The organism is Steroidobacter flavus, assembly GCF_042651805.1.
In the GTDB taxonomy this organism is placed as follows: domain Bacteria; phylum Pseudomonadota; class Gammaproteobacteria; order Steroidobacterales; family Steroidobacteraceae; genus Steroidobacter; species Steroidobacter flavus.
Genome location: NZ_JBHSDU010000015.1, coordinates 287,471 through 518,156, shown reverse-complemented (window position 1 = coordinate 518,156; position 230,686 = coordinate 287,471). Strand labels below are relative to the sequence as shown.

Below are 230,686 nucleotides of genomic sequence, written 5' to 3'. Positions count from 1 at the left end.
CGAGATCGTGGTGGTCCGTGACGGCGTGGAAGCCATCGAATACCTGTTCGCCACCGGCCAGTACGCGAGCCGCGACGTGATGAATGCGCCCACGGTGATCCTGCTCGACCTGAAGCTGCCCAAGCTCGACGGGCTGGGGGTGCTGAAACGGCTGCGTGCCGATGAGCGGACCCGCAGTTTGCCGGTGGTCGTGCTCACTTCCTCCAGCCAGGACGCCGACGTGATCGCCAGCTACAACCTGGGCGCCAACAGCTATGTCCGCAAGCCGGTGGAATTCGGCGCGTTCGTCGAGGCGGTCAGCAGCCTGGGCCTGTATTGGGTGATGCTGAACCGGCCGCCCCCGGTCCATGTGACATGAGGCACGTGACTTGATTTGACCAGGCCGGTCGTCATCCCTAAACTACGCGCCCCTTCAAACCTCAGACGGTTCGTCGGGCCGGCATCGGGCGGTTAGCTCAGCGGTAGAGCACTGCTTTCACACGGCAGGGGTCACAGGTTCAATCCCTGTACCGCCCACCACTCCTAACGATTCGGATGGAATACCGGTCTGTCAGCCGATAAGGCGACATGGCCATCCGAACTCGTTTCGCTCCCAGCCCCACGGGCATGCTGCATATCGGCGGCGTGCGCACCGCGTTGTTCTCCTGGCTGTACGCGCGCCGTCACAACGGCACGTTCATCCTTCGCATCGAGGACACCGACCGCGAGCGTTCCACCGACGAGGCGACGCAGGTCATCCTGGACGGCATGGAATGGCTGGAATTGAAGGCCGATGAGGGCCCGTTCTATCAGACCCGCCGGATGGATCGATATCGCGAGGTCATCGGCGAGTTCCTGAAAGCGGGGCACGCGTATCACTGCTACTGCTCGAAGGAAGAGCTGGAAGAGATGCGCAACCGTCAGCTCGCGGCCAAACAGAAGCCGCGCTACGACGGCACCTGCCGGAATCGCACCGAGCCGCGTCCCGGCGTGTCGCCGGTGGTGCGCTTCAAGAATCCCATCGAAGGCAGCGTGGTCGTCGAAGACGTGATTCACGGCAACGTGGTGTTCGACAACATGGAGCTCGACGATCTGATCATCGCGCGCTCGGATGGCACGCCGACCTATAACTTCTGTGTCGTGGTCGACGACAGCGACATGAAGTGCACGCACGTGATTCGCGGCGACGATCATCTCAACAACACGCCGCGCCAGATCAACATGCTCAAGGCGCTGGGTGCGCCGGTTCCTGTGTACGGGCACGTGCCGATGATTCTCGGCCAGGACGGTGCCAAGCTCTCGAAGCGTCACGGTGCCGTCAGCGTCCTTCAGTATCGCGAGGAGGGCTTCCTGCCAGAGGCGCTGCTCAACTATCTGGTGCGCCTCGGCTGGTCGCATGGCGATCAGGAAGTCTTCTCGATGGAGGAGATGGTCCAGCTGTTCGACATCAAGGATGTGAACAAGTCGGCCTCGGCGTTCAATCCCGACAAGCTGCTGTGGTTGAACCAGCAACACATCATGCGCTCGACGCCCGAGCACGTGGCGAAGTATCTGAAGCCGCAGCTCGCGGCGCTCGGCGTGAACGTCACCGACGATCGCAAGCTCGCCGCTGTCGCGAAATCCCAGCAGGAGCGGGCCAAGACGCTGAAGGAGATGGCGCAGAACAGCCTGTTCTTCTTCCAGGACGTGACTGGCTACGATGAGAAGGCGGCGAAAAAGAATCTCACCGCTGAGGCCGTCGGTCCGCTCAGCACGGTGTTGAGCAAGCTGTCGGCGCTGACCGAGTGGGTAGCACCGGCGCTGCACGACGTGGTCAGCCAGACCGCGACCGAGCTGAGCCTCGGCATGGGCAAGATCGCGCAGCCGATTCGCGTCGCTGTCTCGGGCGGCACGGTGTCGCCGCCGATCGATGTGACATTGGAAGTCCTCGGGCGTGAAGTGACGCTGGCGCGGCTGGAACGCGCGCTACAGTACGCTCGCGGGCAAGGCTGAAATAACAAGCGATAACGACCGCGAGTCGCGGAAGAGGATCGATGTCCTGCGAGATTCATTTGATCGCCGCGGCGCGGCCCAACTTCATGAAAGTGGCGCCGCTGTATCACGCACTGGCCGCGCAGTCCTGGTGTACGCCCAGGATCGTGCACACCGGGCAGCACTACGACGCCAACATGTCGGATGCGTTTTTTCGGGACCTGCGCCTGCCCCAGCCGCACTTTCATCTGGAAGTCGGCAGCGGCTCGCATGCCGAGCAGACCGCGGGCGTGATGGTGGCCTACGAAAAGATCTGCAACCAGCATCGGCCCGACTGGACCGTCGTCGTCGGTGACGTGAACTCCACCGCGGCCTGCGCGATGGTCGCGGCCAAGATGTGGATTCCGGTCGTGCATCTCGAAGCGGGGCTGCGCAGCCGCGATCGTCGCATGCCCGAGGAGATCAATCGTCTGGTGACCGATGCCATCAGCGACGTGTTCTGGACGCCGTCCGTCGATGCCGATGAGAACCTGGTCAGCGAAGGCGTGGCCAGCGAGCGCATCGATCGGGTCGGCAACATCATGATCGATTCCTACGAGATGATGCGTCCCCAGATCGAAGCCGAGGCCGGCCCGGCGAAGTTCGATCTGCCTGCCGGCGGTTACGCGGTCGTGACCTTGCATCGTCCTTCCAATGTGGATCAGCCCGAGGTGCTCGGCGATCTGGTCCGGCAGCTGCTGGAGATCTCGCGCCGCTTGCCGCTGATCTTCGCGGTTCACCCGCGCACCCGTAAAAAGCTGGACGAGTTCAAGCTGTGGTCGGAGCTGAGCGCCGCGCGCGGCATTCACCTGACCGAGCCGTTGGGCTACATCGAATTCATGGCGCTGGTGCGCTCCGCGAACGCCGTCATCACCGATTCTGGCGGCGTGCAGGAGGAGTCGACCTACCTTGGCATTCCATGCCTGACCTTGCGCGAAAACACCGAGCGTCCGGTCACCGTGCTCCAGGGCAGCAATCGTCTGGTAAAGCCCCGGGAGCTCGCGGACAGCATCGGCCTGGTCTTGAATGGACAATGGCCTCGCGGATCGCGCCCCGCCGGCTGGGACGGCAGGACCGCCGAGCGCTGTGTCGCCGCGCTGAAGCGCCGTCAGGAGCAGCGTTTGACGATAAAGAGGGCAGAATGACTCAACTGTCCTTGACAGTCCGGCGTCGCTTCCCTACATTGCGCGCCTCTCGCGTGGGGCTATAGCTCAGCTGGGAGAGCGCTTGCATGGCATGCAAGAGGTCGCCGGTTCGATCCCGGCTAGCTCCACCAAGTCCCGACGTTCGATGTGTGTCCCCATCGTCTAGAGGCCTAGGACATTACCCTTTCACGGTAGTAACCGGGGTTCGAATCCCCGTGGGGACGCCACTTCGCTCGGACAGGTAAGAAATTCCTGTACGAGTGCAGCTGGCCAGGCCAGTCACTCAGTTCGTCGGTTCATCCCAGCAGGGGGCTCGCATTCGCGGGCCCGCGATCGCCACCATCAAGCCGCGCTTCGGCGGTAGTGCGATCCTCCAAACGTTTCCACCACGACATCGCTCTCGATGCTCGTCACGATGCTGTTCGGCCGCTGAGCGGTCTTGAGAATGCCGTACTCGGTCCAGGTCGCGCGGTTCGCTTTGGTTTCGGCGCGGATCTGCTTGTTGAGCTCGCGGCTACGCTCGGTCTTGTACGGCCGGTCGTGATTGATGTGCACGCAGATCGCCGAGTAGCGGATCTGCAGGCCGGTGATGCCTGCGTTGACGAGGCGTTCGCCGAACTCACGATCCTGCGCCCAGTAAGCCATGCGCTCATCGTGGCCGTTGACCTTCAATAGATCGCTACGCCAGCACGATGCGTTGTGACCGTTCCAGCTGGGACGCGTCGGCGTCATCGCATTCATTAGCTTCGCATGCCAGCCACGCGCGCGGAGTTTGCCGAGCTTGGCGGAACGCGGCGTGCCGTTCGCGAGCAGCCACTCAGGATTGGTTGCGTGGCCGTTGAAGACGACTTCCGGCGTGAGCTTCTTGCTGGTTTCATCAGTCAGTTTGAAATAGCCGCCGGAGAGGAAGCGACCGGGACGCGCATGTGCCGCGTGAGTTGCGACGAAATCGGCGCGCGGCACGCAGTCGCCGTCTGAGAAAATCACATAGTCGGCATCGGTCGCGAGCGCGGCCTGATTCAGGATTCGGCATTTGCGAAATCCAACGTCGGGCTGCCACACACGACGGATCACGATGCCGTAAGCGTGTGCCGCTTGCTCGATGACGGCGCGAGTGGCATCGGTCGAGCCGTCATCGGCGACGATGATTTCGAACTCGGCGTCACGCTGCGCGGCGTAGCCGGTCAGCGTCGGGGCCAATCTATCCGGCGCGTTGTAGGTACTCAGAATGACTGCAATTCGCACGGTCGAACTCCCACGCATTATGGAGTTCAGCCTGCCGACGCGAAGTGACGGCCGATGTAAGTTTGTGAGAAGGCTCGATGGATGTTGGATGACAATTCCGTGCTACGGCTCGAGACCGTGCTTCCTGAGCAATTCAGAAGCGAGCGCGGAGGAGTTCGGATCGACAGTCAGCTCGTAATAACGAAGTCGTTTGTAAACGGCATATGACGCCGCAGTCTGCGCGACGATGTAGCCGCGCCAGCCGTCCAGGAACGCCAGTCGTAACAAGTAATCTTTTAGAAATGTGGTGATGAACACCACCGGGCACAGCCACATCTGCACCTTGCGGCCCCGATCGCGCCAGTCCTGCGCCCGCAGTTCCGTGTAGCGGAGCATCTTGATGTGACGATGGACTAACGTTGGATTGTGATCGTGAAGCAGTCGCTCGCGAAACGATGTGACAGCACCTTTGAATTGCAACGACTCGTGAACTCTCTTGTCGGTCCAGCGGGCACGGTCGCGATGATAGAGCCGGGCGATGCGTTCGCCGCTCATCGGCCGGTACCAGCGCATGGCCCGCCCCATGAAACGGGTCGCGCGGCGGAAATAGGCGCCGGCAAGTGAAGACTCCATGATCGAGGGCAGACGTCGCTCGAGCTCGGCGGCGAGCGCGGGCGAAAGCTGCTCGTCGGCATCGAGCACCAGAATCCAGTCGTGGGTCGCGAGGCCGCTCGCGAAATTCCGTTGCGGGCCGAAGCCCAGCCATTCCTGATGCACGACACGCGCGCCATGCGCGGCGGCGATGTCCTGCGTGCCATCCATACTGCCGGAATCGACGACTACCTTGTCGGCGGCGAACGGTACGCTGTCCAGGCAGCGTCCGATCACGGGCGCTTCGTTCTTGGCGATGACAATGAGAGTGACGGGCAGCACAGGCGTGCAAGCTAAGTGCCTCACATGACAGCTCCATGAAAGCCGCCGTCATGCTCTTGTCACAACTTTCCAGCAAAAGGAGCTGAACGACAGTCGAGTCAGGCCGCGATCACCAACAAGAAAGGAGGCGGGAACATGAAATTTCCGGAGCACATCGAGCGTGCCGCGCGTGCGCGTGTCGCGATCGCCAACAAGCAAATCGAAAATTCATTGACTCAAGCACGCAAAGGCGTGCCGCTCGCGGCAGAGCCCGACCACGAGCGATTGATTTCCCGACTGCAAGCCAAAGCCGGTCTCTCTTATGAAGAGGCCGAGATGATCGCGCAAGGCGCGGCGTCGTCGCGCGGTCGCGCGGCGCTGGAGGGAGGCGCCGAGAAGATCTACGGCAAGACGATCGATTTCGTCGGCGTGTCGTTCCTCGAGCGGGGCTTTGTCAGCGCTCGTGCTGTGGCACGCGTCGCCTATCGCACGGGACAACCGCTCGGCACCGGGTTCATGGTGTCCGATCGTTTGTTTCTAACCAACAATCATGTGATCGCCACGGCCGAGGCGGCCTCGCAGCTGGTCATCGAGTTCGACTACGAGCTCGATCCGCAGGATCGACTCATGGGCGTCACGCGGTTCGCGCTTGCGCCCACGGTGTTCTTTCAAACCGACGAGCAGGACGATCTGGATTTCACCCTGGTTGCGGTCGGCCCGCGCATCGATGGCAACAAAGAGCTGTCCTCGTTCGGCTGGTGTCAGATGTCCGATGCGTCGGATAAGCATGCGCTCGGTGAGTGGGCCAACATCGTCCAGCATCCGGACGGACGTTATAAAGAAGTGGTCCTGCGTGAGAACCGCCTGGTCTCCCGCCTCGACACGGTGTTGCACTATGTGGCCGACACCGAACCCGGTTCGTCGGGCTCGCCTGTCTTCAACAATGAATGGCTGGTGATCGCCATTCATCACTGGGGCGGCCCCTGGCGCCAAAAGAAGGATGAGCAGGGCCGGTCGCTCTCGCTCGAAGTGAATGAAGGCATTCGCGCAAGCTCCATCGTCAAGGATTTGAAGAGCCGTCAGCGGGGACTCGGGCCGGCTCAGCAACTGTTGCTGGAACAGATGTTCAAGATGGGAGAGTCACGGCGTCCGCCGCGTGCCGCTATCGTCGATGCAACTCGTACCGCCGGCGTGGATCAAAATCTCGGGCCGCAGATGGCGAGCGACGGCTCGGCGGTCTGGCGCTTTCCAGTGGAGGTTTCGGTGCGTCTGCCTTGGGGTCAGCCGGCTTCACCCAACGCTCCGACCGCCCCGGCATCCGTGCCGGACACGATTGCGCCCGCGGCGTCGGAAGCGAAGGTCAAGCCGAGCTCGGATTATGGCAGTCGCTCGGGCTACAAGCCGAAGTTCATCGAAGGTCACGTCGTCGAGCTGCCGGCATTGACGGCGCAGCAACGACAGAGCGCGGCTCGCAATCGCGAGGCCGAAAGCGGCGACGATCCGTTTGAACTGAAGTATCACCACTTCAGTATCGTCATGAACAAGAAGCGCCGGCTCGCGTTCTTCACCGCCTGTAACATCGATGGCAAGCGCTCCAAGCACGTCGATCGCGATAGCGGTGTCGTGACGCCGCTCGACGTGAACGATCCGGCCATCGAGCGCCTGGACCCGGAGCTCGCCGAAGGCGCGGAGGCCAGCGAGAGCTGGTACGACGACAAGCGACTCGATCCGAGCGAGTACGCGGGCTCGGATGTGTATAGCAAGCAGGTGGTGCCTGGCTTTCCCGACACGAGCAGCATGGCGCGGACCTTGCGAATGTTTCAGCGCGGCCACCTGGTACGCCGAATGGACCCGGCGTGGGGCACGGACAAACAAGCATTGCTGGCGGATGCGGACACGTTTCACTGGACCAACTGCTCGCCGCAAGTGGGCTTCTTCAACATGGGGCGCGGCGGATCGTTCCATCTCGCCGGCACCGAACGTGGCAAGTTGTGGCGAGCGATTGAGAACTACGTGCTCCGGAACGCACGTGCGGAGAATCAGAAGGTGTCTGTGTTCTCCGGCCCGGTGTTTCTGAATAATGATCGCAAGTTCCGCACGATTCAGGTGCCTGGTCGGTTCTGGAAGATCGTGGTGTGGGCCGAGGGCGCCGAGCTGCGCTCGCTGGCCATGATTGCCGATCAGCGCCCCGTCATCAGTGTCTGGCCGGAGACCCTGGGCGAAAGCGTCGATCTCGGCCAGGAGGCGTTCGGCGATCCCGATGAAATCGAAAAAGTCGACGACTTCCTGACGACGGTCGCCGAGATTGAAAATCTCACCAAGCTGAACTTCGGCGACAACGTGCGCGAAGGCGACATTCGCACCGGCGAGGAGGCACTGGCCGTCGAAAAACTCGAGGACGTTGCGCTGTCGAAGTCGCGCCCGCGCCGCTCGCCGGCGCGAAAGAAGCGGCGTTGATCATTGTCGTCATTTCAATAACAGATTCGCGATGGCCCGGGCCGTTTGATATGGCTCCGGGTCATTGCGATTGCTCAATAACACGATGGTGAAGCGCTGCTCCGGATAACGAACGATCACGTTGCGAAAGCCGATGGTCTCGCCGGAGTGCCACAAGGTTCTACCACCGATCGCTTCCTGGGTGATGCGCCAGCCCATGCCGTAACGAACCGTGGGATCGTCCGTATCGGTGACCGGAGTGAAGGCGAGGGCGCGTGACTTGGCACTGAGCAGCCGGTCGTCGTAGAGCGCCGCGTCCCACTTCGCGAGATCGTCGATGGACGAATAGATACCGCCGTCGCCCAGCACTGCGCTGGTCTGGCTTTGATCGGTTTGCGACCACGCGCCTCGTTCCTCGCTGTAACCGAAAGCGCGATGCTTCACCGTCGAAATGCCTTGCTCGTAGGCGACGGTGTTTGTCATGCCGAGCGGCGTGAAGATGCGCTCCTCGAGAAACCTTGCGAAGTCCTTGCCCGACGCTTTGCCGACGATGAGTGCCAGCAGCGCATAGCCGCTGTTGCTGTAACGATAGCCCTTGCCAGGTGGGAAGTAGGTGCGGTTCTGGGTCTCGAGAATCTCGAGCACATCTGCATCGTGCAGTTGTGCGGTCATCTGCGCCGGGATCACGTCTTCATAGTCGATCAGTCCCGACATGTGCGACAGAACCTGTCGAATCGTCATGTCTTGCGCCACGTCGGGCAGACCTGGAAACCATTTGCGTAACGAATCGTCGAGGCTGAGCTTGCCGTCTTCGGCGAGCAGCAGGATGGCGGCCGCGGTGAATTGCTTGCTCACCGAGGCGAGGCGGAAATTGGTCTCGGGCGTGACAGGACTGCGGTCGTCGAGGGTGGCGAATCCGTAGGACTTGCGCACGAAGGGCTGGCCGTCGCGAAGAATCAGGAGCGACGCGCCAGGACCCGGTCCGTCATAGCGGCGCATCAGTTCATCGATCTGGATTTTCACATTGATCTCCGGACAGCGGCCGACGCGGGTGAACTCGAGATCTTCGAAGTCATAGCTGAAATCCGCGTTCGGATCCACCTTGCTCATGAGCAGCTTCGGCACGGGCTCGCCCTTGTGAAGCTGACTGGCGGTGAAGTCCAGCCAGGCTTCGGTATCGATGTCGTCCTGATCCCAATCGACGAGCAGACGCGCACCGTCGACCCGCATGAGCTTGCCGGTGAGCTGCGGCGACTTGGCCGACGCAAAGACGATGGTCTCGCCACGCTCGCAAATCGAAACATCGCCGAACCACGGATCGCGATAAATACCCAGCCAGGGCGCCATGGCTTCTACAGTCTCGGGAGCTCGCGATGACGTGTCAGGTGGCGCGCTCGTCGTAGTTGCGTCGTCGCGCTCGAGCTCGCTTGCATACCACGCGATGGGCCGGAGCTTGTCCGGCGCGGCAATGAGCTTGGCCAGCGCGGTATTGAGCACGCTGCGCGCTCTGGATCCCTCGCCGTTGATCATGAATACAAAGCCGGCGCGTTTGTCTGGAAACAGGTTCACGGCCGAGTACATGCCAGCCAGCGTTCCGGTGTGCGCGACTCGCCAGACGCCGTCGACATCTGACAAACGCCAACCATAGCCATAAGCGTTGATGTGACTGCCGTCCCACAGGCGTTGTCGTTGGGACAGCGGCATCGGCGTGTGAGCGCTCCACAGTTCTTTGCGCTGACTGGGCGATAGCCACATCGCGCCATCGGTGGCCTTCAGTTCATCGCCAAGCCAGACGCGCATCCAGGTGAGCATGTCGTTGAGACTGCAGCGGATGCCGCCCGCTGCCGCGGCGGTATCGAGCGGAATGCGCTTGCCGTCGCTTCTAATGGGGACGTTGCCATCGCCTTGGCGCATGTGAGGCTGCGCGACGTTGCCCACTGCCTCCCGATCCCAGGCTCCCACCTGACATCGCGTCATGCCGAGCGGGGCGAAGATCTCACGACGCATCAGTTCCTCGTAGCTCGCGCCGCCCGCAGCGGCGGCCACTTCGCCTGCGACGACGTACATCAGATTGTCGTAAGCGTATTTCGAGCGAAAGCTCTCATGCGGCTTGAGATGAGCGAGGCCGGTGAGAATGTCGGCGCGCGTGAAGTTGTTTGGCTCGGGCCAGAGCATCAAATCGCCCGCGCCCTCGCGCAGGCCCGTGTTGTGAATCAGCAGATCGCGCACCTGGATCTGTTGCGTAACCCAGGGATCGTGCATCTTGAAGTTGGGGAGGTAGCGAGTGACCGGATCTTCCCAGCGCAGCTTGCCGGCCTGAACCAGGCGGGCGAGCAGGGCAGTGGTCATCGCCTTGCTGTTGGAGGCGATCTTGAAGATCGTGTCGGGGTCGATCTTTTGATTCGTCCCCGCGACGAGTTCGCCGGCCACTCGGGTGTGGACCACTTTGCCGTCGACGATCATGCCCATTGCCATACCCGGTAAGCGATATCGCGTCATTACCTCATCGAAGATGCGATCGACTGAGACGGACAAGCTCTGCTCGACGACCGGCATTTCCGCGCTGGGCTGGGACGAGCAGGCGCCCAATGATGCGAGCGTGGCGATCGACAGCAATACAGCGGCGAGCAGGCGGTGCATGGCTAGGGGCTGAGGCTCTATGAAACAGAAAAGGCGGCCCGCGGGAGTGCGGGCCGCCAACCAAGGCAGAGCATGCCGAAGGGTGCGATCAGAAGTCGAGCTTGACGGTGAGCAGCCCGTAGCGCGGGGACTGATATCCCGTGCCCAGGCCGTAGGACTTGTCGCGAGTCTCGCCGGTAGAGCCGAGTGCCTCGTAAACCTCGACCGTACGCTGCTGGTTCAGCAGGTTGTACACCGCGAGCGTGACTTTAAGATCCGCCGCCGAGAACGAATGTCGGTAAGTCACATTCGCGCCCAGATCGAAGATCCACGGCGTTCGACCGCCCGAGCCGCGCGGGCGCAACTCATATTGGCCGGTGCTGTCGTTGAAGATGTAGAAGCTGAAGAAGCACCAGCCGTCGTAGGGATTGCAGTCTCCCGTGGTGTTGATGGGACGGCCCGATTGCGCAGTGAGCGTGCCGCCGACTTCCCAATGCTCGCCCAGCGCATAGGCGCCGCGCATCTTGAGCTGGTGGCGATGATCGTTGGGCAGATAGCCGTAGGAACCAGCGTTGACCCACGGATCGTCGAACGCCTCGGTGCGGCCCGTGTCGCCGAAGTCGGTATCCGAGTTGATCGGACCTTCGGCATTGCCCTTGGCAAACGACAACGTATAGACGGCGTTGAACGACCATAGATCGTCCCAGGCACGATCGATCATGAGCTCGAGCGCCTTGTAGGTGCGCTTCGGCTTGGTGTAGCCGACATCCGAGCCGAGATAGTTTTCGCGCGCATCGCGCAGTGCCCAGCCGTGCTGGCTGGTGTCGATGGTGACCCAGCCGTCGCTGACGCCGTCGCAATCGGTATCGGAATAGATCGTTACGGGACGGCCCGGATTGGCCATGACATAGCCGGCCGAGACGGGCTCGCCGTCGCAGATGATGCCGGTCGAGGTGATCTGCATATCGTCGATGGCGTTGTTGAGCTTGCGATAGATGCCGCGCACGCCCCACGACCACTTATCGTCGAGCATGGACTGGAAGCCGAGGATCAACTCGTCCTGATACACCGGATCCATGTCTCTATCGACTTCGCCCCGCAGGTCGCCAACCGTACCGTCGCCTTGAGAGTCATCGACGGCGAACTGCGCGCCCAGGATGGGGCGCTCATTGGGCTCGCCGTTGTAATCGAAGATCGCGGTACCGCCCGAGTAGTAGTAAGTGCGGCGATCGAGGAAGCCACCCGCCTGTTTGATATTGATGACGTTCGCCACCGGCAGGAAGTATCGACCGGCGTTGCCGAAGATCTTGCTGCGCTTGTCGCCTCTCACATCCCACGAGAAGCCGAAGCGCGGCGCGACCATGTCATCCATCTTGATGTAGCTGTCGCCGTCCGAATTCTTGTTGTCGAAGGCCTCCACGCGCACGCCGGCGTTCAGCAGCAGGCTGGGAGTGATCTGCCAGTTGTCTTCCAGGTAGTACGCCGAGTTGACGGTCTCGAACTCGCCGTCGACTTCATTTTGCCGCGTACGGATGTATTCGGTGCCGCCGGGGAGCGTGGTCCCGAACAGGTTGGTGGGGCCGTCGGTCACATAGAGTTCGTAGAGCAGTCGATCCGGCCCGGGGTAGTGCTGCTCGAACTCCGAGGTGTTGACCTCGCGATCCAGGCCGAAGCGCAGCTGATGATCGCCGAGCACCCATTCGAAATCCAGGCGCGCGGCTTCGCGTTCGTCATCGCGCGCTGTGACGGCGGATGTGCTCGAACATCCCAGGTCGACCGGCGTCGCGCCGCGCTGATCCCGGAAGCGTGAGCATTCCAGATCGTTCTGACCAAAGCGCGAGAATTCGCGATTGTTCTTGCCGTACAGCGCTTTTGCGGAGAAGGTTTCGGTCAGGTACGCCGTGTAGGTCGCCGACCAGTTCAAGCCGCCGTTGTCCGTGAAGCGGGTCTCCTGATACGCGCCTCGCGTGCCGTCGGTGAAATCGAAGCCGTAACCGTCGCGGACTTCTTCGTTCTTGTCCGAGAACGCGAGCAGCTCGAGCAGATTTTTGTCGTTGATCTGCCAGTCGATCTTGGCGCCCCAGAAACCGCTGTCTTCCTTCGCTTTGTAGAAGGTTTCGCCGTCGTCGGAGGTGTTGTTCGGCTGATAGTCGCGGGCTTCGTACAGCGCAAAGAAGAACAGCTTGTCTTTGATGAGCGGGCCCGATGCGTAGAAGGTCGCGCTAGTGCGGTCGTAGTCGTCGTACGAGCCGATGATGCGCGGAGTGCCGTCTGGATCGAAGCGATCTTTCTTGCTGCTCTGGAGCGAATGCGGCTCCCAGGCCACTTCGGTGCCATACTCGAACTCGTTGGTGCCCGAGCGCGTCACGGCGTTGATCACGCCGCCGGTGGTGCGGCCGAACTCGACCGAGTAGCCGCCGGTCTTGACCTCGAATTCCTTGTAGAACGCATACGGCACCGAGGATGCGCCGACGCGGTTGTAGAAGTCCGTGACATTGAGGCCGTTGATATAAATCGAGTTCTCGGCAATCGAGGAGCCGCCGAAAGAAACGCCGCAGTTGCCGCCTTGGCATAGGCCGTCGTCGCCTTTGGCAAGGCCGGGCGCGAGTAGCGCGACCGATTGAATGTCGCGCGCCACGGGCAGGCGTTCGAGATCTTCGCGCGTCAAATTCGTGGAGGATTCCGTCGATTTCACATCGACCGCGCGCACCACGCGCGTGCCGACGACGAAGATTTCTTCGACGTTGCTCAGGTTCACCGTTACGTCAGCGGTCGTCGCGACGCCCAGGCCGACGGTCACTTCGGTGAGCTTGCCAAGCGTCGAGCCATTACGCGTGCCTTCGACGATGTACTTGCCGACCGGTAGGAACGGGAAACGGTAGGAGCCATCGGGCTCGGCCTTGACCGTGCGCGTGAAGCCCGTTTCTGGATTGCGCACGGTGATCTCGATGCCTTCCAGCGATTTTTGATCGCTCGCGGTGATCTTGCCTGCCAGCGAGCCGTCGTTGCTCGCGGCATGCGATATCTGCAGCGGCATCGTCGCTACAGCCGCGGCGCTCACTCCCATCTGCAGCGCCCTCTTGAGCGCTGATCTGAGCGATAGGTTTTTTTTCATACACCCTCCCGGCCAGTGTTATGGTTTGAATCAATCCGATCGTGGGGTTGTCAGCAGCGTTGCCTTGAAGTCGTAGTCCCAGCGATCGAAATAGAGATTGCCGCCGCGCCACTCCACCTCGCCGCGTTGCAGGTCGACGGTTTCGGAGCGGAAGTGTTGTTTGGCGGGCGTAAACGGCTGGCTGTAGTCGTCGTTGAAGGCGACGCGGTAGGCGTCGAACGAGCCGAGATAGAAGGCATCGAGCGCGGCGTCGCCGGAGTGGAAGCGACCGAATGTCACATCCATCGGCACCCAGCCATACGGCGCCAGATACAACCATCCCCAGTCGTGCATGTTGTTGTAGGCGCCGTCGGAAAAGATCCAACCCGATTGCCAGCGGGCGGGAATGCCGTTCAGACGAAGCAAAGTCATGAGCAGCAGCGTCTGCTGGCCGCAATCCGCGTGACCTGTGTGCAGCGCATAGTCGCCGATGTTGGAAATGGTCGAGTATTCGAGCGCGCCGGCCCAGGGAATGCGGTCGACCGCTGCGTAGAGCTTTTGCGCAATTCGATAGGGATTCTTCTCATCGCCGACCGCGTCGCGCGAGAACTTGCGCATGGCGTCGGTGAATACGATGTGAGGGGCGCGTTCGCCCATGTAGGGCGCGAGTGCCGACGATGGCGTCGCAGGGGTTACTTTCTCGGCATCGATCTGCTTGTGTTGACCGAAGATGGTCAGCTCATACGTCACCGAGAAGGTCGTCGGCTTCGAGGCCGCAGCGGCTTGCTCGAAATAGACGGTGCGCTGAAGTGTCGACTCTGGCGCGATTTGATGCTGAGCCGGCGAGCTGCTGACGAACTGAATATGTTCCTGCTGACCGGGAATTTGACGGGGATAGGGAATCCAGGCGCGCACCGTTTCGCCGGCGGGCACAGCGTCGGCGTCGACGTTGATGGACTGCGTGATCCGCACGCGACGAGGCGCGACGGAGCTATTCCCAGTGGCTTTCGCTTGCGCGAGCACTTCTTTGTGATGAGGGTGAGGTGTCTCGAGCGGACTGTCGTTGAACGGCGCTGGGTTCGCACGGCGGGCGCGAGCCTCGGCGCTCAATCGAAACAAATTGGAGGGCGCGCGGTTGAAGTATTTCTTTTGCCCATCGATCACGCGGGACTCGAGCCAGCCCGCCTGGTCCCACTTTGCGAACTCGGCATCGGTGAGATCCGGAATTTGTTTGCGAACGCGCGCCTGGGCGTCGGCCGGTGTCAGGCTGAAATCGAGCAGGATGCGTCGCATGCGCTCGCGTTCGAACTCATACGCGCGACTCTGCTCGGGAGCAGGAGAAGAAAGGAGTGCCTTGTCGATCGCTTTGTGAGCGGCGCTGAAGTCGCCGGCATCCACGAGTTGAACGACGGTGCGAACATCCGAGGATGCGGCGGCGGGGCCAGCGATCGCGACGACCGAAACCACCAGCGTGACGAGCAGCGGAGAGAGGCTGGCTTCGCGTTGGCATGGCAGAGGCGGTCGAGCAGTCACTTGCAGGTGTCCACATCAGCGACAGTTGATTCGGGCGCGGTAGTCATGATGTAACACGGCCGAGAAGTGTCGGTCAATAATTTATTCTTGCTTCAAACCAAAGAAGAAGCGAATATTCTGAACCCATGCGAACCCTCCGCCTCAGCGCCGGCAGCGAGTTGCGATGATCGAGACGGTCTGGCCCTATCTCGCGCTCATGCCGCTGGCCGCCGGTGTGTTTCCGTCGCTGGAGAAGCGCTTCCAGTGGCGGGTATTCACTGTGCTGCCGCCCATCGTCTGGACTTATTTATTTGTCACGGCGCTGGCGGTGGGTGGGCTGTGGACTGCGACGCCTGAGATTCAAGGCGCGCAACGAACGCTCACTTCGCAGTTGCTGCCCTCACTGCTGTTTCTTTTGATGGTGACGTGCGACCTGCGCGCGATCCTCGCCGTCGGTCCACGTGTCCTGGCGGTATTCGCGTGCGCCATGCTGAGCATCCTGCTCGCGATCATGCTGGTGTATCTATTGTTTCGGAGTGTGTTGCCGGCGGAGGGGTGGAAGATGCTGGCAGCACTGAGTGCCACCTGGACGGGCGGCTCGGCGAACCTCGTGGCGGTCAAGCAGGTCATCGGGTTGTCCGAAAGTGCTTTGCCATCGGTGCTGCTGGCCGATGCGCTCTGCTATTCGCTGTGGGTGCTGGTGTTGTTCTCGACCGGTTCGTTCGCGTCGAACTTCAATCGTTGGACGGGGGCGGACCGAAGCGGTCGCGAATATCCGCAGCTGTCGGCGGTGGTCACGACCGGCCCCGCGGACGTTGGAAATATTCTGCTGTGGCTGGGATTGTCGATGCTCGTCGGGCTGGGCTCGGCGCGCCTTGCGGCGTTGATGCCGACGTCGACGATGCTCACGCAAACGTCATGGACGGTGCTGTTTGCCACGGTCGTCGGCCTGGTCATTGCTCGTACGCCGCTGGCCCGCATCCCGGGGCCGGCATCGACAGGCTCCGCACTATTGGCATTGCTCGTGGCCGTGCTCGCTTCGCAGAGCAATTTCCACGGCCTCGCATCGGCGCCACTTTTTATCTTATGTGGCTTCATTACGATGCTTCTGCATATCGGGATCCTTGCGGTGTTGGCGCGAGTGTTTCGTTTCGATCTGTACCTGTGCGGCATTTCATCGCTGGCGCAGATCGGCGGGGTCGCCTCGGCACCGGTGCTGGCGGCCACTTACTCGCCGGTGCTGGTACCGATCGCGGTGTTGCTCGCGATGTTGGGACTCATTGTGGGAACGGGCATGGGATTGTTCATGGCGAGCGTATTGTCTTCGCTCGCTCCGATGGGAGCGGGCTGATGCTCCAGCGCGCACTAGGCTGGTGGCTGGTCGTTCTGATCGCCGGGTGTGCTAGCGTACCTCGCGAGCAGGCTGGAGTCGGTGGACCGCTCGGAGTCATCGGTGTGGAGCCCACGCATCTCACGGCGGATTATTGGGCCCGGCGTGCGCCGCGCGCCAACGCCGTCGTGCTCGACCCTATCGCCATTGCTCATCAAAACGAGCGGTTGAAGCAGACCGATCGGTCGGTGCGAGATCTGGAGCAACTGCCGACGTCGCTTGCGGCGGCGGAGGTGCGCGCCTGGATCGAAGCGCTGTCCTCGCGGCCCACTCGCACGCTCTACGACGAGCAAGGCCGGGAAGTGACGGCCCGGCAGGTCGATGAATGGATGGCGACGTTGAATCTCGACGGCGTTGCCGCCACGCAAGCGACCCGCTATGGCATGGTAGTTCGGCGCGCCGATGTGCGGACCTTCCCGACGCGGGCGCGCGTCTTCTCCAATACCGACGACACGGACATCGATCGCTTTCAGGAAAGCGCGTTGTTTCCTGGAACGCCGGTGGCGATCGCGCATACGAGTCGAGATGGCGAATGGCTGTTCGTTGTCAGCGCGCTCTATAGCGCATGGATCGAGAAGGGGGCGGTCGCGGAGGGCGGTCGCGACCGCATCTTTGCTTACGCTCACAAGTCACCGTATGTCGTGGTGACCGGGGCAAAGGCGCACACGGTTTACACGCCGGAGCGACCTGAGCTCTCCAGCCTCCAGCTCGAGATGGGGGCGCGTGTGCCGCTGCTGCCGGACTGGCCCATCGAAATGCCCGTCAACGGTCAGCATCCATACACCGCTCATGTGGTCGAGCTTCCGTATCGGGCCGCGGACGGATCGCTGCAATTTGCTCCCGCACTGTTGCCGAAGACTCAGGAAGTCGATAGCGACTATCTGCCGCTCACACGCGCGAACGTTCTTCGCCAGGGTTTCAAGTTCCTGGGCGAGCGCTACGGCTGGGGGCATTCATACGATGCGCGCGACTGCAGTGGCTTCGTCTCCGAAGTCTATCGAAGCTTCGGCGTGCAGCTGCCTCGCAACACGCACGATCAGGGGGTGAGCCCCGCGCTCAATCGCATCGAGCTCACCGACGCCGACGATCACGCGGCGCGAGTGAAGCTGCTGGGCGAGGCCCAAGTGGGCGATCTCATCTATATTCCAGGCCACGTCATGATGGTGATCGGTCATGAGAAGGGTGAGCCTTACGTCATTCACGATACGACCGGCATCAGCTTTCGCCGCGACGGCGGCGATATCGAGCGTGCCAGGTTGAACGGTGTTTCGGTCACACCGTTGCTGCCGCTGCTGTTGAGCGACGGTCGTCCCATGATCGATCGCGTGTACAGCATCCAGAGAATCCGCTGATAGCGGACCCCAACTATGAAGATCACCGAGATTCGATATGGCATGTTGCGCGTGCCGCTGAAGACGCCCTTCAAGACGGCGTTGCGCACCGTGGACGTGATCGAAGACATCATCGTCGAGATTCACACCGACACCGGCAATATCGGTTACGGAGAAGCGCCCGCGACCGCGGTCATCACCGGCGACACGCATGGCTCCATCATCGAGGCTATCGCGAAGTTCATCGCGCCGCGCCTGATCGGGCAGGATGTCGCGAATCTGAACCGCATCACCCAACTGATTCAGACGTCGCTGGAGAAGAATTCCAGCGCCAAGGCGGCGGTCGAGATCGCGGTCTACGATCTGTTCGGGCAGCTCTACAACGCGCCGCTGTACAAGATGTTGGGCGGCGGCGATCCGGTGGTCACCACGGATCTCACCATCAGCGTCGACTACATCGACAAGATGGTCGCCGATTCCATTCAGGCGGTGGAGCGCGGCTTCGAGGCGCTGAAGATCAAAGTCGGCAAGGACATCGGCGTCGATATCGAGCGCATCAAAGCGATCTATGCCGCGGTCGAAGATCGGGCGCTGCTCAGGCTCGATGCCAATCAGGGCTGGACGGCGAAGCAGGCGGTCTATGCGCTGCAGACGTTGGAGGACGCGGGCGTCAAGCTCGAACTGGTGGAGCAACCTGTTAAGGCGCAAGACCTGGATGGCATGAGATATGTCACGGAGCGTGTGCACACTCCGATCATGGCGGATGAGAGCGTGTTCGGCCCGACCCAGGTGATCGAGCTGATCCGCATGCGGGCGGCGGACATCATCAATATCAAACTCATGAAGACCGGCGGAATTTCGAGCGCGATCCACATCGCCGACATCGCGGCCCTGCACGGCATTGAATGCATGATCGGCTGCATGCTCGAGACCAGTATCAGCGTGGCGGCGGCCGTTCATCTTGCCGTTGCCAAAGCCAACGTGATTACCAAAGTGGATCTCGACGGCCCGTCCCTGTGTGCGTTCAACCCGGTGGATGGCGGCGTGAACTTCAACGAATCGGAGATTTCGATCACCGATGCACCGGGATTGGGCATTCGTGAGATCCGAGGCTTGCAGAGGCTGTGAGCTCCATGTCGTCGCTGCTCAAAATCCGGGCGGAGCGGGATCAGATGTCGGCCATCGAACGCCGGATCGCCGATTTCATGCTCGAGAACGCGCATCTGTTGCGCGACTACTCCTCCCAGCAACTCGCCGACGCGCTACAGATCAGTCAGTCGAGCGTGGTGAAGTTCAGTCAGAAGCTGGGCTTCAAAGGCTATCCCGACCTGAAGTACTCCATTGGTGAGGCGGTGGCGCGGGGTAGCGATGCGCCGGTGAAGGCGACGGCCAAGTCGGCTCGTACCGCAGCTCGGGAGTCGCTGGCTGAAACATTGTGGCAGAGCAAGTCCCGCGCGGAGGAGGAAACGCGTCTGATCAACGACGCCGGGACGCTCGGCGATATCGCTTCGTTGTTGAGCCGGGCCGGCAAAGTGTTCTGCATCGGTTTCGGCGACGACGGCATGGCTGCCCGAGCTTTCGGTCAGCGGCTGGCATTGCTTGGTACTTTGACCGTTCATCACACAGACGCGGTGCCGATGACTGCGAGCATTTCGGCCGCCGGTCGCGGCGATGTGCTGATGGTGTTCTCCGAGCACGGGCAACACGCCGCGCTCAATCAGCTGTGCCGTCAGTTTCGCGATCGGCAAGGCAAGATCGTCTCTGTTACCCGGCATACCTCCAATCCGCTGCGCGCTCATGCCGATGCCACGTTGCTGATCTCGGCGCACGACGAGCGCTCTCACATCCAGCCGCTGCTCTATCAGTCGGCCCTTCAGCATCTGCTCGATCAGGTGTTCGTGCTCATGTGCGACGGCGATCGGCTGGAACAGCTCAATACCAATCTCGAGCACGTGCAGCACCTGTTAGATCCAAAGCTCTGAGCCCGTGTCAAACGTCGCGCATCGCGCACGCTTGGTGATGTAGAGCGGGTTACTGGCAACGTCGATTGCGCATGCGTCGTGTCGCTGGCCGACATCGATGTTCGCAAACGTTCGATTGTTTGCTAGCACGTCCACCGGCAGTTCACGCTGTCGCGACGGGAGATCGCAGCGTTGGTCAAAGCTCAGCATCGAGCGATCACGCGGCGTTCGGATGAAAAGCAAATAACCTTGCTGTGAGACTTCGCCACAACGCGCGCGGCCTGCGGCTTTCGGCCGATGTCATATCAATGGCAACAGCGGCGATGGAAGCTCCGCCTCCGATTCGCATAACAAAGTACTCGCAGTGCCTGGCGCGAGTGACCGACGAGCTGCGCGGGGTTATCTTTGCTTCTGAACGGAGAGTAAACAATGTCATATCGCCGACGGATCCACATTCCTGGCGGCACTTATCATGTCGTCCAGCGCGGCACCAAACAGCGGCCGATCTTTTCTCAGCCGGAGGACTATGAGCTGTTCGAGTCGGTGTTGCAGGCGGCGTTACGCAGCACGGGCGCGCGGCTGCACGCTTACTGCTGGACAACTGAAGCCATATATCTGGCTGTGCAGATCGACGAGATCTCGCTGGGACATTTCATGCAATGGGTGAAGAGTCGCTATGCGCGCGGCATTCAACGCAAGCTCGGTGAGCGGGGTCATTTGTTTCAAGTTCGTTATGACTCCGTGATCATCGACCCGAAAAATTATCTCACATCATTAACGCACTACATACATTACGTGCCGGTGCTCAAGGGGCTCGCGGATCGGCCTGAGGATTTCGCGTACTCCAGTCATCATGCATACACGAATGCGCGTGAAGTGCCTTGGCTCCACTGCGGTACGACTCGACGACTGCTGGGCAAGCGTGACGAGCAGGTCGAGGCCTACCAGCAGTTAATGGCGGAGGCGCCAACGCCGGAGGCGGTGAAGCTGGTGGAGCGGGGCATGCCCAAGACGCCGGGCATTCTCGGCGGCCCGGAGCTGGCCGAGGCGGCGGGTCATCGGCCCAAGCGATCGACGCGCATGACACCGGATCAAATCATCCACGATGTCTGCCGGATGCTGGACGTGACGCGCGAAGATGTGTTGTCGAAGTCTCGTTTGCGCAGACTGGCACTCGCTCGCGCTGTGATCGCCTGGCATACGACGGTGCGAGGGATCGCGACGCTGGCGGAAATCTCTCGTTATCTCGGACGCGTGTCTTCGACGCTCTCCAAGACGATCACCTCGTATCGGAAACGACAGCCGGACCTGTTCAAGCTGGACGCGTTGTCGCACATGATGCCGATCGGGCTGGGCGGCCACCCGGTGTCGAGCGAAGACTTCCTGGAGATGGGGCAGTCCGCGGCCCACGCCAGCGGCACCGACCAGGATGCGATGTATTGATCCTCAGCGTTCCCAGGTCATGGTCCGGATCACGGCCTTGGCCTGGGTGAGGTACTTCTCGACCGTGTGAATGCTGAGCCCGAGCTCGGCGGCGACCTCTTCATACGACAGGCCGCAGTGCTTGTGCGCGATCAGCACCATCGCATGCGTGCGGGGCAGGCGTGCGAAAGCGCGTTCGAGTTGCTGTTGCAGGTTCAACCGGTCGGCCAGATCGTCAGGCGCGCTGGCGCGGTCATCGGGCTCATCGTCGTTGTCTTGCAGGCGTTCGTGACTCAGTCGCGAGCCGCTCTTGAAGTCCGCGACCACGTGGGACGCGATTCCAAAAATATACGCGACCGGTTTCTGGACGCGCTTGGCGGCATCGACTCGCAATAAGCGCAAATAAACTTCCTGCGCGAGATCTTCCGCGTCCTGGCGCTGCGTCAAACGACGCGCCAGGTAGCGGTGCAATTGCTTGTCATAGTTCCGGAATGACGTGGCATCGAAGGCGAAGGGAGCGCTGGTGTCTGGGGCTACGGTGGTCATTCTGCATCACTGATGGACACGTCAGGCTCAACGAAACTTTCGTTGAGCAGACAACAACAAAGCACTGCAGCAGCCGCGCATCGATGCCGCGTGTGGCACTGACTTGGCGAAAATGTGACAGAACTGCTACCGACTTTTTGCCGCCAAACCTGACAAGTAGAAATAGACGGACCCCGTATCTATTGGGATCACCCGTCCAGGTAAATGCAGCCCTGCCAATAACTAAGTGAATGTCCTAGGGGGAAAAGGTCATGCTCACATCATTGCGCGCGTTGATAGACCGGCGAACCAGTGACGATGCCAGCAGCGGGGTACGACTCACGTGAGCGCCGTTCCCGAACGTTGCCCGATGGACCAGAGCACGACAGAGGGTGAAGTCAGGGAAGTCGTCGTCGATACACAAAGCCGCAACGAGCGCCTGACCCAGTGGTTCGAGAGCTGGCGGGGCGCGATGAAACGCTGGTTGTCCAGCCGCTCCTCGATGCAGTCGGCGGATCTGGACGATGTGGCGCAGGAGGTCTTCCTCCGTTTGCTCCGTTACAGCGACGACGCCGTCGTCGAATATCCCCAGAGTTATTTGTTCCGGATCGCGACCAACGTCGTCAACGAATGGCGCGAGCGGGCCCGCAACAGCCTGCCGCACGACGATGTCTGGCTGTCGGACCTGCAGATCGAGCCGGACGCTGAGCCGGAGAGTAGCGTCGAGCACGACCTGGTCAACCTGCATGTCCGGAAAGCGGTCAACCGGCTGCCGCCGCGGCAACGGCAGGTGCTGCTACTCCACATCAGAGAAGATCTGACGTATAAGCAGATTGCCGCCAAACTGAAGTTGACTCCGCGTGTCGTGCGAAGAGACATCGCTCGCGCTTATGCTGAATTGCGCTCGGATCTGGGCTCGCCGGATCTGGACGCGCAGCTGCCTGTGCGCAGGAAGGCCGGATAAGGCAGATCCGCATCCGCTCCACGCCAAGGGCCATGCACAATCATGGTCCGGTCTAGCTTGCGGGGGAGGAGGAGACCCGGCCTCAGCGGGTTTCCTAGCGGTCGCGGTCGGGACAGACGAAACACCGTCGCGCCTGAGCCCTTGCGCATTGGCGAGGAAGACGGATGCCTGACCGTCCCCAGAAACGAAAGTCCAAGTCGAGCGGTCGGTCCAAGTCGATCAGCGAGCAGGCGGCTGACTGGCTGGTCGCGCTTCGGGCTGAGGACGTGACCGAAGAACAGAAGCTCGGTTATGTGCGCTGGCTGAAGCAGTCGCCGAAGCACATCCGTGAAGTGCTCGAGCTGGTGACGCTCGAGCAGTTGTTGAAAGATACCAGGGTGGGCGGCATCGAATTACCGCCCGAGCCGGATATCCCCGCCGATGCCACCAATGTGGTCGCGTTGCCACCGGTCCCGCCGCGCGAAGAAGACGAGGACGATGAAGAGGACGACGCAGCAGCGGACCACTGCAAGACTCCAATGATCGATACGAAAGGCTAAAGCACTGCCGGCCAACAGAGCCTGCGAGCGCGGCGGCTGCGCTCGCAACGATCGGGGCAGAATCCAGAGATAGCCATACGGACGGCTCAACTGGATACCTGCTCATGAAACAAAAGACTGCGTTGATCACAGGGATTACCGGCCAGGATGGCGCTTACCTCGCCGAGTTTCTTTTGAAGAAGGGTTATATCGTCCACGGCATTCGCCGCCGGACGTCCTTGTTCAACACCCATCGCATCGATCATTTGTATATGGACGCGCACGAGCCGAATGCGCGGCTGTATCTGCACTATGGAGACATGACGGACAGCAGCAGCCTGATGCGAGTCATCCAGAAGACCCGGCCCGATGAGATTTATAACCTGGCCGCGCAAAGTCACGTCGCGGTGTCGTTCGAAGAGCCCGAGTACACGGCGAACTCCGACGCGCTTGGAACGCTGCGCATTCTCGAAGCCGTGCGCATTCTGGGCATGGAGAAGCGAGTTCGTTTCTATCAGGCCTCGACGTCCGAGCTGTTCGGTCTGGTGCAGGAAATTCCACAGAAGGAGACGACGCCGTTTTATCCGCGTTCTCCGTATGCTGCGGCCAAGTTGTATGCGTACTGGATCACCATCAACTACCGCGAGGCTTACGGCATGTATGCCTGCAACGGTGTGTTGTTCAATCACGAATCGCCGAACCGGGGCGAGACCTTTGTGACGCGAAAGATCACGCGCGGGCTTGCTCGTATCAAATGCGGTCTGCAGGAATGTCTGTATCTCGGCAATCTCAACGCGTTGAGAGATTGGGGGCATGCTCGCGACTACATGGAGGCCGCGTGGTTGATGTTGCAGCAGACGGCGCCGGAGGACTTTGTGGTGGCGACCGGCGAGCAACGCAGCGTTCGTGAGTTTGTCGATGCGGCGGCCGACAACCTGGGGATGAAGATTCGCTGGACCGGCGAGGGCGTCGAGGAGAAGGGCTACGATCGCGCCGGCAACTGCGTGGTCGCAGTCGACCCGCGTTACTTCCGCCCGACCGAAGTGGAAACATTGCTCGGCGATTCCGCGAGGGCGCGGGCGAAGCTGGGATGGATTCCGAAGACGAGCTTCGCCGAACTGGTGGCGGAGATGGTCAAGGAAGATTTGAAGGAAGCGCAATGTGAGGAGTTGTTGAAGCCTCACGGATTCCCGGCCGTGTTTGGATCGCGCATCGCGTCCTGATGCGCTCCGCATGCGGAGGGCACTGATCACCGGGGTCAACGGGCAGGATGGCTCTTATCTTGCGGAGCTCCTGCTCGATCGCGGCTATCGGGTCATCGGGCTGGTGCGCGAGGACGCCGGCGAGCGTCTGGATCGCATTCAGCATATTCGCAGTCAGCTCGAGATCGTTCCGGGCAGCCTGCTGGATGACGCGTTGTTACGGCGGCTGCTCGAGCACCACCAGCCCGATGAGGTCTATAACTTCGCGGCGCGGGCATCGAGCAGTCAGCTGTTGACCGATCCCACGTTGACCGCGGAATACAACGGGCTGGCTGTCGTGCGGATGCTGGAGGCGATCCGGACGGTCAATCCCAAGATTCGTTTTTGCCAGGCCTCCAGCAGCGAGATGTTCGGCACAGTCGCCGAGTCGCCACAGAATGAGCTGACGCCGTTCCGGCCCCGCAATCCTTATGGCGTCGCCAAGTTGTTCGCGCACGGCATGGTCGGGACCTATCGCGAGAACTTCGGCGTGTTCGGCTGCTCGGCCATCCTGTTCAATCACGAGAGCCCGCGGCGCGGACCGGAGTTTGTGACTCGCAAGATTTCGATGAGTGTGGCGCGCATTCGGGCCGGTCTGACTCGCTCGCTGTCGCTCGGGGCGCTCGACGTGACGCGCGACTGGGGCTTCGCGGGCGACTACGTGCGCGCCATGTGGCAGATGTTGCAGGCGGAGGTTGCTGACGACTACGTGGTTGCGACAGGCGTGAGCCATTCGGTGCGCGAGTTTTGCGACCTGGCATTCGATCGCGTGGGCCTCGACTATCGGGCCTATGTTCAAACCGACCCGCTCGTGCGACGGGCGCCGGAGTCGATCCCGTTCCTGGGAGACGCGACCAAGGCGAGGCGGGTGCTGGGATGGCAACCGTCCATGTCGTTCGAGCAGCTCGTGACCATGATGGTCGATGCCGACATCGTCGCTCAGCAAGTGGCATAGCCAAGCACGACCCAGCGCAGCTGATCGACAAACAGTTGGCCATAGCGCGTGGCCGGCCAGGCCGGGCGGTTGCCGAGCTCCGGCGCGAATCCCGCCTGACGCAGCAACGAGCGGGCGTAGGGCAGCCAGCGACCTTTCTCGACCAGATGACGATACGCGATCGGCGGGTCGGCTTTGATCGCGCAGTGGCTCGCTTCATCGTGGGACTGATGCTCGAACTCCCAGATGCTCAGCGGCTGCTCCAGCATCGATAACAAGTGGCGCTTGCGCCAGATCGCGATCTGCAGCGCTGAATAGAAGGGATGGCGCTCGCGAATTCGCTCGATGCCGGGAGCGATTTCCTTGGGCTGCCTGCCTACGGCGCGTGCGAGCAAGGAGCGTCCCATGGGAATGAGCCGTAGATAGTCGAGATTCAGCCGCACGGCATCCTCGACGAGCGCCGCGAGGCGATCCTGATCCACCGGCGCCTGGATCAGGAAGTCGTCCAGCAGCACGATCACGTGATCGTGCTCGAGCTGGGTCAGTTGCTGTTCGAACTCGCGACGCCAATCGGACGGCGGCGCGATGACCGGCCTGCCGACCGGCAGCGGACGATTGCAGGTGTTGAGCCCGACATGGATCGGATAGCGACACGCCGGCCAGAACTTCTGGACCGCTGGCAGCGTGCGCTCGAGGATATCGATGCGGCTGTCGCTACCGCAGACGAAAACGGCAACCACGAACGAGCTATACCCGCGCTTCTTCGCTTGCGGCCCGCGCTGGCTGCGATGTGTCGGAGGGCGCGGTGGTGCGGACCAGTTCCAGTTGCGGTAGCGGGAAGATCAGGTTGTGTCCGAAGTAGCGCGGGTGCTCCACAAAGAAGCCCCTGAAGTGCCACGGCAGGATCAGCAGATAGTCCGGTTGCATGGCCAGCACATCTTGTTCGGAGACGATCGGTAGCAGGCTGCCGGGCGTGAACGCTTCATATTTGTCCGGATTCACTTCGCCGACCCGGGCGATGTCCGCTTCGGTGATCTTGCAGTACTGCAGAAGGACGTTGCCCTTGGTCGATGCGCCGAGCGCGCACACGGTTTTGCCGAAGCGCTTCGCTTCGTCCAGGAACGCGCGCAGGGTGGTTCTGCTGGCGGCGACGCTCTTGGCGAAGTCGTGGAAGGGCTGCAGCGTATTCAGCCCGGTGCGCACTTCCTCATCGAGGATCGCGGCCACCTGCGGGGACTCGGCGTGACGGGAGCCCTGCTTGGCCACCATCAGCGAGAAGCTGCCGCCGTTGATGTCGTTGAACTCGACGTCGATGATTTTGAGATCGAGCCGGTCGGTCATCCATTTGATCTGTTTCAGCGCGTAGTACTCGAGATGCTCGTGGCAGACGGTGTCGTACGAGTTCCGCGCCAGCATCGTCGGCATGTAGCTCTGCTCGAGCACCCAGACGCCGTCGTCGTCGAGCACCTCGGCGATCTCCTTCATGAAGGTCATCGGTTCTTCCAGGTCGTAGAACATGGAGAACGAGGTGACGACGGCCGCTTTGCGCTCGCCGAAGTGCTGGCGGATCGTGGCCGCGGAGAAAAAGTCCGGGATCAGTTGAATGTGCGACGGATAAAACTTCCGGAATTTCGCACCGGTGGGGTCGACGCCGACGAGCGTGCAGCCCCGCGTCGGATACGCCTGCAGAGTCGTGCTGTCGTTGGCGCCGATATCGATGACCAGAGCGTCGTCGGATAGCGTCACGCGCTCCAGAATCCTGCGGACCTTCCCATGCAGGTGCGCCACCATGCTCGAGTTCAGTCCCGAACGGTACCCATAGTTGTCGCCGTACAGCTCGCCGAGATCGTAGGTGTGCTGGAGTTGTAACAATCCGCAGACAGCATCGTCTCCAGTGCATTTCACGAGCTTCAACGGGCCCGCCGTAACCTCCTGCGCCCGCGTTCTTGGGAACACACCCGTGAGCGTTTGAACGCCCAGGTCGAGAACTTCGACCAGCTGCGTGTTCTTGCAAATGCGGCACTCGGAGATCTGTCGGTACATGAATCCGCTCCTTGGTTCTAATGCCCTGCCTAATTGGACTGGATGCGCCGTGCGCTCAACCGCGCTCGCGCGCCAGCGGCGGGGGAGGGAAGAAGCGCTTGAATGGCGGCGCTTTTGTGGGGCGGGCGGGGGAGTGTCGGTCGAGAGACTTGTGGCGTGAATCGGCCCGGGCTCAGGCAGCGAATAACCCGTCAGGCCCGGTCCTAAGGGCCGGTCTCAGCGCGCACGACGTCACACTGTCTGCGTTCGCCTACAAAGGCCTGATTCCTTGGGAATCAGCGATTTATAAAAAGGGCTTGAAGTCCTCTGGCCGGAAACTGTCCCTCTTTAGCGACGAATGGCCCGGGTTCCATCCCTGCCGAAAAATTATAGTTACAAGGTAAGTAGCTGATTCAGCAGTGCCCCGCAGCAGCTGGCACAGGACTTGTTATTACTCCCGCATGCCCTCGCCGTGCTTCGGCACGTGCGAGTCTCAGCTCCAGATATCGAAATAGATATCAAAGACTTACAGCGGAAACGCGCGGCCAGCCGTGCGGTGACCGCCACAGTGGAGAATCATGCGACGTACTTACTTTCCGGGATTTTTAGCCGGCTGCCTCCTCCTCACCTCTGTAGTGCTGACCGGTTGCGGCGGCGGCGGTGGTGGTGACTCTTCCAGCAACGTGAACCCGCCGACCAGCTCCACCAACGCTGCGCCGACGATCACAGGTACGCCGGGCTCGACCGCCGTGGTCGGCCAGGCTTATAGCTTCCAGCCCTCGGCGGCTGATTCGAACGGCGATGCCTTGACGTTCTCGCAGAGCAATCTGCCGAGCTGGATGACCTTCAATGCCCAGACCGGCCGGATCACCTTCACGCCGACGGCGGCCCAGGTGGGCTCTTACGCCAACATCACCGTGACGGTTTCGGACGGTACCGCGAGCGCGGTGCTCGGACCCTTCACGATCGCCGTGAACGATGTGGCCAGTGCCAGCGGCAGCGCGACGCTGTCGTGGACGCCGCCGACTCAGAACTCGGATGGTACGAACCTGGGCAATCTCGCCAGCTATCGAGTGATGTACGGGCGCACGTCCGCCAACCTCGATCAGACGGCGAACGTGGATAACCCCTCGATCAACCGCTATGTGGTGGAGAACCTGAGCTCCGGCACCTGGTACTTCGCGGTGGTGGCGGTGAATTCGGCGGGTGTGGCCAGCCAGTTGTCGAATACGGCCAGCAAGACGATCAGTTAATCGGACCTGTTGAGCGAACCGAACGGGCGGTCGCGACCCCAGGATGTGCTGGGTGTCGGGGCCGCCCGTTTCTTTTGATCAATCCTCGTCCGTCTCCATCTGCGACTGGCAGTAGTTCTGAATGCCGACGCGCTTGATCAGGTCGAGCTGAGTCTCCAGCCAGTCGATGTGCTCTTCCTCGGATTCGAGGATGTCCTCGAACAGCTCGCGCGACACGTAATCGGACACCTTCTCGCAATCGGCGATGGCGGCGCGCAGATCGGGATGCGCCTGCATCTCCAGCTTCAGATCGCAGTTCAGCGCTTCCTCGACGTTCTCGCCGATCAGCAGCTTGCCGAGGTCCTGCAGATTGGGCAGACCGTCCAGGAACAGGATGCGCTTGATGAGCTTGTCGGCATGCTTCATCTCATCGATGGATTCTTTATAGGTGTACTCGCCGAGCTTTTTCAGGCCCCAATGCTCGAACATGCGGGCGTGCAAGAAATACTGGTTGATGGCCGTCAGCTCGTTCTTCAGAACGACGTTGAGATGACGCAAAACCGTTGCGTGACCCTGCATGTGTGCTCCTTCCGACTCGAATGAATGACAAATCAGCCGCGAATGGTGGAGGAGCGACGCGGAACGAGGCAACTGCGCGTCAGCGCAGCACCACGAGAGGGGAGACGGATTGACGAATTACCGCGAGAATACGCGGGTCGGCTCAGGCGGCAACGGGACGATTCGCAGATTCGATATGAGACTCAATCACTTCTCGCGCAGAATCTTCGCATCGACCGCAGCAGCTCGCGACCGGGAGGCGCATTTGGACATCCAGCAACGACGCGGCGCCTTTATCGACGGCTTCGCGGATCTGACGATCGCTGATGGCGTGGCATACACAGATGTACATGTTCGGGCTCTCGATCCTGGCGACTGGCGTGAGTCGCACCGATTGGCCATCATGTAAATATAAATGCGAATGATTGTCAATTGACGACTCCTCTTACAGCACGCCGGCCGTCGCCCACGGTCTATCTCCGGGGCTTTTGGCCAGGGTGGGACGGGGTCGTGGATTTGACAGTAGCGCCTGTGACTGCCTTCACGCGGTTGGTGAGGGTGAGATGACTAGACTTACGGCCGCTGGTGCACCGCAGGCAACTCGCGCTCAATAGCCGGCCGGACCTTAGGACCGATCAGCAGCGAACAAGGCTCGAATAACGCGTGGCGATTCGAATTTTTCAACACTATTGGCACCTGCACCTGGCCGTTCTCGCGGTTATTGAAGGTGTGATCTTCTTTTTCGCGCCCTATGCGGCGGCCTATCTGCGCTTCAACTCGCAGCCGTTGGCCGAAGAGATGCTGGGGCCCATGCTGCCTCGCGGGGTGGTTTTCGCCGCGGTGCTGTTCATCAGCATGGCCGCGATGGGCCTGTACAACTCGCGCCAGCGCTCGCGCCTGGCCGGGCTGATCGCGCGGGTTGCCGCCAGCGTGTTCGGCGGCGCCATGTTCATCACCATCCTGTTCTATCTGTTCCCCGACCTGCATATCGGTCGCGGCGCGCTGCTGATCAGCCTGGTCATCGCTTTCGGCGGCTCGGTGATCGCGCGCATCGTGTTCGACACGCTGGTCGATGAGGACCTGTTCAAGCGTCGCGTGCTGGTCTATGGCTCGGGCCGACGGGGCGCCAGCATCGCTCGGTTGCGCCGCCGCTCGGATCGTCGCGGTTTCGTGGTCGTCGGCTATGTGCCGGCGGAAGGGGACGAGGGCTCCGAGGTGCCGGAGAACGAGAAGTTGCCGACCACGGTCGACCTGCTCACCTTGTGCGAGAAGCATCGGGTCGATGAGATCGTGGTGGCGATGGACGATCGCCGCCGCCGCTTCCCCATGGATCAGTTGCTCGAGTGCCGGCTGGAAGGCGTCGACATCCTGGAGCTGGTGTCGTTCCTGGAGCGCGAGACCGGCAAGGTGCGCCTGGACCTGCTCAATCCGAGCTGGATGATTTTCTCCGAAGGCTTCGGGCGCGGTCGGATCCACGACACGCTGGAGCGGGCCTTCGACATTCTGGCGAGCTTTGCACTGCTGGTGGTCGCCGCGCCGATCATGGTCGTGACCGCGCTGGCCATCAAAATCATGGAAGGCCCGAAGGCCTCCATCTTCTATCGCCAGGTGCGTGTCGGGCAGTACGGCCGGCCGTTCCGGCTGTTGAAGTTCCGAAGCATGCGCGAGGACGCTGAGAAGGACGGCGCGCAGTGGGCGCAGAAGAACGATTCGCGCGTCACGCCGATCGGCGCGTTCACCCGGCTCACGCGCATCGATGAGCTGCCGCAGATCTTGAACGTGCTGCGCGGGGAGATGAGCTTCGTCGGTCCGCGCCCCGAGCGTCCCGAGTTCGTCGGCCAACTCGAGGAGCGTATCCCGTATTATCGCGAGCGTCACACCATCAAGCCGGGCATCACCGGGTGGGCGCAACTTTGCTATCCGTATGGATCCTCCGAGCAGGACGCGATCGAAAAACTGCAATACGATCTGTTCTACGTCAAGAACCACAGCCTGCTGTTCTATCTGGCCATCCTGGTACAGACGGTGGAAGTGATCGTGTGGAGAAAAGGCGCGCGTTGAGAGTCCCTGAATGAATGCGTTCGGTATTGCCAGCTATGGCATAGCGGCGCTGAGCTTTCTGGTGCTGACCCTCCTGCTGATCACGGCCTGGCGCGGTCGGCAGCAGGGTGGGCACCTCATCGTTGCCAGCGCGGTCACGGCCCTGTGGGCCGGGATTCTGGCTGTGCAGAGCTATACCGGCCACGTGCCGGTGCTCGTCATCTATCTCGCCGAAGCGATTCGCGGCGGCGCCTGGTTGCTCGCCCTGGTCGCAGTGGCAGGCATCGCGGCTCCCACCTGGCTCGCGATAGCGGCGCGCGGACTCTGCGTGCTGTTGCTGGCGGCGGCCGTCGTGCTTCCGGTGCTGGAGCACTATGGCGTCGCGATGGTCAACCCGACGCTGCTGCTGTCTCGTGCGGGGCTGGCGGTCGCATTGCTGGCGTTGATCCTGCTCGAGCAGATCTATCGCAATTCCTCGCAGGTCGCGCGCCGGTCGCTCAAGTACTTCATCATCGGCGTGGGCACCTTGTTCGCCTACGATCTGTTCCTGTATTCGCAGACCGAACTGCTGCACGCCGTGTCCATCGATGCCTGGACCTCGCGCGGCATCTTGAACGCCTTTGCGATGCCCTTGATCGCCGTCGCCGCGCGTCGCAATCCCGAGTGGTCGCTGGACGTGTTCGTGTCGCGCCAGATTGTTTTCTATACGACGACGGTGCTGGTCATCGGCTCGTATCTCACGGTGATGGCGCTGGGCGGGCTGTATGTCCGCGAGATTGGCGGCGCCTGGGGCAATGTCGGTCAGATCGTGTTCTTCGCCGGCGCCGTCGTGGTCCTTGCCAGCCTGGTCACGTCGGCGGCGCTGCGGCGGCACGCGCGCGTCTTCATCAGCAAGCACTTCTACCGCAACAAGTACGACTATCGCATCGAGTGGCTGCGCTTCATCCGCACGCTGTCCTCGACCGATGAGGAGGATGTGGGCCGGACCGCGTTGCGCTCCATTGCGCAGATCTTCACCAGTCCCGGTGGGTTTCTGTTCCTGCGCGATGAGACCGGCAAGAAGTTCCTGCCGTATGCGGCCTGGCCGATGAGCATCGACTCGTTGGGTCTGCCGGCGAGCCTTTCGGCGGACGACGACCTGCCGCAGTTTCTGGCCGGCAAGCAATGGATCATCGACACGGAGGAATTCCGCCGCGCGCCGGATTTCTACGGCAACATCGCCATGCCGCCCTGGCTGCTCGACAAGGAGCAGCTGCGCATCGTCTCGCCGATGCTGCAATTGGATCGGCTGGTGGGCTTCGTGGTGTTGTACGATCCGCCACCGCCGTTCGAACTGACCTACGAAGATCGCGACTTGCTGAAGACCCTGGGCCGCCACGTGGCCACCCATATCGCGCAACAGGATGCGGACCGTCGCCTGGCCGAAAGCCGGCAATTCGAGGCCTACAACCGGCTGACCGCGTTCATGATGCACGACCTGAAGAACTCGGTGGCGCAGCTGAAGCTCATCGTGGCCAATGCGCCGCGCCACAAGCACAAGCCGGAATTCATCGACGACGCGATGGAGACCATCGCCAATGCGGCCGATCGCATGACCAAGTTGATCGAGCAGCTGCGGGGCTCGACCTCGGCCGACCGTCACGTCGCCGCCGATTTGCGCGAGCTGGCTCAGCAGGCCGTCGCGCGCTGCAGCTATCGCGCGCCCAAGCCGCAATTGCAGGCGGGGCCGCCCACGATGGTCATGGCGAACGCCGAGCGGCTGTCGGTGATCATCGAGCACATCATCCGCAATGCGCAGGACGCCACCAGCGAGACAGGCTCGGTGTCGGTGAGCATCGGACAGAATGGCCGCGAGGCCGAGCTTCTGGTGGAAGATACCGGCGCGGGCATGGATGCGGACTTCATCCGCAATCGCCTGTTCCGTCCGTTCGACAGCACCAAGGGGGCCAAGGGCATGGGTATCGGGGCCTACCAGGTGCGTGAATACATCCGTTTGCTGGGAGGGGACGTGGAAGTGCAGAGCAGTCCCGGACAGGGCACCCGCTTTGCGGTTAGCCTTCCGCTTTCTCAGGGCCAGGACGCGACCGCGGCCGCGCCGAACAGCAACGCCGTGGTTTAAATTTGCAGGGCACAGGACGTGCCCCGCCGCCGAAGGTGGCGAGCGAGCAGCAAAAGTCGCGCCTTTTGTTGCTCGCGCGAGGGTCGTGGCAGGATGCCCGATCCCTCGCAATAAATGAGGAGAGGAAGAATCGTGAGCGAAGACAAGCCTAAACTGCTGATCGTCGAAGACGACCTCGGTTTGCAAAAGCAGCTGAAGTGGTGCTTCGATGAGCATGAGGTGCTGATTGCGGGCACCCGTGCCGAAGCGCTCGCACAGCTGCGCCGGTTCGAGCCGCCGGTGGTGCTGCAGGATCTCGGCCTGCCGCCCGATCCGGAAGGCGTCAATGAAGGCATGCAGACGCTGCGTGAGACGCTGAGCCTCGCGCCAGGCACGAAAGTCATCGTCGTCACCGGCAACAACGATCGCGACAACGCCGTGCGCGCCGTCTCGCTCGGTGCCTATGATTTTTATCAGAAGCCCGTCGACACCGACGTGCTGCGACTGATCGTCAGCCGCGCGTTCCATATTCACGCGCTGGAAAATCAGAACCGTCAGCTGCAGGAAGCGCAGTTCACCGCGCCGTTCGAAGGCATGATCGCCACCGACGATGCGATGCTCAAAGTCCGGCGCATGATTGAGAAGGTCGCGCCCGCCGCGGTGTCGGTCCTGATTCTCGGCGAGAGCGGCACGGGCAAGGAACTGATCGCCCGCGCCATTCACAAGCAGAGCGGCCGTCGCGACGGCAAGTTCGTCGCCATCAATTGCGCCGCCATTCCGGAGCAACTGCTCGAAAGCGAATTGTTCGGTTACGAGAAGGGCGCGTTCACCGGCGCCGTGAAACAGACCATCGGCAAGGTGGAGCTGTCGAGCGGTGGCACGCTGTTCCTCGATGAGATCGGCGACATGCCGCTGGCGCTGCAGGCGAAGCTGCTGCGCTTCCTGCAGAACCACGTCATCGAGCGCGTCGGCGGCCGGCAGGAGATTCCGGTCGACGTGCGGGTCGTGTGCGCGACCAACAAGAATGTGAAGCAGCTGATCACGGAACAACGCTTCCGTGAAGATTTGTATTTCCGGATCGGCGAAGTGACCATCGATGTGCCGCCGCTGCGCGAGCGCCGGGGCGCGCCGACCGTGCTCGCTCATGCGATGTTGCGTAAGTTCGGCGGCATGCATGGCCGTCCGAAGCGCGGCTTCACTGAGGAAGCGACCGCGGCCCTCGAGGCCTATTCGTGGCCGGGCAACGTGCGTGAGCTGGAGAATCGGGTCAAGACTGCAATGATCATGGGCGAGGGCTCGTTGCTCACCGCCGAAGATCTGCATCTGAAAGAAAGCGTCGACGGCGAGCTGCTGTTCAATCTGAAAGAAGTGCGCACGCGCGCCGAGCGGCAAGCGATTCGTCAGGCGCTGTCCATCACGGAAGGCAATATCTCGCGCACCTCTGAGCTGCTCGGTGTCAGCCGGCCGACGCTCTATGACTTGATGGATAAGTACGGCATCGCCCACTGAGATGGTGACGCCCGGCCTGTCGTCGACGGATGCGACGACGCTCGCCCTCGATCCTCGCGCCGTCGCCCGCAACCGCAACCTGCGTGCGGTCGGCGCGATGGCGCTGCTCGTGCTCGGGTTCCTGCTGTTCTGGCCGACCACCGCTTCGTTGATCGAGCAGTGGGAAGACACGATCCGCCGCTCGTACACGCACGGTTATCTGATCGTCGCGATGAGCTTGTGGTTGCTATGGAAGAATCGTGGCGACTGGGCGCAGGTCGAGATTCAGCCCAGTGTCCTGGCGTGCGTTGCTGTCATCGCGGCCAGCGTCGTGTGGCTGATCGCTTATCGCGCCGGCATTCGTATCGCGCATCAGGCGCTGTTGCCCGCGATGATCTTCGGCGCGTTCATCGCAGCCTATGGATTCCAAGCAGCCCGCCGTAACTGGCTGCCGTTCGCATTTCTGTATTTCGCGGTCCCGCTGTGGGACGCGATCAATCCGCTGCTGCAATCGCTGTCGAGCTGGGCAGTTCGGATGTTATTGCGGACCGTGGGGATTCCGGTGTTCTTCGCGGGGAACACCTTCACATTGCCTGAAGGATCGCTCGAGATCGCCGGCGGCTGCAGCGGACTGCACTTCTTGATCGTTGGAATCGCCATCGCCGTGCTGTACGGCGAGATCAATCGCGACTCGGTGTGGACGCGCGTCAAGCTGGTGGCATTGGCGGCGCTGCTCGCGCTGCTGACCAACTGGATTCGCATTTTCATCATCGCCGTCGCTGGACATGTAACGAACATGCAGCACTATTTCGTGACCAAGGAGCATTACAGCTTCGGCTGGGTGATGTTCGTGGGCACGATGGTGATCTACTTCTGGATCGTGCGTCGCTGGCCGGCGGCGCCCGAGCAAGTGCCCGAAGCCGAGTCTGTTCCCAAGAGCGGTCCGGTGTCGTGGCGGGGCGCGTCGCTTGCGGCGGTCAGCCTGTTGGTGGCGCCGGTGTGGCTGCTCGCGGATCACAACACGATTCCGACGGATCGGTTGCCTCGCTTGCTGCCAACGGCGCTCGCCGGTTGGTCGGCGCAGCCGAGTGTTCGCGATGATTGGCAGCCGGTATTTGCCGGCGCCGATGTGACACAGCGAGCGCGCTACTCGAAGGACAGCGACACGATCGAAGGGTTCGCCGCGCTCTATGCCGATCAGCATCAAGGCAAGGAGCTGGTGTCTTTCACCAACTCAGTGACGGGCGAGAGCTTGACGACGCGTCGTCGAGGGACGGGGCAGGGCGAATGGACGGAGCTGGAAGCGACCGACTCGCGCGGCGATCTCTGGATGCTCTGGTATGCCTATCGTCTCGACGATCGCTGGTATCGTCAGACCGTGCCCATGCAGGTTCAGTACGGCGTCAAATCGTTGCTATCGGCGCCGTTGTCGGCGGTCGTCGCCTTCAGAACACCATGTCAGCGTGAGGACTGCGCCGCCGCGCGCGTTGTTTTACGCGATGTGACGACGAGCCTCGCGTCCAGCGACGCGCGCTAATCGGGAGCAGGAGATGTTGAAGATCCGCACGTTGATGGTGAGCTGCGTGCTCGGCGCGATGCTGCTGACGACGGCCGGTTGTGACTTTCTCGTCAGCCCCGAGCAGCGCTACGAGCGTGCGCAATCCGCGGTCGCCGAGGGCGACTATCGACGCGCGCTGGTCGAACTGAAGAACGCTCTGCAGAAGGACCCCGACCTGCTCGAGGCCCGCGCGTTGCTGGCCGAGGTTGCGTTGTGGCTGGGCGACCCCACCAACGCTGAAGCCGAGCTCAACAAGCTGCCCAAGCCGGCCGGCGCCGATCCGCACCTCGAGCTGCGGGTCCGTATCGACCTCGCGCTGGGGCGCTTTGCTCCAGCGCTGGAGAAGCTTTCGGCGGCATCGTCAGATCAGATCAAACCGGCCCGTGCCGACTTGTATCGCGGCTTTGCTTTGCAGGGGCTGGGTAGAACCGCTGAGGCTCAGCAGGCGTTTCGTGCGTCGGCCGCGGCCGATTCGACATTGATCGATGCTCAGGTCGGCATCGTCGACACGCTGGCGGCGCAGGGCGATGCACCGGGCGCTCTGGCGCTCGCGACTCAACTCACCGAGCAACATCCGCAGTCCGCGCTCGCGTGGTACTCGCAAGGCGCGATTCTCGCTCGCGCCAGCAAGACGGAAGAGGCCGAGAAGGCGCTGCTCAGGGCGAAGGGACTGGCGGAGAAGCAGCTCGAAGCGACGCGTCAGGTATCGCTGCTGTCGACACTGATCGAGATGCAGTTGGTTGCCCGTCACATCGATGCCGCCCGCACCAATCTCGACGCGATGAATCGGGTTGCCGCCGGCTCGCCGTTGGCGGCACTGATGTCGGCTCGCGTTTCCATGGCGACCAACGATTATCTGGCCGCCGCCAGCAGTCTGCGTCGGCTGGTGAACGCCGCTCCGCAATTTACTCAAGCGCGCTATCTGCTCGGCGTCACGCTGGTCGCGCAAGGCAATCTGGAGCAGGCGAGCCAGGAGCTGAGTCAGGTCGTGCAACAGGCGCCGCAGAATCTCGAAGCGCGGCAGCTGCTCGCGCAGGTGCGCATGCGCCTGCAGGATCCTGATGGCGCGCTACGAGTGCTGGTGCCAGCGATCGAGACGAACGCCGATGACTCGCGGCTGACCAATTTGTTTGAAGGTGCACGCGTCGCCGCCGGCGCCGACAAACAAACCATCGAGACGTTGGAAAAGGCGCTGAACGACGCGCCGAATAGTCGCGGGCTGCAGATTCAGCTGGCGGGTGCCTATCTGCAAGCGGGCGCTGCGGACAAGGCTGTCGCGTTGCTGCGTCGTGGAGAGAGCGATCCGAAGATCGATCCGCGTCGCGAAGCGCTGTTGATCCAGGCGATTTCTGTCGCGCAGGGCCCCGCCGCCGCGCGTACTCAAGTTCAAACTCTGCTGAACAAATACGGCACCGAGCCCGCCGCGGTGGGAATCGCGGCAGGGTTCTATGCGCGTGCCGGCGAGCTCGATAAGGGGCGCGCGTTGCTCAACGACGCGCTCGCGAAGAATCCCAAACAGCCCGAGCTGCTGTTTGCACTGGCCCGCGTCGAATGGACCGCGCGCCGTGCCGATGCGGCACGAGCAGCCTTGCAGCGCTTGATCGATCTCGATCCGAACAACACTGGCGCGCAGCTCGCGATGGTCGAAGTGGAGCTCGCGCAAGGCAATCAGGCCGGGGCGACGAGCCGCCTCGAAGCGCTTCACAAAGCCAATCCGAAAGCCGTCGAGCCGCCGATGATGCTGGCGCGAATGGCGCTCGCGAAGGACGATGCCAAGCGCGCCGACGAATTCATCAATGCGGCCGTTCAGGCTTCATCGAAGCGCGGCGACGTGCTGAACGCCGCGGGCTTGCTCTATCTCGAGAGCGGCCGCTTCGATCAGGCGCAGGCGATGTTCAAGGACGGCACGGCAAGCGATGCGGGCAATCCGTTGCTGTGGTTGAACCTGGGACGCGCGCAACTGGGATTGAATCAACGCGGGCCGGCGCGCGAGTCGCTGGAAAAAGCGCTGATCTTGCAGCCGGAGTGGCTGCCGGCCATCGGCGCGCTGGCGTTCCTCGAGGTGCAGGAAGGTAATGGCAGCGCGGCCTTGAGTCGCATCGAAGCATTGAAACAAACGCGCCCGAACAATCCGCAATTGCTGGCGTTGGAAGGCGAGGTCTACACCGTTCTGCAGAAGTATCCGGAAGCCTCGCAGGCCTACGAAGCAGCCGCGGCGATCCGGCCAGCGCCGGAGTTGGCGACCAAGATTTTCCAGGTGCGCAGTGCCGGCAAGTTGCCGAACGCGCTCGAGCCGCTGGAGCGCTGGTCGCGCGAGCATCCGGATGATCTGTCGTTCCGCGCCTTGCTGGCCGATGCATATATCAAGAGCGGCGAGGCCAAGCAGGCGATCGCGCAGTACGAGCAAATCGTGCAACGTCAGCCGAAGCATGTGCCTTCGTTGAACAACCTGGCGTGGCTGTATCACGAGCAACGGGACCCACGGGCACTCGCGACTGCCCGTCAGGCTCATCAACTTGCGCCCAAAGTCCCCGCTATCATGGACACGCTCGGTTGGATCCTGGTCGACTCGGGCCAGGCCGCCGAGGGCTTGCCGTTGCTCGAACAGGCGGCGGCTGCGACGAGCGCATCGGCCGATATCAAGTATCACTACGCCGCAGCTCTGGCTCGCACGGGAGCGAAGGCTCAGGCCAGGGAACAGCTGACGCAGCTGCTCGCCGGTCAGTCGACCTTCGACAACCGCGCCGCGGCCCAGCGTCTGTTAACGGAACTGGGCGGGCAGGAGTAGCGCGGCAGTATCGCAAGCGCGTGCTACGTCACGGTTTTAAGGGCTATTCCGGTGGGTTTGGGGGCTTTTCTGTTAGGCTACCGCCGCTGTGATGCATGCATGACGTGAGCCGTACTGCAGTCGCTGGGCGTGGCGACCCTCTGCCACCTTTCACTTGTGACGAATCGAATGCAGAAGCAATTTTCGGCGCTCAACTTCGTGGCCATGTTGATGTTTTTCTGGGCCACGAGTGTTTGGAGCCAAGCGAACAAGCCTCCCACAGCCAGCCCCGCGCCGGCCACCCAGCCGAGCCAAGCCGCCCAAAGTGTCAAACCTGCCGACACTCAACCGCCGGCCACACAACAGATGCCCCAGATGGCGACCAGCTCGGTCGCGCCGGATTACCGCATCGGCCCCGGCGATACATTGCAGATATTCGTGTGGCGCAATCCCGAGCTCACACAGACCGTGCCGGTGCGTCCGGACGGCAAGATTTCCACGCCGCTGGTCGAAGACATGATCGCCGTCGGCAAAACGCCTTCTCAACTGGCGCGCGATATCGAAGTCGTGCTGGCTGAATATATTCGCTCGCCGCAGGTGAACGTGATCGTCACCAACCCGGTCAGCGCGTTCAGCCAGGTGAAAGTCATCGGGCAGGTGACCACGCCGCAATCGCTGCCGTATCGCGAAGGCATGCGTGTGCTCGATGCGATTCTCGCGGCGGGCGGGCTCACGGAATTTGCGGCTGGCAATCGCGGCAAGATTGTCCGAAAAGTCGATGGCAAGGACACCGAGCTGCGTGTCAAGGTCGACGACCTCGTGAACAAAGGTGCGATGAATCAGAACCTGGAGCTCAAGCCAGGGGACGTGATCGTCGTGCCGCAATCCTTCTTCTGAGCACACCATGCAGGCACTGATCGATCAGGTTTCGAACGAGCTGCGCGGCGCCTGGCGCTTCCGGCGCTATGCGCTGGCGGTGGCGTGGGGCGTCTGTCTGTTCGGCTGGTTCGTGGTGTTCACGATCCCGGACAGCTATCAGTCCAATGCCCGCGTCAACGTCGATACGCGCACGGCGTTGAGCAAGGCCGTCGACGGCCTGGTTGTGAACATGGACGTGGAGTCGCAGTTGAACCTGGTGCGTCAGGCGTTGCTGGGCCGGGCGAACCTCGAGAAGGTCGCGCAGCAGGCGGGCCTCGATGTCACGGCGCGCACGGGGCCGGAGCGCGAAGCTCTGCTCAACAGCATCATGGCTCGCGTCGAAGTCGCGCTCGAGCCGCCGATGACTCGCGATCCGCGCATCCCGAATACATTGTTCCGTATTTCCTTCACCGACCACGATCGCCAGACCGCGTTGAAAGTGGTCGACATGCTGCTCAACTCGTTCGTCGAAGACACGATCGGCTCGGACCGTAACGGTACCGCGTCCGCGCAGCGCTTCTTGAAGGAGCAGTTGACCGACTACGGCCGTCGTCTCGCCGAGGCCGAAAATCAGCTGGCCGAGTTCAAGAAAAAGAACCTGGGTCTGGTGCCGGGCGATGAGGGCGGTTATTTCGCGCGTCTGACCACCGAGACGCAGGAAGTGAAACGGCTGCAGAGTCAGCTGTCCGTGGCCAACAGCCGTCGCGCCGAATTGCAGCGTCAGCTGCGCGGCGAGACGCCGTTCGTGCCGCCGACCGAGACCGGTGCCACCGGCAGTCGCTCGTCGAACGGCGTGACCTCCGGCCCGCAAGACACCGCCACTCGTATTCAGGAAACGCAATCGCGTCTGGACGATCTGCTGCTTCGTTACACCGAGAAGCATCCTGAAGTCATCGCGACCAAAGAAACATTGGATGCGCTGAAGGCACGTCAGCAGGAAGAGCTGGCGGCGCTGCGCCGGGGCGATCCGGGCGCCGCTGCGGTGGCGAATGCCTCGAGCAATCCGGTGTATCAGAGCATTCAAACGACACTGAACGCCGCCGACGTGGAAATCGCCGCGCTGCGCAGTCAGCTGTCCGATCATCAGCGCAACGAGAGCGAGCTGCGGCGTCTGGTCGATACCGCGCCGGAAGTTGAAGCCGAGTACGCTCGCCTGACGCGTGACTACACGGTCACACGCACGCAGTACAACAGCTTGTTGGAGCGTTTAGAGAAGGCGCGTCTGTCCGGCGATGCGGAGCAGACCGGCGTGGTGAAATTCAACATCGTCGATCCGCCGAGCGCGAGCTTCAAGCCGACGTTCCCGAATCGCCCCTTGTTCCTGCTCGCGGTGTTCGTGGTAGGTATCGGTGCCGGCTGCGCGGTCGCCTATGTGATGCATATGATGCGACCGGTGTTCTCGACCAGCCGCGCGCTGGCCGACATGACCGGTTTGCCGGTGCTCGGCTCGGTCACTCGCAGCTGGGTTGAGAAGTATCAGGCTCAGTTGCGCCGAGGGATGGTGCGTTATGCCGCCGCCGCGGCGGCCCTGTTCGTCGTATTCATCGTGGTTGTGGTCGTGCAGCAGCCTGCGTCGCGCCTGCTGCGTCAGATGTTGGGCTAACGCCCGGAGTGGACGATGAGTCTGGTCGAACGAGCATTAAAGAAGATTCAGGAGTCGCGCTCGCAGGTGCCGCCGGCACATGCGTCGTCGCAGGCATCGATGAACACGGTGCCGATGCAAGCAGCGCGTCCCGCACCGGCTTCGCAGCCTACGGTGACACACGCGGCGCCGATCGTCACTGCCGTGCCAACGCCCGAGCCGGCTCGTCCGACGCGCGTCATTCATATCGACCGCGACGCGCTCCGCCAGGCGGAGCTGTTGCCGCCGCTGAGTCAGGAACGTCAGCTCGCCGGTGAGTATCGCCAGATCAAGCGTCCGCTGATCGCGAATGCACTCGGTCGTGGCGTGCCGAAGATTCCCAGCGGCCATCGCATCATGATTGCGAGCGCCATGCCCGGCGACGGCAAGACGTTCACGAGCATCAATCTGGCGTTGTCGTTTGCGCTCGAGAAGGATTTGTCGGTGGTGCTGGTCGATGCCGACGTCGCCAAGGCGCATCTGAGCCGCACCTTCGGCGTGCACAACGAGCTGGGCCTGATGGATCTGTTGCGCGATGAGCATCTGGATGTGGAATCGTTGATCCTGCCGACCGACGTGCCGGGCTTGAGCATCCTGCCGGCCGGCAAGGCGATCGAGACGGCCAACGAGCTGCTCGCGAGCTCGCGCATGGAACAGATCGCCAATCAGATCACTGTGAGATATCCGAACCGGGTCGTGCTGTTCGATTCGCCGCCGCTGCTGATCACGACTGAAGCGATGACGTTGTCCGCAGTCGTCGGCCAGATCGTGATGGTGGTGCGCGCCGGCGTGACGCCGCAAACCGCGGTGCTCGATGCCATTGAACTTCTGGGCGAAGGCAAGTCGGTCGGATTGGTGTTGAATCAAACCGATGAACAGGTCCGTCCCGGCTACTACTATCAGTACTACGGCCACAAGGATGGCGATCGTTCCGGCGACACCGTCGAAGGCGACGATGGCGCCTTGCGACGTAGCGTCGCAGACGGCTGAGTCGATCTCAAAAGAAACGTCGTGGCCGCAACCCGGCCATGGCCGATCGAGAAGGGCAAGGTACATGGGGCACATGCGGCGTAATTGGGTTGCAGCGCCGGCTGCGGCTGGTGTCATGGCGTTGGTGGTCGGCGCGCCGGCACGAGCCGATATCAGCGCCTCCGCCGAAGCGGGCGTCGGCTACTCCGACAACATCACCCGTGTTTCCCAGGACGAAACCAGCGAGACCATCGGCACGATGGGGCTCGATCTGGCGTGGCAGGAGCGCACGCGGCGTCTGCGCGGCGATGCCGTCGTCGATCTTTCCTATTACGAATACATGGACAACACCTTCGACAGCGAGGTGCTCGGCACGGCCAATGGCACGCTGGCGTTGGGCATCGTGCCCGAGACTCTGAACTGGGTGGTGCAGGATTCCTTCGGTCAGGCGCAGTCCGATCCGTTCGCCGCGAGCACGCCGGCGACGCGCGAAGACCTGAATTATTTCTCGACCGGTCCGGATCTGACGATGCGCTTCGGCTCGATCGGCTTCGGACGGTTGTTCGGTCGCTGGTCGTCGACCAACTATCAGGACAGCCCGCTGGATGCGGAGCGCACCACCGCCGGTGTGGCGATCGGTCGTCGCCCGAATCCGCGCACTGAGCTGTCGTTGAATGCGGTGACCGAGAGCGTCGATTTCGACGATGCGCAGAACACGGATTTCGATCGCGACAGTGTGTTCGTCGGCTGGGGCCTGGAGGGATCGCGTACCACGATCGATGCCAACGTGGGTTACACCTGGCTCGAGCGTGATGGCAGCGATAAGGAAGGCAGCGCGCTCATCAATGTCTATGTCACGCGCGAACTGACGGCGTCGTCGACGCTGCGTCTGTCACTGGGTCAACAGCTGGGCGACGCGGGCGATTCGCTGCGTCAGCAACTCTCGGGAAGCGTGGTGGGCGGCGGCGCCGGTCAGATCACCGCGTCGTCCGATCCATTCGAAAGCCAGCTCGTCTCGCTGGAATGGATGTATACGCGCGGCCGCACCAGCTTCCTGCTCGGTGGTTCGCACACCAAGAACGACTACGAGTCCCAGAGTCAATTCGATAGCAAGCGCAACGCCTTCACGGCGGGCGTCTCGCGGCGCATGGCTGCCACGGTGACATTGGATCTGCGCGCGTCTCTGGACAGCGAGAAGTTTGTGAACGCGGATCAGGAGAACGACGAACTGCGTATCGCTGCGACGCTGAACTGGCGCGTGTGGAGTCGCATGGGTCTGCGTTTCCTGCTCGAGCGTTACGACCGCGACACTCGGGACGGCACCAACGAGTTCGTTGAAAACCGGGCCTTCCTGACGCTGGCCTATTACTGGGGCAACCAGGACACGGCCCCGACCGGTGGCAGCTTCCGATGAGTCAGATGCACCTCAACTCGATGACCGCGAACGCCATGACGGTGGACGTGGAAGATTATTTCCATGTCTCGGCGCTGGCGGAAGTCATCCGCCGCGACCAATGGGATGCGATGGAATATCGCGCCGAGCAGAGCACCAATCGTTTGCTGGAACTATTCGGCAAGAACGGCGTGCGCGCGACGTTCTTCGTGCTCGGCTGGGTAGCCAAGCGCTCGCCGGAGCTGATCAAACGTATTCACGCGGCGGGTCATGAGGTCGCCTGCCACGGTCTGACGCACGAACTCGTTTATCGGCAAACGCCGGAAGTGTTTCGTCAGGAAACGCGCGAGTCCAAAGCGTTGCTGGAGGATCTGATTAGCGCGCCGGTGCTGGGCTATCGCGCGGCGAGCTATTCGATCACGGCACGATCGTTGTGGGCCATCGATATCCTTTGTGAGTTGGGCTTCCGTTACGACTCCAGTATTTTTCCGATCGCGCACGATCGTTACGGAATTCCTGGAGCGTCGACCCGACCCGGGCTGATGCATGCAAAGAATGGTGCGAGCATCGTCGAGTTTCCGCTGTCGACGGCCGAGTTGTTCGGCCGGCGCGTGCCGGTCGCGGGCGGCGGATATTTCCGTTTGCTGCCGTACTGGTTCACGCGCTGGGGCCTGCGTTCCATTAACGAACGACAGCAGCAGCCGTTCATCTTCTACCTGCATCCGTGGGAGATCGACTCGGAGCAGCCGCGCTTCAACGCGAGCTGGCTATCCAGATTCCGCCATTACACGAACTTGCATGTATGCGAGGCGCGGCTGGCGCGACTGATCGGTGAATTCAGGTTCACAACCGTCAAAGAGGTGCTGGGTTCGCAGCTCGAGGCCGCCCAGGTCAGTCGACTCGCTGCAGCGTCCGTGTGACGTGGTGAACAGCCACGCCGGCAGGCGTGGCGTATCGTTTCGGAGTGTGGCGGAAAAATCTTCCAGCAACGCCACCTCGGGTGCGTGTCGATGCGTTCTGTTCCTGCAGGGACGGCAATGGCTTCATTGTCGATAAGGGCGGCGGCTTTGACGGGCGGCGCTGATGCGCCGGCTGTCGTGCGGCCGTCGGCAACGGATGCCTCCAGCAGCGCCCCCATCGCTATCGAGCTCATCCAGCGCCGCGAGCAGATCCCGCTGACTGCCCACGAATGGAACGATCTGGTCGCGCATAACGAGACCAATTCGATCTTCCAGACCTACGAGTGGTTCGACGCCTGGTGGCAGACCTTCGGTCAAGAGCACGAGTTGTTCTTCCTGTTGTTGCGCCGGGAAGGGCGGGTCATCGGCTTCGGCGCCCTGATGATCCACCGTCTGGCCTGGCACGGTCGGCGGCTGGAGTTCGTCGGCACCGGCAATGCCGATTACCAGGACTTCGTCGTTCCTTACGACAAGCCGGCAGCCATCGCCAGCATATGTAAATTTCTGCGCGCCAATTCCTCGCGCTGGCGTAGTTGCTGGCTGAGCAATGTGCCGAGCCAGTCGAGCACGCTCGATGAGCTGCACAAGGCGGGCGAGGGCCGCGGCCTGTACTTCGTCCAGGAAGCGCAATTGCGCTGTCCGGCGTTGCAGCTGGAGAGCGATCGGCCCGGTGCTGAGAAGCTGCTCAAGAAATACAGTCTGAAGCGGCCGCTCAATTGGTTTTCCTCGCGCGGCGAAGTGCGTTTTCGCAATGTGTCGGCGTTGAGCGAGATTCAGTCGTTGCTGCCGGCCTTCTTCGATCAGCATGCGCGTCGCTGGCACGCCGCCGGGCGGCCGAGCCTGTTCGATGCGGGCAGTCAGCGCACGTTCTATCTGGCCTTGGCGGCGGCGCTGCATTCGGCAGGCTGGCTGTTGTTCTCGGTGGTCGAGTTCAACGGACAGCCGATCGCGTTTCATTTCGGCTTCGATTATTTCGGCAGCATCATCTGGTACAAGCCCTCGTTCGAAGTGCAGTACGCCGAGCATTCGCCGGGGCTGCTGTTGACCCGCAAGATCATCGAGGACGGCTTGCAACGCTCACGACGCGAGCTCGACTTCACCATTGGCGAGGAAGCTTTCAAGGATCGCTTCGCCAATGTCTCTCGTAGCAACGTGACGCTCAGCGTGTATCACAGTCTGCCGAACGCGCTGCGTGCCACCGGCTGGCGCTGGTTGCGGCGGAATCTGGGGCGCCTGCGTCGCAAGCTCAATCGCCCGCGGCCATCGCCGTATGCGAACAAAGAAGCCGCGGCGGCTGAAGCCTCGAAGACGACGGATGCGTCCTCATGAGCGGGCCGCTGGTCAGTGTCGTCATTCCGACTTACAACCGTGCCGCTTTGGTTTGCGAAGCGATCGACACGGTGTTGGCGCAGACGTATCAAAACACCGAGATCATCGTCATCGACGATGGCTCCACCGATGACACCACCGCCGCTGTGCAGAAGTACGGCGATCGCATCCGCTACACGCGCCGTCCCAACGCGGGCGTGAATGCCGCGCGCAATCTCGGCATCAAACAAGCGCGGGGTGAATATCTCGCGCTGCTCGACAGCGACGATCTGTGGGCGCCTTACAAGCTCGAGCTGCAGGTCGCGCTGCTGCGTTATTTCAACGACGTGGGCTTCACGTTCTCGAATTTCCTGATCTTCAAAGGGCCGACGCCGGAGTCGGACATCCTGCCGATCACGGACGGTCTGAGCACCTGGCTGGATCACGTGCCGGGTCGCATCGAGCCCTACCGCTGGGAGCGCTCGTTCGCCTCGATCAAGGGCATGCCGGAGCTGCAGTTGCCGACGCAGGACTTCATGGTCTCTGGCGGCGATATCTACGCACCGTCGCTGGTCTGTCCGTATGTCTTGCCGAGCGCTTCGTTGATTCGTAAGTCGGCGCTCGGTCAATTGCGCCTGCCGGAAATCATCGCGACCTGCGGCGACTGGGAATTCTTCGCGCGCTTCTCGAAGCAGAGCGGCTGCGTGTATACGAATATTTCGACCACCTACAACCGCAGTCATGAGGACGCGGTGCGTTTGACTCGTGGCGATCCGGGCGTGCGACTCGGGCGGCGGATCGCGATGATCGATCGCGTGTGGCGCGCCGATAAAGAGTTCTACGCGAAGCTCGGCGACAAGGTCGATGAAGTTCAGCGCGGGCTGTTGTTACAAGCGGCGCGGCGCGATTTGTTATCGGCGCGTCGCGGCCAGGCACGCGCATATCTGAAACGCGCGGCTTCGATCGATACGGAACGTAAATCCATCCAGGAGTCGGTGCTGCGATTGTTGGCCAGCATTCCTGGCAGCGGCTGGGGGCTGCGAGGCATGCGCGCGACCTTGAATGGCGCGCGTGAGCTGGCGGCTCGCGTTTCTCAGCAATGAGCTCGACGGGGGCGGCGAGCTACACCGTCGAGACGCTGCGCCGGATCGACTCTCCCGAGGAGCTTGCGACGCGCTGGCGCCAGCTGCCGCAGATCGCGCAGGAATTTACTCAGTCCGTCGATTGGATGCTCGTTGCCGCCGAACGTTTGTACGGCGCCGAGGCGCTGCGCCTGATCGAGGCGCGCAAAGGCGACGAGGTCATCGCGCTGGCGCCGCTCGGGGTCACGAACGGTGGCGGGGTCGAGCGCCTCGAGATTCTGGGCGCGACCACGCTGTTCGAGCCGTGTGGCTTCGGGTATCGCGACGATGAGGCGCTGGCGGCGCTGTGTCGATCTGTCATCGGTCTGGGGCGGCCGCTGGTCTTGCAGCGAATCGAAGCGGATGGTGCGCTTCTAAAAACATTCAAAAGCGCGGCCCGCGGTCGCGGCCAGTTACTCGAATTCAAAGCCTCCGGCTCGCCCTTCGTGCCCATCGCCGGCAGCTGGGATGAATATTTACAAGGTTTGTCCTCGCGCCGACGCCAGGACTATCGCCGGGCGCGTCGCAATCTGGAGAAGGCCGGCAAGGTCGAGGTCGAGATCCGCAAGCCCGGTCCGGAGGACGTCGAGGCCGCGATGGCCGAGGCCATGAAGGTGGAGGCGGCGAGCTGGAAGGGGCGGGGCGGCAGCGCCATGCTGACCAATCCGCGGCTGAGCGGTTTTTTCCTGCAGCTGGCCCAGCGGCTGGCGCGACAGGGGCAGCTGCGAGTGTGCTTCCTGCGACTGGAAGGCGCGGCCATCGCCATGCAGATTGGCGTTGTGCATGCCGGGCGCTGGTGGGTGCTCAAGATCGGCTATGACGAGCGCTGGGCCGAGTATTCGCCCGGCATCCAGTTGATGTGGGACGCGCTGCATGCGGCCTTCGAGGAGGGGCTCAGCTCGTTCGAGATGCTGGGGAGCGCCGAGCCGTGGCTGTCCATCTGGACCAAACAGGAGCGGGCGTATCGAACTGTGGCTTTCTATCCGTACAACGGCCGAGGGATGGTTGCCTTGGGCGCTGACATAATGAGAGCCTTCGCGCAGCGTTTGCGGGCACGAGTGAAGCCCAAATCGGGGCCGGCGGGACGCGAATAGCGCGAGTGTCGCCGGGCCTGACAGTTCACGGACTGTGCTCGTGACCCCGGTCACGCCGCAAAAAGCGAAATCCCGGACAATTGCCGCTCGCGCCGGACGAGCTTTTCAGTCGACTTCAACAGCATGTGTGGCATAGCAGGCACCCTATATTTCGACGCGCAGCGGGCGCCTGAGCAGAGCCGTCTGGAGCGCATGGTCAAGGCCATTGCGCACCGGGGCCCGGATGGCGACGGCTATCACGTCGAGCCCGGCGTCGGCCTCGGCCACGCGCGCCTGAGCATCATCGATCTCGGCGGCGGCGCGCAGCCCATCCACAACGGCAAGCGCACCGTGTGGATCACCTACAACGGCGAGATCTTCAATTACATCGAGCTGCGCCAGGACCTCGAGGCGCGCGGCCACCAGTTCTATACCCACTCCGACACCGAAGTGATCGTGCACATGTACGAGGAGTTCGGCGATCGGTTCGTGGATCAGTTGAACGGTCAGTTCGCGTTCGCGATCTGGGACCGTCCCAAGCGCCGTCTGGTTCTGGCGCGCGATCGCGCCGGAATATTGCCGCTGTATTACGCGCAGACCCGCGACGAGCTGGTGTTCGCGTCCGAAGTGAAGGCCATTCTCGCCAGCGGCGCCGTCAAGGCCGAGCTGGATCCGAACGGCCTCGATGAGCTGATGACGTTCTGGGCGCCGCTCGCGCCGCGCACGATGTTCAAGGGCGTGAATCAGCTCGCGCCGGGTGAAATGCTCATCGTCGAGAACGGCGCGGTGAAGCGCAAACAGTATTGGGAATGGAATTTCCCGGAGCCGGGCGCGCATCGCCATGGCGCTCAGGCCGATCTCGAGCAGGAACTCCGTGAAGTGCTGTCCGACGCGACGCGTCTGCGTTTGCGTGCGGACGTGCCGGTCGGTGCCTACCTGTCCGGCGGTCTGGATTCCTCCTCGCTCGTGGCTTTGTTACAGGAACGAGTGCCACAGACCCTGCGCACGTTCTCCATCGGCTTCGACGACGCCGGCCTCGATGAGTCCGTGCACCAACGTACAGTCGTGGATTACCTGCGAACCTCTCACAATCACATCCAGTGCTCGACCGCGGATATCGCCAACGCGTTCCCGCGGACCATCCTTCACAGCGAAATGCCCGTTCTGCGCACCGCGCCGGCGCCGATGCAGATGCTGTCGGGGCTGGTGCGCCGGTCGAATGTGAAAGTGGTGTTGACGGGCGAAGGCGCGGACGAAGTGCTGGGCGGCTACGATATTTTCAAAGAGGCTAAGGTGCGCCATTTCTGGGCGCAGCAGCCCGAGTCCACCTGGCGTCCGGCGCTGCTCAAGCGGCTGTATCCATACTTGAACCTGACCTCGGCGCAGAGTGCGGCGTATCTCAAGGAATTCTTCGGGGTCGGGCTGCAGAATCCGGCCGATCCCTGCTTTTCGCACCTGCCGCGCTGGGCGACCACCGCGCAGTGCAAGTTGTTCTGGTCGGATGATTTCCGCGGCCGGGTCGAAGGCTCGGCGGTGGAGCGGCTGCGCGACTCGTTGCCGGCGCAAGTGCACGGCTGGCACCGGTTCAACCGGGGCGAGTATCTGGAAGCGAAGACGCTGTTGCCGAGCTATCTGTTGTCGGCACAGGGCGATCGCATGCTGATGGCGAGCTCGGTGGAGGGGCGCTTCCCGTTCCTCGATCATCGCCTGATCGAATTCGCGAACGGTCTGCACCCGCGCTACAAGATGCGCGTGCTGAAAGAGAAGCACCTGCTCAAACAGGCGATGCGCGAGCGCTTGCCGGCCGCGATCCTGCAGCGGCACAAGCAGCCGTATCGCGCGCCGGATGCGGCCGCGTTTGTCAGCGCTCAGCCGCCTGAATATGTGACAGAATTAATGAGTCCGCAGGGCCTGGCGCGCACTGGCTATTTCGACCCCGACAAGGTCACGCGCCTGGTCACGAAGCTGCAACGGGCCAAGGTCCCGGCGGCTCGCGACAACATGGCCTTCGTCGGCGTCCTGTCTACTCAGTTGTGGCACGCGCAATTCGTCGCGGGCCAAAAATTTTAAGTTCGTAAATCGAGGAATGACTCATGACCGATGCGCTGCGCGAACAGATCCGCGGTTTCATCCTGGAAAATTATTTGTTCACCGATGACAAGTCGGCGCTCGGCCTCGACGACTCGCTGCTCGAGCGCGGCATCGTCGACTCCACCGGCATGCTGGAAATCATTTTCTTCATCGAAGAGCAGCTGGGCGTGAAGGTGAAGGACGAGGAGATGATTCCGGACAACCTGGACGGCGTGAACAAGATCGCCGCCTTCGTTTCCAAGCGCCAGGCGGCCTGAGCGATACGTCGCGAGCTGCAAGCATGAGCGCATCCCTGGTACACGACTTCGACTGGATCGCCCGGCAATTGCCGGACGCGCCGGCTTTGTCGTGGCATGGCGGAGTGTGGACTTATGCGCAGCTGCGTCGTGCAGTCGGCTGCATGCAAGGCAGGCTGCGCGAGCTCCCGCCGGGCGCACGCGTGGCATTGCTGGTGCGTAATTCGCCGCACTACGTCGCGAGTTACTTCGGTGTCATCGCCGCAGGTTGCGTTGCTGTGCCGTTGAATGTGCAGGAACGCGCCAGCGTGTTGTCCCGACAGATCGAGCACGCAGGCTGTGATGCGGTCATTGCCGATCCACTACATCAGGAGTGGGGTGCGTTGACTGCTGCCATCGGCGCGACGGTGCCGCTGGTCGTGACACTCGATCTGCAGCCAGGCCCGGCGGGATGCGATGCGTTCTGCGCGGCGCTCACCGGCGAAGCGGCTACCGAGCCGGAGTTGACTCTGCTCGAGCGGCAGGTCGAAGCGCCGGCGATGATGATTTACACCTCGGGCACCACGTCGCGTCCGAAAGGTGTGTTGTTGAGCAATGGCAATCTGGTGGCCAATGCTCGCGCGATCGCTGCGTATTTGCAGATCACGCCGACTGACAAAGTGCTGTGCGGTCTGCCGTTTCATTTCTCCTACGGCAGCTCGGTGCTGAACAGCAACCTGATCTCCGGCGCGCAGTTGCTGTTGGAAGATAACTTCGCCTTCCCGCAACAGACGCTGAAGAAAATGCAGGACGAGGGCGTGACCGGCTTCCCCGGCGTGCCGTCGACGTTTGCATTGTTGCTGGGGCGTTGTCAGTTGAGCGACTTCGATCTGAGCAAGCTGCGTTATCTCACGCAGGCGGGTGGCTCGATGCCGCGTGCGCAGATCGAGAAGCTGCGGCAACAGTTGCCGCACACTCAAGTGTTCATCATGTACGGCCAGACCGAAGCGACGGCGCGATTGAGCTATCTCGCCCCGGAACATCTCGAAGCGAAGCTCGGTTCGGTCGGCATGCCGCTGCCCGGGGTCGAGATCGAAGTGCGCAGCGAAGGCAAGGTTGTGGCCACCGGCGAGATCGGCGAGATCTGCGCGCGGGGTCCGAACGTCATGTTGGGTTACTGGCGCGAGCCGGAGCTCACCTCGCAGGTGTTGCGTGACGGTTGGTTGCACACCGGCGATCTCGGTCACGTCGATAGCGAAGGTTTTTTGTATATCGACGGCCGTGCCGTCGAGATGATCAAGGTCGGCGCATTCCGGGTCAGCCCGCAGGAAGTCGAGGAAGTGCTCGCGACGTTCCCCGGCGTCCAGGAAGTGGCGGTCACCGGAGTCGCCGACGAAGTGCTCGGCCAGTCCATCAAAGCCGTGATCGTGCTGCGCGAAGGCGCGCCGGCGGATTTGCGTGGCATCAAGGCGCATTGCCGCCAGCATCTGGCCAGCTACAAAGTGCCGAAAATCGTCGAGTTCGCCGCGGCCCTGCCGCGGACGTCTTCGGGCAAAGTTCAACGTTTCAAATTAGCTTAAAAACACGGTTCAAGAGGATTGTTCATGGCCGCACGCAAACTCGACGCAAAAGTCTTGGAGATGGACAACGACCGCGTCATCGAGCACATCGTTACGCGCTTGCGCTCCATTTTGTCCAAGGATGTGGGCCGTCGCGGTTTCATCTGCGCCATGTCCGGCGGCATCGACAGCTCCGTGAGCTCGGCGCTGTGCGTGAAGGCGCTCGGCAAGGACAAGGTCTATGGCTTGATGTTGCCTGAGAAAGATTCCTCGGGCTTCAGCACCGCGCGCGGCCGTCAGCTCGCCGAGCACCTGGGCATCAAGTACGAAGTGTTCGATATCGCGCCGGCGCTCGAAGGCATCGGTTGTTACAAGTGGCGCGACGATGCGATCCGCAAAGTGTTTCCTGAGTACGGCGAAGGCTGGAAGAACAAGATCGTCATCAGCGGCGGTCTGGAAGGTCAGATCAATCATTTCCAGCTGGTGGTGCAGACCCCGAGCGGCGAGATGAAGCAGGAACGTCTGGGCCTGAAGGAATATCTGCAGATCGTCGCTGCGACCAACCACAAGCAGCGCATTCGCAAGACGGTCGAGTATTTCCATGCCGACCGCCTGAACTACGCCGTCATCGGCACGCCGAACCGCCTGGAATACGACCAGGGCTTCTTCGTGAAGAACGGCGACGGCAGCGCCGACGTGAAGCCGATCGCGCATCTCTACAAGTCGCAGGTCTATGCGCTGGCGCGTCACATGAAGCTGCCGCCCGAGATCTGCAATGCCACGCCGACCACGGATACCTACAGCCTGGCGCAGGGCCAGGATGAGTTTTATTTCGCGCTGCCGTACGCGCAGATGGACCTTGCGTTGTACGCGCTCAACAATGGCTACAGCGCCGAGGAACTTGCGCCGGCCATCGGCATTACGCCCCAGCAGGCGGCGAATGTGTTCCGCGATATCGAGGCGAAGCGTCGTGCGACGCGTTACATGCACCTGAAGCCGGTGCTGGTGGAGCCCGTCACGGAGCTGAATCTCTAAATTACTGGCGCACGGCCGCGCCGCTTGTTTGCTGAGACGAGACGATCTGCGTGGAAGCCTTGTTCTGGATCTGTGCGTTGCTGGTGGCGTATCCGTACGCCATCTATCCCCTCGTGCTGGTTGCCTGCAACCGGCTCGGCGGGCGACGTGCGCATGTCGCCGACGTGCGCTACGAGCCGACCGTCACCATCATCATGCCGGTGCACAACGAAGCCCGGCGCATCGGCGCGAAAGTCGAGAATCTGCTGTCGCTGGATTATCCGCGCGACAAGATGCAGATCCTGGTGATTGGCGATGGCTGCACCGACGACAGCCTGGAACGAGCGATGGCGGCGGGGCAGGGCCTGGTTACGGTCGTGCCGTTGGAAGGTCGCGGCGGTAAAGCGTCGGGCTTGAACGCGGGCCTGGAGCGCGCCACCGGCGAGATCGTCGTGTTCACCGACGCGGGCATCCTGCTCGATCGTCCCTCGCTGCGAAATCTGGTCGGGCATTTCACCGATCCTGAGATCGGGTGTGTCTCGGGCGAGGATTACATCGAAGGCTCGGAGACCGAAGGTCTCTATGGCAAGCTCGAACTGCTGTTGCGTCGTGAAGAAGCGCGACTGCATTCCATCGCCGGTGCGAGCGGATGTTTCTACGGTCAGCGGCGTGAGTTGTGCGAGCCGTTCCGTTCGGGCATGGCGCCAGACTTTTTGTCGGTACTGAACACCGTCCGTCAGGGCAAGCGCGCCCTGGCCGAGCCACTGGCTCGCGGCTCGATGACAGCCACGTCCAGTCAGCGTGCCGAGTTCACGCGCAAGGTGCGAACGTTCCTTCGAGGCATCACGGCGTTGTTCGGCAACGTGGGCTTGTTGAATCCGTTCCGTCATCCAGCGTTCTCGTTCATCCTCTGGTCGCACAAGCTGATGCGTTGGCTCGCGCCGCTGCCGATGGTGGGATGTCTGGTTGCGGCGTATGTATTGCGCGAGCAGCCGTTGTATCTGGGGCTGTTCGTTCTGCAGATCGTGCTGTATGTGGCCGCGGTCGCCGGCATGGTGTGGCCCGCGCTCGCCGCGCGGCTTACTCTGGTCCGACTCAGCGCCTTTTTCGTTCTCGTGAACGCGGCTGCGCTCAAGGCCTTGGCTTTGTGGCTCGTCGGCAGTCGCGTCGAAGTGTGGCAGCCGACGCAGCGGCCGAAATAGCATGAGCACGCAGCCGAAGTTTCAGACCGGTCGTGAACTCGAGGTGGCGCGCAACGTCGGCAAGCCACCGATCCGCGTTCTGCATCTACGCGATTCGCCGTGGGTCGACGGGCCGGGGCGCACGATTCTCGAGACTGGCTCGCACCTCGATCCGGCGCGTGTTGAATTTCACATTGGTGTGCTGGTTGCGAAACGCGAAGGCGAGCATCCGCTGGTGGACGCGGCGAGACAGCGCGGTATCAGCGTCACGGCGCTCGCCGATCACGGCCGACTCGGCAACGAGCTCATCGATCCCATTCTGCAAATCATCGACGATCGACAGATCGATTTGTTACATACCAGCGAGTTCCGCTCCAGCCTGATCGCCCAGATCATCAAGCGGCGTCGGCCCAAGCTGCGCCTGGTCGCGACCGCGCATGGCTGGATCGCGAACACCTGGCGCCGGCGCATCGTGCGTCTGCTCGACAAGATGATGTTCCGGCGTTTCGATCACGTGATCATCGTATCGGACGCGACTCGTTCGCTGGTGCCGCGCTGGTGGTTGCCGGAGTCGCAGGCGACGGTGCTGCGTAACGCGCTGGTGCTGAAGTCATACGGCAGCGAGATGCTCAACAAGCCGCGTCGGCCCATCGATCCAAACGGCGAAGTCACGATGGTCAATGTCGGTCGTCTGTCGCCTGAGAAGGGACAGGAGATGTTGCTCAATGCGATGCACGCGTTGACGCCGCGCTGGCCGAAGCTGCGACTGAAGTTCGCGGGCATCGGGCCGCTCGAGGAGCAGCTTCGCTCGGTGGCGAGGAACCTTGGGCTCGAGCAGCGCGTCGAATTCGTCGGCTACGTGAAGGACATGCCCCGTCTCTATGCTGACATCGACCTGGTCGTGCAAAGCTCGTTCACGGAAGGGTTGCCCAACGTGATCCTGGAGGCGGCCTATCTGCGCGTGCCGATCGTCGCGACGGCGGTGGGCGGGACCGCTGAAGTCATTGCTCACCAGGAATCTGGCTGGCTGATCCAGCCCACGCTCCAGCAGCTCACTGACGGCATCGCTCGATTCCTCGAGCGGCCGCAGGACTTCGTGCGGATGGCGGAACGGGCGCATCAGGGTATCCTGCAGAACTATTCTTTCGACGTTCGCACCGAGAAACTGACTCGTATCTACGAGACGCTCGTCGGCAGACCTTAGTGAAGACCAAAGCCAAGGAGTTCAGCCCCGAAGAGGCCGAGAAAAGCACTCGGTATCTCTACTGGTGGCTGCTGCTCGCTTTGTTCTTCGAGTACGGCCGCCCCGCGGCCTACTTCAAGCCGCTCGGCCTGCTGCCGCTGAACAGCGCCATCCCGCTGGTGCTGTTCCTGGTGACCTGTTTCGCCAAAGGACTGCGACCGTGGAACCGCATCTTTGCCGACGGGCTCGCCAAGTGGCCGTTTATCTTTCTCGGCGCGGTGCTGGCGTCGATGCTATGGGCGACGGTGGGAGGCTACTCTTTCATCGTCTTCCAGAAGATGCTCGGCTATCTGTTCATCTACATCATGATCGTGCGCATCTGCACGAGTCGCGAGCGGGTGAACGGCGTGGCGTTGACGCTGATCGTCTCGCACCTGTTCCTGCTGGTCATGAACCCCGAGGTCGTGCTCTCGCCGACCACGCGGCACTACGTCATTGGCGCGACGTTCCTGGGCGACGGCAACGACTACTCGATGTCGATGTGCATCCTGCTCGGCTTCCAGCTCAACATCGCGCTCAACCAGACGACCAAATTCAAAAAGATGTTCAGCTGGTTCCTGCTGGGCCTGCTGATGCTGACCATCATCGGCACCCAGTCGCGAGGCGCGACGCTCGGCATGGTGGGCGTGTTCGGCTACATGTGGTGGCGTAGCCCGCGCAAGGCGGCGGGTGTCGTAGCAATCGTGGTCGCCGTGATCGGCGTGCTGCTGTACGCACCGGCCGTTTACTTCGAGCGCATGGGCACGCTCTCTGCGCCCCAGGAGGACAGCTCCGCCGAAGGTCGTATCCATGCCTGGCGCGCCGGCACGAAGATGGCGTTACACAACCCGCTCGGTGTCGGCGCCGGCAACTTCCCCAATAACTTTCCGAAGTACCGCGGTCCCGATGCGCCGGTGCGCTGGATGACGGCGCATTCCATGTACTTTTTGATCCTGGGCGAGCTGGGCATCCTGGGCTTGCTGATGTTGTTCAAGCTGGTCTTCGGCAACTTCCGCAGCAACGTGCGCTTGAGGAAGCGGCTCGAAGAGGAACAGGAGCGACTCAAGGAACCGACCCGGTTTGCGGCCGATATCCGCGCGCTCAACGCGTACAACGGCAGCATCATCGGTCTGGCGATCGCGGGTGGATTCTTGTCGGTGACGTACTACCCGCACATCTTCGTGATGGTCGGCGTCTGCGTGGCCTTGCGTCGCGTGATGGCGGAGGAGGCGGGATTGGTTGACGCCCCCGCCGCGGCCAGGAAGCGAGCGGGGACGCGACGTTTGCGCCCGGGCGCCGAACAGATTCCCGCGACCTGATCAGTCCCGATTGGTCAACCAGCGTCGCGCAGCGAGCAGCGCGGGACGCGGATCGCCGGCACGCTCGAGCTCGTAACGAGTCCGCGGTTGCCACAGCTTCAGAAAGCTCAGCAGCGTTCGCCAACGGCCCGGATGGACTTCGGGCAAGTTGAGTTGCGAGCGGCTGCGTAACAACAGTGCGACCATCGCGTCCACATCGCCCCAGAACCAGCGCGAGCGCACGCCGACGCGATAGTTGTCGATGGGCGCAGCCTGCTCCAGCGCGATATCCACCGCCAGGCGCGGGAAGTTCACACCGGCATCGATCGCGAGCTGCAGCGAGCCCCAGAAGCGGCCGTTGATCTCCATCAGCTTCAAGGCGCCGGTGCGCGAGTCCTGCTTGAATTCCACCATGGCGACGCCGAGCCAGCCGATGCTCCGAAGCAGATGGATGGCATGTTCCTTCGCGACCGGATCGACCGGCGCACTCTCACACAGCACGCTCACGCCGCCGGACGGTGGCTTCTCCCGCAAACGCCGGTGCGCGAAGGTCGCGAGCACCTGCGAATCCTGACCGCAGCATACGAATACACCGACGCCGGGTCCTTGAATGCGCTCCTGGATCAGCACCGGAAAAATGGCCGGATCCAGTTTGGTGAGCCGGGCGCGCAAGTCTTCGGCGGTGGGCGAATAGCCCGTGCCGCCTGAGATCCAGCGCTCGCCGTTCCAGGCACGGGACCGGGCCGGTTTGAACACGGCCGGATATTCCACGCGCTGTAACACCAGATCGATCTCGTCGGGCGTGTCGACCACGAGGGTCTTCGGAATCGGCACGCCGATCTCGGACGCAAGCTGCAGCACCTTGGACTTGTCCGCGGCGGTCGCGACGATGTCGGCCTCCGGAAAGGGAATACGAACCTTCGGCGGCAGCAGCTCCCGGGCGCGGGTGAGCAGGATCGTCGTGATCTCTGTCATCGGCAACAGCACGTCGATCTGCCGACGCTCGGCGATCGCCGCAATGTTTCTTACGAACTGATCGGGCGCGCGATACGGGCTGCTATAGGCGTCGAAGCCGGCCGAATGTTTCGAGACCGAGGCGAGCGAAGGATGCGCCTCCGATGCCGTGAACACGGTGTGCCCGAGCTCGCCCAATGCGCGAGTAGCTGCGAGCGCGGAGCGATTGTCTCCGTCCGTAACGAGTATTCGAGCCACTAGAAAATTCCGGCGAGACGCGCCAGGAACGCGCCCGGCGTGGCCGTGCCACGCTCGTGGATGTTGATTCTTTTCAAGGTGAACGCATTGGCCGCAGGCGCCACGTGGCCACGGATCGTGGTGTAAGCGGTGCGATAACCGCTGTCGCGCACCGCGGCGGCGATGTTTGCATCGTGGTCGCCGTTTGGATAGGCCATGTGCTGGGTATCGACGCCGATGCGCTCCTGGATGACCCGGCGCGAGCGCTGCAATTCCTCGCGCACCGCGCCAGCCTCCAGCTTGGTCAGGGGCGTGTGCGAGCAGCAATGCGAGGCGATCGTGACCACACCGCTTTCGCTCAGTTGTTTCACTTGCGCCCAGGAGAGAAATCGATCCGGATGATTCTGCGGCAGCTCGACCTGCCATTGTTGTAACAGACTGTGCACGCGCGCGAGCAGCGCATCGAGCTGCGCCTGCGGTTGGGATTTCAACGAGTCGATCATGGCCCGGGTGGCCGCACGGGCTTCCGCCGGCGGCAGCTTGAGAACATGAGGAATGCCCAGCTCGGTGAACAGCGGTGCGCTCCGGTCCGGCACGGTGGCCGCGGCGGCGAGATAGCGCGCCAGGGTCTCCTGCCAGAAACAACGCTCGGTGCCGACATAATCTGTGGCGATAAATAACACAGCGGGCACGCCGCATTCCTTAAGAATGGGCAGGGCGTGCTCCAGGTTGTCCAGCCAGCCGTCGTCGAAGGTGACGATACAGGCCCGCGCCGGCCAGTGGCCGCTGGCGAGCGCGGCCGAGAACTGCTCGGCGGTGAGCGGATTGAACGACTTCCGCAATGTCTGCATGTGGCGACGGAAGGTCGCGGGGGTGACCACGATGGCGTCGGTCGAGAAGGAGCGGGCCAGCTCCTGCTTCGGCAGCACGCGATGATACGTGAGCGCGACGGCACGGCCCCGCAGCTTGCGCCCGAGGTACAGGCTCAGCAGGCCGGTGTGGTACGCGCCGGCGACCAGCGCGCTCTTCAGAAGTCGCTTGGCAATCACAGATCGACCATCTCGGATCGTTTACAGAATCCACGGGGTTGTAGGCCGGCGGCATTGTACCTGCGACGGGTCACAAACCCGCGAACCTGTCCGCGTATTTAGTTGCACTGCCATACGCGTTTGGCGCATTCTCGCGGCCATGGAAACAAAGTCGGGCGGCTGGCCAAGCGGGGCCGGATACGCCCAAAGGATGCGGTCTTGAAGCTGCTTGCGATCGCTGAACATTTCCCCAGTCCCTACAAAGCCTACCACTACGTCCAGTTCGAGCGCTTCCTCCAGGATGGCCACGAGCTGACTGTGTATGCCTTCGGTCTGCACGACGGCGGCATGGGCAATGGCGGGCAAGAGGGCGCCTTCGTGCGTCAGACGCGGTATTTGCCGCCCACGGTGCGTGAAGTCCCGAAGTTCTTCGGCGCGTTCCTGCGCGATTTCGCCCGCCGGCCCGGCCGGGCGATCCAGCGTTCCTTCCGTGCGTTCGCTCATCCCGCCTCGATCAAACATCGCTGTCTGAACATGGCACGCGCGCTGCTGCTGCCGGCGGACAGCCCTGATGTGGTGCTGGTTCACAATCTGCGTGCCGCCGCCAATCTGCAATTTTTGCGGGCGATCTATCCTGACGCGGTCATCGCGATGTATTACCACGGCGGTGAGGTGCCAGGCGTGCCGACGCCCTCGGTCGCGACGGTGAAGGCGACCTTCGACAGTTTCGACGTGGTGTTCACGAACACCGAAAGCTCCCGCAAGCACGCCATCGGTCGCGGCCAGGCGCCGGATCGGATTGTGATTTCGCCAGTCGGTTTCGATCTGCGTGGCTTTCCCGACCCGCAGCCGCGCGCGTATCGCCGCGACGGCAAGCTCAATATCTTCATGGTCGGCCGGCTGAGCGAAGAGAAAGGTTTCATGCTCGGCTTGCAGGCGTTGAAGGTGCTGATCCAGGAAGGGCACGACATCAAGGTACGCCTCGCCGGCGACGGGCCGTTGCGTAAGCAGCTCGCGGGTTTCATCGCCGAGCACGGCCTCGGGCAGCACATCGAAATGCTCGGCCGGGTCGAGCAGGCCGATTTGTATCGCTGCTATACCGAAGCGGACGTGTTCCTGTTGCCGAGCATCCCGGCGGGGACCTGGGAAGAGAACCAGGCTTGCGTCGTGCAGGAAGCGATGTTGTTTCGAGCCGTGGCCGCGGTGAGCCGCACCGGCGGCGTGGGCGAATCGACCGCGCCCGCCATGTTGCCGTTTAGCTTCGAGCCGGGCAGCGTGGAAGGCATGGTCGAGGGGTTGCGCAAGTTGGTGACCTTGTCCGCAGATCAGCTGAGTGCGTTGGGTGCGGAGGGGCGTGCGTTCGCGCAGTCACGCTATGACATTCGCGTGCTCAATACCGAGTTGCTGAACACGGCGCTGGCCCATGCCCGCGACACGATCGACGACGACGAATCGGAAGAAGCGATCGAAGCGGCTTAAGCGACCGAGCCGCGCATCGCCGCGGCCACGCGCGCCGGCAGATCCGCTGGCGAATAGGCGTGCGTCGGCAGAGTGACAATGGCGTTTGCGACCTGACGGGCGCCCGGCATCTCCAGATCGACCGCCGGCAAGTGCCTGGCCACTTCCGGAACATCATTCAGCGCACTCGGATAGGACGCGGTGGCACCGATGCCTGCCGCCTCCAGTTTTTCCAGCACCGCCGCACGTCGACTCGGATCCGTCATCAGGAACGGATATCGCGCATAGGCAGGCTGAGAGTTCGCTGGCACGTCGATCAATCGCACGCCCGGGACTTTGCTCAACGCCGCCTGTAACGCCAGGGCGTTGTCCTGTCGGCCCCGCGTCAACGTCGGCAGCCGCTTCAACAAGGTCCCGGCAAAGCCGGCCAATGTTCCGCTGTAACGCTCGACCGGATAAGTCTCGTCATACACCGTGCGGCCCAGGCCGAGCCCCGGCAACTTCCGTACGACACCGTACAGGGTGGGGTGGAGCAACGTTGCATACGCGGCGAGTTTGACGATCGTTGTTGCGGTCCGAGTGGCCGAGGCCGGCGTCAGTGCCGCGTGCCTACGATCCAACGCAGCCGACAGCTCGGGATGACTTGCGACCAGTGCGCCGCCTTCGAGGCTGGTGATGTTCTTGCCCTTATCAAAGCTGTACAGGCCGACATCGCCGAAGCCGCCGACCGGACGTCCCTCATGCGTGGCACCGAGCGCTTGCGCGCTGTCGTCCAGCATCCAGACGCCGCGCTCGCGAGCGATCGCTTCGATGCTTTGCAGATGATTGGGAATTCCGTAGAGATTGGCGGTGACGACCGCCAGCACGCGCGAAAAGTCGAACTTCCGTAACGCCTCGGGATCCAGGCTGAGCGAGGTCGGATCCACGTCGCACAGCCGAGGTTTCAATCCGGCCTTGATGACCGAGGCCGGCACGGAATAGCACGTGTAAGCGGGGACGATGACTTCGACTCGCTGCGGGTCTTTGCTCAGATCGCGCATCGCTTGCAACGCGAGCACCATCGCGGCGCGACCCGTCGATACGAGCCAATACCGACGATGTTTGGCGTGCGCCGCGAGGCCTTCGCCGAGCGGAATCTCCGCGGACGAGCCCAAGCCACGAGCCAGACTCACGGCGAATGTGATTGGAGAGATCGGCGTGCCCGCCGGTGCCACGAATGCCATGGGCGCCGCGCCTTACGGAATGGATCGAGCCAGCGGCGGCCCGATCAGACGCGTTGCCCACAGCGGCAGCTTTTGCCACATCTGGATCGCGAGCTTGTACTTGGGATTGTCGACGTTGAGCTGCGGCATCTCGCCGCCGCGCGGGCGATGGAAATACCAGTACAGCTGGCTGGACGTGGCATTCCACTTCTTCTTGAAATCTTCCGCGCCGGAATCGGCCGTGGATCGGCCCAGGTGATAACGAGTGCAGCCGCGCACGCAGGCATCGCGCATCATTTCCCAATACAGCACGTAGTTCGCTTGCAGCGGCCGCGACAGCTCAGTGCCGCCGGCCCACAGGCCTTCGACCATGCCGTTGAAGTAACCGTTGAAGGCTACCGCCACCGGCGTCGTGCCCTGCGAACAAACAAAGATGCTGGTGTACTCGGGCAGCGCTTTCAAAATCGTTTCGAAATAGGAGCGGGCGTAGAAGGGCGTGCCCAGCGAGCGCCACGATTGCTCCATCACCGAATAGAAAACGTCCAGCAGCTCCATGCCGCCGGAGCGCACTTCGAGATTGTTCTTCTGCGCGCGGCGAATGTTGGTGCGATGCTTGGACGCGAACTTGTTCCACAAGGTGTCCGGATCGGGCGCCAGCTCGATGTGCATGCTGATCTTGCGCGTCGACACCGCCATGTCGGTCTCGATGGCGGAGGCACAGCGCAACTCCAGATAGTCCGCTTTCAGCTCGTTCGCTTTGTCGCGTGCCGCCCGAACCAGCGCCTCGGTCGCAGCGGCATCGATCGACACCGGTCCGCCGTAATTGACGAAAGGCATGGAGCAGAGCACGCGACCGAACAGCGGGCTGGCGACGAAGGTCAACGGCAGCACGCCACGGATCTCGCCGCCGGCACGTGCGATCAGATTGAAGCCGGGATTGCGCAGCGCCTGCTGGTTGATCCCGCTCCATTCGAACAGGTGATAGAAGGAGCCTGGCGGTTGCTGCCGCAGAAACGCATTCCACTCGGTGGCGTGCGTGGCGGTAGCGGTCTCGACGGTGAGCGGCGCGCTGCCACTTGCGAGTGCGGCTTGGGGAACCACGGCGACAGTCATCAGCGCTTTCTCGAGTCCTGCAGTGTTTGTAAAAATTCTAGAAACGCGGCGGCGGCAATGGTACGGCCCCGCTCGTTGAGATGGCCACCGTCATAAGTCCACTCCCGCGCCAAGGATGGCACGCGGGTACCGCCGTCGTTGACCTCGCACGAGCGACCGTCGGCGCGGCGCGATTGTACCGCCGCCAGATCGAACAGTTTGTGACCGCCGCCGAAGCTCGACCGCAATTGTCGGTTGAACCAGTCCCGGGCGCGATTGCCGACGAGGGCAGGGTGCCGATCTCCCAACGCGCGCCGCAGCCACGCATACGGACCTTCCGGCAACGATCGCAGCGGCACCGTGCAATGTACCAACTGCACGCCGGGCTGATCTGTCGACAGTTGCTCAATCGCCGCCTCGTAGTGTTTCCACAAACTTTCGGCGTCGGCCTGCGTGGCGATATCGACATAGCAGAATTTGAGTAATGCCACGTCGATCTCCGGCCGGTCGCTGGCATTCAACAGCTCACGGAAGGCCGCGATCTTGCCAAGTGGTTCTCGGTTTACGCCGATCGGTTGGTGGATGATGAGGAGCGCCTGCGCAGGGTGGCATTCGTGTGCCCGAGTTAAGTCCAATACCTGCACGTCTGCGCGGCCCTGATCGGTTAGATCCTGGATGCCTGTAAGGATGTTTGCGCCTACGGATTGATGCGCAAAAAATGTTTTCATGTGTACGTCATCGCAAACGTCGGAAATCTGACGCTCAAAACGCGCTGTCGCCGCGTGGCAACGTGGGCAACAGACTCGGGATGTATTCAGGGAGCCGCTGCGTGACCTCGCAAAGTGTCCTACATAAAGTGCTGCCTCGTGACCGCAGGTCGCTGGTTCGATGCGGAATGGCGACAGGTTTGCGGTTTGCCGAGGTGCATATATCTTCCGGGCGCCTCGTGTAGGGCGGCAATGATTTGACGGTTGCGCAGGGCACCTTCATAAATTGTGTAGGTTGATTCAGTATAAGTAAGTATTCCTGGTTGTAGGAGCATCGAGGGCCGGGCCCTCTTGTCGAAAACGACGAGATTGCACGACAACCTGGCTTCGTCCGGGCAGTGATTTAGGAGTAGCAGCTAATGGCTCAGTTGAATGAAGTCACGCACCGCGCGTACGCGGGCGCTAGACGATGGGGGCGGGCACTCGCGCTCGCGTGCATGTTTGCTGGCGGCATGAGTATAGCGACTACGGCTTCGGCGGCTCGCACAGTCCGCTCGCTGCCGTTCACCGAGACCTTCGACGCGAACAACTATAGCGACCTCACCTGGATCACGCAGGGCGCGACCCAGACCTGGATGCCGACCTCCGGTTGGAACGGTCGCGGCGCCGCCAAGTTCACCGGCCCGAACGCCGAAGGCTACGCTGCTGTCGGCCAGTTCGACTTTCGCGGCCTGTCGACGATTCCCGAGCAGATCAACATCCGCGTGCTGGTCTACCAGGGCCGCATGTGGCACGAGCTGGGCGCCGGCGGCAAGCTGATCATTTTGAATCGCGACGGCAACCGCGGTCGTCCGATGGTCATCGCGACCGACTATCAAGCCGGCAACTGGGAAAGCTGGGCGCCGTGCGACGGCACCGTGTGCCGCTTCGAGGGCGGTGAAGGTTGGCCGAACGGCACTGAGCGTCTGCGCCTCGGTAACAACACCCAGGGCAATGGCAAGCGCTCCAACGAGTGGATCAGCGTCGAGCTGGAAGCCAACACCCGCACCGGCATGATCAAGCTGTACATCGACACGCAGGACGGCCAGTTCCAGGGCCTGTACGTGCAGCGTTATATGGATGACACGGGCCCGGGCGGTACCTGGAGCTACGTCGACCTGATCGGCGGCTACATGAACTGGGGCAATGTCCGCGCCGATCCCGAAAACTATTTCATGCTCGATGACATCGTGATCGACGACTCGTACATCGGTCCGCCGGCAGGTTTCCGTACTGGTACGACGACCCGTCCGAATCCCCCGTCTTCGCTTTCGGTGCAGTAATAATGGTACGGATCACGAAAACATCTTCCCTGGCGGCCGCGCTGTGCCTGATCGGCGCGAGCCTCACCGCTCAGCCGGCGCTCAGCGCCGCGGCCCGCCTGCCTTTCAACAGCAGCTTTGAAGCCGGCACGTTTGCCGAATGGAACGGCGGTCTCGATTCTTCGATGACCGTCACCTCGTCGATGGCTACGGACGGCCGGTACTCGACGCAGTCCGTGATGACCGCGGGCCGCCCGACCGACAACTACAAGGAATACGTGTTCGGCGACAACCGGCGCGTCGCCGGTGAAGTCGCGGACGACGGCGTGTGGCTGACGTTCGACAGCCGTTTCGACACGGGCTTTCATTTCGCCGATGGTGCGGGCGTGCACAAGATCGCCATCATCAATCTGGAAGACGTGAACGACGGTCGGCGTCGCTATCAGATCATCATCAACGTCATACCGCGCAGTGGCGAGTATTTCGTCGATCATCTGAAGTGGAATGCGGATGGCAGCTTCGGTCGGACCATGCCGAACGTCTCGCAGAACATCGGCACGCCGGCGACGGTGCGGTTCGGCCAGTGGGACAAGCTGAAGCTGTACATCAAGCAGAATACGCTGGGTCAGGCCAACGGCATCGTGCGCTTCTGGGTCAATGGCGTGTTGAAGGGCGAGCACACCGACGTGCAGCTGCGCGAGAACGTCAACGTGTTTCCCAACAAGCTGATCATGTCGAACTACGTCACGGAGTCGACGGCCTACGGCACGCAGCGCTGGGACAACTGGCACCTGTCGGAGACCGATCCGGACGGCAGTGCCGTGCGGCCCAATCCGCCGGTCCTGAACAGCGTCCAGTAACGAAGTTGTAATCCACGACGGCGGGCGCAAGGCCCGCCGTCGAGTCATAAGTACCGCCGGTCCGCAAGTGTGCGGTGGCTCGTGACGCTGGCCCTCCCGGCCATGTACCCTCGCGCGGATGTTGACCAAACTCTCCTCCCGCGCCGGTGAGCTGTTCGGCTTTCTCAACCGGACCGATGGCTCGTTGAGAAGCAAAATCCTCCGCTCCGGCTTCTGGCAGGCCCTGGCGACCTTCGGGGTCAATGGTCTGACCTTCGCCAAGTCCGCGGTCCTCGCGCGCCTGCTGGCCCCCGAGGCGTTCGGCCTGATGTCCCTGTCCCTCATGGCCATTCGTGGTGCGCAGCTGATCACCGAGACCGGCTTCGGCAGCGCCATGGTGCAGCGGCAGGGCGATTGGGACTCCGCCAAGGACACCGCGTTTACGTTGCTCGCGTTGCGAGGCTTGCTGCTGGCCGTGCTGATGGTGCCGGTCGCGTACGGCATGGCGACGTTCTATGGTAAGCCCGAGCTGGTGGCGTTGATTAGCGTGCTCGGCGCGAGTTTCCTGTTTTCCGGCACGGCCAACATCAACCTGTCACGCACCATCCGGGAGCTGGACTTCAAGAAGGTCGCGATCATCGAGAACGTGGTCGGCTTCGCGTCCTTCATCGTCGCCGTCGCGATCGCCTGGTGGACGCGCTCGGTGTGGGCGCTGGTGGCGAGCTTCGTGGCCGCCGCCGTCATCAAGACCGCGCTGTCTTACATCCTGATTCCCGGCAAGCCGGTATTCCATATCGATCGCAAGATCGCGATGGAGTTGCTCCACTACGGCAAGTTCATCACGGCCTCGACCATCCTGATGTTCATCGCCTCCGAAGCCGGCGGCGCGGTGATCGGCAAGATGCTCGACGTGGCACAGCTCGGTCACTATTCGGTGGCGTTCCTGCTGGCGAACTTCCCGCCGACGCACGTCGCCTTCGTGCTGTCGAACATCATGTTCCCGGCCTACGCCAAGATTCAGAAAGACCTGCCGGTGTTGCGCAAGACGTTCGCTCAGGTCACCGACATCATCGCGTCGCTGGTGATGCCGGTCATGGCGGGCATGGCGGCGGCCTCCGGCACGATGATCGCCGCCTTCTACGGCGCGGGCTGGGAAGATGCGGTCGGGCCGTTCCGCATTCTGTGTATCTACGGCGCGATCCACGCGATCGTCACCGTCAACGGTTACATGTTCAACGGCATCGGTCGGCCGGACATCGGCTTCCGTATCGCCGTGATCCGCGTGGTGAGCATCCTGGTGCTGATCGTGCCTGCGATCAAACTGTGGGGCACGGTGGGCGCGGCGGCGGCGATGAGCTTCGTGATGGTCACCAACCTGCTGTACGGCCTGTACCAGGTCACCAAGGTGATGGAGGCGAGCTGGGGCGAAGTGTTGCGTCCGCTGTGGCCGGCGACCCTCAAATCCATCGCCGCGGGCGGTGCGATCTGGATCGCCGATCAACTCCTGCCGAGTAGCAAGATCGAGATCGTGTGGCTGATCCTGGTCGGCGCGGTGGTCTACATCCCGATGAACATCGGCATGATCAAGACCGTGCTCAAGCTGAAGAAATAACGCTCAGCCGAACACTTTCAACAGCAGGTTCTTCACGAAGTTGGACGCGCGGAAGCGGGAATTGCGAGTGCCCTGAATGTTCGAGGGGAACACGTTGTTCACGCCCACGAGCTCCGGCCACACGCCGTGCGCCTGCAAGCCCCATTGATCGACCCGGCCCAGCAGGGAGTCGGCGGGATAGCGAATGGGCAGCGTGTTTTCCGCGAGCACACGAGCAGCCCGCTGACTGATGAGATAAGCCGTCGCGGCGACGGGCAGCGAGTCGCCGAATTTGAATTTCACCAGGCCGTTCACGGCGGGCTCGAAGTGGCGGGTGTCGAAACGCAGTTGAATGACGCCCCAGTCCGCCGGCGCAGCTTTGATCGCAGCGTCGATGCGATCGCGAGCATCGGGCGCAAACTGCGCGTCATCCTCGCTCACGAGCGCATACGGGGTGCCGTCGCGAACCATGCGTTGATAGATCGACAGATGGCTGCGTCCGCAGCCGATCTCGGCCATCGATAGCGAACGATCGAAGCTCTTGCGCGACACCTCGTCGTTGTAACGGCCCGCGCGAATCTCTTCGTCGAGCGACATCTTCTTGCCATCGAACGCCGGAACCACCGTGGGCTCGATGCCCAGGCTGCGTAAATGGCTGGTGATATACAGCCGGCGCTCCGGGCTGCGCTCGAGATTGATCACATACGCAGGGTAGGTCTGCGGGGCCACCGACAGCGGCTGATTGCGCAAGCGACGCAGGCGCCGGTACTCGCGATAGTTCTTCGCGGCCCGGAACAGGATCGAGGACTGTAGGTCGGCCATGATGCGTCGCTATTGTTTTTCGCTACGGCGCTTGTCGGTGTCGATGAGCTCGACGTTCAAGCCGGCGCCGAGGAAGGCGAAGGCGATGTCGGCTTCATCGAATGCTTCGCCGGGCTGCGGCGCGGCCAGCACGCGAGCGCCCTTGGATTCCAGATCCTGCACGCCGGCGGCGACGGTTTGAGTCTTGAATGCCAGATGATGCAGTCCGCCGCCGCGCTCCTTGATGAAGTCCACCAGCGGCGACGACAACGACGACGGCTCGATCAGCTTGATATCGATGGAGCCGGCCTTGCGCATGAACTGCACGTTCACTTGCTGGCGTGTATTGGTGACGACTTCGGTGCGTGCGGTGTAGCCGAGCGTCTTCTCGAGCATGGCCCGCGCCGGTGCGATCTTGCGCACGGCGAGGCAGACATGATCGAGCTGATAGTCGGGGGCGTCGGTCGAGTGAGCGTCGCTCATCTCACTTCGCTCCGTGCAAGCCCTGCAACCAGCCGCGGCTGACCGCGACCATTTCTTTTTGCCACGGCGTGAATGACAGCACGTGATTGGCCTCGGCCACGATGTGTTGCTGCAGCTGAGGCAGGTAAGGCTTCAACTGTTCGGCGAACGGCGCGGCGAATTTCTCTTCGTATTCGGACTGCAGCCGATCCTTCTCGCTGAACAACATCAGCGCGCGACCGCCACGTTTCAGGAACGCGAAGAACGCCGGTGGGAAGAGGGGATTCGCGTTGCCGCGCTGCTCGGCGGTGGCCGCGACCGGCGCGGCCTGCGCGACGGGCTTATCCTTGATGATCAGGCGCTTCATCGAACGCCAGATCACGCCGTACTCGCTCTGAAACGTGAGCAGGCGCCACCACGACATCGGCTGTAGCAGGCGGCGATAATAGCCCTGCCGGCGCGAATCGAGCTGCTGGCGAGTCAAATACTTTGCGGGCGTCGCGGCGTTGCTGGCCAACGTGACCGTCATGCCCAGCGACAACAAGCCTTCGACATCGGGCTCGCGCTCCGCGGTCAGCAGCGCCGTGATCGCGCCTCCGCACAGACCGCCAAGAATGAATTTCTTCGCGCCCGTGTTCTGACGCAGCCATTGAATGGCGCTGCGCGAGTCGGCCACATAGCGGCCCACTTCGATGTTGTTATAAACATCGGCGAGCATGGTTTCCTGCAACTCGCCCGAGGAGTCGCCGAGACCGTAGAAATCGAAACGAAACACGCGGTAGCCCATTTCCACCAGCGCGTCGGTCAGCGGCACATACAGGCGACCCGGGCCGACGCGCATTTTCACGCCGGGCGAGAGCAGCACGATGACGGGCAGCTCCTGGCGAACCTGCGCCGGCAGGTGCAGCGTGCCGAACAAGGTATTGCCTTCGCTGCTGGTGAAGGTGACCGCGCTGATATCGCCGGGCTGTTGCATGCTGGACGTTCCTGCCGAATTCATTGCGATCGCATCAACCGCCGGATGCGGCAGCTTCGAGGGGCGTGGCCGAGGGGGCGCCCGTGACTTCATCCAGCCAGCGCAGCGTCAGCTCCTGCAGCTGGTTCGCGCGCGGGTAGAAAGGTTTGATCTCGCGCCAGAACGGCTGCTCGGCCGCTCGCGACAGCGTGCCTTGGGAGTAGCTCGAGGCGAGTATTTTCAGATCGGCGCGCTCTTTCTGCGCTTCGGTCGCGGCGATCTGGACGATCAGCGCGGGGCCGGCATGTCGTTTGGCGTCGGTCGTGAGCAAGGTGCTCACGCCGCAGCTTTCGAGCAAGCCCTTGCCGATCTCGTAGCCGTCGACATTCACACTGCCGCCGGCGCGAATGCGGGCGGTGAGCACTTCCCGGTTGTCGACGACCTTGCCGTAGACCGCCAGCTGCGTGCTCAGGTTCGAGCGCAGCAGCTCCTGGAAATACGCATCACCGTCGAGGATCGGATCCCACAACACCAACGGCGCGCCGTCCAGGCGAGGGGAGATCGATTGTTGGGCATTCGATTCGGCCAGCAGGGCCGCGAAGGTGGCGCCCAGACGCAGCCCGATCAGGCCGATCTGCTGAATCGCCGGGACGCGCTGCTCGAGCGCGCCGATGGCGGCCCGCAAGTCCTCGCGATGCGATTCGAGGCTGGCATCGGCGCTCAGGCCGCTGCTATCACCGGCACCGAAGTAGTCGAAGCGCAGGACCGCGTGGCCCTGCGCGGCCAGGGTGCGGGCGCAACTGACGAAGACCCGATGGCTCCACAGTTTTTCCTCGCCGAACGGATGACTCATGACGAAGGCGAGCGGCTTGGCCGCGCCCTCGGGGGAATGCAGGATGCCGAACAACCGGGCATCCCCGCGAGCGAAAAAGAAGGGTGTCTCTGCCACGCGATTTAGGTGCTGTTAGCGACGGATTGGAACTGCGAATGATACCCTGACTGCCCCGGTCGATATGTCGTCTGGTTCGCAGTCGCCACCGACCGGGCATCGTCCGGAGGGGCCATGGCCGCCTCCCGGCGGGTTGAGTACGCTAGCCCGCCGATTGCAGGTCCAGACAGCGGTCGAAAGGGCCGGTCCCTAGTCGAAATTCCGACGCTGCACGCTATGTCGAAAGGGCTGACAATCCACCGCCGGTGTCTGGGGCTTGCATCACAGCCCGCCCGACACCCGGACGGCTACAGTAATCGACTATAAGTCTTGGATCCCAAGAAGGAATCGAATGCCGAAGCGCATCTTGTTCGTCGAAAGCAACCGCGATGGCACGGTCGGCGGCTCGTACTTTCTGTTGCTCGACCTGATCCGGGGCCTGGACCGTTCGCGCTACGAGCCCATCGTCGGCTTCCACCGCGAGAACTATCTGATGGACCAGTTTCGGGCCGCCGGCGCCGAAGTGGTGCTGTTCGATAACCTGAAGCCGGTGGACTTCGGCGCCTTGAACGGCGTGCTCAATCCCATCAAGCGGCTCGGCAATCTGTATCGCGGCTTATATGCCCAGGCGCGCGTGCACGCGAAGTACTTGCGCGAGCAACGCATCGATCTGGTCAATCTCAACAACTCGATGACGCGCAATCACGCCTGGATGCTGGCGGCGCGGCAGGTCGGTATTCCGTGCATCACGCACGAGATGGGCATCAACCAGACCTATTCGTTTCTGTCGAAGTACTTCGGCAAGCGCCTGGACCGCATCATCAGCCTGTCGCACGCCATCTGCAAAGCGATGCTGGAGAACGGCGGCATCGATTATCCGAACATTCAGGTCATCCACTGCGGCATCGACCTGACCCGTTATCAGATCAAGGAAACGCCGGCGCAGCTGCGCCAGAAGCACAACGTTCCCGAAGGCGTGCCGGTGATCGGCGTGGTCGGCAACGTGCGTGAGTGGAAAGGGCAGGAGACGCTGGTGCGCGCCACCGCGATCCTGAAAAAGAAATATCCCGATATCCGCTGCGTGCTGGTCGGCGACCGCGGCAAGGGCCCTAGCGAATATGGCGATCGTCTGGATCGTATCGAGAAGGAATTGAATCTGACCGGTAACATCGTGCACGCCGGCTTCCAGCGCAACGCCATCGACTACATGGAGTGGATGGACGTGGTCACGCACACCTCGATTCAGCCCGAGCCGTTCGGCATCGTGACTCTGGAAGCGATGTCGCGCTCCAAGCCGCTGGTGTCGACGACCATCGGCGGTCCGGCCGAAGTGGTGGTGAATGGCGAGAGCGGTCTGCTGGTCGATCCAGGCAAGCCCGCCGATCTGGCCGCGGCCGTCGATCGTTTCCTGAGCGATCCGGAATTCGCGCGCCTCACCGGTAAACGCGGCTATGAAAGAATGGCCTCGAACTTCAGCATGAAGCAGAGCATCGATAAAACCATGGCGGTCTATGCGGAAGTCCTGCGACTGCCCGCGCCACAGCCGTCCACTTCGTCGAATCACGCAGTCACAGCGAGTAACGTTTAATGGGTCAGTTCAGCAGAAAGCGCATCCTGGTCACCGGCGGCGCCGGCTTCCTGGGCTCACATTTGTGCGATCGCCTGATGGCCGCCGGCAACGACGTGTTGTGCGTCGACAATTTCTTCACCGGCGCCAAGGACAACATCGCGCAGTTGATCGACAACCCGAACTTCGAGCTGATGCGCCACGACGTGACGTTCCCGCTGTACGTCGAAGTGGATGAAATTTACAACCTGGCGTGCCCGGCATCGCCCATTCACTATCAGCACGACCCGGTGCAGACGACCAAGACCAGTGTGCACGGTGCGATCAACATGCTCGGCCTCGCCAAGCGTGTGCGCGCCAAGATCTTCCAGGCCTCCACCTCCGAGGTGTACGGCGATCCGGCGGTGCATCCGCAGGTCGAGGAATATTGGGGCAACGTGAATCCGATCGGTCCGCGCTCCTGCTACGACGAAGGCAAGCGCTGCGCCGAAACGCTGTTCTTCGACTATCACCGGCAGCACAAGCTGCGCATCAAGGTCATCCGTATTTTCAACACCTACGGCCCGCGCATGCATCCGAACGACGGCCGCGTGGTGTCGAACTTCGTCATGCAGGCGCTGCAGAATCAGCCCATCACCATTTACGGCGATGGCAGCCAGACGCGCTCGTTCTGCTATGTCGACGACATGATCGATGCGTTCATCGCCTTGATGGCGAGCGGCGACGATGTGACCGGCCCGATCAACGTCGGCAACCCCGGCGAGTTCACCATGCTGGAGCTGGCGCAGAACATCATCGACATCACCGGCTCGAAGTCCAGGATCGAGCGCCGGCCGCTGCCGCAGGACGATCCCAAGCAGCGTCGTCCGAATATCGAAAAGGCGCAACAGCACCTGGGCTGGAGCCCGAAAGTGCCGCTGCGTGACGGTCTGGTGAAGACCGTCGAATACTTTGACAAGTTGATCGCCTCGAAGAAGGCGATCTGACGACGAGCGCCGGCGACTTCCGATCTCCGGCGCAAGAAAAATAACAAACAACCGTGGGCGAGCTCGCTCTCGCCCACGGGTCCAATACCCAACGCCAGCTCATTTGTGCGACACAGCTCCTCGGGGACCTGTGGGAATTGGTTATTGGCGTAGAAGTGCTTTAGGCGCAGCCTAGCCCGCGCTCGATTTCGCGATTCAAGTCCCGCGTCTTGAATCTCCCCTGCGACGTCAGCGACTCAAGCAGGCGGCCAAATGCTATTCGATACGCCGGTCTATTTTGTTTTTCTGACCATCGTCGTCATTGGCTATTGGCGACTGCGGCGAAGTGGCCAGAATGTTTTGTTGCTTTGCGCCAGCTACCTCTTCTATGGCTGGTGGGACTGGCGTTTTCTCAGCCTCATCCTGATCTCCACGCTGGTCGACTACTGTTGCGCGCACCTCATCGATCGATCTGACAATCCCATCAAGCGCCGCACGGCATTGATCGTGTCGGTGGGTTTGAATCTCGGCTTCCTCGGCTTCTTCAAATACTGCAACTTCTTCATCGACTCGTTCGCGTCGCTGCTGGCGACGCTCAATATTCCGGTGTCGGACACCGCGTTGCAGATTCTGCTGCCGCCGGGCATTTCGTTTTATACCTTCCAGGCGGTGGCCTACATCGTCGATGTCTATCAGCGGCGGCTCAAGCCGGCGGACTCGCTGGTCGACTACGCGCTGTTCATCAGCTTGTTCCCGCATCTGATTGCGGGACCTATCCAACGTCCGTCGCATCTGCTGCCGCAAGTGCAGGCCGCGCGAGTGTTCGATATCGATCGCTTCTACGGCGGCCTGCAGTTGATCGCGCTGGGCTTGTTCAGAAAGGTCGTGATCGCCGACAACTGCGCGTTGCTCGCGGACGCCGCGTTCAACGGCAAACTGGGAGAGCCGAATCTCGCGGTGCTCGCGATTGGCACCTATGCGTTCGCGTGGCAGATCTACGGAGACTTCAGCGGCTATAGCGATATTGCCCGCGGCTCGGCGCAACTCATGGGCTTCCACTTCATGGTGAACTTCAGGCAGCCGTACCTCGCCACCAGCCTGCAGGACTTCTGGCGCCGCTGGCATATCAGTCTGAGTACCTGGCTGCGAGACTATCTATACATTTCGCTCGGCGGGAATCGGCACGGCGAGCTCAAGACCTATCGCAATCTCATGACCACCATGCTGCTCGGCGGTCTGTGGCACGGCGCGAACTGGACGTTTGTCGTTTGGGGTGGCATCCATGGCGCGGGGCTGGCGGTGGAGCGCTTCGTCCGGCGCATGTTCGGTCTGGAAGCGACAGACAGCGCGAATCAACCTTCATCCAGTTTCCTGTCGGTATGGATGAGCCGGATCTTCATCTTCCATCTGGTGTGCCTGAGCTGGGTGTTCTTCCGGGCCACGTCCATCGATGCGGCATTCCATATGTTGTCCGGTATCGGCAATCTCGTGTGGATCCCGGAGTACGGCACGGCCTTCATTCTCCTGATCGCCTTCTCGCTGCCGATGTTTCTGCTCGATCTGCTGAACGAGCGGCGCGGTGAAGAGTATGTATTTGAGGGACTGCCCGCGATGAGACGCGCGGCGGTGGCTATGTCGCTGATGGTGGCGACGCTGATATTCGCAGGCAGCTCCGCTAATGCATTCATCTACTTCCAGTTCTGAGTCCGCCGCGGGGAACACGCGAGCGGATCTGCTCCGGGCCACCAAAGTGTTGCTCGTGTGCGTGCTTGCGCTGTGCGTGACGGCCGAGTTCGGCGCGCGGCTGTTCGTGCCGAAGATGAGTAACACCCTGAGCAGAATCCGGCTCGAAGCGAATGCTGCCCGCGCCATGGCGGTGACCAAGCATGCGCCCAAGGAGATGCTGATCGTCGGCAATTCCTTGTTGATCGCCGGCGTGGATGTCGCTCAGCTCAACGGGCCGCTCGAGCCGGGCTGGCGCGGCGTGCGCTTCGGCATGGAGCAGACCACCTACTACGACTGGTACTTCGGCATGAAGCGCTTGACGGCCGACGGCTCGCGGCCCAGTGCATTCGTCGTGTGTTTCGAGCCGCGCCATCTCATCACGTCGGCCGTGCGCACGGAATTGTTTGCGTACTATCTGATGCGAACGCGTGACACCTTTGAGGTCGCCCGCGCACTCGATATGACGCCGAGCAAGACCGCCGATTTACTCGTCGCGAATACCAGCGCGTTGTGGGCCCTGCGCAAGGAGATTCGTAAGAACGTGCTCGGTCGGTTGTTGCCCTCGATGCCCGACCTGATGAAATTGATCACTCACGGCCTCGGCAGTCCGACGCCGTCCCTGGACGACATTCTCACCATAGGAAAACGGCGCCTGAAGGCCATGCGTGCCATCGCGGACGCCGCCGATGCGAAGCTGATTGTGGTGTTGATGCCGCCATTGACCGCGGAGGACACGCCAGCGCTACAGCAGCTCGGCCGGGAGCTGGGCGTGCCAATTCTGACGCCGCTGACCGATCAGGAGCTCGCGCCGGATGATTTCGAGCCCGATCAATATCACCTGAATTCAAACGGCCGGCTGCGCTTCACGGCGGCGCTGGCGGGTCAGCTGCAAGTGGCCTTGCAGCAGTAACGTTCTAGATCCAGCTCGAGATCTTGTCGCGCAAGCGGCGGCCGTGCTCCAGCCAGCGCTGTTCGAAGCGCGGCTGCTCGCTGAGCACGCTGTCGTTGAGCTGGCCCAGCTCGGCTCGTGAGCGTTGCAAACATTCGGCAATGCTGGCGGCGTCGTGCTCTTTGGGAAATACCGCGACCTTGCCGAATAGATCCACAGTCGCGGGATTGCCGGTCAGCACCATAGGCCGCAGCAGCGCCAGCGATTCATAGGCGCCGCACACCAGGCAGTTGGGCTTGAGCGTGAGATCCAGCACGATGTGACTGTCGCGCATCAGCTCCCAATACGCTTCTTCGGAAAGAAAGCCGGTTTGCCGGACGTTGGCAGGCAGGCGTGCGCGCTGTTCGGCGGGGAGCTTGGTTTCGCGACCGGTGATGCTGAGTTGATATTGATCGCCGAGCATCCGCGCGGCCTCGATGATTTCCGCGATCGGCTCATCGGCAGCATATGTTGCAACCACCATGACACGCAGCGGCCCGTCGAGCTTCAGCGGTGCGGTGGGAGCGAAGGGTGGGGTGGGCAATCGGTCGGGCAGTACGTGAGGCGTGCCGCCGACATCGCGCACCTGATCCGCCAGGGCGGCATTGGTGACGATGGTGACATCCGCCGAGCGCAGCGCATGTCGGGTCAGCGAGGTCACGGGCCAGTAAGCATGTGTGAATGGCGCGACAGCTTCGTTGTGCGCGTCCATGATGACTTTGTAACGGCCCAGGAACGGCCGCGCCGCCAGCACCAGCAGCGACAGCATCAGCGACGGATTCTGGACATACAGCACCTTGGGCCGGTGCTGTGACAACAGGCTCAATGTTTGTTTCGCGAGCTTGGCGTAACGCTTCAGCCGGGACGCGGTGAATGTGACTTCATGCAGAGGCAGGCCGAGCCACGCGCACAGCTCGCGCGTGCGACGATGTTGTTCCCAGCTGATCGCGAGCGTCCGAGGCAACACTTGTTGAGGTTGACCCGTCATGCCGCTCGCTCCGCCGCGGTCACTGTGCCGGCGCCTTGAATCAGCTGCGCATACAAGTGCTCGTAGTTGTGAACCATCTGTTGCACTGTGAACAGTTCGCCAAATCGTTGTTGAGCCGCCGCGCCGAGTCGATGCCGCAGGTCCACGTCGTCCAGCAGACGACACAAGCCGTCGGCGAGGGCTTGAGGTGCGCGGGCAGGGACGACCAGACCGCTTTGCTCGTTGATGACTACTCGCGCGTTCTCGCCGACCGAGGTGATGACCATCGGCTTCGCGCCCGCCATCGCTTCGAGCACCACCACCGACATCGCTTCCCAGTGCGAGGACTGCACGAAAATGTCGCACGCGGGTAGCGCTCGTCGCGAGGCCGCGCTAACCCAGCCCAGAAAGCGCACATGATCCTGCAAGCCGAGGCTCAGGGCCTGCGCTTCGAGTTCCCGACGCAGCTTGCCTTCGCCGGCGAGGATCATCAGAAAGCGCTTGTTCCGTTGTCGAAGCAACGCCGCCGCTTGCAGCAGGTCTGGCAGGCCCTTCTGCGGAATCAGCGTGCTGATGCTGCCGATGACCGGGGTGCCATCGCGAGGCAGTTGGGCCACGACTTCCGGGGCGAGATCGGGGGAGGGCACATCGGTGCCGTTCCAGATGACCTGCATGCGCTCGGCGGGAATGTCGTGCAGCTTGCGAATGGTGGCCGCCTGCTCGTGACCCACGGCGATCAGGGCATCCGGCACTCGCCACAGCAGCCGCTCGATGCGGGCATAACGCGGCGAGATGTGCGGGTAATTGCCGAAATGAAAGGTATGAACGTGACGCAGGCCCGGCACGGTGAGGCGACAGAAGGCCGCGTCCATCAAGCCGTGGATATCGTGGCTGTGAAGCAGTTGAATGCGTCGTTGCTTGACCAACCTGCGCAGCTTCAGGGCCGTGAAATAGTCCTTCTTGCCGCGATAGCCGGGGATGGGGATCAGATCCACGCCCGCCTCCAGCATCTGTTTGCCGACGATGCCGTTTTCCTTGAGGTAACAGGCGGTCACGTCGAACTGACGCCGGTCCATGTGTTTGGTCAAGTTCGCCGCCACCTGCTCGGCACCGCCGATATGCAGCGTGGAATTGACCATCAGCACGCGGCGGCGCCCGGCAGCGTCGGTGCTTTGCGACTTCTGATCACTTGTGGCGGAAAGGCTCGGTCGCGCAGAATTCATGACGTAGAGTCTGTGAGCGCCACGGCAAAACGGCTGTTACGGAATGGCCGGCAATCATAACGGGTTGGGCGGGCTGCCGTGTGAACCAATGCTCCATTCCTGGAGTCGAACCGCGGCGGTGCGCAGTCGCGCCCGGATTCTTTAGCCAGCACTAGAGGACCGCAGAGTTTTTTCATGACCAGCAGATTGGGTGCGCTCCTGCGCGCTACTGAAACGCGGGTGGTTTTTGCCCTGCTCGCAGCGATCGCGCTAGTGGACATCGGTCTGAGGCTGATGGAATCGCGGCTGTCCGGCAACCTGGCCCACATCGCCGCGATCCCCGAGATCATCGAGGCGGCCGGCAAGCCGCAACGCCACTCGTTGCTGCTGCTCGGGAATTCGCTGACCCACAACGGGGTCTCGGCGTCGGTCGTCGGCGGTCGGCTGCCGAATGTGAGTGTCGCCAAGGTAACGCCGGATGGGACCGGGCTGTGGGACTGGCAGTGCCTGCTGGATCATCAAGTGATCGAGCGGCGCGAAGTGCAGTTCGACACCGTCGTGATCGGCTTCGCCTGGCACCTGTTGAGCGATCAGGCGCGCCACGACCCGTCGCGGCTCGGCGGCCTGTATTGCCGGATGAGCGACCTGGCGAATCCGCGGACCATCGGGCTCGAGACCGGCAGCGACATCGGCGAATTCGTGGCCGCCGCGGTCCTGCGAACGTATGCGCTACGGGACACGCTGCGTAATCGTTTTTTCCAGCTCGTCGTGCCGAGCTACGAGACCTTCACCCAGGCCGGCAACGCGGCCCGCGCCGGCGTCGGCGCGCAACCGGGCGACGCTCCTCACGAAGCGGGCGCGCCGGAGGTCGTTCACACCTATCGAACGTTTGCCGAACTGGTCGATCGGCTGAAGAGCAAGGGCACTCAGGTGATCGTGGTCGCGATGCCGGTGCAATCGGACTACGAGATCGATCCGGCCCTGCGCGAGCTGGAGACCAGCAGGGGATTGAGCGTAATCGACCTGCGCAAGGTCGCGGGCCTGGACAGCTCGCATTATCTCGATGAGATGCACCTGAATCACGCCGGCCAGCAGATCCTGAGCAAAGTGCTCGCAGCGGACCTGCACGCTGAGCTGGCGAGCGCGACATGATTTTCAATAGTTTTACTTTCTGGGCGTTCTTCGCCTTGGTGCTGGCGCTGTACTGGCGCTTGCCCCATCGCGGCCAGAACTATTTGTTGCTGGTCGCAGGCTATGTCTTCTACGGCTTCTGGGACTGGCGCTATCTGGGGCTGCTCGCGTTCTCGACCATCGTCGACTACTACGTCGGCTATCTGCTGGTGCGGGTCGACGATGCCCGCAAGCGCAAGTGGCTGATCACCACGTCGGTGGTGGTGAATCTCACGTTCCTCGGCTTCTTCAAATATTTCGGCTTCTTCGTCCACGAAATGGCCGCGCTGCTGACCAGCCTGGGCTTCGAGCCGCATCTGCCGGTCTTGCACATCGTGCTGCCGGTGGGCATCTCGTTCTACACCTTCCAGAGCATGGCCTACACCATCGATATCTATCGGGGTAAGGCTCAGCCGGCCCGCAACCTGCCGGAGTTCGCCACGTACGTCGCGTACTTTCCGCCGCTGGTGGCCGGGCCGATCGAGCGCGCCGTGCATTTGTTGCCGCAGATCCAGAAAGAGCGGCGGCTGAGCCAGGGCGATTTCGCCGAAGGGCTGTATCACATCCTGATCGGCCTCGCGAAAAAGGTGTTCATCGCCGACAACCTCGCGCCGATCGCCAACCGGGTGTTCGACATGCCGGCCGCGGATCTCACCGCGACCGAAATGCTGATCGGCGTGTACGCGTTCGCGTTTCAGATCTACGGCGACTTCTCGGGGTACTCCTCGATCGCGCAGGGCGTCTCGAAGTGGCTCGGCATCGACCTGTCTTATAACTTCCGCATGCCGTATTTCTCGCGCAGCCCGAGCGAGTTCTGGCAACGCTGGCACATCAGCCTGTCGCAGTGGCTGCGCGACTATCTCTACATCCCGCTGGGTGGCAACCGCCATGGCCCGACCCGCACTCACATCAACCTGATGCTGACCATGCTGCTCGGAGGGCTATGGCACGGGGCGAACTGGACCTTCATTGCCTGGGGCGCCTGGCACGGGTTGCTGCTCATCGCCTATCGAGTGGCGGGCACCGACAGCTTCGAGAAGCCGGCCGCGCACCCCGCGATCTCGGTCCTGCAGGCGGTGGCGATGTTCCATTTCGTGTGTATCGGCTGGATTTTCTTCCGGGCCGAATCCCTGTCGCAGGCCTTTGGCTTGATTGGAGCGCTGGGTCACGGATTTGCGGTCACGGATTTTGCACTCTACGCGGGTAGCCTGCTGTTGTTCTTCGCGGCGCCGTTGCTGGTGTACGAATGGTTTGCGTACCGGCGTAACGAGATGCTTCTGGCGCTGTCCCGGCCGGTCTGGCAGCGAGTGGCCCTGTATGGCTACTTCATCGCCATGGTGGTCGTGTTCCCGCCGTTGACTCAGCAGGTGTTCATCTACTTCCAGTTCTAGCCGGGCCAATACTGCGGAAAATTGGCAAAACATACCGAGCGGCCCGGGCTCATCGCGAAGTAGAATCCTCCAAAGAGGGCACCGTCGCCGATCCGATGAATCTGCTGCACGATCTGTTTGACGTCTCCGCCGAGCGCTTCCCGAACAACGAAGCTCTGCGCAGCCGTGGCAATACCATCACCTACGCCGACTTGCAGCGCCGTTCGCATTCGCTGGCCGCAGCCTTGCGCTCACAGGGCGTGGGGCGGGGCGATCGGGTCGCCGTTTATCTCCAGAACCGCGCGGTCGTGATCGAGACGGCGCTGGCTTGCAGCCGCCTGGGGGCCATCTTCGTTCCGGTCAATCCCCTGCTCAAGGCGCGGCAGCTCGAATATGTATTGAACGATGCCGGTGCCACCGCGTTGATCGCGTCTCAGACCGCCGCTGTGCTGGTCGAGGACTCGATCCCGCGCTGTCCGTCGATCTCGACCGTGGTGTGGTGTGACGCCGCTCAGGAGGCCTCCGCCGGTCTCAGATACGACCGACTGATTACCGACGATGTCCGGGTGCAGAGCCCGGCCATCGAGAACGATCCGGCCGCTTTGCTATACACCTCAGGCAGCACCGGCCGGCCCAAGGGCGTGGTGGTTTCCCATCGCAATCTGGTCTCCGGCGCGCTCACGGTGTCGGGCTATCTCAAGAACACGTCTTCGGATCGCGTCCTGGTCGCGTTGCCGTTGAGCTTCGACTATGGATTGAGCCAGGTTACGACCGCGTTCGCCGTCGGTGCGTGTGCGGTTCTCACCAATTTTTCTTTGCCCGCGGCATTACTTCAGGACATGGTTTCCGAACGCATCACCGCGCTCGCCGGCGTGCCGACGATGTGGATGCATCTGGCCGCGGCGGAGTGGCCGGAAGCGGTCGTGAAGTCGCTGCGCTATATCACCAACTCCGGCGGGGCGTTGCCGGTGAGTGTGATCAAGAACCTGCAGGCTCGACTGCCGAATACGCAGATCTTCTGCATGTATGGTCTCACCGAGGCGTTCCGCTCGACGTATCTCGAGCCTTCGCAGCTCGAACAGCATCTGGGCTCGATCGGTAAAGCAATCCCGGGCCAGGAGATTCTGGTGCTCGATGCCGACGGCAACGAATGCGCGCCGGGCGAAGTGGGGGAACTGGTGCATCGGGGATCGCTCGTCACGCTCGGCTACTGGAACGATGTGCAACTGACTCAGCAGCGCTTCAGGCCGTTGCCGAAACGGTTGTCACAGCTCACGCGTGATGAAACCGCGGTGTGGTCGGGCGATCTGGTGAAGACCGATGCGGCCGGGTTTATTTATTTCATCGGTCGTCGCGACAATCTGATCAAGAGCTCGGGCTATCGCATCAGCCCCAGCGAGATCGAAGAGGTGATTGCCGAGCTGCCGAAGATCGTGGAGTCCGCGGTCGTGGGCTTGCCCGATGACAACCTCGGACAACGCGTGGTCGTGGCGGCCGTGGTGGCGGCGGATGCGCCGGCCGATATGTCGGAACGAATTCGTCAGCATTGTCGAATGCAGCTGCCGGCGTATATGGTGCCGGCGGAAGTGCATGTCATGTCGCAGCTGCCGCGCAATGCCAATGGCAAGTGCGATCGGGGCGCGTTGGCCGCAATGCTGGGTGCCCACTGATGATCGTTCGACTCTACAACGCCCTGCGTCGTCGCGTGCGCGCCAAGCGTGCGATGGCCGCTGCGCGCGATGCTTCGCTTGCTCGCATCAAGAAAGGCGGCATCAAGCGCGTGCTGGTCGTGTGCTACGGAAACATTTATCGCTCGCCGTTCGCTGGGGTCAGCTTGAGGCAAGCGCTATCGCCCGAGATCGAAGTGCGCAGCTCCGGCTTCCATCGGGTTGCCGGCCGGCAATCGCCCGAGCGGCACGTGATCATGAGCCGCGCCAGAAACATCGACCTGTCGAGTCATCGCTCGTCCAGGGTGACGACTGAAGATTTGCAGTGGGCCGACATCGTGGTGTTGATGGATCGGCACAACTGGGGCTTGCTGGACGATCTGGGCGCGGATCATTCCAAGCTGGTGTGGCTGGGCGCGTTCGGCCCCGGCGACATTGAAATCGCCGATCCCTATGAGCTGGACGACGCGCATGCGCAGCGCGTGCTCGATCAGCTGGAGCAAGCGAGCCGGGAGCTTGCGACTCGCCTCAGGGCGAGCGCTCAGGTCATCTGAGCAACGACGTACTGAGTGATCGCTTCGTAGCCCGCCGGAGTGATGTGACTGTGATCCTGGCGCGCGTATTCGGCTTTGCGCGTGCCGTTGCCTGAGGCCAGCGCTTTTTCCAGATCCAGCAGCTTGATGTTCTGTGCCTGGGCATAGTCGCGCAGCCAGGCATTCAGCGCTTTGATCGCCGTGTTTTTCTGCACACGGTAATCGGTCTTGCCGAGCAGGCGGCCGGCGACGGCCATCAGCTTTTCCGTGATCGTGTCCGGGATCGGCAGCGTGACTTCCGTGACCAGGATGGGAGTGATGCCGGCGGCGCGGGCCTGCTCGACCATCGCCTGAAAGTTCTCTTCCGCTTTCTGTTCGGTGAGCGCCATGTTCTCCGCTGTGGAGCGGATCACGTCGTTGTTGTGACCCCAGATCAGCACCAGGTCGGGTTTCAGCTCGATCACGTCGCGCTCGAAGTGGGCGCGTATGTCCGAGGTGATCTGGCCGCAGATCGCATTGTTGATCACGGTATAGCCCGGCAGCAGCGGGGTGTGCCATTCCTCGGCATAGGAGGCGCCGACGATGACCAGATTCTTTTGGAAGAAAGCACTCGCGTTGACGGAGGCCCGGGCCGGGCAGGCGAGTGCCAGCAGCACATACGTCAGTGCGCTACACAGAGCTCGGAGTCGATGAATCCGGGCCGGCAAGTGATACATGGGATTCCCCTGAAGCGGCGAAGGCGGCCTCGCGGAGATAGAGTGCACCTTTTCAGCTGCTATCCGTGCAGCCCCATATACTCATACCCAACGTACTCGCGCACTGCGACGTACGATCGACTTCAGCCCAGCTGAGCGACCACGTATTTGGTGATGGCCTCGTAGCCCGCGGGGCTGACGTGGCTGTTATCCGAGCGCGTGTATTCGACCTTACGCGTGCCGTTGCCCGAGTCGAGTGCGGTTTCCAGATCCACCAGCTGAATCTTTTGCGCCTTCGCGTAGTCGCGCAACCAGACATTCAGCGCCTTGATCTCGGTGTTCTTCTGGGTGCGATAGTCGTTCTTGCCGAGCACGCTTGCGACCAGGCCCATCAGCTTTTCTTTGATCGTGTCCGGAATGGGAATGGTCAGCTCCGTCACCAGGATGGGCACGATGCCGGCGGCGCGTGCCTGTTCGACCATGGATCGATAGTTGTCCTGTGCCTTCTTCTTTGCGGCGGCCATGTTCTCGGGCTTCGCTCGCACCACGTCGTTGTAGTGACCCCAGATCATGACCGTGTCGGGCTTCAACGCGATCACATCGCGATCGAAGCGGGCCAGCAGGTCGGAGCTTTCCTGGCCGCCGATGCCTTTGTTGGTCACTGTGTAGCCCGGCAGCTTCGGGTTCTCCCATTCCGCCGCGTAGGACGCGCCAATGATGACCAGGTGCTTGTTGGCGGAGGCAGTCGCATTCATAGGCGCTTGAGCGGAGGACACGAGTGAAAAGAACAGACAGAGCAGCGCGCCGAACAGGGCGCGAGGTCGAGGCACGGCGGCGAGCATGGGCTTCCCTGAGGTGAGCGGACCACCGATTATCACGAAGCTAGATTGCGCCTTTCAACCGATACCACAGCAGGCCGATGTACTCGTGCATGGCCAGGTCCGAGGTCACCAGCGATTGTGGCGAGGGTCGCTCCTCGGCGTTGCGCCAGTCCTTCGGGCCCTGGTAGTCGGTGGGCACGGGAATAGGTTGCAAGCCTTGCTTATGCAGCACCGCGAGCGAGCGGCGGAGGTGTCCGGCCGAGGTGACCAGAAAGAACGGGTCCTTCAGCATCGGCGCCAGATGCTCGGCGCTGTCGGCGGTCGTGGGCGAGGCGGTTTCGAGAATCAGGCGCTCCTTCGGCAAGCCTAGTGCGATCAAGGACTCGCCCATGATTCTGGCGGTGGTCGGTGAGCCGGAGACGATCACGTCGCAGGTTTCGCAGCCGCCCCGTTGCAGTTGCAAGGCCATCATCACCCGGAACGCCGATGCCCAATGCATGCGCCCCGTCAGCGGCATCGCGGGATCGTCGGCGGCGTAGCCGGTCAGCACGACGATGTGCTTGATGTCTCGATGCGTGCGGGTGTCGTGCACCGCCGGATACTCATATTCGAGCGGGCTGAGCAGCGCGGTTGCGACACTGCCGGTCGAGAAGATGGTGGTGATGGCGCCCGAGATGGCCAGCAGCGCCCAGGAGAGCTTGCGCCACTGCTCCTTGAACGCGGCGACCAGACCCAGTGCGAACAGGAGGTACGCGAGTCCCGAAGGGACCAGCATTGCGCCGAGGATTGACGCCATAATTCGTTTTCTTGAGTTAGTGGGCGTACGGGAATTCTATGCCAGCGATCGTGACACAGCTTAAAAGCTTCGTTAGCCGGACGGGAATCGTCCTGATGTTCGTATTGGCGGCCGGCGTCGCGTGTGCTGACAACGAACGGGTGTTGGATTCCGAATTACATAAGCTGCGTGTGACGACTGTCGCCGCCGGGCTCGAGCATCCGTGGAGCGTGGCGTTTCTCCCGGACGGGAAGTTTCTGGTCACGGAACGGCCGGGCCGCCTGCGCATCGTCGATGCGAAAGGAAATGTTTCGGCACCGTTACAGGGCGTGCCCAAGGTGGCCGCGGTCGGGCAGGGCGGGCTGCTCGATGTGGCGCTCGCGCCGGACTTCGCGACCTCCCGCTGGATCTATTTTTCGTATTCGGAGCCGCGCGAGGGCGGCAACGGCACGTCGGTGGCGAGGGCGAAGCTCGGGCCACAGGGCTTGACCGATCTCAATGTGATTTTTCGCCAGACGCCGGCAGTCGATAGCAGCGGTCACTTCGGATCGCGGCTGGTGTTTGCTCGCGACGGCTCGCTGTTTGTGACATTGGGCGAGCGGCAGCTGAAGTACTTCGCAGTCCGCGCGCAGGATTTGGAAACTCACTTTGGGAAGATCGTGCATTTGAAACCGGAAGGCGGCGCCGCGCCGGACAATCCGTTTCTTTTGGTGCCCGGGGCACAGCCGGAGATCTGGTCGTACGGTCATCGCAACGTGCAGGGAGCGGCGTTACATCCGGATACGGGCGAGCTGTGGATCACGGAACATGGCCCGAAGGGCGGCGATGAGTTGAATCGGGTGCAGCGAGGGGCGAACTACGGGTGGCCGCTCGTGACCTATGGCATTGCTTATAACGGCGACAAGATCGGCGTCGGCCAGGAGCGCGCGGGCATCGAGCCACCGGTGTATTACTGGGTGCCGTCGATCGGGACCAGCGGGCTCACCTTTTATACGGGCAATCGGTTTCCGAAATGGCGCGGGCAGGTGTTTGCCGGTGGGCTGTATGGGATGGTCGAGCGGCTGCAATTGGACGGCGACAAGATCGTCCACAAAGAACGTCTGCTCGAGCAGCTCGATCAGCGTATTCGGGATGTGAGAACCGGGCCGGATGGGTTGTTGTATGTGCTCACGGACGGCCCGAAGGGAGCGCTGATATCCGTGGCGCCGGCGGAGTGAGGGGCCGCCCGAAGGCAGCCCCTGATCGAGGCTTAGCGCTGCTTGAAGTCTTCCGGCGTCAGCTGGTGACGCGCGAGCAGCTTGTAGAAGTCGGTGCGATTACGTTTCGCCAGGCGCGCGGCCTGACTCACGTTGCCGCCCGTGATCTGCAGGATCTGTGACAGATAGTTGCGGGTGAACTCGTCACGCGCCTCATCGAACGAGGGCAGGCGAGTCGGTCCGCCGCCCAGCGCGGCCTGCACCAGCTCCGCGCTGATGATCGGGCTGGTGGCGAGCGCGACGTTCTGACGAACGACGTTTTCCAGCTGCCGCACGTTGCCCGGCCAATCGGCGCTGACCAGCAGCTCCACCGCTTCCGGCGCGTAGATGTGACGTTGCTCGCCGGTTTCCTGCGCGACCTTCTCGAGGAAGTGCGATACCAGCAGCGGCACGTCTTCGCGACGCTTCGCGAGCGACGGCATTTCGATGTGCACGACGTTCAGGCGGTAGTACAGATCCTCGCGGAAGTGACCGCCCATGATCAGTTGTTTCAGATCGCGGTGAGTCGCCGAGATGATACGAACGTTGACCGTGGTTGCTTCGGTGCTGCCCACCGGGCGCACCTGGTTTTCCTGCAGGACGCGCAGCAGCTTCACTTGCAGACGCATCGGCATGTCGCCGATCTCATCGAGCAGCAGGGTGCCGCCGTCGGCCGCTTGAAACAAACCGCGATGCTCACGAATGGCGCCGGTGAAGGCACCTTTCACGTGACCGAACAGTTCGCTCTCGAGCAGGTTCTCCGCCATGGCGCTGCAGTTGATGGCAACGAACGGGCGGTTGCGGCGGGGGCTCGCCTTATGGATGGCACGAGCCAGCAACTCTTTGCCGGTGCCGCTCTCGCCCGTGATCATGACGCGCGCGTCGGTGCCGGCCACCATGTGAGCCTGCGCCATGCGCTCTTCCATCACGGCGCTACGAGTGATGAGCTCGCTGCGCCAGTCTTCAGTCGTATCGGCGAAGCCGGAGACCTTGAGGGCTTTCTGCACTTGGTCGAGCAGTTCCTGCTTATCGACCGGCTTGGTGAGGAAGGCGAACGCGCCGCTCTGGGTCGCCTGCACCGCATCGGGGATCGTGCCGTGGGCGGTGAGGATGATGACTCGCAGACCGGGTGCGCGGCTCTGGATTTCTTTGAGCAACCCGATGCCGTCCATTTGATCCATCCGCAGATCGGTGATCACCAGATCCGGGCGGACCCGAGCCAACGCTGCGAGCGCCGCGGCGGCGCTTTCCACCGCGTCGACTTCGTAGTTCTCGGCGCGGAGACGAATCGTGAGCAGCCGAAGCAGCCCCGGATCGTCATCAACGACTAGCAGGCGGGCCTTGCGTTTCACTTGGGGTGGCATCGCGATTGCCAGGGGGCGTGGGACTGCGTTCAATGATAGACCTCTCGATTTCTTTGATCGCGTCCAGCTTCTGCTGGGCTTCGGCGAGGGCACGGCGCAAACGTGCGTTCTCTTCGATCTGCGCCTGAATGCGCTTGTCCGAGTTTGCCTGCGACCGGCTACGGTCGTCGAGTGTCGCAAGCAAACGACGATTTTCCGCCTCGAGTTTCAATCTAACATCTGTTTCATGCAGCAAGACCGAGGCAAGCGTGCGCTCATCCTGAGTGAGTCGCTCCGGGGTGGCCAGCAGCGTTTCCAGCAAACGTTTGCCCTCCGAGGGACTACTTGCGGGATGGCCGGGCGTGACCAGGGCAACGGCATATCTCAGGGTGCTGGCCGTGGTCGGCGCGCGGGTGTATTCGCGCTCGACCTCATAAAACAAATCCGCCTGGCGCGCCGGATCCGGCGTGCTCAAGCTATTCATGATGTCTAAATAAGCGGGCGTATTGCCGCTCATCGGGGCGGGGGCGGTCGGGGCGCTCGACGCCGAGGCATTCGCCTGCGACTGCCGACGAAACTGTTCGGTGAGCTCGCAGCCCTGCAACAGCAGCGCGGCGGCACACACGGACAGCAATCCGATGCTATGAGTGAGTTTCATCATGCGCCGCTATGCCGGCTCGCCTTCGAGCGCAGGTGCCAGCGGCAGCCGGACGCGGAAATGGGCGCCAGGAAACAGACCGTCGAGAATCTCGATCGAGCCGCCATGGGCCTGCACGAATTCCGAGACCACCGACAGGCCGATGCCGGTGCCTTTGAGATGGCCGGAGACCGGCGCGCTGCCCGAATAGAACGCATCGAAAATCGCGGACCGCTCCTCCTTGGAGATGCCGGGACCGGTATCGGCAACGTCGAGCACCAGTTGATCCTTGTCCGCTTTGGCATGAATGAAGATGGTCCCGCCCCTCGGGCTGTATTTGAGCGCGTTCGACAGCAAGTTATCCAGAATCAGCTTGAGCTTGGCGCGGTCCGCGTGCAGCTCGATATCTTGTACTTTCAGATCCAGATGCACCCGCTGCGCGAGCAGTGTCAGCTGATGCGTCTCCAGCGCCGCCTTGATCAGCGGCCGCAGCCGGAACTCGGAAATCTCCAGGCCCGCATGCCGCGCCTGCCAGGCACTGAACTCCAGCAGGTTCTCGATCAACTGCTGCAGCTTGATGCCGTTGTCGCGCAGGATGGTGGTGACCTCCCGTTGCGCGCTGTCCAGTTCACCGACCGCGCCGTCCATCAGCAGTTCCGTGCCTTCGCGAATACTGGCAAGCGGCGTCTTCAGCTCATGCGACATATGTCGCAGGAATCGATTGCGCTCCTGCGCCAACTCCAACAAACGCACCCGCAGCCATTCCAGCTGCCGGCCGAGGTTCACCAGGTCCACCGGGCCGCGCACCGCGATCGACTTGGAGAACGTGCCCTTGCCGAGCTGGCTGATCGCGATATCGATCTGCCGGATCGGGCGCATCAGCAGGAACGTAAACACGCCCACCAGCATCGCGGTCAGCAGGATCAGCACCGCCGACTGCCAGAACAGATATTTCTGCGTATCCGAGGTCGACTGCTGCAGCCGTGACAATCCGGTCTCGACCTGTTCGCCGGTTGCCGCCGACAGCGCGAATGCCGCCTGCCACATGGGCTGAATGGCATCCACCGCATCGCGGATCACTTCCGGCGCCGGCGGTATCGGCGAGAGCAGGGCCGCGTCGATACGCCGGAGCGAGCTGCGGATCGCTCGCAGCTGGACCGCATGCTCCTGGTCGGCCGCCGTCGTTTCAATGCTCGACAGAGTCGCCAGCAGCCGTTCGCGGCTATCGCCGTAAACCTCGAGCAACCCCGGATCGTTCAACACCTGGTACAGCTTGGCGCTGCGCTCGATGGGCGCGATCTGCTGGAACAGCTGCTGGGTGTAGTGGGTGGTCTGCACGCCGCTACGGACCAGCGTCGCGCTTTCCTCCGACAGGTTCCGGACTTTGGTCGCGGCAATGACCACCCCCAGCAGCAGCGGGATGGAAACCAGCGCGAAACCGGTCAGCATCAGGCTGTTCAGGGAGCTGGGGCGAGGCAGACGCATGGTGGCGGATTCTAGCGCTCGTAAGTACCGCATTGCGCGGGATGTGCAGCCAAAGGGCGACGGATCCTTGTCATTGCCGGGCCGATCTCAGGGGCGATTACAGGGCCGGTCTCATGCCGGCTTCAGCCATCGCCCCAGGATCGTCAGCCCGTGCCGTTAGTTCTTCTGCAAGCCGGGTTCCTGTTGCAGGCGGCGCTCCCAGGCCAGCTGCGAGCGCACGATGGCCTCGAGGTCGTCGTGCTGCGGAACCCAGCCCAGCAATTCGCGGACCCGTTGCGCCTTGGCGATCAGCGACGGCGGGTCGCCGGCCCGACGCGGTTCCTCGAGGGTCTTGAGCGGCTGGCCGGTGATGCGATCCATCGTCGAGATCAGTTCGCGGACGCTGTACCCATGCCCATAACCACAATTGAGGGTCACAGACGCACCGTTCGCGCGCAGGTAATCGAGCGCCTTCAGATGCGCACTCGCCAGATCTTCGACGTGGATGTAGTCGCGCACGCCGGTGCCGTCGGCCGTCGGATAGTCGGTGCCGAAAATCGAAATATGCGGCCGTTTGCCGACCGCCGTTTCGGCCGCCACTTTGGTGAGCAGCGTGGCCTTGAGGGTCGACTGACCGATGCGCCCGCCCGGATCGCAGCCGGCGACATTGAAATAACGCAGGGCCACGTAGCGCAGCGGCGTGGCTGCGGCCAGGTCGCGCAACATCCATTCGCTCATCAGCTTCGAGGTGCCGTAGGGATTGATCGGCTGGGTCGGGCTGTCTTCAGAGGCGAGGCCGCCGGCCGGAATGCCGTACACCGCGGCGGTCGAAGAGAACACGAAATGTTTGACGCCCGCGTCCTGGCAGCCTTGCAGCAGGTTGCGCGTCGAGCAGGTGTTGTTGCTGTAGTACTTGAGCGGATTCGACACCGACTCCGGCACGATGGTGTTGGCGGCGAAGTGCATCACGGTCTCGATGCGATGCTCGCGCAGGAGGCGGCTGACGAGCTCGCGATCGCCGGTGTCGCCGACCACCAGCTCACCATGCAACACCGCCGAGCGGAAACCGGTGGAGAGGTTGTCGAGCACGACCACCTTTTCCTGACGTTCGCCGAGCTGCCGAACCACGTGACTGCCGATGTAGCCGGCGCCGCCGGTAACGAGGATGGTCATAGGTGAATGCTGATCCGTTGAAAAGAACGTTAAGGTGATTCTAGCAGCTGCCATTCGAGGAGTAGGCGTCGCTTGTACCAGACAAGGTCGACACATTCTGCGATGGACGCGGGTCGCACCGTGCGGTCACCATTGGCAGCCTCGAGCCATGCCCTGTGTTACATGCCCAGACCCGATCCGCACCCGTACGACCGATTGACGCCCGACGTGATCATTGCCGCCGTGGAATCGCTCGGTCGCGATTCCGACCGCCGCATTCTGGCACTGAATAGTTACGAGAATCGTGTCTATCAGGTCGGCATCGAGCAGGGCGCGCCGCTGATCGTGAAGTTTTATCGGCCGGGCCGCTGGTCCGATGCCGCGATTCATGAGGAGCATGGCTTCGCGTTGGAGCTGGCTGCGGCGGAAGTGCCGGTCGTGCCGCCGCTGGTGCGCGATGGACGCACGTTGTTCGAGTACGAGGGCTTTCGCTTCGCGGTGTTCGAACGTCGCGGTGGCCGATGGCCCGAGCTCGGCTCGGCGACCGAGCGCGAATGGATGGGGCGTTTCCTCGGACGCATTCATATGGTGGGGCGCCGTCAGCGCTTTCGTCATCGCGAGCGCATCGATCTCGAGCGTATGGGCGAACAGTCCCGTGAGTTCCTGCTGAACAACGGCTGGATCCCCTCGCATCTGGAAGCGGCGTACGACTCCTTGACCAACGATCTGCTCGATGCGGTGAATGAAACATTCGAGAGCGCGCGTGGCATGACGGAGCTGCGGCTGCACGGCGATTGTCATCGCGGTAACGTGCTGTGGACCGACGAGGGCCCGCACTTCGTGGATCTGGACGATTGCGTGACGGGGCCTGCGATCCAGGATTTGTGGATGCTGCTGTCCGGAAACCGCAATGACATGGGCGAGCAGCTGGCGCAGCTGCTCGAGGGCTATTCGCAGTTTTCCGATTTCGATTATCGCGAGCTGATCCTGGTGGAGAGCCTGCGCACGTTGCGCATGATTCATTATTCCGCCTGGCTCGCGCGGCGCTGGTCCGATCCGGCGTTTCCCGCCGCGTTCCCCTGGTTCGTGGAGCCGCGTTACTGGGAGAATCAGGTGTTGTCGTTGCGTGAGCAGTTGGGCGCGATTGCCGAAGGCCCGCTCGATTTGCGCTGAACGGATGCTGAATGTCGCGTCACGTCACAGATGCGCGGTCGCGTCAATCGGGAATGCGAACGCATCGACTTTTTGCTGTTCTGACGCTGTGATAGCGTCCCGCGCTGATAGGCCGGCGCTGAATCGTTCACCAGCATTGCAAACATCCGCCCACGAGGGGCGTTCGAGTACTGAACAAATGCCGCAGGAATTCTCCCGTCTCGCCCGCTTGTTCGCCACCGTGGCCGGGTTCGCCGTGCTTGCCGCTTGCGGCGGCGGGGGCGGCGGGCTCGGGGGCGGTAATAACACCGGGGGGCAAAACGGCGGGAACAATGGCGGCAACAACGGCGCCACCGTCACGGTCAGCGGCAGAGTCACGTTCGATCGGTTCGATTTCCAACCCACGACAGGCGCCGGTCTCAATGCCGCCAATCCAATCGAATCGCCCGCTCGCGAAGTGGTCGTGCAGGCCGTGTACGGTGGTTCAACGACATCGACGACAACCAATGCCAATGGCGAGTACACCCTGACGGTGGCTGCGAGCACGAACATGATCATTCGTGCACGAGCACAGATGCAAAAGACGGGTAGCGCGCCGACGTGGAACTTCGCCGTTCGCGACAATACGGATGCTGACGCGGTTTACGTGTTGGATACCGTGAGTTTCAACAGCGGTACAGCCAATGTCACGAATAAGGATTTGAAAGCGCCGTCAGATTGGAATGGCAGCGGCTACAACGCCGGCCGCCGAGCCGCGCCGTTTGCGATTCTCGATACCGTGTACGATGCCAAACAGCTCATTCTGAGCGCGGCATCGACGGCACAAATTCCGGAGCTGAATTTGTATTGGAGCGAGGACAACCGGCCCTCCACGACGTTTTGCCCGGACCAGGGCAACATCGGCACCTCGTTCTATGCGGTCGGCCAGCGGGATCAATGCACCACCAATGGCGCCGCGCTGCCCGACGGCATCTATATTCTGGGCGACTATCAGACCGATACCGATGAATACGATTCGCACGTGATTGCGCACGAGTTCGGTCACTTCTTCGAGGATCGTTTCAGCCGCTCCGATTCCATTGGTGGCCAGCACGGCCTCGGCGATTTGCTCGATCTGCGCGTTGCGTTCGGCGAAGGCTGGGGTAATGCGTTCGGGTCGATGGCGTTGAACGATCCGCAGTATCGCGATTCCCACAGCGGCATCAGTCAGGATTTCGGTTTCAATCTCGAAACCGGCGATGCGAGCAACGTGCAGGGCTGGTTTTCGGAAGCCTCAGTTGGCGAATTTCTCTGGGACGTGTTCGATAGTGCGAACGCTGCGGAACCGAGCGACAACGTGTCGCTCGGCTTCACGGAGATCTACGGAGCGATGACCGACACGCAGGTCACCGCGACCGATGCGTTGACCAGCATCTTCTCGTTCGCCAAGGCGCTGCGTGCGCAGGGCGGGGTGACGGCGAGTGCCATCAACGGTCTGTTGAGCCAGCACGATATCGCCAACGCCGACGAGTTCGGCTCGACCGAGAGCAATGACGGTAGTGACCCGACAGTACTGCCGATTTACCGGGACATCGTCCGCAACATGCCCGTAGCGGGCGTCTGCAGCAACTCGACGGCGGGCAGCAAGGATCAAGGCGAGGAAGTCATTCCGAACAAACTCGGCAATCATCGGTTCTTTCGCTTCGTGAACGATGCGAGGAGATTGGTGACCATCACCGCCCAGGGAGCGGTGGCTGGCGGCGGCACGGTGGCGGCCACCGATCCGGAAATTTATGTGATCCGGCAAGGTAACGCCGTGCTGGTCGGCGATGTCACTGGCGGTGGCGTGGAAACGCTGGATCAACGGCAGCTGGACGCGGGAACGTACATCATCGATGTGTTCGATTACGACACCGCCGGCGTCAACCAGCCGCCGCGTTGCATGACCTTGAGCATCACGGGTCCGTGAGCCCAAGCGACCTGACGGAAGTGGACCTTAGAGTGCGCCATAATAGAGGCATGATCCGGATGAAGCTTTCACCGCAGCGTTTGCTCGCGTGTATTTCGATGGCCAGCTTGGCTTTACTGGCCGGCTGCAATTCCGAGCCCGAGCCGGAAGCGGCGGCAGCCGCCACGACGGCGCCCGTCAAGCCGGTTGTAGCCACGCCAAAGGATGAGACCGCCACCTTCGCCAGAGCGGTGGGCGATGGCAAACCGGGCGCAGCCGTAAATATTCGTTATGAGTTCAGCGGTAAGCCGACGATCGGCGTGCCGACCGAGCTGGATGTCGCGTTCATTCCGAGCGCCGGCGTCGATTCGATGGAAGCGACGCTCAGCGGCATGGCAGGCATCACGCTCGCCGGTCCGTTGACCGCCACGTTCACGTCGGTGGAAGCGGGCAAGCCGTATCGGCACAAGATTTCGGTGCTGCCGGATCGCACCGGGGTGTTCTATATCTCCGTGTCGGTGAACACGCAGATTGCCGGCTCCGGTTTGAATCGCAGCTTCTCCATTCCGTTCGTTGTCGGACAGGTCGCGGTACAACAGAAGCCCACACCGCCCAAAGACGACAAAGGTGAATCGGTGAAGTCAATGCCGGCTGAAGAGAGCAGTCAGCCCAAGCAGTGACCGGGAGTCGAGCTGCAACTCGACTTCCTCCCGCCAGCTATCGCATTCCCATCGGCAGCCAATTAACATGGCGCCCGCGCGGGCGCCATGGAATATTTCTGCATTGGAAAAGCAATTTCGTTCGGACATCGAAGGGTTACGTGCGGTCGCGGTCCTGTCGGTGGTCATCTTCCATTTTGGCGTGGGCGCGCTCTCCGGAGGATTCGTCGGCGTCGACGTGTTCTTCGTCATCTCCGGGTATCTGATCAGCGGCCTGTTGTTGCAGGAATTGGAACGTTCCGGGTCGATCGACCTGTGGCGTTTCTACGGGCGCCGCGCCCGCCGCCTGCTGCCGGTGGCTCTGCTCGTCATGTCCATGACGCTGCTGGTGGGGTTGTTCGTGCTGGCACCTGCCGAGCAATTGTTTGCCGCGAAAGGCGCGCTGGCTTCCTCGCTCTACGCCAGCAATTTCTATTTCATGACACTGCTGGCGGATTACTTCGCGCCCGAGAGTGCGTTGAATCCCTTTTTACACACCTGGTCGCTCTCGGTCGAAGAGCAGTTCTATCTCGCGTGGCCAACGCTGTTGCTGGTGCTTTGGCGCTGCCGGCCGACGGTCCGTGCGGTCGCCAGCGCGATGAGCACGCTGACGGTGCTCTCGTTCTTCCTGTGCCTCTGGCTCAGCTATCGCAAGCAGGATTGGGCGTTCTATGCATCGCCGACTCGTGCTTGGGAGTTCGGGGTGGGAGCACTCGCGGTCCTCAGGCCAGTCACCGACTGGGCTCGCCGCTCGCGAGCCGCCGTCCCATTGGGATGGGCGGGCGTCGCGGTGCTGTGCGCGACCTTCCTGATGGTGACCGAAGACATGCGCTTTCCTGGATGGATTGCCGTAGTACCGGTATTGGCGACTGCTGCCATTCTCATCAGTGGTGCGAGCGGACGAAGTGGCGGTCCGGCAGGGTTGCTCGAACTACCGTTGTTTCAATGGTTGGGCCAGCACTCTTACTCGATCTATCTCTGGCATTGGCCGATCGTCGTCTACGCATCGATTCTCGGCATCAACGATCCGATGACAAAGATCATTAGCTGCAGCGTGCTGACTTTGATATGCGCCACCGCGGGCTTTCGATTGTTGGAGAGTCCGGTCCGCGCAAGTGCGTGGCTGGCCGCGCAGCCCCTGCGCTCCGTTACGTTGGGCTTGAGCCTCACTGTGCTGGGCAGCCTGATTGCAATGGGCTTGTCGCAGGCGGCCCGGACGTATTCGACACATCCGTTGCAAGCGGAATTGATTCACGCGATCAAACAGCAGCCGACCGCGAGCGGCAGCGGCCGAAACTGTTTGATTGGTTTTGTTGACGTTGAGCCGGTCAAATGTTTCTTCGGTGCCGGCGCGGCGGCCAGAACCATCGTGCTGTTCGGCGACTCGCACGCCGACCAATGGTCAACACCGTTGGCGCAACTGGCGACTGAGCAGGGCTGGCAACTGGTGACGCTATTGAAAGCCTCGTGCCCAGTTGCGGACATCGCGGATTACAACGTGAGATTGCGGCGTCATTGGCCGGAATGCACGAAGTGGAGAAAGCAAGCTCTGGCGGAGATTCGACGCCTGCAACCTGATTTGGTCGTTGTCTCGCAGTTCTCCAGTGGATACATCCGCGGGCCCTGGACGGCGCGGGGGCAGCATGCGGTGACGTATGAAGAATGGGCGAACGGCTTGAACAGCTCTCTCTCGCACCTGCGCGCGGCTAACATTCCTGTACTGCTATTACGCGATTCACCCACGCCAGGAAAAAATATCGGCAACTGCATCGCACGCGCGCGTTGGCAAGGACTGCCCGAAGAAAATTGCGATACGTCGCGGCCCAATGCACTCGATGCGAAGATCTCGCCGTTGGAAAGTGCGATTGCCGGCTCGATGGGCATGCGGTTCGCCGATCTTTCGGCGGAGTTCTGCGATAACGCCGTCTGCCCGGGCGCACGCTCGGGGCTGCTCGTCTATCGCGATGAAAATCACATCACGACTGCATTCGCAGCCCGTCTGATGCCTGCGTTGCGAGAGCTGTTGGTAGGCTCGCAGATGAGTCAAGCCGTTTCGAAACGGTAGCGACCGAAAGTCGAGTCATTCGGTTTGATCGGGCGGACTGAGTGCCGGAGGCAGATAAGCGACGCCGGTCCGTGTCGGCCTGGGTTCAGGCTCGTATTCGTCGTCCCGATCGCCCGGCGCATACGCTTTTGCCTCGAATGCCAGCATCAACTCGCTCGTGAACACACTCGGGTCCGGCGGCGCTGGGAGAGGAGAGGCTTGTTGAATCGCGCGGACCAGGGACAGCTGCCACTCGGCCGAGCCATTGCATTGCATGAGCTCGATTTCTGTCACGCTGCCGTCTTGGTTCTGGGTGATTCGCGCCTGGCACTGAAACGCAGCGGCGGAGGATTCGTCGATCGCACTCCGCGGCTTGCGCCATACCCGCTGGATGCGACCATTGATCTGACCGGTATAACGGCCGAACAGCATCGATTGCCTCACGGGATCGCCAGCCGTCACGGACGCTTCGCCGCTCTCATCGAGCGATGCGAACTCGGGCATTTCGAAGGAGGGGGTGGGGTCGGGGCTGACGATTTGAATGACGGGATTCGCAATTGCGCTGCCGCGTGAAGCCACATCCATTGCCATGCTTGCGTCAGTCGGGCCGGGCGTGTGCACGATCACCAGCGTCATGAACGAACCAGTGCTCGACACAATCGCCGTCGCGCCCGCTCCCGATTCATCGGGCGCACGTTTGGGGGCGGCGACGGAGCCGAGCGAGACGGAAAGAAACAATGCTGAGTGCAGCAGCACGCTGGCGGTGAGGCCGAGGGCGTGACTGGGCCAGTGTTGTAAATTCCTCACTTGTTACGTTTCGTTCCTGCGAGCAGGGCTTCGCGGACGCGCTCCCATTCGATCCGGTCGGGCTCTTTAGTCACGCAGCCCCCTGCCGGCAGGGGTTCGCAGCGGGCCATCTTCGGGGTGCCGATCTCTGGCGGAATGATGGTCCTGCCCGAGGCGAAGTCGAGCCACTTTTTCGATGCCGGCCCGGATTCAATCAGAAAAATGTTCTCTGCAAAGTCGGTCAAATACAAATTACCCCGCGCTCGCTGGCACGCAACTGTCCCAGGCTTTGCGCTCAGCGCATCGAGCTGCTCTACGCTCGGATTGCCCTCGATGTCGGCTGCGGTCGCGATACCACTAACATTTTTCAGCATCACCAGGATCTGATCGCCAGCCTGGAGTTTCTTATGCGGCAGCAGAAACCGCCGTGTGGCAAATCCCGCGGCGTCCGTGTCCATTTTACCTTTGAACTGTTCGATAACGCGGACGCGATATTTGACACCACAGGTTTCTACAGGTCCGTTGTCAACGTGTTCCAGCGACTCGATTCCCATAATGACCACGTGAGCAACCTGGTCGGCGCGATCGATTTGCTGCTGCAATGGGACCGGCTTGGATGCAGTCACATTGGCATTGGCAGGCTCTATCGCCGCCCAGGGGACGAGTGAACAAGCGCCAATCGCGAGCCATCTCGAGAAGAACTTCTGTTTCATGATGCTACGGTCTCTTGCGATTGCGCCAACGCTCCAGGGCACGCTTGCCTGAATTGTTTGCGTTCCATTCGTCCAAATCGTTCTCCCCCGAGCTTGGTCCGGAGGGTGGGTGTCGCACGTGCCAATCTTCATGGCCGAGCACGAAAATAGCGGCCTCCAGCGGGTCCTGCGGGTTCGGTGAGTACGTCTCGCCCCATTTCTGACGTTGCGGGTCGATGATCTCTGGGCCCGAAATCATGAAGTCCTTCGACCAACCCTCGGGCTCGACCCCGGCTCGATAAATCGTTACCTCGCCGCGGCCTGTGGTCACTCCGCCGACCGGACTATTGCCGCCGCAGTTTGGATCGTCTCCACAGTCAGCGATGCGGTCTCCCGCGGGATTCTTGATCACGTATTTATAACGGTCCGCGTAGTTCGGGTAGAAGGTGATGATGCCTTGTGAGCGAAGCCACTCGGCTGCCGTCTCTACCGTGGATCGTCGAGTATCCGGCGTCGTCCGGCCCCTATGGCGCACGCCGTGAGCCGCAGCGTCCCCTCGCAACTCTCCGCTCGGTTGGGCAGCGGCTGAAAGTAAGCCGCCATTCCACGAGATCACGCGAGATTCCGTTACCTGCGGCTGCCGAGGGGGCGGCGGGGCACTCCCACCGATATGGCCCAGGCTGCCATTCTCGTTCGTGACGGGCGGATCCCGATGGACCGTTGGGTACCATGGCCTGCCGTTTTCTGGATCGATAACGGGCGGCGGATTACATTGCACGCGGAAGCAATTCGGCCGGTCATCATCATCGTCGGTCCAGTATCGGAGCCAGTTGGTGATATTGAACCAATCAAAGCCGTCGAACAGCGAGTCGAGGGACCAGAATCCGCTCGGGTCGGTGTAGCTCAACGGATTGTTCATACTATAGCTGTAGCGATTCAGCGATTGCGACATAAGCGGCGACTGCACATACGGGTCCGCGGACAGGAAGCGGCCGATCTGCGAATCGTAGACACGCCCATTCATGTGGATGAGTCCCATGGAATGCCCGCCGATCATTTCGTGACCGGTGAAGCCCTGCCGGCTCACGGATGCGATCGTCGTTAAGGCGGGGCAAGGGCACGGGCCGCTCCATGTGTCTGCATCGCGCCGGCCGCCGAAGGCGTCAAAGCTCTCGCGGACCAGTGCGGTGCCGTCGCTGTTCAGGATACGCGCCGGGCTGCCGAGATGGTCTTCCAACATGTAGCGGGTTGTATTGGTGCCGTCTGAGCGGCGGCTGACGATCGCCACCGTTCCGCCGATGCCATGGATGTAATGACGATAGTCAGTGACACTGCCGATGGTTACTTTCTCGAGTGCGTCACCGACATACATGGTGGTCTCGGTGAGCGAGCCGTTGGTGTAGACCTGACGGTAGCGCTGGCGATCCGGCCCGTAGTTGAATGTCAGTGTCTTGCCCGGTCCGTTGATCACGCTCGGATAGTTATAGCTGGTCCAGGTGATGTTCTGACCGTTGCGCGTCTGCGCGTTGCCGTTTGCGTCGTAGCTGTAGGTATTCGGTCCGGCCTGTACGACGGCGTGCTTCTTTGTCGCGTGATAGGTCCAGGTGGCCCCGGCTGCGACATCGCTACGGCTGGTGATATTGCCGAGCGCGTCATAGGCGAGATCGAGATTGGTGGTTCCGTTGAGCGTCGAGTAATCGAGCCGATAGAGCGAGTCGTAGTAGAAGTTCTCGGTGAGTCCGAGCTGATTCTGCTGGCGCTGGATCAGATTTCCGATTTTGTCGAACAGATACGATTCGTTCTGTAACCCCGCGCCGCCGCCGACGCCTGACTGGATGCTGCTCAACCGCCCGGTTACCAGATCGTACGAGCGATTGGTCACCACGCCGTTGCCCATCGTCTCTCGCGTGATCTGACCGAAAGCATTGACGGCGTTAGCCTGCCAGAAGACCGTGCTGCCGTTGGCGTCCCGGATCTGATTCAGCGCTCCATTCTGATACGCGTACTGAAGCTTGAACCGGTAGCTGGAAGTGCTCACAGGATATTCGACCGTTCCGAGCGAGCCGGTCGCGGTGTCGTAGGTGTAGGTGTAGTTGTACGTCGTATCGCTGACGATGCTCCGATTGCTGAGGCGTCCCTGCTGATCGTAGGTGTAGGTTTCGGAGTATCCCGGACCGGCGATGCTCGCCAATTGGCCGATGTTGCGACTGGCTGCGCTCGTGCCCCAGGTCCAGGTCGTCGTGCCTTCGGGTTCGACTCGGGTGAGCGGCCGGCCCACATAATCGTACGTGTAGGACACCGGTTGAGACTTCGCGTCGGTGCGCGACTTCAGCTCGCCGGTTGGGAAGTAGTCGTATTGCCAGGCGCCCATGTCGGGATCGTTCGAGGTCATTTTCATGCCGCGCACGTTGTACGTCATCACGATTTCGTTGCCGAGCACGTCCCGGGTCTTGAGCAGATTACCAAAGGCGTCGTACTCGTAGTCCGTGTCGGATCCGGCGGCGTCGATGGTCTGTGCGATCAGCGACGCGGCGTTCATTCGGCGGGTCGTCTCACGATTGAGCCCGTCGGTCTGAGTGGCGCTCAGGCCGAGATACTCGAATACAGTGTCGTGGTTGGAGGAATCGCTGGCGCTGGTTGGGCGGCGTATGCGTTCGATTCGACCGACCAGGTCGTAACTATATGATGTGACGGGAGCCGTTTCGCCGCTGGGGCGAGGGAAACTTTCAGTGTTTACGCGGGCAAACGAGTCATAGGTGCGTGTCACTTCCGAATACGCGCCGCCCAGCAATTGCACGAGTGACTTCTGCGGCCGGTCGAACAGATCGGCATATTCATAGTCCGTACGCAACACGTTGTCGCTCGGGTCGCGCAAGGTGGTTACGAGGCTGACACGGAGCGTCGGCGAACCGCAGTAGCTGTTGGAACTATCGCACGCGGTGAGCGAATAGGCGGTGCGAGTGCCGTCGGGCCGTGTCTCTCGAATCAGACGACCAAAGGAGTCGTAAGTTCTAGCGGTCTGTAACCCGTTCGGATCGGTAATACCGGTGCGGAGGCCGCGAGCGGCGTCCCAGCTGAACGTCGTCGTATGAGTGGTCGAACTCGTCACCTGCTGGCTCGTGGAGTTCGGAAAGCGGCCCGCGTACGTCGACCACGAGACCGTGCCGGTGCGAGCCGGTTGGCCGATCGGCGTCACGGTGACGGAGTTGATATTTCCGAAGCCGTCGAAACCGTAGCCGGTCGAAACCTGCCAGCGCGCGTCGCCAGGCTCCTCGGTCTGTTGCGTAACGCGGCACATCGGGTAGTCCACAGCAAAGCTCGTCGTGCGGGTCTGCGAAGGCACGCCTGGTGCGGTATTAGTGACGGTTGTTTGCGAGGGCTGACCGAGACACCAGTTCGAGATATCCGGGCTGATCGTGTGCGTTACCGTGGACGACCACTGCTGACCGTACTGAGGCGAGCCGGTCTGAGAATCCGCAACGATAGTGGTCGTACTGGTCGCGTTGCCAAAGTCGTCATAGCTGGTGCTCTGAGTGGTGACTTTGACCGCCGCTCCATTCAACGGCCCGCCGACTTCGTACAGCTCGTGCCGGGAAGTGGTCGTATAGACAAATATGCGGCGATTAGTTGCGGTTGCATCCAGGTACTGTGTCGTGAGGCCGAACGCGGTGTGTGATACCAGCGGCCCGGTGGAAGACTGCTGTACGTCGTCGCGATAGACTCGGCCCGCGAATGGGAAGCCAGTGCGCATGTAGATGTCGCGGACGAGCGTGTTGCGGCTGTCGGTGATTCGCAATTGTGAGAATCCCAGAAAGCCGCGACCAGTCACATCTATGCGTGGGCCATAGTACGTAAACGAACGTGTATTGGTCGCAGCCGATCCGTCTGTAGCTCCGCTCGTTGTCGTGACTGAGGACACCATCATCAAGGGGCCGCGATAGTCGCGTTCCGGGTAGCTCGCCACCGTTGTCGGATCTGTGCGATTGGCGTTCGATGCGTACGCAAACGTCGCGTTCGCTCCAAATCCATCGGTCACCGATGCAAGCAGGTCTGGCGGCATTTGTGGTGAGGCATGCTTGTAGAGATAAATGCCCGCTTGGTCCCAGGTCACCAGGTCGTGCTGACCATCACCGTCGACGTCAAGAACGACGACGTTGAGACGATTCTGGGTGCTGACCGGAATGGACGTTGGAAGCACTGGCGCAAAGCCATTGCCCATGGAGAGCAACACGCCAATATTTGTGCCGTTCTCGACCAGCAGGTCGGCTCGTCCATCGGAATTCCAGTCCATGGCGCCGAGCGCATTGCCCGGCAGGCTCACAGTGACAGGCTCCTGTCCGTTGCAGGGAGAAAGAAAGATGGCCGCTTCGGCGATGATGTCGGTGCAGGCGTCGTCGTTGATGCGTGCGTCGCCGATGATCCGGCCAAGGCCGGAGAGCTCCTTGGTGAAACCTCCCTGCGTATAGCTGGTTCGCGACAGGACCATCGAGAGGTAGCTTCGGATGGAGTTGTTGGTCATGACCGTCCACCCGCTGAGCGTGTCCTGTCGACCGTCGCCGTCGAAATCCCTCGGTTCGTTCGGCGTACTCATCGAGCCGCTACCGCCGCCGACGAACGCGATGGGCGCCAAAAAATTCACATTTGTAGGCGACCCTGCATTGCTGACATACAGGCTGGTCCCGCTGCCACCGGTTTTGGAGGTCTGGTAGCTCCACAGCAGATCATCGCGGCCATCGCCAGTGGAATCGGCAATGGTAAGGTATTCGCTGTAGTTGCCAGTTGGAAACGACAGGGATGAGGCTATGAATTGCGAGCCATCCCACCTGTACCGTATGTATTGCTTCGCGGAGTCGATAACCACCACATCGTGGACGCCATTGCCGACGAAATCACCGATATCGATGTCCCGAGCCCTGCCTGCGTGCATGATCACGGGCGAGCCGAAGCCCGCAGCGGTCGCGAAAGCAACTCGGACATTGAGCACTGTGAAGCCGTCCGTGTCGATCTCTGCAAGGATGAGATCGTCCTTGCCGTCGCCATTGACGTCCGCTCGACCGGCGATGCTGTGATTCGCCAGAGTCAGGGTCGTTGGACCGGCCACGCCGCTCGCGCCATTGTGATAGGTGATGATTGTCGGGGCGAGGCAGTCCGAGTTGTCGGAACTCGCACATTCAGTCACGGCGGAAAGTCTCGCCCGTGTAGTTGTCGGCGCGGCCTCGTAGCCCACGGCATATCGGCGTATCAATGTGCCATTGCTGTACGCCTTCACGCCGAGGAGCAGGTTCGTGTTGGTGACCTGAACGCCATCCACATAGCCGACTGTCGCCGGATCGGTCGTGCCAGAAACCTGGCTAGCCTTCGGTCCGTACTCGAAACTAACTGAATTGATGTAGGTACTACCGGCGGCTGTAGCCGGTGAATAAGAAATGCTCACGGGTACAGCAACGCCTGCGGAGCCCGCAGCACCCGTACCGTAAGTAACAACATAGCTATTGCCTGCACGATCACGAACTTTGTTGACCAGCCACATGTACGCCGTCGCAATCGAGGAAGCCGGTGTGACGCGAGAGTCTGGCGTGTTGCCGAATTCGTAAACCCAGCCATTCTTGGCTTTCACTTCAAACGATTGCGGGCCGTTGCCGCTGGCGCCCTGCGCGGTGACCAGCGAAAAAGTCGAAAGCTCGGTGTCATAGGTCGTGCCGGGCTGACCGTAGGTGCTGAGACCGCCGCTGCTGGTGAGCATGAGTCGCTGACCATCGAGACAGAATGCGTCGGCGTAAGTCATGGTCACGCTGGCGGGCACCAGGTCCTGCGCGACTGTTCTATTGCAGCGGACGATCGAGGACAGGCCAGTGAGTGCCCAGCCCGGACCGGCAATACCGCTGCCACCACGGCTGTCGTACGACAACGTCAGAGCCGGCTGAACACCACCAGCGCCCGGCGAGATCCACAACGGAATCTGATAGGTCGCCGCACCGGTCGGCGACACGGAGTGCGTTCCCTGCGTGCGACCCACGGCGGCTTGTGCCTGCGTCGATACAGCAGTTGCAATGGCGGTAGCAGTGAACGCCAGGGCGCAACACGTGATCTTCGTGACGTTATTCATCTCTTGCTCGTCCGTGAAATTGTTAGTCGCAAGCCGCTGGCAATGCGCTGATCACACTCGAGTATCCGCTGTAGTTCGGCACGGCGTCACGCGCTCGAACCCGGTAGCTGTAACTCGTGGCTACGACAACATTCGTATCTGTATATGAAGTCCCGGACACGCTGGCGATCTGCGTGTACGTGCAGGGCGAGCCTGAGCACCGTTCAATGAGGTACGCAGTGACGGCGACGTTGTCGGTGGATCCGGTCCAGGCGAGGGTGAGTTGATTCGGGCCGGCGGTGACGGAGAGGCTGCCCGGTATCGTCGGCGCTTGGGTATCGGAACCCGGTGTCGTTACATAGACGATGCTGGTGAACGCACTGTAGTTCGGTACCGCGTCGCGTGCACGCACGCGATAGCCGTATGTGGTGGAGGCAGCCAGCCCGCTATTGGCCCAGCCGGCGCTGGAAATATCGAACTGCACGAACGCGGAGTTGCAGCCGCTGCCCTGGCATCGCTCCACCTGGTAGCCCGTCACTGCGACGTTATCAGTTGATGGGTTCCAATTGATGACGACACCGGTACTCGAGGACGCAACGGCGGTGAAGTTGGTGGGTGTCGTTGGTGCTTGCGTATCGCCGCCCGCAGACTGTGTCGTCACGTAGACGATGTTGGTGAAGGCGCTGTAATTCGGAACGGCATCGAGTGCTCGCACCCGATAGCCGTAGGTGGTGGAAGGAGTGAGTCCGGTGTTAGCCCATCCGGCGCTGGCAATATCGAATTGAGTAAAGGAGGAGGTGCAGCCGCTGCCCTGACAGCGTTCCAACTGATAGCCGGTAACGGCGACGTTGTCAGTCGACGGATTCCAGTTCACGACGACGCCGGTACTCGATGACGCCACGGCTGTGAGGTTCGTGGGCGTGGTTGGTGCCTGCGTATCGGGCAGAGCTTTGGTCGTCACATACACGATCGTCGTGTATGCGCTGTAATTGGGTACCGCGTCTCTAGCGCGCACGCGATAGCCGTAAGTTGTAGAAGGAGTGAGCCCCGAGTTCGCCCAGCCAGTGCTGGAGATGTTGAATTGGGTGAAGGAGGTGTTGCAGGCGCTGCCCTGGCAGCGCTCCACCTGGTATCCAGTTACCGCAACGTCGTCAGTCGACGGATTCCAGTTCACCACGACGCCAGTACTGGAGGAGGCTATCGCTGCCAGGTTGGTGGGTGTCGTGGGCGGCTGGGTGTCTTGAGCGAATGCAGCCGCCCAGAAGAGCTGCGCCATCCAGAACACCCAGTTGAAGGTTCGCGTTACTACGCGGCGCCGCTGGTGGTGCATCAAGTCGATCCTCGAAATTCCATTTCGCTCCTGCGGTGTGCACGCGTAAGAGCGAGTCTGCCTTCCTAACTTCCAGAACGCGCACGCTGGTCACGCACTCCTCGACGCATGCGCGTCGCAAGTGAGTGCGATCGAAAAACACGGTATTTATGACTATGGACCAAGCATGGCGAGGTGTGATTGCCATCCCTGACTTCGATGCCGCGAGAACCGTTCGGGTATTCTCGGCATGTTTCCCTTGCCGCCGCTTGTTCGTTATCGATGGTTAAGTTGCACTGACGACACAGACATGTCAACCGCTTTTTTGGAGATCATTTAGCTAAAGATTTCGACAGCCTCCGCGGCGCCCGGTGCCTATCGTCTCGTCCATCTTTGGCGATGGATGGAACGTATGACACAGAAAATCAGGAATCGCGCCCTGGTCGTGGCCGCGATGCTGGCCACCAGTCCCTTGTTTGCAGCCGATCATCTCGACACACCGAGCGTGATCGCCGATCCGCGCGCCGACATCGGCGATCTGTTCGCATGGACGTCGCACGATGCCCGCCGGCTCAACCTGGCCATGACGATCGTCGGGCACACCTTCTCCGACCAGTTGGAGTATGTGTTCCACATCGACAGCGGCAAACGTTTCGGACAGACCCACGCAACGACCGACATCGTGTGTCGGATTGCGACCGCCCACAACGTCCTTTGTAAGGTGGGTAATGCTGACGTCGCCAGCGGTGACGCGAGCGACCCCAAAGGGCTGGAGAGTCGAAACAAGCACCTGCGCGTGTTCGCCGGGCTGCGCGACGATCCGTTCTTCAACAACGTGAAGGGCACTCGAGAGGCTTATGCCGTGGCAGCGGACGCAATGATGGGGAGCGCAAAAAACGATGCGGCAGGGTGCCCCATGTTCAGCGAGGCTGCGGCCAAATCGATTCTGGACACCTGGCGCCACACCGGCGGCGGTCCGGCGAAAAACTTTCTCGTGGGCTGGACACCGGCATCGCTGGTGGTCTCGGTGGATCTGGACGTCGTCAATCGTGGCGGCACGATGCTCGCGGTATGGGCAACGACGGCGAACGGCAACAAACAAATCGATCGTATGGGTCGACCGCTCACCGGCAATGCGCTCTTGGGCTCCTTCTCGGACGAGGAAACGAGCGATCGGTTGAAGGAGCGCTACAACAGCGCGACGCCGGCCACCGGCGGTGAGTTCATCTCCGAGATGGAGAAAACATTGGGCATCTACGACGGCTTCGATGGCACGTGCGGCAATCAATTGCTGGCGGATGCAAAGGCGACGTCGCCGGCACGCTATCGACCGTTGGCCACGGTGCTCGCGGATGATCGGCTGTGGGTCAACAGCGAGTCGACGATCTGCGGCGAATTCTTTTCGGTCGAGTTCGCGGCACTGGCCGGCCAGGAGGCGATGGTGATGTATTGCGGCGGACGGACGCCGAACGACGATGCCATCGATGTGTATCGCTCGGTGTTGTCGATGGGGCAGGCGAGAGGCGTCGATGACGGCGTCGATCGCGACGACCATGAACATTCGACCACGGAATTTCCGTTTCTGGCGGCGCCATGAAACGCGGGTCCTTGTTGAGCAGGAACGACGCGCGTCGCTGGATGCTCGCGGTGGCGCTGCTGAATGGAGTCATGTTCTCGTCCGGGGCGGTCGCGCACGACTTCTGGATTCAGCCGCTGCAGTATTGGTCACAACCCGACGCGTCGATCCCAATCACGTTGCAAGTCGGGCATGGCGCCGAACGGCAGCGATCGCAGATTCGCTCGAACCGGATCTCACGCTTCGTCGCCGTGGCGCCGGATGGAACATCGCGCGATGTGCGTTCGGATTTACATCTGCGTGGCGCGACCGACGACGGTCGGTTGCAATTCGCAGCGCCCGGAACGTATGTGGTCGTGCTGGAAACAGACAATCGTGGCCGGAGTGGGCTGCCGGCGCAGCGGTTCAATGACTACGCTCGCGATGAAGGTCTCACGCCGGCGCTCGAGTATCGTGAGCGTGCCGGCAAGATGGCGGCCGATACGGCAGAGAGCTATCGCCGCGTCTCGAAGGCCATCGTGCAGAACGGAGCGGTCGACAGTCGATCTCAGGCGCATGTCACAACGCCGCTGGGACTGACGTTGGAAATCGTTCCGGAGCGCAGTCCGTACTCAGGCGGCGCAGGCGACTTGCCGGTGCGTGTGTACTTCGAGGGTCAGCCGCTCGCCGGTGCACTCGTGAAGCTCACGCAACTGGAGCATGACGATGCCCCGGTCGAGCAGCGTCGGACGGATGCCGCCGGCCGGGCGAGCTTTGCACTGACGCCCCGCGGGACCTGGCTGCTGAATGTGGTTTGGAGCAAGCCCGTCGAGGCGCCGGCCGAGGTAGACTTCGACACGACGTTTTCCAGTCTGACTTTCGGCTTTCCATGACGGAACTTGTCATTCACGACTTGCTCGATACGCAGACCGTCGCGATCCGCGACGTGATCTGCGATGGCAAGTGCCGTCACAAAAGTCCGGAAGAGTGTCCGAACTCGACCTATCTGGTCTTTCCCTATCGGGGTGTCTACATGCGACACCTGGGTAGTAACGAAGCGGTCGCGGAAGCCAATCAAGTCCTGTTCTTCAATCAAAGGGAGAGCTATCGGATCAGCCATCCGGTGCAGGGCGGCGATGCCTGTCTGTCGATTTCGGTCCGCGAAGATCTATTGCGCGAACTGGCGCCGGTCGAGCATCTGCAGGACAACGCGGCGGTGATGTTCAGCAAGCAGCGCTGGCGGATCGATCCAAGAGCACAGGTGCTGGTCGCGCTCCTGCGCCATACCTTGCTCAACAAATCGATCGAGCTGTTGGAAGCGGAGACGTTGACGTTGACGCTGATTCGTCGCGCACTGGGCGAGCGAACCTCACAAACGAAGCGTGCGACTTACGGCCGGCAGAAGCTCGTCGATCGGGCGAAGTTGATCCTTTCTTCCGAGCTGTCGCGTCGCTGGACGCTGACCGAGATCGCGGCGGAGGTCGGTGTGTCGCCGGTGTATCTGACGCAGGCCTTCGCCCAAGTCGAAGGTGTGCCGCTCTATCGATACCAGTTGCGACTGCGTCTGGCTCGCGCGCTGGATCTGCTCGGCAGCTACGATGATCTGTCGACGCTTGGCGTGGACCTCGGCTTCTCGAGTCACAGTCATTTCACCGCGGCGTTTCGTCAAGCCTACGGCCGCACGCCGGCGCAGTTTCAGCGCTCCGCCAATTTGCGCTGACGCCCGGCCTGCATCGAGCTTTGGAAGTTCAGGCTGATCCGCGGCTCGATCACTTCGGGCCATTTGGGCACGCCATGTACCCAATCCTGCTGACAGCGACCGCCCATCACGATCAGATCGCCCGAGTTCGGTGCGAATGAAAGCGACGGGCCGCCGGCTCGCGGCTTGAGTTGGAACCGACGGGTCGCGCCGAGCGTGAGCACCGGCACGATACATTCGGGTTTACGGCACGAGAACCGGTCGCGATGCCAGCCGGTGCTGTCATCGCCGTTGCGATACAGGTTCAACCACAAGCTGTCGTACTCGACGCCATAGTGCTTCGACAGAGCAGCGGCTGCGGCCGTCAGCATGTCGTGGGGCACGCGCTGCAGGCTGCGATATTCGGCGGTGAGTCGCGGCTCCAAGAATCTTTGCTCGAACAGGGTGCGGTAGTGCTGACTCCAGGGCACCGCCGTCGCGAGCGCATCGAACAAACATTCCGAGCCCGACATCCATCCCGGCACGAGCTCGACCCACGACGTGGCATCCAGCGCGGTGCGCCGCGCACTGGCGAACGTCGGATCGATGGCCAGCGCCCCCGGACTCGAAAACAAATCTTCCTGCTGACGCAACGGCTCGATCCCGGCGAAGAACCCACCGCTATCTCAACACTCATCCATGACGGGGGCTGTCGAAATCTTTAGCTAAAGATTGTGACAGCGCCGCCCGGTCGCAAGGCCCAACAATGCATGGAGGGTTTGTGGCAGGAGGGCGACACCATGACTGAGAAGACCTGTGCGGCGTGCGATTGCCGGATCGAAGGGCCGGGCATCCGGGTGACCGTGGGCGGTAAAGCGGTCGAAGTCTGTTGCGATGACTGTGCCCGGGCCTTGAACGAGGCCCATGCACCGGGACCGGGCATGCAGGGGGCCGAAGCCAAGACCCTGAACGGGTAGGGGTGAGACCGCCGGGGCGTAGGCAAGTGCCCTCCGGGGAAGGCGTATCCGGTCATCGGGTTGCAGGATTTGAGCAAATAATCCTCCGGAAGGTGGCCGGAACCCCCGTCGTGCCTCTACAATGCGCGCCTTTTTGCCCTCCCACCGGTTCCCATTCCCGCGTGTCAACCTCTCAGCTTCGTAATATCGCCATCATCGCTCACGTCGATCATGGCAAGACCACCCTGGTCGATAAGCTTCTGACGCAGTCGGGCACCCTCGATGCCCGCAAGGCTGTGCCCGAACGAGTCATGGACTCGAACGCGCTCGAAAAGGAACGCGGTATCACCATCCTGGCGAAGAACACCGCCATCCGCTGGCGCGACTATCGCATCAACATCGTCGACACCCCGGGCCACGCCGACTTCGGCGGCGAGGTCGAGCGCGTGCTGTCGATGGTCGACTCGGTGCTGCTGCTGGTCGACGCCGTCGACGGCCCGATGCCGCAGACCCGCTTCGTCACGCAGAAGGCGTTTTCGCACGGCCTGCATCCCATCGTCGTGATCAACAAGATCGACCGCCCCGAGGCGCGTCCGAGCTGGGTGCTGGATCAGACGTTCGATCTGTTCGACAAGCTCGGTGCGTCCGAATCGCAGCTCGACTTCCCGGTCGTGTATGCCTCGGCCCTCCGGGGCATCGCCGGCAATGCGCCGGATCAGATGGGCACCGACATGACGGCGCTGTACGAAGCCATCGTGAAGCACGCGCCGCCGCCGGACGTGAACGAGGACGGCCCGCTGCAGTTGCAGGTCAGCCAGCTCGACTATTCGAGCTACGTCGGCGCCATCGGCATCGGTCGTATCAAGCGCGGCAAGATCCGTAAGAACAGCCCGGTCGCGGTCGTCGATAAAGACGGCAAGGTGCGTAACGAGCGCATCATGCAGGTGCTGGGCTTCCTCGGTCTGGATCGCGTCGAAGTGGATGAGGCGAGCGCCGGCGACATCGTCGCGTTCGCGGGCATCGAGCATCCGCAGATTTCCGATACGGTCTGCGATCCGACCAAGCCCGAAGCGCTGCCGGCGCTGGTGGTCGATGAGCCGACCATCAGCATGACGTTCGAAGTGAATACGTCTCCGTTCTGCGGCAAGGAAGGTAAGTTCGTTACCAGCCGTCAGATTCGCGAACGTCTGCAGCGTGAAGTGCGCCATAACGTGGCGCTGCGCGTCGAAGACACCAGCGATCCGGATAAATTCCAGGTCTATGGACGCGGCGAATTGCATCTCGGCGTGTTGCTCGAGAACATGCGTCGCGAAGGTTATGAGCTCGCGGTTTCGCGGCCTCGCGTCGTGCAGAAGGAAGTCGACGGTGTGATGTGCGAGCCATGGGAAACGCTCGCGGTCGACCTCGATGAAGGTTCGCAAGGCTATGTCATGCAGGCGCTCGGCGAGCGCGGCGGTCAGCTCACCAACATGGTCCCGGACGGCAAGGGACGCGTGCGTCTGGACTACAAGATTCCCTCGCGCGGCCTGATCGGTTTCCAGACCGAGTTCCGCACCATGACCTCGGGCCTGGGCCTGATGCATCACATCTTCGATCACTTCGGCCCGGTGCTGGACAAGGAAGTGGGTCAGCGCCAGAACGGCGTGCTGATCTCGAACGGGCAGGGCAAGGCGCTGGCCTACGCGCTGTTCAGCTTGCAGGAACGCGGCAAGCTCATGGCCTCGCACGGCGACGAAGTGTACGAAGGCCAGATCATCGGCATTCACAGCCGCGACAACGACCTGGTCGTGAATCCTTTGAAGGCCAAGAAGCTCACCAACATGCGCGCTGCCGGCCGCGACGAGAACATCATTCTCGTCCCGCCGATCCGCTACTCGCTGGAGCAGGCGATGGAATTCATCGCCGACGACGAGCTGGTCGAGGTGACGCCGAATAACATCCGCGTGCGCAAGCGGTTGCTCAAAGAGAATGATCGGAAGCGAGCCGGTTACAAGTCTTCCTCCGAAGACTCAGACGAATAGTTCTTCGATTCGGCCGGAAGACCCACCCCCTAACCCCCTCCCGTGAACGGGAGGGGGAAAGTTTATTTTTGCTCCCTGCGGGAGCTCGCTTTTTTCAGAAGCTCCTCGCGTCCGCGTCGGTGTCACCGGCCGCAGCCCAAAGATAGATGCCATCACCTGCCCAGCAGCCTCTGGACTCGTTTCTTGCTCCGGGCCGGCCGCAGGCCAAAAATAAAAAAATGAATTCCCCCTCCCGTCCGCGGGAGGGGGCTAGGGGGTGGGTCTTCTGGCTGAACGAGCAACCATCCCTGTCTCCGGCATCAGACATAACCCGCACCGCCCCCTCAGTGCTTTGCTGTCCTTTCACATAAAACTTGGAGGCATTTCACACCTCCTTGAGCGTCAACGCCTTACGATGCCTCGCATCGGTAGTGGTTCACACTAACTAAGGCGGGGACGATGACGGCGCAGGCCCGCGTCGTCAGAAGCACGACATGCATCGACTGCTCGAACAGCAAGTCAGGGAAGCGACGCGCTCGGACGGTGAGCTGGATCTCGGCAAGTTGCTTGCCGCGGTCACGGCCGCCTATAGCAAGACCGATGAAGAGCGCCGGGGCATCGTGCGTTCCATGCAGCTGATGTCCGATGAGGCCACTGCGCTCACCCGGGAGCTGCGCGAGAGCACCGCGAGCCAATTGCAGGCCGTGCTCGATCACGTCAAAGACGTGATCATGACCGTCGACGATGCCGGTCACATCGCTTCCATCAATGCCACCGGCCAGCGCGTCTTCGGTCAGACGGAATCCGACGCTATCGGTCGCCCGCTGAGTTTCCTGTTGCCGCAGATGGCGGCAAAACAAGCCATCTCCGCCGAGCTGGAACAACTCGCCGCGCGGCTCGATGACACGCAGGTCGATCTTGCACCTCATGAAACATTGGGTCAGCGCAGCGACGGCACGCAGTTCTCCGCCGAGATCGCCGTCAGCAAGACGAAGATGAACCGGCGCGAAGTGTTCGTCGTCTGTCTGCGCGATACCACGGATCGCAAGATGGCCGAAGCGGCGCTGCGCGACAGTGAAGCCCGCTATCGCACGCTCGTCGAGCATGCACCCGAAATCATCGTGGTCGTCGACCTGGATCAGAACCGTCTGGTCGACGTGAACGAAAATGCGGTGCGCTTTTTCAAGATGGATCGTGAGGGGCTGCTCAAGAGCAGCCCCGATACATTGTGCCCGCCGCATCAGCCGGACGGTGCGCTGTCCTCTCATGCGAATCGCGCGCAGTTCGATCGCACGCTGGCCGGTGAAGCGCCGGTGCTGGAATGGATGTTCCGGGACAGCTTCGGCAACGATATTCCCTGCGAAGTGCGCTGGGTGCGTTTGCAATCGCATGGCCAGCGTCTGGTCCGCGGCAGCATCACCGATATCACCGAGCGTAAGCGCGCTGAACTCTTGGCCGCCGGCGAGCGGCGTGTGTTCGAGCGCCTGGCTGCGAACGTCGATCTGCGAATTACGTTGCAAGCGATTACGGATGTCGTCGAGCGTGTCGCACCGGATTGCGTGTGCGCGATCCGCATGCTCGATGACGAAGGCAAACATCTGAATCTGTGCTCCGGCCCGCGACTGCCTGCGGTGTACTCGCAGGCGATGGAAGGAATCGCCATCGCCGCTCGGAACGGCTCGTGCGCAGCTGCGGTGTATTTGCAGCGGCAGGTCATCGTCGCCGACATCGCACGCGATGCGTTGTGGGAGAACACTCGCGATGCCGTGCTCGCCGCCGGATTGCGCAGCTGCTGGTCCACCTTGATTCACTCATCCGACGGCCGGATTCTCGGTACGTTGGCGTTGTACTTCCGCACGCCGAAGAGCCCGTTGCGACGGGACTTCGAATTGATGTCGCGCATGACCCAGCTCGCGGGCATCGCGATCGAACGACGCTTTGCCGAGAACGCGTTGCGTGACAGCGAGGCCCGCTATCGACGCTTGTTCGATAACGTCATGGAAGGCGTGTACAGCTCGACCAGCGATGGCCGATTCGTTTCCGTGAATCCGGCGCTGGCTCGTATGATCGGCTATTCCTCGCCGGCGGAATTGCTCGCGCTGCCGCCCGCCAGCATGTATCACGATCCAGCTGAGCGTCTGGCCATCATCGCGACCATTGCTCGCGACGGCGAAGTTCGCAATGCCGAGTTCCAGATGCGCCGAGTGGATGGAACGATCCTTACCGTGATCGAAAGCGCGCGTGCCGTGCGTGACAAGCACGGACAGCTGATCGGCTACGAAGGCACGATCTCCGATATCAGCGAACGCAAGCGGGCCGAGACCGCGGTGTTCGAGGAAAAGGAAAAAGCACAGGTCACGTTGCAGTCCATCGGCGACGGCGTCATCACGACCGATGCCAACGGTTGCATCGAGACGTTGAATCCCGTGGCCGAGAATCTCACCGGCTGGGACGGCGCCGAGGCCAAGGGCAGGAAGCTGCGAGAAGTCTTCAACATCCTGAACGAAGCGACCCGCGAGCCGTTGGAAGATCCGGTGACGCGCGCCATCCGTGAAGGGCAGGTCATCGCGGTGGCCGATCACACGGTGCTCGTGAATCGTCGCGGCCAGGAAATTGCAGTTCAGGATTCGGCGGCGCCGATTCGCGATCGCAGCGGCAAGATCATCGGCGCGGTCATGGTGTTCCATGACGTGAGCAAGGAGCGGCGGCTGCGGCGGGCGCTTGCGTATCAGGCGAGTCACGATGCGCTGACCGGCTTGATCAATCGTCGTGAGTTCGAGAATCGTCTCAACGAGGCGTTGCTGACCGCGCGCTCGGACGAGGGCACGACGCACGCGTTGATGTACCTCGACCTCGATCAATTCAAGCTGGTGAACGACACGTGCGGTCACCAGGCCGGCGATCGTCTGCTCAAGCAGATCACAGGACTGCTGCAAACTCGTATCCGAACCAGCGACACGATCGCGCGCCTCGGCGGCGATGAATTCGGCGTGCTGCTGCAGGATTGCACCATCGATCGCGCGGCGAAGATCGCGGACAATCTGCGACAGGCGATTCGCGAGTACCGCTTCGAATGGCAGGACGGTGCGATGAACGTCGGTGTCAGCATCGGCATCGTCGAGATCAACAGCGCCAGCGAAAACATCGGCAGCGTCATGGCGGCGGCCGACGTGGCCTGTTACGCGGCGAAGGACTCAGGACGCAATCGCGTCCACATGTATCAGTCCGGCTCGGCGCCGGAGCGTCATCGCGAGATGCAGTGGGTGTCGCGTCTGACCCGCGCCTGCGAAGAGAATCGGCTCGAGCTGTATTACCAACCCATCGTGCCGATCGGCGCGACCCGCGACACGCGCGGTCACTACGAGCTGCTACTGCGTATGCGCGGCGAGCACGGCGAACTGGTGCAACCGGCGGAGTTCATCCCGGCGGCGGAGCGCTACAACGTGATGCCGATGATCGACCGGTGGGTGGTGAGTCAGGCGCTCGGCGCGCTCGCTCACTATCGGGCGGACGGCGATCCGCGTCATGGCTATACGTTGTCCATCAACTTGTCCGGCACGTCGTTGAACGACGATCGGTTCCTGGAGTTCCTGATCAACGAGCTGCAGACCTACGATTTGAGCCCGGGCGCGGTGTGTTTCGAGATCACCGAGACGGCGGCGATTTCCAATCTCGCCAACGTCGTGCATTTCATGCGCGAGTTCCGGGCGCGGGGTTGTTTGTTCTCGCTGGATGACTTCGGCAGCGGCCTGTCATCGTTCATGTACTTGAAGAACCTGCCGGTGGATTTTTTGAAGATCGACGGCTCGTTCATTCAAAACGTCACGACCGATCATGTCGACCGGAGCATGGTCGAGGCCATCACCCAGATCGGCCGGGCCATGGGCTTGAAGACTGTTGCCGAGCGGGTCGAGAGCGCTGAAGTGCTCAAGTGCCTCGCGGATATCGGCGTCGAGTATGCGCAAGGCATTTACATTGCCATGCCGGAGTCGGTGGAGTCGCTGAGCCGGATCACGCGGACGCATCCGCAGCTGAGATTGGTGCACTCGGCGTAGCAGCCGCTTACGTCGACTCGGCTCGCCGGTAGTAACGGTACTTGCCGGACTTTTCTCGAGGCACCAGTGCCACGCGTTCGATATCGACGCGACAACTCTCGCCGAACGTCGAGTGCACGATCTGTCGTAGCTGCGCAGCCAATTCGTCGGTGAAGCCGGCAGCGCTTTCGACCAGCACGTTCCAGTGCGCCGGATCCTTCTGCTGAAACAGCACTTGCCCCACCGAGCCGAGCGGCGCCGTCGAAAGAAACAACTGCAAGCGTCGCCCGATCTCCGAGCCGTGCACCAGAGTGCCGTCGGTCGTCACAAACATGTCGGCGGCTCGCCCCACGAGCTCGGACAGCACGGGATGCGGCAGGCCGCAGGGGCACGGGTCGGGCGAGAGTCGTCCGCGATCGCCGATGCGACAGCGCACGAGCGGCATCGCGCGGTTGAACAACGAGGTGAGCACGAGATCGCCGAACTCGCCGGGCCTGGCAGGCTCATCGCCGTTGAATATTTCCAGATACACATGGTCCGACATGATGTGACGAGAGCCGGCGGGGCACTCGTGCGCAATCGGCCCCATCTCGGTCGAGCCGTACGACTCGAAGACTCGCGCCCCAAGGTGTTGCGCGATCTCTTCGCGTTGGAAGGGATAAACCTGTTCGCCGCCGAGTTTGACGAACGGCACCAGTTGCTCGGGTGCGTGCGGGGTGTGCGCGCGGACGTGGCGGGCAAGCTGCGCAATCGCTGAAGGCAATCCCATGCAAAGCACCGGGCGCTGTTCCAGCAGATAATGTTTCGCTCGCTCGAGCTGATCGAACGTCAAATTCTTGGTCGAGAACACCCGACAGTTGCGTACCCAGTCGAGCAGCGGGTGGCCGCCGCCCCACAACAGCAGTGTGCGGCTGCCGGTCGGGATGCCGAACCAGTGCATGGAGCGATACTCCTGCGCCCAGCTCCATCCGCCGGCGTGCGGGTTATACGAGACACTGACGACTGCGCCCGTCGATCCCGAACTGTTTCGTGCGAACACGCCCGGTGTGAAGCGGCGCGCTCGAAGCTGCGAACGATGAGTAATCAACATCGAGCGTTCGAGCACCGGCCAGTGGCTGAGCTCGTTGGCGTCGGCGCGAGACAGTGCGGTTTGCCATTCACCCGATGAGTAGAGCGGCACGTGCGTGCGTGCATAACTCAAAGCGTCCCGCAGCAGCATCCGTGTAAGGTGCTCGAACGATGCGCGATCCAGTCGTTCCCAAGCTTGCAGTCGACGCACGAACGGACCGACATGCCTGCCGCGCATCGATTGCAGCGCGTAGTACAGGTTCTTGTGGAAGCGTTGCTCGGCGTGGTGGTTCACTTGTCATGAATGCCGGCATACCCGAATCTGTTCCGGCGGAGTAGGATCGATCCGCGAATCGAGGATTGCAATGAAGCTGCGAATCGGGCCGAGGATTCGGGTGGCTTTGCAGCTTGGCGCAAGCGTGGGATTGCTTGCGTATCTGCTCTCTCGACTCGACTGGCAACAAAGCCGGGCACTGATCGGCGGCGCGAAGCCGCTGTGGCTCGCGACAATTGTTCTGGTCCATGTGTTGGATCGAATCTTGATGGCCCTGAAGTGGCATCAACTGCTGCGGGTGCTCGACGATCGACTCGAGCGCCGAAGTGCGATTGCCGTCTATTACGAAAGCACGTTCGTCGGTTTCGCATTGCCGCTCGGCGGCATCGGGCCGGACATCGTGCGATTCCTGCGGCTCAAGGGCCGAGGCATCGATCCGCATGTGACGTTGTCGTCCATGGTGATGGAGCGACTGAACGGCGTGATCGCGACGCTCGCGCTCATCTTCGCCGGCTCCGTCGTGCTGGCAAGGCTGGCACCTCAGCCGGCTTTGCGGCATTTTGCTATCGGCGCGGCGGTCGTTGCTGGCGTGATAGGCATCGTCGGCGCGACATTGATTTTTTATCCACCGTTCGGCCGCGCTCTGGTCAGGCTCCTGAAAGTGCCGGTATCCATCGAGGGCGGGCGGTTCGCGAAATATGTGGTGGCGGCACGCGCTTATTCCAGCCGGCGTCTTACGCTGGCCATCAATCTCGGCCTGTCGATGCTCGAACAGACAGCGCCTGTGTTTACGATGTGGATCGCGTCGTACGCATTGGGGGCACCTCTGTCATGGATGGTCTGTCTGGCAGTGACGCCGGTGGCGGTGATTATCCAACGGCTGCCGCTGACCTACGGAGGCTTGGGGTTACGCGAAGGAAGTGCGGCGGCGCTGCTGGTCGCGTTCGGCTACGACTATTCCACCGCGCTCGTGTTGTTGATGACACAGCTCGTGATGTTCTTGATTTCACTATTACCCGGCGCCATCGTGCTGGCGACGAGCGGACGCCCGCTGGCGAAGAGTGCATCGGCATAGCGCGGAGGAACAAGCGTGTCGCCGGATCATTTACAAGCTAAGAATCTCAACGCTACCGCGAGCCCGTCGCACGTGGCACCGTCCTGCTTCAGCAAAGGCTTCACCGAGGAGTGGCTGTTCCGCGCCACGCTGCGCAATTCACTGCGTGCCTGGGCGGCTGCACGCCAATCTTCCTGGCTGCGGGTCCCGGAGGTGCTGAATGCCGACGAGCGCGAGTTGCGCATCGATTATGAATTCCTCGAGGGGTGGAATCCGCTGCATACGGTGCTCCGGAATCGCGCTTTTGCCGGGCTTTCGGAGCCGGAACTGGCGGGGATGTTCTGGACGTGTGGTGCCGCGTTGGAGGAGTTTCATCGACGCACGCATCGGATCCACGGCGATTTCGATTTCGACAACGTCCTGGTGAAGCGGGGCGCCGACAAAGTGGCGTTCGTGGATTTCACGCCGCCCGAGTACAACGCCTTTCGTCGCTACAACCAGGAGAATCCGTATCGAGACATTGCGACGTTCGTGCTGTTCGTGCGCGCGAAATATCCGCCGCAGCTGCTCTATCTGGCGTTCAGGCCGCAGCTGCGAGAGCTGGCGCGCAGTTTTATGGAAGGATATTTCCGGGACGCACCCTCCGAATACGATCGACGCATGCTCGAGCGTCACATGAACGAACTGCTGCGGGATACGTATCTCGGCAAGACGTTCAGCGCTCGATATATGCGACGTAGCAGGCTGTACCGAACTGACGATCTGGCCCCCGGGCACTAGTGCACGATGGCCGACGAAGAGTGCGCGACCCGTTGGAGCGGGACGATCTCATTCAATACTGCGAGCGTGCGTCGGGCTGTTTCTTTCCACGTCAGGGCGCGTGCTCGCTGGATTCCCAGTTCCCGCAAGCGCCGGCGCAGATGCTCCGAGCCTGTGACTTCGGCGAACGCGCGTGCAATGTCGGCCTCGTCGCGCGGGTCGATCAGAAAAGCGGCGCCGCCGGCGATTTCGGGCGCCGAGCACGTGTTCGGCACAATGGCGGGGCAACCGCACGCGAACGCTTCGACGATCGGAATGCCAAAGCTTTCGCAGAGCGTCGCCAGCACGAAACATTCCGCCAGCTGATAAGCGAGATGCAGCCGCTGGTTGGGCACGAAGCCCAGGAACTGCACGTCCTGCAGATCCGTATCGGAGAAGGAGCGGGCTCTCAGATATTCCTCGATGTGAGCACCGACCACGGCCAGCGGCAAGTCGCCGCCTGCCTGGCGATAGCGTCGATAGGCGTGAATCAATGTTTCATTGTTGCCGCCCGGGTAGATTCGGATCTGCTTCTGCGCCCCGTGCAGCACGCGTGCAACGGTCAGGATGAAGCGTTCGGGCAGGCGATACTCGGCCCGAAACTTCGCCAGCGCGCGTTCGTCGCGCTTCGAAGTGAAATTCGCGCCGACGCCCGCGTAGCTCACCACCGAATTGCTGACGTTGATGCGCGTGCAGTGAGCGAGATCGTCGAGCGTCGTCTGCGAGATCGCCAGCGTGCGGGCCGCTTTCCAGCTGTACAGAGGCAGCATCAGGCGAATATATAAGTTGTCCCACCACGGATAGTTCTGCGGGTTTACATACCAGTCCGATCCTTGCAACACGAATACACAAGGCCGGCGCGTGAAGAACGGCAGAGAGAACTTCGGGTTGAAGATCAAATCCGCGCCGAACTGGCGGGCCGCCCGCGGCACGCTCACCTGATCCCAATAGAGCTTGCTGCGTGCGGGGATCACGACCACCTGCGCGTTATGGTAGTCGCGAAACAAATCCTCGCAGGTCGGAGTCTCGAGCAGAATGAGATAGCGCGTCTCGGGGTCGGCAGTCAGCATCTCGCGCAGCAGGTACTGTCCATAAATGCCGAGACCGTCCTTCTGATCCACCAATCGAGCCATGACTGCGATCGTTCGCTTTAGCATCGCGGGCCTCAATGAGCGAGATGTTGAACGGCACTGAACCCCGCGACTTTCCGACGGACTGCGCCAAGAATGCTGGCGCGTTGTTCTCCGGGCAAAAACTGTAGCCAATCGCACTTCAAGCGGCCGTAGGCCGGTAACGGCAGCCGTGAGCGATGCCGCTCGGCGCCATAGTCCATCGCGACACCAAAGGCCGTTCGGAAGCCACTGCGTCGCGCGAGCTGCAGTGAAGGCGTCGAGCCGAGGTGCCAGGGATAGGCGATGGTGTGTGGCGCGTAGCCCAGGTGGCGCTTGAACTCATCGCGACACTGCTCGAATTCGGAGGCGACCAGAGCTTCGAATGCGTCCGCGTTCATGAACCGTCCGGGGGATGCGGGGGCGCACTCGTCGAAATGGCGTTTGAGCCGCGACCGCCAGTCCGGCTGCACGAAGAATTGGGGCCCGCCATGGCTGTCGACGAAATCTCGACAAGAGCGGGTCACGTCGTCGTTTTCCAGATAGCGACGGTCGGCTGACAGCAGGGGCGAGGCTCGATACACGGGCGTGCCAAGCGCGGGCTTGCCGAATTCGTCTTGGCCCTCGACGCAGCGAATGGGCCAGTCGTAGATATCGAAGCGCGCCAGCGCGGCAGGGTTGGCGAAATCGACCACCTGTCGCGACGTGGCCACGAGCGCATGACGATGGGCGTGCGATTGCACGTCCACACGGCCCGATTCGACACAAGCGCGCAGCTGCGCCCAGGACATGAACAGATCGTTTTCGGATCGCTGCGGCGGCTGCATCCAATACGACGGCGCGAACAGCACCGCACGCGCGTCGTATTGACGTAGCAACGGGAGTGCGATTTCACCGAAGCTCTTGCGCGCATCGTCGAACGTCAGAAGAACTGAGCGTCCCGGCCGCACCTGGCCGGCGCGAGCGGCCAGGTACTCATCCAAGCCGAGTGTCCGGTAGTTGTTCCGCTGAAGAAAGTCGAGATCGCGCGCGAAGGCGGCCGTTTCGACGTCGTGGAACATGAAGACGGGAATTTCGTGGCGCGAGAGCGGCAGGCCGAACACGAATCCCGGATATCGGGTTCGGGATATCCGCGCCGCCGTCCGCATGAACCGTCCGATCCCACCCATGGACGCCTCCCGTATTCAGGCCGTAACAAACGCGCTTCACACAGACAAGTTCCTCGTAGAGCAGGTGGGGCGCCTCGCCCATCTCCGCAAGACCCGGAGTGTGCAGGTGCTCACTTCGGCTTACCCTGCGAGCCTCTTCCTGCAGCGAGGTTCGATGATGGTTGTTTCGATTGCAAACAAAGTCTCCGCGATGGCAATCGATTGGCAACGCATCTCCGATGAGCTGGGTGCGCGGGGCTATGCGATTATTCCCAGTCTACTGCAGTCGACACAGTGCTCCGCGCTCGTCGATCTTTATACGAGGCCGGATTTGTTTCGAAGTCGGGTGGTGATGAGTCGTCATGGCTTCGGCCGCGGCGAGTATCAGTATTTCAAGTACCCTTTGCCTGACCTCGTCGCCTCGTTGCGACGTACGCTCTATCCGCAGCTCGCGCCCATCGCGAATCGATGGAACGAGTTGATGGGCAGCGTCGTGCGCTATCCCCACGAGCACGAAGAATTCATCGCGCGCTGTCATGCGGCCGGGCAGTTGCGGCCGACGCCGTTGCTGCTTCAGTACGAGGCGGACGACTACAACTGTCTGCATCAAGATTTGTACGGAGAACATGTGTTCCCGCTGCAAGTCGCCACGCTGTTGTCGCAGCCGGGACGGGATTTCAGCGGCGGTGAGTTCGTGCTCACCGAGCAGCGACCGCGAATGCAGTCGCGAGCGGAGGTGGTGCCGTTAGAGCAGGGCGATGCGGTGGTGTTCGCGGTCCATCATCGCCCGGTGACGGGAACGCGCGGGATCTATCGAGTGAACATGCGGCACGGCGTGAGCCGCCTGCGATCGGGTCACAGGCACACGCTCGGTGTGATTTTTCACGACGCGACTTAGCCGCGATCGGAGCGCTGCGCACGGCGCGCCCAAGGCCCACCTGTGGCTGCGTATGCGGAATTACGCCGCGGCTGCAGGGCGATGGGAATCCTTCAGCGCCGCTTTCGCGATGGCTGGCTCAACCGTCTCACCCGCTTCTCGAGCGATCGCGCACAACAAGCGAACGGCGTCGCCGGGCTTCTTGTCCGTGCCGGCGGCGAGCTTGAGCTTGTGATGTTCGAACGTGGCGCGCAGTCCTTCGGCGGCGATCCGCAGGGCGTCGTCAACGCCGCCTTGCTTCATCTCGGTGACCGTTGCGTCGGCGGCTTGGCCTGCGCGGGTGAGCCAGTCGAGCGCCTGAGTGCTCGGCGGCCGGGCGAGAACGGGTGAACCATAGAGCTTCGTGCCAAAGGCATCGAACGCCTTGCGCTCGATCGCGGTGGCCTTGCCATTGTTTGCTTGATCCAGCCACTCGGCGAGTGCGCTGGCGTGCTTGTGGAACGTGCGCAGCGACTGCCGCAACTCCGCCTGTGCATCGCCGACGCGCAGGGCATGCTCGCGCCGGTAGCGCTTGGCGAGGCCGGCGACGTGCTCGACGAAGTCGTCGGCGTCCTTGATCTCGCGGGCGACCGTCTCCAGGCGCTTGCCGATTTTGACGACCTTGGCTGGCGCGCTGTCCACCTTGGCGGCCGCCGGAGCGGGCGGGCGCTTGAGCGATGCGGGTGAAGACTTGCTCTTGGCGGACGATTTGACGGACTTGGCGGACATGGGAGCGCTTCGGCTGCAGAGGAAGCCGCCATTTTGCACGAAGTGGGCTCTGCGCGCCGGATCCGGCGCACAGGAGAGGCCTTTGGAGGGGCCGAAACGGCCTTATGCCGTGGTTCGACAGTAGCTGTTGAGGAAGTCCTGATGCTTCGGCAGCTTCGCCACCGCCTGGGCGACGCTGGCCCTGAGGCCATTTAATACCCGTGCGAGCTCCTGCTCCTGCATGCCGCGCGGGGAGGGGTGGTAGTGCTTGGGCACGATACCCTGGCCGAGCAGCACCTGGATCCAGGAGTCGACGCGGAACAGCTCGCCGGCGTCCTGATAGGCGTGGGCGCTTTCCTTGAACATCTCGACTCGATGCGCGAGCGAGTCGGGGATATCCATGTTCTTGCAGTACCGCCAGAACGGCGAGTCGTCGCGCTCGGTGGTGTGGTAGTGCAGGATGATGAAGTCGCGGATCCTTTCCATTTCGAGACGCGATTCCTGGTTGAATTGATCGACCATCGCCTGGTTCACGCCGTCGAAAGGAAACATCTGCATCAGGCGCGTCGCTGCGGTGATGATCATGTGAATGCTGGTGGATTCCAGCGGCTCGACGAAGCCGCTCGCCAAGCCGATGGCCACCACATTTTTATTCCAGGTCTTGCGACGCCGCCCCGGCTGGAACTTCAGGGTGAACGGCGGGCGCACCGGCGCGCCGCTGACGGCCTGCATCAGCTTCTGCTTGGCATCGTCGTCGGAGATGTAGCGACTGCAGTACACGAAGCCGTTGCCCATGCGATGTTGCAACGGAATCATCCAGCGCCAGCCCGCTTCGTGAGCGATTGCGCAGGTGTATGGATTGGGCGCCGCAGTGATCTCCGTTTGCACGGCCGCCGCGCTGTCGCAGGGCAGCCAATGCAACCAATCTTCGAAACCCGTATGCAATGTTTGTTCGATCAGCAGCCCGCGAAAGCCCGTGCAGTCGATGAATAAATCGCCCGAGACCACGCGGTCCGAGGCCAGCGTGAGCGACTCGATGAAGCCGGTCGTCGGATGTTGCTGGATGGATTTGATCTTGCCTTCGATGCGCTTGACGCCGTGGTTCTCGGCGAAGCGACGGAGGAATCGCGCGTAGGCACCCGCATCGAGGTGGTAGGCATAGTTGATGTCGGATTGTGGCGAAGTGCCGAAGCGACCTTGCTTCGCCGCCAGCCACTCGAGGCAATACTCGCCGAGCTCCGAGTTCAATCCCGAGCGCAGCCCGTGCAGCCAGAAATGATGAAACTCGCACAGCCAGGTGGGCTTGCCATGCCGGCCGAACGGATGGATGTAACGATCGCCGATCTGACCCCAGTTCTCGAACCAGATGCCGAGCTTGAAGGTCGCCGAGACGCTGCGCATGAACTCCTGCTCGTCGATGCCGAGCAGCTGATTGAAGACGCGGATGGGCGGCACGGTCGATTCGCCGACGCCGATGGTGCCGATCTCTTCGGACTCCACCAGCGAGATGTCGAGCAACGGTCCGAGCTGCTGCGACAGGGCAGCGGCCGTGATCCAGCCGGCGGTGCCGCCGCCTGCGATGACCACTCGTTTGATCGGCGTCATGGTCGCTCCATCAACGATTCAAATTGTTGAGCAGCATCGCCCGGATGCGACGCGCGCTGCTGTCATCCATCGGCCCGAGCGCGCCGCGTGCTTGCTCGGGCAAGTGTTCGCCCGCCTGCTCTGCGGGGCCGAACACGTAGTAATCGAAAACACTTTTCCACGCGCGCTTCTCGCGCTCGGGGCGATCTCGCAGCGCCCATAGCGCGTGATACAGCGCATTCATCGGCGAGGGCATGAACTTCGGCGAGGTGCTCCACCAATAGTTGATCAGCGTGTTGAACGGGCTCAGCGCTTCGACGTGATGCCACCACAGGCTCGGAATGAACACGGCATCGCCAGGCTCGACGACGACCGATTGCCCGGCCGCCAGGGCTGCGCGAAAGCGGGGGAAGCGCTCGAAGTCCGGGTTTGCGAAATCCACGAGGCTCACCGCCTGACCGCCGGGCGTCGGCTCGAGCGGGCCCGGATACAGATTCACGATCTGCTCGGGCGGAAACATCGTGAAGCGCCGGCTGCCGACCGCACAGCAGGCGAGATTGTTGGGCGCATCGTAGTGACAGGACGCGATAGTCCGATTGCCGATCCAGATGCTCGCCAGCGGCTCGTAACCGTGCGCGGCGAAGGGAATATCGTTGTCGCGGCGGAAGCCGGGCAGGCAGGCGTCGATGGTCGTCGATGCGATGTAGTTGGTGGGCGGGCGCTCGTCCTCGAGATGTTTCTCGATGTCCATCAACACGTGATCGAGTGGCGCTCGCTGGCTCAGAAAATTCAGCTGCGTGTAATCGTCGTTGTAGAACAGTCGGCCCTGGATCTGCGGATCGCCGCGCGAGGTGCCGACAGTTTTGCCGTTGTAGAAGGAGCGGAGGTGACTCATCGCCTCGTGATGCGAGCGCAGGCCCGCTTGCACCAGCGGCCATTGCGCGACCAGGCCCTTCAACACGACCGGCTCATCGCCCGCCAACAGTTCCTGCAAGGGAAGCGTGTCGACGGTGTAGCCGTGCAACTCGCGGGTGCGCTGGCCTGGAAAAATTGGGGAAGGGCCGGTCATGATGCCGCGGCCACCCCTGCCTGCTGCCGCCGGCGTCGATGTTTCATGTCGATCAGCTTCTTCATGTTGTTGAGCGAGGCGATCACCAGGAACGCGCCCTGGAGAAAGCCGGCGCTGTTCAATTGAAACAAGGCATCGCCGCTCAGGCCGCGCAGCTTCTCTTCGCCGACGGTGTACAGCCCGCGCAGATTGAATTGTTCTTCGGCATTGAACTTCACTTCGACATTCACCGGCTCGATCAGCCCGTGCGCAGTAAAGGCTTCGAACATCGCTTTGCTGATGGCGAGGCCCTGATGAATGCCTTGCAGGATGGCGCCGATGCGATCGAGATATCGCGTGTTGCCCCCTTGCGGCAGGAACACCGGCTCGCCTTCGGTCGTGCTGATGCGCGGACTGTCCAGATCGACGTGGATCACCGGTTCCCTGCGCAACTCGCCGTCCACGTCCTGGTTTTGAAAGCCGATCAGAAACGGGCCGCGGGCGACGATGCCCGGAATGTAGCTGGCATTCCAGCCGTCCCGATCCAGAAACAGATTCTCGTCCGGTTGGAAGCCGAGCAGGGCGATGGATTGGAATTCGCCGGTCTGCGGATCCTTGCGAAAGAAAATCGGATACTCGCGCTGCACGTCCCCGAACTCGGTGGGGAAGGTCAGCACCGTCCCGAGATTGTCGCCGAATTCCGCGCCGTGACGGCCGATCACCCGCAAATCCTTGTGGGCGACGTTATTGAGCATGACATGCCTGGCCAAGACTTCCCCCGCGATCCACCGAAGCTTGGGCATTATGCTGCGCAATCCCTGCTCCGCATAAGCCCCGGGTGTCCATCCATGCACACCCGCTCTGCGGAGCGAGGCAGTGCCTCGCTGAAAGGCACCGCCGAGCCCTGCCACGACAGCGAGGCGGCCGGATACTTCCAGGTACCCGGCCGCCGGTCGACGTTAGAACTTATACCGCGCGCCCAATGCGTAACGCGCGCCCTGATCTTCCACGTACCAGGGTTGATTGATCGAGCGGCCGTGCCAGCGGATGTCCTGCTCGGTGAGATTCAACCCTTCGAGCGACAGGGTGAGGTGCTCGTTCACCTCGTAGCCGACGCTCAAATCGATCTGGTAGTACTCCTCCACATACTCCGGATTGTGGTCGTTGCCACGGTTGGTGTTTTGCAGGAACTCATCGCGCCAGTTGTAGGCCAGACGCACCTGGAAGCCGTAGTTCTCGTACATCAGGATCAGGTTGGCCGAGTCGCTCAAGCCGAGCAGGGCGAACTGATTGAGGTCCTGCGCGCCGGCATCGTTGAAGCTCACATCGCCTCGGACGATGGTGTAGTTCGCCTGGATGCCGAAGCCGGTCTGGCCGAAGAAGTGTTGGCCGCCCAGCTCCCAGCCATGGATGTTGGCGTCTTTGTTGTTGACCGGGCGGGTGACGTCGAACTGGTACTCCGGATCCCCATCCGCCGGGGTCGATAACAGGTCGACCTCGGTGGCCCACGCCAGGTGCTGCGCTTCGGAGCCGTTGAAGGCCGCGGCGCCGCCCTCCCATCTGACACCGTTCTTGTCGGTGAATCCGTCGGGGCGCGACATCATGGCCATCATCACGAACAGATTGGTGTCGTCCGTGCTCAAGCCTCGAGCTTGCAGCGCTGCAACTGCCGCCCGCGCGCGGGGGCCGGAGGTTTGATCCGTGATACCGAACAGCCCTTCCGTGGACACTTCCTGGCCGATGAAATTCGCCACTTTCTTGTGGAAGAAGCCGGCCGACAGGTAGCTCGCATCGGCGAAGTACCATTCCACCGACAGGTCGATATTGTCGGATTCCAGCGGCTCCAGGTGCGGGTTCGACGCGTTCGCGGTTGGATTGAAACCGTTGAGCGAGGAGCCTTGCGAGCCGCCCACATCCACGGCGGCGCGTAGCTGGTTGTATTGCGCGCGTGCAATGGTCTTGCTGTAAGAGAAGCGCGCCTTGACGTTGTCGACGACCTCGATGTCGAAGTCCAGATTCGGCAGGAAATAATCGTAGTCGTTCTTTTCCTTGACCGACGACACACCGCTGCCTTGCTGCTCGGAGAAGTCGTTGTTGTCTTGCCAGATCAGGCCGAGCGGCACGATCTGATTGGACACCGCTTCCAGGTCGGTCTTCTCATAGCGCACGCCCACCAGCAGGTTGGAGCGGCGGTTGAAAAGATCGAAGTGCATGCCGTACTGGGCGTACGCGGCCACCGTGTCTTCGGAGACGGTGTGATCCTGTTCGAAGGCAGGGTTGTATCCGAGCACATCCGTGGTGTTGGACGGGTCACGCCACACACCATAGTTTGCGACCGCCCACTGCGCCAGTGCATTGGCATTGCCTTTCCAGCCCGAGCGCGGCACGCCGGCGGTGCCGAAGTCATCGAATTGGCCCACCAGACTGAAGGGGGTCAGCAGATTGCCTGGCAATTCGCCCGGAGTCGCCACGCCCCAATCGCCCAACGTCATCTGCGCGTTGGACGCGCGCTGGCGCGATTCCATCGCACGGGTTTCGACGCCGAATTGCACGCGGCTGTCGTTCTCGAACTTCAGGTTGCCGTCGATGCGAGCCTGCGTGATGTCGCTGGTCTGTTCCTGATAGTTGATACGCAGATACTGGCTGCCCAGATCGCTGAGCTGGAACGCGTAGTTCGGATCGCCGCCGCTGGCCGGAATGCCGGTGCTCGCGTCTCTGTACAGCGTGCGCTGCGCGAGCGGCAGACCGCTGTTGAATCGGAACGTTTGCACGAAGCGGTTGGTGCAGAGATTTACGTTGTCGGCCGCGCAGGTGCTCGGCACGCGTGCGGCGAAGCTGAACAGCGTCTCGCCGCCACCGGTGAGCGGATCGTCCGGCAAGCTCTCCGCCTTGGAGTCATGGACGTCCAGGGACAGCGAGAAGTTGTCGGTGACATGCCACTCGGCGTTGAAGCCGATGGATTTCAGCTCGTTCTTTTGTTCGCGATGTTGCTGCTCGAAGCCGAAGTCCTTGGCGGTGCCTTCGTCTTCCTGCAGGACCAGCGGGGTCGCGACCGCGTGGCCGGTGTCGAACTCGACATAGTTGAAGCGGTTCGCGTTCATCCACAACGTCTGGTCGCCGCGATCCTCGGTCAGATCGGTCTCTGCGTACGTGTAGTCGGCGGTGAGAGTGAGCGTATCGGTCGGTGCGAACTGCACAGTCAGCTGTGCATTCGTGCGCTCACGCTCGCGATCGGAGAAGTGATAGCGAATATCGTTCGGAATTGCATACAGCGCGCCGTTGGCCGGTGCGTTGACGACGACTGCGTCCGGCGCGAACTTCGTCGTCTGATTGCCCGGTGTCCAGTTGCGGATATTCCAATCGTTGACGGTCGAGCTGGAGGAGCCGCTGTCGCGCTTCTGATAGCTCGCGGACAGGCCGACGCCCCAGGTCTTGTCGTCATTGGCGAAGCTGAAGATGCCCGACACTTCCGGAGTGATGTCGTCGCCGGTGCGATTGGTGGTGTCGGCGACGGCTTTGACGCCCACGTTCATCACCGGCTCGTCGCTGTCGAACGGACGGGCGGTGCGAACATTCAGCGTGGCGCCGATGCCGCCGGTGGCCTGATCGGCGCGGCCGGTCTTGTATACCTCGATCGCGCTGATGCTCTCGCTCGCGAGGTTCGCGAAATTGAAAGCGCGCGATTGGCCGGCGACGCCGCCGTCGCCCGAGTTACCGCCGGCAAAAGCGTCGGCCGCCGGCATGGTGCGTCCATTCAACGTCACCATGTTGTATTGAGCGCCGAAGCCGCGTGCCGTCACCAGCGCGCCTTCGCCGTTGCGACGGTCGATGGAGATGCCGGTGATACGTTGCAACGATTCGGAAAGATTGCTGTCCGGAAACTTGCCGATGTCCTCGGCGCTGATGGCATCGACGACGCCGATCGCGTCGCGCTTCATGTCCATCGAAGTTTCCAAGCTGGCCCTCATGCCGGTCACCACCACTTCTTCCAGCTCGGTCTGGCCGGGTGTGGTGGCGGCGGGCTGCTGCGCGGCGGCCTGCTGGGCAAGTGCGCCCTGCAAAGGCGCGACCGAAGCCAGCGCCGCGGCTATGGCTACCGCGAGCCTGTTATTTCTCATCATCTCGAGTCCCCCTGATTAACGAACGTCGATCAATTCACTGCGTGAAAACGGCTCCGATGTGTGTGGGCGAGGGTGCGGATACCGCTACCATCGCCGTTGAATGTCCGTGCGCTCATGCCGGCTGCTTCAGTGGCTGCGTTGAAGGAGGCGGCGGGAGCGACGGCCAGAAATATCGACAAGATTGCAGGGGCGCGCATACGCGGCGCGGCGATCAGGAGCTGCGTTCAGCTCTGACATCGCTGTCAATTCGCGGTGCTCAGTCTGTCGTTCCGTCCTGTACGACACGGTGTATCCCCTGGTGATACCGCTATCATTCTTGGTCCATAAGATGATCCAGTCCGCGGCGGTTTGCAACTCTTATTGCTACACCCCTGACCAACGATGGTCATGGCGGCCCGATTCAGGGCCAAACCGTGCCAGGAACGACGACGCAACCGTCATCAATTTAGCGTTGCCGCGCGCAAACGGGCGGTTCAGAATGCGCCGCCTTTTACCGATACGGAAAGCCCATGACTGACGCCGCTGCCGCGCCTTTGCCGATGTTTTATAAGAACCCCGTACCGCTGGAGCCGGCGCGCCATGGGCAAGCCGGGCTGAAGCCGGAGGTCGAGTTCCGGTTCGCGGCCAATACCAATGCCATCCCGTTGACCGCGTCCGAGATGCCGCATGCCGCCCGCACGTACCCGATCGTGTTTTCTGTGAATGCGCCGATCGTGCCGTTCGCTGTGGTGGGTCTGCGCGACGGTGAGAACCTGTTCGTGAATTCCGAAGGCGCGTGGCGGGACGACAGCTACATTCCGGCGTATGTGCGTCGCTATCCGTTCATTTTCTCCGAGGTGCCGGAGTCGCAGCGTCTGGTGTTATGTATCGACGAGGGCGCCGCGAATTTCGAGACCAAGTCGGCGCAACCGCTGTTCACCGACGGCAAGCCGAGCGAGGCTCTGCAACGCGCGTTGCAGTTCAACGAAACCTTCCAGGCCCACTACATGGACACGCGTCGTTTCGGCGAGTGGCTGGATCAGAACAACATGCTCGAAGACCGCATGGCCCGTGCCGATCTCGGCGGCGGCCAGACGTTCACGCTGCGTGGCTTCAAGCTCTTGAACCCGGAGCGCGCTCGCGCGCTGGAGGATGCGCAGGTGCTCGAACTGCACAAGAAGGGCTGGCTGCCGCTGCTGCATTTCCATCTGCAGTCGTTGCAGAACTGGGGCCTGCTCGGCCACCTGACGCGCCAGCGCGGCGTCGCCAAGCCGTCGTAATCATCCATTCCCTGCATGTTCTGCGCGGGGCGGCGATCCCCGGCCGCGCAGAACGACCTCACAATTTCATCGTAAGCGCCCGCCTGCGACGAGCGTCTCAGGCAAAGCGTCGCGGCTTGGCTAGCATCCGCCGGTTGCGACAGCTAATGGGTAGGCAATGGGCGCGCTGACGGAAGAACAGGCCAAGTCATACATCGTCAAGCTATTGACGGCCATGAGCCAGGCGGGCGGCTCGGATCTGTTCGTCTCCAGGGACTTTCCGCCCTCGATGAAGCTGCAGGGCGCGATGAAGCCCATGACCAACCAGAAGCTCACTGGCGAAGTCACGCGGGCGCTGGCTCACTCCCTCATGAACGAGAAGCAGCGCGAAGAGTTTGCGCGCGATCTCGAATGTAACTTCGCGATCTCGGTGCCGGGCGTGGCGCGCTTTCGCGTGAACGTGTTCGTGCAACAGCAGAACGTGGGCATGGTGATTCGAACCATCGCCAACGACATTCCGGATCTGGCCAAGCTCGGCCTGCCCGAGACGCTCAAAGACATCATCATGACCAAGCGCGGTCTGGTGCTGGTCGTGGGCGCGACCGGGTCGGGCAAGTCGACGTCGCTGGCGGCGATGATCGATCACCGCAATCGCACTTCGCCGGGTCACATCGTCACGGTGGAAGATCCGGTGGAGTTCGTGCATCAGTCGAAGCAGTCGCTGATCACCCATCGCGAAGTGGGCATCGACACCCACTCCTGGCACAACGCGCTGAAGAACACGTTGCGTCAGGCGCCGGACGTGATTCTGATCGGTGAGATTCGCGATACCGAAACGATGGAGCACGCCATCACGTTCGCGGAAACCGGTCATCTGTGCCTGGGCACGCTGCATTCGAACAGCGCCAACCAGACGCTCGATCGCATCATCAATTTCTTTTCCGAGGATCGTCGCAAGCAGCTGTTGATGGATCTGTCCAGCAACCTGCGCGCGATCATTTCACAACGCCTGGTGCGCACCGCGGACGGCAAGGGTCGACGCGCGGCTGTCGAGATCCTGCTGAACACGCCGATCATCTCGGACAAGCTGCTCAAGGGCGAGTTTCACGAGATCAAGGCCATCATGGGCAAGTCGCAGGAGCTGGGCATGCGCACCTTCGATGCGTCGTTGTTCGAGCTCTACAACGAAGGCGTGATTTCCTTCGACGAAGCCATCCGCAATGCCGACTCCGCCAACGAGCTGCGCTTGAACATCAAGCTCAACGGTCGTGCTCAGACGAACGACACCTTGTCGCTCGCGACCGAGCCGGAAAAGAAAGACGACGCCGAGGCGGCCTAGCCTCACTGCGCGGAATAGGCGCCGCCGGTCGGCACCTCGGCTGACTTGCGAGAGAACAGTGTCAGTAACGGGCCGGTCATGAGCGTCGTGACCACGGCCATGATGACCAGCATGGTGAAGATGGCCGGCGACAGAATTCCCAAGTCGTAGCCGATATTCAGCGCGATCAGCTCCATCAGACCGCGCGTATTCATCAACGCGCCGAGCTGCAACGATTCATTCCATTTCATGCCAGACAAGCGGGCGGCGATGGCGCTGGCGCCGAGCTTGCCCGTGGTCGCGATGACGATGATCAACAGGCACAGCAGCCAACCGTGCGCGCCTTCCAGCGAGCCGATCTCCGTGCGCAGACCTGTGAATGCAAAGAACAACGGCAACAAGAGAACGGAGCTGAATTTTTCGACTCGCGCCCGAATGCGCTCGCGGAATCCTTCCACCTCCGGCATGACGGTACCAGCCAGGAACGCGCCGAACAGCGCATGAATGCCGATGACTTCGGTGCTGAGCGCCGAGGCGAGCACGACACAAACGATCACAGCCAGCGTGCTGCTCGAGGGCTCGGCTTCATTCAAGCCCTTGTGCCCAAGCCATCGGGGCAATGCGCGCTTCACGCCCAGTGTCATCACCGCGAGCAACACGCCGATCATCGCGAGCGCCAGCACCGAGCCGCCGAGACTGGTCGATCTCACAATCGCAACGACGAAGGCGAGGATGCTCCAGGCAGTGACATCGTCGACCGCCGCGCAAGTGATCGCCGTGCTGCCGAGGGGCGTGCGCATCATGCCGCGCTCCTGAAGAATTCGAGCCAGCACCGGAAACGCGGTGATGCTCATGGAAATGCCCATGAACAGGGCGAAGCCGACGAACGTCGCCGACGGACCGGCGAAGTCGACGAACACGAAGTAGGCGAGTGCCACGCCCATCACGAAGGGCACGACGATGCTGGCATGACTGACCGCGACCGCGGTGGGCGCTTTGTTCCGGGCCTGGGACAGGTTGAGCTCCATGCCGACCGAGAACATGAAAAGGCAGATACCCACCTGGCTGAGCAGGCGCAAGGCGCCCATCGAGTCGGTCGGGAACACGAAGGTGAAGGCGCTCGGCCACAGCCAGCCAAATAACGAAGGTCCGAGCAGAATGCCGGCGACCATCTCGCCAACCACGGCCTGCAATCCTAAGCGCGCAAAAATCCCGCCGACCGCGCGGGCCACCGCGATGATGACCAGCAACTGCACGAACAAATGACTGAGCGGATGATTCAGATTGGCGAGCAAGGCCGCCCACGGACTACCTTGTTGAGCGACGGCGGGGAGCTGCGGGCCTGGCAGCGAGTTGCCCATCTGGATCAGGGTAAAGATGGCACCTCCGGCGACGAGGAGGGTCAACAGATAGGCGGCAATGGGCTTGAGCAATTTCATCCGGGGAGTGTAATGGCCGGGCTGCGCGAGCCGATGCAGGCTTATTCAATCGGAACCGGGGTACTCCATAGGCGTTCCTGAAGCATGAAGACAGTCACCGGCACTTTGATCACGGCCCGAGAGGTCGACAGCGCCGAGCGCGTCAAGCGACTGCGCTCGCTCGCCTGGTTGATGGACAACTCCATCCCGTTGCCTGGCGGCTTTCGCATCGGCCTGGATGCCATCCTCGGCCTGGTGCCGGGGCTCGGGGATGCATTCGGGGCATTGATCTCGGCGTACATCATCAATGAAGCGCGCGGGATGGGGGCGCCACGCAGTGTGCTGCTGCGAATGATGAGCAACGTCATGATCGACACCGTCGTCGGTGCCGTGCCGTTCGCGGGCGATATCTTCGATGCCGCCTATAAGTCCAACAGCCGCAATCTCGCGTTGCTCGCTCGATATCATCTGGATCCTGTCGGCAGTCGGCGGGGCAGCCGCTGGTTTGTCGCGGGCTTCTTTCTGTTGCTGACCTTGATGGTGCTGTTGTTGATCGCGATTCCGGTGCTGGTCGTTTACGGCATCGTGCAGCTGTTCTGAGCGTCAGACCAGGCGAACGTCCACGCCCTGGGCACGAATCGCTTCGATGCAAGCCGCATCCGCGCCGCTATCGGTGATCAAGACGTCCATCTGATCGACCGGTGCGATCACCGACAGATTCCGTCGTAACAGTTTGGAAGAATCCGTGACCGCGACCACCCGTTGTGAGATCCGGATCATCTGCGCATTCAACTGAGCTTCGAGCACGTAGGGCGTCATCAGCCCGATCTGTGGATCGAGGCTGTCCACGCCGAGAAACAATACGTCGGCATGCAGCGTGCTCAGCGCCTGCTCGGCCTGCGGGCCTGACAAAGAAAACGATTTCTGACGCAGCACCCCGCCCGGAATAATCACATTCACGTGCGAGGAATTCGCCAGCAGCACCGCGATATTCAACGCGTTCGTGATCACGTTGATCGATGCGAGCTTCAGGGTGCGAATTTGTTTCGCGATCTCGGCGGTGGTGGTGCCGGAGTCGAGGATCACCGTCTCGCCATCCCGAATCATCTCGGCCGCGGCCGAGGCGATCCGCACTTTCTCCGCCCGGTGCAATGTTTGTTTGACGTTGATCGGCAGCTCATCGCTATCGCCGCGGGGCAGGGCGCCGCCATGCGTGCGAACCACGACGCCCAGCTGTTCGAGCGCCGTCAAATCGGTGCGAATAGTGACGGCCGAGACACCGAAGCTGTCCGCCAGCTCGGCCACCGAGCCTTGGGTGTTCGTCTCGATGAGCGAGCGAATGCGCCGCCGGCGCTCTTCCATCGAAGTCTTGTTGAGCTTGGCCATGGTTGCGTGGGGTAGGTGAGAGCCTTTCGTTTCTGCCACGAGCGAAAGCATAACCCATTAATTCTTACGGTCCAACTAAAAACGAAAGTAAACGAAAGTTTCTTGTACTTTCGAATATCGTCGCATAGGATGAGTGCCTGGCCAAAAGAAGGATGTGGTGGTCTCCATGTCTCACACATATAAAGCGGTCTCTCTCGCCCTGATCGGCGTCACGCTCGGCGCCGCGGCGCTGGCTCAAGAAACGTCCTCGGATCAACTCGAGGAAATCGTGGTGACCGGAACGCGGGCCGCGCTTGCCGAGTCCCGCGACAAGAAACGCGAGGCACCGATCGTGCAGGACTCGATCGTTGCCGAAGATCTCGGTCGCTTCCCGGACGACAACGTCGCCGACTCGCTATCTCACATCACCGGCATCACGCTGCAACGAACCCGCGGTGGCGAGGGCCAATACGTCAACGTGCGAGGCTTGGGCCCCGAGTTCAGCATCGTCACATTGAACAACCGCATTCTCGCAACCGACGGCGACGGCCGTGAATTCGCGTTCGATGTGTTGCCCTCGGAAATCATCGCGGGCGCGGACGTGTTCAAGTCCGCGAACGCCGTCAATCTCGAAGGCAGCATTGGCGGTGCGATCAATCTGACCACGGCGCGGCCGCTGGATCGGCCGGGATTGCGGACGTCGTTGTCGGTCGAAGGCGATTACAACGACCTGTCGGAGAAGTCGGGCTACAAATTCAGTGGCGTGATCAGCGATACGTTTGCCGATGACCGCATGGGAGTGATGCTCACGGCCGTGTATCAGGACACCGAAGTGCGCTCGGACGCCGTGCACGAATATTTCATCACGGCCGATTCGCCGGGCGAATTCGACGCCAACGGCGACGGCGAAATCTCCGATGCCGAAAGCGATTTGCTCGGCCTGTGCTGTACCAGCTTCGGCACACGCATCCAGCAAAAAAAGCGCAGCGGCGTCACGGCCGTGTGGCAGTGGCAAGTCAATGACGGATTCCAGATGACGGTGGACGGCATGTTCACGCGCCTGGATGCACCGACCGTCGGTTATCACCAGTCGTACTACGTCGAGGATTCCATTCTCGATGAAGACACGGGCTTGCATCGCTGGAGCAATGTGAGCATCCGGGATCACTGGGTCACGGGCATGGATATCGATCAGCTCGTGCCGGAAATTTCCACGATCACCGAGCATCGCGTCGTCGACAGCACGCAGTTTGGCTGGAATGCCACCTGGCAGACGACGGACCGTCTCAAATTCAACTTCGACGCCTATCGTTCCAAGGCCGAGCGCGACTCGGGCGGCAAAGATACCTGGATGGTGTCCGGCATCGGCGGTCATCACACGGGGCGCGTGGATATGCGTAGCGGCGGCCTGCCGAATATCAGCGTGACCCTGGAAGACGGCCGCGATCTCGCGACGGCTTTGCAGAATGGCGCGCTGGGCGATGCCGATTACGGCCTGCATTTCACCGGCTTGTCCGGTACCGATGTGACCGATGAAGTCACAGGCCTTTCCATTGCTGGCGAGCTGAAGCTCGAGTTCGGCGCGCTACAGACACTGCAGTTCGGCGCTGCCAGCACCGACCGCAACAAGGTCCGAAACACCATCGAGAACGACACGAACGGTGGCTCGTGCCAGTACTGCAACATGTACGACACGACCTTTGCGAGCCTCGGGGAACATGTCGTGCGGCCGGTGGCGCTGCCGAATTTCATGCGCAACGCCGGCGGCAGTTATCCACGCCGCTTTATGTCGATCACGGCGAGCTCATATCTGAATGCGCTGCGTGCGCTCGACGGCGAGCCCATCCTCGATGAGCACGGCGATCCCACCGGCGAGGTGTTCGATTCGTCGTTGACGGCGCCGGCGTTCAATCCGGTGCAGTCGTATGACGTGGATGAGAAGACCAAGGCGCTGTATCTGAACGCGAACTTCCGCGGCGATGCCTGGTTTGCGAGTGCCGGCGTGCGTTGGGTCTCGACCGACACGACCGCGAGAACCGCCGTCAACAGAATCGTGTTCGTCGACGATCCGACGCCGGAAATTCCCACCTCCAGCCCCGATATCACTTACAGCGAGGCCGAGCCGCTGAAGCAGAAGGGCAGCTACGACAAGTTCCTGCCGGCGCTCAACGTCGGTTACTGGCTGCGCGACGATGTGTTGTTGCGTTTTGCCGCCGCCCAGGTGATGGCCCGTCCCTCACTCAACCAGCTCGCGCCGACGCGCATCGATAACACGCTCGATCGCAACTACTTCGTGGTCTACGACGGCAATGCCAATCTGGAACCGGTGGAAGCCGATCAGCTCGATGTGTCGGCCGAGTGGTACTTCGCCAGTAAATCGCTCCTGAGCGGCACGGTGTTCTGGAAGAACATCAAGAATTTCATCACCACCGAGTTGCAGGAGAACGTCGATATCGGCGTGGTCGGCAACATCGGCGAGGCCGGTGAGGCGCCGGTGCTGTACGACGTGAGCCGGCCGATCAACGGCGACAAAGCCAAAGTGCTCGGCCTGGAACTGGGAGTGCAGCACTTCTTCGATAACGGCTTCGGCGTGCGCGCGAACTATACATACACCGACACGAAGGCTTACGTTGGCGGCGTCCACGTCGGCCCGCTCGAAAACGTATCCAAGTCCGCGTACTCCGTCGCAGTGCTGTTCGAGAACGATCGTTGGGACGCGCAGCTTGCGGCCGATTACAGCGGCGAGTACACGGACGTGAGCGATTCCGTCGCCGATATGTCGACCAAGGCACAGCCCATCACCTGGGTGACCGCTTCGGTCGCCTACAAGATCACCGATGCGTTGAGCGTGTCCCTGGAAGGGCGCAATCTGCTCGATGAGTACAACCTCGTCTATCTTGGCGGCCGCAGCGACATGCTTGCCGGCTTCGAGACCTGGGGACGATCGTATCTGTTGGGCGCCAGCGCGAAATTCTGACGAAGGAAGCTTTGTGGCCAATCAAAAACAACATTGCCGCGGGTTGGGTCTGGTTGGTCTGATCGCGATGGCATTTGCCTCGACGCTCCCGGCGGCGCAGCCCGCGCCACGCAGCAATGGATTGGCACTGACGCCGCCAGTGGGCTGGAGCAGCTGGAATAACTTCGGCGACGACATCAACGAGCAACTGGTCATCGAGTCCATCGATGCGATGATCGCCAACGGGATGCGGGACGCAGGTTATGTGTTCGTCAATCTGGATGACGGTTGGCAACGCCATAAGGGCGCGCGTAAGGATCATCCGCTCGAATACGACCCGAAGAAGTTCCCCCGTGGCATCAGCTATCTCGCCGACTACGCGCATCAGCGTGGCATGAAGCTCGGCATCTACTCGGGTCCCGGGCAGACGACGTGCGCCGGATACACGGGTAGTGAAGGGCACGAAGCCGAAGATGCCAGGATGTTCGCGAGCTGGGGCGTCGATCATCTGAAGTACGACAGCTGCTGCTCGCATCGCGAGGCCCCGAAGGAAGAGCTGCAGAAGATCTTCCGGACGATGTCGAACGCGCTGATGTCACAGCAGCGCGGCATCGTCTTGCACGCCTGTCATTGCGGCTGGGGCGATATCTGGGAGTGGGCCGGCGCGCTCGGCGTGAATCATTGGCGCATCGGTCAGGACATCTCCGATGACTTCAACTATCCGGGCAATCGCGAGCAATACTATTTCGACGTGCTCGATCAGCTGGATCGCGGCGTGGGCCTCGAGAAGTATTCCGGCCCCGGCCACTGGAACGACTACGACATGCTCATCGTCGGTCTCGACGGCAAGAGCAAGCAGCTGGTCGGCACCGGCGCGTCGAACATCGAGTACCGCACGCACTTCAGCCTGTGGGCGATGGTGTCCTCGCCCATGCTCGTGGGCGCCGATGTTCGCAAGCTCGATAAGTATTCGCTCGAGACGCTGACCAACAAAGAAGTCATCGCGCTCAATCAAGATCCCGCAGGCAACGTGGCTCACAAGGTGCGCGATGACGGCGATCTCGAAGTATTCGCAAGGGAATTGGCGGACGGCAGTCACGCCGTCCTGCTGCTCAACCGAGGCGCGGCGACGGCGACGATGACTTTCAGTCCCCGTGCGGATCTGCAAGTGCCGATGGATCGCTACAGCATCCGCGACCTGTGGCAACACCGCGATCTTGGCACGTACGACATTCCTTTCACGGCGGAAGTGCAGAGTCATGAAGCGCGCGTGTTCCGCATTCGTCAGTTGTCGACGAGCGCGAACGGTCGCTCCGTGAGCGACGCAGCTGAGCAAGGGTCTGTTCAATGAAACCGTGGCTGCTCTACGCGCTGACCACCTTAGTCCTCTGGGGCGTGTGGGGCGCATTGGCGGGGCTGCCGAGTGAGAACGGGCTGCCCGAGACGTTGAACTACGTCGTGTGGTCGCTCACGATGATTCCGCCGGCCGTTCTGGTGCTGATGCGCAGCGACCAGCCGTTGCTCCGGGATCGACGCTCGGTGACGTTGGGCCTGGCCATCGGACTGCTCGGCGCTGGCGGGCAGCTGTTGTTGTTTCATGCGGTCCGCATCGGTCCGCCGTATCTCATCTTCCCGATCATCTCGCTGTCGCCGGCCCTCACGATTGCGTTGTCATTCGCGCTTCTGCGCGAGCGAACCGGCTTGCTCGGGTTGGTCGGCATCGTGCTCGCGCTGTTGTCGCTGCCTCTGTTTGATTATCGGGCGGATGGAGAGCCTGCGGGCTACGGCAGTTGGTTCGCGATGGCGCTAGCCGTGCTCGCGGCGTGGGGCGTGCAGGCGTATGTGATCAAGCTTGCGAACGCCACCATGGATGCCGCGAGCATCTTCTTCTACATGATGCTGAGCGGCCTGTTGTTGAGTCCGGTGGCGCTGGCCATGACGGATTTTTCTCAGCCCATCAATTATTCGCTCGATGGCCCGGGGCTGGCGGCCGCGATTCAAGTATTGAACGCGGTGGGTGCGCTCACCCTCGTGTTCGCGTTCCGTTATGGCAAAGCCATCATTGTTTCTCCGCTGGTGAATGCCGGCGCGCCGCTGTTGACCGCGCTGTTGTCGCTGATGCTGGCAGGCGCCATCCCGGGGCCATTCAAGATTGCTGGCATCGTGCTCGCGCTCACGGCCGCGTTGTTGCTGGCCGTGCAGCCTGAGGAGTCGGTGCAGCGATGAAGACGTTGCTCGATATCGTGGCTCGGCATAAGCGAGGAGAGCAGGCGGGCGTCTATTCCTTGTGCTCGGCGCATCCGCGCGTGATCGAGAGCGCCATGCGCGAGGCGAGCGCCAGCAACGCGCCGCTGCTCGTCGAGGCCACGTCGAATCAGGTCAATCAATTCGGCGGCTACACAGGCATGACGCCCGTGGACTTTCGTCGCTTCGTACTCGACATCGCCCAGCAAGTTGGCTTTCGCGAACAGATGCTGTGGCTCGGCGGCGATCATCTCGGGCCCAATGCCTGGCGACAGGAGCCTGCGGACGTGGCGCTGGCGAAGTCCGCCGAAATGATTCGGCAATACGTTGCGGCCGGCTTCCGGAAGATTCATCTCGATTGCTCGATGGCGTGCGGCGGCGATCCCGAGCCGTTGCCGGAGGCCACCATCGCCCGGCGAGCAGCGCGGCTTTGCGCGATCGCCGAAAACGCGTGGCACGAGGCAGGCGGTGAACCGCCGGTGTATGTGATCGGCACCGAGGTGCCCGTGCCGGGCGGCGCCACCGAATCGCTCGGCGAGTTGGAAGTCACCCGTCCAGAGGCGGCTCGCGCGACCATTCAAGCGCATCAGATCGCGTTCGCAGACATCGGGCTCGATGCCGCGTGGTCGCGCGTCATCGCCTTGGTGGTCCAACCCGGCGTCGAGTTCGATCATCATAAAGTGATCGACTATCGCCCCAACAAAGCGCAGGCGTTGAGCGCCTTCATTGCCGACGATCGTCAATTCATCTTCGAGGCGCACTCGACGGATTATCAGACCGCGCCCAATCTCGAAGCGCTGGTGCGCGATCATTTCGCGATTCTGAAAGTCGGGCCCGGCGCGACTTACGCCCTTCGCGAAACCCTGTGGGGCCTGGCGGCAATCGCGCACGAGTTGCCGGGCGGCGCCGCTCAAGAAGACCTGCGTGCCACGGCGATCGAAGTCATGCGCAACGATCCACGGCACTGGCGCAGCTACTATCACGACGCCGAGCGCGAGACGCTCGATCTGCAATTCAGCCTGAGCGATCGCATTCGATACTACTGGCCGAATCCCCGCATCAAGCAGGCCTACGAATCGTTGCTCGCGCGGTTGAGAGGCGTGACGTTGCCACTCACCTTGCTGAGTCAGTTCTTACCTCATCAATACGAAGCAGTGCGTGCCGGTCGATTGCAGGCCGATGTCGACGCGTTGCTCAACGAAGGCATCGCACTGGCGCTGCGCCCTTACATGCGCGCCTGCGGTGTGCCCGGTTCTCAGGAGTACTAGTCAATGGCGACTGATTTTCCCGGCGTGGGGCAGGCAGAGCTGCAAGCCCGCGGCGCCGAATGGACTGCTCGCGAGATCGCGCAGCAGCCGTCCGTGTGGCCCCAAGTCGAACGGCTCATCGCCGGGCAACGCGCTCAGCTCGATCGATTCCTGCAGCCGCTGCTGACGAATCCTTCACTGCGTGTGGTGATGAGTGGCGCGGGCACGTCGTCATTCATCGGCGATTGTCTGGTGCCGGCGTTGTCGGTCCGATTGCAACGTCGCGTCGAGTCGATTGCGACGACGGATCTCGTGAGTGGTCCGCGTTCACTGCTCCCAAGCGACGTGCCGACGTTACTTGTTTCTTTTGCCCGCTCGGGCAACAGCCCGGAGAGTGTTGCCGCCGTCGACTTCGCTGAGCGCGCGGTGGCCGATGTGCATCATCTGATCATCACCTGCAATGGCGACGGAGACCTGGCGAAGCGGACGAGCGGACTGCGCAGCGCTCATTTGATCGTGCTGCCGGATGCGACCAATGATCGAAGCTTCGCGATGACGTCGAGTTTTACCTCGATGCTGTTGACGGCTGCGCTCGCGTTCGGCGTCGTGAGACCCGAGGGTGTCGCATCCGTCGCCACTGCCGCTGCCAAGGTGTTACAACAGGTCGTGCCGATCGCGCAGGGGTTGGTGGCCCGCGAGTTTCAGCGAGTCGTGTATCTGGGCAGTAACGAGCTGCGAGGCTTGGCCTCGGAGGCCGCGCTCAAGCTGTTGGAGCTGACCGACGGCAAGGTTGTCGCGCTGGCCGAATCGACGCTCGGGTTCCGTCACGGACCGAAGACGGTGATCAACGACAGGACGCTGGTGGTCGTGATGGTCTCGAATGACCCGTACACGCGAGCCTACGATCTGGATCTGCTCGCCGAACTTCGACGCGATGCCCGCGCCGGCGCTATTCTTGCGCTCAGTGCCCGGCCCGACGGCTTGCCTGAAGGAGACAATGTGGTTTACGACGCCTTGAGCGACCGTAGCGACTTCGAGCTGTCGTTCGCGCACATCCTGGTGGCCCAGAGTTACGCACTGTTGCAATCCCTTGCGCTCGGCTTGACGCCGGATCGTCCGAATGCGGCGGGCGTGGTCAATCGCGTCGTTCAAGGAGTGATCATTCATCCTTGGTCAGAGCATCGCGAGCATGTTTCTCGGCGTTGATGGCGGCGGCACCAAGACGGCTTATGCGCTGATCGATGCGAGCGGTCGCATCCGCGCGCGGCACGTAGGCCCGAGTGTCAGTCATCTGGCCGAAGGATTCGCGCGGGCCACGGAGTTGCTGATTGGCGGAATTGCTGCGACGCTGGAGAAAGCAGCGAGCGCACCGGCCAAGCTAACTTATGCGTTCGTCGGCTTGCCGGCCTATGGCGAGGACAGCGCGACCACTGCCACGATGGATGCGATGCCTGCGTCGCTGCTCGATGTGAGCCGCTATCGATGCGGCAACGACACGGTGTGCAGTTGGGCGGGATCGCTCGGTTGCGAGGATGGCATCAGTGTGATCGCGGGCACGGGGTCCATCGCTTATGGCCAGTACGCCGGACGCGATGCTCGCGCGGGCGGGTGGGGCGAGCTGATTGGGGACGAGGGCTCGGCTTATTGGATTGCCCGCGAAGGATTGAATTTGTTTTCGCGCATGAGCGATGGCCGGACCACGCGCGGACCGCTCTATGAACTGGTACGCGCACGCTTCGAGCTCACGATCGATCTCGACTTGTGTTCCCGCATCTATGGCGAGTCGGGCAGCGTTCGCAGCGTGTTCGCTCAGTTTGCGATCCTGGTGCATGAGGCTGCGCAAGCGGGCGATGCGCAGGCCAGGGCGATCTTCGACCGAGGCGCGAAGGAGCTCGTCGAGTGCGTGGCGGCGGTACGCCGGTCGTTAGCTGTCCCGGACGGCGAAGTCATTCCGGTTTCGCACAGTGGCGGCGTCTTCAACGGCACGACATTCTCACGCGACGCCTTTCGCTCAGCCCTCGAATCTGCAAACGCCGGTTTCGAATATCGAGTGCCGCTTTACACACCCGACGTTGGCGCTGCGTTATATGCCGCCCAGCTCGCCGCTCAGCCGCTCAATGAATCAGCGGTACAAACATTGAGGCAACAGTGCGCGGCGTAGTGTTCGTCATCCTGCTCTCGAGCATGGCAATTGCGCAGGCCGAGCAAGCGCCATATCAAGACGCCGACTTCGCGAACGTCGAGAAGATCGATACACACGTTCACTTGCACGGAACGTTGCCGACGTTCGTGTCACGCGCCGGCGCCGATAACTTTCGGCTCCTGACCATCAACGTCAACTACAGCGACTTTCCGGCACTTCCGCAGCAGCATCGCGACGCGCTGTCGTTACGAACGGCTTATCCCGACCGTGTGGCGTTCGCGACGACCTTCGATGCCGCGGGTAGCGAGCGGCCGGGATGGGAGCAGGGCGTCGAGCGACAGCTGATCGACGCGCTCGACGCCGGGGCGGTCGCGGTGAAAGTTTGGAAGGACATCGGCATGCAACAGCGCGACGCCGATGGTCGAGCGGTGATGATCGACGATCCGCGATTCACACCGATCTTTCGTATGCTCGAAGCACGCGGCACGGTGGTGCTGGGTCATCTGGGTGAGCCGCGCAATGCCTGGTTGCCGTTGTCCGAGATGACGGTCAATGGCGACCGTGAGTACTTCAAGGAACATCCGCAGTATCACATGGCGACGCATGCCGAGTGGCCCAGCTACGAACAGCAGATCGCCGCGCGCGATCGCATGCTCGATCGCCATCCGAAGCTGCGGTTCGTCGCTGTGCACCTGGCCTCGCTCGAATGGAGCGTCGATCGGATCGGCGAGTTTCTGAATCGCTATCCCAATGCCTCCGTGGATGTCGCCGCACGCATGTCGCATCTGCAATTGCAGGCGAGCATCGACCGGGAGAAGGTGCGACGTTTCTTCATCCAGTTCCAGGATCGGATTCTGTATGCGACGGACATCGCCTGTCAGGGCCCGCAAGAAGACAGCGCGTGCGCCGCTCAGGCGGATGAGGCGTGGCGCAGCGATTGGCGTTTTCTCAACGGTGCGGATACGTTGCACTCGGCTGAGTTTGCAGCGACTTTTCGCGGCCTGGCGCTACCGCGCGATGTGATCGACAGAATCTACAGCGGCAACGCCCGCCGCCTGTTTCCGACCGCCTGGCCGGAATAGCAGGTCACGTCTGGGCGCTGAGCGACAAGCCGGGCACTCGATGCAGCTCTCGGGAGATTTGCGCGCTCACGCTACGTAGCAGCTGCAGTCGTTCGGTCGCAAGCTTCGCGCGTGTCATCTTCTTTGAGTGACTGGAGCTGTTGAGCGCCGCGACCACACGACGGGTCTTGTCGAATACCGGGACCGCGACAGCGACGACGCCGTAAGCCAGTTCGTCCTCGACCGCCGAGTAGCCAACCCGTCGGCATTCATCGATCAGCGCACGTAGTTTGGCGCGATCCGTCACCGTGCGCTCGGTCAGCGCACTGATCTCCGCTTGCTCGAAATATTCCTGCAGCCGTTCCGGGGACAGGCCGGCGAGCAGCACGCGCCCCATCGAGGTGGGATAGGCCGGCAAACGGCTGCCAACGTGAGCTTCCAAGCGCATCAAGGTGCGCACCGACGTGCGAGCCACGTACACGATGTGAGTTCCATCCAGTACGGTGAGCGCGGCGGAGTCGCCAGTCTGGCGTGCCAGATCCTCCAGATAGGTCTTGGTGAGCACCTCGATGTTCATCGAGTCGAGATACGCGGCGCCGAGCTCGAGCACCTTGGGACGCAGTAGAAAATTCCGGCCGGACTGCATGACGTAGCCAAGCTCCGCCAACGTGAGCAAACAACGTCGCGCGGTCGCGGCCGGCAGGCCCGCTCGACTGGCGATCTCGCTCAGCGTCAGCGACGGCGAGTCGTAGGTGAACGCGCGAATGACTTCCAGTCCCTTCGCGAGGCCGCCCATCGCCTCGCGCCGTGCCGTTTTCTTCATGGCCAGGAGCTCTTTTCGGGTAGCGAAAAAACGCCGCGATCTCGATTGACGGCTCCCGTGGCGGGATCCACCATGATTCGCATGACGAAGTTATATTCGGTATGCGAAAGAATATCCAGGTCCATGCAATCTGGATGTCGGGTGCGCGCATGAAGATCGGTCGTCAGGCGCATCGCGCCTCGGCGATCTCCACCTCGAACGAGGCGGCCATCCTCGTGCGGGGACATGATTTGTGCGAGGAGCTGGTCGGACGCATTTCTTTTACCGAACATGTCTGGTTGCTGGTGACCGGGGAATTGCCGAGCGAAGCCCAACGTCGCGTGCTCGACGCTGTGCTCGTCGCGATCGCCGAGCATGGGCTGGTGCCGAGCGTGCAGGCAGCTCGCATGACGCTCGCAGCCGCTCCCGAGGCGCTGCAAGGTGCGGTGGCGGCGGGGCTGCTCGGGTGTGGCTCGGTCATTCTGGGGGCTTCCGAAGATGCCGGTCGGCTGTTGCATGAAACGGTGACGCGAGCGGAATCAAACAAATCGATGCGAGCGGCGGCACGCGAGATCGTTGGCGAGTATCGAGCCGCGCAGCGAGCGATTCCGGGCTACGGCCATCCGCTGCACAAAGATTACGACCCGCGTGCTCGACGGTTGCTCGCCGTTGCCAGTGAGCTCGGTGTTTGTGGCCGCCACACCGAGGCCGCGCAAGCCATCGCGCTCGTGCTGCCAGAGATGACGGGCAAGCCACTTGCGATGAATGTATCGGCCGCCATTCCGGCGACGCTTCTGGATGCGGGCTATCCGCTGCTCGCGCTAAGAGGTGCGCCACTGCTTGCGCGTACCGCAAGTCTCATTGCGCACTTGCTGGAAGAGCGGACCCGGCCCATCGGCTTCGTGCTTTCTCATGCCGGCGCGGCGGCGGTCGACTATGACGGGCGCAAGCCGGAAGGCTTCGTGGCATCCGATCAGTAACGGAGCAACGGAAGACGTCATGCAATCCGTCCTCTCTGGCATCCGCGTCGTCGAGCAAGGCACGTTCATCACCGGGTCGTGCGCCGGCATGATGCTCGCGGATCTTGGCGCTGATGTGATCAAGGTCGAAAGTCCGGCAGGCGATCCATATCGCAGTTATCAGGGCGGACAGTTCTCACCTCACTTCCAAGCCTATAACCGCAACAAGCGCAGCATTGCGCTCGATCTGCACCAGCCAGCCGACCGAGGCGCATTCGACTGCCTGGTGCGGAACGCGGATGTTTATATCCAGAACTTCCGCCCCGGCACCGCCGAGCGCCTTGGCGCCGGCGTCGGTCGGCTGCGCGAGCTGAACTGGCGCCTGATCTATTGTTCGATCAGTGGCTTCGGGTCGAGCGGACCGTACGTCGACCGCCCCAGCTACGACTCGGTGGCTCAGGCGCTGAGCGGTTTTCTCAGTGTCGTCGTCGATGAGGAACGCCCACGGTTTCTTGGGCCGGCGCTTGCCGATGCGATCACCGGAATCTACGCGGCGTTCGGCGTTCTTGGCGCGTTGTTCGAGCGTTCGCGCACCGCTCGCGGCCGGCACGTCGAAGTCTCGATGCTCGAGGCGATGGCGCACTTCGCGGTGGAGCCGTTCGCCGCGTTCTTCGCGCTGAATCAGGTGCCGACGTCGAGCGATCGTCCGCGTCTGGCGCAGGCGTACATCGTTCGCACCGCCGATGGCGAGTTGATCGCGATTCATCTGTCGTCGATCGAAAAGTTCTGGCAAGGACTCACGAGCGCGCTGGATAGCGAGCCGTTGAGCGCCGACCCACGCTTCCGCACCCGACAGGGACGCATCGAGCACTACGAGGCACTTGGCGGCGAGCTCGCTGCGCTGTTCGCGCGCCATCCCTTGCGTCACTGGACCGAACAGCTCGAGCGCAACGATGTGCCGTTCGCGCCCATCAACCGTATCGACCAGGTCGTCGAGGATCCGCAGGTACGCCATCTCGGACTGATCGTGCCGGTGGACGCGGCGAGCGGCGGCAAGCGCGCGGTGCGCCCGCCCGTGCAGTTCGACGGTGTGAGGTCGGAGCGAGTGACATCGGCGCCGCAGCTCAACGAGCACGGCGCGGCGATTCGTGATGCCTTGGCTGCAGGCGGAGGCTGGCCCGAGAAAAGTTAACGGCGAGTCAGGGGGAGCGAGAATGACTACCAAGAGGCGAGGGCTGGTGTTAGCTGGCGCGTCCGCGGCGCTGTGCATGAGCCCGTTCGATTTGCCCGCTCAGGATCAGCAACGGGTGCAGGGCGCCAATCTGGAGGAAGTGATCGTGTCGGCGCGCAAGCGCGATGAATCCGTGCTCGACGTGCCGGTCGCGATCAACGTGTTCACGGCCGCCGATATCGAAGCGGCGGGCATCGAGCGGCCGCAGGATTTCATCGATCTCACGCCCAACATGAGTCTGGTGCAGACACAGAATCAGGGAACCTCGTTTGTGACCGTGCGCGGTATTTCACAAGCGCGCAACAGCGAGCCCTCCGTGGCCGTGCTCATCGACGGTGTGCTGATGGTGAATCCATCGCAGTTCAACCAGGAACTGGTCGACATCGAAAGCATTCAGGTGCTCAAGGGACCGCAAGGCGCGCTCTATGGTCGCAACGCCATCGGCGGCGCCATCATCGTGAATACCAAGCGGCCCACCGATACCTTTGAAAGCAGCATCACCGCCGGTTACGAGTCGGGCCCGGGGCAGCGCTTGCGCGGTAGTGTCAGCGGCCCGATCAGCGATACGTTGAAATATCGTGTCGCCGCTTCCTACTTCGAAACCGACGGCTACATCGACAATGCGTTTCTCGGCGAGGAGGCGGATCCCTTCCGGGATGTGTCGACGCGCGTGCGCCTGCTATGGGAACCGACCGAAGCGTTTACCGCCGACTTGAGATTCAATTCATCGCAGGTCGATACGCAGGCGCTCTACTTCAACATCACCGAGAGCGTCAACGACACCAGCCTGCCGGTGCGTGTGAACAACCCGGGAGTGGACCAGCGTGACATGTATGGTGTGTCGCTGAAGCTGGATTATGAGACCGGCGCCGGCACGTTCACTTCGGTGAGCTCCTATGACACGCTCGAGGAAATCTTGACCGGCGACCAGTTCAACTTTCTGCCCATCCCCGAGTCGGTGCTGTTTCCCTTCGGCGCCGACCAGGCCCAGCACCAGTACCTGGACGTCGATGCAATCAGCCAGGAGCTACGCTTTACCTCACCCGCCGAGCGGCGCGTGCGCTGGATCGCCGGTGTGTACGGCATCGCCACCGATCGTTTCATCTCCACCGGCAACGTTTTCGATCTGGGCACCGGGGTGGTGCCACAAGTGCGTCGGCAGCCACTGCCGCTGTTCAACCCGCAGTTCACCTATCTTGCCGACTCGCAGGACAACTTCGCGTGGGCGGTGTTCGGCAACGTCGACATCGATCTCACGTCTCGTATGGAGTTGTCGCTGGCCATGCGTTACGACCGCGACGAGCGTGAGAACACCACCAAAACACCGGCCGAGTTCATTCCGGCGTCCCTGGTCGGTCTCGCGCAGCCGGGGCAGGTTCGCAAGCACACGTGGGATGAATGGCAGCCGAAGATCACGCTGCGTTTCAAGCCCACCGACGATTCGATGCTGTTCGCCGGCTATAGCCGCGGCTTTCGCAGCGGCGGCTTCAATCAAACCGGGGTCTCGGCCGCGGGCATTGCAGGCATCGATGATCTGTTCGACGCAGAGACTGCCAACACTTATGAGATCGGTGCGAAGGCCGAATTCTTCGACCGCCGCCTGAGTGCGAGCGTGAACGCTTACTACACGCGCGCCGAGGGCTCGTATTTCTTTGTGTTCGATCCGAACACCAGCACGCAGAATCTGGGTAATCTCGACCGCGTCGACTACCAGGGCATGGAGCTGGAGCTGAAGGCGGCGCTCGCCGATGGGTTCGATGCGTTCCTCGGGCTGGGCTACACGGACAGCGAGATCAAACAGTCCGACCGCGCAGCTACCGATGTGGGCAACCAGGCGCCGCTGGTGTCGGAGTACAGTGCGAATCTCGGGCTACAGTATCGCCGTCACCTCGGCGAGACGTTGAGCGTGTTGGTGCGCACGGATTTCGAAGCGATCGGGCCGACGTGGTTCTATCCGGATAACGCCACCGAGCGCGATCCGGTGGAACTGCTGAACGTGCGACTGGGATTGGACGGCGGCCGGTGGTCCGCGACGGCGTGGGTGAAGAATCTCACCGATGAGGAGTACAACGCGGAGTGGTCGCCGGGCCCGCAGTTCTTTCCCAATCCCGGCTATACCAACAACTTTGTTTTTAAAGCACTGCCGCGGCGCTGGGGCGTCGATCTGACGTACCGGTTCTAGTTGCGAGGATCACAGGAGCACTGACATGGCCACGACCAATAAACTGCCGTCCCGGCTGCATCACACAGCCTACGTTGCCAAGAACCTGGAGGCGACGCGCCAGTTCTACGAGGACGTCATCGGCCTGCCGCTGATGGCGGCGTGGTGCGAGTCCGACGAGCTGTTCGGTGCCGAGCGCACCTACTGTCACCTGTTCTTCGGGCTCGGCGATGGCAGCGCGCTCGCATTCTTTCAATTCGCGCGGCCGGAGGATCAGGCGCTGTTCGGGCCGAAGATGCCGGAGACACCATTTCATCACGTCGCGCTCAAAGTGGATGGGGACGTGCAGAAGGGCATCGAACAGCGGCTGCGCGCGGCCGGTTATACCGAGCCGAAGATGTATGTCCTCGAGCACGGCTATTGCCGTTCGCTGTACGCGGTCGATCCGGACGGTATGATCGTCGAGTTCACCGTCGATCATCCCGAGGTGGAAAAAATCAACGCCACGCGCCGGGCCGACGCGCATGCGGAGCTCAAGCGCTGGCTCGCGGGCGAACATCGTTCCAACAATATGTTTCGTTGATCGGGGAGGGGGCCTCTTGAAGACCAGCACGGATCGGATACTGGTCACACTCGTCGGGAGTCTGCCGCGTTCGCAGGCGGTCACCGACGTGCTGTTCGGTCGCGAGCGAGGGGAGCCGCTCGACGAACCGACCGCCCGCGCCACCATTGCCGACGGGGTAAAAGACGCGGTACGCCGCCAGGTGGCTAGCGGCGTGGACGTCGTGAGCGATGGCGAGATGAGCAAGATCAGCTATGCCACCTACATCAAGGACCGATTGACGGGATTCGCGGGCGATACACCGCGCGAGCCGGGTCAGGATCTGGTGGAGTTCCCGCGCATCTTGAAAAAGCTCGCGGAGACCGGGGCAACGGCCAAATACCAGCGGCCGCGCTGCGTGGCGGAGATTCGCGTCAGCGATCTGCGTCCGGCGCAAACCGACGTCGATAACCTGCAAGCGGCCATCGATGCAGCCGCGCCGGCCGAAGGCTTCCTCAATGCCGCCTCGCCGGGCGTGATCGCGCTGTTTCAACCCAACGACTATTACCGCACCCAAGACGACTATCTCGAAGCGGTCGCCGAAGCGATGCGCGCCGAATATGAGTTGATCGTCAACGCCGGCCTGCTGTTGCAGATCGATGCTCCGGACCTCGCGATGGGCCGGCATACGATGTATCGCCACCACACCGCCGATGAGTTCCTTCGCAGCGCCTCGCGTCACGTGGAGGTACTGAACCATGCCTTGCGTAACGTGCCCGCCGATCGCGTGCGCATGCACGTGTGTTGGGGCAACTACGAAGGCCCGCATCACCACGATGTGCCGCTGGAACACTTGCTGCCGATCGTGCTCGGAGCGCGCGTGCAGGGATTGTTGATCGAGGGTGCCAATCCGCGCCACGAGCACGAGTGGTCCGTGTTTCGTGAGCAGCGACTGCCCGAAGACAAGGTGCTGATTCCCGGGGTCATCAGCTCCACGACCAACTACATCGAGCATCCGTTGCTGGTCGCGGAGCGCCTGTGTCGTTACGCCGATGGGGTGGGTCGTGAGCGGGTCCTGGCCGGCACTGACTGTGGCTTCGGCACGTTCGCCGGATTCGGGCCCGTCGATCCGGACGTTGCTTATCTCAAGCTGAAGTCACTGTCGGAGGGCGCGGCCATCGCCTCCGAGCGCTTGTGGGGGCGACACTGAGCGGCGCCCAATACATCGAGGTGGAAGGCGCATGCCTGCGGACGCGGAGTGCTGGAGACGGTCCGGCCATCGTGCTGGTGCACGGGTGGGCGCTCGATCTGGAAATGTGGCGAGCACAGATCGATCTGCTGGCCGATCGATATCGGGTGATCGCGTTCGATCGACGGGGCTTCGGTCGCTCCTCCGGGGTGCCTGGCCTCGAGCAGGACGTGCAGGATATCGACCGCTTGCTGGAATCGTTCTCCATCACGCGCGCGGCGATTGTCGGAATGTCACAAGGCGCTCGCGTCGCTTTGCGCTGGGCGATGAAACATCCGGAACGAGTCTCGTGTCTGGTGCTGGACGGTCCGCCGGCGGAAGGTTGGCCGCAGTCCGTCGGCACGAAGGAGATTCCCATCGATGAATACCGGCGGCGGATCGGTGTCGATGGCGTGGATGCATTTCGCAGCCTGTGGCTACAGCACCCTTTCATGAAACTCCATACAGGCTCGCCCCGCGCACACACGCTGCTGCGTGAAATCGTCGTTCGGTATCCCGCGCAGGATTTATTGAACGAGCCAGCGCAGTCGCCGCTGCTTTCCGAGCGTGACTTGCTGAGCGTGAATGTGCCGACGCTGGTTCTGAGCGGCGAACACGACTCCCCGCAGCGTCGATCCATTGCAACCCGGATGGCTCGAACGTTGCCGGATGCGCGCTTGGAGGTGTTGCGCGGGGCGGGGCATCTCGCTGCGTTGGATGATCCGAATGCGTATGTGAGGGCGCTGCGCGATTTCTTTTCGAGCCAGCCGGCGATGGCCGCCGGCGCAGTCATGTGATTGTTGGAGGAGCAGATGGCGAAGATAGGCTTGATCGTCGGTAGCCTGCGCAATGGCGCATTCACGCGGCTCACGGCCCGCGCGCTGCCGGAGCTTGCGCCGCCATCCCTGCAATTCTTCGACATCGAGATCGGCGACCTGCCGTTCTATAACGAGGATCTGGAAACCGGCTCGCCACCGGCGCCGTGGACGCGATTCAGACAGCAAGTGCGGAGCGCCGATGGAATTCTGTTCGTCACGCCAGAATACAATCGCAGCATTTCAGGAGTGCTGAAGAACGCGCTCGACGTGGGTTCGCGTCCGTGGGGACAAAGCGCGTGGGATGGCAAGCCCGCGGGAGTCATAGGCCAGAGTCCGGGTGCGCTCGGGGGCATGGCGGCCGCACATCACCTGCGGCAGGTGTTGTTGGCCGTGAACCTCGCCGCCATGCCTCATCCTGAAGCTTACATTCCTGCCGTCGCCACATTATTCGACGACAGCGGCCGCCTGCAGCATGCACCCACGCGTGAGTTCCTGACCGTTTTCCTGCAAGCGTTCGCGATGTGGCTGGAGAGATTTCCGAGATCATCGGGGTAGTAGTTCCTCGACGTGGCTCTTCGGAGTGATGCCGGCCAGCGCATGAGATTGAAACAATGCGCCACCTGCAGTCTCCGAGAGCTTCATGCGTTCGCATTCCTTGTTCGTGCTCATTCCCGCGGCCGTGCTGTGGTCGGGCGCTCCTGTGCTCGCGCAGAGCGGGCCGTCGTGTGCGTCGGGCGCGTGGACCGGCTCGGTAACCTACAGCCGCACGCTGCAAGTCGATGACGAGAAGACGGTCGAGCGAGTCTCGAATCGCGGTCTGGATTACAAGCAGTCGCGGCTGTACTACGAATTCAAAGCGAACGTTGCTGTCCTCGAAGATCCGGACAGCGAGGATGATGGCAGCATCGGCAGGGCCACCGTCACGCATCAGCAGACGTTCAACGAAACCGCCTCGTCCACCGAAAAGAACTCCTGCGACCAGGGCAAGACCTGGCAGACGATGTCCGGCAACTTCACCAAGCAGTCGTCGATCTCGGGTAATGGCAGTGGCGACGCCAATGTGAGCGTCGGCATGAACGATGACGGCACGTACTCGGTCAGCGTATCCGTCCCGCGTATCAAGGCGCAGCGGTCGGCGTCGGAGAGTGCGACTTACAGCGGTCAATGCCGGCCGAAGGAAGGCAAGACCACCACCATGCCGCCGACGCAAGTGGAGGTGGAAGGCGGTGCGTTGAGCAGCAGCGGCCGCGATCGCGTCAATCCTTCCAGTCCCAATCGGATCTCGGGCTCGTATGCGGTGACGAATGTGAATGTCACCGAGCGGATGACCTGGAATCTGGAGAAGTGTGGCGCGCCGTTGCGCCTCATTGCCATCGAGTTCGAGGACATGAAATTCCCGAACTGGAACCAGTGGCAATCCATCGCCGAGGAGCGGGGCACGATCGACGGCAACCTGGTGAAGATCAAAGCCCGCGTGCTGAATGCCTCGGCTGAGCAGAAGAGCGCCGAGGTGGTCTTCAAAGAAACCTATCGCGGCGACAAATGGGATGGCGCGAAGCCGGACAAAGCGCTCGGCGATACCGCGTTGTCAGTGAGCGTCGGGCCAGGCGAAACCAAGGACGTGGAAATGCTCTGGGATTCCTCCGGCTACGCCTGGTACGACGACGGACGGCCGCGTCTCGTGCAACGGATCAAGGCCGAGCTCAAGGAACGCAATCGAGTCGTCAACCAGATGGTGCAGAACCTGAAGGTCGCGCCCAAGCCGCTGGTGCTCGTGCATGGTCTGTGGAGCAACTGGACCGTATTCGAGTCCTGGCAGAACATCCTGACCACGTCGCATTCCTACGATTGGAAAGCATTCCCGGTGGGTGAAGTCACCAGCAGGGGAATCATCAACACGGGCCGCGACGTGTTCTCGTCCGAGCAGACCAACACGATGCCGGACAACGCGGCGGTGCTGGGCCGTTACATCACATACGCCCAGGAGAATCGAAATGCATGGCACGTCGATGTGGTCGCGCATTCGGTGGGTGGGCTCATCGGTCGCTATTACATCAACGCGTTGATGCCAGCACCGTATCAGGACGGTCGGCCGCAAGTCTCGCATCTGCTGATGCTGGCCACGCCGAACATGGGCACGCCCTGCGCCGATGTCATGGACATCGCATTCCGGCTCACCGGCAAGACGCCGTACGTCATTCAAGACATTCGTCAGGACGACATGGCGCAGTTCAACCGTCGATTCCCTCAGAGTCGCGGCGTGAAGCTCGCGTCACTGGCGGGCGATGCGCTGCCGAACATGTGCAAGACCATCGTGCCGAACGATGGCTTCGTGCCGGTCCCGTCGGCGCACTGGACGATTGCCGATCGTGTGACTCAGACCCGTCTGCACACCGACATGATCGGCACGGAAACGTTTTCGACTTTCATCCGGCCGCGCTTGGGGATCGGGCCGTCCGGCAATCACGCGCCGGCCGCGCCGAATCTGGGAAGTGACAATTCCTGGGGGCAGGGCGAAGCGCGCTTCATGAATGCGTCGTACCAGCTTGCCGCCGCGCCCGCGCCAAAGGAAGCATTGAAGCCGGATTTCGCGAAGGCTGTGACGTTGACGGCCAAGCAAGCTGTCGATGTGGACATCCCGGTGAAACAAGCCGTGAACGTCGGCATCACATTCATGGCGGCGAGCGATGTGTCCGCGACATTGTTCGACGACAAGGGCGCCGTCGTCGGTAGGAATCTCACGAAGACGGCTGAGGCCAATGCGACGTTTCGTTCCATCGTCATCGACAAGCCGGTCGGTGCAGGCACGTGGAAGCTGAGATTGGAGAACACGGCTGCGCAGCCGCGCGAAGCGGTCATCGCGGCCTGGCAAAACACCACGAGGCCGGGCAATCTCGTCGCGCAGCGCTGACGCTACGCTTTCAGCGACGTCGCCGTCACGGGCAGCTTGCGCAAGCGCTTGCCGGTGGCGGCGAAGATCGCGTTGGTCAATGCCGGCGCGATGGCGGAACAGCCGGGCTCGCCGATGCCGCCCGGCGCATCGTTGCTCTTCACCATATAAACCTCGATGGCGGGCGCCTCGTTGATCCGGATCACACGATAGTCGGTGAAGTTGTTCTGTTGCACGCGGCCTTTGTCGTAAGTGATCTCGCCCCACAGTGCGGCACTCAGCCCGAAGATGACGCCGCTTTCAATCTGCGCGATGACGGTGTCGGGATTCACGATCTGCCCGCAGTCGAGCGCGCACACCACGCGATGAACCTGCACGTCGCCATCCGGACCGACGGAAATTTCCGCGACCTGACTCATGTAACTGCCGAACGCGAATTGCACCTGGATGCCGCGGCCGACGCGCCGGCCTTCGATGGGACGCATCGGCTTGGACCATCCCGCTTTGCTTGCCGCGAGATCGAGCACCGTGCGCATGCGAGGCTGGTTTTGTAACAGCGCTTGTCGATAGGCGAGCGGATCTTGCTTGGCCGCGGCCGCCAGCTCGTCGATGAAACTTTCGACCACCCAGACGTTGTGAGTCGCGCCGACACCGCGCCAGAATGCAGTCGGCACATCGGATTCGTGCCGCACGTATTCCACGCGGACATTGGGAATGGCGTATGGCTGATCTTTCGCGCCTTCGACCGCATCGCTGTCGATGCCGTTCTGCACGGCCGCCGGCGCGAAGCGCGCCATGATGGAAGAGCCGGTGATGCGGTGAAACCAGCCGATGGGCATGGCCCTGGCGTCGAGGCCTGCTGACAGGCGATCGAGATAGTAGGGACGATACATGTCGTGCTGGATATCGTCCTCGCGCGAATAAACAACCTTCACCGGGCCGTTCGCCTGCTTGGCGATTTCCACGGCCAGCGCGATGAAGTCTGTTTCGAGCCGGCGCCCGAAGCCGCCACCGAGGTAATGATTGTGAACGCGCACTTTGTCCAGCGACAGGCCGGTGATCTTGGCGGCGGTCCCTTGAGCGAGCGCGGGCACCTGTGTGCCCACCCAGAGCTCGCATAAGCCGTTGCGCAGGTCGACGGTGCAGTTCATCGGCTCCATGGTCGCGTGCGCGAGGTAAGGCATTTCGTAGATTGCTTCAATCTTGCGAGGCGCCTGGCCGATGGCCTGGGTCGCCTGGCCATCGTTGCGCGCGACCGCGCCTTGTTTCTCCGACGCGGCCCGCAAGCCCGCAACGAGAGTCTCGGTGGTCAGCGACGCGTTGTTGCCTTCGTTCCATTTGGGCGAGAGCGCCGCGAGCCCTTGTTTGGCGGCCCACATGTGATCGCCGAGCACGGCGACCGCACGGTCGAGCTTGATCACCTGGCGCACGCCTTTGACTGCCATCGCTTTCTTATCGTCGACCGAGGCGAGCTTGCCACCCAACACCGGGGAGATCGCGACGGCCGCGACACTCATGTTCGGCAATCTCACATCGATGCCGAACTGCGCTTTGCCGTCGACCTTGGCGGGCGAGTCGAGACGCTTGTGCGCTTTACCGATGAGCGTGAAATCCTTCGGCTCTTTGAGCTTCACGTCCTTGGGCACCGGCAGTTTTGCGGCCGTCTCGACCAGCTGACCGTAGTTGAGCGAACGATTGCTGGGCTGGTGCGTGACGACGCCATTGCGTGCGATACAGGTGCTCGGATCGACCTTCCATTGTTGTGCCGCTGCCGAGACGAGCATGGTCCGCGCGGTCGCGCCGGCCTGACGCAGCGGTTTCCAGGTGGCGCGAATCGAGGTGCTGCCGCCGGTCACTTGACCGCCCAACAACGGATCGCCGTAGCGTGAGTTGTCAGCAGGAGCCTGTTCCAGCTTGACTCGATTCAAATCGACTTCCAGCTCTTCGGCGAGCAGCATGGGTAGCGATGTGAATGTTCCCTGGCCCATTTCCACCTTATGGATGATCAGGGTCACGACGCCGGCGCGATCGATCCGGATGAATGCATTCGGTTCCAGCCCGGAAGACTCCTGCGTGACCGCGCTGGTCGCATGGCCGACCGCAGCTTCCGGCGGCTTCTCATTCCGGGGTTGCTCGGCGCCGAATCCGGGCAAGGCAAAGCCCAACAGCAGGCCACTGCCGCCTTGTAGAAACCGTCGTCGCGACGTGCTCTGTTCGCTGAGCGTGCAGATGACTGCGTTCATGTGCTCTCCGCCGCGCGCTTGATGGCCGTACGAATGCGTCCATAGGTGCCGCATCGACAGATGTTGCCGGCCATGGCTGCATCGATATCGGCGTCGGTGGGGCGTGGCTTGGTGGCGAGCAGGGCAGTGGCCGACATGATCTGCCCGGACTGGCAGTACCCGCACTGGACCACGTCGACTTCACGCCAGGCCGCCTGGACTTTGCGGCCGACCGGATCCTGTTCCATGGCCTCGATGGTCGTGATCTTCTTGCCGGCGACGGCAGAAACGGGCGTGACACACGAGCGAGTGGGCTGGCCATCGACATGTACCGTACACGCGCCGCACGCGGCAATTCCGCAGCCGAACTTCGTGCCGGTCAGTCCCACGACATCTCGAAGCACCCATAACAGGGGCATGTCGGGAGGAACGTCCACGGAATGGGATTGGCCATTGACGGTAAGGGCGGACATTTCAGCCTCCATGACGGAGCTACAGCGGGCGGGTGACGGCGTACAAGGACGGCTTGTGTCACGGACAGGTTCCTGTTTTCGCGTGACGTGCGCTAATTACTGAGACTACGATGCGCAATCCGTGCGCCACGAGAGTCATTCGATGACGCTATTGTCGGTGAACTTTCTCAGCTGACGCGGCGTTCCAATCCACTGTCCCGGGGAGGATCGAACATGTCGATGCCGATTCGCCATCGTTTGCAACCGTGGCTGCGCGCCTCAGCGGCTGGACTCCTGCTGACGAGCGTGATTGCAGCGCAAGCGCTTGGGGCTGGGGTCACTCGCGAAGAGTGCGAGAAATCATATAAGCCCAGCACCGGTCAGCCCGGCAAGGATGTGGTCTGGGTACCGACCAACGATCCGCTGGTCACCCGCATGCTCGAGATGGCGCAGGTCGGTAAGAACGATCTGGTGTACGACCTCGGCGCCGGCGACGGCAAGATCGCCATCGCGGCCGCGAAGCAGTTCGGCGCTCGCGCGATCGGTGTCGAATACAACCCCGACATGGCGCAACTGGCGCAATGCCTGGTGAAGGCGGAAGGCGTCGGCGACAAGGTCAAAGTGGTCCAGGGCGACATCTTCGAGACCGACTTCAGCTCGGCGAGCGTCATCACGCTGTATCTGCTGCCGGAACTGAATCTGCGCCTGCGTCCGACCCTCTTGAAAATGAAGCCCGGCACGCGCGTGGTGTCGCATTCGTTTCTGATGGACGACTGGCGGCCCGATGAAAGCTCGGTGTCCACCGACGGCGCGGCTTATCTGTGGATCGTTCCCGCCGAGGTCGCCGGCAAATGGACCTTCAAGCAGCAACGCGGCGATGACCGGTTCGATGTGAATCTGGCGCAAACGTTCCAGAAGCTGTCCGGCACGGTGGGCAAGGGCACGGATGACATCAGCAACGCCGAGATGAGCGGCAACAAGATCGAGATGATGTTCTCCGAAGGCGACGTGCAGACGCGCCTCAAAGGTGAGTTGAAGGGCAATCAAATCGAAGCCCAGGTCACGCGTAACGACGTGACGTCTACGTTCATTGGCACGCGTCATTAGCGCATGAGCTCAGCTCTCGAAGGTGCGACCGGGGAGATTGCCACGCGTTCGAATGCCCCCGCGGTGCCGACGCCGACGTTGAGCGTCTTCGATGCGACCATGATCACGGTCGGCATCGTGATCGGCGCCGGTATTTTTCAGACCCCCTCGCTGGTCGCAGGCATCGCGGGCTCACCGACGCTGATGATGACCGCGTGGGTGTTGGGCGGCGTGCTGTCGTTGATCGGCGCGCTCACCTATGCGGAGTTGGCGACGACGTATCCGAGTGCGGGCGGGGATTACACTTTTCTCACGCGAGCGTACGGGAAGAATGTGAGTTTCCTGTTCGCATGGGCGCGCAGCGCCGTGATCTGTACGGGATCGATCGCGTTGCTCGGGTTCATCCTCGGGGACTATCTCACCCGCTTGTTCAGTCTTGGCGAGTACTCGCCGGCCGTGTACGCTGCGCTCGCGACCGTGATATTGACGGTGATCAATCTCATCGGGCTGCGCGGCTCCTCGCGAATGCAGAACGCGCTCACGCTGGTGGAGATCTCCGGCGTGTTGCTGGTCGCCGTGGCGGGCATGACAGTGGAGCCCTCGGCGCCGGCGGTCGCATCGGCTTCATCGGAGGGGGCGGGGGCGTTCGGACTTGCGATGGTGTTCGTGCTGTTGACGTTCGGTGGCTGGAACGAAGCGGCGTATGTCTCCGCCGAGGTTCGCGGCGGGCCGCGGGCCATCGTGCGAACGCTGGTCGTCTCGATCGGCATCATCACGCTCGCCTATCTGCTCTTCGTCGCGAGTGTGTTGCACGGCCTGGGCTTCGAGCAGCTCGAGGCGAGCCAGGCGGTCGGCATCGATGTGATCGAGCGGGCGTTCGGCTCGTTTGGCGCTCAGTTGCTCGGCGTGATCGTCGCGATCGCATCGCTCACGTCGATGAACTCAACCATGATCGTCGGTGCGCGCAGTAATTATTCATTGGCGCAAGACTGGCCGGCCCTGCGCTTCATGGGGCGGTGGCAGGGCGAGCGTCACGCGCCCGTCGTGGGCTTCATCGTGCAGGCGGCGATTGCGCTGGCGCTGATCGTATTCGGTGCGCTGGAGAAAGATGGCTTCTCCACGATGGTTGAATTCACCGCGCCGGTGTTCTGGTTTTTCTTCATGCTCAGCGGCATCGCGCTGTTGGTGCTGCGTCGACGAGATCCAGCGCGCACTCGGCCGTTCCGCGTGCCGCTCTATCCGGTACTGCCGCTGCTGTTCATCGCGACCTGCGCGTATTTGCTCTATTCGAGCATCACGTACGCGGGGTCGAAGAACGCGACCTACGTCGCGCTTGCGGTGATGATCAGCGGCGGGCTGGTGTTGCTGGCTTTACGCCTGCGCCGGTCGCCGCCCAATAAATCCCGCCATACAAGTGGTGCATGAAGAACGGATCGGAATAGGTGGCGGGCAGATGGCCCAGCGCCGTGTAGAACGCACGGCCGCCGTCATAAGGTTGATACCAGCTGATCGGATGGAAGGGCACGGTTTTGGCCTCGGCCCGACGTTGCTCTGACGGTTGATACGACGACTCATCCACCGACAATAGATATTTGATCGCAGGCGAGCGCGAGGCGTCGAACTCGTACCATTCTTCGGTCGCGAGGAAACGCTGGGCGAAACGTTCCATGCCAGGAAAGTCTCGACTCTCGACGTTGACCATGGCGGTCTGGATCGCGGGATGGCGCTTGAACATGTGGCCGACCATCTTCGTGTACCAAGGCCACTGATACTCGGTGTCCGCGGCGCTGTGCACGCCGACGAAACCGCCACCGCGACGAATATAACGCTCGAACGTGGCCTGCTGCTCATCGTTCAAGGCATCGCCGGTCGTCAGCAGGAACACGACGGCCGCGTGCTTGGACAGCTCTTCGTCCTTGAACAGCCGATTGGGGTCTTCCGTCCAGAACACCTCGAAGTGATGCAGCCTGCCGAGTTCGCGGATCCCGGTGACGCCTTCATTGATGGACTCGTGATGCCAGCCGGCGGTCTTGCTGAACACTGCGACGCTGAACTGCTGCGCAAACGTGATCGGTGCGATCAGGCAGCCGACCATACCCAACAACCAAGTTCTCAAATGCTTCATGAGACCGCCGTAGCGAAGAACTGCGAGCATCTTGCGCTACCGGGACGCTCGCGAAAAGACCTCGCCTGATTCACTTCGCGTTGAGTGCCCGCTCGACGAATGTGGTGATGCTTCGGATCAATTTTGCACGGTTGACCTTCTTGCTATCGGCGATGGCGGCATCGACGCCGCCGTGCAGGGCGTGGAAGAACATGATCGCGGTGGAGCGGGGCTCTTCGCTGGTCCACGCGCCGGCTTTGGCGCCTTCGCCGATGAGCGTCGTCAACTGATCGATCACTTCGTTGTTGCTCATCGAGTGTCGATCGTATTCCTGATGAATCTCGTGGAAGATCACATCGTGCACCCGGACCTGGTCGAGATACCCCTCGATCAGAGTTCGGATCCAGGTTTGCAGGCGCAGTCGCCAGCGCCCCGGGCCGCAGCGGTCCATGGCTTGTTCCAGCCGTTCCAGGAAGCTCGAGACGAATCGTTCCTGAATCGCGTGCAGCAGCGCTTCCTTGGAAGGGAAGTACAGATAGAAGGTGCCTTTGGCCACCTGGGCGGCACTCGCGATCTCATCGATGCTGGTGGCGCCGATGCCTTTCTCGACAAACAGCCGTTGCCCGGCATCGAGCAATTCTTCACGGCGCAGCTCGGCTGGCTTGGTGCGGGGGCGGCCCCGCGCTCTCGCTGGCGCCGTCACTATGCGACGCCGGCGAGCGTGGCTTCGACGGCCGCGCGATTGAACGCAAGCTCGTGTGGCCGGAAGGCGCGGGCTTCGAGCCAGACCAGCGCGGTGCTGATCGATGCGAAGGTCGCGGTCGGTATGCCGAACAGCTCGTGCGTCCCCATGTGCGGCATCTTTTCATAATGAGCGCAGGGGATGACCGAGGCGAGCCCGATGACATTGCGTCGAATGGAGCGACGCTGCGCATCCAGCCACCAGCCGAGCACCCGATCGCGCTCGGCCAGCAGGCCTTCGTCGCAGCCGCTGAAGATCTGCAAGGCTGCGAACGGCTCGTTCCATGACAGCCAATCCCGCCAGCGCGCGGCGACCTCGCGCAGGTCTTCAGTCAGGGTCTGACTGTCGATGATGGATACGACCAGCGGCCACTGGCTCACATCGTGCTGTGTCATGGGATCAAATAATGACTGGCGGTCAGTCAGTAGTCAAATAAATGCGAACGGCTCGCATTTGGGTTGCATGGAGACTCCGACCCCATGATAATGGCGGGGCATTAAAACCTTATTAGCGACCCCCGCCGGCCCGTCGCGTCAATTGCTCGTGGACGCTCTCATGACGAACCGGCCTTTCTGGGTAATCGCACACGCACTGACGACGACGATTGTTGCCGGCCAGGCATTCGCCGCCGATACCGTGGGCACGGAACTCGAAGAGGTGATGGTCACGTCGAGCCGCATCGAGCGGCCGCTGAGCACGATTCCAAATACCGTTACCGTCATCAGCTCGGCTGAGCTGGAACAGCAGCTCGCCATTCACAATGACATCTCGACGGTGCTGGGCAATCTGATCCCGAGCTTTTCGCCGAGCCGTCAGAAGATGACCAACGCGGGCGAAAGTCTGCGCGGTCGCAAGCCGCTCTACATGATCGATGGCATTCCACAGTCGAGCCCGCTGCGCGAGGGCGGCCGCGACGGTCACATCATCGACTCGGCGGTGCTCGCACGCGTCGAAGTTCTGCACGGTGCGAATGCCATTCATGGCCTGGGGGCCTCGGGCGGCATCATCAACCTGATCACCAAGCGGCCGACGGAGAAGTTCGAGCAGAGCATTCGGGTCGACAGCACGTTCCAGACCGAGGACGTGGGCGAGAGCGCCGATTACGGCGTGACGTACAGCGTCTCCAATCGCTTCGGCAATGCCGATGTGCTGGCGAGTCTCAGCTATCGCGAATCAGGCATCGGCTACGACGCCAATGGCGATGTGATCGGCTCAGACAACACCCAGGGCGACACGATGGATTCGCGCACGATCAACGCGTTCCTCAAGACCGGGTACGACTGGGACGATCAACGCGTCGAGCTGATGTTCAATCGTTACGACATCGAGGGCAACAACGACTGGATCTCGGTGCCCGGCAACGTTGCGACCGGCGTGCCGAGCAGCGCGGTGAAAGGTTATATCGCGGGCGAGGGCGCTCGTAACAAGGTGACGAATCTCGCGCTGACGTACACCAACGAAGTGTTCCTCGGCCAGAACCTGCGGGCACAGCTGTTCACACAGGATCTGGAAGCGACCTATGGCGCCGAGGCCACGCCGCTCGACACCTTCCAGGATCCCGCCTACGGCCCGAACCTGATCGATCAGTCGCAGAACAACTCGGAAAAACAGGGCTTCAAACTGACCTTGTCCAAGCGCGATGTCGCCGGGTTGCCGGTGACACTGGTGTACGGCTTCGACGTGCTGATCGATGAGACCTGGCAGGAGTTGATTCAGACCGGGCGCAGCTGGGTGCCGAAGTCACGCTACGAAAACTACGCGCCCTTCCTGCAGGTCGACTACACGGGCATCGATCGTCTCACGGTGACGGGTGGCGTGCGTTATGAGAAGGCGAAGCTCAAGGTGGATGACTTCACGACGCTGGCGTCGGCTGGCAGTCGTTTCGTTCGCGGCGGTGAGCCGGACTTCACCGAGACGCTGTACAACGTCGGTGCGACGTATCGATTGACCGATTCGTGGCGCGTGTTTGCCAACCGGGCCGAAGCGTTCTCCATGCCTGACGTGGGGCGCGTGCTCCGTGGCATCAATATTCCCAATCAAAGTGTCGAGAGCTTTCTCGATCTGCAGCCGGTGCTGACCCGGAACACCGAGGTCGGCCTCGAATTCAAGAACTCGATCCTGGATGCGCAAGTCGCGTACTTCAAATCCAGTTCCGATCTGGGCCAGCGCTTGCAGCGGGGCACTGACGGCATCTATACGGTTCAGCGCGAGAAGACGGTGATCGATGGTTTCGAGTTCCGCACGTCGTGGCATGTCACGGACGCCGATACGTTCGGCGTGCGTTATGCGCAGACCGATGGCCGCTACGACTCCAATGCCGACGGTCGCGTCGATTCGGATCTGGGCGGCGCCAACATTGCGCCCGATCGGGTGAATGTGAGTTGGGATCGCGCCTGGACGAAGTCGATCACGTCGCGACTGCAGGTGAATCACTTGTTAGATCGGGATTTCGAGAACCGCGCCGGCGTCACGATCAACGAGTTCGACGGCTATACCACCGTCGATCTGAGCGTCGACATTGCTGCTTTCGGTGGCACCGTGACCGCGGCGGTTCAGAATCTGACCAACGAGGATTACTTCACGTACTACTCGCAGACCAGTCCCATCGACGTACGCTACTTCAAGGGATTGGGCCGGAGCTTCCGACTGCTGTATCAAGTCGGCTTCTGAGGCCGCGGCAATGATAGCTACGCGGCAACCTTCGCTGCCGCTTTCCGGCAGCGCTCGAGCAGGCGCGCATCGCCCGATTGCTCGGCGTAGGCAGTGAACTCGTCCTGCGGGCCGCGCCATTGGAGCGCATCGACGTTGTCGAATAGCGGTGCGTCCGTACGCAGCGTCGCAAGTTTCTTGAACAGCAGCGCCATTTCCAGTCGCTCGCCACTCAACACGTCGGCGGGGAATTTCTCGATCGGTCCGTATTTGGTCACGAGACGTCCCGCGCCCACTTTGCCGATGCCTTCGAGCCCGGGATAACCGTCGGCGGTGTCGCCGACCAGTGCCAGAAAATCTGGAATCAACGCGGGTGGCACGCCGAACTTCTCCTGCACGTCCTGGGCATTGCGCATCGCCTTGCTCTTGCGATCCATCTGCACGATGCGATCCCCTTGCACGCATTGGGCGAGATCTTTATCGGGCGTCCAGATACAAATCTTCTCGACGCGAGGATCGAGCGATGCAAGGTGCGCGGCCGAGGCCAATGCGTCATCCGCTTCCAGTTCCACCATCGGCCAGGTTGCGACACCCATCGCAACGAGGGCCCGCTCGAGCGGATGAAACTGTGCCCACAGCGCGGGCTCGATGCCGTCGCCGGTCTTGTAGCCCGCCCACAGCTGATTACGAAACGATTCGATGACGTGATCGGTCGCGACGCCGACGTGAGTCGCGCCTTGTTCGATCAGCTCCAGCACCGTATGCAGTACGCCGTTGGCTGCGCCGAGCGGCTTGTCGTTGCCCTTGTTGAAGCGGCGCAGGCCGTAGAAATGACGAAACAGCTCGTAGGTGCCGTCGACCAGGTGGATGATCATGCGCTCGTCCGCGGAATCGGGAAGCCGGCAGTCTGACACGCGCGCCCGATGGCGTCGAACGTGGCAATGGGCGGCGTGCCCGCGACCGGGCAAGCCTGAGCGTCGGGCCGGGGCGGTGTGTTACTTTAGCGTGTGATTTTGGAGATTCGCGCTGGAATGACTCAATCCGATGCTCTGTTCGACGGCCGCTCGTTCGCGGCAATTCTGTTCGACATGGATGGCACGCTGCTCAGCTCCATCGAGGCCGCGGAACGAGTCTGGACTCGCTGGGCAGCTCAGTTCGGCATCGACGCACGCACGTTTCTGCACGGCATTCACGGCCAACGCGCGGTGGACTCGGTCCGCCAGCTGAATATTCCCGGCATCGATCCCGTCGTCGAAGCTCACAAGATCATGCTTGCTGAGATCGAGGATGTCGAAGGCGTACGCGCGATTCCCGGCGCGCAAGCGTTCGTATCCACGCTGCCGAAGGATCGCTGGGCGATTGTCACATCGGCGCCGCGGGCGCTGGCCGATCGGCGCCTGGCTGCGGCCGGATTGTCGCCGCCGTCCGTCCTCATCACCGCCGAAGATATTCCCAAGGGCAAGCCCGATCCGGCCTGCTATCAGCTCGCCGCGCGACAACTCGGATGGACCGCCGACGACTGTCTGGTGTTTGAAGACGCGGCGGCGGGCATTCGGGCCGGTGAGGCCGCGGGCGCGCCGGTGGTGGTCATTACGGCCACTCATCAGCATCCCATGCAGACCCCGCATCCGACCTACGTGGATTACAGCGGACTACACGCCACCGTCCGTCCGGACGGTCGGTTACAGCTCGGTTCCGCTTCTCGCTGAAACTCTGACATGACACTTATTCCGCGATCGCGTAGTCGCTGAGCGCATCGATAGTGCGACAATGGCGGCACTACCGAGGACACCGTCATGGCAGATTTTTCAGCGTTCCCCATCACCAAGAAATGGCCGCCGCGGCACCCGGACCGGCTGCAGCTGTATTCGTTGCCCACGCCGAATGGCGTGAAGGTGTCGATCGCGCTGGAAGAAATCGGTCTGCCGTACGAGGTGCATCGGGTCAGTTTCGACACCAACGATCAACTCTCGCCAGAATTCCTGTCGCTCAACCCGAACAACAAGATTCCGGCCATCCTCGATCCGAACGGCCCGGGCGGCAAGCCGCTGGCGTTGTTCGAGTCGGGCGCCATCCTGATCTATCTGGCCGACAAGACCGGCAAGCTCATCCCGCAGGATCCGATCCTGCGCTATCAAACCCTTCAATGGCTGATGTTTCAGATGGGCGGCATCGGCCCGATGTTCGGCCAGGTCGGCTTCTTCCATAAATTCGCCGGCAAGGAAATCGAAGACAAGCGGCCGCGCGATCGTTACCTCAACGAGTCCAAGCGGCTGCTCGGCGTGCTCGACAAGCACCTGGAAGGCAAGGGCTGGATGATGGGCGATCAATACACCATCGCCGACATCGCCATCTTCCCGTGGGTGCGCAATCTCGTCGGCTACTACGAAGCCGGCGAGCTGGTGGGCTTCAAGAACTTTCTCAACGTGCAGCGGGTGCTGCATTCGTTCCTGTCGCGGCCCGCGGTGGAAGCGGGCCTGAACATTCCACCGACGCCGAAGAAATAACGTCGTTACAAATCGGCGAGCGGATGGTTCGATCCGGGCCAGGCGGGCGCTGCGAAGTGCCCGTCGATCCATTCCGGCGTGACTTCGGCCAGCGTGCGCGGTCGCCACTGCGGCTTGTGATCTTTATCGATCAAGAGTGCCCGCACGCCTTCAGTGAGGTCCGGACGCGAGCAGCATTGGAGTGCGACGATGAGCTCCATGCGCAGGGTGTCGGCGAGGTCGAGGTGCTGCGCACGGCGTTGCAGTTCGAAGCCGAGTATCGCCGATGTTGGCGAGCCGGCGGCCAATGTCTTGGCCGCACGTAACAACCATTCCTCGTTCCCATCGTAACGAGCAATGCGAGATATCATTTCTTCCGCCGAGTCGCCGCGACCGAACGACTGGATCTCTTGCTCGTACGCTTTGAAATTGGATGCCGGCATGACGCCTGTGGCTTGACTCGCAAACTCCCGGAGCAGGGCGGACAGGACGTCGCGATTTTCCTTTGCGTCGGCCGTCCACTTCGCACTCGGCAGGCGGGCGAACAACGCCTCTCGATCGCTTGCTCGTAGAAAGTAATCCGCGAGCCCACCGACCACGGCATCGCGCCCGTTGATCTGCACTCCGGTGAGCGCCATGAACAGCCCGAGGCGGATCGGCATGCGACGTAGAAACCAGCTCGCGCCGACATCGGGGAATAATCCGATCGTGACTTCGGGCATGGCAATGCGCGAGGTCTCGGTGACGACGCGATGACTCGCGCCCGCCATCAATCCCAACCCACCACCGAGCACGATGCCGCTGCCCCAGACGAGGATGGGCTTCGGGTAGCGATGGATCGAATAATCGAGTCGATATTCTTCGGCGAAAAACTCCAGCGCCATGGGATGCGGCAGGGCGCCCGGCTGTTCCTTGAGCGCGTGATACAAGCTGCGAATGTCACCGCCTGCGCAGAACGCTTTCTCGCCGGCGCCATGCAGAACGACGCACGCAATCTCGGGATCGTTCGCCCAGCGTCGCAGCTGAGGATAGAGCGCCCGGATCATGGGGAGCGACAACGCGTTCAACGATTTCTCGGCGTTGAGCTTTGCGATGCCCAGGCGGAGTCCGTGTTGCGTGGGAATTTCTTCGAAGCGCACGCAGGCGCTGTCGGCCTGCGCCGAGGGGCTGGAACCGGAATTCATCTTGGATCTATCGGAAACCTTTGTTCGGATTGATCAGGTACTTCTCACCGGTCGCCCGCCGGTTGTATGCCTTGATCACTTCGGGTTGCAGAGCCTCGATCAATGAGATCTCCGCGGTGTAGTGGCTCGCGAACGTGGTCTTCAATTCGGCCACGATACGCTCACGCAGTTTTTGCGTGGCCTGCGGACCGATCTTCTCCAGAAAGTAGGTCAACAACCAACCGCCCACGCCCCACGCCATGCCGACGTTGGTGCGATCGATCTCGATGGGGCGCGTGTCGAGGACGCCATAGGTGTACACCTGCTTGTGTACGGGCGAGCCATAGCGGTTGTACGTCGTCTGCTTGCGATTGATGGCGGCTTCCATCGCAATGAGAATTTGATTGGCGAGCTTGCCGCCGCTGATGGCATCGAACGCCAGCGTGGCGCCGGTTTCGGCGACGGCGTCAGTGAGCTCGGCCATGAAGTTGGCGGACGTGCTGTCACAAATGTATTTCGCCCCGATCTTGCGAAGTGTTTCCGCCTGCTCGGCGTTGCGCACGATGTTCACGAGCGGGACGCCGTCTTTCTGGCAGATCTTGTTGAGCATCTGCCCGAGGTTCGAGGCGGCGGCGGTGTGCACGAGGGCGGTGTGATTCTCACGTCGCATGGTCTCGACCATGCTGAGGGCGGTGAGCGGATTGATGAAGCAGGAGGCGCCTTCGGCCGCTGTCGTTCCTTCCGGAAGCACGAGGCAGGCGGCGGCCTTCACGAGGCGGTATTGCGCGTACATACCCCCGCCGAGCGCGGCCACGGTTTTTCCCACGAGCTTCTGCGCATCCGCGCCGGCTTTGACGACAGTGCCGGCCCCTTCGTTGCCCACGGTCATGGCTTGGTCGATGCGGGCGGCCATGCCTTTCATCAGGTCGGGTGCGATTTTTGCCGTGATCGTCGGGCTGTCCGCCGTGCCTCCCGCTTTGGCAGTCGAGATGTCGGCCGGGCCGAGGAGCAGGCCCAGATCTGAAGGGTTGATTGGCGAGGCCAATACCTTGATCACCACTTCATCCGCCGCCGGCTCGGGAATTTTCGCCTGACGCAACGAGAGTTGCAGCTCGCCGCCGGCGGTGATCAGGGATCGCAGCTGCAGATTCGAATCGCTCATGGGAGGCCCGCGGTGTCGATGTAGACGCGCAGGGTACACCACGCGGCCTCGCTGAAGCACTCGCGGTCAGGGGGCGCGCGATTTGTACCGACAGGCGAACCAATCCTTCGATGCGGCCGTTACCGAGGCGTGATCGGAGCCCCGGTTTCGGAGGTTGCATGGCTAGCAAACGCAAGAATTCGCTCGTGGCGAACATCAATCGGCGCAAGAAGGCGGGGAAGAGCCGACCGAAGTCGCGCTCCACGGTGAGTAAGGAATCGTACGATCAGATGGAGAAGGGGTGGCCGAAGAAGGGATCGCGGAAGAAGACATCGTCGGGTCGGAAGCGGGCATCGGCGAAGAAATCGAGTGGGGGGAAGAAGAAGGCAGCAAAGAAGAAGGCAGCAAAGAAGAAGTGAGGTTGGCTCACTCTGTACGGCGAGGCTGCAAGAATACATTTGCAGCGTCGGTCGCTCGCGGGCGCAATCAACTACTATGTGCTGTCGATGGGAGAGATGATCAGCACCATGCTCCTTTGGGTGATTCCGAAAGCAACGTTAAGTCTACTTGCCGGATTGGGCATCCCAAGGTTCCAGTACGACCTCGCTCGCGCTTACTACACCGCTAGATTCGGTGAGCAGAGTCCCGGCAAGGCGGCGATGTGGTGTCGTCGTGCTGCTGAACGAGGATGGCCGCCCGCCGAGTCTCTACTGGCGTCGTTCTATGTCGCGGCGTTCGGGGTTCCGGAGGATCCGGATCAGGTTTTCTACTGGAACCGTCGTGCTGCCGAACATGATGACGCCTGGGGACAGAGCGCCCTGGCATGGTGTTATCAACAAGGGGTCGGAACAAAGCCAGACCCCGAGCTGGCCTTTAAATGGTGGCTAGAGGCCGCGCAGCAGGGATTGCCGGAAGCGCAGTACGCGGTGGCTCATTGTCTGTTCAGCGGCGCAGGAACTCCGCGAGATATTGAAATGGCGGATCAATGGTGCCGGCTGGCACTGAAAAGCGGTGCTGAATCCGCGGCCGAGCTGCTCCGCCTGATAGAAGCCGCTGCTTGAAACAGCATCTGTTGATGAACCGCGATCTACCGGAAAAGCTCACAACGCTGCGAACGATTCTTCTCTTCAACCTCGCGATTATTCCTCGCCGGCGAGCCCCCCACCAAGCACACGATACAACGTCACAACGTTGTCACTCGCGGTCAGGCGAGCCGACACCAGCGACTTCTCAGCGTTGTAGAGCGTGCGTTGCGCATCGAGCGCATTGAGAAACGTATCCACGCCCTTCGTGTACCGCGCCTCAGCCAACTCATAGCTATCGGCTGCCGCATCAACCAGCGCACGCTGGGCATCCAGCTGATCCTGGATCGTGCCGCGAACGGCAAGCGCATCCGCCACTTCTTTAAAAGCAGTCTGAATCGCGAGCTCGTACTGCGACACATACAAGTCCCGCTGCGCCTTCGCATAGGACAAGTTCGCAACGTTCTCACCACCTCTGAAGATCGGCAGCACGAGATTCGGTGCCACCGACCACACCGACACGCCGTCATCAAACAAATCCGACAGCTCCGGGCTCGCCAGCCCCTTGCTGGCCGTCAGTGACAAACTAGGAAAGAACGCGGCCCGCGCCGCGCCAATGTTTGCATTCGCAGACTTGAGCTGATGTTCCGCCTGCAAAACGTCCGGCCGTGCCAGCAGCACGGAGGAGGACAAGCCCGCAGGCACGTCTGCCAGCCATTGATGATTCTCAGGCAGCTCTGCAGGCAGCAGGTCATCGGCGAGGCGACCGCCCGTCAGCAGCTCTAACGCATTTCGATCCTGCGCAATCAAAGCGGTGGTGCTCGCGAGGTCGACGCGGGCTTGCTGATACACAGTTTCCGCCTGTCGCACGTCGAGCCTCGAAGAAACGCCAGCTTCCAACCGTTTGCGCGTGACCTCCATGGTCCGTTGGGCACTCTCAACCGTTCTCCGCGCCAGTTCATACCGACTGTTATCGGCAGCCAAAGTGAGAAACGCGCTCGCCGTCTCGGCAATCAAACTGATGCGGGTCGCACGAGCCGCTTCTTCCGTCGCGAGATACGATTCCAGCGACGCCTTGGACAAGCTGCGCACGCGACCGAACAAATCAATCTCGAACGCGCTCAACCCGACGCTGGCCGAATAGAACTCAGTCTCCGTCGCAGAGCGGCCTTCGCTGAACGAGCTCAAGCTCTTCTGCCGAGTGGCGCTCAATTCGCCATTGAACTTAGGAAACAAATCCGAGCGCTGGATCCGATACTGCGCCCGGGCTGCCTGAATGTTGGCCAGCGCGCTGCGCAGGTCGCGATTGTTCGCGAGCGCTTGATCGATGACCTTCTGCAACTTCTCATCGCGAATGAATTCGCGCCACGGCAGGTCGGCCGCCGTCTTCTCGCTCGCCTGAGCAGGATCGTAAGCGGCACCGCTCGGCCAGGTATCGGCAACGGGCGCAGGAGGGCGCTCATAACGCGGCGCCATCGTGCAACCCGCCAAAGCCAAAGTAACGGCTGCGGCGAGAGTGAAGGAGAAAGCGTGGTTACGCATGTTGAGCTCCTTCGCTCTGAACGTTGCCTTCCGGGGCGGGCGCGGTGGCGGGGCGATCCTTGAACAGCTTGCGGACCAGAACGAAGAACAAAGGCACCAGGAAGATGGCGAGGGCGGTGGCAGTCAGGGTGCCGCCGACCACGCCGGTGCCGATGGAGATACGGCTGTTGGCGCCGGCGCCGGTAGAGACGGCGAGCGGCATCACGCCCGCGACGAACGCCAGCGAAGTCATGATGATGGGGCGCAAACGCAGTCGCGCAGCTTCAACGGCCGCATCGATCAAATTGGCGCCACGCAGGTACGACGCTTCAGCGAACTCGACGATGAGAATCGCATTCTTCGCGGACAAACCGATCGTGGTCAGCAGCGCCACCTGGAAGTACACATCGTTTTCCAGTCCTCGCAGCGTCGCGCCGAGCACGGCGCCGATGACGCCGAGGGGAATCACGAGCATCACGGAGAACGGCACCGACCAGCTTTCATACAACGCCGCGAGACACAGGAATACGACCAGGATGGAGATGCTGTAGAGCAGAGTCTTCTGGCCCCCGGCCAGGCGCTCCTGATAGGAGAGGCCGCTCCAGTCGAAGCCCGCGCCCGCGGGCAGCTTGCTGACCAGTTCTTCCATCTTGTCCATGGCCGTGCCCGAGCTGGTGCCCGGCGCGGCCGCGCCTTGAATGGAATAGGCGGCGAGACCGTTGTAGCGGCTCAAATTCTCGGGGCCGTAAGTCCAGCGGGTGGTGGCGAAAGAGGAGAAGGGCGTCATCGTGCCGGTCTCGCTGCGGACGTACCACTGCGACAGGTCTTCGGGCGCGGAGCGGAACGGCGCGTCGGCCTGCATATAAACGCGCTTCACACGAGCGCGATCGATGAAGTCGTTCACATAGATGCCGGCCCATGCGGCGCTCAGCGACGTGTTGACATCGGCGAGCGACAAGCCGAGCGAGCTGGCTTTGGCCTGATCGATGTCGACATGCAACTGCGGCGTATCCGCCAGGCTGCCGAGACGCACGGCGGTGAGCGTTGCTTCGGCGCGCGTCATGCCCAACAGCTGATCGCGCATTTGTCTCAGCTGTTCGCGAGTGACGCCGGCATTCGCCTGCAACTGGAATTCGAAGCCGCCTGACTGGCCGAGACCCGCGATGGAGGGCGGGTTGAGCGAGAACACCTGAGCGTCCCGGATCGAGGACAGCGCCATGGTGGCGCGCTGAGCGATCTGGTCGGCGCGATTCTTCACGCCTTTGCGCTCTTTCCAATTCTTCAGGTTCACGAACGCCATACCGGCGTTCTGACCGCTGCCGCTGAAGTTGAAGCCCGAGATCGTGAACATCGTTCTGACGTTGTCCTTCTCGGTCTCGAGGAAATGTTTCTCGACCGCCTTGGCCACTTCGAGCGTGCGCGTCACCGACGCGCCGGCCGGCAAGGTGAACTGCACCATGACCTGACCCTGGTCCTCGGTGGGCAAGAAGCCGGTCGGCAATCTCAGCAACAGCAGCGCCATCACAGCCACGATGGCGCCGAACGCCAGCATGCCTTGCAGCGGACGCTTGATGACCTTGAGAACGCCGTGCTCGTAACGAGCCACGGAGCGATCGAACGTGCGATTGAACCAGCCGAAAAAGCCGCGATGCTCCAGCTCACCGTGATGCGGCTTCAGAATCTGCGCGCACAACGCCGGCGTGAGAATCAGCGCCACCACGACCGAGAGAATCATCGAAGACACGATCGTGATCGAGAACTGCCGATAGATGACGCCGGTCGAGCCGCTGAAGAACGCCATCGGCAGGAACACGGCCGACAGCACGGTCGCGATGCCGATCAGCGCGGGCGTGATCTCGCCCATGGATTTCAGTGTGGCCTCGCGAGGGCCGAGACCTTCCTCGCGCATGATGCGTTCGACGTTTTCCACGACGACGATGGCGTCGTCCACCAACAGACCGATGGACAGCACCATCGCAAACATCGTCAGCGTATTGATGGAGTAACCGAATACTTGCAGCACGCCGAACGTGCCGAGCAGCACCACCGGCACGGCAATGGCGGGAATCAACGTCGCGCGCCAGTTCTGCAGGAACACCCACATCACGATGACCACCAGGACGATGGCCTCGATCAACGTCTTCACCACTTCCTCGATGGAGATCTTGATGAACGCGGTGCTGTCGCGAGGGAACGAGATGACATAGCCCGGGTGCAGGGAGCCTCTCAGCTCTTCGACGACTTTGCGGACACCTTCCGCAGTAGTAAGCGCATTCGCACCGGGCGCGAGCTTCACGGCGAGACCGGACGCAGGGTGCCCATTCGCACGAGGCACGGCGTCGTAACTTTCGCTGCCGAGCTCGACGCGTGCGATGTCGCCGAGCCGCACGGTCGCGCCGCTCGGATCGTGCTTCACGATGATGGCGCGAAATTGATCCGGCGTTTGCAGCTTGGATTGAGCGGTCACCGTCGCGTTGAGCTGTTGCTCGGGCAGCGACGGCATGCCGCCGATCTTGCCGGCGGACACCTGCGTGTTCTGCGATTCGATGGCGGAGCGCACATCGCTCGGCATCAGGCTGTACGAGAGCATCTTGGCTGGATCGAGCCAGATGCGCATCGCGTATTGCGAGCCGAAGACTTGCACGCCGCCGACGCCGTGCACGCGCGCGATCGGGTCCTGCATGTTGCTGACCATGTAGTCGGCGATGTCGCTCGCGGTCGCGGTATCGGTCTGATCCGAGACCGACACGATGATGAGGAAGTCATTTTGTGACTTCACGACCGTCACGCCCTGCTGCTGCACCGAGGAGGGCAGACGCGGCAGCGCCTGTTGCACCTTGTTCTGAACCTGCACCTGCGCGGTGTCGGGATTCGTGCCTTGTTCGAAGGTGACTTGAATGCTCGCGTGGCCGTCCGAGCTGCTCGAGGACGAGAAATACAACAGACCGTCGAGACCGGTGAGCTGTTGCTCGATGATCTGCGTGACGCTGTTCTCGACCGTTTCCGCCGACGCGCCCACGTAGGTGGCGCTGATGGCCACGGTCGGCGGGGCGACGTCAGGGTACTGAGCGATCGGCAGCGTGTTGATCGCGGCCGTGCCGGCCAACATGATCACGATGGCGATCACCCACGCAAAGATGGGGCGCCCGACGAAAAATTTGGCGAGCATGCTCAGCCTCCGGTCGTGGGCGCGGCGGCTTCAGCGGAGGCAGCTTTGGTACCTGAGCCCACATCCACGGGATTCACGGTGTCGCCGACACGAACCTTGCTGGTGCCTTCGACAATCAACCGGTCGCCCTCGGTGAGACCGTTGCTGATCAGCCAACGATCGCCGATGGCGCGTTCGGCCACGAGCGTGCGTTGTTCGACTTTGTTTTCCGCCGTGAGCACCAGGGCGGTCGCATTCCCTTTCGCATCGCGCGTCACGCCTTGTTGAGGCGCGAGAATCGCGGAGCTGGCGACGGCCTGATCGAGCACGGCGCGAACATACATTCCCGGCAGCAGCACGCCGTCGGGATTCGGGAATTCGGCACGCAACGTCACCGAGCCGGTGGACTCATCGACCGCCACTTCCTGGAACTTGATCGTGCCCGCTTGTTTGTATTGCGAGCCGTCTTCGAGTCGCAGGCGCACCTTGGCCTGACCGGACTTCATGCCGGCCTCGCCAATCAACCGGCGCAGCTTCAACAGCTCGGCGCTCGATTGGGTCATGTCCACGTAGATGGGATCGAGCGTGCGGATCGTGGCGAGCGCCGTTTCCTGATTGGCCGTCACGAGCGCGCCCGGGGTCACGGTCGACTTGCCGATGCGGCCGGAGATCGGCGCACGCACCTTGGTGTAATCGAGATTGATCTGGGCACTCGCCAGCGACGCCTGCATCTGCGCGACGGAGGCGAGCGCCTGCTGATAGGACATCTGCGCATCGTCGGCTTCCTGCTGCGAAACGCCTTCGATGGCCAGCAGCTCGCCGTAGCGCTCGGCTTTCAGACGAGTCGCATCGACCGACGCCTTGGCATTGGCGAGTCCGGCCTTCGCTTCGGCGGCCGCGGCTTCATAAGGGGCCGGGTCGATTTCATACAACACCTCGCCGGCCTTGACCCGCGAGCCTTCCTCGAAGCGACGAAATTTGACGATGCCCGAGACTTGCGGTCTCACATCCGACACCAGATAGGGCGTGGTGCGACCGGCGAGCTCCGACTGCAGCACCAGCGGTTGAGGCTGAACGGTAATGAAGCCGACCTCGGTGGGCGGGCGCTTCGGGCCGCCGGCCTGTTCCTGGGCACAACCGGTCAATGTCAGGACGGCAACCAAAATTGCGAGGCCGGTGCGGAGCTTGGGGACGGAGGGAGTCGTCGGACTGGACACGCTAAAACGCCTTGGACTAATCTGCGGTCGATCTTGAGTGTGAACGTTCATTCTCATATCCATTATGCCGAGCCCGAACGTAAAGGCCCAGGGGCCAATTGTGAAAACAATGTGAACATGTCTGTGGCAGCGGAAAAGAAACGACCGGTCAAGGAGTTACGTGACCAGCTCCGACGCGACCAAATCGTCTCGGCGGCGCGTGCCTGCGTGGTTCGGCACGGCTTCCACGCCGCCAGCATGGGGCAGATCGCCGCCGAAGCTCACATGAGCGTGGGCCAGATCTATCGCTACTTCCCCAGCAAGGAAGCCATCGTGCACGCCATCGTCGAGCGCATTGTCGCCCGTCGTCTGGAATGGATGGTTGATCGCGAGCAACAAATCGATTTCGCGGCCCGCTTTGCCAATCGTCGTCATGTCGATGCCTCCGAGGAAGAACGGAGCGAGCGCGTCCTGCTGCTGGAAATCACGGCCGAAGCGACCCGCAATCCGGCGGTCGCCGACATCGTGCGCGCAGCCGACCGGCGCCTTCGAGGGCAGGCGGTAGAGCTGGTCCGAGGCAATTATCCCGAACTTACCGAGGCAGAGGCCGCTGCGCGCGTCGAGTTCGTCACCGTGCTGTCGGAGGGTAGCGCGTTTCGTGGCGTTACCGAGCAAATTGGCTCGCCGGCGCTGCTGGAAGGCATTTATCGCGACGTGCTCCAGAAGCTGTTTCCCCGCATGACCGAGCGCGGATTGAGCTAAGAATCTGCGGCCGGCAGGCGCTACAATCGCCGACCCCAACACAGTATTGAAGCCGGTCCGCGACCGGTCCGGAGGGTGTCGACGAATGATCCCGGCTCAAGAATCCCTGCAGCGCCTGCGCGACGGTAACCGTCGTTTCGTTGCCAGCATCGGCAGCGGTGAAATGCATCTGCACCTCGCACGCGGCGTGGAGCTGACGCAGGAACAATCGCCGTTCGCCATCATCCTCGGCTGCTCGGATGCGCGTGTGCCTGCGGAGATCGTGTTCGATCAGGGCCTCGGCGATTTGTTCGTAATTCGGGTCGCCGGCAATGTCGTGGCGCCCTCGCAGGTCGGCAGCGTCGAATTCGCGGCCTCGCGCTTCAATACTCGTCTGGTGGTGGTGCTCGGTCATTCGCGCTGTGGCGCCGTGCTCGCGACCATCGAAGAGCTGCAACGGCCCAAGGAAAACCAGTCCATCAATCTGCGGTCCATCGTCGACCGCGTGCGTCCGTCGGTCGAAGGGCTGATGCGCACCGAGCTCAAGAACGATCTGCACACGCTGGTCGGTCATGCCGTGCGCTCGAATGTGCGAGCCTCGGTCGATCATCTGCGTCATGGCTCGGCGCTGCTGGAAAATTTGATTCGCAACGAAGGCTTGATGGTGGTCGGTGCGGAATATTCCCTCGAGACCGGCGTCGTCGAATTTTTCGATGGCGTCTGACGTCGATGCCGTCTTCATGGCGCGGGCCATCGAGCTCGCCCGTGAAGCTGAACGTGCCGGCGAAGTGCCGGTCGGCGCGGTGATCGTCAAAGACGGCGTCATCGTCGGCGAAGGTTGGAACCGACCCATCAGCACCAACGATCCGACCGCGCATGCCGAAATCGTCGCCATGCGCTCGGCGGCACAAAATCTTTCGGCCTATCGGCTCTTGGATACGACGCTGTACGTCACGCTCGAGCCCTGTGCCATGTGCGCGGGCGCGATGGTTCATGCACGCGTGAAACGTTTGGTTTATGCGGCCACCGATCCGCGCGCCGGCGCGTCGGGGTCGATCTTCAATATCACTCAGCATTCCGCCCTGAATCATCGGTTGGAATGTGAATCCGGAGTTCGGGCAGAGGAATGTTCGGCCCTGCTCAGAGCATTCTTCGTCGCGCGCCGCTAATGCGATAGACTCTCATCTTCGCAGCCAGCAAGCGGCTCACTCGAGCCCAGCCAGCTAACAAATAGCTATTCGCTGGGAGAGTGACATGAACATCTCGCTGAAACACGCGGTGGCGCTGGCCATTGCCGCCGCGAGCGGTGCCGCCTACGCGCAGGACCATTCAGATATTTCCGGACAGACGCTCGAGACGGTGCTGATCACCGCCAAGCGCGACGACCGTGTCAGCAAAGGCGCGACCGGCCTGGATCTGGACATTGCCGATACTCCGCAATCCATCAGCGTGGTGACCCGCGAGCTCATGGATAACTTCGGCGCCGATAACATCAACGACGCTCTGCGCCTCGCGACCGGCCTCAACGTCGAGGAGTGGGAAACGAACCGCACCAACTACATGGCGCGCGGCTTCGAGATCAAGAACACGCAGGTCGACGGCGTCGGCTTGCCGAACGATTGGGGCATCGTCAAAGGCGCGATGGATTCCTTCGGTTATGAGAAGGCGGAAATCATCCGCGGCGCGAATGGTTTGCTCACGGGTGTGGGGAATTCGGCGGGCACCATCAACTATGTTCGCAAGCGTCCGACCAACGTCACTCAGGGCAGCATCGAAGGTAGCGGCGGCTCGTTCGATCAGCGCCGCCTCGAAGCGGATTATTCGACGCCGTTCACGGCCGATGGGAAGTGGGCGGGTCGTATCGCGTTCGCGAGCGAAGAGCAGGACTCGTGGGTTCGCGGTCTCAGTAACGATCGCACGTTTGTTTACGGTGTCATCGACGGTCAGCTGGGCGAGCGCTCCACGCTGACGCTCGGATATTCCTATCAGGAAGCGAACACCGATCAAAGCATGTGGGGCGCACTGGTGCTGTCGTACACCGATGGCACGCAAGCCGAATTCGCTCGCAGCGCTTCGACCGCGGTCGACTGGACCTTCTGGGATACGCGCAACACCACTGCGTTCGCCGAGTACACGTTCAAGCTCGCCGAAGCGTGGGATTTCAAGCTGACGTATAACTATCTGAAGTACGAAGACACCAGCAAGCTGTTCTACGCATCACCGAACGCCGGCATCGATCGCGATACTGGCCTGGGTCTGACGGGCTGGCCGGGTTACTGGTTCACCGACGACCAGGTCAATCTGCTGGAAGCTTCGTTGAACGGCACGTTCGAGTTGTTCGGTCGCGAACATGAGGCGATGGTGGGCGTCAGCTATGGTGACGGCGACCACAAGCAACACAATCGAGAGGTCGATGCCGACGATCCAGTCTGGGATCCGACGCCGCCGTTTCCTTATGCGGCCAACTCTATTGCCGAGCCTGCGTGGTTGCCGCTTTCGTACTACGGAACGACCAATCAAACCCTCAAGCGCGCTTTCGGCGCCACGCGTCTCAGTGTGACGGACAAGCTGCGCGCCATCGTCGGCTTCAACTACGCTGAATATCATCGCGACGGCGATCAGACTGGTGTGTCGTTCGATCAGACCGAGCGCGAGACGAGCCCATACGCCGGCCTCACGTATCAGCTGCTCGATCGAGTGATGCTCTACGGCAGCTACTCCGATATTTATCAGCCGCAGGATCAAACCGACATCAACGGTCAGTATCTCGACCCATCGAAGGGCCTCAACTACGAAGTCGGCGTGAAGGCCGAATGGCTCGATCGGCGACTGTTGACCACTGTCGCGTTGTTCAAGGCGGAGCAGGAAAACTTATCGACGTACGTCGGCCTCAACGACGCCGGCCAGTACTACTACGAAGGCGTCGATGTGGACTCGAAGGGCATCGAGCTGGAAGTCGTCGGCCGACTCGGCCAGAACGTCGATCTGGTGCTCGGCTACACGACGCTGAAGCTCGAAGGCGCGGACGGCCAGGATATCTACGAGTGGGTGCCGCGTCATACCGCGAACGTCGCGTTGAGCGCGCGGGTGCCGAGCTTCACGGCGCTGTCATTCGGTATCAGCGGCCGGTGGCAAAGCGAGACTTCCAAGCGGGACGAGTACACCACCTTCGTCGTTCGCCAGGACAGCTACGCGACGTTGAATGCGTTTGCTCGTTGGGAGGTGACGCCGAAGCTGCACGTTCGCGCCAACGTGTACAACCTCTCGGATGAGAAATACATCACCAGCTTGTATCAGGTCGGGTACTACGGCGCGCCTCGCAGTTACGAGGTGGGGTTGGGTTACAGGTTCTGACGATCTGTGTGCTGGCGGGGCAACCCCGCCAGCACACAGATATGTGCACTGGTTAACAACGTCCGTTCGGGCGTTGGACGAAACTACCGTCATAACTTCGCTGACAGAGTTGACCTGTCGCCCGGCAACGGAGCGTCGCGCCGGCGAACTATTGTCCTCGAATTATGTTTGCTCCCGAAGAAGAAGCGCTGCATGGACGGGCGACCGCTCGTGTGGGAGGTAGTTTCGACCATGATGCGACGTCACTCCATCCTGCTTTCAGGCGTGCTGGCGGCTGCGCCCGCGACTGCGTTGGCACAGGCGATTCCACCGGCGGCCACGCCCGGCGGCTCGCTGCCACGAGTCGAACCGGCTGTACCTGCGCCAGAGAATAAAGGAGAGCTGCTCGAGATTCCCAAAGTACACGAGCGGCCGGCAAGCGCCGACGATGCTCCTCGCATCGTCGTCAAGGTGTTTCGGCTGACCGGCGCCGCCGATCACCTGGAGCGCGATCTACGAGTGGGCGATGCGCAGGCTGCGCTGGATGCGGCTCTTGCCGGGCAGCCCGTCACCGGATTCTCCATCGGCCAGTTGCAGGAGATTGCGAACAGCGTTGCCACGCTCTATCGTGAACACGGCTACATTCTCACGCAGGCGTGGTTGCCGCGACAGGACGTTGTCGACGGCACAGTGACGATCCAGGTCCTCGAGGGACAGCTGAGCGATATCGTCGTCGAAGGCAACTCGCAGTATTCGACCCGAACGCTCGAAAGGCCTTTCGCCGCTCTGATCGGTGCGCCCGTCGAACGAGACTCGCTCGAAGCAGCACTGCTCACGCTGCGCAACTATCCTGGTGTCACGGCATTCGGCGTACTAGGGGCTGGCCGGGAATCCGGTTCGAGCCAGCTCACGGTGCGCGTGCAATCCGAGGATCGATTCGTTCTGGATGCCGCGCTCGACAACTACGGCTCGCAGTTTGCCGGCGAATATCGCGGTCAGCTCATCTTCACCGTCAACGATCCCCTCGGTCGCGCCGATCGTCTGCAGCTGATCGGTTTGTACGCGATCGATCCCGATGACACCGGCAACACCCACGGCCTGTACGGCGGCCTCGACTACGAAATTCCGCTTTTCAGCCCGCGCGACTCGCTGCGCTTCATGCATCTCACGAACGCGTACAACGTTGGCGCCGATGCCGCCAGCGTGACCTCGACCGACACCGAAGGCGAAACGCGTGTCGACGAGATCGGCTATCGACACGACTTCCCACGCACGCGACTCGGCTCGGCGAGTGTCGGTCTCGCCTTCAACGTGAAGAGCTCCGAGTTCAGGGCACCTCCGGCGGTGCTGTATGAGGATAAGCTGACGACGGTACGCCTGGATGCGCAGTGGAATCGCATCGACACGCGCTTCCGCGGCTCGAACAGCATCGCGTTCTCGTATACCCGCGGCTTCAAGGATCTACTCGACTCGCTCGACGACTATCGAGCCAATACCGCTGGCAGCGCGAGTCGCTTCGGTGCGTCCGGGGAGTTCGACAAACTCTCATTGCGCGTGCAGCGACTGCAGCGCGTGACCCAGAACGCGTCACTGATGTTCCGAATGGATGGCCAATACTCCAGCGATCCACTGGTGTCGCTCGAACAGTTTTCTCTCGGCGGCCCGGACAGCGTGCGCGCCTATTCGGTCTCCGAGGAGTTGGCGGAGAAAGGCGGCGTTGCGACACTCGAACTGGCGCTCAATGCACCGGGCTTTGCGAACCGGCCGGCATTCGATGGCTACTCTTGGGGCCAAGTGCTGCAGCTCTCTTTGTTCGCCGACTACGCGTACGGCGAATTCAACGAACCCAGGATCGGTTCGCTGCAAGAAAGCGTCGAGTTGTCCGGCGTCGGCATCGGCGTGCAGTTCAGCGCGCCCGGGAATTTCTTCCTGCGCGCCGACGTCGCAACCCCGCTGTCGAACGCAGAGCCGGGGAACGGTCGCGATCCACAGTATTACGCGAGATTTGGCGCGAGTTTCCGCTAGCCGAAGCGAACGGATCAGGGATTGGGCAGATTCGGGAGAAGACTGATCATGAGCAAGCGTCCTGCCGCCAACCAGCTGCTACCGCATTTAATTCGTAAGCGCTGCCGCGGCGCTCTGCCTGTCGCGACTCTGCTCGGCCTCGGCACAATCACCACAGCGCTGGCCGATCCCACTGGCGGCATCGTGGTCTCTGGCCAAGGCACGATCTCCAATCCCGCCGCCGGCACGACGATGATCGATCAGTCGTCGCAGCAGCTGCAACTCAATTGGGACACCTTCAACGTCGGTGCGAACGAGCAGGTGCGCTTCAATCAGCCCTCCTCATCGGCCACCGCGATCAATCGCATCCTCGATCAGAATCCGAGCCAGATCTTCGGCCGCATCGATGCGAACGGCCGTGTCGTGCTGGTCAATCCGAACGGCATGCTGTTCGGCGCCACTGCGCAGCTCAACGTCGGCTCGCTGGTCGCAAGCTCACTCGACGTAACCGGCATCGATGCGGACGGCCGCTTCACGTTCGGCACTTCGCGCGCCGTGACCGGCGCCATCATCAATGATGGCACGATCAACGCGGCTGCCGGCGGCTCCGTGACGCTGCTCGGCGGACGAGTCGCGAACAACGGCAGCATCGTCGCCAACTACGGCACAGTGAATCTCGTGGCCGGTCGCGCCGCGACTCTGGATCTCGCGGGCGACGGCCTGCTGCAACTTCAGGTCGGCGCCGATCTGCTCGCCAATGAGAGCGGCTCGAACGATGCTGTCTCGAACGGCGGCAGCCTCCAGGCAAACGGCGGCCAGGTACTGCTGAGCGCGCAAGCGCTCGAAGGCGTGTTCGCGAATCTCGTCAACAACACCGGCGTCGTGCGCGCGAATCGCATCGAGAACGTCGGCGGCACGATTCGCATCGTCGGCGACGGCGGCACGGTTCGTTCCAGCGGCACGCTCGATGCGTCGAGTGAGACGGGCACCGGCGGCCGAGTCGAAGTGCTCGGCGATCGCGTCGGGCTCTCCGGTGACGCGCTCGTCGATGTTTCAGGCGCAACTGGCGGTGGCACGGCACTGATCGGCGGCGACTTCCAAGGCAAGAACGCGGACGTCATCAACGCGAGCCGCACCTACGTTGGCGCCGATGCTCGCATCGATGCGAGCGCGGGCACGAGCGGCGACGGCGGCAGAGTTATCGTGTGGTCCGATGAGCTCACTCGCTTCGACGGACACATCGATGCGCGCGGTGGGACATCGTCGGGCACCGGTGGCTTCGCCGAAGTCTCAGGCAAAGAAAATCTGGTATTCACCGGCACGGCGGACCTGCGAGCAGCGCACGGTACCAGCGGCACGCTGCTGCTCGATCCGCTGAACATCACCATCGACGCATCCAGTGCGAGCGCAGGCCCCGCATCCGACGGCAACTATCTTTTCAGCGAAGATCCGGGCGTTAGTGCCACGCTCGGCAACGCGACCATCCAGAACCTACTCAATTCCGGCTCGGTGCTGCTGCAGGCCACCAACAGCATCACACAGAACGCCGGCGCGAACATCGATGTCTCCGGTAGTGCCTTGGCGTTGGGCAACTCGCTGACGCTCGAAGCCGCCGTGATCACGCTCAACGGCAACATCGCGCTGAACGGCGGCTCGGTGAACCTGACCGCCACCAGCACCGCCTTCGACCCGTTCGGGAGTGCGCTCTCCCTCAACGGCATCATCGATGCAGCTGATGTGACCGCGACGACGACCAGTCAGGGCAACATCCGAATGGGCGCCGGCTCGCGGATCGACGCGTCGGGCACTGTGTCGCTGCAATCGGCCCGCGAGATCACAGTGACCAGCATTGCGACGCCCGGCGCAGTGAGCCTGGTCTCTGCCTACCAGATCCTCGACGACGTCGACGATACGACCCGCATCGTCGCCGACTCCTTGTCGATTGCGACGAGCAACGACGCCGTCGGCTTCACGTCTGCTCTGGACACGACCGTGAACTCGTTGACCGTCGACGGTGCGTTCGCGACGTTCGTGGATGAGAGCGACGGCTTGCTGTTCGAATCCAGCGATGTGCCGTTCCAGTTGACCCTCCGCAGCGCCACTGGGGATATCAGGCTCGGTGCGGTCGGCGGCTTCGGCGGCGAGCTCAATCTCGAAGCCGCCGCAGGCTCCATCCTGGACGACAACGTCGACGCCACGAGAGTCGGCGCCAACAATCTCAACCTGATCGCCGCGGGATCCATCGGCACCGCCAGTCGCGCGTTGCAACTCAGCTCGACGGCGGTCAGTGCCACCACGACCAACGGCGGCATCTACCTCAACAACTCCCGCTCTGCCGCCTATACCTCACTCATCGCCCAGGGCGCCGGCAGCGATATCGAGATCACGACCACCGTCGCCAACGGCTTCACCATTCTCGGCACGCTGACTGCCGCCGACGACGTGAATGTGCAATCGACCGTCTCCATCCTCGATGACGACAACGACGCCACGTTGATCACGGCCGATCATCTGACCTTGAGCTCGAGCACCGAGATCGGTGGCAACTTGAACGCCACGGACGCGATCGACACCCGAGTCAATTCGCTCAGCGCGACCACCTCGGGCGCCGCCTTCGGCAACATCGTCATCAAGGAATCCGACGGCCTGACGCTCACCAATATCAGCGCTGCAGGCTTCAATCCGGCCATTAGCGTCGTGAGTACGACTGGCGACATCACGGTGGGATCGGTGAGCGTGGTGAGCTCCGCTCCGATCTTCTCGCAGTCCTCGGTCGCGCTCACGGCTCTCGCTGGCGCCATCCTCGACGACGCTAATCAGGCGACTCGAATCGTCGCCGGCACGGCTTCCTTGAGCGCCACAGGCAACGTCGGTAGCGGCGCCTATGACCGGATCGATACGACGGTGGGATCGCTGAGCGCGACCTCGTCCTCGGCAAGCATCTACATCACTGAGAGCGACGGCGCGACGCTGAGCAGCCTTTCTGCCGTCAACGGTGAGATTTTCCTGGCCACCGACACGGGCGACCTCGTCGTCGGCAGCGTGGCTGCCAATAGCGATGTGACGCTCATCGCGCTCGGCGGTTCGATTTTCGACGATGACAACAACGGCACGCGCATCGCATCCGACACTCTGACGCTAGCTGCAATTTCAGTCGGCACTGCGACAGCAAGCGGTCAGATCGACACCGGCGTGAACTCATTGGAGTTGCTACGGACGAGCGGCGGCAATGCCTATCTCGGCGACATCGACAATCTGTCGTTGACCGAGATCGACATCAACGGCACCGAGGCGATCATCACGAGCGCCAACGGCAATCTCACCGCCGGCGACATCTTCGCGAGCAACGGCCTCAGCCTCGTGGCCACGAACGGCTCGATCGTCGATGACGGCAATGCCGGCACGAGAATCACAGCGAACACGCTCAATCTGAGTGCGGGCGGCACGATCGGTATTGGCCCCGGTGCGACTGTCGCAACCACGGTCGGCTCGCTCTCGGCCACATCGACCAACGGCGATGTGTACATCACCGAGGCGAACGACATCACGCTGACCAGTGTCGTGGCCGGCGCGCCCACGAGAGACGTTCAGATTACCTCTACTGCCGGCAGCATCGTCGCTGGCACAGTCACGGCAAGCCGTACGGTCACGCTCGTGGCGAGTAACGGTTCCATTCTCGACGATGGCAACAACACGACTCGCATCACCGGCAACCAAGCGTCGCTGCAGGCGAGCGGCAACATCGGCGCCGCGGGCGTCACCGGGCAGATCGATACCGACGTCGCCAACGCAACACTGACCGGCAGCGGCAACATCTATCTCGGCGAGATCGATGGCTTCACGCTGACGCTCGATTCGACTGCCAACACCGGCAGCGACGTGGAGATCGCCAGCCTCGGCGGCGACATCAGCCTGGGCACCGTGTACGCCACCGGCGACGATCTCTCTATCGCCGCGACGCAGGGCTCGATCATTCGGACCAATCCCAATCCGCTGCGTGCGAGCCGCTTGTGGCTGCAGGCCGGCGATTCGATCGGTGCCAATTCCGGCTCGGGAGCGGTCCGCATCGACACTCCGGAACTGCACGCCACCGCGGGCGACAGCATCTATGTCGACGCGAACGGCAACACGACACTGGCTAATCTCTCGGCGGCCAACGACATCTACGCCTTCGGCACCGGCTCATTCACGCTCGGCAGCCTCGCTGCAGGCAACTACATTCGGCTGCAAAGCCAGGGCAACCTGTTGGACGACGGTGACGACGCCACGTGGGTCGCTGCACCCACGCTGATCCTGTCCTGCCAGTCGCCGTGCACGGCTGTAGGAACGGCAGGCGTCGGCGCCATCGACATCGACGTCGACTCGGTGGAAGCAGACACATCCGGATCCATCTTCCTCCATGAGCGCGACGGACTGAGCTTGCTGACGGGCGGCGGCTCGGTGAACGTCGTCAGCGACTCCGGCGACATCCACATCGATAACCTCAGCAACGACCTCGTGCTGCAAGACGTGCGCGCGAGCGGCGCAAACAGCAATGTGATCGTGACAGCCCAGAACTCCATCGTTGTCGGGTCGGTGAGTGCGGGCGGTGAAGTGCGGCTCACGGCGACGACCGGTTCGATCTTCGACGATTTGAACGACACCACGCGCATCGCTGCGGATTCGGCCAATCTCACTGCCCAGCACTATGTCGGTCTCAATGCTCCCAATGCAGAGATCGACACCGATGTCGCGAACCTGCGCGTCAGTGCCGCCGACGGCCTGTATCTTACGGAGCAAGACGATCTCACTCTGGAAACTGTCAGCGTCACCAACGGCAGTGCCTACGTGAGCGTCGGCGGCGATCTCACCGTCGGCCAGGTCGCTGTGCTGAGCGACGTCACGCTCGATGCACTGAGCGGTGGCATCGCCGATGACGACGATGACGCTACGGCGATCGTCGGCAACAGCATCTTCCTGAACGCCGCTACGTACGCAGGCACGGTGACGGACTTCGGCGCCGTCGCCGACGCTGATGTTGGATCGTCGCTCGAAGTGAGCGCGCTGAGCTCGCTGAACGTGCATGTCGCAAACGATGACGGCCAGATCAATCTGAGCTTCAGCACCCCGGTGTTGCCGTTGTCGGCGGGCGCCATCACGTTGGGCAGTGGCGTCGGCGTGACCGGCGAGATTGTGTTGCAGTCCGCGTCGGATCTGAACCTGAGCGGCCTCGCCGCCGGATCGATCGGCATTGGCATTGCCAACCGCGCCAGCGTCGGGCTGCGCTCGGGCGGCGTGCTGACGCTGCCGTCGGTCCTGAATCTTACCGATCAGGCGGCGACGTTCCTGCTGGTTCGCGGTGCAGTCGATATCGTCGACGCCGATGCGCAGCCTCGTGAGCTGTCGTTCATAGGAGAGGTCGTCGATTTCCGCTCCGGCTCGCTCGGCGGCGCGACGACGTTGAACACGGATGTCGGGTTGCTGCACGCCTCATTGAACAACGACCGAAATCTGTTCGTGAACGAGATCGGCAGCTTGCAGCTCGGCGCTATCGACGTGGGCAACGGCGAACTTACGGTGATGGCGACCGGCGGAGTAAACGATGACAACAGCAGCACGACACGCATCGTCGCCAACAATGCAAACGTCACGGGAATGTCGATCGGTGCTGCCTGGGCGCTGAACACGCAAGTCAATTCGCTCACGGTCTCCGCGAGCAATGGTGACATCGCCATTCGTGAGAGCGACTCGCTGCACTTGACGGCCAACGCGACGGGCGGCGCAGTCTCTGTGGAAACTCAAAGCGGCGATCTGACTGTCGCCTCTGCAACCGGCACTGCCGTGCAGCTCTCGGCTGGCGGCACCAACAGCGACATCGTGCTGAACGGACTCGTCGACGCCACCGCCGGTGAGGTCGGCCTGTACGCAAGCGGCGCTATCGTTGCCGGCACTGCAGGCGAAGTGCGAGGCACCACACTCACCGCCGCCGCATCGGCAATCGGCACGAGCAGCGCGCGTCTCGCAACGAATGTCATCTCACTCAATGCCACCGCCACCGGCGGTATTTTCATTACCGAAGCGGACGCGCTGAATCTCACCGCGCACGCCGCCGGTCCGCTCGATGTCCGCACGCAGGATGGCTCGATCAACGTCTACCAAGCCAGTGGCAACGACATCGCATTGGCAGCTGGCGGGGCGGGCAGCTCGATCACGCTGAACGGAATCGTCGATGCAGGCGCCGGCAACGTCACGTTGATCGCCGGTACTGACGAGGCGCCGGGCGCGATCACGGGCGCGCCGAACCATCGGATCAGCGGCAACTCGCTGGCACTGATCGGAGCATCCCTCGGCGCGGCCAACGCGCGCTTGACCACGCAAGTGAACTCGCTGACCGCGTTCGCTCGCACCGGCGATATGTTCGTCACGGAGCAGGATGGCGTTACGCTGACGAGCGTCAGCGCTCGCAATGTCGACGTGAACAGCGCGACGGGCGACATCGACGTCATTACGGTGGAAGCCGCCAACGACGTTGCGCTGACAGCGTCGAGCGGTGCCATTGACGACGACGGCAACGACACGACGTTGATTACCGGCGCGGGGCTCACGCTCACTGCTCGTTCGATCGGTGCTCCCTCGACGCTGACAGGCACGACGCTGGACAGCTCACTGCGTCTCGATGCTGATGTGGCGACGTTGGATGCAACCGCGAGCACCGGCGGAATCTTCATCGATCAACGCAACGGGCTGCAGAGCGTCCGCGCTCTGGCGAGTGGCAATATTGAGCTGTTGACGCAGGCCGGCGATCTGCATCTGCGCGAGGTACGCTCCGGCAATCGTCTGCTACTCGCGGCCGGTCGCGACATTGTCGCCGCATCGGGTGCGACCGTCGTTGCGAACATGGCCGAGTTGCGCGCCGGAACGACAGATGTCGCGGGTGGCCGCATCGGCTCTCACGAGCAGCCTTTGCGCCTGCAGCTGGCGGCAGGTGACAACCTTAGCATCTTCGTGCCGCAGGCCCTCGCTGCCCACGGTAGCGACCAATCGCCGCTGCAAACCGAGCAGGGCGTGCTGAGCGCTCTCGGCACCTTTGCCTCACCGAATACGCTGGCGGCACACGCCGGCTTCGGACAGTTCCAAGGTCTCACGACTCTCACGACGGATGCGGAGACGCAGTTGCGGACGTTGCAGGGCCAGGCAAGCCGGGTTGTCACGACCGTGGGCTTCGACTTCGAGTCGCTCGATCAGGAAGCGCAGCTGTTCCAGACGATGTCGCCTGCGATGTGCCTGCCGCTGGAGCTGCGCGACCAGCAGGGCTGCTGATGCCGGGTCGGTGGGAGCTGGCGGAGAAGCCAGCTCCGGGTGGAGCCGGCATACAGGCTTGCCCTCGGCGACATTAATTCTGTGTCGGGACGGTCGACCCTCGTGACTAAGTCACGCGCGTGAGTTGGGTGTACGTCAGTCGCCAACGGCCGTCGTTTTTGACCCAGACGTGCGCGATGCGTACCAGGCGGTTCTGTCGCTTGCCATTCTGTGTCCAGGTGAGATGCAAACGTCCTGCTGTCAGTGCGGCATTACCCCAGATCTTCATCACGGGGTCCTCCATCACGTACGGATCGAGCTTGAATCCCGGGACGGTGAAATCGGCCAGATAGGATGGCTTGTCCTGCAGCGTCGAGTCGGAGTTCACTAGCAGGTAGTCGTCGGCGACAAGCGCTCCGAGCGCTGCGATATCGTTGCGGAAGGTGGCCTGGTCGTACTCCTCGATCGCTTTGGCGAGATCGGAGGGCAGGTCGGTGATCTCGGTCGAAGCAGCCTCCGCCGTGATGCCTGCAGCTAACGTCGGTGCCATCGCGGCCATGGCAAGCAGAGATCGTCGCGACCGGTCGATGCCGTCATCAAATCGGCATCGCCTGCTCAATGCTTCACCCGTGTGTCCACCGCAATCCAGTTGACTTCCCAGGTCTTGCCGCCGTCATCGGAAAACGACTGCTCGAACCGGCACGAATCCGCGGTGATGTCCGACCAGACATTTCGAACCAGAATGGTTCTGCCCTCGAACACCTCCTGATCGTAGAACTCGCCGCGTCCACCCTTGAACTCGCCGACCGTGGGAACGCTCAGCGTGCCGCTGCTGGCGTTGGCGGCATGGAGACTCCACTGGCGGGCTTGAGGGTTGTAGAGACGTAGCGAGAGAACATGGACGGGGCCATCGGCGGTATTCAACTTGAGCTCGGCAAGGTTGGCGCGGCCGTCCCAGATCTTCCGAACGATGGTCGTTCCCTCCAGTTCCACCCAGGTCGTGGAGCCGCTCAAAGGCCGCACCAGGCGCTGCAGCTGCGTTTTCCAGGTGCCGATGGCAAAGTCGAAGTCGTGACTTCCATCCCGTTTTTCCGTGACGGGTTGCACGTCGGTTGGCGAGGTCCCTGAGCTGTTCTGGGCCATTCCATGCATTGGTAGCCCCACGAAGGCGAGGCCGCATGCCAGAAGAAGAGGTCTGCCAGCACACCTTTGCAAACTCATGTGTTCCTCCAGCCGGGTGTGATCGTTGCGCGAGCCTGCCGTAGACTGTGGCCTTTTCAAAGGTCCATTTTGCGTGTCATTCGTAATACCACTTCTGAACGATCGCGAGCCGCTGTCGCGGCAGATCTACCTAGGGTTCCGGCAGGCCATCTTGCGTGACGAGCTGAGGGGCGATGAGCGTCTGCCATCGACGAGGGAGTTGGCCGAGCATCTGGATGTTTCACGTACCGTCGTGGTGCTCGCGTACGAACAGCTGCTCGCTGAACGGTTCGTGCACGGCCGATCGGGATCGGGCACGTATGTGACGGCAGGATTGGCCTCTGTCCGGCCAAACCTTCGGGCCAGTCGCGCGAAGGTGCGTCTGTCCCGCTTCGGTCGAGGGGTGGCCGAAGCCGCGCGGCAAATAGACATTCCCGCCGGGCGTGCTACCTCGCCGCGATATGATTTTGCGTACGGACGAAGCGATATCGAACTGTTTCCGTTCGAAGCCTGGCGGCGCCTGTTGCTGAAACACGCGCGCAAGGCGCCGGTGCGCGAGCTCGATTACGCACCAGCGGGCGGAAGCGAAGCACTTCGCGAGGCACTGGCCGCTCACTTGCGTCGCTCACGAGCAGTGCTGTGCGATCCCTCGCAGGTCATCGTCGTCAGCGGTTCACAGCAAGCCTTGGATCTGATTGCGAGGGTATTGGTCGAGCGCGGCGATCGAGTCGCGATGGAGAATCCATGCTACCAAGGCGCCAGGGAGGTCCTGCGCAGCATCGGCGCGCGTTTGCTGCCAGTGTCGGTCGATACGGATGGATTGAATCCGGCCAGTCTTCCGGAGCGTGCCCGTATCGCGTTCGTAACGCCGTCGCACCAGTTTCCAACCGGGGCAATTCTGCCGCTGGCGCGTCGCCTTGCATTACTCGATTGGGCGAGGCGAGCGGATGCTTTGGTGGTGGAGGATGACTACGACGGTGAGTTTCGCTACGAGGAGCAGCCACTGCAATCCCTGCAAGGCTTGGATACCGACGGCCGCGTGATCTACATCGGCACGTTCTCTCGGACGATCTTCCCGGCCCTGCGTATCGGCTATCTGATCGTGCCGAAGTCGTTGACTGCCGTGTTCACGTCGGCCAAATGGCTGTGCGATCGACACACGGCCACGCTGGAACAGGAAACGTTGGCTGAGTTCATTTCGAGCGGGATGTACGAACGTCATCTGCGCCGTGTCCGCCGGCGCAACGCCGCGCGTCGCAAAGCGATGCTGGAGGCGATCGATAGACATCTCGGCAACCGGGTCCAGGTCACAGGTTACGGTGCGGGTGCTCACGTTGTGTTGTGGTCCGATAGACGTATCGCAGAGACCGCCGTGCTCGAAGCGGCCGCATCGCGCGGAGTAGGAATATATGGCATATCTCCATACTTTCTGGGGAAGCCTTCGAGGAGCGGATTCATGCTGGGTTATTCGCGTATGAAGGAAGCCGATATTCGCGAGGGGATTCGGCGCTTGCGCCACGTACTGTGAGGCAATCGTAGTGGCCTCGCATGGCCCGATGCGCCAGTGTTCATGATGGCTTTCCCTTGCAACGTAAGTGCATCGACCCGATCGGACATCGATGGGTTGACAACACAACAAATGTTGACTTGCGCCATAAAGAAATCTGAGCACGACGGAACACATCGGTGTGAGCCAGTGTTCTTCGATGGTTCTCAAAGCACAGGCGAGGCGACTTGCGCGTGACAAGAGCTCTCGATGCGCATGAGAACGAAGGTGCTTGTGGCGACGCGGTGCCGCCGGGGTTCGAAGAAACATTTTAGTTTCAGTCCAGCTTCCGGAACGCCACGGATCGCACTCCATTACTTAGAGGAGGCAACTCATGCGTAACCTCAGACCTGAAGAGTTGAAGCATGTCTATGGCGGGTCGGGCAGCTCGTGCTCGTCGGGTGATAGCTACGGCAGCAAGGGATCGAAGGGCAGCAAGGGATCGAAAGACTGCACAGGATCGAAGGGCAGCAAGGGATCGAACGGGTCGAGGGGAACCAAAGGAACAACGGGAAGCACAGGCAGTAAGTGCTAGAGGAAGTGACGCGTGCTCGTGTTCACACACGGGCACGCGTCCACAGCAAACGGGGGAGTCGCGATGGCCACGCATGGGGTGAAAGCGCAGGTCGAGTCCGCGGCGGACTTGCTGGCGCAGCGCGCAAGCTCGCCGCGAAGCACATCGGTCCCCGATTCGGAGTGCCAACAGGAACTATGGCTGCTCGGGCAGCCGCCGCTGGGGCGATACATCGAGTTCGTGGAGCAGGCGGCGGGCGGCGCACGCACCGATCGTGCTGCGTTGATGGAGGAGTGGAGAGCGGCCAACGACTACTACCAGGAGCTCGAGCGCAGCGAAGCGGGGATCGCAAATTCCGGATCCCATCGCGAGCTGGACGCGAGCTTCGCGTCGATGATTTCGGAGGTGACCGCTCATCCCCACTACCGACGCGCCTTCGATACATTGCCGACAACGTTCATGCTCGTGGAGCTCGACAAGCTGATCGTGTTCCAGCGGCATGTCAGGCGCACGTTCGTCGCTGAATTGATGCGGCGTGTCGGTCCGGTGCCAACGCCAGAGGCGCTATTTCGCTTCTGTATGCCGCTCGAGCCATCCGCGCCTGCGTCGGTCCGGATCTGCGAGCTGGGCTCGCACCGATATGTTTTTCGCTGCGAGTCCGTCGATCTGCGCTATCACGAGAGCACCGTGCTGCGGCCCGAGCAGGTCCGGGACTATCACAGCTTCGGCGCGATCGCGGGAATCGTCGGCGTCGTGGTTGGATTCGGTTGTGATTTTCTCAACGGTATCCGGGTAGGCAACCGGATTCTCTTGCACAACGGTTACCACCGGGCCTGCGCACTGCGAAGCCTCGGCATGACGCACGCGCCATGCATCGTTCAAACGGCAACGCGCAGCGATGAAATTCAGGCGGTGGTCAAAGGGCGTGTGGCCGAGCAGCCCGAGTTCTATTTCGAGTCCGCGCGACCGCCTCTGTTGAAGGATTTTTTCGACCCCAGGCTCCGCAAAGTTCTACCGCTGCGTCGACAGATGCACCTGGTCGAGGTGACGCTGGAGATCCGGCATCTGGTCGAGAGTTCGCTCACGCCTGACTAGGTTTTGTTTCCTATGCTGCCGCTGAAACCGACCAACACCGCCGAGCTCGACGCCGCTCCGTCGGCGGTCCCACAGCTTTTTCGCAGTGAAGCGCTGGTCCAGCGGGAAACTCAGTGGCTTGGCACGGTATTGCTGGAGCCGGCACGTTCGGATCGCGCCATCATCGTAGTGACGGTGCTCATCCTGGTCGCCGTCCTGGGCTTGCTGTTCTTCGGTGAGTTCACGAGCAAGGCTCGAGTCGAAGGCTGGTTGGTCCCTCAGCAGGGACTGGTACGCGTGTTTGCTCCTCAACCCGGGATAGTGACCGCCCTCTACGTGCACGAAGGCGCGCAGGTACATAAGGGCGAGCGTCTGCTCAAGCTCTCCGGTGAGCTCCAAAGCGCGAGGCTGGGCGCCACGCAGGCAGAGATCGTGCGACGACTCTCGGAGCTTCGTGACTCGCTGCTCGAAGAGCGCCGACAGCATGAGCGCCTGCTGGCTCAGCGTCAGCGTACCTACGCCGATCGCTTGTCCGCGCTAAAGCTGGAGGTCGAGCAAGTCGAGCGCGACATCGGGACGATGCAAGCGCGCGTGCAGCTGTCTGTGCGCGATGCGAACCTGCATCGCAAGCTCCGCGCAGAGGGCTTCATCTCCGAGCAGCAGCTGCACACGCTCGAGGGCGATCGTCTGGAGCAGGAGACCCGACTGGGCGCGCTGCGGCGTCAACGGATAGAGCTGAAACGCGAGCAGTTGACACTGGAGGGCGAGTTGAAGGATCTGCCCGTGAAGATCGGTGCGGATATCACAGCGATTCAGCGGAACATCTTCGAAGCGGAGCAAGAGCTCGCGCAGGCCGAGTCACGTCGCGAGATCGTCGTGACTGCGCCTCAAGACGGCACGGTAACGACGATGCTCGTCGACGACGGTGGTCAGGCCACCCCGGCGACGCCATTGCTATCCATCGTACCGGCCGGCACGACACTCGAGGCGCACCTGTATGGTCCGAGCCGCGCGATTGGGTTCGTGCATCCGGGGCAGAAGGTGCTGTTACGTTATCAGGCGTATCCGTACCAGAAGTTCGGTCATTACGAAGGCGTTGCGATCAGCATCTCACAATCCGCGGTGAGTCCGGGCGAATTGCCGACGCAGCTCACGGGCGTGATCGGCTCCGCCAATACAGCGCCGGTCTATCGCATCAAAGTGCAGCTCGCAAGCCAGACCGTCACCGCCTATGGCAAAGCCATCCCGCTGCAGCCCGGGATGCAGTTGGACGCCGACATCGCGCTGGACCGGCGTCGACTCTACGAGTGGATGCTCGATCCGCTGTACACCGTGACGGGCCGGCCATGAATCTGCTGGACAAATTGAACCTGGGTTGGACTTGGGGCTCCCGGCTGCCGATCCAGCTGCAAACCGAGGCGGCGGAATGCGGGCTGGCCTGTCTGGCGATGGTCTCCGGATATTACGGCTATTCCTCGGACCTCACCGAGCTGCGGCGGCGACTTGCCGTTTCTCTGAAGGGGGTCAACCTCAATGACCTCATCAGCATGGCGAATCGTCTCGGGTTCGCGTCGCGGCCCGTGCGGCTGGAGCTCGATGAGCTCGAGCGGCTCAAAACGCCCTGCATCCTGCACTGGGATCTGAATCACTTCGTCGTGCTCGATCAGGTCTCGGGCGATCACGCGATCGTGCACGACCCGGCGTCAGGGGTCCGGCGACTGCCCTTTGCCGTTGTCTCGCGGCATTTCACGGGTATCGCTCTGGAACTGACGCCTGTCGGCGGATTCGCGCCGGTGAACCCAGCTCCGCGCCTGAGCATGCGTTCGCTGATCGGTCGCATGGTCGGGCTCAAGCGCCAGTTGGCGCAACTGTTTCTGCTGGCGCTCGCCATCGAGATGTTCTCCATCCTGAGCCCGCTGTTTCTGCAATGGGTTGTCGACCACGCGCTGGTGACGGCCGATCGCGATCTGCTGACGACGCTGGCGCTCGCATTCGGGTTGCTGTTGCTGCTCAAGGTGATTGTGTCGGCCATGCGTGGCTGGATGCTGATTGCGATCGGCGCGTCCATGAAGGTGCAGGCCCGCTCGAACCTGTTCTCGCACCTGCTCGGTCTGCCGGCGTCGTACTTCGAGGCGCGTCATCTCGGCGACGTCATGTCGCGCTTCGGCTCGCAGGACTCCATCCTGCAGGCGATCACGACCGACGTGGTCGAGGCCGTGCTCGATGGCCTGTTCACGATCGTGACCCTGTGGATCATGTTCTTGTTCGCGCCCGGGCTCACGACGCTCGTGCTGATGGGGGCGCTGGCCTATGGGCTGCTGCGCTGGTTCCTGTATGTCCCGTTGCGCCAGGCGTCGCTGGAGGCGATCGTCTGGTCGGCGCGTCGCGACAGCCACTTCCTCGAGACCCTGCGCGGCATCAAGACGATCAAACTGTTCAACGATCAGGAGGGGCGTCGTGTCCACTGGCTGAATCTGCTGATCGAGTCGGTGAATCGGCAGCTCATTACCCAGAATCTACGCCTGATCTTTCGTCTGGCGAATACGCTGTTGATCGGCGCACTGGCGATCCTGATCGTGTGGCTCGGCGCGGGGCGCGTGCTGGCCAGTGAGATGTCCATCGGCATGCTGCTGGCGTTCATCACCTACAAAGACCAGTTCCTCAGTCGCATCAGCAATCTCATCGACCGCGGCGTCGATCTATGGATGTTGAGGCTGCATGCGGACCGGCTCGCCGACATTGCGCTGAGCAGTCCGGAGCCCGCCGAGTATTCGCTGCCCGTCGAGGCGCCACAACCACCCGTGCAGGTGGAGTTGCGCGATGTGCGATTTCGCTATGGTGACAATGAGCCGTGGGTGCTCGACGGCGTGAGTCTGCGAGTCGAGGCGGGCGAGGCGGTTGCAATTGTCGGCCCCTCGGGCTGCGGCAAGACGACCTTACTCAAGATTCTCGCCAGCCTGCTGTCACCGACTCAGGGCGAGATTCTGGTGGACGGTCAACCGCTGACACAGATCGGATTGCGGCGCTGGCGCTCGATGATCGGCGTGGTGATGCAGGACGACCGCCTGTTTTCCGGCTCCATTGCCGACAACATTTGTTTCTTTGCTGCTTGCCCCGACCTCGTGCGCATCGAGCAGTGCGCCAGGCTCGCCTCCATCCACGACACCGTGGTCGCGATGCCGATGGGGTACAACACGCTCATCGGCGACATGGGCACCGTGCTCTCCGGCGGACAGAAGCAGCGGCTGCTGATCGCTCGGGCCATGTATCGCCAGCCAGGGATGCTGTTGATGGACGAAGCGACCAGCCACCTGGATGCGGACAATGAGGAACTGGTCAGTGCGGCTATCCGCAGCACGAAGGTGACGCGCATCATCGTCGCGCATCGCGCGGAGACGATTCGTTCTATGGACCGCGTCATCCACCTCGAGCCCCTTCGGGGTCGCACGTTGTCTGTGGAGAAGAGGCGAGAGGCACGATTGCCGCCTGCGGCAGCAGCTGGGCCGGTCGAGGTGTCACAGCCCCAGCTCGAATTGCCTCGATGGCAGGCATGGAACGAGTTCCTGCATGCGGCGGGCGATGACGCCGGTTTCATGCAGACTTCCTGGTACGCGGATTTCCGCGCCAGCGTGGGCTACGAGTGCTTCGGCATCGTCATCAAGGATGGCGAGGTCATCGTCGGTGGGGCGATGGTAATGAAGCTGTCGTATTCGTCTGATGAATGTTTCTACTACATCTGCGACGGCCCGGTGCTCACAGGCGATGAGGCGACGGCCAAAGAGACCTTTCAGATCATCCTTGAAAGTATCGACAAGCATCGCCGTTGCGAGGCACAGACCGTCAGTCACCTGAGAATCGAGCCGCGCTGGCGGAGTGTTCCAGAATTCGTGCGTGGATTTACGACGCTCACCTGCCCGGATCCCTATACCGAACCGAGATCCACGCTGTGGATCGATCTGCGCGCGTCCGAGGAGGCGATTCTGGCGCAGATGAAGCCAAAGGGGCGCTACAACATTCGCGTGGCGCAGCGGCACGGTGTCACGGTCGTCGAAGATACCTCAGAGCGCGGCCTGGCGGACTTCCTGAGGGTTTATAAACGGACCGTGGGGCGTCACCAGATCGATGCCAAAGAGCCCGACTATTTTCGGACGTTGCTGGCGATCCTGTCCGATCGCCGGCAAGGCTCGATTTACTTCGCCGAACACCGAGGCAAACGATTGGCCGCGGCGCTGGTGGTGTACTTCGGCGGCCGAGCCACTTACTTGTTCGGCGGATCGCTCGTGATGAATCGCCAGGTCATGGCTGGGTATCTGTTGCATTTCGAGATCATGCGTCGGGCGAAGGAACGCGGATGCGAGTGGTACGACTTGTGGGGCGTTGCCCCGCAAGATCAACCGGATCACCCCTGGCGGGATATCAGTGTCTTCAAACGGAAATACGGCGGAGTGGAAGTCGCCCTGGTGCCGACGCTGGACCATGTTTACGACCGCGCCGCATACGGTCGCTATCTCGTCACGCTAAACCCGCCAGGCTCGACTACGGAAGACAAACAAAACCGCAGTAGCGACGATCGGTGTCTCGTATAGCCTAATGCGCCAGCTGATCCGCCGTTTCGCGAACGATCGCGAGCAGCCGCGCCTGCGCCTGCGTCGGGCGCCAGTCATCGCGCACCGTGAGCCCGATCTTGCGCATGACTTTGCCGGCCGGGTGGGGCAGGCACACCAGCATGCCTGCTTGCAACTCGTAGTGAACTTGATTGGTCGACGACAGCATCATGTGATCGCCGCCCATCAAAAATGCCCGCGCGGCGCCGAGAGAATTGCATTCGATAAAACGCTGCGGCGGCTCGATGCCCATGTCTTTGAACAACGCTTCGAAGTGAGCTTTGAGCGGAGAGGTTGCGCGAGGCGCGATCCAGGGATGACTCGCTAGGTCGGTGGCCGTCAATTTGCGCTTCTTCGCGAGCGGATGTCCCGCGCCGACGACGATGGACAGCGGGTCGTCAAACAAATGTTCCTGCACGATGCCGCCGCTGACTCGGATGTCTCGCAACGCGCCGATCAGAAAATCCGCCTGCCCGGATTGCAACGCGCCGAGCAAATGTTCGTAGGTGCCTTCCATGATGGAGACGGCGTGCTCGCTGTATTCGCGTGTAAAACGAATGAGCGCGTTGGGCACGAGAAAGCTGCGCGATAGCGGCATCGAGCCGATGACCGTGCGGCCTGAGTCGCGTCCATCCAATGCGTCGATGTCGGCGCGGGCCTGAGAGATCTCCACGAAGGCAAGGTGAGCGCGACGGGACAGTTTTTCTGCTTCGCGAGTGGGGACGACGCCGTAGCTGGTCTTCTCGAACAGCGTGGCGTCCAACGTTCGTTCCAGCGTGCGAGCGGCACGATGCATGGTCGGCTGCGAGACGCCCGTCGCTTTTGCGGCGTGCGTGAAATTCCGAAACTCCACCAGCTTGATCAACGAGCTGAGCTGCGGCCCGCTGATCCGACGAAACAATTGCTCCCGCTTGCCGGCACTCACGTCCGAGCCGCCCAGTTCCTGAATGCCATCCCGCAGTTGGGTCAGCGCCCGCTCGACGCGCTCGGCACAGACCGTTCCTGCCGGCGTGGGCCGCATGCCATACGGGCTGCGGGTGAACAGGGCGGCGCCGAAGTATCGCTCGATCGCCGCGATCGCCTGCGTGACGGCGGATTGGGTCAAATGCATCCTGAGCGAGGCGGCACTGATGCTGCCGGTCGCCATGACTTCATTGAAAGCCTGTAAATGGCGTAGATTGGGCACCGTCATGGGGCCATCGTGGCACGCGGTGGCCCGGTTGGCTATAGCAATCCCTAATACCGGGGCGTCAATTTGAATTGGCCGGCGGCAACGGCCCTGGCCCAGAATCGGCGGGAACATGGCTCCAGAGCGGGCCTGCGGGGGATTCCATGGTTCAAGAGCGGACTGCGCTCGTTCAGACGTCCAACGTGGCGATCACGGTGGCGTTGTGCTTCCTGGTGGCGGTCGTGGAAGGCTTCGACATCCAGGCGATGGGCGTCGCGGCGCCCAAGCTTGCGCCGCAGTTCGGGTTCGATCCTAAACAGATGGGCTGGATCTTCTCCATCAGCAACATCGGCCTGGTGATCGGCGCGGGCCTCGGCGGCCGATTCGCCGACCGTGTCGGGCGCAAGCCCGTGTTCATCGGTGCCGTGCTCGCCTTCGGTATCTTCACGTTGCTCACCTCGCTGGTGGGCACCTTCGAAGCGTTGTTCGTCGTGCGCTTCTGCGCGGGTCTCGGCTTCGGCGCAGCGTTGCCGAACATGATGGCGCTGGCTGCGGAAGTGAGCGTACCTGAGAAGCGAGCTTCCACGGCCGCAGTGATGTTCTGTGGAATGCCGCTGGGCGGTGGCACATCCGCATTGCTCACTCAGTTGCTGCCACCGGATTTCGACTGGCGCATCCTGTTTGAGATCGGCGGCATCTTGCCGCTGCTCCTCGCGCCGACCATTTATTTCCTGATGCCCGAGACGTTGACGAAAAGTGCGCCGGGCGCACCTCGGACCGATGTTGTTTCGGCCTTGTTTGCGGAAGGACGCACCCCCGCGACGCTGTTGTTGTGGCTCGCGTTCCTGCCGACGCTGTTGATCCTTTATCTCATCCTGAACTGGCTGCCGACCTTGGTCGTCGCCAACGGTCTGGATCGAGCGGTAGCGCCGCAAGCCTCGCTGGCTTTCAACTTTGCGAGCGTGGTCGGCGCGCTTTTCTTCGGTCGTTTGGTGGATCGCGTGGACACGCGGTGGCCCATGACGTTCGCGTACGTGGGCCTGATCATTGCACTCATCGCGCTGAGCTCGTCGAGCGGACTGACGATGACGCTGCTGCTGAGTGGCGCTGCTGGATTTTTCCTACTCGGCGCGAACTACGCGCTGTATGGCGTCGCGGCCACCTATTACCCGCTGGCCGTTCGAGGCACCGGGTCCGGTGCGAGCGTTGCCATCGGCCGCGTCGGCTCGATCATCGGCCCGCTGTTGGCCGGTCTGTTGTTAGGTGGCGGAACGAGCGCGAGCGGTGTCGTTCAGTACATGGTCCCCGTCGCCGCGCTTGCCGGGGCCGCGGTGTTTGGCCTCAGTTTTTGCCGCCGTCCGCAAGAGTGATGAGCGGCCGAGTTATCTATAGCGTCGCCTAATAGCCCGACGTGAAATTGAATGGGTCGGGCGGGGCGGTGCGCGTCACACTGCCATGGCGCGTGGGAGGATTGAGCAATGTCAGTGGTCGTCAGAAATATTCAGCGGGCCGAGCGTCGGGTGATCGACGGCCTGGCCGAGTCCGGCGTCGCGACCGTGCACGAAGCGCAAGGCCGCACCGGGTTGCTGGCTTCATACATGCGTCCGATTTATGCCGGCGCGCGTATTGCCGGCTCGGCGGTGACGGTCAGCATTCCGCCCGGCGACAACTGGATGATTCACGTCGCGGTGGAGCAATGTCAGGAGGGCGACATCCTGGTCGTCTCGCCAACGTCCGCGTGTGACACGGGCTATTTCGGCGAGTTGCTGGCGTGCTCGTTGATGGCTCGCGGCGTTCGCGGCCTGATCATCGAAGCCGGCGTGCGCGACGTGAAAGATCTGACAGCGATCGGGTTCCCGGTCTGGTCTCGCTATGTCTCCGCGCAAGGCACGGTGAAAGAGACGTTGGGCAGCGTCAACGTTCCCATCGTGTGCGCGGGCGCCGCGATCAAGCCGGGCGATGTGATCGTTGCGGATGACGACGGCGTTTGCGTCGTGCCGCGTGAGAAGGCCGCCACCGTACTAGAACAATCGACCGCGCGCGAAAAAAAGGAAGCGGCGGTGCGGGCACGCCTGAAGGCTGGCGAGCTGGGCCTCGATATCTACGGCATGCGTCAGCGCCTCGCGGAGAAAGGCCTGAAGTACGTCGATTCCCTGGAGTGACTGCTCCGCGGAGCCTTGCGCCATGTTGAAGTCCATTCCTTGTACCTTGATGCGCGGTGGCACCTCGAAGGGCCTGTATTTCAACGAGGCGGACCTTCCCGCCGATCGTGAGCAGCGAGATCGAGTGCTGCTCGCGGCCATGGGCTCACCCGATGTTCGACAGATCGACGGGGTGGGCGGCGCGCATCCGTTGACCAGCAAGGTCGCAGTGATTCGACGTTCCACCGCTGCGCATGCCGATGTCGATTATTTATTTCTGCAGGTCGTTGTCGATAAAGCCGAGGTCAGCGATAGCCAGAACTGCGGGAACATTCTCGCAGGCGTCGGTCCGTGGGCTATCGAGAAGGGCCTGGTGCCCATCGCCGGCGATGTCACGCCGGTACGGATTCATATGTTGAACACCGCCAGCATCGCGGTGGCGTATGTGCCGACCCCGAACGGTGCGGTGGAGTATGAAGGCGATGCGCGCATCGACGGCGTTCCCGGCACAGCCGCGGCGATTCCGTTGGAATTCCTGGATGTGGCCGGATCGAGCTGCGGTTCGTTGTTGCCAACGGGCGCCGCGGTCGATGAGATCAATGGCGTGTCGGTGACGTGTATCGACAATGGCATGCCCGTCGTGATTCTGCGGGCTGAGGACTTCGGCCTTTCCGGCGACGAAACGCCCGAGCAGCTCGAGAGCAACGCGACCTTGAAGCAGCGGGTCGAAGCGATCCGGCTCGCAGTCGGCCCGCGCATGAACTTGGGTGACGTGACCAAGAAGACCGTACCGAAGATGTGTCTGGTGTCGCCGCCGAAGCAAGGCGGCGCGATTTCCACCCGCACCTTCATTCCGCACCGGGTGCACGAGTCCATCGGTGTGCTGGGTGCCGTGAGTGTCGCGACTGCTTGTGTGACGCCCGGTTCAGTGGCCGCGCAGGTCGCGAAGGTTTCCGGAGACGGTTCGGCGAAGCGATTGGAAGTCGAACATCCGACCGGCTTCTTCACGGTCGACATCGACGTCGCTGTGACCGACGGCAAGGTCGACGTGCGTCGCTCGGCGCTGTTACGGACGGCTCGCAAGCTCATGAGCGGCGAAGTGTTCGTGCCCGGTCGCGTGTGGAGCGGGTCATGAGTCGCATCGAGCACATTTGTTTGCTCGGCTTCGGTGAAGTGGGGCAGACGCTTGCGGCGGATTTCCAGGCCGCAGGCATCACGCAGCTCACGGCGTTCGACGTGCTGTTCAAGAACCCGGCGAGTGCCTGCACGCGCGCTGCCGTTGAAGCGAAGGTGCGTGTCGCGAACAGTGCGGTGGAGGCGGTGGCTACAGCAGATCTGGTCGTGAGTGCGGTGACAGCGGCGCAGGATGTCGCCGCCGCGCACTCGGTCGTCGGTGCCATGAAGCCGGAAGCTTATTTCCTGGACGTGAACTCCGTGTCTCCCAGCGTGAAGACGCAGGCGGCGGCCTTGATCGATGGCAGCGGCGCGCGGTATGTCGAAGCGGCCATCATGTCTCCGATCAATCCGAAGCGGATCGGTTCGCCGATGCTGTTCGGCGGCCGGCACGCGGCGACGTTTCTTCCGCGGGCCCAGGCACTCGGGTTTAGCGGCGCGCAGGTGTTTTCGGATCAAATCGGCCGCGCGTCGGCGGCCAAGATGTGCCGCAGCGTCATGATCAAAGGCATGGAAGCACTGTTGACCGAATCGTTGCTGTCGGCACGCCACTATGGTGTCGAATCGACCGTGATCGACTCGCTGCGTAATTTGTTTCCCGGCGCGGACTGGTCGACGCTGGCGCGCTACATGATTTCGCGCTCGCTGATTCATGGGAAACGTCGCGCGGAAGAGATGCGCGAAGTCGCACAGACCGTGACTGAAGCGGGGCTGCAGCCTCACATGAGCGCGGCTTGTGCCGAGCGCCAGGACTGGGCCGCGAGTTTCCGTGACGCGGCCTCGATTGAAGAATTGGATGAGATGCTGGACGCGGTGCTGGCCCGCGCGAAGGCGGAGAAACCCTGATGCTGATCATCGATTGTCACGGTCATTACACGACCGCTCCGGATGCCCATCAAAAGTTTCGCGATCAGCAGCTCGCGAAGTTGAAGGATCCCCTGGCGCCCACGCCGACGCCGGCCAAGATCAGCGACGATGAGATCCGCGAGACCATCGAGAAGAATCAGCTCAAGCTGCAGAAAGAGCGTGGGGCGGATATCACGATCTTCTCCCCGCGGGCGTCGGCGATGGCGCATCACGTGGGTGATGAGGCGGTGTCGCAGCAGTGGACGCGCGCCTGTAACGATCTGATCAAGCGTGTCGTCGACCTGTATCCGGAAAACTTCGTCGGCGTGTGCCAGCTACCGCAGTCGCCAGGCGTGCCGATCTCGCATTCGGTGCAAGAGCTCGAGCGCTGCGTGAAGGATTTCGGCTTCATCGGCTGCAACTTGAATCCCGATCCGTCCGGCGGCCACTGGACTTCGCCACCGCTGACCGACAAGCATTGGTATCCATTCTACGAGAAAATGGTCGAGCTCGACGTGCCGGCGATGATTCACGTGTCGGCGTCGTGCAACCCGAACTTTCACGCCACCGGCGCGCACTACATCAACGCCGATACCACGGCATTCATGCAGTTCATCGAAGGCAATCTGTTCAAGGACTTTCCGACGCTGCGGTTCATCATTCCTCACGGCGGCGGGGCGGTACCGTATCACTGGGGTCGTTATCGAGGCCTCGCGGACATGCTGAAGCGTCCGGCGCTCTCCGAGCACGTCATGAAGAATGTGTTCTTCGACACCTGCGTGTATCACCAGCCGGGCATCGATCTGCTGGTGAAGGTGATCGATATCGACAACATCCTGTTCGGCTCCGAGATGGTCGGTGCGGTGCGCGGCATCGATCCGGAAACAGGCAACTACTACGACGACACCAAGCGCTACATCGACGCGCTGAAGATCCCGGATGCCGACAAGCGCCGTATCTTCGAAGGGAATGCCCGTCGCGTATTCCCGCGTCTGGATACAATTTTGAAAGCGCGCGGATTGTAAGAGACAGTTATGGCAGCGTTTCAAATGGACCGCGATTGGCTGGTGTTCCACCCGTCGCCGAGCAAGCCCACCTTCCGCGCGCCGCCGGGCGCGGTGGATGCGCATTGTCACGTGTTCGGACCGGGTGACGTGTTCCCGTACGCGCCCGAGCGCAAGTACACGCCGTGCGATGCGCCCAAAGAGAAGTTGTGGGAGCTGCGGGATTATCTCGGCTTCGAGCGTAACGTGATCGTGCAGGCGACGTGCCATGGCGCGGACAATCGTGCGCTCGTCGATGCGTTGAAGGCGTCCAACAACCGTGCTCGGGGCGTCGCCACCGTGAAGCAGGACGTGACCGATGCTGAGTTGCAGGCCCTCGATGCGGCTGGCGTGCGCGGCGTGCGATTTAACTTCGTCAAACGGCTGGTCGATACGACGCCGCGTGAGGTGCTGCATTCGATCGCCGAACGCATCAAACCGCTCGGCTGGCACATTGTCATTTACTTCGAGGCGGCGGAGCTGCACGAGCTGTACGACTTCTTCACGTCCTTGCCGACCACGGTGGTTGTCGATCACATGGGCCGGCCCGATGTTACGAAGCCGGTCGACGGCCCGGAGTTCGAGCTGTTTGTTCGCTTGATGCGCGAGAACGCCAACTTCTGGTCCAAGGTCAGCTGTCCCGAGCGCCTGTCGAAGACCGGGCCGGATGCGTATGACGACGTGGTGCCGTTCGCGCGTCGTATCGTCGAAACGTTCCCGGATCGCGTATTGTGGGGCACGGACTGGCCGCATCCCAACATGAAGTCGCACATGCCGGATGACGGCAAACTGGTCGATTTCATTCCACGTATCGCGCGCACCGCCGAGTTGCAGCGTAAGCTGCTGGTCGACAACCCCATGACCCTGTACTGGAGTCGCTGATATGGCTCTGGATAAGCCGTACAAAGATATTCCCGGCACGACCATTTTCGATGCCGAGCTGGCTCGCAAGGGCTACCACCTGAATCAGTTCTGCATGTCGCTGATGAAGGCGGAGAACCGCGAGCGCTTCAAAGCGAACGAGCGCGCGTATCTGGATGAGTGGCCGATGAGCGAGGACCAGAAGCTCGCCGTCCTGGCCCGCGACTTGAATCGTTGCATCGAGCTGGGCGGCAATATTTATTTCCTCGCCAAGATCGGCGCCACCGACGGCAAGAGTTTCCAGTTCATGGCGGCCAGCATGACCGGCATGACCCAGGAGGAATACGCCAAGATGATGTTGCAAGGGGGGCGCGTGCCTGGCAGCCCTCTGCGCGATCCGCGGGAGAAGCGATGATGGCCAGTATTACTGCCAGTGTTTATACCTCGCACGTGCCGGCGATCGGCGCTGCGCTGGATCTGGGCAAGAGCGGCGACGATTACTGGAAGCCCTTGTTCGCCGGCTATGACACCACGAAAGCCTGGTTCAAGGACAACACGCCGGATGTGATCTTTCTGGTCTACAACGATCATGCCACCGCGTTCAGCCTGGACATGATTCCGACGTTCGCGATTGGCTGTGCCGCGGAGTTCAAGCCCGCGGATGAAGGGTGGGGGCCCCGGCCGGTGCCGGTCGTCAAAGGTCATCCGGAACTGGCAGCGCATATCGCGCAGTCGGTCATTCAGGACGACTTCGATCTCACCATCGTCAATCGGATGGATGTGGATCATGGCTTGACGGTGCCGCTGTCGCTGGTTTGCGGCCAGGTTCAGCAGTGGCCGTGCCCGGTCATTCCGTTCGCGGTGAACGTCGTGCAGTACCCGGTGCCGTCGGGTCGGCGCTGTTTCCATCTGGGGCGCGCGATTCGCAAGGCGGTGTCGCTTTACGACGAGCCGTTGAAAGTGCAGATCTGGGGCACCGGCGGTATGAGTCATCAGTTGCAGGGTCCGCGCGCCGGCTTGATCAATCGGTCGTGGGACAATCGGTTTCTCGATCGGTTGATTGCGGAACCGGAGAAGCTAGCCGATGTGCCGCATATGGAATACGTGCAGGAAGCGGGCTCCGAAGGCATTGAGCTGGTGATGTGGCTGATCGCGCGCGGCGCGATGAGCGACCGGCCGCCGCGAGTGGCGCATCGCTTTTATCACGTGCCGGCCAGCAACACGGCCGTCGGTCATCTGATTCTGGAGAATTCGCAATGAGCACCCTCAAAGTCGCGCTCGCGGGCGCGGGCGCGTTCGGCGTCAAGCATCTCGAAGGCATCCAGAAGATCGACGGCGTGCAGGTCACCTCGCTGGTGGGGCGCGAGCTGGATAAGACGCACGAGGTCGCCAAGAAATTCTCGGTGGGGCACGTTACGACGGAGTTGTCTGAGAGCCTGGCGCGGTCCGACGTCGATGCGGTGATCCTGTGCACGCCGACGCAGATGCATGCGTCGCAGGCGCTGGCCTGCATGAAGGCGGGCAAGCACGTGCAGGTTGAGATTCCACTTGCCGACAGCTGGGAGGACGCTCAGGCCGTCGCGAGTTTGCAGAAGCAGACGGGCCTGGTGTGCATGGTCGGTCATACGCGCCGGTTCAATCCGTCGCATCAATGGTTGAACAAGCGGCTGCGTGCGGGCGAGCTGAAGATTCAGCAGATGGATGTGCAGACGTATTTCTTCCGTCGCACTAACACGAATGCACTGGGTCAGCCGCGATCGTGGACGGATCATCTGCTGTGGCATCACGCGGCTCACACCGTGGATTTGTTTCGATACCAGACGGGCGAGGAGGTGTCGATCGCCCATGCCGTCCAGGGGCCGAAGCATCCGCAGCTCGGGATCGCCATGGATATGTCGATTCAGATGAAGACCAGGTCAGGGGCGATCTGCACGCTGTCGCTGTCGTTCAATAACGATGGACCGCTCGGGACGTTCTTCCGGTACATCTGCGATAACGGCACGTACATTGCGCGCTACGACGATCTGGTGAACGGGAAGGAGGAGAAGATCGACGTGTCCAAGGTGGATGTGTCGATGAACGGGATCGAGCTGCAGGACCGCGAGTTCTTCTCAGCGATTCGCGACAAGCGCGAGCCAAATTCAAGCGTTCATCAGGTGCTGGGGTGCTATCGCACGTTGCATGAGTTGGAGCAGCAGTTGCAGGCGCAGGGATGAACCAGCGCAAGCTTGCCAACAGATCCGTGGCCGAGATCGGCCTCGGCTGCATGAATGTCAGTCACGCCTACGGGCCGCCTTCCGATCCGGCGGCGGCCAAGGCGTTGTTTTATGCAGCGCTCGATTTAGGCATCGATCATTTCGACACCGCAGCCCTATACGGCTTCGGTCGCAACGAAGCGCTGGTCGGCGAGTTCTTGCATCCCTTCCGCGAGCGTTTCTTCCTCGCCAGCAAATGCGGAATGACAGGCGTTAACGGCACACGCGTCATCGACGGGCGGCCGGAAACGTTGAAGCAAACTTGCAAGGAAGCGCTGACTCGGCTGCGTACCGATGTCATCGATCTGTACTACCTGCATCGGTGGGACAAGAAGGTTCCGATCGAGGAAAGTGTCGGCGGCCTCGCTGACCTGGTGCGCGAAGGTCACATTCGTTCCATCGGCCTGTCCGAAGTTTCCGCGGAAACGTTACGCAAAGCTCACGCTGTGCATCCCATCGCAGCGGTGCAGAGTGAATACTCGCTCTGGACTCGCAATCCCGAAATCGCTTTGCTGAGCGCGTGCGAAGAGCTCGATGTCGCGCTGGTCGCGTTCTCGCCGTTGGCGCGAGGGTTCCTCGCGAACGGTGTTTCTGACCCGCGAGACTTCATAGAGAAAGACATCCGCCGCACGATGCCGCGCTTTAATCCGCCGCACTTTGGGCGCAATCGAAAGTTGCTCGATGCGTTCAACAGAGTTGCGTGGGAAGCTGGCTGCACGCCGGCGCAGCTGGCGCTGGCGTGGTTGTTAGCGAAGGCGCCGCATGTATTGCCAATCGTGGGGACGACATCGATCGCGCATCTCGAAGAAGATGTGGCGGCATCGAGAGTGCGCCTGTCGGCGGATACGCTCGAGGCTGTCGAGCGACTGATCAATGCTGAGACGGTGAGTGGACCGCGCTACGCCGCAGAGACGCTGGCGGAGATCGATACGGAAGTGACCCCCCACGCCGGCTGACTCCGCTATCGACGCGGGCTGAGCGGGAGAATCGCTGGCGCGCAGCGCCGTGAGCGGCTTAGCTCTCGCGGGCGTGAGCCCGCTGCTGCTTCGTCCGATACGCCATCGGCGACACACCGGTTCGTTGCGTGAAGAAGCGCGAAAAGTACGCCGGGTCTGGAAACCCGCAGGCCTCTGCAATCAACCCAACACTCATTCCTGTATAAAGCAGCGACCGCTTCGCCTCTAACAATCGACGCGCATTGAGCAATGCGAGTGGCGAGCTGGCCGTGCTTCGAACGCAGGCCTGGCGCAGGCGCTCGGAGCTGACGCACAGGCGCTTCGCATAGTCGGCGACCTTCAGCGTGCTCCGGAAGTTCTCCTCGATCAACGATCGATACTTCGACGCGAGCACCGAATCCGCACCGGTCTTGCTTTCTTTGTTCGGCAGCAGCTGCAGTTTCCGACGGAGGGCAGCAACCAGAATGCCGATGAGCAACGCCTCGGCCGCAGTCCGCCGACCGGGCAGGTTGCTGCGAAACTCCATCATCAACGATTCGAACCTCGTCACCATGGCCGTGGTGACCTCCGCCGGCAGCGGCATCGCATTCGCTTCAGACAGCACGGGGCGCAGCTCGGCATTCTCATGAGCGATACGTTCGATCAGCGCACCCGACGCCGTAAGAATCCATCCATCGGTGCCTGGCTTGAAATCGAAGCCGTGCACGCAGGCCAGCGGCACCGAAATCAATACGGCATGACTGAACGAGTTCGTCTCGCCCTCGGCGTAGAAAAAGCCGCCGCCGCGAGTGACCAGTAGGAAGTGGTACAGATCCTGATGAGCGTGCGGCCGGATTTTCCAGTCGTGCAGGCGGCTGCGCTCGGCGATGGATTCGATGTGCAGAAAGCGCTCATCGACGTCGTGCGTCGCTTCGCCGTACAGGGAATATTGGGGAATCCCACGCCGCGCCACACTGCGCTCCGAAGTTGAATTGAACCGCATCGTACCGCGGGCAGGTTGGGAAATGTCCAATAAGTTGTGTTTTTTCTCCATCGTCACCCTAGGCCCTGGCGCGGCATCTTGTCGGTGTCAGAGGGGGAAGGGCGTTGCGGGCACAAGTTGCGATCATTGGCGCGGGACCGGCGGGGCTGTTGCTCGGTCAGCTGTTGTACAAGGCGGGCATCGAGGCCGTGATTCTCGAGCAGCGCACGCCGGAATATGTATTGGGCCGCATTCGGGCCGGCGTGCTCGAGCAGGGCACGGTGGATATTCTCGACCTGGCCGGCGTCGGCGAGCGATTGCATGCGCAGGCGCTGATTCACGACGGCGTCGAGATCGGTGCCAGCGGGCAACGTCACCGGATTGCTTTCAAAGATCTCGTCGGCAAAGTCGTTACAGTTTACGGACAGACCGAAGTCACGCGCGATCTCATGGAAGCGCGGGCCGCCTGTGGTGCGCCTTCGATCTATGAGGCCGAGTCGGTCGAGCTTCACGACATTACCGGCGCGCGTCCCTGGGTGACTTTCGTTCACCAGGGCGTCAAGCAGCGGCTGGATTGCGATTTCATCGCCGGCTGCGATGGTTATCACGGGGTTAGCCGACGTTCCATTCCCGCCGAGGCGCTGTCGGCGTTCGAGCGCATCTATCCGTTCGGTTGGCTCGGCGTGCTGGCCGATGTGCCACCGGCCTGGGATGAATTGATTTACGCGGATTCCGAGCGGGGCTTCGCGCTGGCCAGCATGCGCTCGGAGACGCGCGTGCGTTGTTACGTGCAATGCTCGCTCGATGACAAGGTCGAGAACTGGAGCGACGATCGGTTCTGGGACGAGTTCAAGCGCCGGGTGGGCGAGGATGTCGCCGCACGCATGACCATCGGGCCGTCCATCGAAAAGAGCATCGCGCCGCTGCGCAGTTTCGTGGCCGAGCCGATGCGTTATGGACAATTGTTTCTAGCGGGCGATGCCGCCCATATCGTGCCGCCGACTGGCGCGAAGGGGCTCAACCTCGCCGCCAGCGATGTATTTTATCTGCACGAGGCGCTGGTCGGCTATTACAAGGGCGATTCGCGCGACGCGCTCGATCGATATTCGGGCAGGGCGCTGCGTCGGGTGTGGCAGGCCGTTCGCTTCTCGTGGTGGATGACCTCGCTGCTGCATCGATTCCCGAATGAAGATCCCTTCTTCGGTCGTATTCGCGGCAGCGAGCTGCAGTACGTGTTCGGTTCCGAATCCGCCCAGCGCTCGCTTGCGGAGAACTACGTGGGGCTGCCGCTCTAGGTGGCCTGGCGGCGCGGCGTTTTGGTGCGCGGCCGAATCTCCTTGTCCATGAACAACTCCGCCACCACCGAGCGGAGCCAGCGATTCGCGGCATCCCGCTGATATCGAGCGTGCCAGTGCTGGCGGATGACGCGGGGTTTCGCTTTGAACGGCGGCTTCACCAGCTTGATGTCCGCCAGTTTGGCCAGGCCCTCACCGATGGCGTAGGGCACGGTAAAGATCAGATTGGATTGACTGAGGATGGTCGGCACCGCGAGGAAGTGCTCGATCCGCACCGAGACCTTTCTCATCAGCCCCTGTGCTTGCAACTCCGCCTCCAGCGAATCGTTCATGTGACCGGCAGGATGGACGACCGCGTGCAGGCCATCGAGAAACTGACGACGGGTCATTTCGTCTTTGATGGTCGGATGATCGGCGCGCACGATGCAGACGAACGAATGCGAAAACAGTCGCTGCTGAAACAGCGCGGCGCCGGCCAGGTCCGGGAAATGTCCCAGGGCGATATCCACTTCGCCCGAGCGCAGGGCGGGCTTGAGCAGCGGTGCCGGCAGATTGACCGTCCGTAACTGCAGGCCCGGTGCGATCTTGTTCAAGCGGCCCAGGATCTGCGGCAGGAACACCAGCTCGCCGATGTCCTGCATGTTGAACGTGACCGAGCGCTGCTCGGTCGAGGGATCGAAGGTCGGCTGTTGCAGCAGGTCGGCGCGGATCCGCTCCAGGATCGCTTCCAACGGCGCGCTCAGGCTCTCGGCATAGGGCGTCGGATGGATGCCCCGCGAGGTGCGCACGAACAGCGGCTCGCCAAACATTTTTCGCAGCCGATTCAAGGCGAAACTGGTGGCCGGCTGGCTCATTTTCAGGGCGCGGGCGGCGCCGCTCACGCTGCGGTGACGGAGCAGGGCGTCGAACACCACGAGCAGGTTCAGGTCGACATCGGCGATATCCATGGTGCTTATATCTTATATACCTGTTACCGGTCTTTCCAAATGACCGCGATGCAGGCGAAATCCCTGACTCACTGCCATCAGTGATTCGAATCAGGGGGATCCATCGTGTCATCGTCCAGCGTCGTGCGCGTGGAGCGCGACGGCGAGCTTGCGCTAGTCATCGTTCACAATCCGCCGGTCAACACCATTACGGCGGAGGTCCGGACAGGGTTGAAAGGGGCCCTTCAGCAGATCCAGGCCGGCAAGGACCTGCGCGGCGTCCTGTTGCTGTGTGAAGGCAGCACGTTCTTTTCCGGCGCCGATATCGGCGAGTTCAGCGGCCCGCCGAAGGAAGAGGAATATCGTCACCTGTTCAATGGCTATGAAGCGCTGAGCATCCCGGTGGTCGCGGCCATGCACGGCACCGTGATGGGCGGTGGCTTGGAAATCGCGCTCGCCTGCCACTACCGCGTAGCCGCGTCGGGGACACGCTTCGGCATGCCCGAAGTCACGCTGGGTATCATTCCCGGTGCGGGCGGCACGCAACGTATGCCCCGCTTGATCGGCGCCGAGCAGGCCTTGGAGTTGATTGTCACTGCGCGGCCGGTGGACGCGGCGAAAGGCCGCGAGCTGGGCTTCATCGATGCCATCATCGACGGGGACCTGCGGTCCGGCGCAATCAATTACCTGCGTTCGCTGGTCGCAGCGGGCAAGGGGCCACGGCGCACGGGTGAGATGACCGTGCCGGCCGCAAGCGCAACGACGGAAGTGTTTGAACGCGCGCGTGCGCAGGCCCGCAAGCTCTATCCCAATCGCAACGCTGCTCGAGTCGCGGTCGACGTCGTACAAGCGGCGACACAGATGCCGTTCCAGCACGGCCTGGAGTACGAGACGAAGCGCGTCAACGAATGCAAAGACAGCGTCGAATCGAAGGGCGCGGTGCATGTGTTCTTCGCTGAGCGCGAGACGCGTCGCATCCCGGGCCTGGCCGACAACGTGAAGGCGCGCCCGATCAAGAGCGCTGGCGTCATCGGTGCGGGCACGATGGGTGGCGGCATCGCCATCTGTTTCGCGAACGCCGGCATTCCAGTCGTGTTGCTCGATGCGAACGAGCAAGGTTTGACCAAGGGCCTGGCGACCGTCGACAAAACTTATCAATCGATGGTGGACCGCGGTCGCCTCAGCGCCGACGACAAAGCCAAGCGCATGGCGCTGATCGGCACCTCGTTATCTTACGACGCGCTGAAAGACGCGGACGTGATCATCGAAGCCGTGTTCGAGAGCATGCAGCTGAAGCGCGCGATCTTCACCGAGCTCGATCGCGTCGCGAAGCCAGGCGCGGTGCTCGCGACCAACACATCGACCCTGGATATCGAACAGATCGCGGCGGTCACGAAGCGTCCGCAAGATGTCATCGGCATGCATTTCTTTTCGCCGGCGAACGTCATGCCGTTGCTCGAAGTCGTGCGCACGACCCAGACGTCCGACGAGACCATTCGCACGGCAATGGATCTCGCGAAGCCGTTGCGCAAGACGCCGGTGCTCGCCAAGGTCTGCTATGGCTTCATCGGCAATCGCATGATGGAAGGCTACGCTCGCGAAGCCGAGCGCATGGTGTTGGAAGGCGCGACACCGCGTCAGGTCGACGCGGCGCTGGAAGAGTGGGGCATGGCGATGGGCATTCTCGCTGTGTTCGACATGGCAGGCATCGATGTCGGCGTGAACGTGCACAAGGCGAACGCCTCGCAGTTTCCGCCCGATCCTGCTTACTACCAGGCCGACTTCGCGTTGCATGACGCGGGTCGTCTCGGTCAGAAGAATGGCAAGGGCTATTACCGTTACGAGCCGGGCAATCGTTCTCGTATCGACGATCCCGAGGCGATCAAGATCATCGCCGAGCGTGCTCGAGAGCTGAAGGTGCCGCAGCGTCAACACACGAAGGACGAGATCGTCGAGCGTTGCTTGTATCCGCTGCTGAACGAAGGCTTGCGCATTCTGGGTGAAGGCGTAGCGCTGCGTGCGTCGGATATCGATGTGGTTTGGGCGGCGGGCTACGGCTTCCCGCGCTATCGGGGCGGGCCGATGTTCCATGCCGAGACCCTTGGTCTCGATGTGCTGCTTGCGGGCATGCGCAAGTATCAGGACATTTTCGGTCCGATGCATTGGCAACCGGCGCCGCTGCTGGTGGAATTGGTGGAACGCGGGCTTACTATCGCTCAGTGGGAAGCTCAGCAGCGGGGGGCGGCACGATGAACATCAACGAGCTGATTGCCATCGACGTGCACACGCACGCCGAAGTGTCGTGCCGGCAGGAACCGGACGAAGCGTGGAAGCCGTTCGAGGAAGCCTCGGCCAAGTACTTCAAGGCCGGCAAGCGGCCCAACATTCACGAGACCATCGCGTACTACCGGGAGCGCAAGATCGGTCTGGTGATGTTCACCGTCGACTCGGAGTTCCAGATCGGCGCCAAGCGCATTCCCAACGAGGAAGTGGCGGACGCGGCGCGCGAGAACAGCGACATCATGATGGCGTTCGCCAGCATCGATCCGCACAAGGGCAAGATGGGCGTGCGTGAAGCGCGGGCGCTGATCAAGGACGGCGTCATCAAGGGGTTCAAGTTTCACCCGACGTTGCAGGGCTTCTTCCCGAACGATCGGCTGGCGTATCAGCTGTACGAGGTCATCGCCGAGTACAAGTTGCCGGCGATCTTTCACAGCGGTCACTCGGGCATGGGCACCGGCATGCCCGGCGGCGGCGGGCTGCGGCTGAAATACTCCAATCCCATCCACCTCGACGACGTCGCGGCGGACTTCCCGGACATGACCGTCATCATCGCGCATCCGTCCTGGCCCTGGCAGGACGAGGCGCTGTCGGTGTGCCTGCACAAGCCCAATGTTTACATCGACCTGTCGGGCTGGTCGCCGAAGTACTTTCCGCCGCAGCTGATTCAGTACGCGAACTCGCAGCTGAAGACCAAGATGCTGTTCGGCTCGGATTATCCCTTGATCAGCCCGGACCGCTGGATCAAGGATTTCCAGGAAGCGGGCTTCAAGCCTGAGGTGCACGATCTGATTTTGAAACAGAACGCGATTCGCGCTCTGAAGCTCGCCTAGACGGACGCATCGCCAGTGCTGCAAGCTGAATCCTTGCCGAGACCGCTGTCATGGACGTCGGAGCCGTTTCACACAGAGGTGGAGCGGCGCGCCGATGGCACGTTGTATCTGCGTCCCACGGAGGCGCTTCCGCCGTATCCGGAACGGTTGATGGATGCGCTCGAGCACTGGGCGGCGGTGGCGCCACAACGTGTGCTCGTTGCTCGCAGGGTCGCCGGCGGCGAGTGGCAAACGGTCACGTATCAGCAAATGCTCACGCGCGTGCGACGGATCGCGGCAGGCTTGCTCACGCGTGATTTGTCGGCCGAGCGGCCCATCGCGATTCTTTCCGGCAACAGCATCGAGCATTTGACGCTCGCATTCGCGGCGATGTGGGCGGGCATTCCTTACTGCCCGGTGTCGCCGTCGTATTCGCAGGTCTCCACGGATTTGCAGAAGCTGCGCTACGTGTTGGATCTGCTGACGCCGGGATTGATCGCAGCGTTCGATACGCCGGCGTTCGCACGCGCCCTTCAAGGCGCGGCTCCGAGCCGTACGGCGATTGAGGGCCTCCGCAAATCGGACGCCATCGAAATCGTCGGCGATGCGGATGTCACCGGGCGTAAGGTCACGTCACTTGAGGCGGTCGAAGTCGAGCCGACGGCGGCGCTCGATGCCGCGCACGCGCGCACCAACGCCGACACGATCGCGAAGTTTCTGCTGACGTCCGGTTCGACCGGTCAGCCCAAGGCGGTGATCACCTCCAATCGGATGTTGTGCAGTAACGCGCACATGTTGAGACAGCCGATGCCGTTCCTGCTCGACGAGCCGCCGGTGCTGGTCGACTGGCTGCCGTGGAATCACACGTTCGGCGGCAGTCACAATGTTGGGCTCGTGCTCACCAATGGCGGCTCGCTGTACATCGACGATGGCAAGCCGACGCCGACGGGCATTCAAGAGACGTTGCGCAATCTGCGCGAGATCGCGCCGACCGTGTATTTCAATGTGCCGAAGGGCTTTGAAATGCTGGCGCATCACTTGAATGCGGATGCGCAGCTTCGTCACAACTTCTACCGCCGATTGCGGGCGTACTTCTTCGGTGGCGCGGCGCTGGCTCAGCATACGTGGGACGCGTTGGATGAGGCGGCGTTGAAAGAAGTCGGCGTGCGAATCCCGATGCTCGCGGGATTGGGTGCGACAGAGACCGGGCCGTCGGTCACATTCACGACCGCGGCGGCCGGACGCGCCGGCCTCATCGGCCTGCCGGCGAAAGGCAATGTCGTGAAGCTCGCACCGGTCGCGGAAAAGCTCGAGCTGCGCGTGCGCGGTCCCAATGTCACACCGGGTTACTGGCGCCAGCCCGAGCTGACTGCTGCGGCCTTCGATGACGAGCAGTTCTATCGACTCGGCGATGCGGTTCGTTTGCTCGACGATGCGGATCCTACGCGCGGCCTCGCGTTCGACGGTCGTATCGGCGAAGACTTCAAGCTCTCCAATGGCACCTGGGTCAGCGTCGGTCCGTTGCGTGCGGAGTTGATCGCGACGCTGTCGCCGATGGCGCAGGACGTGGTAATCGCCGGCCTCAATGCGGAATATCTTGCGATCTTGATCATTCCTGACCTGCGCGGCTGCGGTGAGGTACTTGGGGCGAACGCGGCGCTCACTTACGACGCGGTCGTTGCGAATCGCGAGTTGCTGACTGCGATTCAGCAGCGGCTCAGCGCGCATGCGAGGCAGAATCCGGCGAGCACCCGTTGCGTGCGCAAGGCCATGATGTTGCCGACGCCGCCGTCGCTCGATAAAGGCGAAATCACCGACAAGGGATCGATCAATCAGCGCGCCGTGCTGACCCATCGCGCGTCGTGCGTCGATGCCTTGTACGAAGCTGAGCCGTCGCTACACGTGGTACGGATCGAATGAGCCCGACGATCGAACACTCGGCTCGAGCGAAGTTCCAGTGGCGGGTGCTGGCGCCGATTGTATTGCTGATCGTGCTGAGCTCCCTGGATCGCGTGAACATCAGCTTCGCGGCCCTGCAGATGAACGCGGACCTGGGCATCGATCCGCATGGCTACGGACTCGCGGTCGGCATGTTCTTCGTCGGCTATCTGTTGTTTCAATTCCCGAGTACCTGGGTACTGACCCGCGTCGGTGCGCGTCGATGGATCGCCGGCTGCGTCGGCCTCTGGGGCGCCGTCGCTGCGATGATGGCGTTCGTTCGCAACGTCGAAGAACTCTACGTCCTGCGATTTCTGCTGGGCTGCGCCGAGTCGGGTTTCGCCCCCGGCATTGTTTACTACTGCAGTAGCTGGATGCCAAAGCGGTATCGCGCCAACTCCATCGCGGTCACCATGCTGGCCATTCCTGCGTCCGTGATCATTGGCGGGCCGCTGTGCGGCTGGCTGATGGACGTGAGCAATCCGATGGACATGCCGGGCTGGCGCTGGATGTTGCTGATTGAAGGCGCGGTGACCGTCGCCATGGCATTGGTCGCGTATTTCATTTTCGTCGATAAGCCCGCCGATGCGCGCTGGCTGAGCGATGCGGAGAAAGACTGGATTGCGAACGCGCTGGTGGAGGAGCAGAGGGAATCGAAGCCGCCGGCCGAATCTTCCATCAAGACCGCGCTGCTCGATCCGCGTGCGTGGCTGGCCGCGGGCGTGTGGTGCACGACGTTGATCGGGGCGAACGGCATCATGTTCTGGCTGCCGCAAGTCATCAAAGAAATGTCTGCTCTGAGTCCGCTCGCTGTCGGGATGCTCGCCGCGTTGCCGTGGGTCGGCGTCGCAATCGGCATGGTCCTGAATTCGTGGCACTCGGATAAAACACAGGAGCGCTACCGTCACCTCGGCATCGCGCTGGCGATGGGAATGGTTGCGCTGTTGATGGCGTCGGCGATTCCTCCGAGCCCGTGGTCATTGTTGCTGCTGTTCATCGGTGGCTTGGGGCTCGGCGGTGCGCAGGGCGTGTTCTGGTCCATCCCGACGGGATTCTTCCACCGAGCGGCCGCCGCCGCCGGCATCACGCTGATCAATCTGGTGGGCAACATCGGCAGTCTCGCCGGGCCGTACGCGATCGGCATCATCCGCCAGCAAAGCGAATCTTTCTCGGCACCGATCTGGTTTGTCGCGGCGGTCATGGGCGCGGGCACGCTGCTGCTCGCATCGTTGCGATTCAGTGAGAGGAGGGCGATCAGTGGATAGCCGACGCCTGAAGTACTTCGTGCAGATCGTCGACAGCGGCAGCATCACTCGAGCCGCCGCTGTCACCGGCATCGCGCAGCCGGCACTGAGTCAGCAACTCGCGGTGCTCGAAAACGAGCTCAAGGTGAAGCTGCTGGATCGCTCGGTGTCCGGGGTGACGCCGACGCCCGCCGGGAAAATTCTGTATGCGCATGCGCAGACCATTCTTCGCCAGGTCGACGACATGAAACAGGCGGTTCATCGCGAGATGCAGCCGCTGTCCGGGGCCGTGAATCTCGGCATGTCGCCGACCATGGTGCCGCGTTTCGCGTTGCCGCTCATCGAGAAGGTGTGCAGCCAGCATCCTGAAATGCATCTGCAGATCCGTGAGGAAGGCAGCGCCGTATTGCATGAGTTGCTCATCAACGGACGCATCGAGCTGTCGATCTCGCCGACGCGCCCGGATAACGAGCTCATCGTTGGCGAAGAATTGCTGAGCGATCCGCTGATGCTGATGTATCCGGCGAGCTGGAGCATTGCCAACGATGCGCCGCTGGAGGATCTGGCGGCGTTGCCCTGGATCGTGCCGCGTCGTCCGCATTCGATTCGCGCTGTCGTCGATGGGGTGTTCGCGGCCGCCAGTCTGCAGCCCTATGTGGTCGTCGAGCTCGATTCGTTACAAAACGTGATCGAGACCGTGCGGCGGGGCCTGGGAGTTGCCGCGATGGTGTCCGACGCCGTGAAGGCCGATCTCGATGCCGGCACCGTCAAGTGTCGACCGCTCGGCACGGTGTCGCCGATGCGCCCGATGTTTCTGTCGCATCGACGCACGCCGGCATTGTCACGACCGGCGCAGTTTGTCTATGACGTGTTGCGAGAAATCGCCGGCGATCTGCGCGTCGAAGAGCCGCAAAAAATCGAGCAGCAAGCCGCGCATTAGCCAGATGTGGGATGGATGAGACATCGGCGCGGCTTATGCCATCAGTCAAATTCGGTGTTACTCCCGCGGCGGCCAAGCTTTTTAAAATCGCCGAGGGTTGGTAACTCGGTCTAGGGTTGGGGGGATTCATGGTAGGCAATAATAGAGCGGGGCACTCGTTGCTCCGTCGTTCGACTTCGTTGGCACTCGTGGGGGCGGCGGTTCTAGGAAAGGCCGCGCTGGCACAGGAGGCTACGGCGCCCAGCCAATCGGTGCTCGAAGAAGTGCTGGTCACTGCCGAGCGTCGCGAAGTCAGCTTGCAGGACACGCCGGCATCGGCCACTGTGCTGACCGCCGATGCGCTCGCCTCCCAAGGCATCGACAACGTCGCCGAGATTCAGCAGGTGGCGCCGAGTGTCGCGATCAACACCTACAATCGCTCGACCTTCATCAACATTCGCGGCGTGGGTATCAGCCAGTCGGCGCCGACGTCCAATCCGGGCGTGGCGTATTACATCGACGGCGTGTTCATTCCGCACGAGCAGTTCATCGCGCAATCGTTCTTCGATTTCGAGTCCATCGAAGTGTTGCGCGGTCCGCAAGGGACGTTGACCGGCCAGAACTCCACCGGCGGCGCGATTTACGTGCGCACGCCGACGCCGGACTTCAATGAGTTCTCAGGCTACATCGATCAGACGATCGGCAGCGACGATTGGTATCGCACAGTCGGTGCGTTGAACGTGCCGATCACCGACACGCTGGCGGTGCGCATCTCCGGTGTCTACGACGATCGCGGCGGCTTCACCGACAACATCGGCCCGAGCTCCGCGGACCCGGGCAGTGGAACCGATCAGGCGGTGCGCGCGGCCGTGCGTTATCAGCCGGTGGAAGGCGCGACGTTCGATCTGCGCTACGAATATTTCAAGCGTGAGACCGACAACAACGCCGTCAAGAACCGCACCGATCTCGTGACGAGCGATCCCTTCACCATCGAAGAGGATGCGCTGTCGTTCCTCGATCAGGATGGCTATCGCGCCTCGCTGGAAGGCCGCTTCGACCTGCCGGCCGACACGCAGTTGCGAGTGCTCGCATCCTACTTCGACGCGGAGACGACGGATCAGGCCGACGGCGATCGCACGGCGACCGCGCCGGCTGTGCCCGCGAATCTCCCGACCAGTGGCGCGAACACGACGCTGTATCCCGGCCGCATCGGCTATACGCATCAGGAGTTGGAAACCTTCGTCACGGAAGTGAACTTACTATCGCGCGGCGAAGGGCCGTTGCAGTGGGTAGTCGGCGGCTTCTACATGGATGAGACCAGCCCCGTGCAGGTGTATCGAGATAATCGCAACACTGTGACTTACACGCAGTCGAACTCGACCATCGATACCGAGCTGACCAACGAGTCGCTCTCGGGGTTCGGCCAGATCGACTATCGCTTCACCGATCATTGGGCAGCGGACGTCGGCGTGCGATATTCGAAGGACAAGCAAGAATACACGCGGCTTGTGATTCCGGGTGCAGCACCGCCGGGCTGCTTCCCGTGCACGACGGAGGTTGACTCCAATGAGACAACGGGTCGCGTCGGCCTGAAATACTTCGCGAACGATGACGTGATGATGTATGGCACGGTGTCGCGCGGTTACAAGGCCGGCGGTATCAACCTCGATCCGCGCCTGCCGAACTACGATCCTGAAACGAACGAAGTCGCCGAGCTCGGTGTGAAGACGACCGTGGCCGATGGGCGCCTGCGTATCAACGGTGCGGTGTTCTATTCGGAGTACGACGGCATCCAGCTGTCTGCGCTGGTGCCTGTCGGCACACCGGCGGCACTGATTCCGAATACCTTGAATGCGGCGCCGGCTGAGATCTACGGCGCCGAGCTCGAGATCACGGGCCAGTTCGGTGCGTTGGGTTTCAACCTGGGCTTGAGCGCGCTCCAGAGCGAGTTCACTGAGGATGCGCTGCTCACCAACTCGCAGACCAACACCAATCAACTGGTGCCCGAAGGCTCGATCGTGCCGTTCGCGCCGGAGATGACAGCGAACGCGGGCATTCAGTACGAGTTCCTGATTGGGAACATGACGCTGACGCCGCGGGTGCAGGTGTCGTATATGGATGAGCAACTGGCGACGCCGTTCCGCTCGCAGGCGACGACGGTGCCGTCTCGTACGATTACGGATCTGCGCGTGACCTTGATGCCAATGGAGAACCTGCGCATCGAGGCGTTCGCAACGAACGTGTTCGATGAGGAATACATCTCGGCACAATTGCAGGATGCAAGCAGTGCGCGCGGCGGTATGATTTACGGCGCGCCGAGACAGTATGGGTTGCGGGCCAAGTTCGACTTCTGAGTTCAGTCTCATTGCTGAAAACCAAATCTAAGGTTGCGATCGGAGTCGGCGCAGGTCTGTTGGCCTGCGCCGTGCTCCTCGCGCAAGCCGCCGACAGCAACGTTCCAGGCGCGAGCAGCCGGAATGTCGCGGGTCACGTTCCGAATCAGAATCGCCAGGCTCAGCAGGCGCCGGTGACCGACAGCGCATCGCCGCCAGCCGCGCGTTGGTGGACGCCGGGCGAGGGCACGCCGCTCGCGCCGCTGATTCCTTATCCAAACTCGTTCGGTCAGGTCGGCGTGTTGAACACCGCCGGCGTCATCGACACCAAAGGTCATCCCTTCTTCGAGCCCATCGGCGAGAACGGCCGGGCTTGCGTGAGCTGTCATCAACCGGCGAATGCGATGTCGTTGTCGGTCGAGATGATTCAGCAGCGCTGGCACGAGACTGCCGGCAAAGATCCGATCTTCGCGCCCATCGACGGCATGAACTGCCCGGACCTGCCGCCCGGCGATCCGAAGTCACATTCGCTGTTGCTGGAGCGGGGTCTGTTCCGGGTCTTCCTGCCGTGGCCGCCGAAAGCCGCCGACGGTTCGACCGTCGATGCTGAGTTCACGATTGAAGTCGTGCGCGATCCGACCGGATGCAACCTGCATCCGACCTACGGACTGAAAAGCGCGAACCCGATGGTGTCCGTGTACCGCCGGCCCCGCGTGGCCGCGAACACCAAATACTTCACGCATCAAGGTTTCGGCGTGTTCTCGTTCATCGGCAAGAACGGCTTGCCCGCCACGCGCGACCCTGAGACCGGCCTGCCGTCGGGAATGAACATTCTCTCGGACGCGCGTCAGCCCACGCTCAAAACTCAAGCGGTGGAAGCCGCCGTCACCCATCTGCAGTTCAACGGCAAGCTCGACGACGAGCGGCTTGCACAGATTGTCGGCTTCGAAAGCCAGCTCTACACCGCGCAGGTCATGCACGTCGGCGCGGGCAGCTTGATCGAAGAGAGCACGCCGCCCGGGTTGGGGGTCTACAACCTTGCCAAAGGGCGCGAAGGACTGCTCGGCAACAACGTGACGAACTTCGTGTTCCCGATGAACGAGGAGTGGCGGAAGCCGGCGCCGTCGTCCGATCCGGAGATCTCGCGTCGAAACGAGATGCGAGCGTCCATAGCCCGCGGTCAAGATGTGTTCATGTTCCGCACGTTCTGGATCAAGGACGCCATGCATTTGAACACGGTCGGGCTGGGCAATCCGACCAAGCGCACGTGCTCCACTTGCCATGGCATGCACATGATGGGCATGGACATCGTGAACGGCTGGATGGATCTGGGCACGACCAATCTGCCGTGGGCTCGCGAGGAGCCGCTGAATCCCTGGAACGAACGCAAACCGCAGATGCCGTTGTTCAAGATCACGTGCAAATCCAGTGTGCCGCCGCATCCCTTTCTGGGGCGGGTGTTCTACACGCAGGATCCAGGTCGAGGGCTGATCTCGGGCAAGTGCAACGACGTGGGCGCGATAGTCATGCAACAGTTCCGAGGGCTGGCGGCACGCGCGCCGTATTTCTCCAATGGCTCGGCGGGTTCGTTGAGCGAGCTGGTCGATTTCTACGACCGCCGCTTCAACATCGGCTACACCGATCAGGAGCGCGAGGACCTGATCAACTTCCTGAGTGCGCTATGAAGAGGCTCGTTGTCACCTGGGTGCTGGCAAGCTCGAGTGCTGCCGTCATAGCCGCGACACCACCTGCCAACCATCGCAACTTCGTTGCGTGCCCGATGGTGCGTGATACGAGCACCGTGCCATGCTGGCTCGCCGAGTACGAAGGGCAGACCTATTACCTGACGATTCAGACTGATGTCAGCGCGCCGGTGAATCCGCCCTGGCTCGGTCACAAGGTGCTGGTGGAGGGAACGATCAGCGACGAACCGAATATCTGCGGCGGCATCGTGTTGAAGCCGGTCGCGTTGTCGGTGATTCAGGAGTTGGACGGCACATGCAATACGATGCTCCCCGCCGAAGAGCGTTACAACTTGCCGTTCGAGCCACCGCGGCCACCGGGCCCGAGCAAGGGGCGGCTCGCGTTCGGCGATCCGGTCACTAAGCCCAAGGCCGAGGAAGCCGCGCCGTCCAAATCGTTCGAGCTTCGCTATGAGTTCGACTCGCTCGTGATGTTCCGGCACGCGCAGCCGTTGCAACAGATCTTCGAGCATGCGAAGCAGAGTGGTGCGACGAATGTGCAGATCACGGGCTATCGCGCGGCGACGCTGCTGTCCAACGGCCAGCTCATGCAGGAGGACAAAGAGATTGGCCGGCGCCGCGCCGAGCAAGTCGCCGATTTGTTACGTGGCGCGGGACTGACCGATCTAAAGTACGACGTGAAGTGGCAGGACGAGACCAAGCGGGCGAAAGGCGTCGAAGACGCCACGTTGCGCCGGGTACAGATCGTCGTCTCGCGTTAGCTATTCGAGGGTGTCATTCGCAGCGGCACATACAGCGGGCCGACTTCCGGCATGCCGCTCATGCGCACGTCGCCGCTCAGCTCGAAGTGACGGGTCTTCTGTAACAGTGCGTCGAGCGAAACTCGTAACAGCTGTCGGGCGAGAGGCACACCCGCGCACATGTGGGGGCCGCGGCCGTAGGCGATGTGTTGATTGATGTTGGGTCGACGCAGGATGAACTTGTCAGGTTCGGGGAAGATCGCCTCGTCCCGGTTTGCCGACGCATACAGCAGTGCAATTGGCTCGTCCTTCGGAATCGTGCGGCCGCGAATCGTCACATCCTCACGGGCCGTTCGGGCGAAGCCGCGATACGGCGTGTAGAGGCGAACGAATTCTTCGACGGCGTCCGGAATGAGCGAGCGATCGGCGCGCAGCTGCTGCTGTAACTCCTGATCACGCGATAGATGCACGGCGATACTGCCCAACAGAATGGGCGGCGCGACCAGGCCAACGACCAATACCTGTCGCACGCATCCGGCCAGCAGAACGTCGGGGAACGGATTGCCATCGACATCGCGCTCGGCGAGTAACGAGCTGGTGGGATCGACGGTCGGGTCCAGCGGTTGAATGCGACGCTGTTCGATCAGCTCGCGAGCGAGCGTGGCCAGGCCTTCGCCGGCGACGACCACGCCCGGCTTGTCGAAGGCTTCCCAGGCTTTGATATAGGCGCGAGAGTTCGAGGCGAGATGTTCGGTCTGTGCCTCGTTGAGACCAAGCCACTCACCAAACAGTCGCACGGGAAGAACGGCGGAGAAGTGCTCGACGAGATCGGCATCACCGCGCGCTACGATCGACGTCGCAAGTTGGAGCGCAATGCGTTGTGTCGCCGGCAGTAGCGAGGCCACGCGGCTGGCGCTGAGCGCACGATCGATCGCGCGCCGATAGGGCGTGTGCTCGGGCGGATTCAAATGCAGCGGCGGGCGGCGACCCGTCGTCGATGAGCCTGGCACCACGTTGCGCACCGATGTGATGTACATGTCCGAGTCGCGCAGGACATTCACGATGTCCTCGTAGCGGGCCAGCGTCCAGAAGCCGTCGAACTGCGTGCTGTGAGCGACGGGGCAACGCGCACGCAGGTCGGCGAATGTCGCATGCACGCTATCGAAGGTTTCAGGGAGGGTGGGGTCGTACTCGTTGGGCGACGCGGGATCGGTGGTCATGGGGCGAACACTAGGCCAGAAGGGCCCGGCGCAGGTAACACCTTCTGTATCTTCCGGCTATAAGCCGGATGAATGGAGCGGAATGCCATCCGATGGCGCGGCGACTTGTTCCGATTCTTAGCCCATGCGTTCGGCCATCAGGGGCACCGCGCGCTATCGACAGCCAGGTCGCGCAGCTGCGGTGGATGAGCCTGAAGCCATTGCAGGATGCTGCGTGGAAGTCGGGCCTCTTGCCAATTCGCTCCATCGAAAGCGCGGCTCAGCTCTATTAGCGATTTGCTGAAGTCTGCGGCATCGCTCGTGAGCGGCGTATTCTCCTCGATACGATAGGTGCCGTGCCGATAGGGCTTGCTCAGCGTCGTGATTCCAGTACCTCTATGAAATGGGCTGCGATCGTCGTCGGGCGCCCAGGCGCCGAATGCTTGGATATGTTGGAAATCGGCGCCCGCCAGATTTGCAAAGGCGAACGAGGCGGGCCACGCATACAATTGCACGTCGGCATATTTGTATTGATCGGCGATCAGGGGGATGAGCGGATAATCGGTAAAATGGGCATTGCGTAGATCCGCGCAGCCAAAGTCAGGCGGGGCAAGAGGCATTCGACGGCGAGTGGGGTCGTCGATCTTGAGGTGGACGTAGTTCCAATGGATGGACGGATACCTACTGCCGACGGACTGCGTGAACCGGGTATCCCGAAGGTCGGCGCGCCGGAAGTCCACGTGCTCCAGGTCCGTGTTGTCAAACGACGCGCCGGCGAGCTTAGCGTCGGAAAATTTCGTTCCCGTGAGTATCGAGCCGTCAAAGATTGTGTCTGTCAGCTCCAGTCCAGACAGATCGACCTTCCCAAGATACAGCGAAGTCAATGTCTTCTCCTGCACCCCTTTGCGCAGGAGCGTGGCAATCGCGTCGGCGGTGGCCTGCAGGTTGGCTTCGGCGGCACGATCGGGTGCCGGCAGTAGCGGTCTGCGAGGCGGGTAATTCATCTTGATCTCTGTGATGAGTCCCCGATTTACATCGATCAACGCACTCAAGGCTCCGCGTAGGGCGGGCGATGGAACGAGGTCCGCTCGCACCTCTGCGAGCGTCGCGACGATGGCGGTGCGCACCGCCACGGCGGGCTCGGAGGCGAGCGCACCCGACAGCGCAAGAAGCGCGGGCGAATGATACTGACCATTTGCTTCCGACAGGTAGCCGCGCAGTGCCATGATGGCCTGTTGTCGTCGGTGGACATCCGGTTCGCTGAGAGTATTGAGGAGGTGATGGAACCGCTCTTGCTCGGCAAGCTGTAGCGATTGTCGCGCGTCGTGTTCCCAACCTCCTCGTATCAATTGCCGGGAAGTTTCCGTCGCCTCGCGTACGAGCTGCTCGGTGCGGTCCGTTTGCGCGCGTAGCTCGGTAATGTCCTGGATGAGTTGATCGCGATCTTTGATCAATCGCTGTTTCTCTCCTCCTAATTGCTCGCGCTCCATGCGCAGCGTCCGCAGCTCGCTTTGGGTACGAGCACGCGCGATCTCGATCTCTCGATGGCGCATTTCCGCCTCTCGATTCCGCAGCTCAGCGGATGCGGCGACAACCTCAATCCGCTTGCGCTCGACATCGAAGATGCCGAGATATTGGGACAGGCCCAAGGTGGCGAGCGACACGGCGATCGGAACGATGATGGCGGGGCGAGTCCAGGCAGAGCGCTGCAAGTCCCGTATTTCGAGAGCAAGCTTCTGTTGAGTCAACGCGTCACGTGCGTCATGACGTCGGCGGATGAAGGGGGGTGTCGAGCGGGCCTGTCCCATGGACATTCATCGGGTTCTACAGCGCTGACACCATAGACCGGAGGATCCGGCGGAATGTCCTCCTAAAGCGGGACCGTCCCGATCCAGCGAGGCGACATGAAATTGCGCCGGCGCTGATGCACGAAGAAATGACGTTCCAGGACCAGATCGGCGCAGGGCAGAAGACGCAGCAAGCCGGCGTCGCTCTGGCTGAGACTCGACTCATAAGAAAGGCTCAGGGGCGCGATGGCGCGGCAGACGACGGTCCGGGACGTGGTTTTCGAATTGCTGCGTGCATTTGGCGTGACGACCGTCTTCGCCAATCCGAGGGCGAAGCCTGTAGCTCAGCGCTCGACGTGAAGCGCTTTAATCTCGTCGGCCGAGAATTCCAAGGATCGGAAGACCTCATCGCTGTGCTGACCGTGACGTGGCGGCGGCGAAGTCACACCGGGCTGATCCTCGCTGAACAGAAAGCCGGCGTTCACGATTTCAACTTGCTCACGCTCCGGCAGTCCCGGAACCTTCAGGTCGAGCTTCAGCCGCCGGGCTTCGAGCGCCGGCAGCGAGACCGCTTCGGCGACATCGCGGATCATGCCGCAGGGAATGCCGGCCGCGCTCAATCGAGTCTCCCACTGAGACGCGGGCGCTTCGCCAAACACCTGATCCAGCTCGGCACGCATCTCGGCCGAGTGTTTACGTCGCAGGTCGGGGGTGAGGAAACGAGGGTCTTCCAGCCATTGCTTGCGGCCCACCTCGCGAGCCAGCGCCTCGAACTGCGGCTGCTGAACCACACCGAGTGAGATCTGGCGGCCGTCGCTGGTGTTGAACACGGCGGACGTAGGCTGCCCGCTGTAGCCAATGTTTCCTGTGCGTTCGGGCGGATTGCCGGTGACGAGATACGGCACGATGGCTGAGGTCATGAAGGCCATGCTGGCATCGAACATGGCGACATCGATGTATTCACCGCGACGCTCGCGCTGACGCCGTAACAACGCCGCGAGGATCGCGAAGGCCGCGGTTTGACCAGTGAGTGTGTCGACGACTGGAAAGCCGACCTTCGCCGGCGCGTCGCCCGCGGCACCGCCGAGCGTCATCATGCCGGTGGTCGCTTGCACGATGTTATCGATGGCCGGCCAGTCGCGGCGCGGACCGTTCTGTCCGTAGCCCGAGATGGAGCAGTAGATCAACTCGGGGCGCAGCGTTCGCACCGATGCGTAGTCGAGACCGAACTTCGCCATCACACCCGGACGAAAGTTTTCGATCAGCACATCCGAGGTCGCGATCAAGCGGCGGGCCGCTTCCTGCGCCAGCGGTTGTTTCAGATCCAGCACGACAGATTTCTTGCCGGCATTCACGGCGATGAAGGCGGGCGCCATGCCGTCGTAACGTCGGTCGGCGCCGTAGTTACGCATCGCGTCGCCACGACCCGGCGTCTCGATCTTGATGATTTCGGCGCCGAGCAGCCTCAGCAGATGGGTGGCGAACGGCCCCGCCATCACATGGCTGAAGTCGGCGACGCGAATTCCTTCAAGCGGTAGGCTCATGTTTCATCTCTGCTGCAGCGGATGCTGTTGTCGTCCGTGACGTGCGCGGCAAGCGAGCGCGCCAGCCGGTAAGTGGGCATGCCGTCGATCCCGAAGCGGGCGAGGGCGCGAGCTCGCGCTTCGCCGTCGCGTTCATAGAGGGCGTTGAACTTCGCTTGCTCGTCGGCGGAGATATCGTGGAATTCGACGTGATGCTCGCGGCCGGAGGCGAGGCCGACTTCGTTTGCGACCAGTAGCTCCGCCGCCAGTGCCTTTTCCCAAACTTCGGTACTGCGTTCGAACAGGGCGCGTTGCTCATCGGTCAAGCTGCGCCAGCGCCGTTCGCCCATCGCGCGGGCCGCATAGGCGCCGCGCGGAATCTTGATGGTGTTGAAGTATTTCGCGACCTCGGCGAAATGCAGCGACTTGAGCGTGTCAGGCGGTGCGACCACGCCATCGAGCACGCCTTTGGCGAGCGCCGAATACACTTCACCCATGGGCATGTCGATGGGGTCGGCGCCCAAGTCCTTGAGCACCGCGAGTAACTCGGATGGCGCTCGCAGTCGGAGGCCACGCAGGTCAGCGAGCGTGCGGATCGCACGATCGCGAGTGACGATGCCGGGCAGATTGCCGCCCTGGACAGCGAGCACTTTCAGCTCGTGCAGCTCACGTTGAAACTGCGGATCGGCTGCGGCCATACAACGCCAGAGCGCCGTCTGCTGTGCGAAGCTGGTGAGCCCGCCATAGAACCCGGCCTGCGCTCGAATGAGATGAGCGCCGCCTCGCGCGTAGATCGGTGTGATCAGGCCGATGTCAGCAACGCCATGGCGCAGCTCGGGCATCGAATGCTCGGAGGACAGCAACGATCCCGACCAGTACGGTTGAATCTTGATACTGCCGCCGGCCTGCTGCTCGACCCATTTCATCCAGACGATATCGGCCCGGCTGAACGGATGGCCCGGGCTGAAGGGGCTGGCATAGGTCAGCACAGTCACGCCGGGCGTCGGCGGGGTGCAGCCGGCGATACATATAATAAGTAGAGAGAGGAAGAGCCTCATAGAAGCCCTGCCTGCCGTAGGAATCCGGCGACATGCTCCACCATGCGCTCGTGACTCCAATCCTTGGCGCTCACCATATCCGCGGACAACGCCAGCGTCGGAATGCCCGCTCGAGCCAGGGCGTGCTCGGTGATCTTCGTGCCTGACTGCGACAGTCGATTGTCCGGCGGTACCAGCATCACGGCGGCATCGATGTCACAACGCTCCGCCTCGCTGACCATCCACTCATTCATCCACGGCGGCAGATGGAGCACTTCGTTCATCGAGCAGATGCGGCTCGCCAACGCGTGCAACGGTCGGTCGTGGAGCTCACGAATGTATTGAGGGCCGGCGAACGGCATATACATCGACCAGACAAACACCGCGCCGTATTGATCCTCGAGTGCACTGTAGAAGCCGGGGTCATGCCAGAGGCCCGCACCGATCCACATCAGGCGCAATCGCTCGCGACTGCCGACACCGACGCCGTCGGCGATGCGTTGTTTCACTTCGTCCCGGAAGCGGCGAGCGTGTGCCACGGCCCACGGGGAGCCACGATGCCACTGGGGAATCATCGTGTTCGGCATCTGCTCCGCAATCGACACGGGGCAGGGACGTGCGGCGCCGATCATTTGCGCGGCTTCGGCGATGTAACCTTCCTGCTCGTTGATCGCGAGCATGAGCTGCAGGAATTTCTGTTCATCGAACTTTCGACCGGTGCGCTCTTCGAGCAACGCGATGAGCTCGCGCATCTCAGCGACCAGCAGGTCGATGCGCCGTTGTTCGAAGACTTCCTCCCAGCGCTCATTGGAATTGCGAAACCACTGCGGGTCTTTGTGCTGCCAGCCCGGCGCTTCCAGCGGAAAGAACTCGCTGCCTAGAGCTGTGGCCCATTGGCTAAAGACATGTTCGATGCACTCGCAGGTGAGGCGGGCGACCAGCACCGTCGGCTTCGGCAGTCCGCCCCAGGGCGCCACGCGAGGATTGTTGTCGAGCGTGCACGCCAGTCCCAACGAACAGTAACGACACCGATTCGCCGGATATCCGAGGTCGCCCAGCACTTGATCGTAGTGATTCGAGAGCTGCTTGGCGGAGATGTAGGCCGACCACCATTGATTGGTGACCAGCGGAACATCCATGACGTGGAAGATCTCGTGCGGCGTGTCCGCCTGCGCGATGGCGAACGGCTCGCCCGAGTCGATGACGCGCTTCTTCAAGTCCGTGACGAAGTCGCGTTGATACGCGGTCGCGGCGGCCGTGCAT

Annotated in this window: 179 protein-coding genes, 3 tRNA genes and 1 pseudogene (2 of these 183 cut by a window edge); 117 read left to right on the top strand and 66 right to left on the bottom strand. The window is 62.0% G+C overall.

Features of this window, described 5'->3' with window-relative positions:
* The 6 genes from ACFPN2_RS30045 to ACFPN2_RS30020 all read left to right on the top strand — a co-directional run.
* A protein-coding gene (locus ACFPN2_RS30045) for a response regulator (protein WP_380603599.1) crosses the window boundary here: on the top strand, positions 1–358 show its 3' portion. Its footprint begins 89 nt before the window's first position; the window shows 358 of its 447 coding nt (coding positions 90–447); its start codon lies off the left edge, out of view; it ends in the stop codon at positions 356–358.
* An 86-nt stretch (positions 359–444) separates the two neighbouring features.
* Positions 445–519, top strand: a tRNA-Val gene (locus ACFPN2_RS30040).
* 48 nt (positions 520–567) lie between these two features.
* Positions 568–1,971 (top strand): glutamate--tRNA ligase, encoded by a 1,404-nt coding sequence (gene gltX / locus ACFPN2_RS30035; RefSeq protein WP_380603597.1) that lies wholly within the window; start codon positions 568–570, stop codon positions 1,969–1,971.
* A gap of 41 nt (positions 1,972–2,012) precedes the next feature.
* Positions 2,013–3,134 carry a non-hydrolyzing UDP-N-acetylglucosamine 2-epimerase gene (gene wecB, locus ACFPN2_RS30030; protein ID WP_380603594.1) on the top strand — a complete coding sequence of 374 codons (1,122 nt, stop codon included), beginning with the start codon at positions 2,013–2,015 and terminating at the stop codon, positions 3,132–3,134.
* 55 nt (positions 3,135–3,189) lie between these two features.
* Positions 3,190–3,265 (top strand) — tRNA-Ala (locus ACFPN2_RS30025).
* A gap of 20 nt (positions 3,266–3,285) precedes the next feature.
* Positions 3,286–3,361 (top strand) — tRNA-Glu (locus tag ACFPN2_RS30020).
* Between the two features lie 115 nt (positions 3,362–3,476).
* Here ACFPN2_RS30020 and ACFPN2_RS30015 read toward each other — a convergent pair.
* Positions 3,477–4,379: a glycosyltransferase family 2 protein gene (locus ACFPN2_RS30015; protein WP_380603592.1), complete on the bottom strand. Its 903-nt coding sequence runs from the start codon at positions 4,377–4,379 to the stop codon at positions 3,477–3,479.
* A 102-nt stretch (positions 4,380–4,481) separates the two neighbouring features.
* Positions 4,482–5,315, bottom strand: coding sequence for a glycosyltransferase family 2 protein (locus ACFPN2_RS30010; protein ID WP_380603590.1), 834 nt, complete (start codon positions 5,313–5,315; stop codon positions 4,482–4,484).
* A 111-nt stretch (positions 5,316–5,426) separates the two neighbouring features.
* On the opposite strand from ACFPN2_RS30010, the gene ACFPN2_RS30005 reads away from it, so the two are divergent.
* Complete coding sequence (locus ACFPN2_RS30005) at positions 5,427–7,727, top strand: DNA/RNA non-specific endonuclease (RefSeq protein WP_380603588.1); 2,301 nt, start codon at positions 5,427–5,429, stop codon at positions 7,725–7,727.
* Between the two features lie 9 nt (positions 7,728–7,736).
* On the opposite strand, the gene ACFPN2_RS30000 is transcribed toward ACFPN2_RS30005, so the two are convergent.
* The 4 genes and pseudogenes from ACFPN2_RS30000 to ACFPN2_RS29985 form a co-directional block, all read right to left on the bottom strand.
* On the bottom strand, positions 7,737–8,735 hold the full coding sequence (locus ACFPN2_RS30000) for a serine hydrolase domain-containing protein (protein WP_380606688.1): 999 nt from the start codon (positions 8,733–8,735) through the stop codon (positions 7,737–7,739).
* Positions 8,736–9,242: 507 nt separating this feature from the next.
* Positions 9,243–10,169 (bottom strand): annotated as a pseudogene (locus ACFPN2_RS29995) (serine hydrolase domain-containing protein); the annotation flags it as partial.
* A gap of 265 nt (positions 10,170–10,434) precedes the next feature.
* Entirely contained in the window at positions 10,435–13,440 is a 3,006-nt protein-coding gene (locus ACFPN2_RS29990; RefSeq protein WP_380603586.1) for a TonB-dependent receptor, read from the bottom strand.
* 30 nt (positions 13,441–13,470) lie between these two features.
* Complete coding sequence (locus tag ACFPN2_RS29985) at positions 13,471–14,952, bottom strand: transglutaminase-like domain-containing protein (RefSeq protein ID WP_380603584.1); 1,482 nt, start codon at positions 14,950–14,952, stop codon at positions 13,471–13,473.
* Between the two features lie 163 nt (positions 14,953–15,115).
* On the opposite strand from ACFPN2_RS29985, the gene ACFPN2_RS29980 reads away from it, so the two are divergent.
* From ACFPN2_RS29980 to ACFPN2_RS29960, 5 genes are all read left to right on the top strand, one after another.
* Positions 15,116–16,282: a DUF819 family protein gene (locus ACFPN2_RS29980; RefSeq protein WP_380603582.1), complete on the top strand. Its 1,167-nt coding sequence runs from the start codon at positions 15,116–15,118 to the stop codon at positions 16,280–16,282.
* Entirely contained in the window at positions 16,282–17,673 is a 1,392-nt protein-coding gene (locus tag ACFPN2_RS29975; protein WP_380603580.1) for a C40 family peptidase, read from the top strand. The genes ACFPN2_RS29980 and ACFPN2_RS29975 overlap by 1 nt, the downstream gene beginning before the upstream one ends.
* Positions 17,674–17,688: 15 nt before the next feature.
* The gene (locus tag ACFPN2_RS29970) at positions 17,689–18,780 is read left to right on the top strand and encodes a dipeptide epimerase (RefSeq protein ID WP_380603578.1); all 1,092 of its coding nucleotides are present in this window, start codon (positions 17,689–17,691) and stop codon (positions 18,778–18,780) included.
* Positions 18,781–18,785: 5 nt separating this feature from the next.
* Entirely contained in the window at positions 18,786–19,634 is an 849-nt protein-coding gene (locus ACFPN2_RS29965) for a MurR/RpiR family transcriptional regulator (RefSeq protein ID WP_380603576.1), read from the top strand.
* Positions 19,635–20,042: 408 nt separating this feature from the next.
* On the top strand, positions 20,043–21,056 hold the full coding sequence (locus tag ACFPN2_RS29960; RefSeq protein WP_380603574.1) for a transposase: 1,014 nt from the start codon (positions 20,043–20,045) through the stop codon (positions 21,054–21,056).
* Between the two features lie 3 nt (positions 21,057–21,059).
* Here ACFPN2_RS29960 and ACFPN2_RS29955 read toward each other — a convergent pair whose 3' ends face one another.
* Positions 21,060–21,581 carry an RNA polymerase sigma factor gene (locus tag ACFPN2_RS29955; RefSeq protein ID WP_380603572.1) on the bottom strand — a complete coding sequence of 174 codons (522 nt, stop codon included), beginning with the start codon at positions 21,579–21,581 and terminating at the stop codon, positions 21,060–21,062.
* 322 nt (positions 21,582–21,903) lie between these two features.
* On the opposite strand from ACFPN2_RS29955, the gene ACFPN2_RS29950 reads away from it, so the two are divergent.
* From ACFPN2_RS29950 to ACFPN2_RS29935, 4 genes are all read left to right on the top strand, one after another.
* Positions 21,904–22,524: an RNA polymerase sigma factor gene (locus tag ACFPN2_RS29950; protein ID WP_380603570.1), complete on the top strand. Its 621-nt coding sequence runs from the start codon at positions 21,904–21,906 to the stop codon at positions 22,522–22,524.
* A 164-nt stretch (positions 22,525–22,688) separates the two neighbouring features.
* Positions 22,689–23,063: a FecR/PupR family sigma factor regulator gene (locus ACFPN2_RS29945; protein ID WP_380603568.1), complete on the top strand. Its 375-nt coding sequence runs from the start codon at positions 22,689–22,691 to the stop codon at positions 23,061–23,063.
* Between the two features lie 104 nt (positions 23,064–23,167).
* The gene (gene gmd / locus ACFPN2_RS29940; protein ID WP_380603566.1) at positions 23,168–24,265 is read left to right on the top strand and encodes a GDP-mannose 4,6-dehydratase; all 1,098 of its coding nucleotides are present in this window, start codon (positions 23,168–23,170) and stop codon (positions 24,263–24,265) included.
* A 10-nt stretch (positions 24,266–24,275) separates the two neighbouring features.
* The gene (locus tag ACFPN2_RS29935) at positions 24,276–25,238 is read left to right on the top strand and encodes a GDP-mannose 4,6-dehydratase (RefSeq protein ID WP_380603564.1); all 963 of its coding nucleotides are present in this window, start codon (positions 24,276–24,278) and stop codon (positions 25,236–25,238) included.
* Here ACFPN2_RS29935 and ACFPN2_RS29930 read toward each other — a convergent pair.
* Positions 25,223–25,957, bottom strand: coding sequence for a hypothetical protein (locus ACFPN2_RS29930; RefSeq protein ID WP_380603562.1), 735 nt, complete (start codon positions 25,955–25,957; stop codon positions 25,223–25,225). The genes ACFPN2_RS29935 and ACFPN2_RS29930 overlap by 16 nt on opposite strands.
* Before the next feature lie 7 nt (positions 25,958–25,964).
* The gene (locus tag ACFPN2_RS29925) at positions 25,965–27,260 is read right to left on the bottom strand and encodes a class I SAM-dependent methyltransferase (RefSeq protein ID WP_380603560.1); all 1,296 of its coding nucleotides are present in this window, start codon (positions 27,258–27,260) and stop codon (positions 25,965–25,967) included.
* A gap of 557 nt (positions 27,261–27,817) precedes the next feature.
* On the opposite strand from ACFPN2_RS29925, the gene ACFPN2_RS29920 reads away from it, so the two are divergent.
* Positions 27,818–28,492: a putative Ig domain-containing protein gene (locus ACFPN2_RS29920; RefSeq protein WP_380603558.1), complete on the top strand. Its 675-nt coding sequence runs from the start codon at positions 27,818–27,820 to the stop codon at positions 28,490–28,492.
* A gap of 78 nt (positions 28,493–28,570) precedes the next feature.
* Here ACFPN2_RS29920 and bfr read toward each other — a convergent pair whose 3' ends face one another.
* The gene (gene bfr / locus ACFPN2_RS29915) at positions 28,571–29,050 is read right to left on the bottom strand and encodes a bacterioferritin (protein WP_380603556.1); all 480 of its coding nucleotides are present in this window, start codon (positions 29,048–29,050) and stop codon (positions 28,571–28,573) included.
* 142 nt (positions 29,051–29,192) lie between these two features.
* Positions 29,193–29,381 (bottom strand): (2Fe-2S)-binding protein, encoded by a 189-nt coding sequence (locus ACFPN2_RS29910; protein WP_129777725.1) that lies wholly within the window; start codon positions 29,379–29,381, stop codon positions 29,193–29,195.
* Positions 29,382–29,692: 311 nt separating this feature from the next.
* Here ACFPN2_RS29910 and ACFPN2_RS29905 point away from each other — a divergent pair, with 311 nt between their 5' ends.
* From ACFPN2_RS29905 to ACFPN2_RS29810, 20 genes are all read left to right on the top strand, one after another.
* The gene (locus ACFPN2_RS29905; protein ID WP_380603553.1) at positions 29,693–31,090 is read left to right on the top strand and encodes a TIGR03013 family XrtA/PEP-CTERM system glycosyltransferase; all 1,398 of its coding nucleotides are present in this window, start codon (positions 29,693–29,695) and stop codon (positions 31,088–31,090) included.
* A gap of 10 nt (positions 31,091–31,100) precedes the next feature.
* Positions 31,101–33,188: an XrtA/PEP-CTERM system histidine kinase PrsK gene (prsK, locus tag ACFPN2_RS29900; RefSeq protein ID WP_380603551.1), complete on the top strand. Its 2,088-nt coding sequence runs from the start codon at positions 31,101–31,103 to the stop codon at positions 33,186–33,188.
* Between the two features lie 114 nt (positions 33,189–33,302).
* Positions 33,303–34,676, top strand: coding sequence for a PEP-CTERM-box response regulator transcription factor (prsR, locus tag ACFPN2_RS29895; RefSeq protein WP_380603549.1), 1,374 nt, complete (start codon positions 33,303–33,305; stop codon positions 34,674–34,676).
* A 1-nt stretch (position 34,677) separates the two neighbouring features.
* On the top strand, positions 34,678–36,192 hold the full coding sequence (xrtA, locus tag ACFPN2_RS29890) for an exosortase A (protein WP_380603547.1): 1,515 nt from the start codon (positions 34,678–34,680) through the stop codon (positions 36,190–36,192).
* Positions 36,193–36,205: 13 nt separating this feature from the next.
* Positions 36,206–39,001, top strand: coding sequence for an XrtA/PEP-CTERM system TPR-repeat protein PrsT (gene prsT / locus ACFPN2_RS29885; RefSeq protein ID WP_380603545.1), 2,796 nt, complete (start codon positions 36,206–36,208; stop codon positions 38,999–39,001).
* A gap of 168 nt (positions 39,002–39,169) precedes the next feature.
* Positions 39,170–39,877, top strand: coding sequence for an XrtA/PEP-CTERM system exopolysaccharide export protein (locus tag ACFPN2_RS29880; protein WP_380603543.1), 708 nt, complete (start codon positions 39,170–39,172; stop codon positions 39,875–39,877).
* Positions 39,878–39,884: 7 nt separating this feature from the next.
* Positions 39,885–41,501, top strand: a complete 1,617-nt coding sequence (locus tag ACFPN2_RS29875) for an XrtA system polysaccharide chain length determinant (RefSeq protein WP_380603541.1) — start codon at positions 39,885–39,887, stop codon at positions 41,499–41,501.
* Positions 41,502–41,516: 15 nt separating this feature from the next.
* On the top strand, positions 41,517–42,509 hold the full coding sequence (locus ACFPN2_RS29870) for an AAA family ATPase (RefSeq protein ID WP_380603539.1): 993 nt from the start codon (positions 41,517–41,519) through the stop codon (positions 42,507–42,509).
* Between the two features lie 115 nt (positions 42,510–42,624).
* Positions 42,625–43,902, top strand: coding sequence for a hypothetical protein (locus tag ACFPN2_RS29865; protein ID WP_380603537.1), 1,278 nt, complete (start codon positions 42,625–42,627; stop codon positions 43,900–43,902).
* Positions 43,899–44,801 carry an XrtA system polysaccharide deacetylase gene (locus tag ACFPN2_RS29860; RefSeq protein ID WP_380603535.1) on the top strand — a complete coding sequence of 301 codons (903 nt, stop codon included), beginning with the start codon at positions 43,899–43,901 and terminating at the stop codon, positions 44,799–44,801. The genes ACFPN2_RS29865 and ACFPN2_RS29860 overlap by 4 nt, the downstream gene beginning before the upstream one ends.
* A gap of 117 nt (positions 44,802–44,918) precedes the next feature.
* Positions 44,919–46,169 carry a GNAT family N-acetyltransferase gene (locus tag ACFPN2_RS29855; protein WP_380603533.1) on the top strand — a complete coding sequence of 417 codons (1,251 nt, stop codon included), beginning with the start codon at positions 44,919–44,921 and terminating at the stop codon, positions 46,167–46,169.
* Entirely contained in the window at positions 46,166–47,251 is a 1,086-nt protein-coding gene (locus ACFPN2_RS29850) for a glycosyltransferase family 2 protein (protein ID WP_380603531.1), read from the top strand. Before ACFPN2_RS29855 ends, ACFPN2_RS29850 begins: the two co-directional genes overlap by 4 nt.
* Positions 47,248–48,363 carry a GNAT family N-acetyltransferase gene (locus ACFPN2_RS29845; RefSeq protein WP_380603529.1) on the top strand — a complete coding sequence of 372 codons (1,116 nt, stop codon included), beginning with the start codon at positions 47,248–47,250 and terminating at the stop codon, positions 48,361–48,363. Before ACFPN2_RS29850 ends, ACFPN2_RS29845 begins: the two co-directional genes overlap by 4 nt.
* Positions 48,364–48,486: 123 nt before the next feature.
* Positions 48,487–50,412: an asparagine synthase (glutamine-hydrolyzing) gene (gene asnB / locus ACFPN2_RS29840; RefSeq protein WP_380603527.1), complete on the top strand. Its 1,926-nt coding sequence runs from the start codon at positions 48,487–48,489 to the stop codon at positions 50,410–50,412.
* Positions 50,413–50,435: 23 nt separating this feature from the next.
* Positions 50,436–50,690, top strand: coding sequence for an acyl carrier protein (locus ACFPN2_RS29835; protein WP_380603525.1), 255 nt, complete (start codon positions 50,436–50,438; stop codon positions 50,688–50,690).
* Between the two features lie 23 nt (positions 50,691–50,713).
* A complete protein-coding gene (locus ACFPN2_RS29830; RefSeq protein ID WP_380603523.1) occupies positions 50,714–52,228 on the top strand; it encodes a class I adenylate-forming enzyme family protein in 1,515 nt (504 codons plus the stop codon).
* Positions 52,229–52,252: 24 nt separating this feature from the next.
* Positions 52,253–53,242: an NAD(+) synthase gene (nadE, locus tag ACFPN2_RS29825; RefSeq protein WP_380603521.1), complete on the top strand. Its 990-nt coding sequence runs from the start codon at positions 52,253–52,255 to the stop codon at positions 53,240–53,242.
* Positions 53,243–53,292: 50 nt separating this feature from the next.
* Positions 53,293–54,423: a glycosyltransferase family 2 protein gene (locus ACFPN2_RS29820; protein WP_380603519.1), complete on the top strand. Its 1,131-nt coding sequence runs from the start codon at positions 53,293–53,295 to the stop codon at positions 54,421–54,423.
* Between the two features lies 1 nt (position 54,424).
* Positions 54,425–55,606 (top strand): glycosyltransferase family 4 protein, encoded by a 1,182-nt coding sequence (locus tag ACFPN2_RS29815; RefSeq protein ID WP_380603517.1) that lies wholly within the window; start codon positions 54,425–54,427, stop codon positions 55,604–55,606.
* On the top strand, positions 55,606–56,943 hold the full coding sequence (locus tag ACFPN2_RS29810) for an O-antigen ligase family protein (RefSeq protein ID WP_380603515.1): 1,338 nt from the start codon (positions 55,606–55,608) through the stop codon (positions 56,941–56,943). The genes ACFPN2_RS29815 and ACFPN2_RS29810 overlap by 1 nt, the downstream gene beginning before the upstream one ends.
* Here the strand turns inward: ACFPN2_RS29810 and ACFPN2_RS29805 are convergent, their stop codons facing one another.
* Complete coding sequence (locus ACFPN2_RS29805; protein ID WP_380603513.1) at positions 56,944–58,134, bottom strand: carboxylate--amine ligase; 1,191 nt, start codon at positions 58,132–58,134, stop codon at positions 56,944–56,946.
* Positions 58,134–59,162 (bottom strand): polysaccharide deacetylase family protein, encoded by a 1,029-nt coding sequence (locus ACFPN2_RS29800; protein ID WP_380603511.1) that lies wholly within the window; start codon positions 59,160–59,162, stop codon positions 58,134–58,136. Before ACFPN2_RS29800 ends, ACFPN2_RS29805 begins: the two co-directional genes overlap by 1 nt.
* 198 nt (positions 59,163–59,360) lie before the next feature.
* Here ACFPN2_RS29800 and ACFPN2_RS29795 point away from each other — a divergent pair, with 198 nt between their 5' ends.
* On the top strand, positions 59,361–60,620 hold the full coding sequence (locus ACFPN2_RS29795) for a glycosyltransferase family 4 protein (RefSeq protein ID WP_380603509.1): 1,260 nt from the start codon (positions 59,361–59,363) through the stop codon (positions 60,618–60,620).
* On the opposite strand, the gene ACFPN2_RS29790 is transcribed toward ACFPN2_RS29795, so the two are convergent.
* The 3 genes from ACFPN2_RS29790 to ACFPN2_RS29780 are packed head-to-tail and all read right to left on the bottom strand — an operon-like array spanning position 60,617 to position 63,621.
* Positions 60,617–61,822 (bottom strand): DegT/DnrJ/EryC1/StrS family aminotransferase, encoded by a 1,206-nt coding sequence (locus tag ACFPN2_RS29790; protein ID WP_380603507.1) that lies wholly within the window; start codon positions 61,820–61,822, stop codon positions 60,617–60,619. The two genes, ACFPN2_RS29795 and ACFPN2_RS29790, sit on opposite strands and share 4 nt — an antisense overlap.
* Before the next feature lie 12 nt (positions 61,823–61,834).
* Positions 61,835–62,914: a FemAB family XrtA/PEP-CTERM system-associated protein gene (locus ACFPN2_RS29785; protein WP_380603505.1), complete on the bottom strand. Its 1,080-nt coding sequence runs from the start codon at positions 62,912–62,914 to the stop codon at positions 61,835–61,837.
* A complete protein-coding gene (locus ACFPN2_RS29780; protein WP_380603503.1) occupies positions 62,914–63,621 on the bottom strand; it encodes a hypothetical protein in 708 nt (235 codons plus the stop codon). The genes ACFPN2_RS29785 and ACFPN2_RS29780 overlap by 1 nt, the downstream gene beginning before the upstream one ends.
* A 491-nt stretch (positions 63,622–64,112) precedes the next feature.
* Between ACFPN2_RS29780 and ACFPN2_RS29775 the strand changes: the two genes are divergently transcribed.
* From ACFPN2_RS29775 to ACFPN2_RS29765, 3 genes are all read left to right on the top strand, one after another.
* Complete coding sequence (locus ACFPN2_RS29775; protein WP_380603501.1) at positions 64,113–64,922, top strand: hypothetical protein; 810 nt, start codon at positions 64,113–64,115, stop codon at positions 64,920–64,922.
* A gap of 2 nt (positions 64,923–64,924) precedes the next feature.
* Positions 64,925–65,761: a heparin lyase I family protein gene (locus tag ACFPN2_RS29770; protein ID WP_380603499.1), complete on the top strand. Its 837-nt coding sequence runs from the start codon at positions 64,925–64,927 to the stop codon at positions 65,759–65,761.
* Positions 65,762–65,879: 118 nt separating this feature from the next.
* A complete protein-coding gene (locus ACFPN2_RS29765; protein ID WP_380603497.1) occupies positions 65,880–67,352 on the top strand; it encodes a lipopolysaccharide biosynthesis protein in 1,473 nt (490 codons plus the stop codon).
* 3 nt (positions 67,353–67,355) lie between these two features.
* On the opposite strand, the gene ACFPN2_RS29760 is transcribed toward ACFPN2_RS29765, so the two are convergent.
* The 4 genes from ACFPN2_RS29760 to ACFPN2_RS29745 are packed head-to-tail and all read right to left on the bottom strand — an operon-like array spanning position 67,356 to position 70,498.
* Complete coding sequence (locus ACFPN2_RS29760; RefSeq protein ID WP_380603495.1) at positions 67,356–68,153, bottom strand: glycosyltransferase family 25 protein; 798 nt, start codon at positions 68,151–68,153, stop codon at positions 67,356–67,358.
* Between the two features lie 9 nt (positions 68,154–68,162).
* Positions 68,163–68,615: a VOC family protein gene (locus ACFPN2_RS29755; RefSeq protein ID WP_380603493.1), complete on the bottom strand. Its 453-nt coding sequence runs from the start codon at positions 68,613–68,615 to the stop codon at positions 68,163–68,165.
* Position 68,616: 1 nt separating this feature from the next.
* Positions 68,617–69,570 carry an alpha/beta fold hydrolase gene (locus tag ACFPN2_RS29750; protein WP_380603491.1) on the bottom strand — a complete coding sequence of 318 codons (954 nt, stop codon included), beginning with the start codon at positions 69,568–69,570 and terminating at the stop codon, positions 68,617–68,619.
* Positions 69,571–69,604: 34 nt separating this feature from the next.
* Entirely contained in the window at positions 69,605–70,498 is an 894-nt protein-coding gene (locus ACFPN2_RS29745) for a serine aminopeptidase domain-containing protein (protein WP_380603489.1), read from the bottom strand.
* 331 nt (positions 70,499–70,829) lie between these two features.
* Between ACFPN2_RS29745 and ACFPN2_RS29740 the strand changes: the two genes are divergently transcribed.
* The 4 genes from ACFPN2_RS29740 to ACFPN2_RS29725 all read left to right on the top strand — a co-directional run bounded on the left by ACFPN2_RS29740 (position 70,830) and on the right by ACFPN2_RS29725 (position 75,644).
* The gene (locus tag ACFPN2_RS29740) at positions 70,830–72,065 is read left to right on the top strand and encodes a glycosyltransferase family 4 protein (RefSeq protein ID WP_380603487.1); all 1,236 of its coding nucleotides are present in this window, start codon (positions 70,830–70,832) and stop codon (positions 72,063–72,065) included.
* Positions 72,065–73,030 (top strand): UDP-glucuronic acid decarboxylase family protein, encoded by a 966-nt coding sequence (locus ACFPN2_RS29735; RefSeq protein WP_380603485.1) that lies wholly within the window; start codon positions 72,065–72,067, stop codon positions 73,028–73,030. The genes ACFPN2_RS29740 and ACFPN2_RS29735 overlap by 1 nt, the downstream gene beginning before the upstream one ends.
* 252 nt (positions 73,031–73,282) lie before the next feature.
* Positions 73,283–74,713, top strand: coding sequence for an MBOAT family O-acyltransferase (locus ACFPN2_RS29730; RefSeq protein WP_380603483.1), 1,431 nt, complete (start codon positions 73,283–73,285; stop codon positions 74,711–74,713).
* Positions 74,688–75,644: a hypothetical protein gene (locus tag ACFPN2_RS29725; RefSeq protein WP_380603481.1), complete on the top strand. Its 957-nt coding sequence runs from the start codon at positions 74,688–74,690 to the stop codon at positions 75,642–75,644. Before ACFPN2_RS29730 ends, ACFPN2_RS29725 begins: the two co-directional genes overlap by 26 nt.
* Before the next feature lie 4 nt (positions 75,645–75,648).
* On the opposite strand, the gene ACFPN2_RS29720 is transcribed toward ACFPN2_RS29725, so the two are convergent.
* Together ACFPN2_RS29720 and ACFPN2_RS29715 are read right to left on the bottom strand one after the other, a co-directional pair.
* Complete coding sequence (locus ACFPN2_RS29720; protein ID WP_380603479.1) at positions 75,649–76,650, bottom strand: glycosyltransferase; 1,002 nt, start codon at positions 76,648–76,650, stop codon at positions 75,649–75,651.
* On the bottom strand, positions 76,647–77,768 hold the full coding sequence (locus tag ACFPN2_RS29715) for a glycosyltransferase (protein WP_380606686.1): 1,122 nt from the start codon (positions 77,766–77,768) through the stop codon (positions 76,647–76,649). The genes ACFPN2_RS29720 and ACFPN2_RS29715 overlap by 4 nt, the downstream gene beginning before the upstream one ends.
* Before the next feature lie 258 nt (positions 77,769–78,026).
* Here ACFPN2_RS29715 and ACFPN2_RS29710 point away from each other — a divergent pair, with 258 nt between their 5' ends.
* The 4 genes from ACFPN2_RS29710 to ACFPN2_RS29695 all read left to right on the top strand — a co-directional run bounded on the left by ACFPN2_RS29710 (position 78,027) and on the right by ACFPN2_RS29695 (position 82,592).
* The gene (locus ACFPN2_RS29710) at positions 78,027–78,983 is read left to right on the top strand and encodes an SGNH/GDSL hydrolase family protein (RefSeq protein WP_380603477.1); all 957 of its coding nucleotides are present in this window, start codon (positions 78,027–78,029) and stop codon (positions 78,981–78,983) included.
* The gene (locus ACFPN2_RS29705) at positions 78,980–80,392 is read left to right on the top strand and encodes an MBOAT family O-acyltransferase (RefSeq protein WP_380603476.1); all 1,413 of its coding nucleotides are present in this window, start codon (positions 78,980–78,982) and stop codon (positions 80,390–80,392) included. The genes ACFPN2_RS29710 and ACFPN2_RS29705 overlap by 4 nt, the downstream gene beginning before the upstream one ends.
* A gap of 95 nt (positions 80,393–80,487) precedes the next feature.
* A complete protein-coding gene (locus ACFPN2_RS29700; protein WP_380603474.1) occupies positions 80,488–82,041 on the top strand; it encodes an acyl-CoA ligase (AMP-forming), exosortase A system-associated in 1,554 nt (517 codons plus the stop codon).
* Positions 82,041–82,592 (top strand): arsenate-mycothiol transferase ArsC, encoded by a 552-nt coding sequence (locus ACFPN2_RS29695; RefSeq protein ID WP_380603472.1) that lies wholly within the window; start codon positions 82,041–82,043, stop codon positions 82,590–82,592. The genes ACFPN2_RS29700 and ACFPN2_RS29695 overlap by 1 nt, the downstream gene beginning before the upstream one ends.
* On the opposite strand, the gene ACFPN2_RS29690 is transcribed toward ACFPN2_RS29695, so the two are convergent.
* The 3 genes from ACFPN2_RS29690 to ACFPN2_RS29680 form a co-directional block, all read right to left on the bottom strand.
* Positions 82,580–83,287, bottom strand: coding sequence for a GDSL-type esterase/lipase family protein (locus ACFPN2_RS29690; protein WP_380603470.1), 708 nt, complete (start codon positions 83,285–83,287; stop codon positions 82,580–82,582). The genes ACFPN2_RS29695 and ACFPN2_RS29690 overlap by 13 nt on opposite strands.
* A 122-nt stretch (positions 83,288–83,409) precedes the next feature.
* Positions 83,410–84,108: a GDSL-type esterase/lipase family protein gene (locus tag ACFPN2_RS29685; RefSeq protein ID WP_380603468.1), complete on the bottom strand. Its 699-nt coding sequence runs from the start codon at positions 84,106–84,108 to the stop codon at positions 83,410–83,412.
* 40 nt (positions 84,109–84,148) lie between these two features.
* Positions 84,149–84,883 (bottom strand): YdcF family protein, encoded by a 735-nt coding sequence (locus ACFPN2_RS29680; protein WP_380603466.1) that lies wholly within the window; start codon positions 84,881–84,883, stop codon positions 84,149–84,151.
* 95 nt (positions 84,884–84,978) lie between these two features.
* On the opposite strand from ACFPN2_RS29680, the gene ACFPN2_RS29675 reads away from it, so the two are divergent.
* Positions 84,979–86,079 carry a PQQ-dependent sugar dehydrogenase gene (locus ACFPN2_RS29675; protein WP_380603464.1) on the top strand — a complete coding sequence of 367 codons (1,101 nt, stop codon included), beginning with the start codon at positions 84,979–84,981 and terminating at the stop codon, positions 86,077–86,079.
* Between the two features lie 32 nt (positions 86,080–86,111).
* Here ACFPN2_RS29675 and ACFPN2_RS29670 read toward each other — a convergent pair whose 3' ends face one another.
* The 4 genes from ACFPN2_RS29670 to galE form a co-directional block, all read right to left on the bottom strand.
* Positions 86,112–87,449: a sigma 54-interacting transcriptional regulator gene (locus ACFPN2_RS29670; RefSeq protein WP_246038910.1), complete on the bottom strand. Its 1,338-nt coding sequence runs from the start codon at positions 87,447–87,449 to the stop codon at positions 86,112–86,114.
* A complete protein-coding gene (locus ACFPN2_RS29665; protein WP_380603461.1) occupies positions 87,418–88,101 on the bottom strand; it encodes a hypothetical protein in 684 nt (227 codons plus the stop codon). The genes ACFPN2_RS29670 and ACFPN2_RS29665 overlap by 32 nt, the downstream gene beginning before the upstream one ends.
* Positions 88,102–88,107: 6 nt before the next feature.
* Positions 88,108–89,562: a sensor histidine kinase gene (locus tag ACFPN2_RS29660; protein WP_380603459.1), complete on the bottom strand. Its 1,455-nt coding sequence runs from the start codon at positions 89,560–89,562 to the stop codon at positions 88,108–88,110.
* A gap of 156 nt (positions 89,563–89,718) precedes the next feature.
* Complete coding sequence (gene galE, locus ACFPN2_RS29655; RefSeq protein ID WP_380603457.1) at positions 89,719–90,714, bottom strand: UDP-glucose 4-epimerase GalE; 996 nt, start codon at positions 90,712–90,714, stop codon at positions 89,719–89,721.
* Positions 90,715–90,876: 162 nt separating this feature from the next.
* Between galE and ACFPN2_RS29650 the strand changes: the two genes are divergently transcribed.
* The 4 genes from ACFPN2_RS29650 (at position 90,877) to ACFPN2_RS29635 (ending at position 96,535) form a co-directional block, all read left to right on the top strand.
* On the top strand, positions 90,877–91,866 hold the full coding sequence (locus tag ACFPN2_RS29650) for a serine/threonine protein kinase (RefSeq protein WP_380603455.1): 990 nt from the start codon (positions 90,877–90,879) through the stop codon (positions 91,864–91,866).
* A gap of 178 nt (positions 91,867–92,044) precedes the next feature.
* A complete protein-coding gene (locus tag ACFPN2_RS29645; protein ID WP_380603453.1) occupies positions 92,045–93,793 on the top strand; it encodes a hypothetical protein in 1,749 nt (582 codons plus the stop codon).
* Positions 93,794–93,891: 98 nt separating this feature from the next.
* The gene (locus tag ACFPN2_RS29640) at positions 93,892–94,452 is read left to right on the top strand and encodes a hypothetical protein (protein ID WP_380603451.1); all 561 of its coding nucleotides are present in this window, start codon (positions 93,892–93,894) and stop codon (positions 94,450–94,452) included.
* A gap of 67 nt (positions 94,453–94,519) precedes the next feature.
* On the top strand, positions 94,520–96,535 hold the full coding sequence (locus ACFPN2_RS29635) for an acyltransferase family protein (RefSeq protein ID WP_380603449.1): 2,016 nt from the start codon (positions 94,520–94,522) through the stop codon (positions 96,533–96,535).
* A gap of 15 nt (positions 96,536–96,550) precedes the next feature.
* On the opposite strand, the gene ACFPN2_RS29630 is transcribed toward ACFPN2_RS29635, so the two are convergent.
* From ACFPN2_RS29630 to ACFPN2_RS29615, 4 genes are read right to left on the bottom strand one after another with little or no spacing between them, the layout of a single operon-like run.
* Entirely contained in the window at positions 96,551–97,321 is a 771-nt protein-coding gene (locus tag ACFPN2_RS29630; protein ID WP_380603447.1) for an energy transducer TonB, read from the bottom strand.
* Positions 97,318–98,013 carry a hypothetical protein gene (locus ACFPN2_RS29625; RefSeq protein WP_380603445.1) on the bottom strand — a complete coding sequence of 232 codons (696 nt, stop codon included), beginning with the start codon at positions 98,011–98,013 and terminating at the stop codon, positions 97,318–97,320. The genes ACFPN2_RS29630 and ACFPN2_RS29625 overlap by 4 nt, the downstream gene beginning before the upstream one ends.
* 4 nt (positions 98,014–98,017) lie before the next feature.
* The gene (locus tag ACFPN2_RS29620) at positions 98,018–104,098 is read right to left on the bottom strand and encodes a toxin TcdB middle/N-terminal domain-containing protein (RefSeq protein ID WP_380603443.1); all 6,081 of its coding nucleotides are present in this window, start codon (positions 104,096–104,098) and stop codon (positions 98,018–98,020) included.
* 22 nt (positions 104,099–104,120) lie between these two features.
* A complete protein-coding gene (locus ACFPN2_RS29615; protein ID WP_380603441.1) occupies positions 104,121–105,407 on the bottom strand; it encodes a fibronectin type III domain-containing protein in 1,287 nt (428 codons plus the stop codon).
* A gap of 391 nt (positions 105,408–105,798) precedes the next feature.
* Between ACFPN2_RS29615 and ACFPN2_RS29610 the strand changes: the two genes are divergently transcribed.
* From ACFPN2_RS29610 to ACFPN2_RS29600, 3 genes are read left to right on the top strand one after another with little or no spacing between them, the layout of a single operon-like run.
* Positions 105,799–106,983, top strand: a complete 1,185-nt coding sequence (locus tag ACFPN2_RS29610; RefSeq protein WP_380603439.1) for a DUF4331 family protein — start codon at positions 105,799–105,801, stop codon at positions 106,981–106,983.
* Positions 106,980–107,834, top strand: a complete 855-nt coding sequence (locus ACFPN2_RS29605; protein WP_380603437.1) for a DUF4198 domain-containing protein — start codon at positions 106,980–106,982, stop codon at positions 107,832–107,834. The genes ACFPN2_RS29610 and ACFPN2_RS29605 overlap by 4 nt, the downstream gene beginning before the upstream one ends.
* Positions 107,831–108,661, top strand: a complete 831-nt coding sequence (locus ACFPN2_RS29600; protein ID WP_380603435.1) for a helix-turn-helix domain-containing protein — start codon at positions 107,831–107,833, stop codon at positions 108,659–108,661. The genes ACFPN2_RS29605 and ACFPN2_RS29600 overlap by 4 nt, the downstream gene beginning before the upstream one ends.
* Here ACFPN2_RS29600 and ACFPN2_RS29595 read toward each other — a convergent pair.
* Positions 108,637–109,272 (bottom strand): alpha-ketoglutarate-dependent dioxygenase AlkB, encoded by a 636-nt coding sequence (locus ACFPN2_RS29595; protein ID WP_380603433.1) that lies wholly within the window; start codon positions 109,270–109,272, stop codon positions 108,637–108,639. The two genes, ACFPN2_RS29600 and ACFPN2_RS29595, sit on opposite strands and share 25 nt — an antisense overlap.
* Before the next feature lie 147 nt (positions 109,273–109,419).
* Here ACFPN2_RS29595 and ACFPN2_RS29590 point away from each other — a divergent pair, with 147 nt between their 5' ends.
* The 3 genes from ACFPN2_RS29590 (at position 109,420) to ACFPN2_RS29580 (ending at position 115,630) form a co-directional block, all read left to right on the top strand.
* Positions 109,420–109,596, top strand: coding sequence for a hypothetical protein (locus tag ACFPN2_RS29590; protein ID WP_380603431.1), 177 nt, complete (start codon positions 109,420–109,422; stop codon positions 109,594–109,596).
* Positions 109,597–109,757: 161 nt separating this feature from the next.
* Entirely contained in the window at positions 109,758–111,596 is a 1,839-nt protein-coding gene (typA, locus tag ACFPN2_RS29585) for a translational GTPase TypA (protein ID WP_380603429.1), read from the top strand.
* Between the two features lie 473 nt (positions 111,597–112,069).
* Positions 112,070–115,630 (top strand): PAS domain S-box protein, encoded by a 3,561-nt coding sequence (locus ACFPN2_RS29580; protein WP_380603427.1) that lies wholly within the window; start codon positions 112,070–112,072, stop codon positions 115,628–115,630.
* A gap of 7 nt (positions 115,631–115,637) precedes the next feature.
* Here ACFPN2_RS29580 and ACFPN2_RS29575 read toward each other — a convergent pair whose 3' ends face one another.
* Positions 115,638–116,972, bottom strand: coding sequence for a phenylacetate--CoA ligase family protein (locus ACFPN2_RS29575; RefSeq protein ID WP_380603425.1), 1,335 nt, complete (start codon positions 116,970–116,972; stop codon positions 115,638–115,640).
* A 70-nt stretch (positions 116,973–117,042) separates the two neighbouring features.
* Here ACFPN2_RS29575 and ACFPN2_RS29570 point away from each other — a divergent pair, with 70 nt between their 5' ends.
* Both ACFPN2_RS29570 and ACFPN2_RS29565 read left to right on the top strand, forming a co-directional pair.
* Positions 117,043–118,026: a lysylphosphatidylglycerol synthase transmembrane domain-containing protein gene (locus tag ACFPN2_RS29570; RefSeq protein WP_380603423.1), complete on the top strand. Its 984-nt coding sequence runs from the start codon at positions 117,043–117,045 to the stop codon at positions 118,024–118,026.
* Between the two features lie 15 nt (positions 118,027–118,041).
* A complete protein-coding gene (locus ACFPN2_RS29565; protein ID WP_380603421.1) occupies positions 118,042–118,785 on the top strand; it encodes a BUD32 family EKC/KEOPS complex subunit in 744 nt (247 codons plus the stop codon).
* Here the strand turns inward: ACFPN2_RS29565 and ACFPN2_RS29560 are convergent.
* Positions 118,782–119,936, bottom strand: a complete 1,155-nt coding sequence (locus tag ACFPN2_RS29560) for a glycosyltransferase family 4 protein (protein ID WP_380603419.1) — start codon at positions 119,934–119,936, stop codon at positions 118,782–118,784. The genes ACFPN2_RS29565 and ACFPN2_RS29560 overlap by 4 nt on opposite strands.
* Before the next feature lie 32 nt (positions 119,937–119,968).
* Positions 119,969–121,081: a polysaccharide deacetylase family protein gene (locus tag ACFPN2_RS29555; RefSeq protein WP_380603417.1), complete on the bottom strand. Its 1,113-nt coding sequence runs from the start codon at positions 121,079–121,081 to the stop codon at positions 119,969–119,971.
* A 154-nt stretch (positions 121,082–121,235) separates the two neighbouring features.
* On the opposite strand from ACFPN2_RS29555, the gene ACFPN2_RS29550 reads away from it, so the two are divergent.
* Complete coding sequence (locus ACFPN2_RS29550; RefSeq protein ID WP_380603415.1) at positions 121,236–121,958, top strand: 2OG-Fe(II) oxygenase; 723 nt, start codon at positions 121,236–121,238, stop codon at positions 121,956–121,958.
* Between the two features lie 60 nt (positions 121,959–122,018).
* Here the strand turns inward: ACFPN2_RS29550 and ACFPN2_RS29545 are convergent, their stop codons facing one another.
* From ACFPN2_RS29545 to ACFPN2_RS29525, 5 genes are all read right to left on the bottom strand, one after another.
* Positions 122,019–122,705: a hypothetical protein gene (locus ACFPN2_RS29545; RefSeq protein WP_380603413.1), complete on the bottom strand. Its 687-nt coding sequence runs from the start codon at positions 122,703–122,705 to the stop codon at positions 122,019–122,021.
* 102 nt (positions 122,706–122,807) lie between these two features.
* Entirely contained in the window at positions 122,808–124,289 is a 1,482-nt protein-coding gene (locus tag ACFPN2_RS29540) for a tryptophan halogenase family protein (protein WP_380603411.1), read from the bottom strand.
* Between the two features lie 10 nt (positions 124,290–124,299).
* Positions 124,300–125,337, bottom strand: coding sequence for a cupin-like domain-containing protein (locus ACFPN2_RS29535; RefSeq protein ID WP_380603409.1), 1,038 nt, complete (start codon positions 125,335–125,337; stop codon positions 124,300–124,302).
* Positions 125,334–126,086, bottom strand: coding sequence for a SapC family protein (locus ACFPN2_RS29530; protein ID WP_380603407.1), 753 nt, complete (start codon positions 126,084–126,086; stop codon positions 125,334–125,336). Before ACFPN2_RS29530 ends, ACFPN2_RS29535 begins: the two co-directional genes overlap by 4 nt.
* 189 nt (positions 126,087–126,275) lie before the next feature.
* Entirely contained in the window at positions 126,276–129,437 is a 3,162-nt protein-coding gene (locus ACFPN2_RS29525) for a TonB-dependent receptor (protein ID WP_380603405.1), read from the bottom strand.
* Between the two features lie 509 nt (positions 129,438–129,946).
* On the opposite strand from ACFPN2_RS29525, the gene ACFPN2_RS29520 reads away from it, so the two are divergent.
* Both ACFPN2_RS29520 and ACFPN2_RS29515 read left to right on the top strand, forming a co-directional pair.
* Positions 129,947–130,696 carry a SapC family protein gene (locus ACFPN2_RS29520; RefSeq protein WP_380603403.1) on the top strand — a complete coding sequence of 250 codons (750 nt, stop codon included), beginning with the start codon at positions 129,947–129,949 and terminating at the stop codon, positions 130,694–130,696.
* A gap of 157 nt (positions 130,697–130,853) precedes the next feature.
* Positions 130,854–132,014, top strand: a complete 1,161-nt coding sequence (locus ACFPN2_RS29515; RefSeq protein WP_380603401.1) for a PilT/PilU family type 4a pilus ATPase — start codon at positions 130,854–130,856, stop codon at positions 132,012–132,014.
* A gap of 2 nt (positions 132,015–132,016) precedes the next feature.
* On the opposite strand, the gene ACFPN2_RS29510 is transcribed toward ACFPN2_RS29515, so the two are convergent.
* Positions 132,017–133,432, bottom strand: a complete 1,416-nt coding sequence (locus tag ACFPN2_RS29510) for a cation:proton antiporter (protein WP_380603399.1) — start codon at positions 133,430–133,432, stop codon at positions 132,017–132,019.
* A gap of 84 nt (positions 133,433–133,516) precedes the next feature.
* Here ACFPN2_RS29510 and ACFPN2_RS29505 point away from each other — a divergent pair, with 84 nt between their 5' ends.
* The gene (locus tag ACFPN2_RS29505) at positions 133,517–134,011 is read left to right on the top strand and encodes a DUF4112 domain-containing protein (RefSeq protein WP_380603397.1); all 495 of its coding nucleotides are present in this window, start codon (positions 133,517–133,519) and stop codon (positions 134,009–134,011) included.
* Positions 134,012–134,014: 3 nt separating this feature from the next.
* Here ACFPN2_RS29505 and ACFPN2_RS29500 read toward each other — a convergent pair whose 3' ends face one another.
* On the bottom strand, positions 134,015–134,797 hold the full coding sequence (locus ACFPN2_RS29500; RefSeq protein ID WP_380603395.1) for a DeoR/GlpR family DNA-binding transcription regulator: 783 nt from the start codon (positions 134,795–134,797) through the stop codon (positions 134,015–134,017).
* Between the two features lie 166 nt (positions 134,798–134,963).
* Between ACFPN2_RS29500 and ACFPN2_RS29495 the strand changes: the two genes are divergently transcribed.
* From ACFPN2_RS29495 to ACFPN2_RS29465, 7 genes are read left to right on the top strand one after another with little or no spacing between them, the layout of a single operon-like run.
* Positions 134,964–137,753: a TonB-dependent receptor gene (locus tag ACFPN2_RS29495; protein ID WP_380603393.1), complete on the top strand. Its 2,790-nt coding sequence runs from the start codon at positions 134,964–134,966 to the stop codon at positions 137,751–137,753.
* A 13-nt stretch (positions 137,754–137,766) separates the two neighbouring features.
* The gene (locus ACFPN2_RS29490) at positions 137,767–139,083 is read left to right on the top strand and encodes a glycoside hydrolase family 27 protein (protein WP_380603391.1); all 1,317 of its coding nucleotides are present in this window, start codon (positions 137,767–137,769) and stop codon (positions 139,081–139,083) included.
* A complete protein-coding gene (locus ACFPN2_RS29485) occupies positions 139,080–139,958 on the top strand; it encodes an EamA family transporter (RefSeq protein WP_380603389.1) in 879 nt (292 codons plus the stop codon). Before ACFPN2_RS29490 ends, ACFPN2_RS29485 begins: the two co-directional genes overlap by 4 nt.
* Positions 139,955–141,244, top strand: coding sequence for a D-tagatose-bisphosphate aldolase, class II, non-catalytic subunit (locus ACFPN2_RS29480; protein WP_380603387.1), 1,290 nt, complete (start codon positions 139,955–139,957; stop codon positions 141,242–141,244). Before ACFPN2_RS29485 ends, ACFPN2_RS29480 begins: the two co-directional genes overlap by 4 nt.
* 3 nt (positions 141,245–141,247) lie before the next feature.
* Positions 141,248–142,429, top strand: a complete 1,182-nt coding sequence (locus tag ACFPN2_RS29475) for an SIS domain-containing protein (protein WP_380603385.1) — start codon at positions 141,248–141,250, stop codon at positions 142,427–142,429.
* Complete coding sequence (locus ACFPN2_RS29470) at positions 142,413–143,384, top strand: N-acetylglucosamine kinase (protein WP_380603383.1); 972 nt, start codon at positions 142,413–142,415, stop codon at positions 143,382–143,384. Before ACFPN2_RS29475 ends, ACFPN2_RS29470 begins: the two co-directional genes overlap by 17 nt.
* On the top strand, positions 143,372–144,448 hold the full coding sequence (locus ACFPN2_RS29465; RefSeq protein ID WP_380603381.1) for an amidohydrolase family protein: 1,077 nt from the start codon (positions 143,372–143,374) through the stop codon (positions 144,446–144,448). The genes ACFPN2_RS29470 and ACFPN2_RS29465 overlap by 13 nt, the downstream gene beginning before the upstream one ends.
* Before the next feature lie 4 nt (positions 144,449–144,452).
* Here ACFPN2_RS29465 and ACFPN2_RS29460 read toward each other — a convergent pair whose 3' ends face one another.
* On the bottom strand, positions 144,453–145,250 hold the full coding sequence (locus ACFPN2_RS29460; protein WP_380603379.1) for an IclR family transcriptional regulator domain-containing protein: 798 nt from the start codon (positions 145,248–145,250) through the stop codon (positions 144,453–144,455).
* A 149-nt stretch (positions 145,251–145,399) separates the two neighbouring features.
* On the opposite strand from ACFPN2_RS29460, the gene ACFPN2_RS29455 reads away from it, so the two are divergent.
* From ACFPN2_RS29455 to ACFPN2_RS29420, 8 genes are all read left to right on the top strand, one after another.
* Positions 145,400–146,209: a citryl-CoA lyase gene (locus ACFPN2_RS29455; protein WP_380606684.1), complete on the top strand. Its 810-nt coding sequence runs from the start codon at positions 145,400–145,402 to the stop codon at positions 146,207–146,209.
* A 19-nt stretch (positions 146,210–146,228) separates the two neighbouring features.
* Entirely contained in the window at positions 146,229–147,380 is a 1,152-nt protein-coding gene (locus ACFPN2_RS29450) for a CaiB/BaiF CoA transferase family protein (protein ID WP_380603377.1), read from the top strand.
* Positions 147,381–147,402: 22 nt separating this feature from the next.
* Entirely contained in the window at positions 147,403–149,601 is a 2,199-nt protein-coding gene (locus ACFPN2_RS29445) for a TonB-dependent receptor (RefSeq protein WP_380603375.1), read from the top strand.
* 25 nt (positions 149,602–149,626) lie between these two features.
* Positions 149,627–150,163, top strand: a complete 537-nt coding sequence (locus tag ACFPN2_RS29440) for a VOC family protein (protein WP_380603373.1) — start codon at positions 149,627–149,629, stop codon at positions 150,161–150,163.
* A 16-nt stretch (positions 150,164–150,179) separates the two neighbouring features.
* Positions 150,180–151,331 carry a cobalamin-independent methionine synthase II family protein gene (locus tag ACFPN2_RS29435; RefSeq protein WP_380603371.1) on the top strand — a complete coding sequence of 384 codons (1,152 nt, stop codon included), beginning with the start codon at positions 150,180–150,182 and terminating at the stop codon, positions 151,329–151,331.
* Positions 151,316–152,146, top strand: a complete 831-nt coding sequence (locus ACFPN2_RS29430) for an alpha/beta fold hydrolase (protein WP_380603369.1) — start codon at positions 151,316–151,318, stop codon at positions 152,144–152,146. Before ACFPN2_RS29435 ends, ACFPN2_RS29430 begins: the two co-directional genes overlap by 16 nt.
* Positions 152,147–152,161: 15 nt before the next feature.
* A complete protein-coding gene (locus ACFPN2_RS29425; RefSeq protein WP_380603367.1) occupies positions 152,162–152,722 on the top strand; it encodes an NADPH-dependent FMN reductase in 561 nt (186 codons plus the stop codon).
* Positions 152,723–152,807: 85 nt separating this feature from the next.
* Positions 152,808–155,078, top strand: coding sequence for an esterase/lipase family protein (locus tag ACFPN2_RS29420; RefSeq protein WP_380603365.1), 2,271 nt, complete (start codon positions 152,808–152,810; stop codon positions 155,076–155,078).
* A 2-nt stretch (positions 155,079–155,080) separates the two neighbouring features.
* Here ACFPN2_RS29420 and ACFPN2_RS29415 read toward each other — a convergent pair whose 3' ends face one another.
* Both ACFPN2_RS29415 and ACFPN2_RS29410 read right to left on the bottom strand, forming a co-directional pair.
* A complete protein-coding gene (locus ACFPN2_RS29415; protein ID WP_380603363.1) occupies positions 155,081–157,300 on the bottom strand; it encodes a xanthine dehydrogenase family protein molybdopterin-binding subunit in 2,220 nt (739 codons plus the stop codon).
* Complete coding sequence (locus tag ACFPN2_RS29410) at positions 157,297–157,752, bottom strand: (2Fe-2S)-binding protein (RefSeq protein WP_380603361.1); 456 nt, start codon at positions 157,750–157,752, stop codon at positions 157,297–157,299. The genes ACFPN2_RS29415 and ACFPN2_RS29410 overlap by 4 nt, the downstream gene beginning before the upstream one ends.
* A gap of 213 nt (positions 157,753–157,965) precedes the next feature.
* On the opposite strand from ACFPN2_RS29410, the gene ACFPN2_RS29405 reads away from it, so the two are divergent.
* Both ACFPN2_RS29405 and ACFPN2_RS29400 read left to right on the top strand, forming a co-directional pair.
* Positions 157,966–158,838, top strand: a complete 873-nt coding sequence (locus ACFPN2_RS29405; RefSeq protein ID WP_380603359.1) for a class I SAM-dependent methyltransferase — start codon at positions 157,966–157,968, stop codon at positions 158,836–158,838.
* Between the two features lie 3 nt (positions 158,839–158,841).
* On the top strand, positions 158,842–160,242 hold the full coding sequence (locus ACFPN2_RS29400) for an APC family permease (protein WP_380603357.1): 1,401 nt from the start codon (positions 158,842–158,844) through the stop codon (positions 160,240–160,242).
* On the opposite strand, the gene ACFPN2_RS29395 is transcribed toward ACFPN2_RS29400, so the two are convergent.
* The 3 genes from ACFPN2_RS29395 to ACFPN2_RS29385 are packed head-to-tail and all read right to left on the bottom strand — an operon-like array spanning position 160,163 to position 162,058.
* On the bottom strand, positions 160,163–160,972 hold the full coding sequence (locus tag ACFPN2_RS29395; protein ID WP_380603355.1) for a ThuA domain-containing protein: 810 nt from the start codon (positions 160,970–160,972) through the stop codon (positions 160,163–160,165). The genes ACFPN2_RS29400 and ACFPN2_RS29395 overlap by 80 nt on opposite strands.
* Positions 160,973–161,012: 40 nt before the next feature.
* Positions 161,013–161,624 (bottom strand): TetR/AcrR family transcriptional regulator, encoded by a 612-nt coding sequence (locus ACFPN2_RS29390; protein ID WP_380603353.1) that lies wholly within the window; start codon positions 161,622–161,624, stop codon positions 161,013–161,015.
* The gene (locus tag ACFPN2_RS29385) at positions 161,624–162,058 is read right to left on the bottom strand and encodes a hypothetical protein (RefSeq protein ID WP_380603351.1); all 435 of its coding nucleotides are present in this window, start codon (positions 162,056–162,058) and stop codon (positions 161,624–161,626) included. The genes ACFPN2_RS29390 and ACFPN2_RS29385 overlap by 1 nt, the downstream gene beginning before the upstream one ends.
* A 160-nt stretch (positions 162,059–162,218) precedes the next feature.
* On the opposite strand from ACFPN2_RS29385, the gene ACFPN2_RS29380 reads away from it, so the two are divergent.
* Positions 162,219–164,333 carry a TonB-dependent receptor gene (locus tag ACFPN2_RS29380; RefSeq protein ID WP_380603349.1) on the top strand — a complete coding sequence of 705 codons (2,115 nt, stop codon included), beginning with the start codon at positions 162,219–162,221 and terminating at the stop codon, positions 164,331–164,333.
* A 17-nt stretch (positions 164,334–164,350) separates the two neighbouring features.
* Here the strand turns inward: ACFPN2_RS29380 and ACFPN2_RS29375 are convergent, their stop codons facing one another.
* A complete protein-coding gene (locus tag ACFPN2_RS29375; RefSeq protein WP_380603347.1) occupies positions 164,351–165,187 on the bottom strand; it encodes a 5'-3' exonuclease in 837 nt (278 codons plus the stop codon).
* A 156-nt stretch (positions 165,188–165,343) separates the two neighbouring features.
* Here ACFPN2_RS29375 and ACFPN2_RS29370 point away from each other — a divergent pair, with 156 nt between their 5' ends.
* Positions 165,344–166,021, top strand: a complete 678-nt coding sequence (locus tag ACFPN2_RS29370) for an HAD-IA family hydrolase (RefSeq protein WP_380603345.1) — start codon at positions 165,344–165,346, stop codon at positions 166,019–166,021.
* A gap of 87 nt (positions 166,022–166,108) precedes the next feature.
* Entirely contained in the window at positions 166,109–166,819 is a 711-nt protein-coding gene (locus tag ACFPN2_RS29365) for a glutathione S-transferase N-terminal domain-containing protein (protein WP_380603343.1), read from the top strand.
* A 5-nt stretch (positions 166,820–166,824) separates the two neighbouring features.
* On the opposite strand, the gene ACFPN2_RS29360 is transcribed toward ACFPN2_RS29365, so the two are convergent.
* Together ACFPN2_RS29360 and ACFPN2_RS29355 are read right to left on the bottom strand one after the other, a co-directional pair.
* On the bottom strand, positions 166,825–167,982 hold the full coding sequence (locus ACFPN2_RS29360; protein WP_380603341.1) for an enoyl-CoA hydratase/isomerase family protein: 1,158 nt from the start codon (positions 167,980–167,982) through the stop codon (positions 166,825–166,827).
* Between the two features lie 7 nt (positions 167,983–167,989).
* Positions 167,990–169,123: a zinc-binding dehydrogenase gene (locus ACFPN2_RS29355; RefSeq protein ID WP_380603339.1), complete on the bottom strand. Its 1,134-nt coding sequence runs from the start codon at positions 169,121–169,123 to the stop codon at positions 167,990–167,992.
* 158 nt (positions 169,124–169,281) lie between these two features.
* Here ACFPN2_RS29355 and ACFPN2_RS29350 point away from each other — a divergent pair, with 158 nt between their 5' ends.
* Positions 169,282–169,521, top strand: a complete 240-nt coding sequence (locus ACFPN2_RS29350) for a hypothetical protein (protein WP_380603337.1) — start codon at positions 169,282–169,284, stop codon at positions 169,519–169,521.
* A gap of 39 nt (positions 169,522–169,560) precedes the next feature.
* The gene (locus tag ACFPN2_RS29345) at positions 169,561–170,163 is read left to right on the top strand and encodes a tetratricopeptide repeat protein (RefSeq protein WP_380603335.1); all 603 of its coding nucleotides are present in this window, start codon (positions 169,561–169,563) and stop codon (positions 170,161–170,163) included.
* A gap of 78 nt (positions 170,164–170,241) precedes the next feature.
* On the opposite strand, the gene ACFPN2_RS29340 is transcribed toward ACFPN2_RS29345, so the two are convergent.
* From ACFPN2_RS29340 to ACFPN2_RS29330, 3 genes are read right to left on the bottom strand one after another with little or no spacing between them, the layout of a single operon-like run.
* The gene (locus tag ACFPN2_RS29340; RefSeq protein WP_380603333.1) at positions 170,242–171,666 is read right to left on the bottom strand and encodes an efflux transporter outer membrane subunit; all 1,425 of its coding nucleotides are present in this window, start codon (positions 171,664–171,666) and stop codon (positions 170,242–170,244) included.
* A complete protein-coding gene (locus ACFPN2_RS29335) occupies positions 171,659–174,814 on the bottom strand; it encodes an efflux RND transporter permease subunit (protein ID WP_380603331.1) in 3,156 nt (1,051 codons plus the stop codon). Before ACFPN2_RS29335 ends, ACFPN2_RS29340 begins: the two co-directional genes overlap by 8 nt.
* 2 nt (positions 174,815–174,816) lie before the next feature.
* Positions 174,817–176,010 carry an efflux RND transporter periplasmic adaptor subunit gene (locus ACFPN2_RS29330; protein ID WP_380603329.1) on the bottom strand — a complete coding sequence of 398 codons (1,194 nt, stop codon included), beginning with the start codon at positions 176,008–176,010 and terminating at the stop codon, positions 174,817–174,819.
* 117 nt (positions 176,011–176,127) lie between these two features.
* On the opposite strand from ACFPN2_RS29330, the gene ACFPN2_RS29325 reads away from it, so the two are divergent.
* The 6 genes from ACFPN2_RS29325 (at position 176,128) to ACFPN2_RS29300 (ending at position 189,366) form a co-directional block, all read left to right on the top strand.
* Positions 176,128–176,751: a TetR/AcrR family transcriptional regulator gene (locus ACFPN2_RS29325; RefSeq protein ID WP_380603327.1), complete on the top strand. Its 624-nt coding sequence runs from the start codon at positions 176,128–176,130 to the stop codon at positions 176,749–176,751.
* An 85-nt stretch (positions 176,752–176,836) separates the two neighbouring features.
* Complete coding sequence (locus tag ACFPN2_RS29320) at positions 176,837–177,454, top strand: carbonic anhydrase (protein ID WP_380603325.1); 618 nt, start codon at positions 176,837–176,839, stop codon at positions 177,452–177,454.
* On the top strand, positions 177,444–177,899 hold the full coding sequence (gene tadA, locus ACFPN2_RS29315) for a tRNA adenosine(34) deaminase TadA (RefSeq protein WP_380603323.1): 456 nt from the start codon (positions 177,444–177,446) through the stop codon (positions 177,897–177,899). Before ACFPN2_RS29320 ends, tadA begins: the two co-directional genes overlap by 11 nt.
* 85 nt (positions 177,900–177,984) lie before the next feature.
* Positions 177,985–180,084 (top strand): TonB-dependent siderophore receptor, encoded by a 2,100-nt coding sequence (locus tag ACFPN2_RS29310; RefSeq protein ID WP_380603321.1) that lies wholly within the window; start codon positions 177,985–177,987, stop codon positions 180,082–180,084.
* Positions 180,085–180,315: 231 nt separating this feature from the next.
* Complete coding sequence (locus tag ACFPN2_RS29305; RefSeq protein WP_380603319.1) at positions 180,316–182,088, top strand: ShlB/FhaC/HecB family hemolysin secretion/activation protein; 1,773 nt, start codon at positions 180,316–180,318, stop codon at positions 182,086–182,088.
* Between the two features lie 48 nt (positions 182,089–182,136).
* A complete protein-coding gene (locus tag ACFPN2_RS29300; protein WP_380603317.1) occupies positions 182,137–189,366 on the top strand; it encodes a two-partner secretion domain-containing protein in 7,230 nt (2,409 codons plus the stop codon).
* A 106-nt stretch (positions 189,367–189,472) separates the two neighbouring features.
* On the opposite strand, the gene ACFPN2_RS29295 is transcribed toward ACFPN2_RS29300, so the two are convergent.
* On the bottom strand, positions 189,473–189,904 hold the full coding sequence (locus tag ACFPN2_RS29295; protein WP_380603315.1) for a nuclear transport factor 2 family protein: 432 nt from the start codon (positions 189,902–189,904) through the stop codon (positions 189,473–189,475).
* A gap of 56 nt (positions 189,905–189,960) precedes the next feature.
* On the bottom strand, positions 189,961–190,566 hold the full coding sequence (locus tag ACFPN2_RS29290) for a hypothetical protein (protein ID WP_380603313.1): 606 nt from the start codon (positions 190,564–190,566) through the stop codon (positions 189,961–189,963).
* A 73-nt stretch (positions 190,567–190,639) separates the two neighbouring features.
* On the opposite strand from ACFPN2_RS29290, the gene pdxR reads away from it, so the two are divergent.
* The 4 genes from pdxR (at position 190,640) to ACFPN2_RS29270 (ending at position 198,265) form a co-directional block, all read left to right on the top strand.
* Positions 190,640–192,073 carry a MocR-like pyridoxine biosynthesis transcription factor PdxR gene (gene pdxR / locus ACFPN2_RS29285; protein ID WP_380603311.1) on the top strand — a complete coding sequence of 478 codons (1,434 nt, stop codon included), beginning with the start codon at positions 190,640–190,642 and terminating at the stop codon, positions 192,071–192,073.
* Between the two features lie 616 nt (positions 192,074–192,689).
* Positions 192,690–193,700, top strand: a complete 1,011-nt coding sequence (locus ACFPN2_RS29280; protein ID WP_380603309.1) for a hypothetical protein — start codon at positions 192,690–192,692, stop codon at positions 193,698–193,700.
* 12 nt (positions 193,701–193,712) lie between these two features.
* A complete protein-coding gene (locus ACFPN2_RS29275) occupies positions 193,713–195,029 on the top strand; it encodes an HlyD family secretion protein (protein WP_380603307.1) in 1,317 nt (438 codons plus the stop codon).
* Positions 195,026–198,265, top strand: a complete 3,240-nt coding sequence (locus ACFPN2_RS29270) for a peptidoglycan bridge formation glycyltransferase FemA/FemB family protein (protein WP_380603305.1) — start codon at positions 195,026–195,028, stop codon at positions 198,263–198,265. The genes ACFPN2_RS29275 and ACFPN2_RS29270 overlap by 4 nt, the downstream gene beginning before the upstream one ends.
* A gap of 1 nt (position 198,266) precedes the next feature.
* Here ACFPN2_RS29270 and ACFPN2_RS29265 read toward each other — a convergent pair whose 3' ends face one another.
* The gene (locus tag ACFPN2_RS29265) at positions 198,267–199,475 is read right to left on the bottom strand and encodes a LysR family transcriptional regulator (RefSeq protein WP_380603303.1); all 1,209 of its coding nucleotides are present in this window, start codon (positions 199,473–199,475) and stop codon (positions 198,267–198,269) included.
* A gap of 140 nt (positions 199,476–199,615) precedes the next feature.
* On the opposite strand from ACFPN2_RS29265, the gene mhpT reads away from it, so the two are divergent.
* The 10 genes from mhpT (at position 199,616) to ACFPN2_RS29215 (ending at position 208,726) form a co-directional block, all read left to right on the top strand.
* Positions 199,616–200,821 carry a 3-(3-hydroxy-phenyl)propionate transporter MhpT gene (gene mhpT, locus ACFPN2_RS29260; protein ID WP_380603301.1) on the top strand — a complete coding sequence of 402 codons (1,206 nt, stop codon included), beginning with the start codon at positions 199,616–199,618 and terminating at the stop codon, positions 200,819–200,821.
* 108 nt (positions 200,822–200,929) lie between these two features.
* On the top strand, positions 200,930–201,613 hold the full coding sequence (locus ACFPN2_RS29255; RefSeq protein WP_380603299.1) for a 4-carboxy-4-hydroxy-2-oxoadipate aldolase/oxaloacetate decarboxylase: 684 nt from the start codon (positions 200,930–200,932) through the stop codon (positions 201,611–201,613).
* A gap of 22 nt (positions 201,614–201,635) precedes the next feature.
* Positions 201,636–202,727, top strand: a complete 1,092-nt coding sequence (locus tag ACFPN2_RS29250) for a 4-oxalomesaconate tautomerase (protein WP_380603297.1) — start codon at positions 201,636–201,638, stop codon at positions 202,725–202,727.
* The gene (locus ACFPN2_RS29245; RefSeq protein ID WP_380603295.1) at positions 202,724–203,611 is read left to right on the top strand and encodes an NAD(P)-dependent oxidoreductase; all 888 of its coding nucleotides are present in this window, start codon (positions 202,724–202,726) and stop codon (positions 203,609–203,611) included. The genes ACFPN2_RS29250 and ACFPN2_RS29245 overlap by 4 nt, the downstream gene beginning before the upstream one ends.
* Before the next feature lie 2 nt (positions 203,612–203,613).
* On the top strand, positions 203,614–204,636 hold the full coding sequence (locus tag ACFPN2_RS29240) for an amidohydrolase family protein (protein ID WP_380606682.1): 1,023 nt from the start codon (positions 203,614–203,616) through the stop codon (positions 204,634–204,636).
* Between the two features lie 9 nt (positions 204,637–204,645).
* A complete protein-coding gene (locus ACFPN2_RS29235; RefSeq protein ID WP_380603293.1) occupies positions 204,646–205,536 on the top strand; it encodes an amidohydrolase family protein in 891 nt (296 codons plus the stop codon).
* A gap of 1 nt (position 205,537) precedes the next feature.
* On the top strand, positions 205,538–205,930 hold the full coding sequence (gene ligA, locus ACFPN2_RS29230; RefSeq protein ID WP_380603291.1) for a protocatechuate 4,5-dioxygenase subunit alpha: 393 nt from the start codon (positions 205,538–205,540) through the stop codon (positions 205,928–205,930).
* Positions 205,930–206,775, top strand: coding sequence for a class III extradiol dioxygenase subunit beta (locus ACFPN2_RS29225; RefSeq protein ID WP_380606680.1), 846 nt, complete (start codon positions 205,930–205,932; stop codon positions 206,773–206,775). The genes ligA and ACFPN2_RS29225 overlap by 1 nt, the downstream gene beginning before the upstream one ends.
* Positions 206,772–207,731, top strand: a complete 960-nt coding sequence (locus ACFPN2_RS29220; protein WP_380603289.1) for a Gfo/Idh/MocA family oxidoreductase — start codon at positions 206,772–206,774, stop codon at positions 207,729–207,731. Before ACFPN2_RS29225 ends, ACFPN2_RS29220 begins: the two co-directional genes overlap by 4 nt.
* Positions 207,728–208,726, top strand: a complete 999-nt coding sequence (locus ACFPN2_RS29215) for an aldo/keto reductase (protein ID WP_380603287.1) — start codon at positions 207,728–207,730, stop codon at positions 208,724–208,726. The genes ACFPN2_RS29220 and ACFPN2_RS29215 overlap by 4 nt, the downstream gene beginning before the upstream one ends.
* Before the next feature lie 58 nt (positions 208,727–208,784).
* Here the strand turns inward: ACFPN2_RS29215 and ACFPN2_RS29210 are convergent, their stop codons facing one another.
* A complete protein-coding gene (locus ACFPN2_RS29210) occupies positions 208,785–209,708 on the bottom strand; it encodes a helix-turn-helix domain-containing protein (RefSeq protein ID WP_380603285.1) in 924 nt (307 codons plus the stop codon).
* A 104-nt stretch (positions 209,709–209,812) separates the two neighbouring features.
* Between ACFPN2_RS29210 and pobA the strand changes: the two genes are divergently transcribed.
* On the top strand, positions 209,813–210,982 hold the full coding sequence (gene pobA / locus ACFPN2_RS29205) for a 4-hydroxybenzoate 3-monooxygenase (protein WP_380603283.1): 1,170 nt from the start codon (positions 209,813–209,815) through the stop codon (positions 210,980–210,982).
* Here pobA and ACFPN2_RS29200 read toward each other — a convergent pair.
* Positions 210,979–211,929: a LysR family transcriptional regulator gene (locus ACFPN2_RS29200; protein ID WP_380603281.1), complete on the bottom strand. Its 951-nt coding sequence runs from the start codon at positions 211,927–211,929 to the stop codon at positions 210,979–210,981. The genes pobA and ACFPN2_RS29200 overlap by 4 nt on opposite strands.
* A 105-nt stretch (positions 211,930–212,034) precedes the next feature.
* Here ACFPN2_RS29200 and ACFPN2_RS29195 point away from each other — a divergent pair, with 105 nt between their 5' ends.
* The 8 genes from ACFPN2_RS29195 (at position 212,035) to ACFPN2_RS29160 (ending at position 223,898) form a co-directional block, all read left to right on the top strand.
* Positions 212,035–214,161, top strand: a complete 2,127-nt coding sequence (locus ACFPN2_RS29195) for a 3-hydroxyacyl-CoA dehydrogenase NAD-binding domain-containing protein (RefSeq protein ID WP_380603279.1) — start codon at positions 212,035–212,037, stop codon at positions 214,159–214,161.
* Entirely contained in the window at positions 214,158–215,021 is an 864-nt protein-coding gene (locus ACFPN2_RS29190) for an amidohydrolase family protein (RefSeq protein ID WP_380603277.1), read from the top strand. The genes ACFPN2_RS29195 and ACFPN2_RS29190 overlap by 4 nt, the downstream gene beginning before the upstream one ends.
* Before the next feature lie 15 nt (positions 215,022–215,036).
* Positions 215,037–216,920: a feruloyl-CoA synthase gene (locus ACFPN2_RS29185; RefSeq protein WP_380603275.1), complete on the top strand. Its 1,884-nt coding sequence runs from the start codon at positions 215,037–215,039 to the stop codon at positions 216,918–216,920.
* Positions 216,917–218,203, top strand: a complete 1,287-nt coding sequence (locus ACFPN2_RS29180; RefSeq protein WP_380603273.1) for an MFS transporter — start codon at positions 216,917–216,919, stop codon at positions 218,201–218,203. Before ACFPN2_RS29185 ends, ACFPN2_RS29180 begins: the two co-directional genes overlap by 4 nt.
* Positions 218,196–219,122 (top strand): LysR substrate-binding domain-containing protein, encoded by a 927-nt coding sequence (locus ACFPN2_RS29175; RefSeq protein WP_380603271.1) that lies wholly within the window; start codon positions 218,196–218,198, stop codon positions 219,120–219,122. The genes ACFPN2_RS29180 and ACFPN2_RS29175 overlap by 8 nt, the downstream gene beginning before the upstream one ends.
* A gap of 158 nt (positions 219,123–219,280) precedes the next feature.
* The gene (locus ACFPN2_RS29170; RefSeq protein ID WP_380603269.1) at positions 219,281–221,455 is read left to right on the top strand and encodes a TonB-dependent receptor; all 2,175 of its coding nucleotides are present in this window, start codon (positions 219,281–219,283) and stop codon (positions 221,453–221,455) included.
* Positions 221,456–221,526: 71 nt separating this feature from the next.
* Positions 221,527–223,119, top strand: a complete 1,593-nt coding sequence (locus ACFPN2_RS29165) for a hypothetical protein (protein ID WP_380603267.1) — start codon at positions 221,527–221,529, stop codon at positions 223,117–223,119.
* A complete protein-coding gene (locus ACFPN2_RS29160) occupies positions 223,116–223,898 on the top strand; it encodes an OmpA family protein (RefSeq protein WP_380603265.1) in 783 nt (260 codons plus the stop codon). Before ACFPN2_RS29165 ends, ACFPN2_RS29160 begins: the two co-directional genes overlap by 4 nt.
* Here the strand turns inward: ACFPN2_RS29160 and ACFPN2_RS29155 are convergent.
* The 5 genes from ACFPN2_RS29155 to ACFPN2_RS29135 all read right to left on the bottom strand — a co-directional run.
* Positions 223,895–225,097, bottom strand: a complete 1,203-nt coding sequence (locus tag ACFPN2_RS29155) for a cytochrome P450 (protein WP_380603263.1) — start codon at positions 225,095–225,097, stop codon at positions 223,895–223,897. The genes ACFPN2_RS29160 and ACFPN2_RS29155 overlap by 4 nt on opposite strands.
* 137 nt (positions 225,098–225,234) lie before the next feature.
* Positions 225,235–226,890 carry a pentapeptide repeat-containing protein gene (locus ACFPN2_RS29150; RefSeq protein ID WP_380603261.1) on the bottom strand — a complete coding sequence of 552 codons (1,656 nt, stop codon included), beginning with the start codon at positions 226,888–226,890 and terminating at the stop codon, positions 225,235–225,237.
* A 317-nt stretch (positions 226,891–227,207) separates the two neighbouring features.
* The gene (locus tag ACFPN2_RS29145; protein ID WP_380603259.1) at positions 227,208–228,407 is read right to left on the bottom strand and encodes a CaiB/BaiF CoA transferase family protein; all 1,200 of its coding nucleotides are present in this window, start codon (positions 228,405–228,407) and stop codon (positions 227,208–227,210) included.
* Positions 228,404–229,381 carry a TRAP transporter substrate-binding protein DctP gene (gene dctP / locus ACFPN2_RS29140; RefSeq protein WP_380603257.1) on the bottom strand — a complete coding sequence of 326 codons (978 nt, stop codon included), beginning with the start codon at positions 229,379–229,381 and terminating at the stop codon, positions 228,404–228,406. Before dctP ends, ACFPN2_RS29145 begins: the two co-directional genes overlap by 4 nt.
* Before the next feature lie 59 nt (positions 229,382–229,440).
* Positions 229,441–230,686, bottom strand: the 3' portion of a protein-coding gene (locus ACFPN2_RS29135) for a 2-hydroxyacyl-CoA dehydratase subunit D (RefSeq protein WP_380603255.1). It continues 50 nt past the right edge of the window; only the last 1,246 of its 1,296 coding nucleotides appear in the window; its start codon lies off the right edge, out of view; it ends in the stop codon at positions 229,441–229,443.

Bases quoted from the DNA above. Each gene is read 5' to 3' on its own strand.
- ACFPN2_RS29225 (WP_380606680.1), top strand. From the start codon at position 205,930: ATGGCCAGTATTACTGCCAGTGTTTATACCTCGCACGTGCCGGCGATC.
- ACFPN2_RS29280 (WP_380603309.1), top strand. From the start codon at position 192,690: ATGGCCACGCATGGGGTGAAAGCGCAGGTCGAGTCCGCGGCGGACTTG.
- ACFPN2_RS29725 (WP_380603481.1), top strand. From the start codon at position 74,688: ATGCATTCATCTACTTCCAGTTCTGAGTCCGCCGCGGGGAACACGCGA.
- ACFPN2_RS29300 (WP_380603317.1), top strand. From the start codon at position 182,137: ATGAGCAAGCGTCCTGCCGCCAACCAGCTGCTACCGCATTTAATTCGT.
- ACFPN2_RS29880 (WP_380603543.1), top strand. From the start codon at position 39,170: ATGCAGAAGCAATTTTCGGCGCTCAACTTCGTGGCCATGTTGATGTTT.
- ACFPN2_RS29440 (WP_380603373.1), top strand. From the start codon at position 149,627: ATGGCCACGACCAATAAACTGCCGTCCCGGCTGCATCACACAGCCTAC.
- ACFPN2_RS29690 (WP_380603470.1), bottom strand. From the start codon at position 83,287: ATGTATCACTTGCCGGCCCGGATTCATCGACTCCGAGCTCTGTGTAGC.
- ACFPN2_RS29715 (WP_380606686.1), bottom strand. From the start codon at position 77,768: ATGGTCAATTCCACGCTGCATATCGGCGGTGCCGAGCAGGTGGCGGCG.
- prsK (WP_380603551.1), top strand. From the start codon at position 31,101: ATGAATGCGTTCGGTATTGCCAGCTATGGCATAGCGGCGCTGAGCTTT.
- ACFPN2_RS29555 (WP_380603417.1), bottom strand. From the start codon at position 121,081: ATGGGTGGGATCGGACGGTTCATGCGGACGGCGGCGCGGATATCCCGA.
- ACFPN2_RS29815 (WP_380603517.1), top strand. From the start codon at position 54,425: ATGAGCACGCAGCCGAAGTTTCAGACCGGTCGTGAACTCGAGGTGGCG.
- ACFPN2_RS29790 (WP_380603507.1), bottom strand. From the start codon at position 61,822: ATGGCATTCGTGGCACCGGCGGGCACGCCGATCTCTCCAATCACATTC.
- ACFPN2_RS29695 (WP_380603472.1), top strand. From the start codon at position 82,041: ATGATCGTTCGACTCTACAACGCCCTGCGTCGTCGCGTGCGCGCCAAG.
- ACFPN2_RS29370 (WP_380603345.1), top strand. From the start codon at position 165,344: ATGACTCAATCCGATGCTCTGTTCGACGGCCGCTCGTTCGCGGCAATT.
- ACFPN2_RS29215 (WP_380603287.1), top strand. From the start codon at position 207,728: ATGAACCAGCGCAAGCTTGCCAACAGATCCGTGGCCGAGATCGGCCTC.
- ACFPN2_RS29855 (WP_380603533.1), top strand. From the start codon at position 44,919: ATGGCTTCATTGTCGATAAGGGCGGCGGCTTTGACGGGCGGCGCTGAT.
- ACFPN2_RS29540 (WP_380603411.1), bottom strand. From the start codon at position 124,289: ATGACGCCGATCAAACGAGTGGTCATCGCAGGCGGCGGCACCGCCGGC.
- ACFPN2_RS29990 (WP_380603586.1), bottom strand. From the start codon at position 13,440: ATGAAAAAAAACCTATCGCTCAGATCAGCGCTCAAGAGGGCGCTGCAG.
- ACFPN2_RS29210 (WP_380603285.1), bottom strand. From the start codon at position 209,708: ATGCGGTTCAATTCAACTTCGGAGCGCAGTGTGGCGCGGCGTGGGATT.
- ACFPN2_RS29295 (WP_380603315.1), bottom strand. From the start codon at position 189,904: ATGGCCGCGATGGCACCGACGTTAGCTGCAGGCATCACGGCGGAGGCT.
- ACFPN2_RS29730 (WP_380603483.1), top strand. From the start codon at position 73,283: ATGCTATTCGATACGCCGGTCTATTTTGTTTTTCTGACCATCGTCGTC.
- ACFPN2_RS29400 (WP_380603357.1), top strand. From the start codon at position 158,842: ATGAGCTCAGCTCTCGAAGGTGCGACCGGGGAGATTGCCACGCGTTCG.
- ACFPN2_RS29570 (WP_380603423.1), top strand. From the start codon at position 117,043: ATGAAGCTGCGAATCGGGCCGAGGATTCGGGTGGCTTTGCAGCTTGGC.
- ACFPN2_RS29270 (WP_380603305.1), top strand. From the start codon at position 195,026: ATGAATCTGCTGGACAAATTGAACCTGGGTTGGACTTGGGGCTCCCGG.
- ACFPN2_RS29495 (WP_380603393.1), top strand. From the start codon at position 134,964: ATGTCTCACACATATAAAGCGGTCTCTCTCGCCCTGATCGGCGTCACG.
- ACFPN2_RS29635 (WP_380603449.1), top strand. From the start codon at position 94,520: ATGGCGCCCGCGCGGGCGCCATGGAATATTTCTGCATTGGAAAAGCAA.
- ACFPN2_RS29470 (WP_380603383.1), top strand. From the start codon at position 142,413: ATGTTTCTCGGCGTTGATGGCGGCGGCACCAAGACGGCTTATGCGCTG.
- asnB (WP_380603527.1), top strand. From the start codon at position 48,487: ATGTGTGGCATAGCAGGCACCCTATATTTCGACGCGCAGCGGGCGCCT.
- ACFPN2_RS29325 (WP_380603327.1), top strand. From the start codon at position 176,128: ATGTCTGTGGCAGCGGAAAAGAAACGACCGGTCAAGGAGTTACGTGAC.
- ACFPN2_RS29445 (WP_380603375.1), top strand. From the start codon at position 147,403: ATGACTACCAAGAGGCGAGGGCTGGTGTTAGCTGGCGCGTCCGCGGCG.
- ACFPN2_RS29160 (WP_380603265.1), top strand. From the start codon at position 223,116: ATGAAGAGGCTCGTTGTCACCTGGGTGCTGGCAAGCTCGAGTGCTGCC.
- ACFPN2_RS29665 (WP_380603461.1), bottom strand. From the start codon at position 88,101: ATGATGAAACTCACTCATAGCATCGGATTGCTGTCCGTGTGTGCCGCC.
- ACFPN2_RS29685 (WP_380603468.1), bottom strand. From the start codon at position 84,108: ATGCTCGCCGCCGTGCCTCGACCTCGCGCCCTGTTCGGCGCGCTGCTC.
- xrtA (WP_380603547.1), top strand. From the start codon at position 34,678: ATGGTGACGCCCGGCCTGTCGTCGACGGATGCGACGACGCTCGCCCTC.
- ACFPN2_RS29145 (WP_380603259.1), bottom strand. From the start codon at position 228,407: ATGAGCCTACCGCTTGAAGGAATTCGCGTCGCCGACTTCAGCCATGTG.
- ACFPN2_RS29605 (WP_380603437.1), top strand. From the start codon at position 106,980: ATGAAACGCGGGTCCTTGTTGAGCAGGAACGACGCGCGTCGCTGGATG.
- ACFPN2_RS29425 (WP_380603367.1), top strand. From the start codon at position 152,162: ATGGCGAAGATAGGCTTGATCGTCGGTAGCCTGCGCAATGGCGCATTC.
- ACFPN2_RS29845 (WP_380603529.1), top strand. From the start codon at position 47,248: ATGAGCTCGACGGGGGCGGCGAGCTACACCGTCGAGACGCTGCGCCGG.
- ACFPN2_RS29510 (WP_380603399.1), bottom strand. From the start codon at position 133,432: ATGAAATTGCTCAAGCCCATTGCCGCCTATCTGTTGACCCTCCTCGTC.
- ACFPN2_RS29600 (WP_380603435.1), top strand. From the start codon at position 107,831: ATGACGGAACTTGTCATTCACGACTTGCTCGATACGCAGACCGTCGCG.
- ACFPN2_RS29380 (WP_380603349.1), top strand. From the start codon at position 162,219: ATGACGAACCGGCCTTTCTGGGTAATCGCACACGCACTGACGACGACG.
- ACFPN2_RS29320 (WP_380603325.1), top strand. From the start codon at position 176,837: ATGATCCCGGCTCAAGAATCCCTGCAGCGCCTGCGCGACGGTAACCGT.
- ACFPN2_RS29415 (WP_380603363.1), bottom strand. From the start codon at position 157,300: ATGAACGCAGTCATCTGCACGCTCAGCGAACAGAGCACGTCGCGACGA.
- ACFPN2_RS30005 (WP_380603588.1), top strand. From the start codon at position 5,427: ATGAAATTTCCGGAGCACATCGAGCGTGCCGCGCGTGCGCGTGTCGCG.
- ACFPN2_RS29700 (WP_380603474.1), top strand. From the start codon at position 80,488: ATGAATCTGCTGCACGATCTGTTTGACGTCTCCGCCGAGCGCTTCCCG.
- ACFPN2_RS29220 (WP_380603289.1), top strand. From the start codon at position 206,772: ATGAGCACCCTCAAAGTCGCGCTCGCGGGCGCGGGCGCGTTCGGCGTC.
- ACFPN2_RS29620 (WP_380603443.1), bottom strand. From the start codon at position 104,098: ATGAATAACGTCACGAAGATCACGTGTTGCGCCCTGGCGTTCACTGCT.
- ACFPN2_RS29615 (WP_380603441.1), bottom strand. From the start codon at position 105,407: ATGCACCACCAGCGGCGCCGCGTAGTAACGCGAACCTTCAACTGGGTG.
- ACFPN2_RS29385 (WP_380603351.1), bottom strand. From the start codon at position 162,058: ATGACACAGCACGATGTGAGCCAGTGGCCGCTGGTCGTATCCATCATC.
- ACFPN2_RS29625 (WP_380603445.1), bottom strand. From the start codon at position 98,013: ATGAAACAGAAGTTCTTCTCGAGATGGCTCGCGATTGGCGCTTGTTCA.
- ACFPN2_RS29250 (WP_380603297.1), top strand. From the start codon at position 201,636: ATGTTGAAGTCCATTCCTTGTACCTTGATGCGCGGTGGCACCTCGAAG.
- ACFPN2_RS29645 (WP_380603453.1), top strand. From the start codon at position 92,045: ATGCCGCAGGAATTCTCCCGTCTCGCCCGCTTGTTCGCCACCGTGGCC.
- ACFPN2_RS29550 (WP_380603415.1), top strand. From the start codon at position 121,236: ATGATGGTTGTTTCGATTGCAAACAAAGTCTCCGCGATGGCAATCGAT.
- ACFPN2_RS29560 (WP_380603419.1), bottom strand. From the start codon at position 119,936: ATGGCTCGATTGGTGGATCAGAAGGACGGTCTCGGCATTTATGGACAG.
- ACFPN2_RS29420 (WP_380603365.1), top strand. From the start codon at position 152,808: ATGCGTTCGCATTCCTTGTTCGTGCTCATTCCCGCGGCCGTGCTGTGG.
- ACFPN2_RS29335 (WP_380603331.1), bottom strand. From the start codon at position 174,814: ATGCTCGCCAAATTTTTCGTCGGGCGCCCCATCTTTGCGTGGGTGATC.
- ACFPN2_RS29305 (WP_380603319.1), top strand. From the start codon at position 180,316: ATGATGCGACGTCACTCCATCCTGCTTTCAGGCGTGCTGGCGGCTGCG.
- nadE (WP_380603521.1), top strand. From the start codon at position 52,253: ATGGCCGCACGCAAACTCGACGCAAAAGTCTTGGAGATGGACAACGAC.
- prsR (WP_380603549.1), top strand. From the start codon at position 33,303: ATGAGGAGAGGAAGAATCGTGAGCGAAGACAAGCCTAAACTGCTGATC.
- ACFPN2_RS29610 (WP_380603439.1), top strand. From the start codon at position 105,799: ATGACACAGAAAATCAGGAATCGCGCCCTGGTCGTGGCCGCGATGCTG.
- ACFPN2_RS29650 (WP_380603455.1), top strand. From the start codon at position 90,877: ATGCCCAGACCCGATCCGCACCCGTACGACCGATTGACGCCCGACGTG.
- ACFPN2_RS29910 (WP_129777725.1), bottom strand. From the start codon at position 29,381: ATGTACATCTGTGTATGCCACGCCATCAGCGATCGTCAGATCCGCGAA.
- ACFPN2_RS29830 (WP_380603523.1), top strand. From the start codon at position 50,714: ATGAGCGCATCCCTGGTACACGACTTCGACTGGATCGCCCGGCAATTG.
- ACFPN2_RS29410 (WP_380603361.1), bottom strand. From the start codon at position 157,752: ATGTCCGCCCTTACCGTCAATGGCCAATCCCATTCCGTGGACGTTCCT.
- ACFPN2_RS29365 (WP_380603343.1), top strand. From the start codon at position 166,109: ATGGCAGATTTTTCAGCGTTCCCCATCACCAAGAAATGGCCGCCGCGG.
- ACFPN2_RS29515 (WP_380603401.1), top strand. From the start codon at position 130,854: ATGGGCGCGCTGACGGAAGAACAGGCCAAGTCATACATCGTCAAGCTA.
- ACFPN2_RS29875 (WP_380603541.1), top strand. From the start codon at position 39,885: ATGCAGGCACTGATCGATCAGGTTTCGAACGAGCTGCGCGGCGCCTGG.
- ACFPN2_RS29485 (WP_380603389.1), top strand. From the start codon at position 139,080: ATGAAACCGTGGCTGCTCTACGCGCTGACCACCTTAGTCCTCTGGGGC.
- ACFPN2_RS29350 (WP_380603337.1), top strand. From the start codon at position 169,282: ATGGCTAGCAAACGCAAGAATTCGCTCGTGGCGAACATCAATCGGCGC.
- ACFPN2_RS29360 (WP_380603341.1), bottom strand. From the start codon at position 167,982: ATGAATTCCGGTTCCAGCCCCTCGGCGCAGGCCGACAGCGCCTGCGTG.
- ACFPN2_RS29740 (WP_380603487.1), top strand. From the start codon at position 70,830: ATGCCGAAGCGCATCTTGTTCGTCGAAAGCAACCGCGATGGCACGGTC.
- ACFPN2_RS29870 (WP_380603539.1), top strand. From the start codon at position 41,517: ATGAGTCTGGTCGAACGAGCATTAAAGAAGATTCAGGAGTCGCGCTCG.
- ACFPN2_RS29535 (WP_380603409.1), bottom strand. From the start codon at position 125,337: ATGACCGGCCCTTCCCCAATTTTTCCAGGCCAGCGCACCCGCGAGTTG.
- ACFPN2_RS29850 (WP_380603531.1), top strand. From the start codon at position 46,166: ATGAGCGGGCCGCTGGTCAGTGTCGTCATTCCGACTTACAACCGTGCC.
- ACFPN2_RS29835 (WP_380603525.1), top strand. From the start codon at position 50,436: ATGACCGATGCGCTGCGCGAACAGATCCGCGGTTTCATCCTGGAAAAT.
- ACFPN2_RS29945 (WP_380603568.1), top strand. From the start codon at position 22,689: ATGCCTGACCGTCCCCAGAAACGAAAGTCCAAGTCGAGCGGTCGGTCC.
- ACFPN2_RS29925 (WP_380603560.1), bottom strand. From the start codon at position 27,260: ATGTACCGACAGATCTCCGAGTGCCGCATTTGCAAGAACACGCAGCTG.
- ligA (WP_380603291.1), top strand. From the start codon at position 205,538: ATGGCTCTGGATAAGCCGTACAAAGATATTCCCGGCACGACCATTTTC.
- ACFPN2_RS29255 (WP_380603299.1), top strand. From the start codon at position 200,930: ATGTCAGTGGTCGTCAGAAATATTCAGCGGGCCGAGCGTCGGGTGATC.
- ACFPN2_RS29965 (WP_380603576.1), top strand. From the start codon at position 18,786: ATGTCGTCGCTGCTCAAAATCCGGGCGGAGCGGGATCAGATGTCGGCC.
- ACFPN2_RS29865 (WP_380603537.1), top strand. From the start codon at position 42,625: ATGGCGTTGGTGGTCGGCGCGCCGGCACGAGCCGATATCAGCGCCTCC.
- ACFPN2_RS29675 (WP_380603464.1), top strand. From the start codon at position 84,979: ATGTTCGTATTGGCGGCCGGCGTCGCGTGTGCTGACAACGAACGGGTG.
- ACFPN2_RS29245 (WP_380603295.1), top strand. From the start codon at position 202,724: ATGAGTCGCATCGAGCACATTTGTTTGCTCGGCTTCGGTGAAGTGGGG.
- ACFPN2_RS29190 (WP_380603277.1), top strand. From the start codon at position 214,158: ATGAACATCAACGAGCTGATTGCCATCGACGTGCACACGCACGCCGAA.
- ACFPN2_RS29580 (WP_380603427.1), top strand. From the start codon at position 112,070: ATGCATCGACTGCTCGAACAGCAAGTCAGGGAAGCGACGCGCTCGGAC.
- ACFPN2_RS29455 (WP_380606684.1), top strand. From the start codon at position 145,400: ATGAAGATCGGTCGTCAGGCGCATCGCGCCTCGGCGATCTCCACCTCG.
- ACFPN2_RS29750 (WP_380603491.1), bottom strand. From the start codon at position 69,570: ATGCAACAGCCCGGCGATATCAGCGCGGTCACCTTCACCAGCAGCGAA.
- ACFPN2_RS29640 (WP_380603451.1), top strand. From the start codon at position 93,892: ATGGCCAGCTTGGCTTTACTGGCCGGCTGCAATTCCGAGCCCGAGCCG.
- ACFPN2_RS29590 (WP_380603431.1), top strand. From the start codon at position 109,420: ATGACTGAGAAGACCTGTGCGGCGTGCGATTGCCGGATCGAAGGGCCG.
- ACFPN2_RS29545 (WP_380603413.1), bottom strand. From the start codon at position 122,705: ATGTCCGCCAAGTCCGTCAAATCGTCCGCCAAGAGCAAGTCTTCACCC.
- ACFPN2_RS29520 (WP_380603403.1), top strand. From the start codon at position 129,947: ATGACTGACGCCGCTGCCGCGCCTTTGCCGATGTTTTATAAGAACCCC.
- tadA (WP_380603323.1), top strand. From the start codon at position 177,444: ATGGCGTCTGACGTCGATGCCGTCTTCATGGCGCGGGCCATCGAGCTC.
- ACFPN2_RS29975 (WP_380603580.1), top strand. From the start codon at position 16,282: ATGCTCCAGCGCGCACTAGGCTGGTGGCTGGTCGTTCTGATCGCCGGG.
- ACFPN2_RS29475 (WP_380603385.1), top strand. From the start codon at position 141,248: ATGGCGACTGATTTTCCCGGCGTGGGGCAGGCAGAGCTGCAAGCCCGC.
- ACFPN2_RS29500 (WP_380603395.1), bottom strand. From the start codon at position 134,797: ATGGCCAAGCTCAACAAGACTTCGATGGAAGAGCGCCGGCGGCGCATT.
- gmd (WP_380603566.1), top strand. From the start codon at position 23,168: ATGAAACAAAAGACTGCGTTGATCACAGGGATTACCGGCCAGGATGGC.
- ACFPN2_RS29395 (WP_380603355.1), bottom strand. From the start codon at position 160,972: ATGCTCGCAGTTCTTCGCTACGGCGGTCTCATGAAGCATTTGAGAACT.
- galE (WP_380603457.1), bottom strand. From the start codon at position 90,714: ATGACCATCCTCGTTACCGGCGGCGCCGGCTACATCGGCAGTCACGTG.
- ACFPN2_RS29235 (WP_380603293.1), top strand. From the start codon at position 204,646: ATGGCAGCGTTTCAAATGGACCGCGATTGGCTGGTGTTCCACCCGTCG.
- ACFPN2_RS29935 (WP_380603564.1), top strand. From the start codon at position 24,276: ATGCGGAGGGCACTGATCACCGGGGTCAACGGGCAGGATGGCTCTTAT.
- wecB (WP_380603594.1), top strand. From the start codon at position 2,013: ATGTCCTGCGAGATTCATTTGATCGCCGCGGCGCGGCCCAACTTCATG.
- ACFPN2_RS29480 (WP_380603387.1), top strand. From the start codon at position 139,955: ATGAAGACGTTGCTCGATATCGTGGCTCGGCATAAGCGAGGAGAGCAG.
- ACFPN2_RS29765 (WP_380603497.1), top strand. From the start codon at position 65,880: ATGTTGACCAAACTCTCCTCCCGCGCCGGTGAGCTGTTCGGCTTTCTC.
- ACFPN2_RS29770 (WP_380603499.1), top strand. From the start codon at position 64,925: ATGGTACGGATCACGAAAACATCTTCCCTGGCGGCCGCGCTGTGCCTG.
- ACFPN2_RS29505 (WP_380603397.1), top strand. From the start codon at position 133,517: ATGAAGACAGTCACCGGCACTTTGATCACGGCCCGAGAGGTCGACAGC.
- bfr (WP_380603556.1), bottom strand. From the start codon at position 29,050: ATGCAGGGTCACGCAACGGTTTTGCGTCATCTCAACGTCGTTCTGAAG.
- ACFPN2_RS29405 (WP_380603359.1), top strand. From the start codon at position 157,966: ATGTCGATGCCGATTCGCCATCGTTTGCAACCGTGGCTGCGCGCCTCA.
- ACFPN2_RS29955 (WP_380603572.1), bottom strand. From the start codon at position 21,581: ATGACCACCGTAGCCCCAGACACCAGCGCTCCCTTCGCCTTCGATGCC.
- ACFPN2_RS29265 (WP_380603303.1), bottom strand. From the start codon at position 199,475: ATGACGGTGCCCAATCTACGCCATTTACAGGCTTTCAATGAAGTCATG.
- mhpT (WP_380603301.1), top strand. From the start codon at position 199,616: ATGGTTCAAGAGCGGACTGCGCTCGTTCAGACGTCCAACGTGGCGATC.
- ACFPN2_RS29860 (WP_380603535.1), top strand. From the start codon at position 43,899: ATGAGTCAGATGCACCTCAACTCGATGACCGCGAACGCCATGACGGTG.
- ACFPN2_RS29785 (WP_380603505.1), bottom strand. From the start codon at position 62,914: ATGACTGTCGCCGTGGTTCCCCAAGCCGCACTCGCAAGTGGCAGCGCG.
- ACFPN2_RS29755 (WP_380603493.1), bottom strand. From the start codon at position 68,615: ATGAGCGACGCTCACTCGACCGACGCCCCCGACTATCAGCTCGATCAT.
- ACFPN2_RS29290 (WP_380603313.1), bottom strand. From the start codon at position 190,566: ATGAGTTTGCAAAGGTGTGCTGGCAGACCTCTTCTTCTGGCATGCGGC.
- ACFPN2_RS29310 (WP_380603321.1), top strand. From the start codon at position 177,985: ATGAACATCTCGCTGAAACACGCGGTGGCGCTGGCCATTGCCGCCGCG.
- ACFPN2_RS29710 (WP_380603477.1), top strand. From the start codon at position 78,027: ATGACCAGCAGATTGGGTGCGCTCCTGCGCGCTACTGAAACGCGGGTG.
- ACFPN2_RS29180 (WP_380603273.1), top strand. From the start codon at position 216,917: ATGAGCCCGACGATCGAACACTCGGCTCGAGCGAAGTTCCAGTGGCGG.
- ACFPN2_RS29155 (WP_380603263.1), bottom strand. From the start codon at position 225,097: ATGACCACCGATCCCGCGTCGCCCAACGAGTACGACCCCACCCTCCCT.
- ACFPN2_RS29735 (WP_380603485.1), top strand. From the start codon at position 72,065: ATGGGTCAGTTCAGCAGAAAGCGCATCCTGGTCACCGGCGGCGCCGGC.
- ACFPN2_RS29970 (WP_380603578.1), top strand. From the start codon at position 17,689: ATGAAGATCACCGAGATTCGATATGGCATGTTGCGCGTGCCGCTGAAG.
- ACFPN2_RS29720 (WP_380603479.1), bottom strand. From the start codon at position 76,650: ATGACGGGTCAACCTCAACAAGTGTTGCCTCGGACGCTCGCGATCAGC.
- gltX (WP_380603597.1), top strand. From the start codon at position 568: ATGGCCATCCGAACTCGTTTCGCTCCCAGCCCCACGGGCATGCTGCAT.
- ACFPN2_RS29920 (WP_380603558.1), top strand. From the start codon at position 27,818: ATGCGACGTACTTACTTTCCGGGATTTTTAGCCGGCTGCCTCCTCCTC.
- ACFPN2_RS29780 (WP_380603503.1), bottom strand. From the start codon at position 63,621: ATGAAAACATTTTTTGCGCATCAATCCGTAGGCGCAAACATCCTTACA.
- ACFPN2_RS29525 (WP_380603405.1), bottom strand. From the start codon at position 129,437: ATGATGAGAAATAACAGGCTCGCGGTAGCCATAGCCGCGGCGCTGGCT.
- ACFPN2_RS29355 (WP_380603339.1), bottom strand. From the start codon at position 169,123: ATGAGCGATTCGAATCTGCAGCTGCGATCCCTGATCACCGCCGGCGGC.
- ACFPN2_RS29760 (WP_380603495.1), bottom strand. From the start codon at position 68,153: ATGGCCGACCTACAGTCCTCGATCCTGTTCCGGGCCGCGAAGAACTAT.
- ACFPN2_RS29775 (WP_380603501.1), top strand. From the start codon at position 64,113: ATGAGTATAGCGACTACGGCTTCGGCGGCTCGCACAGTCCGCTCGCTG.
- ACFPN2_RS29275 (WP_380603307.1), top strand. From the start codon at position 193,713: ATGCTGCCGCTGAAACCGACCAACACCGCCGAGCTCGACGCCGCTCCG.
- ACFPN2_RS29660 (WP_380603459.1), bottom strand. From the start codon at position 89,562: ATGCGTCTGCCTCGCCCCAGCTCCCTGAACAGCCTGATGCTGACCGGT.
- ACFPN2_RS29450 (WP_380603377.1), top strand. From the start codon at position 146,229: ATGCAATCCGTCCTCTCTGGCATCCGCGTCGTCGAGCAAGGCACGTTC.
- prsT (WP_380603545.1), top strand. From the start codon at position 36,206: ATGTTGAAGATCCGCACGTTGATGGTGAGCTGCGTGCTCGGCGCGATG.
- ACFPN2_RS29960 (WP_380603574.1), top strand. From the start codon at position 20,043: ATGTCATATCGCCGACGGATCCACATTCCTGGCGGCACTTATCATGTC.
- ACFPN2_RS29980 (WP_380603582.1), top strand. From the start codon at position 15,116: ATGATCGAGACGGTCTGGCCCTATCTCGCGCTCATGCCGCTGGCCGCC.
- ACFPN2_RS29150 (WP_380603261.1), bottom strand. From the start codon at position 226,890: ATGTCCATGGGACAGGCCCGCTCGACACCCCCCTTCATCCGCCGACGT.
- ACFPN2_RS29680 (WP_380603466.1), bottom strand. From the start codon at position 84,883: ATGGCGTCAATCCTCGGCGCAATGCTGGTCCCTTCGGGACTCGCGTAC.
- ACFPN2_RS29705 (WP_380603476.1), top strand. From the start codon at position 78,980: ATGATTTTCAATAGTTTTACTTTCTGGGCGTTCTTCGCCTTGGTGCTG.
- ACFPN2_RS29200 (WP_380603281.1), bottom strand. From the start codon at position 211,929: ATGGATATCGCCGATGTCGACCTGAACCTGCTCGTGGTGTTCGACGCC.
- ACFPN2_RS29340 (WP_380603333.1), bottom strand. From the start codon at position 171,666: ATGCGTAACCACGCTTTCTCCTTCACTCTCGCCGCAGCCGTTACTTTG.
- ACFPN2_RS29460 (WP_380603379.1), bottom strand. From the start codon at position 145,250: ATGAAGAAAACGGCACGGCGCGAGGCGATGGGCGGCCTCGCGAAGGGA.
- ACFPN2_RS29375 (WP_380603347.1), bottom strand. From the start codon at position 165,187: ATGATCATCCACCTGGTCGACGGCACCTACGAGCTGTTTCGTCATTTC.